The 230,686-nt window shown below is 58.9% G+C and carries 200 protein-coding genes, 7 tRNA genes, 3 rRNA genes and 1 pseudogene (2 of these 211 only partly in view); 130 read left to right on the top strand and 81 right to left on the bottom strand.

Annotation, left to right across the window (positions count from 1 at the left end):
* The 6 genes from mdtD to betI all read right to left on the bottom strand — a co-directional run.
* Positions 1-1,244, bottom strand: the 5' portion of a protein-coding gene (gene mdtD / locus LOY68_RS29590; RefSeq protein WP_163911079.1) for a multidrug transporter subunit MdtD. Its footprint begins 184 nt before the window's first position; 1,244 of the gene's 1,428 nt are visible here — the first part of the coding sequence; it begins with the start codon at positions 1,242-1,244; its stop codon lies beyond the left edge, outside the window.
* A gap of 137 nt (positions 1,245-1,381) precedes the next feature.
* The gene (locus LOY68_RS29585) at positions 1,382-2,719 is read right to left on the bottom strand and encodes a TldD/PmbA family protein (protein WP_163911082.1); all 1,338 of its coding nucleotides are present in this window, start codon (positions 2,717-2,719) and stop codon (positions 1,382-1,384) included.
* Positions 2,719-4,161, bottom strand: a complete 1,443-nt coding sequence (locus tag LOY68_RS29580; protein ID WP_163911084.1) for a TldD/PmbA family protein — start codon at positions 4,159-4,161, stop codon at positions 2,719-2,721. Before LOY68_RS29580 ends, LOY68_RS29585 begins: the two co-directional genes overlap by 1 nt.
* A 285-nt stretch (positions 4,162-4,446) precedes the next feature.
* Positions 4,447-6,150, bottom strand: a complete 1,704-nt coding sequence (gene betA, locus LOY68_RS29575; RefSeq protein ID WP_265041364.1) for a choline dehydrogenase — start codon at positions 6,148-6,150, stop codon at positions 4,447-4,449.
* A gap of 155 nt (positions 6,151-6,305) precedes the next feature.
* Positions 6,306-7,778, bottom strand: a complete 1,473-nt coding sequence (gene betB / locus LOY68_RS29570) for a betaine-aldehyde dehydrogenase (protein WP_054616884.1) — start codon at positions 7,776-7,778, stop codon at positions 6,306-6,308.
* 107 nt (positions 7,779-7,885) lie between these two features.
* Positions 7,886-8,479 carry a transcriptional regulator BetI gene (betI, locus tag LOY68_RS29565; protein WP_010466984.1) on the bottom strand — a complete coding sequence of 198 codons (594 nt, stop codon included), beginning with the start codon at positions 8,477-8,479 and terminating at the stop codon, positions 7,886-7,888.
* 379 nt (positions 8,480-8,858) lie between these two features.
* On the opposite strand from betI, the gene LOY68_RS29560 reads away from it, so the two are divergent.
* Positions 8,859-10,808 carry a BCCT family transporter gene (locus LOY68_RS29560; protein WP_265045842.1) on the top strand — a complete coding sequence of 650 codons (1,950 nt, stop codon included), beginning with the start codon at positions 8,859-8,861 and terminating at the stop codon, positions 10,806-10,808.
* Positions 10,809-11,003: 195 nt separating this feature from the next.
* Here LOY68_RS29560 and choV read toward each other — a convergent pair whose 3' ends face one another.
* The 3 genes from choV to LOY68_RS29545 all read right to left on the bottom strand — a co-directional run bounded on the left by choV (position 11,004) and on the right by LOY68_RS29545 (position 14,038).
* Complete coding sequence (gene choV, locus LOY68_RS29555; RefSeq protein WP_054044233.1) at positions 11,004-12,182, bottom strand: choline ABC transporter ATP-binding protein; 1,179 nt, start codon at positions 12,180-12,182, stop codon at positions 11,004-11,006.
* Positions 12,179-13,024 carry a choline ABC transporter permease subunit gene (gene choW, locus LOY68_RS29550; protein ID WP_054044232.1) on the bottom strand — a complete coding sequence of 282 codons (846 nt, stop codon included), beginning with the start codon at positions 13,022-13,024 and terminating at the stop codon, positions 12,179-12,181. The genes choV and choW overlap by 4 nt, the downstream gene beginning before the upstream one ends.
* Before the next feature lie 66 nt (positions 13,025-13,090).
* Positions 13,091-14,038, bottom strand: a complete 948-nt coding sequence (locus tag LOY68_RS29545; protein ID WP_163911093.1) for a choline ABC transporter substrate-binding protein — start codon at positions 14,036-14,038, stop codon at positions 13,091-13,093.
* Between the two features lie 435 nt (positions 14,039-14,473).
* On the opposite strand from LOY68_RS29545, the gene LOY68_RS29540 reads away from it, so the two are divergent.
* Together LOY68_RS29540 and LOY68_RS29535 are read left to right on the top strand one after the other, a co-directional pair.
* Entirely contained in the window at positions 14,474-15,850 is a 1,377-nt protein-coding gene (locus LOY68_RS29540; RefSeq protein ID WP_054616881.1) for an L-serine ammonia-lyase, read from the top strand.
* A 525-nt stretch (positions 15,851-16,375) separates the two neighbouring features.
* Positions 16,376-17,479, top strand: a complete 1,104-nt coding sequence (locus LOY68_RS29535; RefSeq protein WP_017341204.1) for a GlxA family transcriptional regulator — start codon at positions 16,376-16,378, stop codon at positions 17,477-17,479.
* A 109-nt stretch (positions 17,480-17,588) separates the two neighbouring features.
* Here LOY68_RS29535 and LOY68_RS29530 read toward each other — a convergent pair whose 3' ends face one another.
* From LOY68_RS29530 to choX, 6 genes are all read right to left on the bottom strand, one after another.
* Positions 17,589-17,852 carry a hypothetical protein gene (locus tag LOY68_RS29530; RefSeq protein ID WP_054044229.1) on the bottom strand — a complete coding sequence of 88 codons (264 nt, stop codon included), beginning with the start codon at positions 17,850-17,852 and terminating at the stop codon, positions 17,589-17,591.
* 370 nt (positions 17,853-18,222) lie between these two features.
* Positions 18,223-19,386, bottom strand: a complete 1,164-nt coding sequence (locus LOY68_RS29525; protein WP_265041363.1) for a gamma-butyrobetaine dioxygenase — start codon at positions 19,384-19,386, stop codon at positions 18,223-18,225.
* A 13-nt stretch (positions 19,387-19,399) separates the two neighbouring features.
* On the bottom strand, positions 19,400-19,876 hold the full coding sequence (locus tag LOY68_RS29520; RefSeq protein WP_265041362.1) for a thioesterase family protein: 477 nt from the start codon (positions 19,874-19,876) through the stop codon (positions 19,400-19,402).
* 124 nt (positions 19,877-20,000) lie between these two features.
* Positions 20,001-20,966: an L-carnitine dehydrogenase gene (locus tag LOY68_RS29515; protein ID WP_054616878.1), complete on the bottom strand. Its 966-nt coding sequence runs from the start codon at positions 20,964-20,966 to the stop codon at positions 20,001-20,003.
* A gap of 133 nt (positions 20,967-21,099) precedes the next feature.
* Entirely contained in the window at positions 21,100-21,987 is an 888-nt protein-coding gene (locus LOY68_RS29510) for a 3-keto-5-aminohexanoate cleavage protein (RefSeq protein WP_265041361.1), read from the bottom strand.
* Positions 21,988-22,061: 74 nt separating this feature from the next.
* A complete protein-coding gene (gene choX, locus LOY68_RS29505) occupies positions 22,062-23,006 on the bottom strand; it encodes a choline ABC transporter substrate-binding protein (protein ID WP_265041360.1) in 945 nt (314 codons plus the stop codon).
* 367 nt (positions 23,007-23,373) lie between these two features.
* On the opposite strand from choX, the gene LOY68_RS29500 reads away from it, so the two are divergent.
* A complete protein-coding gene (locus LOY68_RS29500; protein WP_054044222.1) occupies positions 23,374-24,318 on the top strand; it encodes a GlxA family transcriptional regulator in 945 nt (314 codons plus the stop codon).
* 126 nt (positions 24,319-24,444) lie between these two features.
* On the opposite strand, the gene LOY68_RS29495 is transcribed toward LOY68_RS29500, so the two are convergent.
* Complete coding sequence (locus LOY68_RS29495; RefSeq protein ID WP_054044221.1) at positions 24,445-24,861, bottom strand: DUF3010 family protein; 417 nt, start codon at positions 24,859-24,861, stop codon at positions 24,445-24,447.
* Positions 24,862-25,067: 206 nt separating this feature from the next.
* Here LOY68_RS29495 and LOY68_RS29490 point away from each other — a divergent pair, with 206 nt between their 5' ends.
* A complete protein-coding gene (locus tag LOY68_RS29490; protein ID WP_265041359.1) occupies positions 25,068-25,364 on the top strand; it encodes a helix-turn-helix domain-containing protein in 297 nt (98 codons plus the stop codon).
* Positions 25,361-26,599: a type II toxin-antitoxin system HipA family toxin gene (locus LOY68_RS29485; protein WP_265041358.1), complete on the top strand. Its 1,239-nt coding sequence runs from the start codon at positions 25,361-25,363 to the stop codon at positions 26,597-26,599. The genes LOY68_RS29490 and LOY68_RS29485 overlap by 4 nt, the downstream gene beginning before the upstream one ends.
* A 4-nt stretch (positions 26,600-26,603) precedes the next feature.
* On the opposite strand, the gene LOY68_RS29480 is transcribed toward LOY68_RS29485, so the two are convergent.
* Positions 26,604-27,005 carry a lysozyme inhibitor LprI family protein gene (locus tag LOY68_RS29480; RefSeq protein ID WP_163911114.1) on the bottom strand — a complete coding sequence of 134 codons (402 nt, stop codon included), beginning with the start codon at positions 27,003-27,005 and terminating at the stop codon, positions 26,604-26,606.
* Positions 27,006-27,236: 231 nt separating this feature from the next.
* Between LOY68_RS29480 and LOY68_RS29475 the strand changes: the two genes are divergently transcribed.
* From LOY68_RS29475 to LOY68_RS29430, 10 genes are all read left to right on the top strand, one after another.
* Positions 27,237-28,214: a dipeptidase gene (locus LOY68_RS29475; RefSeq protein ID WP_008033250.1), complete on the top strand. Its 978-nt coding sequence runs from the start codon at positions 27,237-27,239 to the stop codon at positions 28,212-28,214.
* Positions 28,215-28,376: 162 nt separating this feature from the next.
* Positions 28,377-28,907 (top strand): DUF5943 domain-containing protein, encoded by a 531-nt coding sequence (locus tag LOY68_RS29470; RefSeq protein ID WP_008083165.1) that lies wholly within the window; start codon positions 28,377-28,379, stop codon positions 28,905-28,907.
* 15 nt (positions 28,908-28,922) lie between these two features.
* The gene (gene dgcA, locus LOY68_RS29465) at positions 28,923-30,983 is read left to right on the top strand and encodes a dimethylglycine demethylation protein DgcA (protein ID WP_265041350.1); all 2,061 of its coding nucleotides are present in this window, start codon (positions 28,923-28,925) and stop codon (positions 30,981-30,983) included.
* 146 nt (positions 30,984-31,129) lie between these two features.
* Positions 31,130-33,079 (top strand): dimethylglycine demethylation protein DgcB, encoded by a 1,950-nt coding sequence (gene dgcB / locus LOY68_RS29460; RefSeq protein ID WP_265041348.1) that lies wholly within the window; start codon positions 31,130-31,132, stop codon positions 33,077-33,079.
* Positions 33,079-34,299: an electron transfer flavoprotein subunit alpha/FixB family protein gene (locus LOY68_RS29455; protein WP_054616873.1), complete on the top strand. Its 1,221-nt coding sequence runs from the start codon at positions 33,079-33,081 to the stop codon at positions 34,297-34,299. Before dgcB ends, LOY68_RS29455 begins: the two co-directional genes overlap by 1 nt.
* Before the next feature lie 15 nt (positions 34,300-34,314).
* Complete coding sequence (locus LOY68_RS29450; RefSeq protein ID WP_265041346.1) at positions 34,315-35,085, top strand: electron transfer flavoprotein subunit beta; 771 nt, start codon at positions 34,315-34,317, stop codon at positions 35,083-35,085.
* Positions 35,086-35,211: 126 nt separating this feature from the next.
* Positions 35,212-35,778 (top strand): GNAT family N-acetyltransferase, encoded by a 567-nt coding sequence (locus LOY68_RS29445; protein ID WP_054044215.1) that lies wholly within the window; start codon positions 35,212-35,214, stop codon positions 35,776-35,778.
* Between the two features lie 1,189 nt (positions 35,779-36,967).
* Positions 36,968-40,420, top strand: coding sequence for an alpha/beta fold hydrolase (locus LOY68_RS29440; protein WP_265041344.1), 3,453 nt, complete (start codon positions 36,968-36,970; stop codon positions 40,418-40,420).
* Positions 40,421-40,560: 140 nt separating this feature from the next.
* Complete coding sequence (locus LOY68_RS29435) at positions 40,561-42,429, top strand: hypothetical protein (protein ID WP_265041343.1); 1,869 nt, start codon at positions 40,561-40,563, stop codon at positions 42,427-42,429.
* 27 nt (positions 42,430-42,456) lie between these two features.
* Entirely contained in the window at positions 42,457-43,707 is a 1,251-nt protein-coding gene (locus LOY68_RS29430) for a metallophosphoesterase family protein (protein WP_265041341.1), read from the top strand.
* 100 nt (positions 43,708-43,807) lie between these two features.
* Here the strand turns inward: LOY68_RS29430 and gbcA are convergent, their stop codons facing one another.
* Entirely contained in the window at positions 43,808-45,103 is a 1,296-nt protein-coding gene (gene gbcA / locus LOY68_RS29425) for a glycine-betaine demethylase subunit GbcA (protein WP_265041339.1), read from the bottom strand.
* Between the two features lie 440 nt (positions 45,104-45,543).
* Between gbcA and gbcB the strand changes: the two genes are divergently transcribed.
* On the top strand, positions 45,544-46,644 hold the full coding sequence (gbcB, locus tag LOY68_RS29420) for a glycine-betaine demethylase subunit GbcB (protein WP_054044210.1): 1,101 nt from the start codon (positions 45,544-45,546) through the stop codon (positions 46,642-46,644).
* A 191-nt stretch (positions 46,645-46,835) separates the two neighbouring features.
* On the opposite strand, the gene LOY68_RS29415 is transcribed toward gbcB, so the two are convergent.
* Together LOY68_RS29415 and LOY68_RS29410 are read right to left on the bottom strand one after the other, a co-directional pair.
* Positions 46,836-47,660, bottom strand: a complete 825-nt coding sequence (locus LOY68_RS29415; protein WP_265041337.1) for an SDR family oxidoreductase — start codon at positions 47,658-47,660, stop codon at positions 46,836-46,838.
* Between the two features lie 189 nt (positions 47,661-47,849).
* Positions 47,850-48,890: a low specificity L-threonine aldolase gene (locus tag LOY68_RS29410; protein ID WP_265041335.1), complete on the bottom strand. Its 1,041-nt coding sequence runs from the start codon at positions 48,888-48,890 to the stop codon at positions 47,850-47,852.
* A 131-nt stretch (positions 48,891-49,021) separates the two neighbouring features.
* Here LOY68_RS29410 and LOY68_RS29405 point away from each other — a divergent pair, with 131 nt between their 5' ends.
* The 8 genes from LOY68_RS29405 to fdhA all read left to right on the top strand — a co-directional run bounded on the left by LOY68_RS29405 (position 49,022) and on the right by fdhA (position 59,095).
* Positions 49,022-49,738: a conjugal transfer protein TraX gene (locus LOY68_RS29405; RefSeq protein ID WP_265041334.1), complete on the top strand. Its 717-nt coding sequence runs from the start codon at positions 49,022-49,024 to the stop codon at positions 49,736-49,738.
* Between the two features lie 286 nt (positions 49,739-50,024).
* On the top strand, positions 50,025-51,278 hold the full coding sequence (gene glyA, locus LOY68_RS29400) for a serine hydroxymethyltransferase (protein WP_054044206.1): 1,254 nt from the start codon (positions 50,025-50,027) through the stop codon (positions 51,276-51,278).
* Positions 51,279-51,301: 23 nt separating this feature from the next.
* A complete protein-coding gene (locus LOY68_RS29395; RefSeq protein WP_007947735.1) occupies positions 51,302-52,552 on the top strand; it encodes a sarcosine oxidase subunit beta in 1,251 nt (416 codons plus the stop codon).
* 15 nt (positions 52,553-52,567) lie between these two features.
* Positions 52,568-52,897 (top strand): sarcosine oxidase subunit delta, encoded by a 330-nt coding sequence (locus LOY68_RS29390; protein ID WP_265041326.1) that lies wholly within the window; start codon positions 52,568-52,570, stop codon positions 52,895-52,897.
* Positions 52,894-55,911 (top strand): sarcosine oxidase subunit alpha, encoded by a 3,018-nt coding sequence (locus LOY68_RS29385; RefSeq protein ID WP_265041325.1) that lies wholly within the window; start codon positions 52,894-52,896, stop codon positions 55,909-55,911. Before LOY68_RS29390 ends, LOY68_RS29385 begins: the two co-directional genes overlap by 4 nt.
* A gap of 151 nt (positions 55,912-56,062) precedes the next feature.
* On the top strand, positions 56,063-56,695 hold the full coding sequence (locus LOY68_RS29380; RefSeq protein WP_265041323.1) for a sarcosine oxidase subunit gamma: 633 nt from the start codon (positions 56,063-56,065) through the stop codon (positions 56,693-56,695).
* 133 nt (positions 56,696-56,828) lie between these two features.
* The gene (purU, locus tag LOY68_RS29375; RefSeq protein ID WP_265041322.1) at positions 56,829-57,686 is read left to right on the top strand and encodes a formyltetrahydrofolate deformylase; all 858 of its coding nucleotides are present in this window, start codon (positions 56,829-56,831) and stop codon (positions 57,684-57,686) included.
* Positions 57,687-57,895: 209 nt separating this feature from the next.
* The gene (fdhA, locus tag LOY68_RS29370) at positions 57,896-59,095 is read left to right on the top strand and encodes a formaldehyde dehydrogenase, glutathione-independent (RefSeq protein ID WP_054044201.1); all 1,200 of its coding nucleotides are present in this window, start codon (positions 57,896-57,898) and stop codon (positions 59,093-59,095) included.
* A gap of 136 nt (positions 59,096-59,231) precedes the next feature.
* On the opposite strand, the gene LOY68_RS29365 is transcribed toward fdhA, so the two are convergent.
* Both LOY68_RS29365 and LOY68_RS29360 read right to left on the bottom strand, forming a co-directional pair.
* On the bottom strand, positions 59,232-59,906 hold the full coding sequence (locus LOY68_RS29365) for an anti-sigma factor domain-containing protein (RefSeq protein ID WP_265041321.1): 675 nt from the start codon (positions 59,904-59,906) through the stop codon (positions 59,232-59,234).
* A complete protein-coding gene (locus tag LOY68_RS29360) occupies positions 59,903-60,472 on the bottom strand; it encodes a sigma-70 family RNA polymerase sigma factor (RefSeq protein WP_265041320.1) in 570 nt (189 codons plus the stop codon). Before LOY68_RS29360 ends, LOY68_RS29365 begins: the two co-directional genes overlap by 4 nt.
* Positions 60,473-60,783: 311 nt before the next feature.
* Between LOY68_RS29360 and LOY68_RS29355 the strand changes: the two genes are divergently transcribed.
* Positions 60,784-61,341 (top strand): DUF2780 domain-containing protein, encoded by a 558-nt coding sequence (locus tag LOY68_RS29355; protein ID WP_163911167.1) that lies wholly within the window; start codon positions 60,784-60,786, stop codon positions 61,339-61,341.
* Position 61,342: 1 nt separating this feature from the next.
* On the opposite strand, the gene LOY68_RS29350 is transcribed toward LOY68_RS29355, so the two are convergent.
* Positions 61,343-62,230, bottom strand: a complete 888-nt coding sequence (locus LOY68_RS29350) for an acyltransferase (protein WP_265041318.1) — start codon at positions 62,228-62,230, stop codon at positions 61,343-61,345.
* Positions 62,231-62,502: 272 nt separating this feature from the next.
* Here LOY68_RS29350 and LOY68_RS29345 point away from each other — a divergent pair, with 272 nt between their 5' ends.
* Genes LOY68_RS29345 through creC form a run of 3 tightly spaced genes read left to right on the top strand, consistent with a single transcriptional unit; the run spans position 62,503 to position 65,167 of the window.
* Complete coding sequence (locus tag LOY68_RS29345; RefSeq protein ID WP_054044197.1) at positions 62,503-63,009, top strand: ATP-dependent zinc protease; 507 nt, start codon at positions 62,503-62,505, stop codon at positions 63,007-63,009.
* Positions 63,010-63,068: 59 nt separating this feature from the next.
* Positions 63,069-63,749, top strand: a complete 681-nt coding sequence (gene creB, locus LOY68_RS29340; RefSeq protein ID WP_265041316.1) for a two-component system response regulator CreB — start codon at positions 63,069-63,071, stop codon at positions 63,747-63,749.
* A complete protein-coding gene (gene creC, locus LOY68_RS29335; protein ID WP_265041315.1) occupies positions 63,749-65,167 on the top strand; it encodes a two-component system sensor histidine kinase CreC in 1,419 nt (472 codons plus the stop codon). The genes creB and creC overlap by 1 nt, the downstream gene beginning before the upstream one ends.
* On the opposite strand, the gene LOY68_RS29330 is transcribed toward creC, so the two are convergent.
* Positions 65,164-66,183, bottom strand: a complete 1,020-nt coding sequence (locus LOY68_RS29330) for an acyltransferase family protein (RefSeq protein ID WP_265041314.1) — start codon at positions 66,181-66,183, stop codon at positions 65,164-65,166. The genes creC and LOY68_RS29330 overlap by 4 nt on opposite strands.
* A 237-nt stretch (positions 66,184-66,420) precedes the next feature.
* Between LOY68_RS29330 and creD the strand changes: the two genes are divergently transcribed.
* Positions 66,421-67,791 (top strand): cell envelope integrity protein CreD, encoded by a 1,371-nt coding sequence (creD, locus tag LOY68_RS29325; RefSeq protein ID WP_163911182.1) that lies wholly within the window; start codon positions 66,421-66,423, stop codon positions 67,789-67,791.
* A gap of 181 nt (positions 67,792-67,972) precedes the next feature.
* Here creD and LOY68_RS29320 read toward each other — a convergent pair whose 3' ends face one another.
* The 8 genes from LOY68_RS29320 to LOY68_RS29285 form a co-directional block, all read right to left on the bottom strand.
* Positions 67,973-68,602 carry a glutathione S-transferase gene (locus LOY68_RS29320; protein WP_265041312.1) on the bottom strand — a complete coding sequence of 210 codons (630 nt, stop codon included), beginning with the start codon at positions 68,600-68,602 and terminating at the stop codon, positions 67,973-67,975.
* Positions 68,603-68,799: 197 nt separating this feature from the next.
* Positions 68,800-68,979, bottom strand: a complete 180-nt coding sequence (locus LOY68_RS29315; RefSeq protein WP_265041311.1) for a hypothetical protein — start codon at positions 68,977-68,979, stop codon at positions 68,800-68,802.
* Positions 68,976-70,106 carry a PepSY-associated TM helix domain-containing protein gene (locus LOY68_RS29310; RefSeq protein WP_265041309.1) on the bottom strand — a complete coding sequence of 377 codons (1,131 nt, stop codon included), beginning with the start codon at positions 70,104-70,106 and terminating at the stop codon, positions 68,976-68,978. The genes LOY68_RS29315 and LOY68_RS29310 overlap by 4 nt, the downstream gene beginning before the upstream one ends.
* 72 nt (positions 70,107-70,178) lie before the next feature.
* Complete coding sequence (locus LOY68_RS29305) at positions 70,179-72,608, bottom strand: TonB-dependent siderophore receptor (protein WP_265041308.1); 2,430 nt, start codon at positions 72,606-72,608, stop codon at positions 70,179-70,181.
* A 220-nt stretch (positions 72,609-72,828) separates the two neighbouring features.
* Positions 72,829-73,800: a FecR domain-containing protein gene (locus tag LOY68_RS29300; protein ID WP_265041307.1), complete on the bottom strand. Its 972-nt coding sequence runs from the start codon at positions 73,798-73,800 to the stop codon at positions 72,829-72,831.
* Positions 73,797-74,315 carry an RNA polymerase sigma factor gene (locus LOY68_RS29295; protein ID WP_054044188.1) on the bottom strand — a complete coding sequence of 173 codons (519 nt, stop codon included), beginning with the start codon at positions 74,313-74,315 and terminating at the stop codon, positions 73,797-73,799. Before LOY68_RS29295 ends, LOY68_RS29300 begins: the two co-directional genes overlap by 4 nt.
* Before the next feature lie 198 nt (positions 74,316-74,513).
* On the bottom strand, positions 74,514-75,221 hold the full coding sequence (locus LOY68_RS29290) for a PolC-type DNA polymerase III (protein ID WP_054044187.1): 708 nt from the start codon (positions 75,219-75,221) through the stop codon (positions 74,514-74,516).
* Entirely contained in the window at positions 75,218-77,152 is a 1,935-nt protein-coding gene (locus LOY68_RS29285; RefSeq protein WP_320110085.1) for a DUF294 nucleotidyltransferase-like domain-containing protein, read from the bottom strand. The genes LOY68_RS29290 and LOY68_RS29285 overlap by 4 nt, the downstream gene beginning before the upstream one ends.
* Before the next feature lie 259 nt (positions 77,153-77,411).
* On the opposite strand from LOY68_RS29285, the gene LOY68_RS29280 reads away from it, so the two are divergent.
* Entirely contained in the window at positions 77,412-77,858 is a 447-nt protein-coding gene (locus tag LOY68_RS29280; protein ID WP_054044186.1) for a response regulator, read from the top strand.
* A 192-nt stretch (positions 77,859-78,050) separates the two neighbouring features.
* Here the strand turns inward: LOY68_RS29280 and LOY68_RS29275 are convergent, their stop codons facing one another.
* Positions 78,051-80,228 (bottom strand): malate synthase G, encoded by a 2,178-nt coding sequence (locus LOY68_RS29275; protein ID WP_265041304.1) that lies wholly within the window; start codon positions 80,226-80,228, stop codon positions 78,051-78,053.
* Between the two features lie 539 nt (positions 80,229-80,767).
* Between LOY68_RS29275 and LOY68_RS29270 the strand changes: the two genes are divergently transcribed.
* Positions 80,768-81,286 carry a glycine cleavage system protein R gene (locus tag LOY68_RS29270; protein WP_054044184.1) on the top strand — a complete coding sequence of 173 codons (519 nt, stop codon included), beginning with the start codon at positions 80,768-80,770 and terminating at the stop codon, positions 81,284-81,286.
* A gap of 220 nt (positions 81,287-81,506) precedes the next feature.
* Here the strand turns inward: LOY68_RS29270 and rarD are convergent.
* From rarD to LOY68_RS29245, 5 genes and pseudogenes are all read right to left on the bottom strand, one after another.
* Positions 81,507-82,388: pseudogene (gene rarD, locus LOY68_RS29265) on the bottom strand (EamA family transporter RarD); the annotation flags it as partial.
* 174 nt (positions 82,389-82,562) lie between these two features.
* Positions 82,563-83,537 (bottom strand): serine/threonine protein kinase, encoded by a 975-nt coding sequence (locus LOY68_RS29260; protein ID WP_054616850.1) that lies wholly within the window; start codon positions 83,535-83,537, stop codon positions 82,563-82,565.
* A 165-nt stretch (positions 83,538-83,702) separates the two neighbouring features.
* Positions 83,703-85,604 (bottom strand): PhoX family protein, encoded by a 1,902-nt coding sequence (locus LOY68_RS29255; RefSeq protein ID WP_265041301.1) that lies wholly within the window; start codon positions 85,602-85,604, stop codon positions 83,703-83,705.
* Between the two features lie 58 nt (positions 85,605-85,662).
* A complete protein-coding gene (locus LOY68_RS29250) occupies positions 85,663-86,427 on the bottom strand; it encodes a TOBE domain-containing protein (protein WP_265041300.1) in 765 nt (254 codons plus the stop codon).
* A gap of 187 nt (positions 86,428-86,614) precedes the next feature.
* Positions 86,615-87,355, bottom strand: coding sequence for a ComF family protein (locus tag LOY68_RS29245; protein WP_265041299.1), 741 nt, complete (start codon positions 87,353-87,355; stop codon positions 86,615-86,617).
* A gap of 91 nt (positions 87,356-87,446) precedes the next feature.
* Here LOY68_RS29245 and bioB point away from each other — a divergent pair, with 91 nt between their 5' ends.
* From bioB to LOY68_RS29190, 11 genes are all read left to right on the top strand, one after another.
* Complete coding sequence (gene bioB / locus LOY68_RS29240) at positions 87,447-88,502, top strand: biotin synthase BioB (protein ID WP_163911215.1); 1,056 nt, start codon at positions 87,447-87,449, stop codon at positions 88,500-88,502.
* Between the two features lie 147 nt (positions 88,503-88,649).
* Complete coding sequence (gene bioF, locus LOY68_RS29235) at positions 88,650-89,828, top strand: 8-amino-7-oxononanoate synthase (protein WP_265041296.1); 1,179 nt, start codon at positions 88,650-88,652, stop codon at positions 89,826-89,828.
* Positions 89,821-90,552, top strand: coding sequence for an alpha/beta fold hydrolase (locus tag LOY68_RS29230; protein ID WP_265041295.1), 732 nt, complete (start codon positions 89,821-89,823; stop codon positions 90,550-90,552). The genes bioF and LOY68_RS29230 overlap by 8 nt, the downstream gene beginning before the upstream one ends.
* Positions 90,545-91,357 (top strand): malonyl-ACP O-methyltransferase BioC, encoded by an 813-nt coding sequence (gene bioC / locus LOY68_RS29225; protein ID WP_265041294.1) that lies wholly within the window; start codon positions 90,545-90,547, stop codon positions 91,355-91,357. Before LOY68_RS29230 ends, bioC begins: the two co-directional genes overlap by 8 nt.
* Positions 91,354-92,034, top strand: a complete 681-nt coding sequence (gene bioD / locus LOY68_RS29220) for a dethiobiotin synthase (RefSeq protein WP_265041293.1) — start codon at positions 91,354-91,356, stop codon at positions 92,032-92,034. The genes bioC and bioD overlap by 4 nt, the downstream gene beginning before the upstream one ends.
* 109 nt (positions 92,035-92,143) lie before the next feature.
* The gene (locus LOY68_RS29215; protein WP_163911227.1) at positions 92,144-92,440 is read left to right on the top strand and encodes a pyrroloquinoline quinone biosynthesis protein PqqE; all 297 of its coding nucleotides are present in this window, start codon (positions 92,144-92,146) and stop codon (positions 92,438-92,440) included.
* Positions 92,441-92,717: 277 nt separating this feature from the next.
* Positions 92,718-94,523 carry a phenylacyl-CoA dehydrogenase gene (locus LOY68_RS29210; RefSeq protein WP_123513098.1) on the top strand — a complete coding sequence of 602 codons (1,806 nt, stop codon included), beginning with the start codon at positions 92,718-92,720 and terminating at the stop codon, positions 94,521-94,523.
* A gap of 228 nt (positions 94,524-94,751) precedes the next feature.
* The gene (locus tag LOY68_RS29205) at positions 94,752-96,860 is read left to right on the top strand and encodes a cytochrome-c peroxidase (RefSeq protein ID WP_265041290.1); all 2,109 of its coding nucleotides are present in this window, start codon (positions 94,752-94,754) and stop codon (positions 96,858-96,860) included.
* 205 nt (positions 96,861-97,065) lie between these two features.
* The gene (locus LOY68_RS29200) at positions 97,066-98,352 is read left to right on the top strand and encodes a GGDEF domain-containing protein (protein WP_163911231.1); all 1,287 of its coding nucleotides are present in this window, start codon (positions 97,066-97,068) and stop codon (positions 98,350-98,352) included.
* Positions 98,353-98,442: 90 nt separating this feature from the next.
* Positions 98,443-100,239, top strand: coding sequence for an acyl-CoA dehydrogenase C-terminal domain-containing protein (locus LOY68_RS29195; RefSeq protein WP_265041288.1), 1,797 nt, complete (start codon positions 98,443-98,445; stop codon positions 100,237-100,239).
* A gap of 253 nt (positions 100,240-100,492) precedes the next feature.
* Positions 100,493-102,271, top strand: a complete 1,779-nt coding sequence (locus LOY68_RS29190; protein ID WP_054616842.1) for an acyl-CoA dehydrogenase C-terminal domain-containing protein — start codon at positions 100,493-100,495, stop codon at positions 102,269-102,271.
* 227 nt (positions 102,272-102,498) lie between these two features.
* Here LOY68_RS29190 and LOY68_RS29185 read toward each other — a convergent pair whose 3' ends face one another.
* Positions 102,499-103,419, bottom strand: coding sequence for a LysR family transcriptional regulator (locus LOY68_RS29185; RefSeq protein WP_163911235.1), 921 nt, complete (start codon positions 103,417-103,419; stop codon positions 102,499-102,501).
* 169 nt (positions 103,420-103,588) lie between these two features.
* Here LOY68_RS29185 and LOY68_RS29180 point away from each other — a divergent pair, with 169 nt between their 5' ends.
* The 4 genes from LOY68_RS29180 (at position 103,589) to LOY68_RS29165 (ending at position 106,036) form a co-directional block, all read left to right on the top strand.
* On the top strand, positions 103,589-104,872 hold the full coding sequence (locus LOY68_RS29180) for an aspartate aminotransferase family protein (RefSeq protein WP_265041285.1): 1,284 nt from the start codon (positions 103,589-103,591) through the stop codon (positions 104,870-104,872).
* 252 nt (positions 104,873-105,124) lie between these two features.
* Positions 105,125-105,481, top strand: a complete 357-nt coding sequence (locus LOY68_RS29175; RefSeq protein WP_163914788.1) for a type II toxin-antitoxin system RelE/ParE family toxin — start codon at positions 105,125-105,127, stop codon at positions 105,479-105,481.
* Complete coding sequence (locus tag LOY68_RS29170; protein ID WP_163911240.1) at positions 105,474-105,794, top strand: helix-turn-helix domain-containing protein; 321 nt, start codon at positions 105,474-105,476, stop codon at positions 105,792-105,794. The genes LOY68_RS29175 and LOY68_RS29170 overlap by 8 nt, the downstream gene beginning before the upstream one ends.
* Positions 105,795-105,877: 83 nt before the next feature.
* On the top strand, positions 105,878-106,036 hold the full coding sequence (locus LOY68_RS29165; protein ID WP_007904205.1) for a YqaE/Pmp3 family membrane protein: 159 nt from the start codon (positions 105,878-105,880) through the stop codon (positions 106,034-106,036).
* Positions 106,037-106,170: 134 nt separating this feature from the next.
* Here LOY68_RS29165 and LOY68_RS29160 read toward each other — a convergent pair whose 3' ends face one another.
* The 10 genes from LOY68_RS29160 to LOY68_RS29115 all read right to left on the bottom strand — a co-directional run bounded on the left by LOY68_RS29160 (position 106,171) and on the right by LOY68_RS29115 (position 117,172).
* Positions 106,171-107,997, bottom strand: coding sequence for a S9 family peptidase (locus tag LOY68_RS29160; protein ID WP_265041276.1), 1,827 nt, complete (start codon positions 107,995-107,997; stop codon positions 106,171-106,173).
* Entirely contained in the window at positions 107,963-109,105 is a 1,143-nt protein-coding gene (pqqE, locus tag LOY68_RS29155; RefSeq protein ID WP_161807687.1) for a pyrroloquinoline quinone biosynthesis protein PqqE, read from the bottom strand. Before pqqE ends, LOY68_RS29160 begins: the two co-directional genes overlap by 35 nt.
* 4 nt (positions 109,106-109,109) lie before the next feature.
* Positions 109,110-109,385, bottom strand: coding sequence for a pyrroloquinoline quinone biosynthesis peptide chaperone PqqD (gene pqqD / locus LOY68_RS29150; protein WP_054044161.1), 276 nt, complete (start codon positions 109,383-109,385; stop codon positions 109,110-109,112).
* Positions 109,382-110,134: a pyrroloquinoline-quinone synthase PqqC gene (gene pqqC / locus LOY68_RS29145; RefSeq protein WP_265041275.1), complete on the bottom strand. Its 753-nt coding sequence runs from the start codon at positions 110,132-110,134 to the stop codon at positions 109,382-109,384. The genes pqqD and pqqC overlap by 4 nt, the downstream gene beginning before the upstream one ends.
* A gap of 129 nt (positions 110,135-110,263) precedes the next feature.
* Positions 110,264-111,175: a pyrroloquinoline quinone biosynthesis protein PqqB gene (pqqB, locus tag LOY68_RS29140; RefSeq protein WP_054044159.1), complete on the bottom strand. Its 912-nt coding sequence runs from the start codon at positions 111,173-111,175 to the stop codon at positions 110,264-110,266.
* Between the two features lie 73 nt (positions 111,176-111,248).
* The gene (gene pqqA, locus LOY68_RS29135) at positions 111,249-111,323 is read right to left on the bottom strand and encodes a pyrroloquinoline quinone precursor peptide PqqA (RefSeq protein ID WP_009045898.1); all 75 of its coding nucleotides are present in this window, start codon (positions 111,321-111,323) and stop codon (positions 111,249-111,251) included.
* A 157-nt stretch (positions 111,324-111,480) separates the two neighbouring features.
* Positions 111,481-113,913, bottom strand: coding sequence for a pyrroloquinoline quinone biosynthesis protein PqqF (gene pqqF / locus LOY68_RS29130; protein WP_265041274.1), 2,433 nt, complete (start codon positions 113,911-113,913; stop codon positions 111,481-111,483).
* Positions 113,914-113,961: 48 nt separating this feature from the next.
* The gene (locus tag LOY68_RS29125) at positions 113,962-114,756 is read right to left on the bottom strand and encodes a carbon-nitrogen hydrolase family protein (protein ID WP_265041273.1); all 795 of its coding nucleotides are present in this window, start codon (positions 114,754-114,756) and stop codon (positions 113,962-113,964) included.
* Between the two features lie 12 nt (positions 114,757-114,768).
* Positions 114,769-116,451 carry a flavin monoamine oxidase family protein gene (locus LOY68_RS29120; RefSeq protein WP_265041272.1) on the bottom strand — a complete coding sequence of 561 codons (1,683 nt, stop codon included), beginning with the start codon at positions 116,449-116,451 and terminating at the stop codon, positions 114,769-114,771.
* Between the two features lie 259 nt (positions 116,452-116,710).
* Complete coding sequence (locus tag LOY68_RS29115) at positions 116,711-117,172, bottom strand: Lrp/AsnC family transcriptional regulator (RefSeq protein WP_265041271.1); 462 nt, start codon at positions 117,170-117,172, stop codon at positions 116,711-116,713.
* A gap of 182 nt (positions 117,173-117,354) precedes the next feature.
* Between LOY68_RS29115 and LOY68_RS29110 the strand changes: the two genes are divergently transcribed.
* Positions 117,355-119,706, top strand: a complete 2,352-nt coding sequence (locus LOY68_RS29110) for a glucose/quinate/shikimate family membrane-bound PQQ-dependent dehydrogenase (RefSeq protein WP_265041270.1) — start codon at positions 117,355-117,357, stop codon at positions 119,704-119,706.
* 55 nt (positions 119,707-119,761) lie between these two features.
* Here LOY68_RS29110 and LOY68_RS29105 read toward each other — a convergent pair.
* The 5 genes from LOY68_RS29105 to rpsU all read right to left on the bottom strand — a co-directional run bounded on the left by LOY68_RS29105 (position 119,762) and on the right by rpsU (position 128,320).
* Positions 119,762-119,838, bottom strand: a tRNA-Ile gene (locus LOY68_RS29105).
* Between the two features lie 15 nt (positions 119,839-119,853).
* Positions 119,854-123,600, bottom strand: coding sequence for a bifunctional diguanylate cyclase/phosphodiesterase (locus LOY68_RS29100; protein WP_265041269.1), 3,747 nt, complete (start codon positions 123,598-123,600; stop codon positions 119,854-119,856).
* Positions 123,601-123,723: 123 nt separating this feature from the next.
* Entirely contained in the window at positions 123,724-125,574 is a 1,851-nt protein-coding gene (rpoD, locus tag LOY68_RS29095) for an RNA polymerase sigma factor RpoD (RefSeq protein WP_123410550.1), read from the bottom strand.
* A 67-nt stretch (positions 125,575-125,641) separates the two neighbouring features.
* Complete coding sequence (gene dnaG, locus LOY68_RS29090; RefSeq protein ID WP_163911261.1) at positions 125,642-127,621, bottom strand: DNA primase; 1,980 nt, start codon at positions 127,619-127,621, stop codon at positions 125,642-125,644.
* Between the two features lie 483 nt (positions 127,622-128,104).
* On the bottom strand, positions 128,105-128,320 hold the full coding sequence (rpsU, locus tag LOY68_RS29085) for a 30S ribosomal protein S21 (protein WP_002551877.1): 216 nt from the start codon (positions 128,318-128,320) through the stop codon (positions 128,105-128,107).
* A 199-nt stretch (positions 128,321-128,519) separates the two neighbouring features.
* Between rpsU and tsaD the strand changes: the two genes are divergently transcribed.
* On the top strand, positions 128,520-129,545 hold the full coding sequence (tsaD, locus tag LOY68_RS29080; protein ID WP_265041268.1) for a tRNA (adenosine(37)-N6)-threonylcarbamoyltransferase complex transferase subunit TsaD: 1,026 nt from the start codon (positions 128,520-128,522) through the stop codon (positions 129,543-129,545).
* Between the two features lie 35 nt (positions 129,546-129,580).
* Here the strand turns inward: tsaD and plsY are convergent, their stop codons facing one another.
* Positions 129,581-130,150, bottom strand: a complete 570-nt coding sequence (gene plsY, locus LOY68_RS29075; protein ID WP_163911268.1) for a glycerol-3-phosphate 1-O-acyltransferase PlsY — start codon at positions 130,148-130,150, stop codon at positions 129,581-129,583.
* Positions 130,151-130,224: 74 nt separating this feature from the next.
* Between plsY and folB the strand changes: the two genes are divergently transcribed.
* Positions 130,225-130,581, top strand: a complete 357-nt coding sequence (folB, locus tag LOY68_RS29070; RefSeq protein WP_008051601.1) for a dihydroneopterin aldolase — start codon at positions 130,225-130,227, stop codon at positions 130,579-130,581.
* The gene (gene folK, locus LOY68_RS29065; protein ID WP_265041267.1) at positions 130,572-131,090 is read left to right on the top strand and encodes a 2-amino-4-hydroxy-6-hydroxymethyldihydropteridine diphosphokinase; all 519 of its coding nucleotides are present in this window, start codon (positions 130,572-130,574) and stop codon (positions 131,088-131,090) included. The genes folB and folK overlap by 10 nt, the downstream gene beginning before the upstream one ends.
* Before the next feature lie 100 nt (positions 131,091-131,190).
* Here the strand turns inward: folK and LOY68_RS29060 are convergent, their stop codons facing one another.
* The 11 genes from LOY68_RS29060 to LOY68_RS29010 form a co-directional block, all read right to left on the bottom strand.
* Complete coding sequence (locus tag LOY68_RS29060; protein ID WP_265041266.1) at positions 131,191-132,420, bottom strand: multifunctional CCA addition/repair protein; 1,230 nt, start codon at positions 132,418-132,420, stop codon at positions 131,191-131,193.
* A 63-nt stretch (positions 132,421-132,483) separates the two neighbouring features.
* A complete protein-coding gene (locus tag LOY68_RS29055) occupies positions 132,484-134,046 on the bottom strand; it encodes a SpoVR family protein (protein ID WP_054044145.1) in 1,563 nt (520 codons plus the stop codon).
* Positions 134,043-135,314, bottom strand: a complete 1,272-nt coding sequence (locus LOY68_RS29050; RefSeq protein WP_054616829.1) for a YeaH/YhbH family protein — start codon at positions 135,312-135,314, stop codon at positions 134,043-134,045. The genes LOY68_RS29055 and LOY68_RS29050 overlap by 4 nt, the downstream gene beginning before the upstream one ends.
* Positions 135,315-135,516: 202 nt before the next feature.
* Positions 135,517-137,439: a PrkA family serine protein kinase gene (locus LOY68_RS29045; RefSeq protein ID WP_054044143.1), complete on the bottom strand. Its 1,923-nt coding sequence runs from the start codon at positions 137,437-137,439 to the stop codon at positions 135,517-135,519.
* 296 nt (positions 137,440-137,735) lie between these two features.
* A complete protein-coding gene (glpE, locus tag LOY68_RS29040) occupies positions 137,736-138,065 on the bottom strand; it encodes a thiosulfate sulfurtransferase GlpE (protein WP_149659573.1) in 330 nt (109 codons plus the stop codon).
* Between the two features lie 33 nt (positions 138,066-138,098).
* Positions 138,099-138,980 (bottom strand): symmetrical bis(5'-nucleosyl)-tetraphosphatase, encoded by an 882-nt coding sequence (locus tag LOY68_RS29035; protein WP_265041265.1) that lies wholly within the window; start codon positions 138,978-138,980, stop codon positions 138,099-138,101.
* Positions 138,980-139,360 (bottom strand): Co2+/Mg2+ efflux protein ApaG, encoded by a 381-nt coding sequence (gene apaG, locus LOY68_RS29030; RefSeq protein WP_054044140.1) that lies wholly within the window; start codon positions 139,358-139,360, stop codon positions 138,980-138,982. Before apaG ends, LOY68_RS29035 begins: the two co-directional genes overlap by 1 nt.
* Positions 139,361-139,483: 123 nt before the next feature.
* Entirely contained in the window at positions 139,484-140,302 is an 819-nt protein-coding gene (rsmA, locus tag LOY68_RS29025) for a 16S rRNA (adenine(1518)-N(6)/adenine(1519)-N(6))-dimethyltransferase RsmA (protein ID WP_054044139.1), read from the bottom strand.
* Complete coding sequence (pdxA, locus tag LOY68_RS29020) at positions 140,299-141,288, bottom strand: 4-hydroxythreonine-4-phosphate dehydrogenase PdxA (RefSeq protein WP_265041264.1); 990 nt, start codon at positions 141,286-141,288, stop codon at positions 140,299-140,301. The genes rsmA and pdxA overlap by 4 nt, the downstream gene beginning before the upstream one ends.
* A complete protein-coding gene (gene surA / locus LOY68_RS29015; protein WP_054616825.1) occupies positions 141,285-142,601 on the bottom strand; it encodes a peptidylprolyl isomerase SurA in 1,317 nt (438 codons plus the stop codon). Before surA ends, pdxA begins: the two co-directional genes overlap by 4 nt.
* Positions 142,582-145,386, bottom strand: coding sequence for an LPS-assembly protein LptD (locus LOY68_RS29010; protein WP_163911284.1), 2,805 nt, complete (start codon positions 145,384-145,386; stop codon positions 142,582-142,584). Before LOY68_RS29010 ends, surA begins: the two co-directional genes overlap by 20 nt.
* Before the next feature lie 130 nt (positions 145,387-145,516).
* Between LOY68_RS29010 and LOY68_RS29005 the strand changes: the two genes are divergently transcribed.
* The 3 genes from LOY68_RS29005 to LOY68_RS28995 are packed head-to-tail and all read left to right on the top strand — an operon-like array spanning position 145,517 to position 147,973.
* Positions 145,517-146,536 (top strand): aminoglycoside phosphotransferase family protein, encoded by a 1,020-nt coding sequence (locus LOY68_RS29005; protein WP_265041263.1) that lies wholly within the window; start codon positions 145,517-145,519, stop codon positions 146,534-146,536.
* Positions 146,533-147,204 (top strand): N-acetylmuramate alpha-1-phosphate uridylyltransferase MurU, encoded by a 672-nt coding sequence (gene murU, locus LOY68_RS29000; RefSeq protein WP_265041262.1) that lies wholly within the window; start codon positions 146,533-146,535, stop codon positions 147,202-147,204. Before LOY68_RS29005 ends, murU begins: the two co-directional genes overlap by 4 nt.
* A gap of 1 nt (position 147,205) precedes the next feature.
* The gene (locus LOY68_RS28995) at positions 147,206-147,973 is read left to right on the top strand and encodes a TerB family tellurite resistance protein (protein WP_054044133.1); all 768 of its coding nucleotides are present in this window, start codon (positions 147,206-147,208) and stop codon (positions 147,971-147,973) included.
* A 144-nt stretch (positions 147,974-148,117) separates the two neighbouring features.
* Here LOY68_RS28995 and LOY68_RS28990 read toward each other — a convergent pair whose 3' ends face one another.
* Positions 148,118-149,110 (bottom strand): alpha/beta hydrolase family protein, encoded by a 993-nt coding sequence (locus tag LOY68_RS28990; RefSeq protein ID WP_265041261.1) that lies wholly within the window; start codon positions 149,108-149,110, stop codon positions 148,118-148,120.
* A gap of 73 nt (positions 149,111-149,183) precedes the next feature.
* On the opposite strand from LOY68_RS28990, the gene LOY68_RS28985 reads away from it, so the two are divergent.
* From LOY68_RS28985 to trpE, 10 genes are all read left to right on the top strand, one after another.
* On the top strand, positions 149,184-151,577 hold the full coding sequence (locus tag LOY68_RS28985; protein ID WP_265041260.1) for a PAS domain S-box protein: 2,394 nt from the start codon (positions 149,184-149,186) through the stop codon (positions 151,575-151,577).
* Between the two features lie 104 nt (positions 151,578-151,681).
* The gene (locus LOY68_RS28980) at positions 151,682-152,311 is read left to right on the top strand and encodes a response regulator transcription factor (RefSeq protein ID WP_003210977.1); all 630 of its coding nucleotides are present in this window, start codon (positions 151,682-151,684) and stop codon (positions 152,309-152,311) included.
* 435 nt (positions 152,312-152,746) lie between these two features.
* Positions 152,747-153,871, top strand: a complete 1,125-nt coding sequence (locus LOY68_RS28975; protein ID WP_054044130.1) for an ABC transporter ATP-binding protein — start codon at positions 152,747-152,749, stop codon at positions 153,869-153,871.
* A gap of 48 nt (positions 153,872-153,919) precedes the next feature.
* Complete coding sequence (locus LOY68_RS28970) at positions 153,920-154,963, top strand: ABC transporter substrate-binding protein (RefSeq protein WP_265041259.1); 1,044 nt, start codon at positions 153,920-153,922, stop codon at positions 154,961-154,963.
* A 191-nt stretch (positions 154,964-155,154) separates the two neighbouring features.
* Positions 155,155-156,402 (top strand): ABC transporter permease, encoded by a 1,248-nt coding sequence (locus LOY68_RS28965; RefSeq protein ID WP_265041258.1) that lies wholly within the window; start codon positions 155,155-155,157, stop codon positions 156,400-156,402.
* Between the two features lie 13 nt (positions 156,403-156,415).
* Positions 156,416-157,240 (top strand): ABC transporter permease, encoded by an 825-nt coding sequence (locus LOY68_RS28960; protein WP_054044127.1) that lies wholly within the window; start codon positions 156,416-156,418, stop codon positions 157,238-157,240.
* Positions 157,241-157,461: 221 nt separating this feature from the next.
* The gene (locus LOY68_RS28955) at positions 157,462-158,610 is read left to right on the top strand and encodes an iron-containing alcohol dehydrogenase (protein WP_054044126.1); all 1,149 of its coding nucleotides are present in this window, start codon (positions 157,462-157,464) and stop codon (positions 158,608-158,610) included.
* 116 nt (positions 158,611-158,726) lie between these two features.
* Positions 158,727-159,401 (top strand): ribulose-phosphate 3-epimerase, encoded by a 675-nt coding sequence (rpe, locus tag LOY68_RS28950; RefSeq protein WP_054044125.1) that lies wholly within the window; start codon positions 158,727-158,729, stop codon positions 159,399-159,401.
* Entirely contained in the window at positions 159,398-160,216 is an 819-nt protein-coding gene (locus tag LOY68_RS28945; protein ID WP_163911307.1) for a phosphoglycolate phosphatase, read from the top strand. Before rpe ends, LOY68_RS28945 begins: the two co-directional genes overlap by 4 nt.
* A 72-nt stretch (positions 160,217-160,288) precedes the next feature.
* On the top strand, positions 160,289-161,770 hold the full coding sequence (gene trpE / locus LOY68_RS28940; protein WP_054044123.1) for an anthranilate synthase component I: 1,482 nt from the start codon (positions 160,289-160,291) through the stop codon (positions 161,768-161,770).
* 176 nt (positions 161,771-161,946) lie between these two features.
* Here the strand turns inward: trpE and estP are convergent, their stop codons facing one another.
* Together estP and LOY68_RS28925 are read right to left on the bottom strand one after the other, a co-directional pair.
* Complete coding sequence (gene estP, locus LOY68_RS28930) at positions 161,947-163,857, bottom strand: esterase EstP (RefSeq protein ID WP_265041257.1); 1,911 nt, start codon at positions 163,855-163,857, stop codon at positions 161,947-161,949.
* Between the two features lie 84 nt (positions 163,858-163,941).
* Entirely contained in the window at positions 163,942-164,217 is a 276-nt protein-coding gene (locus tag LOY68_RS28925) for a hypothetical protein (protein ID WP_265041256.1), read from the bottom strand.
* Between the two features lie 47 nt (positions 164,218-164,264).
* Here LOY68_RS28925 and LOY68_RS28920 point away from each other — a divergent pair, with 47 nt between their 5' ends.
* From LOY68_RS28920 to LOY68_RS28905, 4 genes are all read left to right on the top strand, one after another.
* Entirely contained in the window at positions 164,265-164,858 is a 594-nt protein-coding gene (locus LOY68_RS28920; protein ID WP_007906885.1) for an aminodeoxychorismate/anthranilate synthase component II, read from the top strand.
* Positions 164,859-164,867: 9 nt separating this feature from the next.
* Positions 164,868-165,917, top strand: coding sequence for an anthranilate phosphoribosyltransferase (gene trpD, locus LOY68_RS28915; protein WP_054044121.1), 1,050 nt, complete (start codon positions 164,868-164,870; stop codon positions 165,915-165,917).
* A complete protein-coding gene (trpC, locus tag LOY68_RS28910) occupies positions 165,914-166,750 on the top strand; it encodes an indole-3-glycerol phosphate synthase TrpC (RefSeq protein WP_163911312.1) in 837 nt (278 codons plus the stop codon). The genes trpD and trpC overlap by 4 nt, the downstream gene beginning before the upstream one ends.
* A gap of 139 nt (positions 166,751-166,889) precedes the next feature.
* Positions 166,890-167,591 (top strand): biotin/lipoate A/B protein ligase family protein, encoded by a 702-nt coding sequence (locus tag LOY68_RS28905; RefSeq protein WP_265041255.1) that lies wholly within the window; start codon positions 166,890-166,892, stop codon positions 167,589-167,591.
* Here the strand turns inward: LOY68_RS28905 and crp are convergent.
* Positions 167,588-168,232: a cAMP-activated global transcriptional regulator CRP gene (gene crp, locus LOY68_RS28900; protein WP_054044118.1), complete on the bottom strand. Its 645-nt coding sequence runs from the start codon at positions 168,230-168,232 to the stop codon at positions 167,588-167,590. The genes LOY68_RS28905 and crp overlap by 4 nt on opposite strands.
* 248 nt (positions 168,233-168,480) lie before the next feature.
* Between crp and LOY68_RS28895 the strand changes: the two genes are divergently transcribed.
* Positions 168,481-168,903, top strand: a complete 423-nt coding sequence (locus LOY68_RS28895; protein ID WP_007941657.1) for an OsmC family protein — start codon at positions 168,481-168,483, stop codon at positions 168,901-168,903.
* Between the two features lie 239 nt (positions 168,904-169,142).
* Positions 169,143-169,937: an adenosylmethionine decarboxylase gene (gene speD / locus LOY68_RS28890; protein ID WP_054044117.1), complete on the top strand. Its 795-nt coding sequence runs from the start codon at positions 169,143-169,145 to the stop codon at positions 169,935-169,937.
* A 161-nt stretch (positions 169,938-170,098) separates the two neighbouring features.
* Here the strand turns inward: speD and coq7 are convergent, their stop codons facing one another.
* From coq7 to hemJ, 6 genes are all read right to left on the bottom strand, one after another.
* Complete coding sequence (coq7, locus tag LOY68_RS28885) at positions 170,099-170,746, bottom strand: 2-polyprenyl-3-methyl-6-methoxy-1,4-benzoquinone monooxygenase (protein ID WP_054044116.1); 648 nt, start codon at positions 170,744-170,746, stop codon at positions 170,099-170,101.
* Positions 170,747-170,945: 199 nt separating this feature from the next.
* Positions 170,946-171,284 carry a histidine triad nucleotide-binding protein gene (locus LOY68_RS28880; protein ID WP_163911318.1) on the bottom strand — a complete coding sequence of 113 codons (339 nt, stop codon included), beginning with the start codon at positions 171,282-171,284 and terminating at the stop codon, positions 170,946-170,948.
* Positions 171,285-171,365: 81 nt separating this feature from the next.
* On the bottom strand, positions 171,366-172,154 hold the full coding sequence (locus LOY68_RS28875; RefSeq protein ID WP_054044114.1) for an SDR family NAD(P)-dependent oxidoreductase: 789 nt from the start codon (positions 172,152-172,154) through the stop codon (positions 171,366-171,368).
* A gap of 62 nt (positions 172,155-172,216) precedes the next feature.
* Complete coding sequence (locus LOY68_RS28870) at positions 172,217-173,203, bottom strand: DUF805 domain-containing protein (protein ID WP_054044113.1); 987 nt, start codon at positions 173,201-173,203, stop codon at positions 172,217-172,219.
* Between the two features lie 92 nt (positions 173,204-173,295).
* Positions 173,296-174,264: an NAD(P)H-dependent flavin oxidoreductase gene (locus LOY68_RS28865; RefSeq protein WP_265041254.1), complete on the bottom strand. Its 969-nt coding sequence runs from the start codon at positions 174,262-174,264 to the stop codon at positions 173,296-173,298.
* 34 nt (positions 174,265-174,298) lie between these two features.
* Positions 174,299-174,727, bottom strand: a complete 429-nt coding sequence (gene hemJ / locus LOY68_RS28860) for a protoporphyrinogen oxidase HemJ (protein ID WP_265041253.1) — start codon at positions 174,725-174,727, stop codon at positions 174,299-174,301.
* Between the two features lie 135 nt (positions 174,728-174,862).
* Here hemJ and argC point away from each other — a divergent pair, with 135 nt between their 5' ends.
* Together argC and erpA are read left to right on the top strand one after the other, a co-directional pair.
* Positions 174,863-175,897, top strand: coding sequence for an N-acetyl-gamma-glutamyl-phosphate reductase (gene argC / locus LOY68_RS28855; RefSeq protein WP_054616809.1), 1,035 nt, complete (start codon positions 174,863-174,865; stop codon positions 175,895-175,897).
* A 168-nt stretch (positions 175,898-176,065) separates the two neighbouring features.
* Positions 176,066-176,416 (top strand): iron-sulfur cluster insertion protein ErpA, encoded by a 351-nt coding sequence (gene erpA, locus LOY68_RS28850; protein ID WP_007947969.1) that lies wholly within the window; start codon positions 176,066-176,068, stop codon positions 176,414-176,416.
* Positions 176,417-176,508: 92 nt separating this feature from the next.
* Here the strand turns inward: erpA and LOY68_RS28845 are convergent, their stop codons facing one another.
* Positions 176,509-177,600: an anhydro-N-acetylmuramic acid kinase gene (locus tag LOY68_RS28845; RefSeq protein WP_265041252.1), complete on the bottom strand. Its 1,092-nt coding sequence runs from the start codon at positions 177,598-177,600 to the stop codon at positions 176,509-176,511.
* A 3-nt stretch (positions 177,601-177,603) separates the two neighbouring features.
* On the bottom strand, positions 177,604-179,022 hold the full coding sequence (locus tag LOY68_RS28840; protein WP_265041251.1) for a peptidoglycan DD-metalloendopeptidase family protein: 1,419 nt from the start codon (positions 179,020-179,022) through the stop codon (positions 177,604-177,606).
* A gap of 211 nt (positions 179,023-179,233) precedes the next feature.
* On the opposite strand from LOY68_RS28840, the gene tyrS reads away from it, so the two are divergent.
* The 56 genes from tyrS (at position 179,234) to bfr (ending at position 222,878) form a co-directional block, all read left to right on the top strand.
* Entirely contained in the window at positions 179,234-180,433 is a 1,200-nt protein-coding gene (tyrS, locus tag LOY68_RS28835) for a tyrosine--tRNA ligase (RefSeq protein ID WP_265041250.1), read from the top strand.
* A 494-nt stretch (positions 180,434-180,927) separates the two neighbouring features.
* Positions 180,928-182,466 (top strand): 16S ribosomal RNA (locus LOY68_RS28830).
* 82 nt (positions 182,467-182,548) lie between these two features.
* Positions 182,549-182,625: transfer RNA gene (locus LOY68_RS28825), tRNA-Ile, on the top strand.
* A gap of 33 nt (positions 182,626-182,658) precedes the next feature.
* Positions 182,659-182,734 (top strand) — tRNA-Ala (locus LOY68_RS28820).
* Between the two features lie 247 nt (positions 182,735-182,981).
* A 23S ribosomal RNA gene (locus tag LOY68_RS28815) occupies positions 182,982-185,873 on the top strand.
* 176 nt (positions 185,874-186,049) lie between these two features.
* Positions 186,050-186,165: ribosomal RNA gene (gene rrf, locus LOY68_RS28810) — 5S ribosomal RNA — on the top strand.
* Together the 16S, 23S and 5S rRNA genes with 2 tRNA genes alongside form the textbook arrangement of a ribosomal RNA operon.
* A 136-nt stretch (positions 186,166-186,301) precedes the next feature.
* A complete protein-coding gene (gene birA / locus LOY68_RS28805) occupies positions 186,302-187,261 on the top strand; it encodes a bifunctional biotin--[acetyl-CoA-carboxylase] ligase/biotin operon repressor BirA (RefSeq protein WP_265041249.1) in 960 nt (319 codons plus the stop codon).
* Positions 187,251-188,000, top strand: coding sequence for a pantothenate kinase (locus tag LOY68_RS28800; protein WP_265041248.1), 750 nt, complete (start codon positions 187,251-187,253; stop codon positions 187,998-188,000). Before birA ends, LOY68_RS28800 begins: the two co-directional genes overlap by 11 nt.
* A gap of 7 nt (positions 188,001-188,007) precedes the next feature.
* A complete protein-coding gene (locus LOY68_RS28795; RefSeq protein ID WP_265041247.1) occupies positions 188,008-188,448 on the top strand; it encodes a hypothetical protein in 441 nt (146 codons plus the stop codon).
* A 142-nt stretch (positions 188,449-188,590) separates the two neighbouring features.
* Positions 188,591-188,675: transfer RNA gene (locus LOY68_RS28790), tRNA-Tyr, on the top strand.
* 24 nt (positions 188,676-188,699) lie between these two features.
* Positions 188,700-188,773, top strand: a tRNA-Gly gene (locus tag LOY68_RS28785).
* 26 nt (positions 188,774-188,799) lie between these two features.
* A tRNA-Thr gene (locus tag LOY68_RS28780) sits at positions 188,800-188,875 on the top strand.
* A gap of 84 nt (positions 188,876-188,959) precedes the next feature.
* Positions 188,960-190,153 carry an elongation factor Tu gene (tuf, locus tag LOY68_RS28775; protein ID WP_007896619.1) on the top strand — a complete coding sequence of 398 codons (1,194 nt, stop codon included), beginning with the start codon at positions 188,960-188,962 and terminating at the stop codon, positions 190,151-190,153.
* A 53-nt stretch (positions 190,154-190,206) separates the two neighbouring features.
* Positions 190,207-190,282 (top strand) — tRNA-Trp (locus LOY68_RS28770).
* A gap of 45 nt (positions 190,283-190,327) precedes the next feature.
* The gene (gene secE, locus LOY68_RS28765) at positions 190,328-190,696 is read left to right on the top strand and encodes a preprotein translocase subunit SecE (protein WP_008145488.1); all 369 of its coding nucleotides are present in this window, start codon (positions 190,328-190,330) and stop codon (positions 190,694-190,696) included.
* Positions 190,697-190,705: 9 nt separating this feature from the next.
* Positions 190,706-191,239 (top strand): transcription termination/antitermination protein NusG, encoded by a 534-nt coding sequence (gene nusG, locus LOY68_RS28760; protein WP_054052239.1) that lies wholly within the window; start codon positions 190,706-190,708, stop codon positions 191,237-191,239.
* A 117-nt stretch (positions 191,240-191,356) separates the two neighbouring features.
* Positions 191,357-191,788, top strand: a complete 432-nt coding sequence (rplK, locus tag LOY68_RS28755) for a 50S ribosomal protein L11 (RefSeq protein ID WP_003228756.1) — start codon at positions 191,357-191,359, stop codon at positions 191,786-191,788.
* Entirely contained in the window at positions 191,788-192,483 is a 696-nt protein-coding gene (rplA, locus tag LOY68_RS28750; RefSeq protein WP_007896626.1) for a 50S ribosomal protein L1, read from the top strand. Before rplK ends, rplA begins: the two co-directional genes overlap by 1 nt.
* Before the next feature lie 198 nt (positions 192,484-192,681).
* A complete protein-coding gene (gene rplJ, locus LOY68_RS28745) occupies positions 192,682-193,182 on the top strand; it encodes a 50S ribosomal protein L10 (protein WP_028621539.1) in 501 nt (166 codons plus the stop codon).
* An 80-nt stretch (positions 193,183-193,262) separates the two neighbouring features.
* The gene (gene rplL, locus LOY68_RS28740) at positions 193,263-193,628 is read left to right on the top strand and encodes a 50S ribosomal protein L7/L12 (RefSeq protein WP_008145490.1); all 366 of its coding nucleotides are present in this window, start codon (positions 193,263-193,265) and stop codon (positions 193,626-193,628) included.
* Positions 193,629-193,848: 220 nt separating this feature from the next.
* Positions 193,849-197,922: a DNA-directed RNA polymerase subunit beta gene (gene rpoB, locus LOY68_RS28735; RefSeq protein WP_163911346.1), complete on the top strand. Its 4,074-nt coding sequence runs from the start codon at positions 193,849-193,851 to the stop codon at positions 197,920-197,922.
* A 64-nt stretch (positions 197,923-197,986) separates the two neighbouring features.
* On the top strand, positions 197,987-202,186 hold the full coding sequence (gene rpoC / locus LOY68_RS28730) for a DNA-directed RNA polymerase subunit beta' (protein ID WP_123404365.1): 4,200 nt from the start codon (positions 197,987-197,989) through the stop codon (positions 202,184-202,186).
* A gap of 216 nt (positions 202,187-202,402) precedes the next feature.
* Positions 202,403-202,774, top strand: a complete 372-nt coding sequence (rpsL, locus tag LOY68_RS28725) for a 30S ribosomal protein S12 (protein ID WP_002555494.1) — start codon at positions 202,403-202,405, stop codon at positions 202,772-202,774.
* 118 nt (positions 202,775-202,892) lie between these two features.
* Positions 202,893-203,363, top strand: coding sequence for a 30S ribosomal protein S7 (rpsG, locus tag LOY68_RS28720; RefSeq protein WP_002555493.1), 471 nt, complete (start codon positions 202,893-202,895; stop codon positions 203,361-203,363).
* Between the two features lie 30 nt (positions 203,364-203,393).
* The gene (fusA, locus tag LOY68_RS28715) at positions 203,394-205,499 is read left to right on the top strand and encodes an elongation factor G (protein WP_054052247.1); all 2,106 of its coding nucleotides are present in this window, start codon (positions 203,394-203,396) and stop codon (positions 205,497-205,499) included.
* Positions 205,500-205,530: 31 nt separating this feature from the next.
* Positions 205,531-206,724 carry an elongation factor Tu gene (gene tuf / locus LOY68_RS28710; protein ID WP_008145495.1) on the top strand — a complete coding sequence of 398 codons (1,194 nt, stop codon included), beginning with the start codon at positions 205,531-205,533 and terminating at the stop codon, positions 206,722-206,724.
* 140 nt (positions 206,725-206,864) lie between these two features.
* Positions 206,865-207,176, top strand: coding sequence for a 30S ribosomal protein S10 (gene rpsJ / locus LOY68_RS28705; protein ID WP_003186070.1), 312 nt, complete (start codon positions 206,865-206,867; stop codon positions 207,174-207,176).
* 80 nt (positions 207,177-207,256) lie between these two features.
* Positions 207,257-207,892, top strand: coding sequence for a 50S ribosomal protein L3 (rplC, locus tag LOY68_RS28700; protein ID WP_003186059.1), 636 nt, complete (start codon positions 207,257-207,259; stop codon positions 207,890-207,892).
* 12 nt (positions 207,893-207,904) lie between these two features.
* Positions 207,905-208,507: a 50S ribosomal protein L4 gene (gene rplD, locus LOY68_RS28695; protein ID WP_007896707.1), complete on the top strand. Its 603-nt coding sequence runs from the start codon at positions 207,905-207,907 to the stop codon at positions 208,505-208,507.
* Entirely contained in the window at positions 208,504-208,803 is a 300-nt protein-coding gene (gene rplW / locus LOY68_RS28690; RefSeq protein WP_002555488.1) for a 50S ribosomal protein L23, read from the top strand. The genes rplD and rplW overlap by 4 nt, the downstream gene beginning before the upstream one ends.
* A gap of 14 nt (positions 208,804-208,817) precedes the next feature.
* Complete coding sequence (rplB, locus tag LOY68_RS28685) at positions 208,818-209,642, top strand: 50S ribosomal protein L2 (RefSeq protein ID WP_003176423.1); 825 nt, start codon at positions 208,818-208,820, stop codon at positions 209,640-209,642.
* Positions 209,643-209,658: 16 nt separating this feature from the next.
* Entirely contained in the window at positions 209,659-209,934 is a 276-nt protein-coding gene (gene rpsS, locus LOY68_RS28680; RefSeq protein WP_002555486.1) for a 30S ribosomal protein S19, read from the top strand.
* A gap of 13 nt (positions 209,935-209,947) precedes the next feature.
* Complete coding sequence (gene rplV / locus LOY68_RS28675) at positions 209,948-210,280, top strand: 50S ribosomal protein L22 (protein WP_003103908.1); 333 nt, start codon at positions 209,948-209,950, stop codon at positions 210,278-210,280.
* 13 nt (positions 210,281-210,293) lie between these two features.
* A complete protein-coding gene (gene rpsC, locus LOY68_RS28670; protein ID WP_003176422.1) occupies positions 210,294-210,980 on the top strand; it encodes a 30S ribosomal protein S3 in 687 nt (228 codons plus the stop codon).
* Between the two features lie 12 nt (positions 210,981-210,992).
* On the top strand, positions 210,993-211,406 hold the full coding sequence (rplP, locus tag LOY68_RS28665; RefSeq protein ID WP_008145497.1) for a 50S ribosomal protein L16: 414 nt from the start codon (positions 210,993-210,995) through the stop codon (positions 211,404-211,406).
* Positions 211,406-211,597 (top strand): 50S ribosomal protein L29, encoded by a 192-nt coding sequence (gene rpmC / locus LOY68_RS28660; RefSeq protein ID WP_008030901.1) that lies wholly within the window; start codon positions 211,406-211,408, stop codon positions 211,595-211,597. Before rplP ends, rpmC begins: the two co-directional genes overlap by 1 nt.
* 2 nt (positions 211,598-211,599) lie before the next feature.
* A complete protein-coding gene (rpsQ, locus tag LOY68_RS28655) occupies positions 211,600-211,866 on the top strand; it encodes a 30S ribosomal protein S17 (RefSeq protein ID WP_003176419.1) in 267 nt (88 codons plus the stop codon).
* 23 nt (positions 211,867-211,889) lie between these two features.
* Entirely contained in the window at positions 211,890-212,258 is a 369-nt protein-coding gene (gene rplN, locus LOY68_RS28650; RefSeq protein ID WP_002555479.1) for a 50S ribosomal protein L14, read from the top strand.
* An 11-nt stretch (positions 212,259-212,269) separates the two neighbouring features.
* Positions 212,270-212,584, top strand: a complete 315-nt coding sequence (gene rplX / locus LOY68_RS28645) for a 50S ribosomal protein L24 (RefSeq protein WP_003176416.1) — start codon at positions 212,270-212,272, stop codon at positions 212,582-212,584.
* Between the two features lie 20 nt (positions 212,585-212,604).
* Complete coding sequence (rplE, locus tag LOY68_RS28640) at positions 212,605-213,144, top strand: 50S ribosomal protein L5 (RefSeq protein ID WP_003176415.1); 540 nt, start codon at positions 212,605-212,607, stop codon at positions 213,142-213,144.
* 13 nt (positions 213,145-213,157) lie between these two features.
* Positions 213,158-213,463 carry a 30S ribosomal protein S14 gene (rpsN, locus tag LOY68_RS28635; RefSeq protein WP_003176414.1) on the top strand — a complete coding sequence of 102 codons (306 nt, stop codon included), beginning with the start codon at positions 213,158-213,160 and terminating at the stop codon, positions 213,461-213,463.
* A 209-nt stretch (positions 213,464-213,672) separates the two neighbouring features.
* Positions 213,673-214,065, top strand: a complete 393-nt coding sequence (gene rpsH / locus LOY68_RS28630) for a 30S ribosomal protein S8 (RefSeq protein ID WP_003186040.1) — start codon at positions 213,673-213,675, stop codon at positions 214,063-214,065.
* 12 nt (positions 214,066-214,077) lie between these two features.
* Positions 214,078-214,611 (top strand): 50S ribosomal protein L6, encoded by a 534-nt coding sequence (rplF, locus tag LOY68_RS28625; protein WP_007896774.1) that lies wholly within the window; start codon positions 214,078-214,080, stop codon positions 214,609-214,611.
* Between the two features lie 10 nt (positions 214,612-214,621).
* Positions 214,622-214,972: a 50S ribosomal protein L18 gene (rplR, locus tag LOY68_RS28620; RefSeq protein ID WP_003186037.1), complete on the top strand. Its 351-nt coding sequence runs from the start codon at positions 214,622-214,624 to the stop codon at positions 214,970-214,972.
* A 3-nt stretch (positions 214,973-214,975) separates the two neighbouring features.
* Positions 214,976-215,476 carry a 30S ribosomal protein S5 gene (gene rpsE / locus LOY68_RS28615; RefSeq protein WP_007943782.1) on the top strand — a complete coding sequence of 167 codons (501 nt, stop codon included), beginning with the start codon at positions 214,976-214,978 and terminating at the stop codon, positions 215,474-215,476.
* 2 nt (positions 215,477-215,478) lie between these two features.
* Positions 215,479-215,655, top strand: coding sequence for a 50S ribosomal protein L30 (gene rpmD / locus LOY68_RS28610; RefSeq protein WP_003186033.1), 177 nt, complete (start codon positions 215,479-215,481; stop codon positions 215,653-215,655).
* Positions 215,656-215,658: 3 nt separating this feature from the next.
* Positions 215,659-216,096 carry a 50S ribosomal protein L15 gene (gene rplO / locus LOY68_RS28605; protein WP_007896782.1) on the top strand — a complete coding sequence of 146 codons (438 nt, stop codon included), beginning with the start codon at positions 215,659-215,661 and terminating at the stop codon, positions 216,094-216,096.
* Positions 216,097-217,425: a preprotein translocase subunit SecY gene (gene secY / locus LOY68_RS28600; RefSeq protein WP_003228718.1), complete on the top strand. Its 1,329-nt coding sequence runs from the start codon at positions 216,097-216,099 to the stop codon at positions 217,423-217,425. It abuts the gene before it with no gap.
* Between the two features lie 27 nt (positions 217,426-217,452).
* Positions 217,453-217,569, top strand: coding sequence for a 50S ribosomal protein L36 (gene rpmJ / locus LOY68_RS28595; protein WP_002555468.1), 117 nt, complete (start codon positions 217,453-217,455; stop codon positions 217,567-217,569).
* Positions 217,570-217,699: 130 nt separating this feature from the next.
* On the top strand, positions 217,700-218,056 hold the full coding sequence (rpsM, locus tag LOY68_RS28590) for a 30S ribosomal protein S13 (protein WP_003186020.1): 357 nt from the start codon (positions 217,700-217,702) through the stop codon (positions 218,054-218,056).
* Between the two features lie 30 nt (positions 218,057-218,086).
* Positions 218,087-218,476 carry a 30S ribosomal protein S11 gene (gene rpsK / locus LOY68_RS28585; protein WP_002555466.1) on the top strand — a complete coding sequence of 130 codons (390 nt, stop codon included), beginning with the start codon at positions 218,087-218,089 and terminating at the stop codon, positions 218,474-218,476.
* Between the two features lie 18 nt (positions 218,477-218,494).
* Positions 218,495-219,115, top strand: coding sequence for a 30S ribosomal protein S4 (gene rpsD, locus LOY68_RS28580; protein ID WP_003210056.1), 621 nt, complete (start codon positions 218,495-218,497; stop codon positions 219,113-219,115).
* A gap of 22 nt (positions 219,116-219,137) precedes the next feature.
* Positions 219,138-220,139: a DNA-directed RNA polymerase subunit alpha gene (locus LOY68_RS28575; protein ID WP_003186012.1), complete on the top strand. Its 1,002-nt coding sequence runs from the start codon at positions 219,138-219,140 to the stop codon at positions 220,137-220,139.
* A 42-nt stretch (positions 220,140-220,181) separates the two neighbouring features.
* A complete protein-coding gene (rplQ, locus tag LOY68_RS28570; RefSeq protein WP_007896790.1) occupies positions 220,182-220,568 on the top strand; it encodes a 50S ribosomal protein L17 in 387 nt (128 codons plus the stop codon).
* 241 nt (positions 220,569-220,809) lie between these two features.
* Positions 220,810-222,258 carry a catalase gene (locus tag LOY68_RS28565; RefSeq protein WP_265041210.1) on the top strand — a complete coding sequence of 483 codons (1,449 nt, stop codon included), beginning with the start codon at positions 220,810-220,812 and terminating at the stop codon, positions 222,256-222,258.
* 155 nt (positions 222,259-222,413) lie between these two features.
* Entirely contained in the window at positions 222,414-222,878 is a 465-nt protein-coding gene (gene bfr / locus LOY68_RS28560) for a bacterioferritin (RefSeq protein ID WP_007933692.1), read from the top strand.
* Positions 222,879-222,953: 75 nt separating this feature from the next.
* Here the strand turns inward: bfr and uvrA are convergent, their stop codons facing one another.
* Entirely contained in the window at positions 222,954-225,788 is a 2,835-nt protein-coding gene (gene uvrA, locus LOY68_RS28555; RefSeq protein ID WP_054616802.1) for an excinuclease ABC subunit UvrA, read from the bottom strand.
* Positions 225,789-225,979: 191 nt separating this feature from the next.
* On the opposite strand from uvrA, the gene LOY68_RS28550 reads away from it, so the two are divergent.
* Positions 225,980-227,377, top strand: coding sequence for an MFS transporter (locus LOY68_RS28550; protein WP_054052253.1), 1,398 nt, complete (start codon positions 225,980-225,982; stop codon positions 227,375-227,377).
* Between the two features lie 9 nt (positions 227,378-227,386).
* Positions 227,387-227,914, top strand: a complete 528-nt coding sequence (locus LOY68_RS28545; protein ID WP_010467282.1) for a single-stranded DNA-binding protein — start codon at positions 227,387-227,389, stop codon at positions 227,912-227,914.
* A 75-nt stretch (positions 227,915-227,989) separates the two neighbouring features.
* On the opposite strand, the gene LOY68_RS28540 is transcribed toward LOY68_RS28545, so the two are convergent.
* Both LOY68_RS28540 and LOY68_RS28535 read right to left on the bottom strand, forming a co-directional pair.
* Positions 227,990-230,194 (bottom strand): OsmC domain/YcaO domain-containing protein, encoded by a 2,205-nt coding sequence (locus LOY68_RS28540; protein WP_265041204.1) that lies wholly within the window; start codon positions 230,192-230,194, stop codon positions 227,990-227,992.
* Between the two features lie 147 nt (positions 230,195-230,341).
* Positions 230,342-230,686: the final stretch of a glutathionylspermidine synthase family protein gene (locus LOY68_RS28535; protein ID WP_265041202.1), read on the bottom strand. 813 nt of this gene lie beyond the right edge of the window; only the last 345 of its 1,158 coding nucleotides appear in the window; its start codon lies off the right edge, out of view — the gene reads right to left on this strand; it ends in the stop codon at positions 230,342-230,344.

Raw genomic sequence — 230,686 nt, 5'->3', positions numbered from 1 at the left:
CCGGCGCACGCTACACCGAGGCTCAAGGACAATTGCGCCACCACCGACAGCAAACTGTTGCCGCTGCTGGCGCTGGCGTCGTCGAGGTCGATCAGGGTCACGGTATTCATCGCGGTGAACTGCAAGGAGTTGATCGCGCCGGCAATCGCCAGCATCACCAGCAGCAGCCAGTACGGCGTCTGCTCGCTGACCAGGCCCATGGCCGCCAGCATGATGCCCAGCGCCAGGGTGTTGCCGGTCAGCACGATGCGATAACCCAGGCGTTCGATCAGCGGTCGCGCCACGGACTTGGCGAACATCGCCGCCGCAGCCAGCGGCAACATGCTCATCCCGGCCTGGGACGGCGAATAACCCAGCGCCACTTGCAGCAGCAACGGCACGAGGAACGGCAGGGCGCCGCTGCCCAGGCGGGCGAACAGGTTGCCGAGGATGCCGACGGCGAACGTCCGGGTCTTGAACAGCGACGGCGCGAACAGCGGATTGTCGATGTGCCCGGCCCGCAGCCAATACGCCGCCAGGCACGCCATGCCGCCGAACAGCAGCAACATCACGCGAAGGTGCGGCAAGTGCAATTCGCCGAGGCCTTCCATGGCGATGGTGATCAGCACCATCGCCGCGCCGAACAGTATGAAACCGAGGCCATCGAACCGCGTGCGTTCGCTGCCGCGCAGGTCGGGGATGAATTTCCACACGGCGTAGCAACCGATCACGCCGACCGGCAGGTTGATCAAAAAGATCCAGTGCCAGGACAGGTATTGAACCATCCAACCGCCGGTAGTCGGACCCAGCAACGGGCCGAGCAAGCCGGGAATGGTGATGAAACCCATGATCCGCACCAGCTCCGAACGCGGGTAGGCGCGCAGCACCACCAGCCTGCCGACCGGCAACATCAAGGCACCGCCCAGGCCTTGAATGATCCGGGCGCCGATCAGCATGGTCAGGGTGCTCGACAGTGCACAGAGCAATGAGCCGATGCTGAACAGCAGGATCGCGCCGAAGAAGATCTTCTTGGTGCCGAAGCGGTCGGCGATCCAGCCCGAGGCGGGGATAAGCAAGGCGACGGTGAGCATGTAGGCAATGATCACCCCCTGCATGCGCAGCGGGTTTTCCGCCAGGTCCAGGGCCATGGCCGGTAGGGCGGTGTTGAGGATCGTCCCGTCGAGGGATTGCATGAAGAAGGCAATGGCGACGACCCACGGCAACCAGCGGGCGGTGACAGGGTCGAGAGGTGGGCGGTTGGGCATGGGACCTCTAGTGAGTGTGAGTCAGTTAGTCCTTGGTGGATTCTTCGCGGGCAAGCCTCGCTCCTACAGGTCTGGCGTTGTCCGCTAACCTGCGGCAAACCCCGATCCCGTAGGCGCGAGGCTTGCCCGCGAAGCTTTTACAGGGTCAAGGTCAATCGGCTGACGAGCGCCCCCGGCAACAACGCCGACGCCGTCGCCCGCTGGCTATAGGTACTCGCCGACAGCAGCAACTCGCGCTCCTCGGTCAACGCTTCCAACTGCGAACCGAGCAAACTGTAGGCGCTGTCATCAAACCGCATGGTGCTCACCGGTGCCTGGATCTCGCCGTTCTCGACCCAGAACGTCGCAAACCTTGTCATGCCGGTCAGGCGCGCCGCCGGTTGGTCCGAGTAGTTCAGGTACCAGAGGTTGCTGATGTACAACCCCGTGCCCAGTTGCTTGAGAATCTCGGCTTCCGGCAACACGCCGGCCGCCATGTTCAGCGCGCTTGGCATTTCATCGCCGCCAGCACCATTCGCCGTCAGACCATACTCGGCGGCACTGCGCGAGCTGACCATTTGCGCGCCGGCGTTGCCTTCGACAATCAAGCCCAGATCGCTGCGCGGATACCCTTCGCCGGAAAACGCCGGGCTCAGGGAACCGCTGACTTTCTCATCGACAGACACCAACGGGCTGAACGACTGATCCCCGGCGTAGAGCTTCTGCAACGGGCTGTTCTTGCTGGCAATCGACTGCGCCGAAAAACCGCCCCAGCCCAGCATGTCCATGATTTCTTCCATGGCGGCTGGCGCGAGGTAAGCGCGGTACTGCCCCGGTGCCAAGGTGCGCAACGGTCGGCCGAGAAACGCCAGTTGTTCGCGCGCCAAGGCAAAGCGCTTGGCAAAACCTTCGCTGTTCCAGTCGTGCCCGGCGTAGCTGGCCTTCACCGCTTGGCCGTTGTCATGGAACAAACTGAAATCGAAGTTGAAGCTGTTGGCCTGATGCCAGCCGAACGCACCCGAGGAACTGGCGAAGCCGCGACTGATCGGCCCGGCGGCATAGAACCCCACCAGGTCCAGCCCTTCGGCAGCCTGGGTGATTTCGGCGACGACCTGCTCGGTGTCCGGCAGCGGATGATCCTGCAGGTTCTTGCTCTGCCAGCCATTGTGATTGAGCAGCAGATACGGGTCCGCTGGCAGCAGTGGCAGGGTTTCGCGCAGTTGTTGCAGACCTTCGGCCAGGCGCTGGATATCGGTTTCAGCATCGCCGGAAAGGGTGATGTTCAGATCGGCGTGGCGACCCTCGTCGATCAGTTTGAAACCGACGCTCGCCTGCTGCACCTGCCCGGCCTGACGGACCTTGGCGTGGTTGAAGCGCACGAAGGCCGAGGACTCGGCGGCGTAACTGAGGGTGAATTGTTCTGGCTCGCGAATCGCTTCCCGCAGCCATTGGACCAAAGCTTTGAAAGCGTCGGCCTGATTTTTCGACGTAGTCATCAGGCGTCTCCCCCAAACACATCAACGTTACTGAACACACAGGCCGGCGACGCATGGCCGACGCGGATCACCTGGTTCGGTTCGCCCTTGCCGCAGTTTGGCGTGCCCAGAACCTTGAAGGTATTGGCGTCGCCGACGGCGCTGAGGCTTTTCCAGAAGTGTGCAGAAATCGCCCGGTAGTTCGGGTTTTTCACTACGCCTTTGAGTTCGCCGTTTTCAATCAACTGGCCCCATTCGCAGCCGAACTGGAACTTGTTGCGCGCATCGTCGATGGACCAGGAACGGTTGGTGCTCATCAAGATGCCGTTCTCGATTCCACCGATCAGTTGTTCCAGCGGCTGATCGCCGGGCTCGATGTTCAGGTTGGCCATGCGGTCGATCGGTGGACGGTTCCAGCCGCACGCGCGGCTGTTGGCCACGCCGTCCATGCCGGCACGAAATTGCGACAACGCGCCGCCCAATGGACGCAGCAGCACACCTTCCTTGATCAGGAATTGCTTGCTCGCGGCGGTGCCGTCGTCGTCATGCCCATAGCTGGCGAGCTGTTCGGGAATGTCCGGGTCGAAGGTCACGTTGAGCAGTTTGGAGCCGTATTGCAGGCTGCCGAAGTCTTCAGCCTTGACGAAACTGGTGCCGGCGTAATTGCGCTCATCGCCCAGGATGCGGTCGAGTTCCAGCGGGTGACCGATGGATTCGTGGATCTGCAACATCATCTGGTCCGGCATCAACAGCAGGTCGCGCGGGCCTTGCGGGGTGTTCGGTGCCAGTAGCAATTGCAACGCCTGATCGGCGATTTTCGGGCCGGCACCGACCAGGCCGCAGCGGCTGATCACATCGAAACCGCCCTGTTGGCCGAAGTTCTCGCGACCCAGGGTGCGGGTCTGGCTGTCGTTGCCGTCGTAAGCGGTGACTTCCAGGCTCGGGTAGACGAAACGCTGGGCCTGGCGCAGTTCGGCGCCGGCGCTGCTGAGGTAGATCTGTTCGACGTTGGTGATGCCGATGCTCACCTGCCAGTTCACCAGGCGCTCATCCTTGGGCACGGCGGCGGATTCGGCACCGAGCAGTTGGTAGCAGTCGCTCAGGGACGGGAAGGGCTGGTCGAAGTTCGGCGACAGGTAGTCGGCGCGGTCGCTGGAAACACGCTGCGTGCTCAGGTCGAGCAAGGCATGGGGCTTGAGTCGGCGAGCTTGTTGCTCGGCTTTTTCCAGCGCGGCTTGCAAGCCTTGTTGCGACAGGTCGTTGGTCGCGGCATAGGCTTCGACACCGTTGACCCGAACGGTCAGCATCGCGCCCTCGTCACGGCTCAGGCTCGGCGGTTCGGCGACGTTCTTGCGTACAGACAGGTATTGGCCGGACTCGCGTACATATCGCAGCGAAAAGAATTCAGCGCCCGTGCGCAAGGCAGCAAAGCGCTGCTTGAGCTGGGGGTGGAAATCGAACATTCGAAAACCTCCTTGGAATGGAGAAGCAGCGTATCGGTACGGCGAGGGGGGTGAAACGTTTGCGTGGCGCTAGATTAGGCCTGCGCGGGGGGTAGGATCAAGCTTGGATAGGTGTAGGAAAAGTTTACCCGAGGTGGGGCAGGGGGATTTTTGTTGTCTTGTCAGGCCCCATCGCGAGCAAGCTCGCTCCCACAGGGGACCGGGTTTGATCACAAATCTGCAATTCAACCCGAAACCTGTGGGAGCGAGCTTGCTCGCGATTGGCCGTGACGCGGTGCCGCTGTGTTACTGAGCAGTAGGATTCACATCGCGCATCGGCTTGCCACGCACCGGTGCATCACCGGCCACGAAGTAGGCAGCCTTGCTGCGTGGCAATGGCTGACGACCACGGATCTTGTCGGCGATTTTCTCGGCGATCATGATCGTTGGCGCGTTCAGGTTACCGGTGGTGATGATCGGCATGATCGAGGCATCGACCACTCGCAGGCTCTGCATGCCATGCACGCGACCTTCAGCGTCAACCACGGCCATTTCGTCGGTGCCCATTTTGCAGGAGCAGGACGGGTGGAACGCGGTTTCGGCGTGTTCGCGGATGAACTGATCGAGCTGCTCATCAGTTTGCACGTCGATGCCCGGGCTGATTTCGCGGCCACGGAAGGCATCCAGCGCAGGCTGTTGCATGATTTCACGGGTCAGGCGGATGCCGTCACGGAATTCCTGCCAGTCTTGCTCGGTGGCCATGTAGTTGAACAGGATGCTCGGGTACTCGCGCGGATCCTTCGACTTGGCCTGGATGCGACCACGGCTTGGCGAACGCATGGAACCCATGTGTGCCTGGAAGCCGTGTTCTTTCACGCCGTTGCTGCCGTTGTAGTTAATCGCGACCGGCAGGAAGTGGTACTGGATGTTCGGCCAATCGAATTCTTCGCGGGTGCGGATGAAACCGCCAGCTTCGAACTGGTTGCTGGCGCCGATGCCGGTGCCGTTGAACAGCCACTCGGCGCCGATGGCCGGTTGGTTGTACCAGAGCAGCGACGGGTACAGCGACACCGGTTGGGTGCAGGCGTATTGAAGGTACAACTCAAGGTGATCCTGCAGGTTTTCGCCGACGCCTGGCAGGTCGTGGACCACCGGGATATCGAGTTTCTTCAGCAGTTCGGCCGGGCCGACGCCGGAGCGTTGCAGGATCTGCGGCGAAGCGATGGCGCCGGAGCACAGCAGCACTTCTTTGCGGGCCTTGGCTTCAACGCGCTCTTCGGCGGCGCCGATCAAGTAACGCACGCCGACCGCACGCTTGCCTTCGAACAGGATCTTGTCGGTCAGGGCGTGGGTGACGATGGTCAGGGTCGAGCGCTTCTTGGCGATGTCCAGGTAACCGCGAGCGGTGCTGGCGCGACGGCCGTTCGGCGTCACGGTGCGGTCCATCGGACCGAAACCTTCCTGCTGGTAACCGTTCAGGTCTTCGGTGCGCGGGTAACCGGCTTGCACGCCTGCTTCAACCATCGCGTGGAACAGCGGGTTGTTGCCGGCTTTTGGCGTGGTCACGCTGACCGGACCGTCGCCACCGTGGTAGTCGTTCGGGCCGATGTCGCGGGTTTCAGCCTTGCGGAAATACGGCAGGCAGTCGAGGTAGGTCCAGTTTTCCAGACCTGGCAGTTTCGACCAGTTGTCGTAGTCCATCGCGTTGCCGCGGATGTAGCACATGCCGTTGATCAGCGAAGAACCGCCGAGGCCCTTGCCGCGACCGCATTCCATCCGGCGACCGTCCATGTGTGGCTCTGGATCGGTTTCGTAGGCCCAGTTGTAGCGGCGACCTTGCAGCGGGAACGCCAGGGCGGCCGGCATTTGCGTGCGGAAGTCGAGACGGTAATCCGGGCCGCCCGCTTCAAGCAGCAGGACGGTGACGCCTTCGTCTTCAGTCAGACGGGTCGCCAGGGTGTTACCGGCCGAGCCGGCACCGATGATGATGTAATCGTATTCTTGGGACATTAAATGCACCCTCTTTGAAGTTGGTCAGGTCGCCTGTAGCAGCTGCCGAGGTACGAGGCTGCGTTGGGTCGCGCAGCGGCCCTCTGAGGGCGGTCCTGCGGACGCGCAACGCAGCCTCGTGCCTCGACAGCTGCTTCAGGTTTTGCGGGTGTGCCTTAGAACACCGAGGCGTAATCGCCCAGTTCGACCTGTACCGATTTGATGCGTGTGAAGTTGTTCAGCGAAGTGATGCCGTTCTCACGGCCCACGCCCGACTGCTTGTAGCCGCCGACCGGCATTTTCGCGTCGGACTCGCCCCAGGCGTTGATCCAGCAGATACCGGCTTCCAGTTGATGAATCACGCGGTGAGCGCGGTTCAGGTCCTTGGTGACGATGCCGGCGGCCAGGCCGAACTCGGTGTCGTTGGCGCGACGGATCACTTCTTCTTCGGTGTCGTAGGTCAGGATCGCCATGACCGGGCCGAAGATTTCTTCGCGAACGATGGTCATTTCGTCGGTGCAGTCGGTGAACACGGTCGGTGCCACGAATGCGCCTTTGGCCAGGTCGCCTTCGGTCAGACGGGAGCCGCCGCACAGTACGCGAGCGCCTTCTTCCTTACCTTTGGCGATGTAACCCAGCACGCTTTCCATGTGGGCGAAGCTGACCAGCGGGCCGAAGTTGGTGTTTTCGTCTTCCGGGTTGCCGATGCGGATGCGTGCAACGCGCTCGGCGATCTTGGCTTCGAAAGCGGCTTTCAGGTGCGTCGGTACGAACACGCGAGTGCCGTTGGTGCAGACCTGACCGGAGCTGTAGAAGTTAGCCATCATCGCGGTGTCGGCGGCGCGATCGAGGTCGGCGTCGTCGAAAATGATCAGCGGGGATTTGCCGCCCAGTTCCATGGTGACTTCCTTGAGCGAGGAGCTCGAAGCGCTGGCCATGACCTTCTTGCCGGTGTCGGTGCCGCCGGTGAAGGAGATTTTTTCGATGCGTGGGTGCTCGGTCAGCCAGGTGCCGACTTCACGGCCGCTGCCGGTCAGTACGTTGAACACGCCCGCCGGAACGCCGGCTTCGGTGTAGATCTCGGCCAGTTTCAGGGTGGTCAGCGAGGTGACTTCGCTTGGCTTGAAGATCATCGCATTACCGGCGGCCAGGGCCGGTGCGGATTTCCACAGGGCGATCTGGATCGGGTAGTTCCACGCGCCGATACCGGCCACGACGCCCAGCGGCTCGCGACGGGTGTAGACGAACGAGGTGGTGCGCAGCGGGATTTGCTCGCCTTCGATGGCGGGCACCAGGCCGGCGTAGTATTCCAGTACGTCAGCACCGGTCACGATGTCGACGTATTTGGTTTCGGAGAACGACTTGCCGGTGTCCAGGGTTTCCAGGGCGGCCAGCTCATCGTTGCGCTCGCGCAGGATGTCCACGGCGCGACGCAGGATGCGCGAACGCTCCATGGCGGTCATGGCGGCCCAGATTTTCTGGCCCTTTTCGGCGCTGACCACAGCGCGTTCGACGTCTTCTTTCGTCGCACGCTGTACTTTTGCGAGGACTTCACCGTTAGCCGGGTTGATGGCTTCGAAGGTGGCGTCGCTGCTGGCGTCAGAGTAGCCGCCATCGATGTAGAGTTTTTGCAGTTCGAAACGGGCCATAGTGTCCTCGCAAGTGCATAAGTGGTTGGCGTTGGTCACTGGGCGTGCCGTGTCGCATTGGCGACGCTGATCAGTGACGGTTCAGGGGCTGAGCGGTTATGTGTGCTCTAGCTCACCTGCTTGGCCAATTGGAAATCCATGTATTCGTAAGCGATGCGGTGCGCCTGCTCAGTGTCGAAAGCATCTCCCGACAGGGCGCCGCGCAACCACAAACCGTCGATGAGGGCTGCCAGGCCTCGAGCTGCACTGCGCGCGTCATCGAGCGGCAATACACGGCGGAACTGGCAGCACAGGTTGGAATACAGGCGGTGATCGTTGATCCGCTGCAACCTGTGCAAAGACGGGTGGTGCATGCTGGTGGCCCAGAAGGCCAGCCAGGTTTTCATTGCCGGGCCATTGACCTGGCTGGCGTCGAAGTTGCCTTCGATGATCACTTGGAGGTGCGCCCGCGGGCTGCTGTCCTCCAGCGCCTGACGGCGCGCAGTGACGTTCTCGCTGAGGACACTCATCAGATACTGCGCCGTGGCAGCTATCAGGCCGTTCTTGTCCTGAAAATAGTGACTGATGATGCCATTCGAGACACCGGCCAAACGGGCGATCAGCGCAATGCTGGCGTCCCCCATTCCGACCTGATCGACAGCCTGCAATGTGGCTTCGATCAATTGCTGGCGGCGGATGGGTTGCATACCGACCTTGGGCATCTTGCACATCTCCTTAGGCCTTCCGACGGACGAAAAACGTCTATCGGATTGAGGGCCAGTCTATTTTGTTTTGATTGAACGTTCAATCAACAAAGAATAAGATCTGCGACAATTCGTCGCTGCCTACAGGTTTTTCCTACGTGTAGTCGGCGGAAAAACGACATCTGAAACCGCTCGAAACCCCCGCGCACTGGCGCTCAAAGGCTTCGGGCTTTTTTCGGGCTGTCTTTATATCACCCGCCGGTCGGCTGCCAACTAACCGATTGGTCGGGTAACGCGTTGCCTTGTGTTCTTCTCCCGCACTGCCCGGAGCATCTGTGCCATGAGTTCTGCCTCTCTTATAAAGACCCCACCCGAGAAGGTGACGGTCAACGGTTGGGTGTTCTACACCTCTACCGCGTTGATCCTGTTGTTGACCGCCATTCTGATCATCGCCCCGCAAGAGGCGGGCAGATTGCTCGGCATCGCCCAGGCCTGGCTGTCCCGCAGCTTCGGCTGGTACTACATGGTGGTCATCGCCGCCTATCTGGTATTCGTCGTCGGCCTGGCGTTTTCGTCGTACGGCAAACTCAAACTGGGCAGCAAGGACGACACCCCGGACTTCAGTTACGGCGCCTGGGCGGGGATGCTGTTCTCGTCGGGTATCGGCATCTCGCTGCTGTATTTCGGCGCTTCCGAGCCGCTGGACCACTACTTCAATCCGCCGGAAGGCGTAGCCGCCAGCAACATGGCCGCGCGTCAGGCTGTGCAATTGACGTTCCTGCATTGGGGCCTGCATGGCTGGGCGATCTACGCATTGGTCGGCCTGGCCGTGGCGTACTTTGCTTACCGCCATAACCAGCCGTTGGCGCTGCGTTCGGCGCTGTATCCGTTGGTCGGCGAGCGTTGGGTCAAAGGCGCGGCCGGGCATGCGGTGGACGGCTTCGGCATGTTCGTGACCCTGCTGGGGCTGGTGACGAACCTGGGGATTGGTTCGCTGCAAGTGTCGTCGGGCCTTGAAAACCTGTTCGGCATGGAACACAGCAACACTAACCTGCTGATCGTGATCATCGTGATGAGCACCGTGGCGACCATCGCCGCTGTGTCCGGCGTGGAAAACGGTATCCGCCGTCTGTCCAACCTGAACATCGTGCTGTTCAGCGGCCTGCTGATTTTCGTGCTGCTGTTCGGCCCGACCCTGCACCTGCTCAACGGCTTCGTGCAGAACATCGGTGACTACCTGAACGGCGTGGTGCTGAAGACTTTCGACTTGTACGTTTACGAAGGTGACAGTGAGAAGTCCGGCCGCTGGCTGGGACTGTGGACCTTGTTCTACTGGGCGTGGTGGATTTCCTGGGCCCCATTCGTGGGCATGTTCATCGCGCGTATTTCCCGTGGTCGCACCGTGCGTGAACTGGTGGCCGGCGTGCTGCTGATCCCGCTGGGTTTCACCCTGGCGTGGCTGTCGATCTTCGGTAACTCGGCCCTGGACCTGGTGATGAACCATGGGGCGGTGGAGCTCGGGAAGACGGCGCTGGAACAGCCGTCGATGGCGATCTATCAACTGCTTGAGCATTACCCGGCGTCGAAGATTGTGATCGGCGTGTCGATTTTCGTCGGTTTCGTTTTGTTCCTGACCCCGGCGGATTCCGGCGCGGTGATGATGGCCAACCTTTCCTGCAAGGGCGGCAACGTTGACGAAGATGCGCCGCACTGGCTGCGGATCTTCTGGTCGGCGGTGATTACCCTGGTGACCATCGGCCTGCTGTTCGCCGGTAACTTCGAAGCCATGCAAACCATGGTGGTGTTGGCCGGTCTGCCGTTCTCGGTGGTGCTGGTGTTCTTCATGTTCGGCTTGCACAAGGCGATGCGCCAGGACGTGCAGATCGAACAGGAGCAAGCGGAGCTGGCAGCGCGCGGTCGTCGCGGTTTCAGCGAGCGTCTGACCCAACTGGACCTGCAACCGAACCAGTCGATCGTGCAGCGCTTCATGGACAAGCAAGTCAGCCCGGCGCTGGAAGATGCGGCGGTGCAATTGCGTGCCCAGGGCCTGGATGTGCAAACGTTGCTGGGCAAGTCCAAGCGTTGCATGGGCGTGCGGATCGAGATGGAAGAGGGCAACCCTTTTGTCTACGAAGTGAGCCTGGATGGCTACCTGGCAGCGGCGAGCGAGACGGTGTCGGCTGAGAGTGCTGATGAACCGCGTGCGCGCTACTACCGCGCCGAGGTGTACCTGCACAACGGCAGCCAAGACTATGACTTGATGGGCTTCACTCAGGATCAGATCACCCGTGACGTGCTCGATCAGTTTGAAAGCCATCGGCAGCTCCTTGGCCGTGTCTATAGCTAAATGCTGAGGGCGCGGTGCATCAGATGCACCGCGTTGCATTCTTCGCGGGCAAGCCTCGCTCCTACAGGTTTCGCGTTGTCCTTGTAGGAGCGAGGCTTGCCCGCGAAGGGGCCATCCGCCGCAACACTGAATGACCCGATATCCACGTAAACAAAAACGCCGCGATCCTCTCGCGGCGTTTTTGTGTGTGTTGCCTTAGCCCAGGTTTTTGCCGAGCAGCGCGTGATACAGCTCGCTGTCGCCGAGAATCCCGACCACTTTGTTGTTGTCGTGCAGCACCAGTTTGTTGCCGGTCTGGTAACGAATCTGCAGCGCATCGCGCATGCCGATGTTGGAGTCCACTAGCGTTGGCCGGCGACCCAAACCTTCAACCGCTTGCCCAGGCACCCAGTTCTGCAGGTCGAGGGCCGCGCCGTTCTGGCGTGCACCCTTGATGGTGTTGCCTTCCGCCAGGTCCAGCCACGAATCGCCGCCCGGATCCAGGCACACCGAACCGTTGATGCGTTTGCAGTTGTCGAGGGTGCGCATCAGGCTGCGACCGCACAGCACGTTCAGCGGGTTGGTGTGGGCCACGAAGGTCCGCACGTAATCGTCCGCCGGGTTCAGTACGATCTCTTCCGGCACGCTGTACTGCACGATGCGCCCGTCTTTCATGATCGCGATGCGGCTACCGAGTTTCAGCGCTTCATCAAGGTCATGGCTCACGAAAACGATGGTCTTGTTGAGCTTGCTTTGCAGTTCCAGCAGTTCGTCTTGCAGGCCTTGGCGGATCAGCGGGTCGAGGGCCGAGAACGGTTCATCCATCAGCAGGATGTCGGCGTCCATCGCCAGCGCACGGGCCAGGCCCACACGTTGCTGCATACCGCCGGAGAGTTCGTCAGGCTTCTTGTTGCGCCACTGGGTCAGGCCCACCAGCTCAAGCTTGTCATCCACCAGTTTGCGCCGTTCTTTCTCGGGGCGACCCTGCATTTCAAGACCGAAACTGATGTTCTCGCGCACCGTCAGCCACGGCATCAGGGCGAACTTCTGGAACACCATCGCGATGCGCTTGGTGCGCATCATTTTCAGCTCTGCCGGGGTGCAGGACGCGATATCGATCTGCTTGCCTTCGTGCTCGACGAACAACTTGCCACGGCTGACGGTGTTGAGGCCGTTGATACAGCGCAGCAGGCTGGATTTGCCTGAGCCGGAGAGGCCCATCAATACGCAGATTTCGCCTTTTTCGATGTCCAGGCTGGCTTTTTCAACGCCGACGATCTGCCCGGTTTTTTTCAGGATCTGGTCGCGGGTCATGCCTTGGTCGAGGAGTTTGAGCGCCTCACGTGGATCTTTGGAGAAGATCACGTCGACGTCTTCGAAGCGAATAATGCTCATGCGTCACCCCCTACTTTAGCGTCGGGTTGTTTGCAGATACGGTCGAGCATGATCGCCAGCAGTACGATTGCCAACCCGGCTTCGAAGCCCAGGGCGATATCGGCGGTGTTCAGTGCGTTGACCACGGGTTTGCCCAGGCCATCGGCGCCCACCAGTGCGGCGATCACCACCATCGACAACGACAGCATGATGCACTGGGTGATACCGGCCGCGATGCTTGGCATGGCGTGGGGCAGTTCAATACGCGAGAGCAGTTGGCGGCGCGAGCAGCCGAAGGCTTTGCCGGCGTCCATCAATTCTGCGGGAACATCACGGATGCCCAGGTAGGTCAGGCGGATCGGCGCGGCAATCGCGAACACCACCGTCGAAATCAGGCCCGGGACCACACCCAGCCCGAAGAGGGTCAGGGTAGGAATGAGGTACACGAAGGTCGGCACGGTCTGCATCAGATCGAGCACCGGACGCATCAGTGTGTAGAACATCGGTTTGTGCGCGGCGACGATGCCCAACGGCACGCCGATAATCACGCAGACGAAGGTGGCAAACAGCACCTGGGCAAGGGTTTCCATGGTTTCCTGCCAGTACCCCAGATTGAGGATCAGCAAGAAGGAGGCGATGACGAAAACGGTCAGCCCCCACTTTCGTTGAATAAAGTGTGCCAGTAGCGCGATGAGGCCGATCAATGCCAGCGGGTTGAACCAGGTCAGCGCGAACGTCACGCCGTGGATCATCGTTTCCAGTGTCACGGCGATTGCGTCGAAGGTGTTGGCGCCGTGTTGCGTCAACCATTCAACGAAGCCCGCGATGTACTGGCCTAGGGGGATTTTCTGATCAATCAGCATGGTAGTGAACGTCCGCATGCAAGGAAATAAACAGCCCGGACGGCCGAAGCCGTCCGGCGTAAGCGATTACTGTGCGAGCTTGGCTTTCACGGCCTCCAGGCCTGGTTTACCGTCAATGGTGGTCACGCCAGCGAGCCAGGTATCGAGCACCTGTGGATTCTTTTTCAGCCAGGCCTTGGCTGCTGCGTCAGGCTTCATCTTGTCGTCCAGGATGTTGCCCATCAGCGCGCTTTCCATGTCTACGGTGAATTCCAGGTTTTTCAGCAGAGTGCCGACGTTGCTGCATTCCTGGACGTAGCCCTTGCGGGTGTTGGTGGCTACCGTGGCCGCACCGAAGTCCGGGCCAAAGAAGTCATCGCCACCGGTCAGGTATTGAATCTTGAAGCGCTTGTTCATCGGGTGCGGTGCCCAGCCGAGGAAGACCACGGCGGTATCGCGTTTCTGCGCACGGTCGACCTGGGACAGCATCCCCGCTTCGCTGGACTCGACGACTTTGAAGCCAGCGTCTTTGAGACCGAAGGCGTTCTTCTCGATCATGCTCTGGATCAGGCGGTTGCCGTCGTTGCCTGGCTCGATGCCGTAGATCTTGCCGTCGAGTTCTTTCTTGAATTTGGCGATGTCGGCGAAGTCATGCAGCCCTTTGTCGTACAGCGCTTGCGGCACGGCGAGGGTGTACTTGGCGCCGGTGAGGTTGGTGCGCACGACGTCAACGGTGCCCGCATCGCGGTAGGCCTTGATGTCGTTTTCCATGGTCGGCATCCAGTTACCGAGGAACACGTCCATGTTCTTGCCGTCGGCCAGCGACTTGTAGGTCACGGGCACGGAAATCATGGTGGTCTTGGTTTTGTAGCCGAGAGCGTCGAGGACAACGCTGGTGGTCGCGGTAGTCGCGGTGATGTCGGTCCAGCCGACATCAGAGAAGTTTACGGTGCTGCACTGAGCGGGTTCTGCGGCTTGAGCCAGTAACGGCAGACTCAGCATGGCGGCCAACAACAACGACGGGGAACCTTTCATGGATGGACTCCTTGGTGTTTTTTTTGGCAGTGTTCCGACTGGACCACCGCACTTATAGGTTGCGGTTGGATGGCGTTTTGGAGACAGCTCTACCACGGCGCCTTGCAATCGAGTCGATACGATCATGTACCAGTGAAAATCTGACGCCTACAGGGTGCGTCGTAACCAGTACAGGGATGGTCGCATCCAGTGTCGGTGACGTCGTTTACAGATTTTTTCAGCCCCTTTTGCCCCTCTGATCCGCTAAAAAACGGCGAAAACGCAGCGTCAAAGACCCGCGGCGTTGGTGGACATGAGTGCGTCGGTGTGAGACGTCGAACGACACCACAAAAGCCTGATGATGCAGCCAATCTGGCGGATTGCAGCTTGAGCGTAGCAGCTCCGTCACTGGGCGCTTTTGCGTCTGGAGTAGGCACATCCAGGAGTTCGGCAGTAATGGCTATCAGCGTTTTCGACCTGTTCAAAATCGGCATCGGCCCTTCCAGTTCGCACACGGTCGGCCCTATGCGGGCCGCGGCGCTGTTCGTGCAAGGTTTGCGTGAGCAGGGTCTTTTGGAACAAGTAAGGCGGGTCGAAGTTCAGCTCTACGGGTCGTTATCGGCCACCGGCATCGGTCACGGTAGCGATAACGCCGTGATCATGGGGCTGATGGGCGAGTGGCCGGACGCGATTGATCCGTCGCAAATCGGCCTGCATATCGCCACTCTGCGTGAAACCGACACCTTGTTACTCGACGGTCGTTTATCGGTGCCATTCATCTGGGCTCGCGACATGCGCCTGATCGACGAGAACCTGCCATTCCACCCGAATGCCATGACATTAATTGTAGAAGGCGATCACGGTGAGCTGCACCGCGACACCTACTATTCGATTGGCGGCGGTTTTGTGGTGGATGAGGCGCAAGCGTCCAGCGGCGTGGTGGATCTGGATCGCACCGTGTTGCCTTACGACTTCTCCAGTGCGGTGGAACTGCTTGAGCTGTGCCAGAAGCACAACCTGCGCGTGGCCGAGCTGATGATGGCCAACGAAAAGGTCTGGCGTAGCGAGGACGACATCCGCGCCGGCCTGATGAAACTCTGGCGCGCCATGCAGGATTGCGTCGATCAGGGCCTCAAGCACGAAGGCATCCTGCCCGGCGGACTCAACGTGCGTCGGCGTGCGGCCAAGTTGCATCGCAGCCTGCAAGAGCTGGGCAAGCCCAACGTGATTGGCTCGACCTTGAGCGCCATGGAATGGGTCAACCTGTTCGCCCTGGCGGTCAACGAAGAGAACGCGGCCGGTGGGCGCATGGTCACGGCACCGACCAACGGCGCGGCGGGGATCATCCCGGCGGTGCTGCATTACTTCATGAAATTCAGCGAGGCGGTAACAGACGCCAACGTGGTGGACTATTTCCTCAGCGCCGCAGCGGTGGGGATCCTGTGCAAGAAGAACGCTTCGATCTCCGGTGCCGAAGTCGGCTGTCAGGGTGAAGTCGGTTCGGCCTGCGCCATGGCGGCGGCGGGGTTGGCGGAGATTCTCGGCGCGACGCCGGAGCAGTTGTGCAACGCGGCGGAAATCGGCCTGGAGCATAACCTGGGCCTGACCTGCGACCCGGTGGGTGGCCTGGTGCAAGTGCCGTGCATCGAGCGCAATGCGATTGCCGCGGTGAAAGCGATCAACGCGGCGCAGATGGCGTTGCGTGGCGATGGCCAGCACTTTATCTCGCTGGATCGGGTGATCCGCACCATGCGCGATACCGGCGCTGATATGCATGACAAATATAAAGAGACATCGCGGGGTGGGTTGGCGGTTAGCGCGGTGGAGTGCTGATTCGGTAAGACCGAGTCGCTCTGATTCGCGGGCAAGCCTCGCTCCTACAAGGGCCATACAAAACCTGTAGGAGCGAGGCTTGCCCGCGAAGAGGCCAGACCAGTCAAAACTGCGCGCTAAGTGAACACCGCCACACAATCACGCCACCTTTTAGCGCGTCGTAATCAGACAAGCGCACTTCCCATGATCCGGGATCCAGTCTGGCCATTACCGCCTGTCACCTGTGCTTGTGGTGACACTCTTCTCCAGCAGCTCGCAGCCCCTGTTCCCACAAGTGCTACCGATTTGCTCACACCCTGCAACACAGAGCATTTGCTCGTCCTGATGGCACTTATAACCCCCACTCTGCGCACGGCTTATATAGACACGCCGCGACGTCGTTTTCAGGAGTTATTGAATGACCATTCAACTTTAGGCATGGCAATTGCTCTGTCATTACAAAGCCCGTCTCCCACGCGAGAACGATGGCAATAACAAGAGCCTCCGCCTGAGGCCATCACCCGCTTTGTGTGAGGAGATACCGCGATGACGACGTTCAACTCCGGGGCTCAACCCCAGAACCGTGCGCCTCAATCCATCGGCTTTCTGCTGCTGGACAATTTCACGCTTATTTCTCTGGCCTCCGCAGTAGAACCCCTGCGCATGGCCAACCAATTGTCCGGCCGCGAGCTGTATCGCTGGACCACCCTCACCGTTGACGGTGGCCAGGTCTGGGCCAGTGACGGTCTGCAAATCACCCCCGACGCCTCCATGCACAAAGCGCCGTCCATGGACACCATCATCGTATGCGGCGGTATCGGCATTCAGCGCACCGTTACCCGTGAACACGTGTCATGGCTGCAGAGCCAGGCGCGTCAATCCAAGCGTCTCGGTGCGGTCTGCACCGGTAGCTGGGCCCTGGCCTGCGCCGGCCTGCTGGACGGTTTCGATTGCAGCGTGCACTGGGAATGCCTGGCCGCCATGCAGGAAGCATTTCCACGCGTGGCCATGAGCACCCGGTTGTTCACCCTCGACCGTAACCGTTTCACCAGCTCCGGCGGCACCGCGCCGCTGGACATGATGCTGCACCTGATCAGCCGTGATCATGGGCGCGAACTGTCCGCCGCGATCTCGGAAATGTTCGTCTACGAACGCATCCGCAACGAGCAGGATCACCAGCGCGTGCCGCTCAAGCACATGCTTGGCACCAACCAGCCGAAGTTGCAGGAAATCGTCGCGCTGATGGAAGCCAACCTGGAAGAGCCGATCGACCTCGACGAACTGGCGGTGTACGTCGCCGTGTCGCGTCGTCAGCTGGAGCGGCTGTTCCAGAAATACCTGCACTGCTCGCCGTCGCGCTACTACCTGAAGCTGCGCCTGATCCGTGCCCGGCAATTGCTCAAGCAAACACCGATGTCGATCATCGAAGTGGCGTCGGTGTGCGGTTTCGTGTCCACGCCGCACTTCTCCAAGTGCTACCGCGAATACTTCGGCATTCCGCCGCGTGACGAGCGCGTAGGGTCGAACACCACGCAACAGGTAGCGATGATGCCGTTGCCGCAAGCGTTGGTGCTGTCGCCGTTGTCCGGGCCGTTGTCGGCGTTGAGTCAGGCGCGTAATGAGTCGACGTTTGCTAGCGTAAGGCTCTAGACCGAGGGGCCTTCACTATTCGCGAGCAGGCTCGCTCCCACATTCGACCGTGTTCCCATGGGGGTACTCGGTCCACTGTGGGAGCGAGCCTGCTCGCGAAGGCAATTTATCAGGCGCTACGACTCTGCTGATACTCCGCCAGCGCCGGCAACAACTGCCTATCAATAGCCTGGCGCACCGCCGGCAGAATGGTCGCGCTGCTGGTGTACATCTGCTTGACCATCGTGCGCAGCACTATCGCCCGCTCATCGTTCAAACCCCGCACGGCACACTCGCACGCCTGCTCGGCCGTGGCGCCGGTCGGGATTGGAAAGCCCAATGATTTCAGCTGGCCCAACAGGTCTTCCTGGTCAATCAAATCGGCGTACATCATGACGCAATCCTTCTTCAGGGAACGGTGTCGTGGATCGATTCTCGTAGGGGTACGGGATGGCGGCAAGGACGATTTGTCGCAATGGCCGCAATACCTATGAACAGGTCGTTTTCGGCTAACTTGCCAAGGAGGGGAGTGGGCACACTGGATTCAGCTGGCTACACGATGGTTTGGTCACCCTCGCGCAACGGCTCCTCAACAGTACCTTGTGCCTCGATCCTGTCACGGCTTGATCGGGGCTTTTTTTTGTCTGGGAATCAGGTGGGTATGTGTTGTTTGGGAGGACGCCTTCGCGGGCAAGCCTCGCTCCTACAGAGGTTTGCGATCCCCTGTAGGAGCGAGGCTTGCCCGCGAAGAACGATGACGCGGTTTACCTCTGTAAAACCAAAATCCGCGACAACAACTCATCCCGATCTACATAACATCCCTGGAAATGCCGGGCACCCGTGGCCGGATCAAACGCATTGCGCGCATGCAAGGTGCGGCGGTTATCGAAGCACCACAACTCCCCCGGATTAAGCCGCGTCATCACCCGGAATCGCGCTTCGCGGGTCATGGCAATAAACCGCCGATACGCCCGATAGAGCTTGGGCATGTCCTCGATCGACGCATCAAACGGCCCGCGCAGAAAATTCGCCATGCGGATTTCCGACACTTGCCCCAATGCATCGAGGGCGATGATCGGCGCCAGGCAGCGGTAGTCGCTGTGGCGGTCCTTGTTGCGAAATTCCACGGGGATTTCGCATAAGGCCTGGAACGCCTCCGGACTCTCCACCCGCAACGCCTCGGCGATGGCAAAACCGTCGACGAAAATACTCTCGCCACCCTCGGCGTCATTGACCAGGCAATGCAGGAATTGCAGCCCCGGTTGCAACTCTCGGGTCGGCAAGTCGCTGTGCAGCGGCAGGTTGAAGGCGGTGTAGGCGTTGCTGTCGGCGTCGGCCTTTGATTGCACGTTGAACAGCACACCGAAATTGCTCTCGCGGATAAAAGAAATCCGCTGGGCGATCAGCTTCAGCGAGCCGGGTTCGGTGGGCACGCCGCGAACCTGGGTCAGGCCGATATCCCGCACCGCGAGCAACCATTGCAGCAAGGCGTGGTTGTCGTTCATCAGGGCCTGATACTCGAACACAGGCAACTTCAGATCACTGTTCCAAAGCAGGGATTTCTGTTTGGCCGCACGCCGTTCGGCGCGGGATTCGTCGTCGTAGGCATGCGCTCGCAACCAGCCCGGATCGAAGCGGCTGAGGTGGCCATCCTGCCAGTCAATGTGCAGGCAGCCGTCGGTGTCGAGAAGCGCGGCGCTGGGTGTCAGGTTTTCAGCGACATCGACGATTTCCAGCACTTGTTCGCGGGTGACGCTGTAGACGCACAACGGGCATGGGCAGTTGTCCCGCAGCCATTGGTGATGAAAGGGACTGACGCGACCATCGGCCCACGTCACTTGAACTTGATCCGCCAGGGTTTGCACGGCGGTTAACGCGCTGATCAACGGATAGGTGCGGAAGTCGGCAAAAGCGGCGGCGGTGTTCATGGCGATCTCCTGGTTATTTTTTTGGGGGCAGTGCGATCACTCGGCCAACGTAGTCAGGGGTAGGCAGGTCGGTTTGTTCGGCGACGATGGCTTGCAGTTTGGCCAGGGTGTCTTCGCTGAACGGCGCTGAGCGCGGCCCGGCGAGGTCGACGTGCAGCAGCATTTGCTCGTTGCCGGCCAACTCTTTGTCACCGCCCACCAGGTGCAGGCTGTGGTAGAGGTGCAGGCGTTTGCTGTCGTGGGCGATGATTTGGGTGTGCACTTCGACGTCGGCGTCGAGCTTCACTTCGTGCAGGTAGTTGAGGTGCAGTTCGAGGGTGAACAGCGAGTTGCCGCTGGCTTCGCGGTTGTTGCTGTCCATGCCCAGGCGATCCATCAGGGCGTCGGTGGCGTAGCTGAAAATCAGCAGGTAGAAGGCATCGCGCAGGTGTCCGTTGTAATCGACCCAGTCGGGGATGATTTTGGTTTGGTAGGTGGTGAGAGCGGGCATGATGAGTGATCCAAGATATGTGGTGACTGGACTGCCGCTATCGCGAGCAAGCTCGCTCCCACATTGGAACGCGGTCACCTGTGGGAGCGAGCTTGCTCGCGATGGGGCCAGACCTGCTGAGGCGTTACTCGCTGAACGCCATCCCATGCTTCTCTTTGGTGGTTTTCACCGCTTCCAGCACCGCCAGCAGGCAATCATCACGATAGCGTTCCAGCGCCGAGATGCTATGCGTGCCCAACTGATCACTGGTGCCATCCACCACATCATCGATCAACTTGTCAGTCAGTTCCGGCGCTGGCAAATAGGTCCAAGGCAACTGCAACGCCGGGCCGAATTGCGCCATGAAGTGCCGCATACCCGCATCGCCACCGGCCAGGGTGTAGGTCAGGAAAGTGCCCATGAACGACCAGCGCAAACCCGCGCCAAAGCGAATCGCATCGTCGATTTCACCGGTAGTCGCCACGCCATCGTTGACCAGGTGCAGCGCTTCACGCCACAGCGCTTCGAGCAGACGGTCAGCGATAAATCCCGGCACTTCCTTGCGCACGTGCAGCGGACGCATGCCCAAGGATTCGTAGACTTTGATCGCCGCTTGAATGGCTTCCGGCGCGGTGTTCTTGCCGCCGACCACTTCCACCAATGGCAACAAGTAAACCGGGTTGAACGGGTGCCCGACCACGCAGCGTTCCGGGTGGGTCGAGCCCTCGTAGAATTCGCTCGGCAACAGCCCCGAGGTGCTGGAGCCGATCAGCGCATTGGGCTTAGCCGCGGCGCTGATTTTTGCGTGCAGTTCGAGTTTGAGTTCGAGGCGTTCCGGGGCGCTTTCCTGGATGAAATCCGCATCGCGCACGCATTCTTCAATGGTCGCGACAAAGCGCAGGCGATCTTGTGAAGCGCCGGGTGCCAGGCCTTGTTTCTCCAGCGCGCCCCAGGCATTCGCGACCCGCTTGCGCAGTGCCGCTTCGGCACCGGGCGCCGGGTCCCAGGCCACGACGTCGAGGCCATGGGCGAGGGCGCGGGAGACCCAACCGCTGCCAATGACACCGCTGCCTAGCGCGGCGAAGGTTTTGATTTCGGTGATAAAGCTCATGGCGACTTCCTTAATAATTTTGGTGATCCCCTGTAGGAGCTGCCGCAGGCTGCGATCTTTTGACTTTGGTTTTCAAAAACAAGATCAAAAGATCGCAGCCTGCGGCAGCTCCTACATGGGTTATGCGTAAGGTTTAACCGCGCTTGGTCAGGCCCATTTTTGCCCGGCCTTCCGCCGGGGTCAGGACGCGCGCACCGAGGCGGCTGAGGATTTCGCCGGCGCGTTCGACCAGTTGGCCGTTGGTCGCCAGCACGCCTTTGTCCAGCCACAGGTTGTCTTCCAGACCGACCCGTACGTTGCCGCCGAGCAGCACCGCTTGTGCGGCCATCGGCATTTGCATGCGGCCGATGCCGAACCCGGCCCAGACCGCGTCGGCTGGCAGGTTGTCGACCATGGCTTTCATGGTGGTGGTGTCGGCCGGCGCGCCCCACGGGATGCCCAGGCACAGCTGGAACAGCGGGTTGTCGAGCAAACCTTCCTTGATCATCTGCTTGGCGAACCACAGGTGACCGGTGTCGAAGATTTCCAGCTCGGCTTTCACGCCCAGCTCTTGAATGCGTTTGGCGCCAGCGCGCAGTTGTGCCGGAGTGGACACGTAAATCGTGTCGCCATCGCCGAAGTTCAGGGTGCCGCAATCCAGGGTGCAGATTTCCGGCAACAATTCTTCAACGTGGGCCAGACGGGTCAGCGGGCCGACCAGATCAGTGTTCGGGCCGAACTCCATCGGGTTCTCGCCGGAGCCGATTTCCAGGTCGCCGCCCATGCCGGCGGTAAGATTGACGATGATGTCCACGTCCGCCTCGCGGATGCGCTCCATCACTTCGCGGTACAGCGCGACGTCGCGGCTGAACTTGCCGGTTTCGGGATCGCGAACGTGGCAGTGGACCACGGTGGCGCCAGCCTTGGCGGCTTCCACGGCGGCGGCTGCGATTTGTTTCGGGGTGACCGGCACATGTGGGCTTCTGGCGGTCGTGTCGCCAGCACCGGTGAGTGCGCAGGTGATGATGACGTCGTGGTTCATTTGTCAGATCCTTACAGGCGTGATTTAGCCGTCCGCAGCCCATGCAGGGCTGCGAATCGGTGGTTCAATCGGGTTTATTTACTGGTCAATTGCAGGTTTTCAGCCGCTGGTTTGCCATCGAACGTGGTCACACCTTCGAGCCAGCGTTGCTTGTCTTGCGGGTGATCATTGAGCCATTGCTTGGCGGATTCGAAGGCGTCCTTGTGATCCAGCAGCGGCTGCATCATCCGGCTCTCGTCTTCGGCGGTGTAGGTCAGGTTGCTGAGCAAGCGGCTGACGTTCGGGCATTGCTGTGCGTAGTTCGGCGCGGTGACGGTCCAGACCGTGGCCATGCCTTCGTTCGGGCCCAGGGCATCTTCGCTGCCGGTGAGGTAGGTCATCTTCACGTTGACGTTCATCGGGTGCGGCGCCCAGCCGAAGAACACGATGGCTTCGTTGCGTTTGGTGGCGCGAGTGACGGCCGAAAGCATCCCGGCTTCACTGGACTCGACCAACTGGAATTTGCCGAGGCCAAACTGGTTCTTGGCGATCATGTCCTTGATTTGGGTATTGGCGCCCGAGCCAGGCTCGATGCCGTAGATCTTGCCGCCCAGTTCTTTTTCGAACTTGGCGATGTCGGCGAAGGTTTTCAGGCCCTTGTCGGCGAGGTAAGTCGGCACAGCGAGGGTGGCGCGGGCGTCTTTCAGGCTTGGCGCTTCAAGCACTTTGACCTGCTTGCCATCGACGAACGGGGTGATGGTCTGGGTCATCAGCGGGTTCCAGTAGCCCAGGAACATGTCCAGGCGCTGGTCGCGGATCCCGGCGAAGATGATTTGCTGGGACGCACTGGTTTGTTTGGTGTTGTAGCCGAGGCCATCGAGCAATACCTGAGTCATGGCGCTGGTGGCGATCACATCGGTCCAGTTCACTACACCCATGCGCACGTTCTGGCACGCGGCGGGGTCGGCGGCCATGACATTGGCGCTCAACAAAGCGGTACCGCTGAGTGCAAGAACACAGCTGCTGATCAGTCGTTTCATGGTGGGTTCCTCGGCAGGTCGTTATTGTGGGTCCGGTGTCTGTATCCGGTCTTGCGGATAGCGCTCACATTTTGGCAAGTGGCTGTTGTCCTCAGGCAAGGCGCCGCGACGAGTCATAGCGCTATGACGAGGAGCGGCAACGCAGCATGAGGGCAACAGACGCTGCCAAAATTGAGCAGCTATTCGTAAGACCGGATACCCCAGCGCCGGTGATGACCAAGTTACGCAGCTATGCCCCCGTTAAAGCGCACTGCGGCGACCAGCTCTTGCACTGCAGCGACCTGCCCCCTTGAATGCCATCGACAAGTGGCGTATCAACGTCCACACGCTCCCCGCCCTCACGTTCCCCGCCAGTCGAGTGCGCTCCATGTCCCAGGATTTCTACTTCATGTTGATGCCGGGTTTCTCGGCCATCGGTTTTATCTCGGCCATCGAGCCGCTGCGGGTCGCCAATCGCTTTCGCGGCGAGCTGTATCGCTGGCATGTGCTGAGCGCCGATGGCGGTGCGGTATTGGCCAGTAACGGCATGTCGGTCAACGCCGATGCGGCGCTGGAACCGCTTAAGAAAGGCGCGACGCTATTGGTCGTGGCTGGTTTCGAACCGCTGAAATTCGCCACGCCCGCGCTGGAGCACTGGCTGCGCCGACTGGACAACGAAGGCGTGACCCTCGGCGCCATCGACACCGGCAGCTTCGTCCTCGCCGAAGCCGGTCTGCTCGACGGCCATCGCCTGACGCTGCACTGGGAAGCCATCGACGCGTTCAAGGAATCCTATCCACAGCTCAGCGTCACCCAGGAGCTGTTCGAGATCGACCGCCGCCGCATCACCTCGGCCGGCGGCACCGCCTCCATCGACCTGATGCTCGACCTGATCGGCCAGGCCCACGGCCCGGAACTGGCGATCCAGGTCAGCGAACAATTCGTACTCGGGCGCATCCGCCCGCGCAAAGACCACCAACGCATGGAAGTCGCCACGCGCTATGGCATCAGCAACAAGAAACTGGTGCATGTGATTGGCGAGATGGAACAACACAGCGAACCGCCGCTGAGCACGCTGGAATTGGCGGAGTCGATCAAGGTGACACGGCGGCAGTTGGAGCGGCTGTTTCGCCTGCACCTGAACGACACACCGAGCAATTTCTACCTTCGATTACGCCTGGAGAAGGCGCGGCAGTTGCTGCGCCAGACCGACATGAGCGTGCTGGAAGTGAGCATCGCGTGCGGGTTTGAATCACCGTCGTATTTCACCCGCAGCTATCGGGCGCGGTTTGAGCGGTGTCCGCGAGAAGACCGACGTACCGCAAAGGTCTGAGCCACACAAAAAACCAATGTGGGAGCGGGCTTGCTCGCGAAAGCGGTGTGTCAGTCGAGATATGAATTGACTGACCCACCGCTTTCGCGAGCAAGCCCGCTCCCACAGGGGGAATCTGCTGCGCTCTTACTTCTTCACCAACGCCGAACACGCCGCTTTATAAGCCTCATGCTGATACTTGTTCAGCGTCCCCGGCAGTTCAAAATTGTGCTTTTTGGCCTGGGCATTGATCGTCTGCGGCGACAACAGCGTCACCTCGCAATTCTCCAGCAACTGAAAAACACCCTCGATCTTGAACGTCGTCGGCCCACCGGCAAACTCACCCTTCTTGCTGCGCTTCTTGATCGCAATCCGGTCAATGGAGTTCTCCCGCACAAACGATGCAACCTGAGCGGCGAAGACCTTGACGTTGGCAGCCTCGTCGTCATCGTCCAGGGCGATTTTCTTGGTGGCCAGGGCGACGTGGCTCAAGGCCTGACCGTCAAGAGCGGCCACGGCGATGATCGCTTCGCTGCCTTTGATTTCGATGCCGCAGATGTTCATTGGATATTCCTTAACGAGCTGATGGCGGAGAGCTTACAACTCAATCTGAAGTGTGCAGTGAACGGTGGTTAATGCTTACTATGTTAAAGGTCAATATATTGTCTTTTATATGAATTAACATAAATTAAATGGCTAAATATAGCCTTATAAAAATAAGATACTCGTTGCGCTGCTACACTTGCTCACACTCCAAAGGAGGTCGAAGAATGGCCCTTACCCATATTCTCTACTCCCCCGGAGAGATTGCCTCTCAGATCGCCGAGAATGCCAAGCGTCTGAGGCTCAGCAAAAACCTCTCCCGGCGGACCCTCGCACAAAAGTCCGGCGTACCGGAATCGAACATCAAGCGTTTCGAAACCACTGGTAAGATTTCGCTCGATGGGTTGTTGCTTATCGCGATTTGCCTGGGAGCTGAGGAGCCGCTGACAAATTTGTTTGCCGCAACTCCGGCGCTGACACTCCAAGAACTGAAAAACTACGAAAGGGCTCGTGGCCGACAATGAAATCCGTCAAAGCGCTCAGCGTCATGTTTCAGGAGTCGAGGGTCGGCGAGTTGGTCGCGATTCCTCGTCAGGGCTTGTTTTTCTCCTATGACCCGGGTTGGTTGGCGAAAGGATTCAACTTGGCCCCGTTTCATTTGGAATTCTCGATTAACCCTCAGAAAGCGGCCGACGTAGGATTATTCGACGGCCTGCACGGTGCTTTCAGTGACTCTTTGCCCGATGGCTGGGGTTTGTTGCTGATGGATCGGTTTTTTCGAAGTCAGTTGGGCGTTGAGCGCCACGCAATCAGCCCGCTGGATCGTCTTGCGTATATGGGCAATCGAAGCATGGGCGCGCTTGAATATGTTCCGATGTTCGAAACCATTGAAGCAGACGAAGACCTCGATCTGGCTGCGCTCTATGAGGCATCACAAATCATACTTTCCGGCAGCGCCGACGAGGTCATCACGTCGCTGCGGCTCGCAGGTGGTTCCCCCGGTGGTGCCCGGCCCAAGGCGGTTATCGGGCTTTCGCCAGACCTGCGCCGGGCGGTTTCGTCATTCGGTCGGATGCCTGAGGGTTATGAGCATTGGTTGATCAAATTTCGCAGCGAAGAAGAACATCGGGATAGCGGTGCCATCGAGCAGGCGTACGCATTGGTGGCGCGTAGGGCCGGGATCGAGATTTCCGAGTCGAAACTGTTTCAAGTGGAAACCGCCAGGGGCACAGAGCAATTCTTCGCCACGAAACGCTTTGATCGAGAAGCAGGTTTCAAACGTCATATGCTCACCGCTGCGGCGATTTTGTACGCTGACTTTCGCGCACCAAGCCTCGATTACAGCGACCTGCTGCGAGCGACTTGGGCAATGACACGGGATGCTATCGAGGTCGAAAAAATGGCCCGATTGATGGTTTTCAACGCTCTCGCCCACAACCGCGACGATCATGCGAAGAATTTCTCATTTTTTGGCGGAAGTGATGGCTGGAAAATGGCCCCGGCTTACGATCTGACCTTTTCCAGCACTGGGGGGCGTGGGAACGAGCACACCACGGCATTCGCTGGCAGAGGCAAACCCACACGCAAAGCGCTCACTGAGGTTTGCAAACCGTTTAGCTTTCTTGAGCCGGAACGCTACATCGAACAGACGTTAGACGCTTTTTCCGGGTGGCACCTCTGCTGCGCCGATCTTGAGATCAATAACGAGCAGAGCCACAAACTGCAGACCGTGCTCGAATCCGTGTGGCAAACGCTCTAACGCCTCACTCCTGCGAAATCGACTCCAAAAACTCCGACCGCTCATCACTCATCCGCGCCACGCAGTCATTCTGCGCAATGGTGAACGCCTTGCTACCGCTCGTCGCCGGGAAGGCTTCCACGGCGCAATCCGCATCACGGGTTTTCAGCCATTGCTGCTGGGCGACCTTGAGTTTTTCCGTGATGTCGCTCAATTGCGCCTTGTTTTTGCCGTAGACCGACTGCAGGCGCTCGTTCAGGCCCTGGTAGTTTTCTTTGAGCAGATCTTCGGCGGTGGTTCTGCTGTAGGCCGAGCATTCCAGGGTCTGGACGTCGTTTTCGACGGCATCGCAGGGGTTGTTGTCGGACTCTTCAGCCGCCTGTACGCCGGTCGCTATCAGTGCCAAAGCCAGGAAGATCGATTTCATTGCGTCGCCCTAAATCCAGTAAGCATCCATTGATGCGCCGAATTCTGGCGCATGCGCAGGCCCTTGAACAGGTGCGTGATCGGTCGCGGTGACGACCCTTTGTCGCGGATTGACGCTTTCGGCAAACCCCCTGTCGTTTTTGCACCCGGCTGCCCCGGTCCTCAGGCATATGCTGGCCCCAAAGCGCCGGCACACGATTCGGCGCATGAATCGCTAATAGGGGACAGCCTGATGAGCCCAGCCGAATTGCACGCCGACAGCATCGTTATCGACGGGCTGATTATCGCCAAGTGGAACCGCGAGCTGTTTGAAGACATGCGCAAGGGCGGTCTGACCGCGGCCAACTGCACCGTGTCGGTGTGGGAGGGCTTCCAGGCCACCGTCAACAACATCGCTGCCAGCCAGAAGCTGATCCGCGAGAACAGCGACCTGGTGATTCCAGTGCGCACCACTGCCGATATCCGTAAGGCGAAAGAGCAGGGCAAGACCGGCATCCTCTTCGGCTTTCAGAATGCCCACGCCTTTGAAGACCAGATCGGCTATGTCGAGGTGTTCAAGCAGCTCGGCGTCGGTATCGTGCAGATGTGCTACAACACCCAGAATCTGGTCGGCACCGGTTGCTACGAGCGCGACGGCGGCCTGTCGGGCTTCGGTCGTGAAATCGTCGCCGAGATGAACCGTGTCGGCGTCATGTGCGACCTGTCCCACGTCGGCTCCAAGACTTCCGAAGAAGTTATCCTCGAATCCAAGAAACCGGTCTGCTACTCCCACTGCCTGCCGTCGGGCCTGAAAATTCACCCGCGCAACAAATCCGATGAAGAACTGAAGTTCATCGCCGATCACGGCGGTTTCGTTGGCGTGACCATGTTCGCGCCGTTCCTGGCCAAGGGCATCGATTCGACCATCGACGACTACGCCGAAGCCATCGAATACACCATGAACATCGTCGGCGAAGACGCCATCGGCATCGGCACCGACTTCACCCAGGGCCATGGCCAGGACTTCTTCGAATACCTGACCCATGACAAGGGCTACGCCCGCCGCCTGACCAGCTTCGGCAAGATCATCAACCCGCTGGGCATCCGCACCGTCGGCGAGTTCCCGAACCTGACCGAAACCCTGCTCAAGCGCGGCCACTCCGAGCGCGTGGTCCGCAAGATCATGGGCGAGAACTGGGTCAACGTCCTCAAGGACGTCTGGGGCGAATAAATAACGATCCCTTTTAGCAGCTGCCGAGGCACGAGGCTGCGTTGCGGTCCGCAGGACCGCCCTCGGGGGCCGCTTCGCAGCCCAACGCAGCCTCGCAGGCTCGGCAGCTGCTACGGATGCTACGGCACACCAACATAACGAATTTTCTGGAGTTAAGTTTCCATGGCCAAGATCGCCCCGCAATTGCCAATCGAAGTCGACAGCGAAACCGGTGTCTGGACCTCCGACGCCCTGCCGATGCTGTATGTACCGCGTCACTTCTTCGTCAACAACCACATGGGCATCGAGGAAGTGCTGGGCGCCGAAGCCTACGCCGAGATCCTCTACAAGGCCGGCTACAAATCCGCCTGGCACTGGTGTGAGAAAGAAGCTGAATGCCACGGCCTGGAAGGCGTCGCGGTGTTCGAACACTATATGAAACGCCTGTCGCAACGCGGCTGGGGCCTGTTCAAGATCCAGGACATCGACCTCGACAAAGGCACCGCCAGCGTCAAGCTCGAACACTCGGCGTTCGTCTATGTGTACGGCAAGGTCGGGCGCAAGGTCGACTACATGTTCACCGGTTGGTTTGCCGGCGCCATGGACCAGATTCTTGAGGCTCGCGGCAGCAAGATTCGCACGGTTGCCGAGCAAGTCTACGGTGGCTCCGAAGAAGGCCACGACGACGGCCTGTTCACCGTCAAGCCGTTGTAAGTCGAGGAACCCGCCATGGCTTTCGAAGCAATGTTCCAGCCGATCCAGATCGGCAAACTGACCATCCGCAACCGCGTGCTCAGCACCGCGCACGCCGAGGTGTATGCCACCGACGGCGGCATGACCACCGACCGGTACGTCAAGTATTACGAAGAGAAAGCCAAGGGCGGGATCGGCCTGGCGATTTGCGGCGGTTCCTCCAGCGTGGCCATCGACAGCCCGCAAGGCTGGTGGAAGTCGGTCAACCTGGCCGATGACCGGATCATCCCGCACTTCCAGAACCTGGCCGATGCCATGCACAAGCATGGCGCCAAGATCATGATCCAGATTACCCACATGGGCCGGCGCTCGCGTTGGGACGGCGAGCATTGGCCAACCCTGCTGTCGCCATCGGGTATCCGTGAACCGGTGCACCGTGCGACCTGCAAAACCATCGAGCCGGAAGAAATCTGGCGGGTGATCGGCAACTACGCCAGCGCCGCCGCGCGCGCCAAGGCCGGAGGCCTGGACGGCGTTGAACTGTCCGCCGTGCACCAGCACATGATCGACCAGTTCTGGAGCCCGCGAGTCAACAAGCGTACCGACGAATGGGGCGGCAGCTTCGAGAACCGCATGCGTTTTGGCCTGGAAGTGCTCAAGGCTGTGCGGGCGGAAGTCGGACCGGATTTCTGCGTTGGCATCCGTCTGTGCGGTGACGAGTTCCACCCGGACGGTTTGTCCCACGAAGACATGAAGCAGATCGCCAAGTACTACGACGACACCGGCATGATCGACTTCATCGGCGTGGTTGGTTCGGGTTGCGACACCCACAACACCCTGGCCAACGTTATCCCGAACATGAGTTATCCACCGGAGCCGTTCCTGCATTTGGCGGCCGGTATCAAGGAAGTGGTCAAGGCCCCGGTCCTGCACGCGCAGAACATCAAGGACCCGAACCAGGCGACCCGTATCCTGGAAGGCGGCTACGTGGACATGGTCGGCATGACCCGCGCCCACATCGCCGACCCGCACCTGATCGCCAAGATCAAAATGGGCCAGGTGGACCAGATCAAACAATGCGTCGGCGCCAACTACTGTATCGACCGTCAGTACCAGGGCCTGGACGTGCTGTGCATCCAGAACGCCGCGACTTCCCGTGAATACATGGGCGTGCCACACATCATCGAGAAGTCGACCGGTGTGAAACGCAAAGTCGTGGTGGTCGGTGCCGGTCCTGCGGGGATGGAAGCAGCGCGCGTCTCCGCCGAACGTGGCCACGACGTGACCCTGTTCGAGAAGAAAGAATTTATCGGCGGGCAGATCACCACCGCCTCGAAAGCCCCGCAACGGGACCAGATCGCCGGTATCACTCGCTGGTTCCAGCTTGAGCTGGCGCGGCTGAAAGTCGACCTGCGCCTGGGTGTGGCGGCCGATGCAGCGACCATTCTCGACCTGCGTCCGGATGTGGTGGTGCTCGCCGTCGGCGGTCATCCATTCCTGGAGCAGAACGAGCACTGGGGCGCGGCTGAAGGTCTGGTGGTCAGCAGCTGGGACATCCTTGACGGCAAAGTAGCGCCGGGCAAGAACGTGCTGGTCTACGACACCATTTGCGAATTCACCGGGATGTCCACCGCGGACTTCCTCGCCGACAAGGGCAGCCAGGTCGAGATCGTCACCGACGACATCAAGCCGGGCGTGGCGATTGGCGGTACGTCGTTCCCGACGTACTACCGCAGCATGTACCCGAAAGAAGTGATCATGACCGGCGACATGATGCTGGAGAAGGTCTACCGCGAAGGCGACAAGTTGGTGGCGGTGCTGGAAAACGAATACACCGGCGCCAAAGAGGAGCGGGTGGTGGACCAGGTCGTCGTTGAAAACGGCGTGCGTCCGGACGAAGAAATCTATTACGCGCTGAAGGAAGCGTCGCGCAACAAGGGCCAGATGGACATCGAAGCCTTGTTCGCGATCAAGCCGCAGCCATCGCTGAGCCAGGCGGGTGACGGCTACTTGCTGTTCCGCATCGGCGACTGCGTGGCCCAGCGCAACACCCACGCGGCGATCTACGACGCGCTGCGGTTGTGCAAGGATTTCTAAGCCAGGCTAACCCCCTGTAGGAGCTGCCGCAGGCTGCGATCTTTTGATCTTCAAAAGTCGCGACACCTGAAGATCAAAAGATCGCAGCCTGCGGCAGCTCCTACGCCGACCGCGTTTCTTCAAGATGTACTGGCGGGAGCTCCACCATGTTGAACACCCTTCTTCCAATCCTGTTGTTCGCCGCCCTGGGCCTTGCTGTCCTCGGCGCGTTGCGGCGGGTGGCTATGTGGCGCCGGGGCCGTGCCTCGAAGGTCGACCTGATCGGCGGCCTGTTCGCCATGCCCAAGCGCTACATGGTCGATTTGCACCACGTCGTCGCGCGGGACAAATACATCGCCAACACCCACGTGGCCACGGCCGGTGGTGCGGTGGCGTCGATTGTGCTGGCGATCCTGGTTCACGGTTTCGGCCTGCACAGTCGAATTCTCGGCTTTGCGCTGCTGATTGCCTCGGCGGTGATGTTCGTCGGGGCGATCTTCATGTTCCTGCGTCGTCGCAATCCCCCGGCTCGCCTCTCCAAAGGGCCGTGGATGCGTTTGCCGAAAAGTCTTCTGGCGTTCTCCGCGAGCTTCTTCCTGTTGACCCTGCCGGTCGCCGGCATCCTCCCGGAAAACTTCGGCGGTTGGGTGGTGGCGGCGATTCTGGGCGTCGGTGTGTTGTGGGGCGTTAGCGAATTGTTCTTTGGCATGACCTGGGGCGGGCCGATGAAGCACGCCTTCGCCGGTGCCTTGCACCTGGCCTGGCACCGTCGCGCCGAACGTTTTGGCGGTGGTCGTTCCACCGGTTTGAAACCTCTCGACCTCAACGATCCAACCGCGCCATTGGGTGTGGAAAAACCAAAGGATTTCACCTGGAACCAACTGCTCGGCTTCGACGCCTGCGTGCAGTGCGGTAAATGCGAAGCCGCGTGCCCGGCGTTCGCCGCCGGCCAGCCGCTGAACCCGAAAAAACTGATTCAAGACATGGTGGTCGGCCTCGCTGGCGGCACCGACGCCAAGTTCGCCGGCAGTCCGTACCCAGGAAAGGCGATTGGCGAACACGCAGGCAATCCGCATCAACCGATCGTCAACGGTCTGGTGGATGCAGAAACCCTGTGGTCCTGCACCACTTGCCGCGCCTGCGTCGAGGAATGCCCGATGATGATCGAGCACGTCGATGCCATCGTCGACATGCGCCGTCACCTGACCCTGGAAAAAGGCGCGACCCCGAACAAGGGCGCCGAAGTCCTGGAAAACCTGATCGCCACCGACAACCCGGGCGGCTTTGCGCCGGGCGGGCGGATGAACTGGGCGGCGGATTTGAACCTCAATCTGATGAGCGAGAAGAAGTCCGTCGACGTGCTGTTCTGGGTCGGTGACGGTGCTTTCGACATGCGCAACCAGCGCACCCTGCGCGCCTTCGTCAAAGTGCTGAAAGCGGCCAAAGTCGACTTCGCGGTGCTCGGTCTTGAAGAACGCGACAGCGGTGACGTGGCCCGACGCCTGGGCGATGAAGCAACCTTCCAGCTGTTGGCCAAACGCAACATCCAGACCTTGGCCAAGTACAGCTTCAACCGCATCGTCACCTGCGATCCACACAGTTTCCATGTGTTGAAAAACGAGTACGGCGCCTTTGACGGCAACTATCTCGTGCAGCACCACAGCACCTACATGGCCGAGATCATCGGCGCTGGTGCGCTCAACCTCGGCCAACACAAAGGCAGCAGCGTGACCTATCACGATCCGTGCTACCTCGGTCGCTACAACGGTGAATACGAGGCACCGCGCGAAGTGCTGCGTGCCCTCGGGATTGAAGTGAAGGAAATGCAACGCTCCGGTTTCCGCTCGCGCTGCTGCGGCGGTGGCGGCGGCGCGCCGATCACCGACATTCCGGGCAAGCAGCGGATCCCCGACATGCGCATGGACGACATCCGCGAAACCGGCGCCGAACTGGTGGCCGTGGGTTGCCCACAATGCACCGCGATGCTCGAAGGCGTGGTCGAACCGCGTCCGCTGATCAAGGACATCGCCGAACTGGTGGCCGACGCTTTGCTCGAAGACGCTGCACCGAGCAAGCCAAACACCCCGGCCAAACGTGAACCTGCGGAGGCCCACTGATGAGCGACATTATCCGCCGCGACCCTCGCGCCGAATGGATTGCCCGTAACCGTTTGCACCCGCTGCACGCGGCGATGCAACCGGCGCAGCACAGCTGGATGGGGCCGAACGGCGTCATCCGCAAGAATCTGCACGGCATTGGTTTTATCGGCCCCAACGGCATTAAGCGTATCGACCGCAGTGGCGCGCAACAGGGCGGGGCGACCAAGCGCTCGGCCGCTGTTGAAGTGCAATTGCCGCTGCATCAAGTGGCCGCACCGGCCTTCTACATCAGCGTCGTACCGGACATGGTCGGCGGCCGCTTGAGCAGCCACGACCGCGACTTGCTCGGCCTGGCGCATCAACTGGCCGGCAAGGACGGTGCGGTGTTGGCCGTGGTCTTCGGCGAACACAAGGAAAACGCCTTCGCCACCGCCGGCGTTGATCGCCTGCTGGTACTTGAGGGCGATCAATTCAATGGTTATGCACCGGAGCAACGGGTCCAGGGCCTGCGGGCTGTGGATAACCAGTTCAACCCGCGTCACTGGTTGCTGCCGGACAGTCGCAGCGGTGGCGGTGAACTCGGTCGGCGCTTCGCCGCGGCACTGGGCGAGCGCCCGGCCACACGGGTCTGGCAGGTCAAGGATCAGGAATGCATCGGCCGCGCTGGCGCTGGCCTGCAAGACCTTGCCCGCCCGGTTGCACGGTTGATCCTGGCTGCCGTCGAGTGCGCCGAACCGGTCAGCGAAACCCGTCACGAAGCCTTGCCGGTTGAGTTATCCACAGCCGTGGTGCGCAGTCTGTCGCGCATCGAGGATTTGGGCGCGGTGGCGGTGGACCCGGCGGCGATTCCGATGGCCGAAGCGGAGTTCATCTTCTCCGGCGGCAATGGGGTCAAGGACTGGGGACTTTTCCACAGGACCGCCGAAGCGTTGGGCGCGACCGAAGGCGCCTCCCGGGTGGCGGTGGACGATGGCTTTATGGCGCGGGACCGTCAGGTCGGCGCGTCTGGCACTTGGGTCACTGCACGGGTCTATGTGGCCGTGGGGATTTCCGGGGCGATCCAGCACCTGCAAGGCATCGGTGCCTGCGACAAGGTGGTGGCGATCAACCTCGACCCGGGCTGCGACATGATCAAACGGGCCGACCTGTCGGTGATCGGCGAGAGTGCCGAGATTCTTCAAGCCTTGATCGATGCGATGGCGGCTTATCGCAACGACGCCAAGCGCGATGCGGCTTAAGGGAAGGAAAAGCTCATGAGTACGAACGTCATCAGCCTGGTGTCCATCGGCGCCCACCCGACCTCCGGCCGGCCACGCCGCGCCGAGCAAGACGCGCGCGCCGTGGAACTGGGCCTGCAACTGGCTGGGGATAACCTGCAAGTGCTGCATGCCGGCGACGTTGCGGAACCGGCGCTGCGTGCTTATCTGGGCATGGGCCTGGAACAACTGCATGTGCTGGAACAACCGCAAGGCGCCGATGCATTGCCGGCGTTGACCGCTTATTTGCGCGACGCCGGGGCTCAAGTGGTGCTCACTGGTAGCCAGGCGGAAACCGGTGAAGGCTCGGGGATGCTACCGTTCCTGTTGGCAGAAAGCCTCGGCTGGCCGCTGGTGGTGGGGTTGGCTCAGGTGGAATCCATCGACGGCAATTCGGCCCTGGTGCTGCAGGCCTTGCCTCGTGGTCAGCGGCGTCGCTTGAAGGTTCGGTTGCCATTCCTGGCAACTGTGGATAACGCGGCGCCGAAGCCTCGACAAAGTGCTTACGGGCCGGCTCGGCGTGGGGTGTTGCAGGCGGATGAAGTCGAAGTCGTCGACGATGAATTGCTGGCGGTCGCAACCCTGCAACCGGCCAAGCCTCGGCCTAAGCGCCTGAAAGTGATCAAGGCCAAAAGCGGCGCCGATCGCATGAAAGCCGCGACGGCCAAGGCCAGTGGCGGCGGTGGGCAAGTGCTGAAGGGCGTGACGGCGCAAGCGGGGGCTGAAGCGATTCTCAAGTTGCTGATCGAAGAAGGCGTGGTTCGCTAACCGAAAACCAACACCTATCTAAAAATGTGGGAGCGGGCTTGCTCGCGAAAGCGGTCATTCATTCAACATTTTTGTCGACTGACACACCGCCTTCGCGAGCAAGCCCGCTCCCACAGGGGGAAAACAATGGCAGTGGAATTTCGTTCGGCCCTGCGCTCGGATGCGCGGGAGATTGCTCGCTTGTTTCAGATTTCATCAGAAGGCGCGGCGGATTACATCTGGAGCCAACTGGCCCAGCCTGGCCAGGATCTGCTGGAGGTCGGCGCCAGTCGCTACGCCCGTGACGATGTAGATTTCTCTTATCAGAACTGCCTGATCGCGGAGGCCGAGGGCAACGTGGTCGGCATGCTGCACAGCTACGTGATGCGCCATGATCCCGAAGCCGCTCCCGTGACCGATCCGGTGCTGGCGCCGTACGCCACGATGGAAATCCCCGACACCCTGTATATCTCGAGCCTCGCCCTGCACGAAGGCTGGCGCAATCAGGGGCTGGGCCAACAATTCCTCGCCTACGCCTACGACCGCGCCAACCAGTTGGGGCTCAATGGCCTGAGCCTGATCGACTACGCCGCCAACACCGGCGCCCGGCGGTTCTATGAGCGGCATGGGTTCCGGATTGTGGACACCTGCCAGATCACGCCGCATCCGATGATTCGGGTGACGGGGGAAGCGTATCTGATGTACCGCCCGTGAGGGGTGGTCTGCTGATTTTGTGGGTGGCCTAAGAACCACCCCTCACCCCAGCCCTCTCCCCAGCGGGGAGAGGGGGAAAGGGAGCCGATCGGGGGCTTTTCAAACCCCGAGTTCAACTCAGGACTTTCAGGTCGATGTAGCTCTAAGAACACCTCGGTCAGTCCCCTCTACCCTCTGGGGAGAGGGTTAGGGTGAGGGGTCAATCCCAAGCCATACGCAAACCCAAGGTTATCCACAATCCCTGTTATCACTTCTGTGGATAACATGTTCACCCCTCGCTACACCCCATACAAACCAAGCCTTGCAAGCCTTCGTACAAAAAACAACCAGCCTAACCCACGGTTTTTTCGAGCTTTTTCCCGAGGATAAGTTTAATAGTTGCCCCCAATCTCTGTTGGCGCTTCTGTGGATAAGATGTTCGCTGTCCGCTACAGGCCATACAAACCGGGCTTATCAGGCGGCTGATCAAAAAACAATCAATTCACCGTTTTACACCAACAAACCCCTCGAAAACCCCGACTTATCAAGCCTTCCCACGGTTTTCCACAGTTACACCAAAGTTGCCCCCAAAGTCTGTTGGCGCTTCTGTGGATAAACTGTTCGCCATCCTCTACAGCCCATACAAACCGTGCCTCACAAGCATCTGATCAAAAAACACCCAATCGCCCTCGCAAACCCTGCTTCTGGATAAGTCACGGTTTTTCTTGATTATTTATCATCAACTTTTCGTAAAAACCCATAGTTGTCCCCATTAGCTGTGGGTGGAGGTGTGGATAACTTGTTCGCTAAACGCTGCAAGCCACGCCGTTTATAGCGCCGAACGCGATAGATCAGATTTCATACAGTTCTAAGGCGCTTCCTTGACTTCAAACTGCCGCGTGTCTTCACTAAGCAGTTACCAAGGACAGCCGCAACTTATCCACATCTGGTTCAGGGAGAACGTGTGATGGATAGCCAGACACACCGCTCGCACCCCATTCCCTGCACGACCTGCGTCCCGGCCGTCGCGACTTCGCTGCGCAAGCGAATCCATCGCCGTGCTGCCAATCAGCGTGCGCGTCTATAGCGCCTGACTCTTTTCGATAACGCCGCTGGCTGCCGCCGAATCCGTTCGGTGGCCAGGTACTCGTTCGTCCGTTGAAAGCAGGCAACCGCAGAGTTGCCCCATCTGCCTGAGAGGGAAAGACCCATGACCCGGATAGCTACGCCCATCAGCGACATCAAGGAACATTACGACGTGATCGTCATCGGCTCCGGCTATGGCGGCGGGATTGCGGCTTCGCGCCTGTCCCGGGCCGGCAAGCGCGTTTGCCTGCTGGAGCGTGGTCGGGAGATGCAGCCTGGCGAGTACCCGAACACGATGCTGGCGGCTACCGAGGAATTGCAGGTGCATGACCCGGACGGCCACATCGGTTCGCGCACCGGGTTGTTCGACCTGCACGTCAATGCCCAGCAGAACGTGGTGGTCGGGTGCGGCCTCGGCGGTACGTCGCTGATCAACGCCAACGTCGCCCTGGAACCGGAACCCGGTGTGTTCGACGACCCGCGCTGGCCGCTGGCGGTGCGTGAACATCGCGACACCTTGCTCAAGGACGGTTACGCCCGGGCCCGGGAAATGCTCAAGCCCAATCCATACCCGAACACGTCACCGGTATTGCCGAAACTCGAAGCCAACAAGAAGTCCGCGGAGTACCTCAAGCAAGGCGCGCATTTCTACCGGCCGCCGATCAACGTGACGTTCGACAAACTGCCGAACAACCTCAACCACGTCGGCGTCGAGCAACTGCCGTGCAACCACTGCGGTGACTGCGTTTCCGGCTGTAACAACAAGGCCAAGAACACCACGCTGATGAACTACCTGCCGGACGCCTGGAACCACGGCGCGGAGATTTTCTGCCAGGCCGAAGTGCGGCATCTGGAGCGCGACGGCGATGGCTGGATCGTGCACTTCCAGTATCTGGACAGCGGCCGCGAGAAGTTCTCGGCGCCGACGCTGTTCGTCAAAGCCGACATTGTGGTGGTGTCCGCCGGCACGCTGGGCTCCACGGAAATCCTCCTGCGCTCCCGGGACAAAGGCTTGTCCACGTCCAACCAGCTCGGCGAGAACATGAGCGGCAACGGTGACATCCTCGGCTTCGGCCACAACTGCGAACAGCCGATCAACGGCATCGGTTTCGGCGCGCATCCGGCCAAGGAATTGCAGCCGGTCGGCCCGTGCATCACCTCGATCATCGACATGCGCACCGAAGGCGACTGGCGCAGCCGCATGGTCATCGAAGAAGGCTCGATCCCTGGCGCCCTTGGCCGGCCGATGGTGCCGAGCATGGCCGGGTTTGCCGAACTGATTGGTCAACCGACTGACGACAGCTTCACCGGCCAGTTGAAGTACAAGGAACGCGAAGCCGAAAGCTTCCTGCGTGGCCCGTATTACGGCGCGCTGCACAACATGCAAACGTACCTGATCATGAGCCACGACGACGGCAAGGGCCGCATGGTGCTCGACAGCAAGGATCAGCTGCGCATCGATTGGCCGGGCGTCGGCGAGCAGGAAAACGTCAAGCTCGGCAATGAGCGTCTGCACCTGAGCACCAAGGCGTTGGGCGGGATCTGGGTCGAGAATCCTATCTGGACCAAATTGCTCAAGCACAGCATCGTTTCTGTCCATCCGTTGGGCGGTTGCGTGATGGGCGAGGACGCGGGGCAGGGCGTGGTCAACCACAAGGGCCAGGTGTTCAGCGGTGCGAGTGGCACTGATGTGTACGCCGGTTTGTACGTAACCGACGGCGCGGTGATCCCGACGTCCCTGGCGGTCAATCCGCTGCTGACCATCTCGGCGGTGAGCGAGCGCAACATGGGGTTGCTGGCGGCTGATCGCGGCTGGACGATTGATTACACACTGCCGTCGGCACCGCGCAAACAAGTGGCACCGCCTACTCTTGGCGTGCAATTCACGGAAACCATGAAGGGCTACTTCTCCAAGGATTTCACCCAGCCCCAAGGCACCGATCTGCCGTTGTACGAGACGGCGGCCAAACGCGGCGAATCGGAAAACTCGCCGATCGAATTCACCCTGACCATCACCGCCAACGACCTCAATCGCATGATCAAGGAGCCGGCCCACGCTGCGACCCTGGTCGGCACGCTGAACGCGCCGGGCCTGTCGCCACAGCCGCTGACCGCCAGCAACGGTGTGTTCAACCTGTTCGAGCAGTACGAACAACAGGTCGGCGTGCGCCACATGAAATACGACATGAAACTGACCGCCGAGGACGGCCACGACTATTTCTTCAGCGCCTTTAAAACCGTACCTGAAGACAACGGCGTGCTGAATATCTGGCACGACACCAGCACCCTCTACGTCACGCTGTATAACGGGCCAGACAACACCGGCGCGGTGATCGGCTCAGGCGTGATGCACATCCACCCGACTGACTTCGCCAAGCAAATGACCACCATGAAAGTGCTCAATGCGCGCAACGAGCGCGAGCGCATCGAAGGGTTGGCGCGCTTCGGCAAGTTCTTCGCCGGCATTTTGTGGGAGAGCTACGGCGGGGTGTTCGCGGGCGATATCTACTTCAACCCGGATGCGCCGCCACGGCTGAAAAGGCCGCTGGATGCGCCACCGCCGAGCGTGCATTTCTTCCAGACCGAGGACAATGTCGAACTGCGCCTGACCCGATATCAGGGCGGCATTAAAGGCCCGGTGATGCTGGTGCATGGCTTGGGTGTGGGCTCGAACATTTTCTCCACCGACACCATCCAGGCCAACCTGCTGGAATTCCTGTGCAAGCATGAGTACGACGTGTGGCTACTGGATTTGCGGGTGAGCATCCTGCTGCCGGCGAGCAAGAAGGAATGGAACGGCGACCAGATCGCCCAGTACGACTTCAAGGCGGCCATCGCACAGATCCAGCAAGCGACCCAGGCGAAAGACGTGCAGTGCGTGGTGCATTGCTACGGGGCGACGACATTCTTCATGTCGCTGCTGGCCGGCTTGCAAGGTGTGCGCTCGGTGGTCTGTTCGCAGATTGCGGCAGATACCGTCGTGGCCACTGCGACAGGCCTGAAGGCTGGGTTGCATTTGCCGGGGATGCTCGATGCCATCGGTGTGAAGTCCCTCACGGCCTACGCCGACAACAAGGAAAACTGGTTCAACAAACTCTACGACAAAGCCCTCAACGGCTATGCGCGGATCGAGGCGCAGGGCTACTGCACCAACCCGGTGTGCCACCGCATCACCTTCATGTACGCGTCGCTGTATCGCCACGACACCCTCAACGAAACCCTGCACGACAACCTGCATGAACTGTTCGGCGAATCGAACATGCAGACCTTCGAGCATCTGGCGCTGATCGTGCGCAAAGGGCATCTGGTGAACTTCAAGGGTGAGGACGTCTACATGTCGCATTTCGATCGGCTGAGCATGCCGATCTGCTTTATCAGCGGCGCGGACAACCAGTGCTACCTGCCGGAAAGCACGCTCAAGACCTATGAGCGCGTGTGCAAGGTGCATGGGCCGGAAAACTACAGCCGGCAAGTGGTGCCGGGCTATGGCCACATCGACTGCATGTTCGGCAAGGACGCAGTGGTCGATGTGTACCCGATCATCCTGCAACACCTGGAGAAAACCGCTATCGGCTAGGCGGTAGACCGAGGCGACCCCTTCGCGGGCAAGCCTCGCTCCTACAGGTTTTGCGTCGCTTTTGTAGGAGCGAGGCTTGCCCGCGAAGGCGATCTACAAGGCGCTATACCTCGCGGGTCATGCACAAGGAAATGGATGATATGGACAGTTACATCCGCTGGTTTCAACGCTTCATCTGGCTAGGCATCGTGATGAATATGTTCTTCGCGCTGCCGGCCCTGTTCGCCCCGGCGTTGCTGACGTCGATGCTCGGCCTGCCGCCGCAACTCTCCGATCCGTGGCTGGAAAACGCCGGCATGTTGCTGGTCGGCATCAGCGTGTTCTACATGCCGTCGGGCTTCAACGCGCCACGCTTCGTGGTGAATTCGTGGTTGTGCGTGCTGTCGCGATTGATCGCGGTGGCGTTCTGGATTTACTTGATCAACACCAGCAACCAGGCCACGGTGTTCGTGCCGATGTTCCTCGGTGATTTGAGCATGTTCCTGATCCTCGGAATCCTGCTGTACCTCGGCACCACGCCGGCCACGCGGCCCTTGGCGTTGCTCTGCGACGGCTGGCGGGAATGGCGCGCAGGTTGGGCGCTGCGCTGGCAAAGCCACGGCTTCAAGGTTGGTACGTTGATCGTGATGCTGCTGGTCGGATTCATCGGTTACGAAACCTGGTACCAGATGCTGCGGGTGGTGCCGGCGAAGAAGTACGCATCCGACGAAGACCACTACAAATACGCCGCCATCGGCCTCGGCATCGAAGCGCGGATCCCGTATTACCTGTTCGCCGTACTGCCGCAGATGTGCCCGGAAAAACTGCCGAAACCCGGCGGCTACGAAGTGTTCGGCTTCCTCTTTGAAAATGGCAAGGACCTGCCCATCGGCATGGCCAAGCGGCAGATCGGCTACCCGACCGTCGAACCGAATTGCGCCCTGTGCCACACCGGTTCCTACCGCGCGAATGCCGGCGAAGTCGCCACGCCGGTGGCCACCGCGCCGGCCAATACCCTGCAACTGCAAGCCTTCCAGTGGTTCGCCTACGATTGCGCCAGCGACCCGAAATTCACCACCGACGCGGTGATGACGGCGATCAACGGCAAGTTCCAGCTCGGGTTTTTCGAGCGACTGTACAACCGCTACTTGATCATCCCGATGGCCAAGAGTGCGTTGCTCGCGCAGAAACAGGCCTACGCCTGGCAGAAGCTGCGGCCACCCCAAGGACCGGGACGCACCGACACCTTCAACCCGACCAAAATGGTGGTGTTCGGCTTCCCGGATGACTCGACCATCGGCACCGTGGACTTGCCGCAAGTCTGGAACCAGAAACCCCGGGAGTCGCTGTACTTGCACTGGGACGGCAACAACAACGACATCCACGAACGCAACTACGCAGCGGCGATGGCCGTGGGCGCGACGCCGGAATCGGTACTGCCGGAAAGCTTCAATCGCGTCACCAATTGGTTGCTTGGCACCAAACCACCGACGTGGCCGTGGGGTCTGGATCAGGCCAAAGTCGCCCAGGGCAAACCGATCTGGGACAAAAACTGCGCCGGTTGCCATGAATTCGGCCGCACCGACACCGGCCAGGTCACCACCAACATCGAAGAGCTGGGCACCGATCCCCATCGGCTGGACTCGTTCACCACCGGTCTGGTGACCGCGTTCCACGGCTTCAAGAAACCGCCGTTCGACTTCAACGCCTATCGCAAGACCCAGAGCTACAGCAACACGCCCACCGACGGCATCTGGATGCGTGCGCCGTACCTGCACAACGGTTCGGTGCCGACGCTGTGGGATTTGCTGCAACCGCCGGAACAACGGCCACAGGTGTTCTTCACCGGCTCCGACGTCTACGACCAGGAGAAAGTCGGCTTCGTCACCAGCGGTGCCCAGGCCAAGGCTTCGGCGGATTTCAAATACGACACGCGATTGGAAGGCAACCACAACAGCGGTCATCTGTATGGCACGCAACTGTCGGACATCGATAAACGGGCGCTCATCGAATTCATGAAAACCCTGTGATCCCACTACGGATGGAGGAATGCCAACATGTCACTGGTCAGTCACTGGGAACATGAGTACGACAAAGTCAAAGTGCGCCTGCATGGGCTGTACACGCGACTGGAGATGTCATGGAAAAAACTCATCAGCGAGCTGGAACCCGAGGAGTTCCAGGCCATTGTCGCGCTGCTGCAGCGTGGTCACGACCAGGCGCAATACGTGCTCAAGCACGGCGACCTGCCGGACGATGAACCGAGCGTGCCGTGGGAGTTGTCCCACGGCTTGTCGATCCTGCACATCGGCAACGCCACGCCGTTGCCGCAATCCACCGACGACTTGCAAACCCGGGTGCTCAAGGACGGCAGTCTGCTCGGTTGTCGCAAATGGGAACTGCTGGATTTGCTGTGGAGCGAGGCGCTGCTCAAGTGGATCGAAAACCTGCGGCATCACGCGACGTTTGCGACCACTCCGGCGCTGATGAAAATGGACAGCGACGTGATCCTGGCGATTGCCGGCGACTGGGGCACCGGACCCTTCGACAGTCATGCCCCGGCGGTGGCGGTGGCGAATCAGATGCAACTGGCCCAGGCGGATTTCACCGTTCATTTGGGGGACGTGTACTACGCCGGTACTCATTCCCAGGAAGACGTCGACATGGTCGGCTGGCCGATGGGCAAGCACGGCTCGTTCACGCTCAATTCCAACCACGAGATGTACAGCGGCGCCCACGGTTACTTCAAGGAACTCGCCAAGCGTTTCCCGACGCAGCAGGGCACCAGTTATTTCGCGTTGTACAACGATGATTGGGTGGTGATCGGGCTCGACAGCGCCTACGCCTCGGACGCGATCAATCTGTACATGGACGGCACGCTGAACAAAGAGCAAATCGCCTGGATGAAAGAGCTGCCCCAGCGCAAGAAGATCATGGTGCTCAGTCATCACCAAGGCTTTGATATCTCCGGGCACAACACCACGGCGCTGTTCAAAACGGTGTGTGATGCCTTGGGACGTGAGCCGGATTATTGGTATTGGGGGCATTTGCACAACGGCATCTGTTACGCCGCTCAGGGGCGGTTGCATGCGCGGTGCGCCGGGCACGGGGCGATTCCGTATGGCAATGCCAGCGAGCTGGATGGGCATTCGCGGGTGTTGTGGTCGGAAACGCAGAATGCGCGGGATGAGGCGTATCCGCTGCGGGTGTTGAATGGTTACGTGAAGGTGAGGTTGGTGGGGGAGAACATCGAGGAGACGTTTATCGGGGAGGATGGGTCGGTGCGGTGGTCTTCATTAGCCCAATGATCTTGGGTGACTGAAAGATCGCTTTCGCGGGCAAGCCTCGCTCCTACAGGAGATCGTATTTCCCCTGTAGGAGCGAGGCTTGCCCGCGAAGCTTTTGCTGTTAGCCCTGAACCGGAACCCCTTTGAGGTAAGGCGCAGGCTCAGCCCCCAAATTGCTCAGCAACCGCTCGCTGTACCAATCCACAAAGTTCACCACGCCAAACTCATAGGTCTTGGAGTAAGGCCCAGGCTGGTAAGCCGTGGAGTTGATCCCGCGCTGGTTCTCTTCAGCCAGGCGACGGTCCTGGTCGTTGGTCGCATCCCACACCTGACGCATGCGGTCGACGTCGTAGTCCACGCCTTCAACCGCGTCCTTGTGCACGATCCACTTGGTGGTGACCATGGTTTCCTGGGCGCTGATCGGCCACACGGTGAACACGATGATGTGATCGCCCATGCAGTGGTTCCACGAGTGCGGCAAGTGCAGGATGCGCATCGATCCGAGGTCCGGGTTCTTGATCCGGCCCATGAGTTTGGCGCAGCCCTGTTTGCCGTCGAGGGTCATCGACACGGTGCCCTTGAGCAGCGGCATGCGCACGATGCGGTTACGCAGGCCGAAACTGGCGTGGGCGTAAGGAATCTTCTCGGCTTCCCAGGCAGCGGCGGACGCGGCAACGTGGTCCTTGAACGCCTGGTCGGCGCGCGGGTCGGTGACGTCGTCCCATTCCAGCAGGGTTTTCAACAGTTCCGGGTGCGACGCGTTGCAGTGGTAGCACTCGCGGTTGTTTTCCAGCACCAGTTTCCAGTTGGCCTTTTCCATCAAGGTGGTGGTAATCGCCACCTTGGTGTTCTCCATGTCGTACGGTTCCATGTAATGGCTCAGCGTCGACAGGAAGTCATCAATGGCCGGCGGGTTTTCCGACAGGCTGATGAAGATGTAGCCGCCAGCGGTCTTCACATTCACTGGCTTGAGGCCGTATTGCTTCATGTCGAAGTCGGCGCCCATTTCGGTGCCGGCGAACAGCAGGCGACCGTCCAGCTCGTAGGTCCACTGGTGGTAATGGCAGACCAGTTTGGCGACTTTGCCTTTTTCGCTGGTGCACAGACGGGAGCCACGGTGACGGCAAACGTTGTGGAACGCATGAATCACGCCTTCGGCACCGCGAATCACGATGATCGGGTTCTTGCCGACTTGCAGGGTCAGGTAGTTGCCCTTGGTCGGGATTTCGCAAGCCATGCCGGCGATCAACCACTCTTTCTGGAAGATCTCCTGCATATCGATATCAAACAGCCGCTCGTCAGAGTAAAACGGCTGCGGCAGCGAGAAAGTCCGCTCGCGTTCTTGCAGCATCTGCGCGGTGGCCTTGCGTGCGGGTTCCAGCGGATCGCCCAGGCTGATTTTTGCGGTGACGTCCATCGATTTGATCCTCAAGGCCATTCTGTGTGGCCGGCGAAAGTGGCTACGTGGCCGGTGTAGCGGGTTTGGGCGGGCAGGTCCGGCGCATGAAATTCTGATCCTGCGTTGCCGCTCCTCCCCATAGCGAGCTATGAGTCGTCGCGGCGCCTTGTCTCAGAACTTCATGCATCCGAACCTGCTCCACCCAACCCCGTTACACCGGCCACCGGTTTGCTACGCAAGGTGTAAAGAATCTGTCGTTGTATGGAGCGAGTGTGGGGCCGGCGCATACCAGAACCTTATCCATGGGCGACATGGCCCAATCTGTTCCCGACGCGCAACCCCCGGTAGTTGGGGGCTGGTCGCGATAAGTATGTGAATGTCGCAGATAGGTAAATGGGTGGCTCGCGCTATACGCAGAATCGCCAACATAAGGCCGACCATCGGCGGTGGAGAACAGCATGTCCAACAGCTTCCTGAATCCGGTAACTACCCAGACCTGGGCCAATGGTCGACACATCGTCCGTTGCGTCAAAGTCATCCAGGAAACCTGGGACGTGCGCACCTTCTGCTTTATGGCCGATCAGCCGATCCTGTTCTTCTTCAAGCCCGGGCAATTCGTGACCCTGGAGCTGGAAATCGAAGGCGTGCCGATCATGCGCTCCTACACCATTTCCAGCTCGCCATCGGTGCCGTACAGCTTTTCGGTGACGATCAAACGCGTACCGGGCGGCAAGGTTTCCAACTGGCTGCACGACACCCTGCACGAAGGCCAGGAGTTGGCGGTGCACGGGCCGGTCGGGCTGTTCAACGCCATGGACTTCACTGCGCCGAAGGTCTTGTACCTCAGCGGCGGCGTCGGGATCACGCCGGTCATGTCCATGGCGCGCTGGTTCTACGACACCAACGGCAACGTCGACATGGTGTTTATCCACAGCGCCCGCTCGCCGAAAGACATCATTTACCACCGCGAGCTGGAACACATGGCGTCGCGGATCGACAACTTCAGCCTGCACCTGATCTGCGAAAAGCATGGCCTGGGCGAACCGTGGGCCGGTTATCGCGGTTACCTGAACCACAAGATGCTTGAACTGATGTCCCCGGACTTCATGGAGCGCGAAGTGTTCTGCTGCGGCCCGACGCCGTACATGAACGCGGTCAAGCGCATGCTCGAAGCGGCCGGCTTCGACATGTCCCGCTATCACGAGGAATCCTTCGGCGCCACGCCACCCGAAGCCCGCGCCGATGCGGTGGAACAAGCGGAAATCGCGGCGGATGCGCCGGAAGTCGATCTGGCGGACCTGCATCAAGTCGAATTTATCTCGTCCGGCAAAAGCATTCGCGTGGCCCCGGGTGAAACCGTGCACGCGGCGGCGGCCAAGCTTGGTTTGCTGATTCCTAAGGCGTGCGGGATGGGGATTTGCGGGACGTGCAAGGTGTTGAAGCTGGGCGGCGAAGTCGAGATGGACCACAACGGCGGGATTACCGAGGAAGACGAAGCCGAGGGTTACATCCTGTCGTGCTGCAGCGTGCCGAAGGGCGATGTGCGGATCGAGTTCTGATAGCCGCCCAATAACCCCGTAGGAGCTGTGTAGGAGCTGTCGAGTGAAACGAGGCTGCGATCTTTTGATCTTGATCTTTAAAAAATCAAAGTCAAAAGATCGCAGCCTCGTTTCACTCGACAGCTCCTACACGGCTCCTACACGGCTCCTACACAGCTCCTACACAGCTCCTACAGGGCGGTTGTGAATATTCAGTCGATAAACAGGTCTGTCATCAGCGTGTCGGTCGAGTCCGGCTCAAACCGATACCCCTCAAACTCCGTCACCCCATGCTCCCGCAAAATCTCCTCATCAATCAGCAACCGCCCGGTAATGCTGCGACCGCTACTGCCCAGAATGATATGCGCGGCATCCGCCATGATTGCCGGCGTTCGTGCGTGTTTGAAGGATTCCCGCGAGCCAAGCTGAAACTCGATGGCAGCCGTGGCGATCATCGTCTGAGGCCACAGCGAATTAACGCTGATACCGTAATTGGCGAATTCCTCGCTCATCCCCAGTGTCAGCATGCTCATGCCGTACTTGGTCACGGTGTAGGGGCTGTATTGCGCGAACCATTTCGTCGCCAGGTTCAACGGCGGCGACAGGTTGAGAATGTGGCCATTGGATTTTTTCAGATAAGGCAGGGCCGCCTGACTGCACAGCAACACCGCACGGGTGTTGATCTGGTGCATCAGGTCGAAACGCTTGAGCTCGACATGCTGAACACCGGTCAACTTGATCGCCCCGGCGTTGTTGATCAGCGCATCAATCCCGCCGAAATGCTCATTGGCCCGGGCCAGCGCCTCCCGCACCGCGACTTCATCGCGCACATCCACCTGCAACGCCAGCGCCTTGCCGCCCGCGTCTTCGACTTCCTTGGCCACACTGAAAATCGTGCCCGGCAGCTTGGGATGCGCTTCGGCGCTCTTGGCCGCAATCACAATATTGGCCCCGTCTCGCGCGGCCCGCAGCGCGATCTTGCGCCCAATGCCACGGCTGGCGCCAGTGATGAACAGGGTTTTGCCTTGTAAAGACATGCGTGCGCTCCTGATTATTGTTATGTGAGCGGGAGGCTCGACAAACAATGTAGACCCGTAGGAGCTGTCGAGTGAAACGAGGCTGCGATCTTTTGATCTTGATCTTTAAAATCAAAAGATCGCAGCCTCGTTTCACTCGACAGCTCCTACGGGGCCTACGGGTCCTACAGGGGCAGGTTGAGGGAGGGCTTAGGCGCTCATGACTTCGCGGATGTCTGCCGCCAGTTCGCGCACGCGCTCTTCTTCGGTGTCCCACGAGCACATGAAGCGCGCGCCGCCGTTGCCGATGAAGGTGTAGAAGCGCCAGCCCTTGGCGGTGAGGGCGGCGATGGCCGGTTCGGAGAGTTGCAGGAATACGCCGTTGGCTTGCACCGGGAACATCAGTTCCACGCCCTGGATGTCGCTGACCAGTTCTGCCAGCAGTTGCGCGCAGTGGTTGGCGTGTTTGGCGTATTTGAGCCAGGCGTGGTTTTCCAGGATGCCGACCCACGGGGCCGAGAGGAAGCGCATCTTCGAGGCCAGTTGCCCGGCCTGTTTGCAGCGGTAGTCGAAGTCTTCAGCCAGTTTGTGGTTGAAGAACAGGATCGCCTCGCCCACGGCCATGCCGTTTTTGGTGCCGCCGAAGCACAACACATCGACGCCGGCCTTCCAGGTCAGGTCAGCCGGAGTGCAGCCGAGGAACGCGCAGGCGTTGGAGAAGCGCGCGCCGTCCATGTGCAGGTTCAGGCCCAGCTCTTTGCAGGTGATGCTGATGGCGCGGATTTCTTCCGGGGTGTAGACGCTGCCGACTTCCGTGGCTTGGGTCAGGGTCACGACGCGAGGTTTCGGGTAGTGGATGTCCTGGCGCTTGAGCGCGACTTCGCGGATCGAATCCGGCGTCAGCTTGCCGTTTTCAGTGCGCGCGACCAGCAGTTTGGAGCCGTTGGAAAAGAATTCCGGCGCGCCGCATTCGTCGGTTTCGACGTGAGCGGTTTCCGAGCAGATCACGCTGTGGTAACTCTGGCACAGCGACGACAGGGCCAGCGAGTTGGCCGCGGTGCCGTTGAACGCGAAGAACACTTCGCAGTCGGTTTCAAACAGTTTGCGGAAATCGTCGGACGCGCGAGCGGTCCATTCATCGTCGCCGTAAGCGCGCTGGTGGCCGTGGTTGGCCTGTTCCATGGCTGCCCAGGCTTCAGGGCAGATACCGGAATAGTTGTCGCTGGCAAATTGTTGGCTCTTATCGGTCATGGCCTGATTCCGTGTTCAAAACCCCTATGGTGAGGAGTCTTGTGGTCAATGATGGTGCGCACTTTACCGAAGATCGTCCGGGGAGCACACGCGGTGATGCTGTCAGAAAATTACACAGTTGACGGGCAATTATGCACATGACGCAAAGGGACGGCGCGCTGGATTTGCTCAAGTGGCTGGCGCTGCTGAGCATGGTGCTCGATCACCTGCGATATGTCGGTTACTCCGTCGATTTTCTGTATGTGCCGGGGCGGTTGGCGTTTCCGTGGTTTTGCCTGGCGATGGCGGCGAATCTGTCTCGGGCGCGCGCCGCACCGGCCGGTAATCAATGGCGTTATCTGGGTTGGTTGATAGCGTTTAGCGCTATCAGCGAAATTCCATACCGGTTGTTTATTCCTGATCCCGACACGTTAAACGTGATGCCCACGTTGGTGCTCGGCCTATTGGTGGCGCGGGGTTGGCTACAACCGACGCTGCCATCGCGACTGCTGGCGGTGGGCGCCGTGCTGCTCGCGGTGTTGTTCCCGGAGCGACTGATGTTCGGTTTCTTTGGGGTTTTGTTGCCGCTGGCGATGCTGCTGGTGATCCGCTGGCCCTGGTATTTCAGCCTGCTGCCGGGACTGGTGTGTCTGGCGGCGAATCAGTGGAGTGTGTTGTATGCCGCTGCGCGGATGGGCAATGGCGCGGCGATTTTCGGGATGGCCGCTTGTCTGGTTGCGCCATTGGCGGGTGTGCTCCTGTTGCGACATGCCGGTCGCCTGAAACCGCCGCCAATGCGGCGCTGGGCGTATGCGCTTTATCCCATGCACTTCTTACTGCTGCTCGCAGTACGTCAGATCATCGCCTAACCCCCTGTGGGAGCGAGCCTGCTCGCGAAGAGGGAGGGTCAGGCGACATCCTCCTTTGCTGATGCACCGCCTTCGCGAGCAGGCTCGCTCCCACAGGGATCTTCAGTGGATCCTGTAGCTGTTCAGCCAGCCATTTCAACCCATGTCGTAAACGCACCTTTGCGTGGCGTCCATAGGCATTTGACCTGTCTGCGCCGGTCATACCATCGTGTCCAAAGGGCACTGCCGAAAGGTACGTGCCTCACCGAGACGAAAGGCGCACAAAGCCGCCGCTGGGAGAGACGCGATGTTCAGCAAGCAAGACCAGATCAAGGGCTACGACGATGCACTGCTGGCGGCGATGAATGCCGAGGAGCAACGCCAGGAAGATCACATCGAGCTGATCGCGTCAGAGAACTACACCAGCAAACGCGTCATGGAAGCGCAAGGCAGTGGCCTGACCAACAAGTACGCCGAAGGCTATCCGGGCAAGCGCTACTACGGTGGCTGCGAGCACGTCGACAAGGTCGAAGCCCTGGCCATCGAACGCGCCAAGCAACTGTTCGGCGCCGATTACGCCAACGTGCAGCCGCACTCCGGTTCTTCCGCGAACAGCGCCGTTTACCTGGCCCTGATCCAAGCGGGCGACACCATTCTGGGCATGAGCCTGGCCCACGGTGGCCACCTGACCCACGGCGCGAAAGTGTCGTCCTCGGGCAAGCTTTACAACGCCGTGCAGTACGGCATCGACACCAAGACCGGTTTGATCGATTACGACGAAGTTGAGCGTCTGGCCGTCGAGTGCAAGCCGAAAATGATCGTCGCCGGCTTCTCGGCTTACTCCAAGACCCTCGACTTCCCGCGTTTCCGCCAGATTGCCGACAAGGTCGGTGCGCTGCTGTTCGTCGACATGGCCCACGTTGCCGGTCTGGTCGCCGCTGGCCTGTACCCGAACCCGCTGCCGTACGCCGACGTGGTCACCACCACCACCCACAAGACCCTGCGCGGTCCACGTGGCGGCCTGATCCTGTGCAAGGCCAACGAAGAGATCGAGAAAAAGCTCAACTCCGCCGTATTCCCCGGCGCACAGGGCGGCCCGCTGATGCACGTGATCGCTGGTAAAGCGGTGTGCTTCAAGGAAGCGTTGGAGCCTGGTTTCAAGGCTTACCAACAACAAGTAATCGACAATGCCCAGGCCATGGCCGGCGTGTTTATCAAACGCGGCTACGATGTAGTGTCCGGCGGTACTGACAACCACCTGTTCCTGGTCAGCCTGATCCGTCAGGGCCTCACCGGCAAAGACGCGGACGCCGCCCTCGGTCGCGCCCACATCACGGTGAACAAGAACGCTGTACCGAACGATCCACAGTCGCCGTTCGTGACCTCGGGCCTGCGCATCGGCACCCCGGCGGTGACCACGCGCGGCTTCAAGGTTACCCAGTGCGTGACGCTGGCCGGCTGGATCTGCGACATCCTCGACAACCTCGGCGATGCCGATGTCGAGGCGAATGTCGCGCAGCAAGTGGCAGCCCTGTGCGCGGACTTCCCGGTTTATCGCTGAGCGCGGTTTTGGAGTAAATGACTATGCAACGCTATTCGGGCTTCGGCCTCTTCAAACACTCCCTCAGCCATCACGAAAACTGGCAGAAAATGTGGCGCACGCCGACCCCTAAAAAGGTCTATGACGTGGTCATCGTCGGCGGTGGCGGGCATGGTCTGGCGACCGCCTACTACCTGGCCAAGGAACACGGCATCACCAACGTGGCCGTGGTCGAGAAAGGCTGGCTGGGCGGCGGTAACACCGCACGCAACACCACCATCGTTCGCTCCAACTACCTGTGGGACGAGTCGGCGCACCTGTACGAACACGCGATGAAACTGTGGGAAGGCCTGTCCCAGGACTTGAACTACAACGTGATGTTCTCCCAGCGCGGCGTCTACAACCTGTGCCACACGCTTCAAGACATCCGTGATTCCGAGCGTCGGGTCAGCGCCAACCGCCTCAACGGCGTGGACGGCGAATTGCTCGATGCCAAGCAAGTGGCCGACGAGATTCCGTACCTCGACTGCTCCAAGAACACTCGCTACCCGGTGATGGGCGCCACCGTCCAGCGCCGTGGCGGCGTGGCCCGTCACGATGCCGTGGCCTGGGGCTTTGCCCGTGCCGCTGACGCACTCGGCGTGGACCTGATCCAGCAGACCGAAGTCATCGGTTTCCGCAAGGAAAACGGCGTGTGCATCGGTGTTGAAACCAACAAAGGCTTCATCGGCGCCAAACGCGTCGGTGTAGTGACTGCCGGTAACTCCGGGCACATGGCCAAACTCGCTGGTTTCCGTCTGCCGATCGAATCCCACCCGCTGCAAGCGCTGGTGTCCGAGCCGATCAAGCCGATTATCGACAGCGTGATCATGTCCAACGCCGTGCACGGTTACATCAGCCAGTCCGACAAGGGCGACCTGGTGATCGGCGCCGGTATCGACGGCTACAACGGCTACGGCCAGCGCGGTTCTTACCCGGTGATCGAGCACACCATCCAGGCCATCGTCGAAATGTTCCCGGTACTGTCGCGCGTACGCATGAACCGGCAGTGGGGCGGCATCGTCGACACCACGCCGGACGCCTGCCCGATCATCTCGAAAACCCCGGTGCCGAACATGTTCTTCAACTGCGGTTGGGGCACCGGTGGCTTCAAGGCAACACCCGGCTCGGGCAACGTATTTGCCGCGAGCCTGGCCAAGGGTGAAATGCACCCATTGGCCGCACCTTTCTCCATCGACCGTTTCCATAACGGCGCGTTGATCGATGAACACGGCGCTGCGGCCGTCGCCCACTAACAGGAGAAATTTCCTATGTTGCATATCTTCTGTCCTCACTGCGGCGAGCTGCGCTCCGAAGAGGAATTCCACGCATCCGGCCAGGCGCACATCCCGCGTCCACTGGATCCGACTGCCTGCACCGACGAGGAGTGGGGCGACTACATGTTCTTCCGCGATAACCCTCGCGGTCTGCACCACGAATTGTGGATCCACGCCGCCGGTTGCCGTCAGTACTTCAACGCGACCCGCGACACCGTGACCTACGAGATTCTCGAAACCTACAAGATCGGCACCAAGCCACAATTCACCGACAAGACCGATAGCTCGAAAGCGGCTACGACGGCTCTGGGAGAGAAGGTATGAGCCAGATCAATCGCCTGTCCAACGGCGGACGGATCGACCGCAACAAAGTGCTGAGCTTCACCTTCAACGGCCAGGTCTACAAAGGCTTTGAAGGCGACTCGCTGGCCGCTGCCTTGCTGGCCAACGGTGTCGACATTATCGGTCGCAGCTTCAAGTATTCCCGTCCGCGCGGCATCTTCGCCGCCGGTGCCGAAGAGCCGAACGCAGTGCTGCAGATTGGCGCTACCGAAGCTACGCAAATCCCGAACGTGCGCGCCACGCAACAAGCGTTGTACCAAGGTTTGGTCGCCACCAGCACCAACGGCTGGCCGAGCGTGAACAACGACATGATGGGCATTCTCGGCAAGGTCGGCGGCAAGCTGATGCCGCCGGGCTTCTACTACAAAACCTTCATGTACCCGCAATCGTTCTGGATGACTTACGAGAAGTACATTCGTAAGGCCGCCGGTCTTGGCCGCTCGCCGACCGAGAACGATCCGGACACCTACGACTACATGAACCAGCATTGCGACGTGCTGATCGTCGGCGCCGGCCCTGCTGGCCTGGCCGCTGCATTGGCCGCTGCGCGCAGCGGTGCTCGCGTCATTCTGGCCGATGAGCAGGAAGAGTTCGGCGGCAGCCTGCTCGATTCCCGCGAAAGCCTCGACGGCAAACCGGCTACCGAATGGGTCGCCAGCGTCATCGCCGAACTGAAAGACACCCCGGACGTGCTGCTGTTGCCGCGCGCCACGGTCAACGGCTACCACGACCATAACTTCCTGACCATTCACGAACGCCTGACCGATCACCTCGGCGACCGCGCGCCGATTGGCCAAGTGCGTCAGCGCATCCACCGGGTTCGCGCCAAGCGTGTGGTGCTGGCGACCGGCGCTTGCGAGCGTCCACTGGTCTACGGCAATAACGATGTGCCGGGCAACATGCTGGCTGGCGCGGTCTCGACTTACGTGCGCCGTTACGGCGTGGCGCCAGGCAAGAAACTGGTGCTGTCGACCAACAACGATCACGCTTATCGCGTGGCGCTGGATTGGCTCGACGCCAGCCTGCAAGTCGTCGCGATTGCCGACGCCCGCAGCAACCCGCGTGGTGCGCTGGTGGAAGAGGCTCGCGCCAAAGGCATCCGCATCCTGACCGGCAGTGCCGTGATCGAGGCTCGCGGCACCAAGCGCGTGACCGCGGCGCGCATCGCTGCGATTGATGTCAAAGCCCACGCCGTGACCAGTCCTGGCGAATGGCTGGATTGCGACCTCGTCGCGACGTCTGGCGGTTACAGCCCGGTGGTCCACTTGGCTTCGCACTTGGGCGGCAAGCCGACCTGGCGTGAAGACATCCTCGGTTTCGTACCGGGCGAAGCACCGCAGAAACGCGTGTGTGTCGGTGGCATCAACGGCGTCTATGGCCTCGGCGATTCGTTGGCCGATGGTTTTGAAGGCGGCGCTCGCGCAGCCAGCGAAGCCGGTTTCAGTGTGGTCGAAGGCACCTTGCCGAAAGCCCTGAGCCGTCTCGAAGAGCCGACCCTGGCGCTGTTCCAGGTGCCGCACGAAAAGAACACCGCACGGGCGCCGAAGCAATTCGTCGACCTGCAAAACGACGTCACCGCCGCCGCCATCGAACTGGCGACCCGCGAAGGCTTCGAGTCGGTCGAACATGTCAAACGCTACACCGCGCTGGGCTTCGGCACCGATCAGGGCAAGCTCGGCAACGTCAACGGCCTGGCAATTGCCGCCCGTTCGCTGAACGTGACCATCCCGCAGATGGGCACCACGATGTTCCGCCCGAACTACACGCCGGTGACCTTCGGCGCCGTGGCCGGTCGTCACTGTGGGCACATCTTCGAACCGGTTCGTTTCACCGCGCTGCATCACTGGCACGTGAAAAACGGTGCGGAATTCGAAGACGTCGGTCAGTGGAAACGTCCTTGGTACTTCCCGAAAAACGGTGAAGACCTGCACACCGCGGTAAAACGCGAATGCAAAGCCGTGCGCGACAGCGTCGGCCTGCTGGACGCTTCGACCCTCGGCAAGATCGACATTCAAGGCCCGGATGCGCGGGAGTTCCTGAACCGCATCTACACCAACGCCTGGACCAAGCTCGATGTGGGCAAGGCGCGTTATGGCCTGATGTGCAAAGAAGACGGCATGGTCTTCGACGACGGCGTAACCGCTTGTCTCGCCGACAACCATTTCGTGATGACCACCACCACTGGCGGCGCTGCACGCGTACTGCAATGGCTGGAAATCTACCAACAGACCGAATGGCCAGACCTGAAGGTGTACTTCACTTCCGTGACGGATCACTGGGCAACCATGACCCTGTCTGGGCCGAACAGCCGCAAGCTGCTCAGCGAAGTCACCGACATCGACCTGACCAACGAAGCCTTCCCGTTCATGACCTGGAAAGAAGGCCTGGTCGGCGGTGTGCCGGCGCGCGTGTTCCGGATTTCGTTTACCGGTGAGCTGTCGTACGAAGTCAACGTGCAGGCCGACTATGCGATGGGCGTGCTCGAGAAAATCGTCGCGGCTGGCAAACAGTACAACCTGACTCCGTACGGCACCGAAACCATGCACGTACTGCGGGCCGAGAAGGGTTTCATCATCGTCGGCCAGGACACCGACGGTTCGATGACCCCGGACGACTTGAACATGGGCTGGTGTGTCGGTCGCACCAAACCGTTCTCGTGGATCGGCCAGCGCGGGATGAATCGCGAAGATTGCGTACGAGATCAACGCAAACAATTGGTGGGCCTGAAGCCGATCGATCCGACCAAATGGCTGCCGGAAGGGGCGCAACTGGTGTTCAACACCAAGCAAACCATCCCGATGACCATGGTTGGCCACGTGACTTCCAGCTACGCGCAAAACTCCCTCGGCTATTCGTTTGCCATGGGCGTGGTCAAGGGCGGCTTGAAGCGCATGGGCGAGCGAGTGTTCGCACCGCTGGCCGACGGCAGCGTGATCGAGGCGGAGATTGTTTCTTCGGTGTTCTTCGATCCGAAGGGTGATCGCCAGAACATTTAATTCGCTTCGGGTCCTGTGGGCGGGCGGCTATTCGCGAGCAGGCTCGCTCCCACAGGGGAATACGGTCGAATGTGGGAGCGAGCCTGCTCGCGAAGGCGTCGGACCAGCCACCACAGGGCCGGACTCAACAGAATTCAGGAACAGGTGCTTTATGACCGCAGCCAATGTGTACCAACAACGCCCAACCACTGGGGCCAAGGCCGAGTCGTCGCTGCATCATGCCGACCTCGCCAGCCTGGTGGGCAAGGGCCGCAAAAACGCCGGCGTGATCGTGCGTGAGAAAAAACTCCTCGGCCACCTGACCATTCGTGGCGATGGCCACGATGCTGCGTTCAGCGCTGGCGTGCACAAAGCCCTCGGCATCGAATTGCCGGGCGCGTTGACCGTCATCGTCAAAGGCGAAACCAGCCTGCAATGGATGGGGCCGGATGAGTGGCTGCTGATCGTGCCGAGCGGTGAAGAGTTCGCCGCCGAGCAAAAACTCCGTGAAGCGCTGGGCGATCTGCATATCCAGATCGTCAACGTCAGTGGCGGCCAGCAGATCCTCGAACTGAGCGGCCCGAACGTGCGCCAGGTGCTGATGAAATCCACCAGCTACGACGTGCATCCGAACAGCTTCCCGGCGGGCAAGGCTGTCGGCACGGTGTTCGCCAAGTCGCAACTGGTGATCCGCCATACCGCTGAAGACACCTGGGAACTGCTGATCCGTCGCAGCTTCTCGGACTACTGGTGGTTGTGGTTGCAGGATGCGGCGGCTGAGTACGGGCTTAGCGTCCAGGCTTGAGATTGCCTTCGCGGGCAAGCCTCGCTCCTACGGTTCGTGCGCGAATAATTCGTACGACGCGGACCTGTAGGAGCGAGGCTTGCCCGCGAACAACCGCGAAGCGGTTGCCCATAACAACAGGAGTCACCGCACTATGAGCCGCGCCCCAGACACATGGATTCTGACCGCCGATTGCCCAAGCGTCCTCGGCACCGTGGATGCGGTGACCCGCTTTTTGTTCGAGCAGGGCTGCTACGTCACCGAGCACCATTCCTTCGATGACCGGCTCTCGGGTCGTTTCTTCATTCGCGTGGAGTTCCGTCAGCCTGACGGCTTCGACGAACAGGCCTTCCGCGCCGGGCTCGAAGAACGCGGCGCACATTTCGGGATGATCTTCGAACTCTCCGCACCGAATTACCGGCCAAAAGTGGTGATCATGGTCTCCAAGGCCGATCATTGCCTCAACGATTTGCTCTACCGCCAGCGCATCGGCCAGTTGTCGATGGACGTCGCCGCCGTGGTTTCCAACCACCCGGACCTCAAGCCGTTGGCGGACTGGCACCAGATTCCGTACTACCACTTCCCCCTGGACCCGAACGACAAACCGTCGCAAGAGCGTCAGGTGTTGCAGGTGATCGAAGAGTCCGGCGCCGAACTGGTGATCCTTGCCCGTTACATGCAAGTCCTGTCGCCAGAGCTGTGCCGCAAACTCGACGGCAAGGCGATCAACATCCATCACTCCCTGCTGCCCGGTTTCAAGGGCGCCAAGCCGTATCACCAGGCCTACAACAAGGGCGTGAAACTGGTCGGCGCCACGGCGCATTACATCAACAACGACCTGGACGAAGGCCCGATCATCGCCCAAGGCGTGGAGGTGGTGGACCACAGTCATTACCCGGAAGATTTGATCGCCAAGGGGCGGGATATCGAAGGGCTGACATTGGCGCGGGCGGTGGGGTATCACATTGAGCGACGGGTGTTTTTGAACGCCAATCGCACGGTCGTTCTTTAGATCGCCTTCGCGGGCAAGCCTCGCTCCTACAGGGGTGAGGCGAGCCGCAATAAAGGGAACAACCTCAATCCTGTAGGAGCGAGGCTTGCCCGCGAAGAGGCAACAACAAACAACACAAGACAAAGACACAAGCACAACCCAGAGCAATCAACGCGCCGCCGCTGTCTGGCGACGCGACCGCTACATAAAAACAACAGCGAGGTGAAAGCATGTCTGGCAATCGTGGTGTGGTGTATCTCGGCGCTGGCAAGGTCGAAGTACAGAAAATCGACTATCCGAAAATGCAGGACCCGCGTGGCAGGAAGATCAATCACGCTGTGATCCTGCGCGTGGTGTCTACCAACATCTGTGGTTCCGATCAGCACATGGTGCGCGGTCGTACCACCGCTCAAACCGGCCTGGTCCTGGGCCATGAAATCACCGGTGAAGTGATCGAGAAGGGCAGCGACGTCGAGAACCTGCAAATCGGCGACCTGGTCTCTGTTCCGTTCAACGTGGCTTGCGGGCGCTGCCGTTCCTGCAAGGAAATGCACACCGGCGTCTGCCTGAGCGTCAACCCGGCCCGTCCCGGCGGTGCTTACGGTTACGTCGACATGGGCGACTGGACCGGTGGCCAGGCTGAATACGCGCTGGTGCCGTACGCGGATTTCAACCTGCTGAAACTGCCGGACCGTGATCGCGCGATGGAAAAAATCCGCGACCTGACCTGCCTCTCCGACATCCTGCCGACCGGCTACCACGGGGCAGTGACTGCCGGTGTTGGCCCGGGCAGCACCGTGTACATCGCGGGCGCCGGTCCGGTCGGTCTGGCCGCTGCTGCATCCGCTCGCCTGCTGGGCGCGGCGGTGGTGATCATCGGTGACGTCAACCCAATTCGCCTGGCGCACGCCAAGGCTCAGGGTTTTGAAATTGCTGACCTGTCCCTCGACACGCCGCTGCACGAGCAAATCGCTGCACTGCTGGGCGAGCCGGAAGTGGATTGCGCCGTCGACGCCGTAGGCTTCGAAGCGCGCGGTCACGGGCATGACGGCGTGAAACACGAAGCACCGGCCACCGTGCTCAACTCCCTGATGGGTGTGGTTCGCGTGGCGGGCAAAATCGGGATTCCGGGCCTGTACGTGACCGAAGATCCAGGTGCTGTAGACGCTGCCGCGAAAATGGGCAGCCTGAGCATTCGCTTCGGTCTGGGCTGGGCCAAATCCCACAGCTTCCACACCGGCCAGACGCCGGTGATGAAGTACAACCGCCAGCTGATGCAGGCGATCATGTGGGACCGCATCCACATTGCCGATATCGTCGGCGTGGAAGTTATCAGCCTGGATGACGCACCACGTGGCTACGGCGAGTTCGATGCCGGTGTGCCGAAGAAGTTTGTGATCGATCCGCACAAGTTGTTCAGCGCGGCGTAAGGCTTCACGCAATGCAAAACGGCGACCTTCGGGTCGCCGTTTTTACATCAAAAGATCGCAGCCTTCGGCAGCTCCTACGCCGAACGCATTTCCCTGTAGGAGCTGCCGAAGGCTGCGATCTTTTGATCTTGTGTTTTCACAGCGCCACCAACGCCCCTTGATACAACACAGGCCCCGTCGGTTGTCCGGTTGGCGAGCCGCCCTTCGGCTCCAGACTCACCGCCAACGCAATCGGCTTGCCGATCAACGCCTGCTGCGCCTCGCTCAATTCAACCTTGCCCTTGCCGCCACGCGGAATCACGCCGAGGGAAATCGGCTTGCCATCCGCCGGTATCGCCCACAACTCCAGGCTTTGCTCCGGTGTGACGGCGGCCAATGTCAGCGGTTCAACGTTCAGGTAATTCTCATGCGCTTCAACTTTCAGCGCCGGCTGTGCATCGGCGTTCAGCAGGGTGGCGCTGTAGCGTGCATCGTCGCGGTTGTAGAGCATGCTCAGGAACACGACCACCACCAGCGAACAAACGGCGGCGGTCACGCGCTTCCAGTTCCAGAATGAACGCTTCTCGGGTACATGCAGATGCTGCGGTTCGATCCGCGCAGTGATCGCTTCCCACACTCGCTCCGGCACCGGCTGTTCGGGCAACGCTTCGGTCAGGCTGACGAGGCTGTCCTGCCAATGCGCCAGTTCTGCGCGTAACGCCGCGTCTTCCAGCAGCAACTGATCAAAGCGTCGGCGAGCAGAGGCAGGCATCAAACCGATGGCGTAATCGGCAGCAAGGGCGCGGCGCAGGGTCGGGGTCTGGTAGTTCATGATTCAAGGCACCTGCGCAGGCGCTCCATGCCACGGCGAATCCAGGATTTGACCGAGCCCAGCGGCGCGGCCAGGTGTTCGGCGAGTTCAGAGCAGGACAGCCCTTGAAAGTAGGCGACGGTGATCGATTGACGCTGCATGCCGTCGAGGCTTTCCAGGCAGCGGTTCAAGGCGCTGGCTTCGCGGGTCCGGTTCAGTAATTCGTGTGCCGAGGGGCTTTCGTCCACCAGCGCCAGTTCTTCCTGATCGGTCAACGGCCGGTCGCGGTGTTTGCGCAACTGGTCGATGGCCTGGTTGCGGGTGATGTTGATCATCCAGGTCAGCGGCGCCGACAGGTGTGATTCATAGCGCGAGGCGTTGTTCCAGATACGCACGAAGCTCTCCTGCAGCACCTCTTCGGCCAGGTCATGACGGCCCATGAAACGCAGGGCGACACCGTACAAGCGCGGGCCGACGCTGCGATAAAGCGTCTCGAACGCTCGGCGGTCCCCCAGTGAACACTGGGCCAGAAGCTGCCGGAGCTGATCGGTGTCGGCGATAGCAATAACGGTTCTCCAGGCAATCAAAGGAGTGGCAGTGAGCTGCGAAGAGGTTAGTTCACTGCGAGCGGTTGTTCCTGTCCGTGTTTGATATACGTGCGTGGGGCTAGACTGGATGCAGCACGAACGATCTTTAATGGGCGACCATGATCCCTGTGGGAGCGGGCTTGCTCGCGAAGGCGTCGTGTCAGTCAACGCATGTGTTGAATGTCAGTCCGCATTCGCGAGCAAGCCCGCTCCCACAGGGGAGGGCGGGAACAATCCCCGGGGATGTCAGTCGAACGCACAGCTTTTCGCCGCCCATCGGTGGGTGGTTTATGCCTAAAGAGGTTGTCTCGATGAAGATTTCACGCGGTTTTGTACTGGCTTCGCTTATGACTTTGGCGGCCAGCCCGGTCTTCGCCGGGTTCAGCCTGGACGATGTGACCAAAGCGGCTTCGAGCATGCAGGGTGGTAACGCCGCCACTGCCGCCGCCCCGACGCAGGAAACCGCTGGTCTGCTCGGCGCGCTGACGTCGCAGTTGAATGTAAAACCCGAGCAGGCCGTTGGTGGCACTGCGGCGATGCTGGGATTGGCCAAGAATCAACTGAGCTCCACCGACTACTCGCAACTGGCCAAAAGCGTGCCGGGCCTGGACAAGCTCTCGGGTGGCGGTCAACTGGGCGCCCTGAGCGGGTTGCTCGGCTCGTCCGGTAAATCCGCAGGCCTGGAAAATGCCTTGGGCAACGTAAAGAACACCAATGACCTGAACACTGCGTTCAGCGCGTTGGGCATGGACAGCGGGATGATCGGCCAATTCGCCCCGGTGATCCTCCAATACCTCGGCGGCCAAGGCGTTGGTGGTCCACTGCTGGAAAGCCTGGGCGGGATCTGGGGCGCCGGTTCCGGTAGCTGATTCAGCGGCGCTCGGCGCGCAACGCGTCGATGCGCCGGTCCTTCTCGATCCAGAGCTGGTTGACCCAGCTCTGGACCGTTTCACGAAACACCGGATCGTTTTCGTAATCCCCCTGCCACAACGCCGGGTCCAGTTCGCGGGTCTGGATGTCGATGATGACCTTCGGTACGTTGCCGCTGATCAGATCCCAGAATCCCGGAATCTTTTGCTGCGGATACACCACCGTCACATCGAGAATGGCGTCCAGCTGTTCGCCCATCGCCGCCAGCACAAACGCCACGCCGCCAGCCTTGGGCTTGAGCAGGTGGGTGAACGGTGATTGCTGCTGAGTGCTTTTAGCCGCTGTGAAACGCGTGCCTTCCAGATAGTTCACCACCGTCACGGGCTGGCGCTTATACAGTTCGCACGCCGCTTTGGTGATCTCCAGATCATGCCCGGCCAATTCAGGGTTTTTCGCCAGGAACGCCTTGGTGTAGCGCTTCATGAACGGGTAATCCAGCGCCCACCAGGCGAGGCCGAGGAACGGCACCCAGATCAGTTCTTTCTTGAGGAAGAATTTGAAGAACGGCGTGCGCCGGTTCAGGGTCTGGATCAGCGCCGGGATATCGACCCAGGACTGGTGGTTGCTGATCACCAGATACGAGGTGTCGCCGCGCAGGTCGGCGCCGCCGCGAATGTCCCATTGGGTGGGGATGCACAGACGAAAGATCAGCTTGTCGATTTCGGCCCAGGTCTCGGCAATCCACATCACCGACCACGAGGCATAGTCGCGAAAGCGCCCGGGCAGGATCAGTTTGAGCAAGGCGAACACCATCAGGGGCCCGAACAGGACCAGGGTGTTGAGCAACAACAGCAGGGTAACGAAACAGCCGGTGAGCAGGCGGCGCATAAGTAACTCTTGAAAGCGTTTGGGCGCGCCATGATAAGCAGCTTCGGGCGACAGGCCAAATCGGCGGTGACGAATGTTTCACCTTTGTGGCGGTATGCTGCAGGCCGGCTGAAAAGATCGCAGCCTTCGGCAGCTCCTACAAAAGCACGCCGAACACCTGTAGGAGCTGCCGAAGGCTGCGATCTTTTGATCTTCTGGTTTCGCAAGCGCCGAACGAATTCAAAGGTAACGGTCTAAAATCCCGCTGCTCACTCCTTATGGAAGCCCATTACGTGAAATCCCTCCTTGCACTGCTGACCCTCGTGGCCCTGCCGGTCATGGCCGCCGAGCCGACCCTGTACGGGCGCTACGAATACATCGCGCTGCCGGAAATCGGCGGTGAAGTCCTCAAGGCGAAAATGGACACCGGCGCCCTGACCGCGTCGCTGTCGGCCAAGGACATTGAAATGTTCACTCGTGACGGCGACGACTGGGTGCGTTTCCGCCTCGGCACCAAGGACGCGAGCAACAAGGTCTACGAGCACAAGATCTCGCGGATCAGCAAGATCAAGACCCGCTCTGAAGAAGACGAGGACGACAAGGACGAGGCCGCCCCCACCAAGCGTCCAGTCGTCGATCTGGAACTGTGCCTGGGCAACGTCAAGCGCACGGTCGAGGTCAACCTCACCGACCGCAGCAGCTTCAATTACCCGCTGCTGATCGGCGCCAAGGCCTTGCGCGAATTCGGTGCGGCGGTGAACCCGGCGCGGCGCTTTACTGCGGACAAACCCGACTGCTGATTGACGGGATGAGAGGCTTGGGCCACCGTTGCGCAACTTAACTGCCGTGCTCGGACACCATGCCTCATATCCTGATAGTCGAAGACGAAGCGGCCATTGCCGACACGTTGATATTTGCCTTGCAGGGCGAAGGCTTCACCACCACTTGGGTAAGCCTCGGCGCGGCCGCGCTTGAGCATCAGCGCCAGACCCCGGCCGACCTGATCATTCTCGACATTGGCCTGCCGGACATCAGCGGCTTCGAGACCTGCAAGCAATTGCGCCGTTTCAGCGAGGTGCCGGTGATTTTCCTCAGCGCCCGGGACGGCGAAATTGACCGGGTGGTGGGCCTGGAGATCGGCGCCGACGACTACGTGGTCAAGCCGTTCAGCCCACGGGAAGTGGCGGCGCGGGTCCGGGCGATCCTCAAGCGCATGGCGCCCCGCGCGGCGCCCGAGGCGGCATCGACGCTGTTTCGCGTCGACAGCGAACGGGTGCAGATCACCTATCGTGGCCAAACCCTGAACCTGACTCGCCACGAATTCCGCCTGCTGCAATGCCTGCTCGAACAGCCCGAACGGGTTTTCAGCCGCGAGCAACTGCTCGATGCCCTGGGCGTGTCCGCCGATGCCGGTTATGAACGCAGCATCGACAGCCACATCAAGAGCGTGCGCGCCAAACTGCGGTTGGTGCAGGCTGACGCCGAACCGATCCAGACCCATCGCGGCCTCGGCTACAGCTACAGCCCGGGGCATAGCTGATGGCGTTGGGCATCCGCATCTTCCTGGTCTACGTGCTGTTCATCGGCCTGACCGGTTACTTCGTGCTCAACACCGTGATGCAGGAAATTCGCCCTGGTGTGCGCCAGTCCACCGAAGAAACCCTGGTGGACACTGCCAACCTGATGGCGGAAATCCTGCGCGACGACTTCAAGGCCGGCACCCTCAACCAGAATCACTGGCCGCAACTGCTCAAGGCCTACGGCGAGCGGCAACCGAAGGCGAGCATCTGGGGCTTGCCGAAGAATCAGGTCAGCCACCGCATCTACGTCACCGACGCCAAAGGCATCGTGGTGCTGGACTCCAGCGGCGTGGCGGTGGGCCAGGATTATTCGCGCTGGAACGACGTCTACCTGACCCTGCGCGGCGAATACGGCGCGCGTTCGAGCCGCAGCGATCCCAACGATGCGAGCTCCTCGGTGATGCACGTCGGCGCGCCGATTCGCGACAACGGCCAGATCATCGGCGTGGTCACCGTGGCCAAACCCAACAGCTCATTACAGCCCTACGTCGATCGCACGGAACGCCGATTATTCGCTTACGGCGCCGGGTTGATCGGCCTCGGCCTGTTGTTCGGCGCGTTGCTGTCGTGGTGGCTGAGCGCGGCGCTACGACGATTGACCGCTTATGCCCAAGCGGTCAGCGAAGGCCGACGGGTCGAAGTGCCGCATTATCGCGGCGGCGAGCTGGAACAACTGGCGACGGCGGTGGAGCAGATGCGCACGCAACTGGAAGGCAAGGCCTACGTCGAGCGCTACGTGCACACCCTGACCCACGAATTGAAAAGCCCCTTGGCGGCGATTCGCGGCGCGGCGGAATTGTTGCAAGGCGAGATGCCGCTGGCCCAGCAGCAGCGTTTCGTCAGCAACATCGACAGCGAAAGTGCCCGGATGCAGCAGTTGATCGAACGGTTGCTGAATTTGGCGCAGGTCGAACAGCGCCAAGGTCTGGAAGAGCGGGTTGAAGTGCCGTTGGCTGCGTTGGTGAACGAATTACTGGACGCTCAGGCAGCGCGAATCGAAGGCAAGCAGTTGCGGGTTGAACAGACGATTGCGGCGGATCTGGTCTTGGTTGGCGAGCCGTTTTTGTTGCGTCAGGCGTTGGGCAACTTGCTGGAAAACGCTTTGGACTTCACGCCAGTCCAGGGTGTTTTGCGATTTAGCGCGGAGCGGGTTGAGGAGGGGATTGAGTTCAGGTTGTTTAACCAGGCGGAGGCGATTCCCGACTATGCGCTGCCGCGGTTGAGCGAGCGGTTCTACTCGCTGCCGCGGCCGGACAGTGGGCGTAAAAGTACGGGGTTGGGGCTTAACTTCGTGGAAGAGGTGGTTAAGTTGCATGGCGGCCAACTGTGGGTCGCCAATGTGCAAGGTGGCGTTGAGGCGAGGGTCAGGTTGTCCTAAGGTACTTGGGAGGCCTGCGGTGCGGGCGCCGATTTGCGAGGCGTGTTTCGATGCGCCAAGGCAAGCGCTGGCTGCTCGATGATCAACCATGAAAGTGTTGCCAGGCCAACGACGATGAACGCCGAAACAGCCATCGAGGGAAAAAAGCCCAGTTGCGTTTTATTGATGATCAATTGCTGGACGGGAAAGGCGTACAGGTAGATGCCATAGGAGATATCGAAGCGTCCCCTGATGGTTTTATCGACGTACAACAAACCCAGGCTGATGGTCGCCAGGCTGATCCCCAGCGTTGCCAGAACCCAGGCCGCCGAAGAGCCCAGAGAAACAAACACCATAAGACTGGCAACTGCCAGGACTATGAACTTTGTCCGCGCCCTATCGAAGTGCTGTTTATAGAAAGCGATCAACGATCCGGAGAAAAACGCGATGCCGGCGGCGCAATACACCAGGAGCTTCTGCGCCAGCGCATGCACGGGATAGTTGCCCAGAACATAGGTCGCGATGCAAAACAGCAGTAGCAGTGCCCAAGGCATCAAGGCGCTGCGATAAAGGGTCAAGACCAACGCCAGCAGAATATAAAAGGCAAATTCAATCTTCAGCGTCCAGAGGCTTCCATTAAAGGATTCGCTAAATATGAAGTCGTGGGTCACTTCATCAATAGTTGCCCGTCCGAACGCTGAAATTCGCAGAAAGTCGATGAAGGCGCCCGCCCCCGAAACATAGTCGCTGGCAAAGAAAGCCCCGGCCACATAAGTCATAACGAATGAGCAAATGATGAGTGCGGGAAAGATCCGTGCAACGCGCTTCAGCAAGTAATTTTGAAGGCTGGCGGTATTCAGATAACTGAGCGTAATCAACAACCCGGAAATCGCAAAAAAACAAAGAACCGCTATACCACCCAGCGAGTTGTAACCTTGGATGGCGGGCTCGCTAAAACCTGCCAGCACATAGTGGTGGCTGACCAGAACCATAAGCGCGGCAAGGTGCCTGATCAGATCAAACGAATTGTTACGCAATGCAGCACTCCTTGCCTGACCTGGTTGGAGCAATCCAACGGCCATAATCCTTAATTGTATGTGTCCGAAAATGTCTCCCCTGGGGGATCAAATAGTCGGAGTCAGCTTTGAAGCCGCGCAGTGTGCCAAGGCGCAAACGACTTTTACAGGCATTTCCACGCAATCTCCACACAGCCTCCACGAAACACCCACAGAGCTCTCTCAGACTCTCCCTCATTCGAACAGGGAGAGACCCACATGAACCGCAATCTGACCATCAAACTCGGGGCGATTGCCCTGCTGATTCTGTTATTGCTGATCCCGTTGCTGATGATCAACGGCGTGATCCAGGACCGTCAGCGATTGCGCGATGGCGTGCTTGAAGACATTGCCCGCAGCTCCAGCTACAGCCAGCAATTGAGCGGGCCGCTGATGGTGGTGCCGTACCGCAAGGTTGTGCGCAGCTGGAAGCTCAACGAAAAAACCAACGAGCGTTACCAGGAAATCGGCGAAGAACGGGGCCGTTTGTACTTCCTGCCGGAACGCTTTGAACTGGATGGCAACGTCCAGACCGAACTGCGTTCCCGGGGCATTTATGAAGCGCGGCTGTTCCACGCCGACAACCGCATCAGCGGGCATTTCTCGATTCCAGAACAACTGGGTATCAAGGAAGACTTCGCCGACTACCAATTCGACCAGCCATTCCTGGCCGTCGGCATCAGCGATATTCGCGGCATCGAGAACGCGCTGAAACTGGAGCTCGATGGCCAGCGCCTGGACTTCGTTCCGGGTAGCCAGGTCGGGTTTTTGGGCGAGGGCGTGCATGTGATGTTGCCGACGCTGGATGCGAAAAAAGCCACGGAATTGGCCTTCGGTTTCGACCTGCGTTTGCAGGGCACCGGTCAGTTACAAGTGCTGCCAGTGGGCAAGACCAGCAAGGTATCGTTCGCCGCCAATTGGCCGCACCCGAGCTTCATCGGCAACTACCTGCCGACCCAACGTGAAGTCAGCGATCAGGGTTTTACCGCCAATTGGCAGACCTCGTTTTTCTCCACCAACCTGCAAGAAGCGTTGAGCAGTTGCGCGGTCGGCGCCGGCTGTGAAGCGTTCAACGCACGCAGCTTCGGCGTGAGCTTCATCGACCCGGTGGACCAGTACCTGAAAAGCGATCGGGCGATCAAATACGCGCTGCTGTTTATCGTGCTGACGTTCGCCGGTTTCTTCCTCTTCGAAGTGCTGAAAAGCCTGGCAGTGCACCCGGTGCAGTACGCGCTGGTCGGCGTGGCCCTGGCGTTCTTCTACCTGTTGCTGCTGTCGTTGTCCGAGCACATTGGCTTTGCCCTGGCGTATCTGTTGTCGGCGAGCGGTTGTGTGTTGCTGATCGGTTTCTATGTCTGCCACGTGCTGCGCAGCGTGCGCCACGGCTTGAGTTTTTCGGCGGGGTTGGCGGCGTTGTACGGTTTGCTTTATGGCTTGCTGAGTGCCGAGGATTACGCGCTGTTGATGGGCTCGCTGTTGCTGTTCGGGCTGCTGGGTGTGTTCATGGTGCTGACCCGCAAACTGGACTGGTACGGGATCGGGGCGAAGTCGGCCAAGCCGTTGGAGTTTGATATGGGAGCGGTGGAATGAGCCGGTCGTTGGGGTTGCGTGAGGATCAGCGGGAAGGGGAGGTGTTGGCGACGCTGATTTTTGGGTTGTTTCCCGAAAGATCAAAAGATCGCAGCCTGCGGCAGCTCCTACAGGAGTCCGCGCTCGGCGTAGGAGCTGCCGAAGGCTGCGATCTTCTAAGGCCGGCGTGGCCGACCAGAGATCAAACCTTAGGCATCGTCGCCAACATCGAAGCCCGCTGACTCACCTCGAAAAACCACTCGGCCAGTTTCGGATTCGCTGCGCGCCAGTCCAGATCAGGATGGCGCAAGTCGAGGTAACCCAGGGCGCACGCTACGCTGATCGCAGCCACATCGAAATGGCTGGTCAGTTCGGCAATCGCGTCCGTTTCGAGCAAAGCCAGGGCACGGCGAATTTTGTCGCGTTGGCCGTCGAGCCACTGGTCCCAGTGTTTCTCCGGGGCGCGCAGGGCTTGTTCGTAGCGAATCATCACCGCGGCGTCCATGACCCCGTCGGCCAGGGAGGCCAGGGTCAGGCGGCGCCAACGGGCCGGACCGTCGCGCGGGATCAGCGGATTGCCGACATGCTGGTGATCGAGGTAATCGAGGATCACCCGGCTGTCATGGATCACGTTGCCATCGGCCAGGCGCAGGGCCGGGATCTTGCCCAGCGGGTTGTCTTCGCACAGCGCCAGGTCCGGGCTGACCGGCGTCAACTGGCTGAGTTGCAGAGCCACGCGGTCGGTCTGGCCGGTCTCGTGCAGCAGCACCATGACTTTGCGGACGAAGGGCGAAGCGGCGTTGTAGAACAGGGTCATGCTCGGGGCGGACATGGCAGCGTCTCGGTCGGTGGCAGTGCGAGGCAGCATAGCGCGTTGGTTCGATAGCTCAAGACCAGAAATGCCTGGATCAAAACCGGTGGGAGCGAGCCTGCTCGCGAAGAGGCCATATCAGTCGACATTGATGTTGTCTGATAGGCCGCTTTCGCGAGCAGGCTCGCTCCCACAGGGGGATGTGGTGTTCTGGTGGATTAGCGGCGTTGCAGTAGTCCGCGCAGGGCGAGGGCGGCGGGGATGCCCAGGCCCAGCCAGCTCAAGGCATCCCAAATTCCATCCCCCAGCAATGCAGAGAACAACCCCGCAGCGCTCAGCAGAGCAATCACCGTCGGCGTCGCAAACACTTTCCAGAAATTCGACTGCCTCGGTTTCATGCCGTTTGCTCCACTTTGGCGGGCACAGGTTTTGCCGCTCTGCGCCGCACCACCCACAAATAAACCCCGCTGCCGAGCACGATGATGGTCAGTACATCCAACGTCGCCCAGAGGATTTTCATCGGCATGCCGCCGTAATCACCAAAGTGCAGCGGTTGCGACATGCCCATCGCATCCATGTACCACGGACGCTCGGCCACGGCGGTGACCTTCAGCGTGCTGGCGTCGATCAACACCGGAGTCAGCAAGTGCGACGTCAGGTGCGTGCTGCCTTTCATGAACACTGCGTAATGATGTTCGCTGGAGAAGCGCGTGCCGGGGAAGGCGATGAAGTCTGGCTGCATGCCCGGCGCGACGTCCTTGGCGATGTCGAGCAAACGGGTGGCGGGGGCCAGTCGTGTCAGCGGCGGCGCATCGCGGTAGGGCGCGACCATCGCGCTCAGGCTGTCGTTGCGCCACGCGGCGATCAGCAGATCGGCGCAAGCGCTGATCACGCCGGTCACACCGACCACCAGTGCCCAGGTCAGGGTTACCACGCCAATCAGGTTGTGCAGGTCGAGCCAGCGCAAACGGGTGGATTTGTCCTGGCGCACGGTGGCGAATTTCAAACGGCGCATGAACGGCAGGTACAGCACCGTCCCGGAAACGATTGCCGCCACAAACATGATCCCCATGAACGCCAGCAGCAACTTGCCCGGCAGCCCGGCGAACATGTCCACGTGCAAGCGCAACATGACCATCATCAAACCGCCGTTGGCCGATGGCATCTCCAGCGCTTCGCCGGTGCGGGCGTCGAGCATGAAGGTGTGGGACGAGTTGGGTTCGGTGCCAGCGGTTTTCGCCATGATCGCGATCATGCCGTTGGGGTCTTCATCGTCGTAGCCGAAGTACTGCATGACTTCGCCGGGACGATGTTTTTCCGCGGCTGCCACCAACTGCTGCAAATTCAGCTGCGGCGTATCGGCCGGCATGACCTTCAACTCGGCGGCATCGCCCAGCAAATGGTCGATCTCGTGGTGGAAGATCAACGGCAGGCCGGTGAGTGCCAGCATCAGCAGGAACACCGTGCAGATCAGGCTGGTCCAGGTGTGGATGCAGGACCAGCGGCGAATTGTTTTACTTTTCATTTCGTGGCCTTCAGAAATACCAAAGCCGTCCACGAAGGACGGCTTGGTCATAGCGCGTGTCAGGTCAGGCGATTACCACTTGTAAGTGGCGCTGGCGACGACGCTGCGTTGGTCGCCGTAGTAGCAGTAGAAACTGTCGCAAGTCGAGATGTAGTCCTTGTCGAACAGGTTGGTGGCATTCAGTGCCAACGATGCGCCTTTCAGGCTGTTATCCAGACGACCCAAGTCGTAATGCACCGCTGCGTCGAACACCGTGTAGGCGTCAGCCTTGCCCAGCCAGGTGTTGCCCTGATCGCCATAAGTGTTGCCGGTGTAGCGCACGCCGCCGCCTATGCCGAAGCCGTCGAGCACGCCGGTGTGCCAGGTGTAATCGGTCCACAGCGAGGCTTGCTGGTTAGGCATCAGTTGCAGGCGGTTGCCTTTGAAATCGCCTTTTTGCACTTCGGACTTGGCCAGGGTGTAGGCGGCGATGACCTTGAGGTTGTCGGTTACGTCGGAAACCGCTTCCAGTTCCAGGCCCTTGACCTTCACTTCGCCGGATTGGCTGGTGATCGAGATGTTGTCCGAGTTGGTCGTGGTGACGGAGACGTTTTTCTGGGTCAGGTCATACACCGCAGCGGTCAGCAGAGTATTGCTGCCCGGTGGCTGGTACTTGATGCCCAGTTCCCACTGCTTGCCTTCCGTCGGTTTGAACGACTCGGTCGGCGAGGATGTAGCTTTGCTGGTCGGCTGGAACGACTCGGCGTAGGACAGGTAGGGCACGAAGCCCGAGTCGAACACATAGCTGATCGCCGCGTTGCCGCTGAATTTCTTGTCCCGCTCGGTGTTGGTCGCATCGTCCTTGTTGAAGAACTTGGTGCCGGTGTGGACCCAGTCTTCACGCCCCCCGAGGGTCAGGCGCCATTGGTCGAGTGCCATCTGGTCCTGGACGTATACGCCGGTCTGGTAGGTCTTCTGGTCGTAGTCGTAGAACGCCGTCGAACGTGCTGGGCGCTCGATGGGTTGGCCATAGATCGGGTTATTGACGTTGGTGGTCAGACCGTCGCCGAAGATCGAGGTGTAGTTGTTGTTGCTGCGCTGGTGATCGAGACCGATCAGCAGGGTGTGGCGAATGTCGCCGGTGGCGAAGTCACCCTGCAAGTTGTTGTCCACGGCGAACTGGCTGATGTCTTCGTCGACACTGGTGCTCGAGCGACCCACGTTGCCCTGGGCGTCAACCTGGGTGAACGGGTACGCACCTGGCGTCAGCGCCTGGAACGACAGGTCCGACTTGGTGTAGCGCAGGTTCTGCTTGAACTGCCAGACATCGTTGAAACGATGTTCAAAGGCGTAGCCCAGTGCGTAGTAGGTGCGGTCGTAGTATTCCCAGTCCGGGTCGCCCAGGTTTTTGTGATGGGAGATATCGCCGAGCGGCGAACGGATCTTCGTGCCTTGCACCGGCAGGAACTGGCTGGTGATGCCGGTATCGTCGCGGGTGAATTGCGTCAGCAGGGTGAGCTTGGTGTCTGGGTCGATGTTCCAGGTCAGGCTGGGTGCGATGTTGTAGCGCTTGTTGTCGACGTGATCGACCTGTGTGCCGCTGTCGCGCAGGACACCGCTCAGACCGTAGAGAAACCGGCCTTCGTCATCAATCTTGCCGGTGCTGGCAAAGCTGATCTGGCGATGGTTGTCGCTGCCGTATTGCAGCTGGATTTCATTGCTCGACTCGGCGCTGGGGCGGCGGCTGACCATGTCCAGCAGGCCGCCCGGCGGGGTCTGGCCGTACACCGAGGAGGCCGGGCCGCGCAGCAGGGCCAGGCGATCAAGGTTCCAGGTTTCCTGTTTCGGGTTGGAGTAGACGCCCCGGGGCAGGGGCAGGCCATCGAGGAACTGGGTCGGCTCGAAACCGCGCACTCGCAGCCAGTCGTCCCGCGTGTCACTGCCGTAACTGCTGGCGGTGATGCCGGGCATGTAGCGCACGGCGTCATCGAGGTTTTGCACACCGCGATCTTCCATTTGCTGACGGGTAGCGACAGAGATCGAACGCGGTGCTTCGACCAGTGCGGTGTCGGTCTTGGTGCCGGCAGCAGTGCGCGTGGCGACGTAGCCTTCAACTGGACTCCACGCGGTTTCAGCGTTTTCCACACCAATGACCGCGGTTTCCGGCAGGGCCATCACACCGTCGGGCACGGCCACCAGGCTGTAGGTGCCGGTGCTGCTTTGTTCCAGTTGCAAACCGGTGCCGCGCAAGGCTTCACGCAAGGCGCCGGTGGCGTCGAACTGGCCGTTGACCGGGGCGGAGGTCTTGCCCGCCGCCAGGGACGGATTCAGCGACAGCGCCAGACCGGCCTGGCTGGCGATCTGGTTCAGGGTGCTGGCCAACGGCGCGGCCGGCAGGTTGTAGGCGCGAACGCTGGACGCCTGTTCAGCGGCGATCAGTTGGCTGCTGGCCAGGGGGGCACAGAGGGCAATGGCGACCGCCAGCAAACTGGGGCGCAACAAGGTGTCGAGCGAACGGGACATACAGAGGCTCCTGAATGGAAATATTTCTCAATTGCCTAGGTGCCGAACGAGAATGCAAAAGTGATAGGGCTGGATGAAAATAATTTTGATTCGTGATTTGCGGTGTGGCTGCCGGCCTCTTCGCGGGCAAGCCTCGCTCCTACAGTTGATCTGAGGCGAACACAAAACCCCTGTGGGAGCGGGCTTGCTCGCGAAGGCGTCTTACCAGGCTCCGCAGGGCTTAAGGCTTGGCGTCAGCCTTCGCCACCGTCACCCACCACGGCGTGTGCTGTTCGATCTGCACCGGCAAGGTCGGCAGCAGCGCGCTCAACGCCTTGTCAGTGTCGTGCAGCGGGAAGCTGCCAGTGATCCGCAAATCGGCAATCTCCGGCGCCACGCCCAGATACCCACGGCGGTAACGGCCGAGTTCATGCACCAAGTCTTCCAGGCGCGCGTTGTCCACGACCAGCATGCCGCGGGTCCAGGCATCGGCGCCGAGGTTGAGCGCGAGGATTGGCCCCAGGCCGTTGCTGCGCATCAGCACTTGCTGGCCTTCGCGCAGGATCTGTTCTTCCGGGCTCGACTCCGGATGAGCCGCCACCGCCGATTTCAACACGCTCAGCCGCGTGCCTTCGTCTTCGCGCTTGACCAGGAACCGCGTCCCGAGTGCGCGCATGCTGCCTTCGCGGGTTTCGACGATAAACGGCCGGGCATCGCCATGACCGGTTTCGACGAGGATTTCGCCTTCCTGAAGAATGATCCGCCGCTGCTTCTCATCGAAGCGCACATCCACGGCACTGTGGGTGTTGAGATTGATCACGGTGCCGTCGGCCAGGCGCAGGGTGCGTTGTTCACCGGTGGCGGTGCGCTGATCGGCGAGCCAGTAGTCGATGGGCAGGTAACGATCACCGGCGAACAACGCCAAACCGATCACCGCGACAACACTGGCCAAGCCACTGCCAAGCTTGCGCACTCGCCGGCGGATGCTTTCGCGTGATTGCAGCAACGCCGTGCGGGCCGGGCCGCTGGCAACGCTGAAGCGCTGGTCGAGCATGCCCAGTTGGCGCCAGGCGCGGGCGTGTTCTTCGTGGGCGGCGTGCCATTTGGCGAATTCTTCGCGCTCGATCGGGCTGCCGGAATCCAGCGACAATTGCCAGGCAATCGCGGCGTCCAGCACCTGTGCCGACACCGGTTTGGAACTGGCCGGACTCATACCGGTTCACCGTACAGGGCGATGTAACACTGACGAATGCCCTGGGCCAGGTACTGACGCACTCGCGGCACCGAGACCCCCAGTTTTTCGGCGATTTCGCCGTGGCTCAGGCCATCGAGACGGTTATACAGAAACGCCGCCCGGGCCTTGGACGAGAGTTTGCCGAGCAGGCGGTCGATGGCCTTGAGGTCTTCGAGGATCATTTGCTGTTCTTCCACCGACGGTTGCTCGCCTTCGGGAATCAGCATCAGTTCGGTGAGGTAGGCCTGTTCCAGCGCGGCGCGACGGAAATAGTCGAACAGCAGACCCTTGGCGATCGCCACCAGGAATGCCCGGGGTTCGCGCGGTTCCTTGAGTTCGTCACGACCGAGGAGGCGAACAAAGGTGTCCTGGCTTAGGTCCTCGGCCCGTTGCGGACAGGCCACATTGCGGCGCAGCCAAGCCAATAGCCAACCGCGATGGTCGCGATATAACGCACCGACGAGCTCGCTGTGGGGGCCTTGGACTGACGACACGTAGCATCACCGATTGGGAAGTGTTAACTAACGAGAATTGTTCGCGATTGTGGCAGAGGCGGGGGAGGTAAGCAATTAACGCTGGTCGGGAGACCGCGTTATCGTTCTTCGCGGGCAAGCCTCGCTCCTACAGGTCAAAGCATCAATTCTGTAGGAGCGAGGCTTGCCCGCGAAGGCGCCAGAACAGGCGCCGGAGATTCAGAACGAAGGCGCCCGCTGCCGCCGTTTCCACTGGCTGATCCGCTGCTGCAGATTCAGCGGGCTATGAATCTGCTGCTGCCGCGCACGACTGAACAGAATCAATGCCAGTTCCGCCGTGGCCAACGCATCGGCGCTGGCGTTATGGCGCTCGAAGACTTCAAGCTTGAACCACTCAATCCACTCATCCAGCCCGGCCTCGCGAATGTTCGCCTGCGGGCAGAGCAGCGGCGCGATGTCCGCCACATCCAGAAACGGATGCTGCAACTTGTAGCCCAGATGATCTTTCAGCGCGCGCCCGAGCATGTGCTGATCGAACGGCGCATGAAACGCCAGCACCGGACTGTCGCCGAGGAACTCCATGAACTCCAGCAACGCCTCGGCCGGGTCGCTGCCGGCGGCGATCGCGCTGGGCCCCAGGCCATGGATCAGCATGCTCGGCGCCAGTTTCATATCGACGCATTGCAGGGTGCGTTCGAATTGCTGGCTGAAATCGATCGCGCCGTCCTCGATCACCACGGCGCCGATGGACAGCACCCGATCCTTGTTCAGGTTCAGCCCGGTGGTTTCCAGGTCCAGCACCACCCAGCGCTGCTCGCGCAGGCTGCATTCGCTCAGTCCGGCGCCGACCGGCAATTGCTGCAGTCGCTGTTGCAGAGCCTCGGGTAGCAGCGGGGTCGCCGGGCGCAACCATGAAAACAGGCTCATAGCTGATACCGCAGGGCCAGGCTGCTTTGCAGGCGTTGGGCCTGGCGCAGGGATTCACGCAGGATGCGCCGGTCCAGATGATTGAGGATGTCGGGATCGACGCGGTTGGAGTAGGGCAAGTTCTCCCGGGTCTGTAGCTGATGTTGCTGCATGCGGGTTTGCTGAATGAAGTGATAGGCCTCTTCGTACGCAGCACCGTCCAGCGGATCGATGATTTCTTTATCCACCAGTTGCCGAAAGCGTTCCTGAGTGTTGTTGGCTTCGATGCCATTCGCCAGCGCGAGCAATCGGGCGCCATCCACGAACGGCGTCAGGCCCTGGACTTTCAGGTCCAGCGTGGCTTTCTCGCCATTCTTGCGCGCCAATACGAACTCTCGGAATCGTCCTACGGGCGGACGGTTGCGCAACGCGTTCTCGGCCATCATCCGCTGGAACAAACGGTTGTCGGCCACCTGATCGAGAATCCCTCGACGCAGTTGTTCGCAGCCCTGTTCGTCGCCCCAAACCACCCGCAAGTCGAAATAAATGCTCGAACCCAGCAGGTTCTCCGGCGTCGCCTCGCGGATAAACGCCGCGAACCGCCGCGCCCATTCGGCCCGGGACAAACACAGCTCGGGATTGCCGGCCATGATGTTGCCCTTGCACAGGGTGAAGCCGCAGAGCGCCAGGCTGTGGTTGATCTGTTGGGCGATGGGCAACAGCTTGCCGCGAAGCTCGGCGGCATGCGCCGCGTCCCGCGCTTCGAACAGAATCCCGTTGTCCTGATCGGTGTGCAGCGTTTGCTCGCGGCGGCCTTCGCTGCCGAAACACAGCCAACTGAACGGCGCGCCCGGGTCGCCTTTCTCGGCGAGGGTCAGTTCGATCACCCGGCACACGGTGTGGTCGTTGAGCAGGGTGATGATGTGAGTGATCTGGGTCGAAGACGCGCCGTGGGCGAGCATGCGCTCCACCAATTGGCCGATTTCGCCGCGCAGTGCCACCAGGTTTTCGACTTTCTGCGCGCTGCGGATGGTCCGCGCCAGGTGCACCAGATCGACCCGTTGCAGTGAAAACAGATCGCGCTCGGACACCACGCCGCACAGTCGCTGGTCCTTGACCAGGCAGACGTGGGCGATGTGCCGTTCAGTCATGGCAATCGCAGCGTCGAAAGCGCTGTGATCCGGGGTCAGGAAAAACGGTGCCCGGGTCATGTGGCGCTCGATGGCTTCGTTGAAATCATTGATGCCTTGCGCCACCACATGGCGCAGGTCGCGCAGGGTGAAAATGCCCAGCGGTGCTTTCTGTTCGTCGACGATCACGATGCTGCCGACCTGCTGCTCGTGCATCAGGGTCACGGCTTCGCGCAGTGGGGTGATCGGACTGCAGGTCACCGGGTGCCGCATGGCCAGTTCGCCCAGCCGGGTGTTCAGGGAATATTGCGTGCCGAGGGTTTCCACGGCTTTTTGCTGGACCTGCTGGTTGACCTGATCCAGAAGACTGCTGACCCCGCGCAGGGCGAAGTCGCGAAAGGTATTGGAGAGGGCGAACAGCTTGATGAAGGCCAGTTTGTTCAGTTGCAGGCAGAAGGTGTCTTCGGCGGCCAGGTGTTCAGTTCGGGTCGCGCGTTCACCCAGCAGCGCGGCAAGGGGGAAACACTCGCCGGTGGTGATTTCGAAGGTGGTTTCGGTGCCGCCCTTGGCCGTGTGCGGGCGTTCGCCGACGACTCTGCCTTGTTTGACGATGTAGAAATGCTCAACCGGACCGTCGGCGGGTTTGATGATGCTGTCGCCGGGCGCATAGAAACGCAGCTGGCATTGCTCCACCAGGTAGGCCAGGTGTGCATGTTCCATTTGATTGAAGGGCGGGAAACGCTGGAGGAATTGCAAGGTGCCCTGGATGTTTTGCAATACCGCGGTTTTCCCTGCCTGGGTGAAGGCGTCCGCTTTACTCATCACTATTACCGCAGTCTTTTTTGAATTGTTGTTGTCGGATTGTTCAGCCATGGTCGGCCCCTGTGCGCAGGGTGCCCATTGGACGTAAGTCTAGGTAGCCGGTGGATATGGCTATATTTCGGATATGCCCTACGCCCATTGTGGGAAAACGTCTCATTTTTCCTCTAGGCAAAATATCCGACGAAGTGCACATTGAAGCTCTGCTTAGCGATGTCTGACCACTGTGCTAGGGGATTGAATAGAAAACGTAGAGAAAGCCATGTCCGACCACGATATTTTGAGTGACGCCGAGCGCGAGGCGCTCAGTGCGATCATGCTGGAGCCTGATCTTCCGCCGCAGCGGGTGCTGATTGTCGATGACGACAAAGATGCCCGGGAGCTGCTATCGGAGATTCTTGGTCTGGACGGTATTCGCTGCATGACCGCTGCCAGCGGCGAAACCGCACTCAAGATGCTGGACGAGAAACCTTCGATTGGACTGGTAATTACCGATCTGCGCATGGGGCATGTGGATGGCCTGGAATTGATTCGCCAGGTGCGCGAGTCGGTCCGGGCGGCGATGCCGATCATCATTGTGTCTGGCGATGCCGACGTCGGAGACGCGATTGCCGCGATGCACTTGAGCGTGGTGGATTTCCTGCTCAAGCCGATCGATACCGGCAAGTTGCTGGCGTTGGTCAAGCATGAGTTGGGGATGGAGCCTTAGTTCAACCCTGTGAACGCCGCACATCCCCTGTGGGAGCGAGCCTGCTCGCGAAGGCAGCGTGTCAGCCAATATTTATTTCAACTGACACTCCCTCTTCGCGAGCAGGCTCGCTCCCACAGGGGAAAGCACTCACAAATAAAAAGGCCCTGATCCGAAGATCAGGGCCTTTTTTTGTGCGGCATCAGCGCTCAGTTACAGGCCATTGGCAGCCTTGAACTCGCGACGACGACGGTGCAGGACCGGCTCGGTGTAGCCGTTCGGCTGCTTGGTACCTTCGATCACCAATTCGACCGCCGCCTGGAAGGCGATGTTGCTGTCGAAGTTCGGCGCCAGCGGACGGTACAGCGCGTCATTGGCGTTCTGGCGGTCAACCACCGGCGCCATGCGCTTGAGGCTTTCCAGGACCTGATCTTCAGTGACGATGCCATGACGCAGCCAGTTGGCGATGTGCTGGCTGGAGATCCGCAGCGTCGCACGGTCTTCCATCAGGCCGACATCATTGATGTCCGGCACTTTCGAACAGCCCACGCCCTGGTCGATCCAGCGCACTACATAACCAAGAATGCCCTGGGCGTTGTTGTCCAGTTCGTTCTTGATCTGCTCTGCGGTCCAGCTCGGGTTGACGGCCAGCGGAATGGTGAGGATGTCGTCCACCGAGGCGCGCGCACGTTTGGCCAGTTCGGCCTGACGGGCGAACACATCAACCTTGTGGTAATGCAGCGCGTGCAGCGCAGCGGCGGTCGGCGATGGCACCCAAGCGGTGTTGGCGCCAGCCAATGGGTGAGCGATTTTCTGTTCGAGCATCGCCGCCATCAGGTCGGGCATCGCCCACATGCCTTTACCGATCTGGGCGCGACCTTGCAGGCCGGTGCTCAAACCGATATCGACGTTCCAGTTTTCGTAGGCGCCGATCCACTTCTCAGCCTTCATGTCGGCCTTGCGCACCATCGGGCCGGCTTCCATGGAGGTGTGGATTTCGTCGCCGGTGCGGTCGAGGAAACCAGTGTTGATGAACACCACGCGCTCGCTGGCAGCCTTGATGCAGGCCTTGAGGTTGACCGTGGTACGGCGTTCCTCGTCCATGATCCCGACTTTCAGGGTGTTGCGCGGCAGGTCGAGCACGTCTTCGATGCGCCCGAACAGCTCGTTGGTGAACGCCGCTTCTTCCGGGCCGTGCATCTTCGGCTTCACGATGTAGACCGAGCCGGTGCGGCTGTTCTTGCGCGAGCTGGTGCCGTTGAGGCTATGGATCGCCGCGAGGCAGGTCACCAGACCGTCGAGAATGCCTTCCGGCACTTCGTTGCCATCTTTGTCGAGAATCGCGTCGATGGTCATCAAGTGGCCAACGTTGCGCACGAACAGCAGCGAACGACCGTGCAGGCTCAGTTCCTTGCCATCCACGCCGGTGTAGGTACGGTCGGCGTTCATGGTGCGGGTAAAGGTCTGACCGCCCTTGGAGACTTCTTCCGACAGATCGCCCTTCATCAGGCCGAGCCAGTTGCGGTAGATCACCACTTTGTCATCAGCATCGACGGCGGCGACGGAGTCTTCGCAGTCCATGATGGTGGTCAGTGCGGCTTCCATCAGGATGTCTTTGATGCCGGCGGCGTCGGTCTGGCCGACCGGGGTGCTGGCATCGACCTGGATTTCGAAATGCAGGCCGTTGTTTTTCAGCAGGATCGCGGTCGGTGCGGCGGCGTCGCCGTGGAAACCGATCAACTGAGCATCGTTGCGCAGGCCGGTGTTGCTGCCGCCTTTAAGGGCGACCACCAGTTTGCCGTCAACGATCTTGTAGCTGGTGGAATCGACGTGGGAGCCAGCGGCCAAAGGCGCCGCTTCGTCGAGGAAGGCGCGGGCGAAGGCGATGACCTTGTCGCCGCGAACCTTGTTGTAGCCTTTGCCTTTTTCCGCGCCGTCAGCCTCGCTGATGGCGTCGGTGCCGTAGAGCGCGTCGTACAGCGAACCCCAGCGGGCGTTCGAAGCATTGAGCGCAAAACGCGCGTTCATCACCGGCACCACGAGTTGCGGGCCGGCCATGCGGGCGATTTCGTCATCGACGTTTTGCGTCGTTGCCTGGAAATCGGCCGCTTCTGGCAGCAGATAACCGATGTCTTGCAAGAAGGCTTTATAAGCCACGGCGTCGTGCGCCTGACCGGCACGCGCGTGGTGCCAGCCATCGATACGAGCCTGGAAATCATCGCGTTTGGCGAGTAGGGCTTTGTTCTTCGGCGCCAGGTCATGAATGACCTTATCGGCACCGGCCCAGAACTTATCGGCGGTGAGGCCGGTACCGGGAATGGCTTCGTTGTTCACGAAGTCGAACAGGACTTTGGCGACCTGCAGGCCACCGACTTGAACGTGTTCAGTCATTGCTTGCCTCACTCTGCTCAGCTATTTCGCTTTTCAGCTCTTCAATTTTGACAATGAAGCCTCTGGCCATTTAAACCACAAACCCGTCCGCCAGTACATGCCCTTGCGGGCGGCTGGGTTCGGTCCAATCAACGGCTTGGAGGCCTTGCTGACGGGGCTTTCAGGGTTGCGAGTGTGCCGGTGGCAGACATCGATCCAACGTTATGTAGTGCGCGCTGCGGCATACTACATGATGAATTGCGCTTGTGAAAATTAGACTAATTACGTCGTTCTGCGACCCCATGACGCATTGCAGTCATGTCGGGGAACAGGATGTTCTCAAAAAACTATTGGATTGTTCCAGTTAAATATAAAAACTTGTACACGATTTGTGTTTTGGTAGGGTATTGGTGGTGTGCCGTTCGCGGGCAAGCCTCGCTCCTACAGGGGTTACGCAATCCCTCGTAGGAGCGAGGCTTGCCCGCGAAGGCGTCTGACCTGCCAGCGCAGAATCAGCCCTTGCCTATACTTCTCTTTCTATAACAAAAGAGGGCTGCGCCATGGACCACCTCGTACTCACCGTATTCGCACCGGACAAGCCAGGGCAGGTCGAGCGCATTGCCCAATGCATTGCCGAGCACGGCGGCAACTGGCTGGAAAGCCGCATGTCGCGCATGGCCGGGCAGTTCGCCGGGATCCTTCGGGTGGGCGTGCCGGCCGAAGCCTACGATGAATTGGTCGATGCCCTACAAGCGTTGTCCACCCATGGCATTCGCGTGTTGATTGCTGAAAGCGGCATCGAACAATCCTGCACCTGGAAGCCGATCGCCATGGAACTGGTGGGCAATGATCGGCCAGGGATCGTGCGCGACATCACGCGCTTGTTGAGTGAGCAAGGGGTGAACCTCGAGCGTCTGGTCACCGAAGTGCGCCCGGCACCGATGAGCAGCGAGCCGTTGTTCCACGCCGAGGCAATTCTCGCGGTGCCGCTGACCTTGTCCCTGGATGTGCTGCAAACACGCCTGGAAACACTGGCCGATGACTTGATGGTGGAATTGGTGCTGCGCAGCGATCCTTAAAACGGGTTATCCAAGTTAAACGTGCACCTGCCTGTGGATAACCTGTAGAGACACCTCGCCAGGCCACGCCGGCCGGGGTTCTTCAGGATCTGATCAAAAAACCAGCAGTTTCAACAAGTTGCGCACAAACGCCGGGGATCACGCTGTGGATAACCTTGGGAAGGATTGATGCAGGCCACGAACAACGTGGCCTGTAGAGGTTTGTACGTTTTCTGATCAGCTGCCGACGCATGCTGATCACCGCATCGACGCTGTAAATCGCCAGGCCCGCCCAGATAAAGATGAACGCCACCAGGGTGCTGGACGACAAGTGTTCGTCAAACAGCAGGACGGCTTGCAGAAGCACCAATGTCGGCGCCAGGTACTGGAGAAATCCGAGGGTGGTGTAGGGCAAATGCCGTGCGGCGGCGTTGAAACATACCAACGGCACCAATGTCACCGGACCGGCCGCCACCAGCCACCAGGCTTCAGACGTGGTCCAGAACGCCGGTTGTGCACTGGCCGCCGACGGATTGAACAGCAACCACGCCACGGCAATCGGCACCAGCATCCAGGTTTCCACCACCAGCCCCGGCAATGCCTTGACTGGCGCTTGTTTGCGAATCAGCCCGTAGAAGCCGAAGGTCAGCGCCAGCACCAGCGACACCCACGGCAGACTGCCGACTTGCCACACTTGCTGCGCCACGCCAACCGCTGCCAGACCCACCGCGATCCATTGCATGCGCCGCAGTCGTTCGCCGAGGATCAGCATCCCCAGCAGCACGTTCACCAGCGGGTTGATGTAGTAACCGAGGCTGGCTTCGAGCATCCGCCCGTTGTTCACCGACCAGACGTAAGTCAGCCAGTTGGCCGCGATCAGCGTGCCGCTCAGGGCCAGGATCGCCAGGCGCTTGGGGTTGTCCCGCAGTTCGCGCCACCAGCCCGGATGCTTCCAGACCATCAGCAGCAAAGCGCCGAACAGTGCAGACCAGAGCACCCGGTGGATAATGATTTCTACAGCCGGCACCGAGGCGATGGCTTTGAAGTAGATGGGGAAAAGTCCCCAGATGATGTAGGCAGTGAGGCCCAGGATGTACCCGCGACGCGGGTTGGCGGCTTGCATGCAGAATCCTTGCTTAGGCAGCTAACAAAGAGGGGATTGTAAGGAGAATTGTCGGAATGGTCGCGGACCTTGTGGGAGCGGGCTTGCTCGCGAATGCGGTGGGTCAGGCAACATATTTGCCGAATGACCCACCGCATTCGCGAGCAAGCCTCGCTCCTACAGGGGGTTGCGGTGTTAGAAGAGTTTCAGGGGTTCTTCGTTGAGCGCGGACAACTGCTCGCGCAACGCCAACACCTGATCGCCCCAATACCGCTCGCTGCCGAACCACGGAAAACTGTGGGGGAACGCCGGGTCATCCCAGCGCCGTGCGAGCCAGGCGCTGTAGTGCATCAGGCGCAAGGCGCGCAACGGTTCGATCAGCGCCAATTCACGCGGGTCGAAGTCATGAAACTCGTTGTAACCGTCCATCAATTCCGACAACTGACCGAGACATTCCTGACGATCTCCGGCGAGCATCATCCAGATGTCCTGCACTGCCGGGCCCATGCGGCAGTCGTCCAGGTCGACGATGTGGAACATCTCGTCGCGGCACATCATGTTGCCGGGGTGGCAATCGCCGTGCATGCGGATGTTCTGGTGCGGCGTGGCCTTGTAGACCTCTTCCACACGCTTGAGCAGGTCGCGGGCCACGGACTCGTAGGCCGGCAGCAGGCTCTTCGGTACGAAATTGCCTTCGAGCAAGGTGTTCAGCGAATCGTGGCCGAAGTTTTTCACGCCCAGCGCTTCACGGTGCTCAAACGGCTTGGTCGCGCCGACGGCGTGCAGGCGTCCGAGCAATTGGCCCAGGCGATACAGCTGATCAAGATTGCCTGGCTCTGGCGCGCGGCCGCCACGGCGAGGAAACAGGGTGAAGCGGAACCCGGCGTGTTCATGCAGGCTGGCGCCGTTGTGAATCATCGGCGCGACCACCGGCACATCGCATTCGGCGAGTTCGAAAGTGAACTGGTGCTCTTCGAGAATCGCTTCGTTGGTCCAGCGCTGCGGGCGGTAGAACTTGGCGATCAGCGGCTCGGAGTCTTCGATGCCGACTTGGTAGACGCGGTTTTCGTAGCTGTTGAGCGCCAGAATGCGCGCGTCGCTGAGAAAGCCGATGCTTTCGACGGCATCGAGCACGAGGTCTGGGGTGAGGGTTGCAAACGGGTGGGCCATGCTGACTCCTGCGCGCAGCAGGCTGCCGCGTCCGGCCAAGCATGGTAGCGCAGACGGGGGAAGATAGGTGGTGACTGTGTGCGGACGCCTTCGCGGGCAAGCCTCGCTCCTACAGGATTATGCAGATTCCTTGTAGGAGCGAGGCTTGCCCGCGAAGAGGGCCTGTCAGGCGCCGACGATCCCGCCGTCCTCGCGGGTAATCGCCATCACCGAAGACCGTGGCTTGCCGTTAGGCAAATGCTCAGGAAAGGTCGAACCACCGTTCTCGCCCGGATGCTGAATCCCGACGAACAGGGTTTTCTGATCCGGTGAGAAGCTGATCCCCGTCACTTCACAACCAATCGGTCCGACCATGAACCGGCGAATTTCCCCGGTCACCGGGTCGGCGCAGAGCATCTGGTTATTGCCCATGCCCGCGAAATCCCCGGAATTGCTCGAATCGCCATCAGTCAGAATCCACAAGCGTCCAGCCTTGTCAAACCCCAGGCCGTCCGGGCTGTTGAACATGTTCTGCGGGGTGATATTCGTCGAGCCGCCCTTCGGTGTGCCGGCATGCACGCCCGGATTGCCGGCGACCACGAACAAGTCCCAGGCGAAGCTTTTCGAGCCGTGATCATCACGGTCGGTGCGCCAGCGCAGGATCTGTCCGTAAACGTTTTTCTCCCGCGGGTTCGGCCCGCCCACCGGTTGACCGTCTTCGCCGCGCTTGGCGTTGTTGGTCAGGGTGCAATAAACCTGGCCGTCCTTGGGGCTGACGACGATCCATTCCGGGCGGTCCATGCGTGTAGCGTTGACCACACTGGCGGCGAGGCGCGTGTGAATCAGCACTTCGGCCTGGTCGGCAAAACCGCTGCTGGCGTCGATGCCATTCTTGCCGTGGGTCAGTTCGATCCACTGGCCCTGGCCTTTCGGGTGATCGGCATTGCCGTCGCCCGCGTCGAAACGCGCCACGTACAAGGTGCCGTGGTCCAACAGGTCGCGATTGGCTTTCGGATTCTTGTGGTTGATCTTGTCGCGGCTGACGAATTTGTAGATGAATTCGCCGCGCTCATCGTCGCCCATGTAGACCACTGCGTGGCCGTCTTTGGTTTCGGCCAGGGCGGCGTTTTCATGTTTGCAACGGCCCAGTGCCGTACGTTTGACCGGCGTCGACTTCGGGTCGAACGGGTCGATTTCCACCACCCAGCCGTGACGATTGAGTTCGTTGGGGTTTTTCGCCAGATCGAAACGCGGGTCGTGTTGGTGCCAGTTGATTTCCTTGCTGGCGGCCACCGCGCCGTAGCGTTTTTGTGCAGCATCGAATTTTTGCTCGGCGTTGCTGCTGCCGAAACAATCGGTGAAGTTCTCTTCGCAGGTCAGGTAAGTGCCCCACGGCGTTTTGCCGTTGGCGCAGTTCTGGAAGGTGCCGAGGACTTGCTTGCCGTGCGGGTCGGCGCTGGTTTTCAACAATTCGTGACCGGCCGCCGGGCCGCTAAAACGCAGCGGCGAGTTGCCGTGGATGCGCCGGTTGTAGCGCGAGCCCTGGACGAATTTCCACTGGCCGTTCTTGCGCTGCACTTCGATCACCGTCACGCCTTCACAGGCCAAAGCTTTGCGCACTTCTTCCGCCGATTGCGGCATGCCGCCGTGGGCGTAGAGGTAGCGGTAGTTGGTGTATTCATTGTTGATCGCCATCAGCGCCCGGTCTTTTTCACCGGGAAACTCGAACAGGCTCATGCCGTCATTGTTGTCGCCGAACTGCAGTTCCTGATGTTCGGCGCTGCCGTTGCCGCTCGGATCGAAAGCAGGGCCGTTCTTCTGCAACGGCTGGCCCCAGCTGATCAACACCGAGGACTTGTAGCCCGGCGGCAGGGTGATGGCGTCGGTCGTGGCGGCGGCGATGCTGTCGAAACCCAGCAGTTTGCTCGAGCCAGCGCTGACACTCGCGGCCAGCACGCTGCGGCTCAGCAGGTTGCCACCGAGGAACATCGCCGCACCGCAGAGGGCGCCGGCGCTGATAAAACCGCGACGGCTGAGGCCGACCATTTTTTCCAGGTCGGTGGATTGGTGTTCTTCTAATAGGCTCACATCAGGCTCCCTGCGGGTTTTTGCAGTCACCTTAATGAGCGTTAGTGAAGGTTTTGTTTCAGAGCGGTGTACCGAGCAGGACGTTGGACGGCGCGAATTGCACCAACACCGGTTGGTCGACGCCAAGGCCGGAGGTTCTTAAATGCAGCGGCTCGGCCAGGGCGCACAGCGTCTGGCCATTGGGCAGGCCGATGCGTACTTCGCTGGGGCCGTCTTCGGCGTCGAGGATTTCCTCGATCGTGCCGTTCAAGCAATTGTTGCCAGGTGTTGCAGCTTGATCGACGGCCAACAATTCCAGCCATCCGGCCTTGATCAGGGCGACGACTTCGGTGCCGATTTGTAGCTCCAGGCGCAAGGTGCTGTCGTGAGTGATCTGCGCGTCGATGCTCAAGCCTTCGGCCAGTTCGAGACGAATGTTGTCGTTACGGCCCTGGGATTCGATCGCCGCGACTTTGCCGTGCAATTGATTGCGCGCACTGGTGCGCAGCATCAGGCGGCCAAGCAGGTCGAGGTCGCTGGCGTCTTCGGCGGCTTCCAGCACCTGGGCCTGCAACACTTGCAGCTTTTGATAGAGGCGCAACACCCGCTGACCCTCTTCGGACAACTTGGCGCCACCGCCGCCCTTGCCGCCGACGCTGCGCTCCACCAGCGGCTTTTGCGCGAGGTTGTTCAGTTCATCGATAGCGTCCCATGCCGCCTTGTAACTCAGGCCCGCGCTTTTCGCGGCGCGGGTGATCGAGCCTTGTTCGGCGATGTGTTGCAGCAGGGCAATGCGCTGCGGACGGCGGACGATGTGCTGGGACAATAAAGTAGGCAGGGACATGGCGAGTGCTTTGGGCGGTGGCGGTTGGAGGACGTTGGCGGCTTGGGGCTCGGGAGTCAAGTCAGGCGCCAAACAGTCTGGTTGAACTCAGTCCCTGTGGGAGCGGGCTTGCTCGCGAAAGCGATCTGTCTGTCACATCGATGCTGGATGTGCCGCCGTCTTCGCGAGCAAGCCCGCTCCCACAGGGTCAAGTGGTGTCGCCGGGTTTTGGTGTGCGGGCCAGGCAGTAGACGTCTACTCGGGCGGCACCGGCGTCTATCAACAACCGCGCCAGGGTTTGCGCGGTCGCACCCGTAGTCAGCACATCGTCGATCAGGGCCAGATGACGGCCCGTGACAGACGCACCGGGTGCGAGGGCGAAGGCATTCCGCAAGTTTCGCCTGCGGGCTTCGGCCTTCAGTTCCTGTTGCGCGCTGGTGTCCTGAATCCTCAACAACAGTGTTTCGTCGCAAGCAATGTCCAAGTATTCACTGAGCCAGCGCGCGAGCATCGCCGCTTGATTAAAACCCCGCTGACGCAGGCGTTTGGTCGCCAGCGGCACCGGGATCAGCAGATCGGGTCGCTCCAGGTCTTCATCGAAGCGATGTTGCAGGAACTGCGCAAGAAGTTCGCCGAGCAGGCGGCCAAACGGCCACTTCGCGTTGTGTTTGAAACGGGTGATCAACGTGTCCACCGGAAAGCTGTAGGTCCAGGGCGCCGCGACGCGCTCAAAGGCCGGTGGTTGTTTAAGGCATTGGCCGCATGTCAGGCCAGACGCGGGCAGCGGCAGGGCGCAGGTCTGGCAGTGATCGCCGAGCCAGGGCAGCTCGGTTTCGCAGGCTGTACAGATGGGTGTTATGTCATCGGCGGGCTCTGAACAGAGCAAACAGGATTGTTTATTTTTTAACCAGATGTAAACCAGTCCTTCGCATCGTGGTTGACAGCGCATCGCTCTTCCTTAAATATGCCGAACATCCGTGTCGCGCCTGTGGGTATTCCATTCCCCAGCCGCTTGCCAAGCATAAATCAAGGAAACGCCCATGAGCGCCAGCACCTCTGCAACCCTGCGTCATGACTGGTCTTTGGCCGAAGTCAAAGCACTCTTCGTTCAGCCATTCAACGACCTGTTGTTCCAGGCGCAGACCGTGCACCGCGCGCATTTCGACGCCAACCGGGTCCAGGTTTCCACGCTGCTGTCGATCAAAACCGGCGCTTGCCCGGAAGATTGCAAATATTGTCCGCAGTCCGGTCACTACAACACCGGCCTGGAAAAAGAAAAACTGATGGAAGTGCAGAAGGTCCTCGAAGAGGCCGCTCGCGCCAAGGCCATCGGTTCGACCCGTTTCTGCATGGGCGCGGCGTGGAAACATCCGTCGGCCAAAGACATGCCGTACGTGCTGGAGATGGTCAAGGGCGTGAAAGCCATGGGTCTGGAAACCTGCATGACCCTCGGTCGCCTCGACCAGGACCAGACCGTTGCGCTGGCCGACGCAGGCCTCGATTACTACAACCACAACCTTGATACGTCGCCGGAGTTCTACGGCAGCATCATCACCACCCGCACCTACAGCGAGCGCCTGCAAACACTGGCCTACGTGCGTGAGTCTGGGATGAAGATATGCTCCGGCGGCATCCTCGGCATGGGCGAGTCCCTCGACGACCGCGCCAACCTGCTGATCCAGCTGGCCAACCTGCCGGAGCATCCGGAGTCGGTGCCGATCAACATGCTGGTGAAAGTCGCCGGTACGCCGCTGGAAAACGCCGATGACATCGACCCGTTCGACTTCATCCGCATGCTCGCCGTCGCGCGCATCCTGATGCCGCAATCCCACGTGCGCCTGTCCGCCGGCCGCGAAGCGATGAACGAGCAAATGCAGGCACTGGCATTCTTCGCCGGCGCCAACTCGATTTTCTACGGCGACAAGTTGCTGACCACCGCCAACCCGCAGGCCGACAAGGACATGCAACTGTTCTCGCGCCTGGGCATCCTGCCGGAAGCGCGCGAAGAGCATGCCGACGAAGTGCACCAAGCGGCTATCGAGCAGGCGTTGGTTGAGCAGAAGAGCAGCGAGCAGTTCTATAACGCTGCTGTTTGACCCGACACAAATCCAATGTGGGAGCGGGCTTGCTCGCGAATGCGGAGTTTCAGTCACCATCCATGTTGGATGTGACGGCCCCTTCGCGAGCAAGCCCGCTCCCACACTGGGATTGGGTGCATTCCCATATTGATCTTCGAGGCCTGCATGTCTTTCGATCTCGCCGCACGCCTTGCTGCCCGTCGTGCCGACAATCTCTATCGCCAACGCCCGCTGCTCGAAAGCCCTCAAGGCCCGGAAGTGGTGGTTGATGGCCAGCCGTTGCTCGCGTTCTGCAACAACGACTACCTGGGCCTGGCCAATCACCCGCAAGTGATCGAAGCCTGGCGCGCTGGCGCAGCGCGTTGGGGCGTCGGCGGCGGGGCTTCGCACTTGGTCATCGGCCACAGCACGCCGCACCATGAGCTGGAAGAAGCGCTGGCCGATCTCACCGGTCGTCCGCGCGCGCTGCTGTTTACCACCGGTTACATGGCGAACCTCGGCGCAGTCACCGCGTTGGTCGGGCAGGGCGATACGGTGCTGGAAGACCGGCTCAATCACGCGTCGCTGCTGGATGCCGGGTTGTTGTCCGGTGCGCGCTTCAATCGTTATCTGCACAACGACGCGGCCAGTCTGGCCAAGCGTCTGGAGAAAGCCACCGGCAATACGCTGGTGGTCACCGATGGCGTTTTCAGTATGGACGGCGATATCGCCGACCTGCCGGCGCTGGCGCGAGAAGCCAAGGCCAAAGGCGCGTGGCTGATGGTTGACGATGCCCACGGTTTTGGTCCGCTGGGCGCCAACGGTGGCGGGATTGTCGAGCATTTTGGCTTGAGTCAGGAGGACGTGCCGGTGTTGGTCGGCACCCTCGGCAAGGCGTTCGGTACGGCCGGGGCGTTTGTGGCGGGTAGCGAAGAGCTGATTGAGAGCCTGATCCAGTTTGCGCGTCCCTACATCTACACCACCAGCCAGCCACCGGCGCTGGCCTGCGCGACGCTGAAAAGTCTCGAATTACTGCGCAGCGAGCATTGGCGACGCGAGCACCTTAATGTGCTGATCCGTCAATTCCGTCGCGGTGCCGAGCAGATCGGCCTGGAACTCATGGACAGCTTCACACCGATCCAGCCGATCATGATTGGAGATGCCGGTCGCGCGGTGCGGCTGTCACAGATGCTGCGCGAGCGCGGCTTGATGGTCACTGCGATCCGTCCGCCGACGGTGCCGGCCGGCAGCGCTCGCTTGCGGGTGACCCTGACCGCTGCCCACAGCGAAGCGCAGGTGCAGCTATTGTTAAATGGACTCGCCGATTGTTTTGCACAACTGGGACCGGAGCCAAGCCATGCGTAATCGACTGATTCTGCTGCCCGGTTGGGGCCTCGGGATTTCGCCGCTGGAGCCGTTGGCCGCAGCCTTGCAGGGCCTGGATGAACACCTGCGGGTCGAGATCGAGCCGTTGTCGGAACTGGCGTCGGGCGAGCTGCAAGAGTGGCTCGATGAACTGGATTCGACAGTGCCTCAGGATACCTGGCTCGGTGGCTGGTCATTGGGCGGCATGCTCGCGTCCGAGTTGGCGGCGCGGCGCGGTGATCGCTGCTGCGGCTTGCTGACCCTGGCGAGCAATCCTTCGTTTGTCGCCCATGAGCAATGGCCGAGCGCGATGCCCGGTGAGACCTTCGACGCGTTTCTGGCCGGTTGCAACGCCGATCCGCGCATGACCTTGAAACGCTTTTCGCTGCTCTGCGCCCAAGGTGCAGAAGACCCACGTGGTCTGTCGCGACTGTTGCTCGGCGGCGCGCCGCATGCGTCGGCGCAAGTCTTGATGAGCGGCCTGGAAGTCCTCGCACAACTGGATACCCGGCAAGCGCTGCAGGCGTTTCGGGGGCCGCAACTGCATCTGTTCGCCGGCCTCGACGGGCTGGTCCCGGCCGAAGCGGCGGGGGACTTGCTGGCGTTGTTGCCGGATGTCGAAATCGGCCTGATCGAACAGGCCAGCCACGCGTTTCTACTGGAAGACCCCCACGGTGTGGCGGGGGCGATCCAGGCCTTTTTGCATGAGTCCGGTGATGACTGATTTATCCCTTCCCAAGCTACCGGGTGGTTTGCCCGATAAACGTCAGGTAGCCGCCTCTTTTTCCCGCGCGGCGTCCAGCTACGACAGCGTCGCTGAATTGCAACGGGATGTTGGCAGCGAGTTGTTGCGTCGGTTGCCCGATGAGTTTGTGCCGGGTCGCTGGCTGGACCTGGGTTGCGGCACCGGTTATTTCAGCCGTGCGCTGGGTGAGCGTTTTCTGGCGAGTCACGGTATTGCGCTGGATATCGCCGAAGGCATGCTCAATCACGCGCGGCCATTGGGTGGCGCCACACACTTTATCGCTGGCGATGCCGAGCGGTTGCCGTTGCAGGATTCGACCTGCGACCTGATCTTTTCCAGCCTCGCGGTGCAGTGGTGTTCAGACTTCGCCTCGGTGCTCAGTGAAGCGTATCGGGCATTAAAACCGGGCGGAATTTTCGCGTTTGCTAGTCTGTGTGTCGGCACGCTGTACGAATTGCGTGACAGCTGGCGTCAGGTGGATGGCATGGTGCACGTCAACCGCTTCCGCGAGTTCGAGACTTATCAACAGCTGTGCGCGGCGAGTGGCTTGCAGGTCATCAGCCTGCAAACCTGTCCACATGTGTTGCATTACCCGGATGTGCGCAGCCTGACCCATGAACTCAAGGCGTTGGGGGCGCATAACCTGAACCCTGGTCGGCCGGGCGGTTTGACTGGCAGGGCGCGAATCCTCGGCCTGGTCGAGGCGTATGAGCAGTTTCGTCAGGCAAAAGGACTGCCGGCGACTTATCAAGTGGTTTATGCCGTGTTGGAGAAACCCTTATGAGCGCAGCCTATTTCATCACCGGTACTGACACTGATGTCGGCAAGACCACCGTTGCTGCAGGTTTGTTGCATGCCGCGCGGTCGGCAGGGTTGAGCACTGCGGCGGGTAAACCCGTGGCTTCCGGCTGCGAGGTGACCCCAAAAGGCTTGCGCAACGCCGACGCCTTGGCGTTGTTGGCGGAATGTTCGGTGCCGCTGACGTATGCACAGGTCAATCCAGTGGCGTTCGAGCCGGCGATCGCTCCGCATCTGGCAGCGCGGGAGGCGGGCATCGCGTTGACGGTGCAATCCTTGTTGACGCCGATGCGCGAGATCCTGGAGATGAACGCGGATTTCACGTTGATCGAAGGGGCCGGCGGCTGGCGCGTGCCGTTGGCGGATCAGGATAATTTGTCGGACCTGGCGATCGCGCTGGATCTGCCGGTGATTCTGGTGGTCGGCGTACGACTGGGTTGCATCAATCATGCGCTGTTGACGGCTGAAGCGATTGCTAACGATGGTCTGCAGTTAGCTGGATGGGTGGCCAACATCATTGAGCCGAAGACCTCGCGCCTGGAGGAGAACCTTGCCACGCTGGCCGAGCGGATACCCGCGCCATGCCTGGGCCGGGTGCCGAAACTCAAGTCGGTGACGGCGGCGGCGGTGGCCGAGCATCTTCAGCTGGATCTGCTCGATTAATGTTTTTGCCTATGACGCGGCACTGTGCCATTAGTGTTTTTGTCGGGTGTTTTGCTGGCGTGTCTGCTTCAATGGCCGCTGTTGATCCTTTATCAGGACGAGTTCTCCCATGGAAATCTCAGGAAGCACCGCTTTTTATGCCGGTCTGAGCACTATTCAGACAGGGCAGAACCGTGTCGATCAGGCCGCCGGCCAGATTGCCAACTCCACCATTGAGCGTTCGCAGACCAGCCAGTCTTCCGAATCTCAGGTCGATCGCCTGCGTTCGGTGGACCGCAGCCAGGAATCTGACCTGGCCAGCAACATGGTCGAGATGTCCCAAGGCAAGTTTCAGGTCGAGCTGGGCGCGAAAGTCGCCAAGGCTTCCGATGAAATGCTCGGGACGTTGATTGATACCTACGCTTGATCGCTAGCTGAACCCGCTACTCCGACGCCGCGAATCTTCGCGGCGTTTTTCTGCGTAAGTCCTTCTCCCTCAACTAATCTTTCCTGCATGGCCTGTTGCCTTTTCGACGGCGGCGCGCGGCTGCGTGGCCGTTGTGCAAGCGCGATGATGACGAACGGCAAAAGATCGGCGCTTGACAAGATTTGGGCGTAAACGTATGTTTCAAACAACTGTTTGACCGCCACAACAAATCAACGCGGTCGTTCATTCCCGGTTACATCAGCAGAGGTTTATCGCTATGCCTGACTACAAGGCCCCCTTGCGTGATATTCGCTTCGTTCGTGACGAACTGCTCGGCTACGAAGCGCACTATCAGAGCCTTCCGGCTTGTGCAGACGCAACTCCGGACATGGTTGACGCCATTCTCGAAGAAGGCGCCAAGTTTTGTGAGCAGGTACTGGCTCCGCTGAACCGCGTGGGTGACACCGAAGGCTGCACCTGGAGCGAGTCCGGCGTTAAAACCCCGACTGGTTTCAAAGAAGCCTACAAACAATTCGTTGAAGGCGGCTGGCCAAGCCTGGCTCACGACGTAGAGCACGGCGGCCAAGGCCTGCCGGAGTCTCTGGGTTTGGCCGTCAGCGAAATGGTCGGCGAAGCCAACTGGTCGTGGGGCATGTACCCAGGCCTGTCCCATGGCGCGATGAACACCATTTCCGAGCACGGTACGCCTGAGCAGCAAGAGGCTTACCTGACCAAACTGGTTTCCGGCGAATGGACCGGCACCATGTGCCTGACCGAACCGCACTGCGGCACCGACCTGGGCATGTTGCGCACCAAGGCCGAACCTCAGGCCGACGGTTCCTACAAAGTCTCCGGCACCAAGATCTTCATCTCGGCTGGCGAACACGACATGGCCGACAACATCGTCCACATCGTGCTGGCTCGCCTGCCGGACGCACCGGCTGGCACCAAAGGCATTTCGCTGTTTATCGTTCCCAAGTTCATGCCGAACGCTGACGGTTCGATCGGCGCTCGCAACGCTGTGACCTGCGGTTCCCTGGAACACAAGATGGGCATCCACGGTAACGCCACTTGCGTGATGAACTTCGACGGGGCCACCGGTTTCCTGATCGGCCCGGCGAACAAAGGCCTGAACTGCATGTTCACCTTTATGAACACCGCTCGCCTGGGCACCGCGCTGCAAGGTCTGGCTCACGCCGAAATCGGCTTCCAGGGCGGCCTGAAATACGCTCGCGATCGCCTGCAAATGCGCTCGCTGACTGGCCCGAAAGCGCCAGAAAAAGCCGCTGATCCGATCATCGTGCACCCAGACGTCCGTCGCATGCTGTTGACCATGAAGGCGTTCGCCGAAGGCAACCGCGCGATGGTTTACTTCACTGCTAAACAAGTCGACATCGTCAAATACGGCGTGGATGAAGAAGAGAAGAAGAAAGCCGACGCACTGCTGGCCTTCATGACTCCAATCGCCAAAGCCTTCATGACTGAAGTCGGCTTCGAATCCGCTAACCACGGCGTGCAAATCTACGGCGGCCACGGCTTCATCGCCGAGTGGGGCATGGAGCAGAACGTTCGCGACAGCCGCATTTCGATGCTGTACGAAGGCACCACCGGTATCCAGGCACTCGACTTGCTGGGCCGTAAAGTGTTGATGACCCAAGGCGAAGCTCTGAAAGGCTTCACCAAGATCGTCCACAAGTTCTGCCAGACCAACGAAGGCAACGAAGCGGTCAAAGAGTTCGTCGAGCCATTGGCTGCGCTGAACAAAGAGTGGGGCGAACTGACCATGAAGGTCGGCATGGCCGCCATGAAAGATCGCGAAGAAGTCGGCGCGGCCTCCGTGGACTACCTGATGTACTCCGGTTACGCCTGCCTGGCCTACTTCTGGGCTGACATGGCGCGCCTGGCTGCCGAGAAACTGGCTGCCGGCACCACCGAAACGGCGTTCTACACCGCCAAGCTGCAGACTGCACGCTTCTACTTCCAGCGCATCCTGCCGCGTACCCGCACTCACGTAGTGACCATGCTGTCGGGCGCCAACAACCTGATGGACATGAAAGAAGAAGACTTCGCACTGGGCTACTAAGCCTTAGCGCTGTCCTTCAAAGGCCGCTGTTCCTTCGGGAGCAGCGGCTTTTTTTTGCCTTGAATTCGAGCCCCCATTGTTGGGACCCAATCCCCGGTTTTAACGCCCCGGAATAATCGTATTGGCCGGGTAAAGCCAGACAGGCCGGGCCTTCAGCGTACTGGCAGATTAATTGCAAAATCCCTGGAAACAATAAATCGAATCAGCGTTGTCGTCAGGGTGAAACACATGAACATCGTTCGAATGGTTGGTTTGGCCTGCCTGTTCGTGCTGCCCGTCCAGGGCGTTTGGGCCGCGACAGCGCCAGAGATTGATGTTCCCGCCCCTGAGATCCCCACCCTGCAATCACTGCGCGGCATGACGCCACCCGATCCATCGGGAACCGAAGGCGGGCGCAAGGTCGACTTGATGACTGATTATGTCCTCAACCGCTCAGCAGCGATCCTGCTAGGCAAAGCGTTGTTCTGGGACATGGAGATCGGCAGCGATGGCTCGACCGCTTGTGCGTCCTGCCACTATCACGCCGGGGTCGATCACCGGATTACCAACCAGATCAACCCTGGCCAGGCGCACACCAATGCCAACGTGGCGTCGATCTTCAACAAACCGTTTGTAGCGTCTGACATCCCCGGCGACGTGGCTTCCTACGCCACTAAATCCGGAGGCAAGGGCGGCCCGAACTACACGCTGAAGAAAACCGACTTCCCGACCCACGTGCTGGCCGATCCGCTGGATCGCAATTCGCCGATCGTCTATTCCACCGACGACGTGATCGGCTCCCAAGGTGTATTCGACGCCAACTTCGTCAAGCCGCATCAGCCGCGTTTCGACAAGTGCACGCAGCAACCGGACGGCATTTTTCAGGTCGGCGGCATCAACGTCCGCCGCAGTACCGGACGCAATGCGCCGACGGTGATCAACGCCGCGTTCAACGTGCGAAATTTCTGGGATGGTCGTGCGAACAATGTGTTCAACGGCTTCTCGCCGTTCGGTAATCGCGATCCTGATGCAGGAATTTTCGTCACCAGTGATCGCAGTGGCGTGGCGACCAAAGTGCGGCTGGCACTCAAGGATGCTTCGGCGGCTTCGCAAGCCGTGGGGCCTCCGGGCAGTCCGGTGGAAATGTCCTGCGGCGGGCGCACCTTCGCAGACATCGGTCGACGTATGCTCGACACGCTGATGCTCAAGCAACAACGGATTTCCTCGAACGATTCGGTGCTGGCCCCGGTTTCCGGTGCGCGTCGGCCGACTTACCGTGAGCTGATCAAGGCTGCTTTCCAGCCACGGCTGTGGAATGCCACACAACAAGTGTTGCTGGGCGATGCGCCGTACACCCAGATGGAGGCCAACTTCCCGCTGTTCTTCGGGCTGGCGATCCAGATGTATGAATCGACTTTGATCTCGGACCAAGCCCCGTTGGATGCCTACTTGCAAGGTAATCAACAGGCAATGAATGCCCAGCAGGTGCAGGGCATGAACCTGTTCCTCGGCAAGGGCAAATGCATCGCTTGTCACGGCGGCGCGGAGCTGACCAACGCTGGCAGCCGTTTGCTGTTCCATCCCCGTGAGCGCATCGAACGCATGTTGATGGCCGACAACCTCACCACGCTCTACGACAACGGCTTCTACAACACCGGTGTGCGTCCGACCTCGGAAGACCTGGCGCTCGGCGGTTCGGACGCGTGGGGCAATCCGTTGTCCTTCACCCGTGAGTACAACACCCTGTTGCAGGGCGGCAACGTGCCTGACCCGCTCGATGTCGATGTCTGCACCTTCGAAACACCGTTGAGTGCGGCGCTGCCCTGCGACGCAACGCTCAAGCCCAATGTCGGTTTCCGTGATGCGGTCGATGGCGCCTTCAAGACGCCGACGCTGCGTAACATCGCGCTGACCGGGCCGTATTTCCACAACGGCAGCCGGGCGACGCTTAAACAGGTGATGGAGTTCTACAACCGCGGCGGCGACCGGCGCGGTGAGGATGCGAGCAACACCAGCGGCTTCGAACATCCGTCGGCGAATCAGCACAACGCCTCGAACCTCGATCCGGACATGACTTCGCTGAACCTGACCCCCGATGAGGTGGATGCACTGGTGAAATTCATGGAAGTCGGGCTGACCGATCCACGCGTTGCCTGGGAGCAGGCGCCGTTCGATCATCCGTCGCTGGTCATTCCGCAGGGCCATGTGGGGGACGAAAACGCGGTGACGGCGCGGGCCGTCAGTCCGAAGATTTCGACCCGGCAGGCGCTCGATGCACCGATTTCGCTCAAACCGATTGGCGCAGAAGGTCGCAGTGTCAGTGAGGGGCCGTTGCAGGCGTTCTATAACGATCTTTGAACCAGGCAAATTCTTGTGGCGAGAGAACAATCTCCCTCGCCACAGTTTTGCGCTGTCATTAAAAAACCTCGGTAACTTCCTCAGAAACTCAGCATTTCTGCCGTTAAAGAGACGTTCACGTGACCTGCGTCACATTTCGTGTGCTTAATCGTGCGCTTTGCAGGCACAATGCCATCAACTGCTATGCCGGGTCGGAGCTTTACCCTTGCCGCGTTCTTCCGCTGTACGTTTCAGCCACTTTTTGCCCTCATTACTGCTATTGCTCGCTGGGCTTTCGGCTGCGTACATCAAGGATCTCAACGTCTTTTTCACTTCGCTGTTCAACGTGCTGCCAACCCTGGTGCTGTTGCTCGGCGGCGCGTATTGCGCGGTATACCGACGCCAGCGCGAACTGTTTCTGATGGTCACCGTATACATCGCCTACTTCCTGCTCGACACCCAAACCGACTATTACCGCGACAACGGCAAGGTTCGCGAAGACGCGGCAGTGGTATTCCACCTCTGCTGTCTGCTGCTGCCGTTGTTGTTCGGCCTGTTCGCGGCGTGGCAGGAGCGTACCCATCTGTTCCAGGACATGGTCGCGCGCTTCGCCGTGTTGCTGGCGTTCGGCAGCGTTGCACTGGGCGTTGAGCAAAGTTACCCACAGGCGCTGCTGATGTGGCTGTCGGAGATCCGCTGGCCTGCGTTGCACGGCGCGTGGATGAGCCTGATCCAGTTGTCCTACCCGGTGTTTATCGCCTCGTTTGTACTGCTGGCCTGGCAATACTGGCGCAACCCGCGACCCTTGCACGCCGCGCAGCTGGTGGGTTTGCTGGGGTTGTTCTGGATGTTGCCGAAAACCTTCATCCTGCCGTTTACCCTGAACATCATGTGCAGCCAGGTGATGTTGATGATTGCCGCGGCCGTTGCCCATGAAGCCTATCAAATGGCCTTCCGCGACGAACTCACCGGTCTGCCGGGCCGCCGCGCATTGAACGAACGCATGCAGCGGCTCGGGCGCAATTACGTGCTGGCCATGAGCGACGTCGATCACTTCAAGAAATTCAACGACACCCACGGTCACGATGTCGGCGATCAGGTGCTGCGACTGGTCGCCAGCAAACTGTCGAAAATCAGCGGAGGCGGTAGGGCGTATCGCTATGGTGGCGAGGAATTCGCCCTGGTATTCGCGGGCAAGACGCTTGAAGAGTGCATGCCGCACCTCGAAGTCATCCGCGAATCGATTGCCTCCTACAACATTCAACTGCGCAACCCGGACCGCCCACAGGACGATCAACAAGGTCGCCAACGTCGAGCCGGTTCCGCTGCGTCCAGCGTGTCGGTCACGGTCAGCATCGGCGTCGCCGAACGCCTGGAACAGCGCACGCCGGAACAAGTGCTCAAATCCGCCGACGAGGCGCTCTACAGCGCCAAGGGCGCCGGGCGAAACTGTGTGGTCGCGTTCGGTCAAAGCCGTCGTGGCGCGGTGCGCATGGACGGCGCTGCGGGTTGAGTGATGATGGCGCATTCAGCGTCTGGACTGTGATTGTGAGGCGTGGGACACGGCAGTAGGTTTGAGCAATCTGCTGCCGGAGAAACGACCATGCCTGAGTACAAAGCTCCCCTGCGCGACATGCGCTTCCTGATCGACCACGTCTTCGACTTTCACGGTAACTACGCCGCGCTGGGCGCTACCGATGCTAGCCCGGACATGGTCAGTGCGATCCTCGAAGAAGGCGCGAAATTCTGTGAGAACGTTCTCTCACCGCTGAATCGCAGCGGCGACGAAGAGGGCTGCCATTTCGACAATGGCGTGGTGACAACGCCTACAGGCTTCAAGCAAGCCTTCGCACAATACGTGGAGGGCGGCTGGCACGGTTTGGCGGCTGATCCGGTGTATGGCGGCCAGGGTCTGCCTCTTTCGCTGGGGCTGGTCATCAGCGAGATGATCGCCTCCAGCAACACCTCCTGGGGCATGTACCCCGGCTTGACCCACGGCGCGATGTCGGCGATTCACGCCCACGGCACCGAAGCGCAAAAACAGACCTACCTGAGCAAACTCACCGCCGGCCAATGGACCGGCACCATGTGCCTGACCGAAGCCCATTGCGGCACCGACCTGGGCATCATCAAGACCCGCGCCGTGCCCCAGGCCGACGGCAGCTACGCGATCTCCGGCAGCAAGATTTTCATCTCCGCCGGTGAACACGACATGAGCGACAACATCATTCATCTGGTGCTGGCCAAACTGCCGGATGCGCCGGCCGGGACCAAGGGCATTTCGCTGTTTATCGTGCCTAAATTCCTGCCCGATGCCGAAGGTGAAGCGGGCGAGCGCAATGGCGTTTCCTGCGGCTCCATCGAACACAAAATGGGCATCAAGGCCTCGGCCACGTGCGTGCTCAATTTTGATGACGCCAAGGGCTTCCTGATCGGTGAAGCCAACAAAGGCCTGAACTGCATGTTCACCATGATGAACCACGCACGCCTGGGCACCGGCATGCAGGGTTTGTGTCTGGGCGAGGCGAGCTTCCAGGGCGCGATCAAATACGCCAACGATCGTTTGCAGATGCGTTCGCTGACCGGACCTAAAGCGCCGGAAAAAGTCGCTGACCCGATCATCGTGCATCCGGATGTACGGCGGATGTTGCTGACCATGAAAGCTTTCAACGAAGGTAACCGCGCGCTGACCTATTTCACCGCGCAGTTGCTGGATGTTGCTCATCTGAGTGCTGACGCAACGGCACGTCAGGAGGCCGAGGACTTGCTGGCGTTCCTGACGCCGATCTGCAAAGCCTTCATGACCGACACCGGGCTGGAAGTGACCAACCATGGCATGCAGGTGTTTGGCGGCCACGGCTTCATCCGCGAGTGGGGCATGGAGCAGCTGGTACGTGACTGCCGGATTGCGCCGATCTACGAGGGCACCAACGGCATTCAGGCGCTGGATCTACTGGGGCGCAAAGTGCTTGGCAGCCAGGGCAAACTGTTGCGTGGCTTTACTAAAATCGTTCACAAGTTCTGCGCTGCAAACGCCGAGCATCCGCAACTCGGCAGCTTCGTCGCTCAGCTCAATGGTTTGAATCAGCAGTGGGGCGAGGTGACCACCAGGATCGGCATGGCTGCGATGAAAAATCCGGACGAAGTCGGTGCGGCGTCGGTGGATTACCTGATGTACAGCGGCTACATCATCCTCGGCTACCTGTGGCTGCGTATGGCGCTGGTGGCTCAGGCGCAACTCGACGACGGCAGCGGCGATGCCGATTATTGCCAGGGCAAATTGGCGACCTGCGAGTTTTATTTCAAGCGATTGCTGCCACGCACCGCCGCTCATCGGGCGGCGATCGAGGCGGGGAGTGATTGCTTGATGAAGTTGCCGGCGGGGTTGTTTGCGCTTTAATCATTGTTAAGAGCTTCGCGGGCGAGCCTCGCTCCTACAAGTCTGGTGTTGTTCGCGTAGTGCGTACGCCGATGACCTGTAGGAGCGAGGCTTGCCCTTGAATGCGTTTCGGCAGACACAAGATCGTAATGACTAAACATTACAAATCAGTCATGAGCTGACCCTATGTGTCGTAAAAGTTGTTGGGTTACACTCGAACCCAACGAAAACACCATTCCCACGAATCACCCGTTTAGATCCTGCGAGGTTTGCCATGGCTGACTACAAAGCGCCCCTGCGCGATATGCGCTTCGTCCTCAATGAAGTTTTCGAGGTCGCCAAACTCTGGGCCGAGTTGCCGGCGCTGGCGGATACCGTCGATGCCGAAACCGTCGAAGCCATTCTTGAAGAGGCCGGCAAGGTCACCAGCAAAAGCATTGCGCCCCTGAGCCGTGCGGCTGACGAAGAAGGTTGCCATTGGGCGGACGGTGCCGTCACCACGCCGGCAGGTTTCCCACAGGCTTATCAGACTTATGCTGAAGGTGGTTGGGTCGGCGTCGGTGGCGATCCGGCCTACGGCGGCATGGGTATGCCCAAGGCGGTTTCGGCCCAGGTCGAAGAAATGGTCAACTCCGCCAGCCTGTCGTTTGGCCTGTACCCAATGCTGACCGCCGGTGCCTGCCTGTCGATCAATGCCCACGCGAGCGACGAGCTGAAAGCCGCGTACCTGCCGAACATGTACGCCGGCGTCTGGGCCGGCTCCATGTGCCTGACCGAGCCCCACGCCGGTACCGACCTGGGGATCATCCGCACCAAGGCCGAACCTCAGGCCGACGGTTCCTACAAAGTCAGCGGCACCAAGATCTTCATCACCGGCGGTGAACACGACCTGACCGAGAACATCATTCACCTGGTATTGGCAAAACTGCCGGACGCGCCGGCGGGGCCGAAAGGCATTTCGCTGTTCCTGGTGCCGAAGTTCATGGTCAATGCCGATGGCAGCCTGGGCGCGCGCAACCCGGCGAACTGCGGTTCGATCGAACACAAAATGGGCATCCAGGCGTCCGCAACCTGCGTGATGAACTTCGACGAAGCGGTAGGTTACCTGGTCGGCGAGCCGAACAAAGGCCTGGCGGCGATGTTCACCATGATGAACTACGAGCGTCTGGGTGTCGGTATCCAGGGTCTGGCCACTGGCGAGCGCTCGTACCAGAACGCCGTCGAATATGCGCGTGATCGTTTGCAAAGTCGTTCGCCCACTGGCGCGCAAAACAAAGACAAAGTCGCTGACCCGATCATCGTCCACCCGGACGTGCGTCGCATGTTGCTGACCATGAAAGCTTCGAACGAAGGCGGCCGTGCCTTCTCGACGTACGTGGCGATGCAACTGGACACCGCCAAGTTCAGCGAAGACGCGACCACCCGCAAGCGTGCGGAAGATTTGGTTGCGCTGTTGACGCCAGTGGCCAAGGCATTCCTGACCGACCTGGGTCTGGAAACCACCGTCCACGGTCAGCAAGTGTTCGGCGGCCACGGTTACATTCGTGAGTGGGGCCAGGAACAACTGGTGCGTGACGTGCGCATCACCCAGATCTACGAAGGCACCAACGGCATTCAGGCGCTGGACCTTGTAGGACGCAAGATCGTCGGCAGCGGCGGGGCGTTCTACAACCTGTTCGCCGACGAGATTCGTCACTTCACGGCAACGGCCAGTGCTGACCTGGCGGAATTCACCAAGCCATTGAACGACGCGGTGACCACCCTCGATGAGCTGACTTCGTGGTTGCTGGACCGGGCGAAAAACAACCCGAATGAAATCGGCGCGGCATCGGTCGAGTATCTGCAAGTATTTGGATACGTTTCCTACGCCTACATGTGGGCATTGATGGCCAAGGCAGCCTTTGGCAAAGAAGCGCAGGACGATTTCTACGCGAGCAAACTCGGTACGGCGCGGTTCTATTTCGCCCGTCTGCTGCCGCGTATTCACTCGTTGAGCGCGTCGGTGAAGGCCGGTAGTGAGTCTCTGTTCCTGCTAGACGCATCACAGTTCTGACCCTTCAGCGTTATGTAAGCATTCTCTTACATGACGTACTGCTGTTTTCCCATATGCGCGGATTGGATCCAGAGCTAATCTACTTCACATGGACGTCGCGCAGGAAGCGCAAAGCAACAACACGGACACGTAGGATTCTGCCAGGACGGCGGAGTGAAATGGATGTCAGGGAAACAGTCTGCAAAGCCCCGCTTCGGCGGGGTTTTCTTTTGCCCGCAGAAAAGTGCTCAAGTTATTGCTACCGGGCCTTTCAAACGGTCATCGGGTCCATTCAGCACTTCTTCCAGCAATGTCTGCAACAAGGCCAGCGAGGCCTGTTGCCGTTGCACATCTCGACACACCAACCCGACTTTCAGCGGCACGCGCGGCTCGGTCAGCGGTTTCCACAGCAGTTCGTGGTTACCATGCGCCTGTTGCGAGCGCCCCGGCAGGACCGTAGCCAATCGGGTGTGAGGCAGACTGTCGAGAATCCCCGCCATGTTATTCAGTTCGGCCTGCACCTGCGGGCGTCGGCCCAGGCTGGCCAATTGAGCTTGCCAGATCTGTCGCAGTTGAAACTCTTCGCCCAACAGGAGCATCGGCAATTCAGCGGCCTGACTCATGGAGACTTTCTTGAATTCGCGCAGCGGATGATCCGCCGGGATGACAAGAGTCAGTTCATCTTCGTACAGCATCACGCCATGCAGCCCCGGCTGACGGGGTGGCAGGTAGCTGATGCCGATGTCCAGAGAACCGTTGAGCAAGCGTCGCTCAATCTCCATACCCGTCAACTCATAGATCTGCACCACCAGATGCGGCTGCGCCTTGCGCACCCGTTCGAGCATCTGCGGCACCAGGCTGGTGTGAACCGTCTGCAACACGCCAATGGCCAAGGTGCGCAGTGCCTGCCCCTTGAAGTTGCCCAACGCTTCTCGCGCCCGTTGCAATCCGTCGAGCAGGGGAAGTGCGTGGTTGTACAACGTGTGCGCCGCCAGGGTCGGCAGCAGGCGTTTGCTGCTGCGTTCGAACAGGCTCACCTCGAGGTTCTGTTCGAGGTGGCGGATCTGCTGCGACAACGCCGGTTGGGAGATCGAAAGTCGCTCGGCGGCCCGGCCCACATGGCCTTCTTCGTAGACCGCGACGAAATAACGCAGTTGCTTGAAATCCATAAGTAATACTTATCGAAAATGCTGTGAAATCGAAATGGCTCAGCGCCGTGCCTGAGCCTAGTCTAACCGCATTCACAAGGCTTACAGGGCCGGAAAGCGCGATGAATACCGATTACCGTGTTGGTGTTTACATAGGAAAGACAAAAAATCTCAAACGAGGTTTTCTGTGATGAATCTGTTCAGTTTGCGGCGTAATCCACCCAGTCTTGACGACTTGGTGGTGGACGTTTCATTGCCTGCGCGCAATGACAATCTTTCCTGCGAGTGCCTGATGCCCAGTGTCGAGCGGCCCCAGCAGATTTTTGTCCGAGGCCAGGGTTCGTGGTTGTGGGACAGCGATGACCGCGCTTATCTGGATTTTTCACAGGGTGGCGGGGCCAATAGCCTGGGGCACAGTCCGTCGGTGCTGGTCGACGCGATCTCGGATCAGGCCCGGGCACTGATCAACCCTGGTTTCGGCTTGCATAACCGTGGCTTGCTCAACCTCGCTGAACGTCTTTGCGCCAGTACCGGCAGCGACCAGGCGTACCTGCTCAATAGTGGCAGTGAAGCCTGCGACACGGCGATCAAACTGGCTCGCAAATGGGGCCAACTGCATCGCGGCGGGGCTTCGCGGATCATCGTGGCCAACAAGGGTTGTCATGGACGTAGTCTCGGGACGATCTCGGCGTCGGACAGTTCGACGCTGATCAACCGATTCGAACCGCAGCTGCCGGGCTTCAGCCATGTCCCGTTCAATGACCTTCCCGCGTTGCACGCGGCTGTGGATGCCCAAACCGTCGCCATCATGCTCGAGCCGATCCAGAGCGAAGCCGGGGTGATCCCGGCCGACGAGCACTACCTCAAGGGTGTCGAGCGCTTGTGTCGCGAGCTGGGCATCCTGCTGATCCTCGACGAAGTCCAAACCGGGATCGGTCGCTGCGGCAGCTTGCTCGCGGAGCAATCCTACGGCGTGCGCGCCGATATCGTCGTCCTCGGCAAAGGCCTGGGCGGTGGCGTGCCGCTGGCTGCGTTGCTGGCCCGGGGCAAAGCCTGCTGTTTCGACACCGGCGAAATGACTGGCACCCATCACGGCAATGCACTGATGACCGCTGCTGGCCTGGCCGTTCTCGATAGCGTGCAGGACAAAGGCTTTCTCGAGCATGTACAGCAAACCGGTCAGTACCTTGGCGAAGGCCTCGGGTGCCTGGCCCATCGCTACGATCACGGCGAACTGCGCGGACAAGGGCTGCTCTGGGGGCTGACGTTGTCGGAAGATTCAGCAGAAGCGGTAGTCAAAGCCGCATTCCACGAAGGCTTGCTGCTCAACGCCCCGCAACCCGACTGCCTGCGCTTCACCCCAACCCTCACCGTCAGCAAAGCCAACATCGACGAAATGCTCCTGCGCCTCGCCCGAGCGTTTTCCCGTGTACGCACCGCGCAACTGCAATGCCGCAAAGGGATTGCCGTCTGATCAGATCCGTCCTACACGAATCCCCGAACCGTCTCGCGGTAATAACGCATCGCCCCATGCCTGACTCTTTTGGCGTGGGGCGTTTTTTGTCTCTGCGTTTTGCCAGAGGGCATTTGGTGCTTGAGAGATGGCTGGATTGATGGCTTTTTAGACGGCGTCGGCAGGGAGTGCCGGTGCCAGCGATACAAATTTGTTGGAGAGCTGGTTTTGAAATCTGTACCACTGGGTGGTATGTTTTTGGAAGGGATGCCGATGTTGCTGAGGTTATTCAAAGCGAAGGGTTTTGCAATACAGGCTGGCAAGGCCTGGATCAGTGATGACGAGCTAAGGGACGCCTTTGTGGAGATGCTCAATGGCCAGGCTGTGAATCTCGGTGGTGGGGTGTGGAAGAAACGTTTGAATGCCAATCGACATCGGTCGCTTGTCCTGGCAAAAGGCGGTCGGTATTGGGTTTATCAGGTGCTGTTTGCCAAACAGGATCGAAGCAATATCAGTTCGGCGGAGCTTAGTGAGTTGCGCATCCTGGCGAAGACCTACGCGGAACTTACCGACGTGCAAGTTCAGGGTTTGCTGGATACGAAAGAATTTGTGGAGATACCTCATGAGTAAAAAATACAAAAGTGAAATTTTCGAATCAATACACGAATCAGCCAGTGCCTTATTCGCCATCGGTGCAATCAGCAAGGCCACAATGCGCGAATTCGATGAGTCCTGCCTGGCAAAAGTGCCCGACGCAATCCCGGCGGAACAGATCAAGGCGCTTCGCGAAAGCAATAACGTCAGCCAGCCGGTATTTGCGCGTTATCTGAACACCAGCGCCTCGACGGTCAAGCAATGGGAAGCGGGGGATAAGCACCCGAGCGGTATGGCTCTGAAGTTGTTGAGCATCGTTCAGAAATACGGTCTTGAGATACTGGCCTGAAGAACTGCACTGAACCCTGACGAACGGCACAGGTCGATTGGTTGTGTGGCTCGTGCGAGCCATCATCAATCAGGAGCTGACCCATGGACTTTATTCGAATCATCATTGCCATTCTATTGCCGCCCCTGGGTGTGTTTCTGCAAGTCGGTTTCGCCGGGGCGTTCTGGCTGAATATTCTGCTGACGTTGTGCGGTTATATTCCGGGGATCGTGCATGCGGTGTATATCATTGCCAAGCGCTGAGATTCGCGGCGACAGGTAATCGCTTTCGCGGGCAAGCCTCGCTCCTACAAGGGAATTGCGTCCACCGCAGATCCAATGTGGGAGCGAGCCTGCTCGCGAAGGGCGCACCGCTATTCATGCACCGAACTCTGTCTTCAATCCGCCAATTCCATCACCCGCCGATAAAACAACCACTCCTGCTCCAGCGCATGCGCCTGGTTACTCGCCTTGCGAAACCCATGACGCTCGTCCGCATAATAATGGGCCTCAACCAGAATGCCGTTGTCCTCCAGCGCCGTAACCATGTCGCGGGTTTGCTGCGGCACCACTACTGCGTCCAGCTCGCCTTGAAAGAAGATCACCGGCACCGAGATGTTGCTCGCGTGCAATAGCGGAGTGCGTGCCGCATAGCGTTCGGCATCCGACTCCGGATCGCCGATCAACCAGTCCAGATAGTCGCCTTCGAATTTGTGCGTGGCCCTGGCCAGTGCAACCGGATCACTGACGCCATACAGGCTGGCCCCGGCGCGGAAGACCTTGTGAAAGGCCAGTGCGCAAAGCGTCGTGTAACCGCCAGCACTGCCGCCACGAATGAAGGCTTTGTCGCCATCGATCAGGCCACGTTCGGCGAGGTACGTGACCACCGCGCAGGCGTCCTCCACATCCACGTCGCCCCAGCTCAAGTGCAGCGCCTGGCGATAATCCCGGCCGTAGCCGCTGCTGCCGCGATAGTTGAGGTCGGCCACGGCGAAGCCCCGTTGCGCCCAATACTGGATGCGCGGGTCGAGCATCGGGTAACAGGCCGAGGTCGGGCCCCCGTGGATGAACACCACCAGCGGCGGTTTCGCCACACCGGTCATCGCTGGGTAAAAGAAGCCGTGGGCCTCGCCCGAACCACTGGGGTAGCGCAGGGTTTGCGGGCGGCTGATTTGTTCGGCGGGCAGCGGTGCGATACCACCGGCCAGAACCTTGACCTGCCGCGAATTGCGGTCGATGGCAATCACCGCCGAGGAACTGATAGGCGAGCCTGCGATGCAGTAAATAGACTGGTCATCCAGCGCGAGACTTCGGAAACGGCTGTAGTCCCCAGTGAAGTCCTCAGGTGTGTCGCCGCAAAGACCCAGTCGGCCAAAACCACCTTCGGTCCAGCTCGCCAGATAACGATCGTCGCCAAGTGGCAACCAGGTACTACCACCGAGTTGCCATGGCGCAGGACCGTGATCGGCCGCAGCGCTGGCCAGTGGGCTCAGTCCCTCGGCGGATTCCACCCACGGTTGCCAAAAGCCGCCGCGATCCGTCAGGCAATACAGGCGACCACGTTCATCGAAACGAGGTTGTTGCAGCGATTCTTGAACCCCTTCGCCCGCCACGCAGCGAGGCTTGCCGAAACTGCCCGAGACTTGGCGTTCGGCAACCATCAAACGGGTCGCGGTCCACGGCTGATCCGGCCGGCTCCACTCGATCCAGGCCAGGCGTTGGGCATCCGGACTGAGCGTTGGTGCCGCGTAAAAATCCGCACCTTCCGCCAGCAAATGCTTAGTGCCGTCCACCAAGTCAATGGCCACCAATCGATGCTGGTCATGGTTTTCTTCAACCGCCAGCACCTGGCCATTCGCAAACTGCAGATCACCGTAACGGCAGTCACTCGACGTCAACACTTCAGGCGTCTCGCCTTTCAGCGATTGTCGATACAGCTGCTGGTCCGCCTCGTTGACGAAAACGATCCCGTCATCCGTCAGACAAAACGCTCCGCCACCATATTCGTACACGCGGCTGCGCGCACTGAATCCCGGTGGTGTCAGGCACGTGGCCTGACCATCGCGCCAGTGCCAGATCCGGCAAGCGGCGTCCTCGGGACGGTATTCGTTCCAGAACAGGCCATGACGACCGACCAGCAGCTCGGCAAAGTCGATGCCGGCCGCGACGGCCTTGATGGCGCTGAAGGGTTCAGCTTTTGGCGATGAGGCGTGAGTTTCGTTCATTGCGAAAGGCCAATTGTTCGATGGTTTGGGTCGCGTGCTCGGCTTCTTCGCGGGCCTTGAGGATCACGCCGTGATGTTCCGATTTGCTGCACACCGGGTCGGCATTGCTGGCGTCGCCGGTGAGCATGAACGCCTGGCAGCGACAGCCACCGAAGTCCTTCTCTTTTTCATCGCAAGAGCGGCACGGCTCGGGCATCCAGTCGTAACCGCGAAAGCGGTTGAAGCCGAACGAGTCGTACCAGATGTGCTGCATGCTGTGGTCGCGCACATTGGGAAACTGTACCGGCATCTGTCGGGCGCCGTGACAGGGCAGGGCCGTTCCGTCCGGCGTGACTGTCAGAAAAATACTGCCCCAGCCATTCATGCAGGCTTTCGGGCGTTCTTCGTAGTAGTCCGGTGTCACGAAAATCAACTTGCACGGATGCCCTTCGGCTTCCAGTTTGGCGCGGTATTCATTGGTCACACGTTCGGCGTTGACCAGTTGTTCCTTGGTCGGCAACAGGCCGACGCGGTTCAGCTGCGCCCAACCGTAAAACTGGCAAGTCGCGAGCTCGACGAAGTCCGCTTCAAGGGCGATGCACAGCTCAATGATGCGGTCGATCTTGTCGATGTTGTGCCGATGGGTCACGAAGTTCAGCACCATCGGATAACCGTGGGCCTTCACTGCGCGGGCCATTTCCAGCTTCTGGGCGAAGGCTTTTTTCGAGCCGGCCAGCAGGTTATTCACCTGTTCGTCGCTGGCCTGGAAACTGATCTGGATATGGTCCAGGCCGGCCTTCTTGAAATCGCTGATTTTCTGTTCGGTGAGGCCGATGCCGGAGGTGATCAGGTTGGTGTAGAAACCCAACTTGCGCGCCTCTGCAATCAGCTCGGCGAGGTCCTGGCGCACCAGCGGTTCACCGCCGGAGAAGCCCAACTGCGCCGCGCCCATCTCCCGCGCTTCGCGAAACACCTTGATCCACTGCTCGGTGCTGAGTTCTTTGCCCTGCTCGGCGAAATCCAGCGGATTGGAGCAGTAAGGGCATTGCAGCGGGCAGCGATAGGTCAGCTCGGCCAGCAGCCACAGCGGCAGGCCGATTTCCGGTTTTGGCGGTAACTTGTCCGACACGGAATCAGGCAAGTTCGATCCAGTGCTGAGCACGGGCGACCTCCATGAATTGCTCGATGTCTTCAGCGAGCTCGGGCACGCCGGGGAACTGCGCGTCGAGTGCGGCGATGATTGCCGTGACATCCCGCTCGCCATCGATCAAACCGCCGATCAGCGCGGCGCTTTCATTGAGTTTGATCATGCCTTCCGGGTACAGCAGCACGTGGCCTTTTTGCGCCGGTTCGTACTGGAAGCGGTAGCCGGTACGCCAGGTTGGGGTCTTGCTGCGATCAAAACTCATAAGGTGATTCCTTTATGCCAGACCCGCTGGTCGGTCACGCTGTGATACGGCGGGCGATTCAGCTCGTAGGCCATGCTCATGGCATCGAGCATGCTCCAAAGGATGTCCAGTTTGAACTGGAGAATTTCCAGCATGCGCTCCTGGCCTTCCCGCGTCGTGTAGTGCTGCAAGGTGATCGCCAGACCGTGCTCGACATCGCGACGGGCCTGACCCAGACGCGTGCGGAAATACTCGTAGCCGGCCGGGTCGATCCACGGGTAATGCTGCGGCCAGCTGTCGAGGCGCGATTGGTGGATCTGCGGCGCGAACAGTTCGGTCAGCGAGCTGCTGGCGGCTTCCTGCCAACTGGCCCGACGGGCGAAATTGACGTAGGCGTCCACGGCGAAACGCACGCCGGGCAGCACCAGTTCCTGGGAGCGCAGTTGATCCGGGTCGAGGCCGACGGCTTGGCCCAGGCGCAACCAGGCTTCGATGCCGCCGTCTTCGCCAGGGGCGCCGTCATGGTCCAGCAAACGCTGAATCCACTCGCGACGGATCTCGCGGTCCGGGCAGTTGGCGAGGATCGCGGCGTCTTTCAGGGGGATGTTCACCTGATAGTAGAAGCGATTGGCGACCCAGCCCTGGATCTGCTCGCGGGTCGCCCGACCTTCGTACATCGCCACGTGGTACGGGTGGTAGATGTGGTAATAGGCGCCCTTGGCGCGCAGGGCGGCTTCGAACTCGGTGGGGGACATTGCGGTGTCAGTCATTTCGGTTCTCCGGGTACGACCGGTTAATTCGTTGGTGTCTGATCTGAAGCCTTCGCGGGCAAGCCTCGCTCCTACAAGGGATAGCGCTGTCCTTGTAGGAGCGAGGCTTGCCCGCGAAGAGGCCATTAGCTACAACACAATACCCATGCCGTCATACGCCACCTCAACATTGCGCCGAACCAGCTCCGCCCGCTCCGGCGAATTCTCATCGAGAATCGGGTTGGTGTTGTTGATGTGGATAAGTACTTTGCGCTGCTCGGGCAATTGTTCCAGCACTTCCAGCATGCCGCCGGGGCCGTTCTGCGCCAGATGGCCCATCTCGCGACCGGTACGGGTGCCGACGCCACGGCGCTGCATTTCATCGTCATCCCACATCGTGCCGTCCACTAGCAGGCAATCACTGCTGGCCATGATCTCCAGCAACGGTGCGTCGACTTTGCCCAGGCCCGGTGCGTAAAACAGTTTACCGCCGGTGCTCAGGTCTTCGACGATCAGGCCGATGTTGTCGCCGGGGTGCGGGTCGAAGCGGTGCGGCGAATAGGGCGGCGCAGCACTGCGCAGCGGCAGCGGGGTGAAACGCAGGTTCGGGCAGGCCGGGATGCTGAAACTCTGGTCGAGTTCGATGCGGTTCCAGTTCAGCCCGCCGTTCCAGTGGGTCAGCATGGTGAACAGCGGAAAACCGGTGCTCAGGTCTTCGTGGACCATGTCGGTACACCAGACTTGATGCGGGCAACCTTCACGCAGGCTGAGCAGACCGGTGGTGTGGTCGATCTGGCTGTCCATCAGGATGATCGCGCTGATGCCGGTGTCACGCAGGGCGCGGCCCGGTTGCATCGGGGTGAAGCTCTGGAGTTGGGCGCGGATGTCCGGTGAAGCGTTGCACAGCACCCAGTTCACGCCATCATCGGAAATCGCGATGGACGACTGGGTACGCGCCTTGGCATTCAGGCTGCCGTCGCGAAAGCCTGCGCAGTTCACGCAGTTGCAATTCCACTGCGGGAAACCACCGCCGGCGGCGGAACCTAGAATCTGGACAAACATGGCCGCTCCATCATTTTGAACGCTAAAAATAAAAACGCCCCGGCAGACCGAGGCGCTGTACGACAAGACAAACTTAGCGGCTTGCGAAGTACATGGTGACTTCAAAGCCGATACGCAGGTCGGTGTAAGCAGGTTTGGACCAGGACATAAGAGTGCTCCTTTCAGGTGGATGGGACAGTTGAGACCTATACATATAGTCCACCTCCAGCCGGAGATGTTCAGATAGTTAGGTGGCTATGTTACTCAAAATTACAGAGCCGTTGCCCGTGAAACTTTGAGAAAGCTAATTGCAGCCTCGGTAATGATCATTTTGCCCCTTGCCAAGGCGCACCCGGACAAGCGTCGCTGGCCAGGCAGCGCCAGCCACCTTCGGCGTTGTTCAGCCGTTGCGCGGCGGCGAGCAGTGCTTGGCGGTCGATCTTTAAAATTGCTTCAGGAAGTTGCGTCAGGTAATCCGACGAGTGGCCAGCGAGCTTGGCCTGCCAGAGCAGTTCGGCGGCCTGGAGGTTGGGCAGGGCCTGGCTGTCGAATTGATCAGCAAGGGCTTGGCGCTGTGCGAGGTACGTCGCGTCGTCGATGTGTTGAATCAGATCGTCCAGTTCGTTCAGGAAGTGCTGGATGTGTTCCAGCAGATCCGCGGCGGCAACGCTCGGGGATTGCACGCCAAACAGCAAACCTGTCTGGCCGTTGAACTGGCGTAGTCCGCTGAACACCGCATAACCCAGTTGTCGCTCGACCCGCAGGCGCTGGTAGAACGATGTCTGGATTAAATGAGCGAGCAGACGCCACTCAGCCTCGTCGGAGATTTCCTGGGTGGCGGTCGGACAGAACAGCAGCAGCGCGTGTTCGCTGGAGCCGGTGTCGACGGTGTTCCACACATGCTGTGAGTTGATTGAGGGCGGCGGTGTCAGTTGATTGTCCGCAACACCGGGGATACGACTCAGCGCTACACCCATGGCCGCTTGAGTCTGGGCGGACAGGCCGATGGCCAGGCCATCCCAACGGGCATTCGACCAGAGTTGTGGCAGGTCGGCTGAAACAGCGGAGTTTTCAAGGCAACGCTCAGGCAGCACTTTGAGTAACTGCCGAATCGGCATCAATGCCGGGCTTGTCGATTCTGTTTGTGGGAAATCAGCATCAAGTTTTGTCAGAGCTGTCAGCGCGTGTTCGAGAACGGTCGGCATTGGCTCTTGCAGACCGGTCATCTTCAGCAGCCATTCATTGCCCGCTGCGCTGAAGGAAAAATCCACGCCGGCCTGACGAGCATCTTCGCGCAATGGCTGGAGGTGGTTTTCCAGGCTCGATTGCAGCCGGCTATCCGGCGCCGAATCCAGGCGCCAGCGCAGGTAAATCGCGCCTTCATCGGTATTGCCCGGCAGCGTGGTGCTGAATTGCATCGACGAGCGTTCACGACGACCGCGAGAGCGATCCTGAGCAAACGTGCGCAGGCCACGGTGGGCGCTGGTCTGGCCACGAATCAATCCGGCATTGGCAGCGGGCGCCTCGGAACGCAAAAACGGGTTGGGCGCCGGCAGTTGCCATTCGCCGCTGAAGTTATCCACAGCGCCGATTTGTTTCAGGATGTCCTTAAGGGCGGCGACACCTTGTTCGGATAACCCGGTTTCAAGTTGTTCAGTGTCTCGTTGGGCTAATTGCAACGCGCCGCTGACTTGCTGTTGGCGTTGCAATAGGGCTGCGTACTCATCGCGTAACCCGCTCCAGTTTTGTTGGGCGGCAAAGAACCCCAGCCAATCCATCAATTGTTCACGAATGGCGGCGGGTGTTGCGTTGGCGAGCAGTTTGAATTCGATGTGCAACAAGGCTTGGCCGGCGAACTGATACAGCGGCGAGGCTTTCAGGCTGCGTGCCAATCCACTGTCTTGCAGCTTGGCCAGCAGACCACCGGGTTTCGCCCCATTCAACCAATGGCACAAGAATGCCAACGCTTCAGGAGACGACTCTGGGAGCGCTTCGAACGTGAACAGCAGATCCAGTCGCGATTCGCTGACCTGTTGATAACTATTGTCGGAAGAATCCGTTAACGCTGTGGGCATTGCCTGAGGGGCTTTTTCAGCTATGGCAATAGTGGCGGAGAACGCCTCTGCCATCGTCCTGAGTTCATCAATGGTTTGCGGGCCCGCCAGGCTCAAGGTCATCTGCCCGGTCTGATAAAACCGCTGATAGAAGTCTTTCAACGCCTGCTGAAACTCAGGTTGCGGCACCGGCAGACTGTCGCGATTGCCTGCATGAAACGCCCGCAACGGGTGCGCCGCGGACAGCCCATTGAATAGCGCCAGTTGCTGTTGCGCTGTCGCATCCTGGGACCAGGCCACAAATTCGGCCTGCAAAACCTCTCGTTCCCGCAATTGATCGTCCAGATTCATACGCGGGTGAGCGAGCATGTCTGATAGACGCTCCAACCCACCGGCCAATGTCTGCGGCGGCAACTCAAAAAAGAAATCCGTGGTGCGCTCGCTGGTGCGTGCATTCACTTGCCCGCCGTGCCCCTGGACGTAGGCCATCAGCCCTTGGCCGGAAGGAAAACGCTCGGTGTCGAGAAACAACAGATGCTCAAGGAAATGCGCGAGGCCGGGCCACGCCAGAGGCACATCATGACTGCCGGCAGCCACCCGCAACGCCGCAGCACTGCGCTTCAAATCGGGGGCATGACGCAGCGTCACCCGCAGGCCGTTGACCAGGGTTTCAGTGTGGGGGCGGGGATGATTCAGCGCAGGCATGAGCACTTCCAGTACAGAGAAGCGCTAATGCTAGCGGATAACAGGGACTCAGCGCTTGTTCAGCGCACCGTAAAGCTCAGGCCTGCGGTCAATCAGGTAGCGATTGGCTGCGCGCGAATTGACCATCAACTGCCGATCCAGCTCGCCGACAATCAACGCTTCATCCAGACCCGCCTGCGCGACGCGGCTGCCATCCGGTGCGGCGATGCTGCTTTGGCCGCAATACTGGATCTCGCCTTCATGGCCGCAGTAGTTGGCGTAGGCCACATAGCACTGGTTTTCGAAGGCGCGAGCGCGGACGGTGACATCGGCGACGAAATCGAAGGGAATCATGTTCGCCGTTGGCACCAGGATCAGTTCGGCGCCGGCCATGGCCAGGCGCCGGGCGTTCTCCGGGAACTCCATGTCGTAGCAGATCAGGAAACCGAGCTTCCAGCCATTGAGCTCAACCAGCGGGAAATCATCCCCGCCTGCGCTGAACATCGAATGATCGAGGTCACCGAACAGGTGCGTCTTGCGGTAGTTGCACAGCCGTTCGCCATTCGCATCGATCAACTGCACCGAGTTGTAGATCTGGCCGTCTTCGGTGCGCTCGGGGTAGCCATACAGAATGGCGATCCCGGCAGTCTTGGCAATGCGCGCAATCTGTTGCGCCGATTCACCGTTATGCACCTCGGCGAGGACGCTGACTGCATCGACGCCGATGTTGTAGCCGGTCAGGAACATCTCCGGCACCACCAGCAAATCGGCGCCTTTGGCTTCCAGCGCCAGTTGATGCAGGCGTTGCAGATTGCCGGCGACGTCCAGGGGCAGCGGTGGACATTGGTAAAGGGCTACGCGCATTTCGGATTCCTCTTACTCGGGCAGGGCGATCGGACCGATCTCGTTGAACACATCTCCTGGACCCGGGTTCTCGGCGTGAGTTTCACCGCCGAAGTGTTTCATGATGCCCCACACCGCGTTGAGCGAGGTCTGCACCGCGCCTTCAACCCACGCTGGCGTCCACGAAACGTCGTCGCCGGCGATGAAAATCCCGCGCTGCTCGGCTGGCATCTCGTCCTGCATGAAATGCGCGTACATGCGCTGGTTGTAGCGATAGTGGCCGGGCAGGGCGCCTTTGAAGGCACCGAGGAAGTGCGGGTCGGCTTCCCAGGACACGGTGATCGGGTCGCCGATGATCCGCGCGGCGATATCGACTTTCGGGTAGATCTTCTTCAACGAATCCAGCGCCAGTTTCACGCGTTTTTCCACCGGGTGCGGCAGCATTTTCAACGCGTCGCTCATCCACGAATACGACAGGCAAATCACCCCCGGCTTGTCGTCGCCGTTGTCGAACAGGTAAGTGCCGCGAGTCAGGCGATCGGTGAGGGTCATGCTCATAAGGTCACGGCCGGTTTCCGGGTCCTTGTCCTTCCAGAACGGGCGGTCGACCATCACGAAGGTTTTCGACGATTGCATGTAGCGGGTGCGGTCGAGGGCCATCCACATCTTTTGCGAGAACAGGGTTTCGTCGCATTCGATCTGGGTGGTCAGCAGCCAACTCTGGCAGGTGGTCAGTACGGCTGCGTATTCGCGGGTGTCGCCGTTGTTGTCGGTGACCGCAAAACGGCCGTCCGCGGCGTGGGCGATTTTTTTGACCCCAGAGCGCGGCGCGCCTCGGTGCAAAGACTTGAGACTGGTGCCTTCGGGCCAGTGCACGCAGCGTTCTGGCACATGGCGCCAGATGCCTTGCGGGACTTGTTCGACCCCGCCGACGACCAGGTGCTGGTGATCGTCGCAGTTGGTCATCACTACCCGGAAAATTTCCAGCATCGAGTTCGGGAAGTCAGAGTCCCAGCCGCCGGTGCCGAAGCCGACCTGACCGAACACTTCGCGGTGATGGAACGAGAGTTTGGCGAAGGCTTCGGAGGTCGCGACGAAGTCGTAGAAGGTGCGGTCGTCCCACAGCGGAACCAGGGTGTTCCACAATTCTTTGAGGCGCGGCACGTCACGGTCACGGATCGCTTGCTGGATATCGGCGAACTGCGAACCGGCTTCCAGTGCATCCGCCCAGGCGTCAGCCACTTCCTGGAACAGTGCAGGAAGATCCGCCAGTTTCTGTGCGTAATGGGTTTTGCCTTCGATGTCGATCACCGTGCTGCCCGACGCGGGCGTCAGCGGGTTCGGAAAAGGCTTGGTCTGCAGGCCGAGCTTGTCGACGTAGTGATAGAACGCGGTAGACGACACCGGGAAGCGCATCCCGCCCAATTCGGCGACGATGCCATCGGTCCCGTTGAACGCCTGCGAGCGCAGACGACCGCCCATCTTCGAGGCTTCGTAGACGACGGGTTTCAGGCCCAGCTTCATCAGCTCGTAGGCCGCCACCAACCCAGCGATGCCTGCGCCGACGATCGCCACTTCGGCACCGTGGTTATGCTCAGGGATGCTGCCCAGGCCGGCCGGGTGTTCGATCCAGTCGTCAAAGGCGAAAGGAAAGTCCGGGCCGAAAATGGTGACTGGTCTCTTACCGTCTGCAGGATGGCGATTGTTCTTGTTCATGGCTGACCTTGCTGGCGACCCGACGCGGGATGCGCGTCTGAGTATAGGAAAAGATGGCAGCCATTCTAGAGAGCGTAGAACACGTTAATAAGACGCAATGTGTCGTCGTTTTGCCAGTTGTCTGATCAATATGACGATCTATCGCTACACATCGCCCATTGTGGGAGCGGGCTTGCTCGCGAATGCGGTGGGTCAGCCAACTGCAATGGTGACTGATGCGCCGCATTCGCGAGCAAGCCCGCTCCCACATGGACAGTGTCTAAACCGGCTGTCCCCGATCAATCTTGCTGCTCAGGATGATTGAAGTGGTGGTCTTCTCCACCCCATCCACGCTGCCGATCTGATCCAGCAACTGATCCAGCTGCTCCGGCGACTCGGTCCGCAACCACGCCACATAATCAAATTCGCCACTCACCGCACACAGCTGCTGAACCTGAGCCATCGCGCTAAGCCGGCGCAACACTTCCTTGCCGGAACGCGGTTGCACAGTGATCCCGACATACGCCTGCAAACCGCCATCCACCACGCGTTGCCCCAGGCGAACGCCATAACCGGTAATTACCTTGGCTTTTTCCAGCCGCGACAATCGCGAAGTTACTGTGGTGCGCGCGATACCCAGCTGCCGGGCGAGCATGGCTACGCTTTCGCGGGCGTTGATTTGCAAAGCCGCGATCAATTGGCGGTCGATTTCGTCGAGCACGGGTGGACGGGTGTCAGGCAAGGGGCTTCTCCAGCGGCATGCATCAATGGGCAGCATGTTACAGACACATCCCACACAGCGCTCGTGGCGCTTATTTGAGCCTGGTTTTGTACCGTTCAGAACATTTTGCCTGCGACAAATTGCCATAAGTAACTAGGTAGTACATCATTTCGCCCTTGTCACAAATGGGGAAAACTTCCGACATGAATAATTCTGGGGCTGCCGCCGGCAGCAAATGGTTGCTGTTGGGGCTGGGTGTCCTGATCGCGTTGATCGGGCTTGGCCTGGCGGGTGGCGGTGCTTACCTGGTGACGTTGGGCGGGAGTTGGTACTTCCTGCTGATGGGCCTGGCCATGCTGGTTTCCGGGCTGATGATTGCCCGGCGCAAGCCGCAAGGTGCGTGGCTGTATGGTCTGGCGCTGATCCTGACGGCGATCTGGGCGGTGTGGGACAGCGGTTTCGATTATTGGCCGCTGGTTTCGCGGGTGCTGACGTTCGCCGTGATCGGCCTGGTTATCGCGCTGATTTATCCGAAGCTGGTGCGCGCTTCCGGCGCCACGGCGGGGCGTGGCGCTTACGGTTTGGCCGGTATTCTGGGTGTCGGCGTAGTCGCTACGCTGGCCTACATGTTTGTGCCGACTCATGTGGTCAAGGCCAGCAGTGAACCTGCGGTAACGCCGGTCGCGCCGGGCACCGAGCAGAAGGACTGGGCTCACTGGGGCAATACCACCGCCGGCAATCGCTTCGCCGCGCTGGACCAGATCAACAAAGGCAACATCGACAAGTTGCAGGTGGCCTGGACCTTCCACACCGGCGATATCCCGCAAAGCACCGGCGCAGGCGCTGAAGACCAGAACACTCCGTTGCAAATCGGTGACACGGTCTACACCTGCACCGCCTACGGCAAAGTCTTCGCCCTGGACGCCGACACCGGCACCCAGCGCTGGAAGTTCGATCCCCAAGGCACCGCGCCGAACTGGCAACGCTGCCGTGGCCTGGGCTACTCCGAAACGCCTGTGTCTTCGGATAACCAGCCAGCCGCCTGTGCGAAACGTCTGTTTCTGCCGACCGGCGATGCGCGCCTGATCGCCATCAACGCCGAAACTGGCAAGCCCTGCGAAGACTTCGGTGACAAAGGCACCGTCGACCTGAAAACCGACATGGGCGAAGTCAAACCGGGTTACTACCAGCAAACCTCGACCCCGCTGGTCGCCGGCAATGTGGTGATCGTCGGCGGTCGCGTGGCCGATAACTATTCCACCGGCGAACCGCCAGGCGTGGTGCGTGCCTACGACGTGCGCAGCGGCGAGCTGGTGTGGGCGTGGGATCCGGGCAACCCGAACACCACCAAACGCCCGCCGGCTGGCGAAACTTACACCCGTGGTACGCCGAACGTCTGGTCGGCCATGTCCTACGACGCCAAGCTCGGTCTGGTCTACCTGCCAACCGGCAACGCCACCCCGGACTTCTTCGGCGGCCAACGCACGGCCTTCGATGACAAGTGGAACTCGTCCATCGTCGCCATTGACGTGAAGACCGGCCAGGTACGCTGGCACTTCCAGACCACCCACCACGACCTCTGGGACTTCGACTTGCCGGCGCAACCGCTGCTTTACGATGTGCCGGACGACAAGGGCGGCACCCAGCCAGCCTTGGCGCAGGTCACCAAACAGGGCGAGATCTTCCTGCTCAACCGCGAAACCGGCGTGCCGATAGCGCGGGTCGAAGAACGCCCGGTGCCGCAAGGCAACGTGCCCGGCGAACGCTACTCGCCGACCCAGCCGTTCTCGGTGGACATGCCGTCAATCGGCAACCAGACCCTGACCGAATCCGACATGTGGGGCGCCACGCCGTTCGACCAGTTGATGTGCCGCATCCAGTTCAAAGGCATGCGCCACGAAGGCGTCTACACGCCGCCGGGCCTTGATCGCGCGCTGCAATTCCCGGGCTCCCTGGGCGGCATGAACTGGGGCAGCGTCTCGGTCGATCCGAACACCAACTACATGTTCGTCAACGACATGCGCCTGGGCCTGGCCAACTACATGATCCCGCGCAACAAGATCGCCGCCGGGGCCAGCGGTATCGAAATGGGCGTCGTGCCACAGGAAGGCACACCGTTCGGCGCCATGCGCGAACGCTTCCTTTCAGCCGCCGGGATTCCGTGCCAAAAACCACCGTTCGGCACCATGTCCGCCATCGACCTCAAGACCCACAAGTTGATGTGGCAGGTTCCGGTCGGCACCGTGCAAGACACCGGGCCGCTGGGGATTCGCATGCATTTGCAGATCCCGATCGGCATGCCGACCCTGGGTGCTTCGCTGGCGACCCAGTCGGGGTTGCTGTTCTTCGCCGGAACGCAGGATTTCTACCTGCGTGCTTTCGATACGGGCAACGGTAATGAGATCTGGAAGTCGCGCTTGCCGGTGGGCAGTCAGTCGGGACCGATGACGTATGTCTCGCCGAAAACCGGTAAGCAGTACATTTTGCTCACGGTAGGCGGCGCACGACAGTCGTCGGATCGGGGGGACTATGTGATTGCGTATGCGTTGCCCTGAGTAAGGGGGGAATTGCAGATAACGAAAAGCCGCGCGATTGCGCGGCTTTTTTGTTTGGTGGGCCCACACGGACTTGAACCGTGGACCAAAGGATTATGAGTCCTCTGCTCTAACCAACTGAGCTATAGGCCCTCAGTAGGCCGCGGATTATAGCGACGGTTTCTCGGCTGTGCTATCCGAAAAATCCGATACGGCTATACGAAGAAACGTCGCGGCGAATTCCTCGGGCGGTAATGGGAGGCTGACGATGTAGCCCTGGATCTGTTCGCAGCCTTCGGTGGCGAGGAATTCTTGCTGGGCCTGGGTTTCGACGCCCTCGGCGATGATGGTGAATTGCATGCTGCGGCCGAGGGCGATGATGGCTCGCACAATGGCCGCGTCGTGGGGGTCGTCCGGCAGGCCGCGGACGAAAGACTGGTCGATTTTGAGGATGTCCAGCGGCAGGCGTTTGAGGTAGCTCAGGGATGAATAGCCGGTGCCGAAGTCATCGATCGCCAATTGCACGCCCAAGCGTTTTAGCTGGTGCAGCACGGCCAGCGCTTCTTCAGCCTGGCTCATGATGAAGTTTTCGGTAATTTCCAGTTGCAGAAAACCGGGCTTGAGACGGTTGTCCCTGAGCAGTTGTTCGATGCGACCGAGCAGGTTCGGTTGGCGCAGTTGCGCGCCGGCGAGGTTGACTGACAGCGGGCCGAGGCTTGTGTAGAGCTGATTCCATTCGAACATCTGCCGGCACGCGGTCTCGAGCACCCAGTCGCCGATCTGCAGGATCATGCCGTTTTCTTCGGCCAGGGGAATGAAGTGTTCCGGCGGGACATCGCCGAAAGTCGGGTGACGCCAGCGAATGAGCGCTTCGGCGCCGACCAGGCGATGATCGTCGAGGCTGATCTTCGGTTGGTAGAAAAGGTGCAGCTCGTTGCGCTCGATGGCGCGGCGCAGTTCGTGTTCCAGCGCCACGCGTTCGCTGGCCTGGGCGGTGAGGTCGCGGGTGTAGCTTTCGACCCGGTTGCGGCCCTTGGCCTTGGAGCGATACATCGCCGCGTCGGCGTTTTTGACCAGGGTTGCAACGTCGCAACCGTCCTTGGGGTACAGGCTGGAGCCGATGCTGGCGCTGATGAAAAACTCATGCTCGCCGGCCTGGAACGGTGCTGCAAAGCAATTGAGCAGTTTGGTGGCGATGTGGTCGGCATCGGTGGCTTGCTGCAGGCCGGGTAGCAGGATGATGAATTCATCGCCGCCCAGGCGCGCCACGGTGTCGATGTCCCGCAGTTGCTCTTTCAGGCGCACGGCGATGCCCTTGAGCAACAGATCGCCGACCGGGTGACCAAGGCTGTCATTGATGTGCTTGAAGCGGTCCAGGTCGAGGAACAGCACCGCGCCCTGGCCACCGTTTTCCTGCTGGTTGTTGAGTGCAGTCAGCAGACGGCTTTCGAACAGCGTGCGGTTCGGCAGGCCGGTGAGCGGATCGTGGTGGGCCTGGTAATCGAGCTTGGCCTGGGCGTGCTTGAGGCTGGAGATATCGGCGAACACGGCGACAAAGTGGGTGATGAACTTGTCGCGATTGCGCACGGCGCTGATGGTCAACCAGCTCGGATAGAGCTCACCGTTTTTGCGCCGGTTGGAGATCTCGCCTTGCCAGTGTCCTTCATCGGTCAATTGATGCCACATGGCCGCATAGAACGCGCTGTCATGTAGGCCCGAGGCGAGCAGGCGAGGGGTGTGGCCCAGAGCTTCGCTCTCGCTGTAACCGGTGATTTCGGTAAATGCGCGGTTGACCGCGCTGATGTGCTGTTGGGTGTCGGTGATCAATACGCCTTCTGCGGTGCTCTCGAACACGGTGGCGGCCTGCTGCAATTTTTCCTGCATCAAGTGCCGCTCGGTGATGTCCCGGGCGATGGTCAGCATGCAATCTTCTTCGCCAATCGGCAGCGGACGGCTCGACACCTCGCAGAGGCGGATTTGCCCGTCGTTGCGGCGAATGTGGCAGGTGAAGTCCCTTACGAAGCCGTCCCGGTGCAGCAAGTCGAGCATCTGTTTGCGTTCGTTCAGATTGACCCAGATGCCCAGGTCCAGCGCCGAGCGATCCACTGACATCGCGCTGTTGAAGCCCGTAATGCGGCTGAAGCCCTCGTTGACCTCCAGTAGCAGGCCATCGCTCTGCCGGGACAACAGCAAGCCGTCAGGCGATGCGTGGAAGGCCTTGGCGAACTTCTCCTCGGAAGTTTGCAGCTGTTGTTGGGTTTCCTTGAGCTGACTGATGTCGCGCACCACCACCACCAGCGCGGGCGTGGTGTCGAGATCGAAGGGCTCGGCGGAAATCAGGCCGGTAAACACCTGGCCGTTGTTGCGGCGAAAGGGCATTTCCAGATTGCGGATGCTGCCGGCCTGCAACCGCTGCAACAAACCTGGGCCGACCCCTGGAATTCCCCAGATATTCAGATCGGTGGCGGTCTGGCCGATGACGTCCACGGCTTTGAGCCCGATCTGTTCTTCAAACGCTTCGTTGACCTCCAGCAGGCAGCCATCGGAAAGCCGCGCAATCACCAGGATGTCCGGGCATTGCTGGAACACCGAGGCGAACTTCTGTTCCGACAGGCGCAGCGCCTCTTCGGTACGTTTGGCATCGCTGATGTCGATCATCAGCCCGCGCAGCACCGGCTCATGGCCGTGCTCGATCAGGCTGACGATATCGCGCACCCACAGGCAGCGGCCGTCGGCGGTGATGACCCGGTAATCGACGCTGTGATCGCGACCGGCCAGCACTTCGTGATCGCAAAAGGTCTGGGCGCGGGTCAGGTCGGCGGGGTGGATGATGTTGCGCCAGAAACCCGGGATCAGCCAATGGGACAGGGGATAGCCGAGCAGGTCCTCGGCGTGGGGCGACACGTAGCTGTAGGTGAAATCGCTGATCCGCGCTTCCCAGGCAATGGCCGAGAGACTCTCCACCAGCCCGCGATAGTGGTATTCGCTGCTGCGCAGTTCCTGTTCAAGATCGATCCTCCGGGCAATTTCCGAACTTAGTCGGCGGTTGATCCGGATGACCATTGCCAGAACGATCATCAGCAACAGCAGGCCCGGCAAGCCGTAAACCAGCAAGTCGGACCAGAAAGTCCGATGATCGAGGACGTTACCCACCCAATGCTCTTGGATGGTGCTGATCTCACTCGAACTCATGTCCGCCAGGACTTTGTCGATGATGCCGACGAGCATTTTGTTTTTCGGCGGCACCGCCATCGCCAATTGATAGCGATAGGGCGTCTCACCGCTGACATACAGCCCATCGAGCTTGAGTTGACGCAGACTCCAGACACTCGAAGCGAGATCACCGACCACGGCATCCACTTCATCGGTGGCCAATGCCTGCAATGCCGAGCTGACGTTTGGCATCGCCACCAGATTCAGGTCCGGGTGGTGGGTGCGCAGCAATTCATGAGGGGCGTAGTTTTCCACCACGGCGATTTTCAGGCCGTACAGGTCCTCGATTTTGCGCGGCTGGGCACCGCCGACATGGGCGAGGATGACTATCGGAAAATCCAGGTAGGGTCGGGTGAATGACAGGTAGGTCTGGCGTTCCGGCGTCGACATGATGCCCGGCAGCAAGTCCAGCTTGCCCTGTTTGACCTGTTCAAGGACCACCGTCCAGCTCACCGGCTCGATGGGCGTGAGCTTGATGTCCAGGCGTTGGCGGATCACGTTTATATAATCCGCAGCCAAGCCCTGATAACGGTTCTGCTCGTCGCGGAACTCGAAAGGTGGCCAAGACGCATCGACGCCCAGACGCAAGTCCGGGTGAGCCGCCAGCCAGCTACGTTCTTCGTCGGTGAGAGTCAGCGCGCCAGCCGTTGCGGTCCAGGTCATCAGCGACAGCAAAAAAAGCACGGTCGACAATCTGGGCATAACGGTCTCGTTATGGCTCGGGGGGAATGTTTCGAGTGTAGACGGGCAATTCGGCGGGGGGGTATTGCGGGGGATTTTATCTGCAAAAAGCAAAACCCCCGGCCTGGGCCGGGGGTTCTGTGATCACTCGTCGAGGAAGGAGCGCAAATGCTCGCTTCTCGTCGGGTGGCGCAGCTTGCGCAGCGCCTTGGCTTCGATCTGACGAATCCGTTCACGGGTCACGTCGAACTGCTTACCAACCTCTTCGAGGGTGTGGTCGGTATTCATGTCGATACCGAAGCGCATGCGCAGAACCTTGGCTTCACGGGCAGTGAGGCCGGAGAGAACTTCGCGAGTCGCTTCTTTAAGGCTCTCAACGGTAGCAACATCGATTGGCGACTGCATGGTCGAGTCTTCGATGAAGTCACCCAAATGGGAGTCTTCGTCATCACCGATCGGGGTTTCCATGGAGATCGGCTCTTTAGCGATCTTCAATACCTTGCGGATCTTGTCCTCAGGCATTTCCATGCGTTCGCCCAGCTCTTCCGGGGTCGGTTCGCGACCCATTTCCTGCAACATCTGCCGGGAAATACGGTTGAGCTTGTTGATCGTCTCGATCATGTGCACCGGAATACGGATGGTGCGGGCCTGGTCGGCGATCGAGCGAGTGATCGCCTGACGGATCCACCAGGTGGCATAAGTCGAGAATTTGTAGCCGCGGCGGTATTCGAACTTGTCCACCGCTTTCATCAAACCAATGTTGCCTTCCTGGATCAGATCGAGGAATTGCAGGCCACGGTTGGTGTACTTCTTGGCGATGGAGATCACCAGACGCAAGTTCGCTTCAACCATCTCTTTCTTCGCGCGGCGGGCCTTGGCCTCACCGATCGACATGCGACGGTTGATGTCCTTGATCTCGGCAATCGTCAAACCGGTTTCGGTTTGCAGCGCGATCAGCTTTTGCTGGCAACGAATGATGTCCGGTTGCAGGCGACCAATGGCTTCGGCGTATTTGCCTTTGCCTTTGGCCAGGCCGTCGGACCAGCTTTCGTCGACTTCATTGCCCGGGAACTGGCGCAGGAAGTCGGCACGCGGCATGCGCGCATCACGAACACAGAGCTGCATGATCGCGCGCTCTTGCTGACGCAGACGATCCAGGGCACTGCGAACACGCTCGACCAGGCCTTCGAATTGCTTCGGCACCAGTTTGATCGGCATGAACAGCTCAGCCAGCAGCACCAGTTCGGCAATTGCCGCCTTGTTGCCACGACCGTGCTTCTTCAGCGCCTTGCGGGTGATTTCCATCTGATCGGAGACAGCGCCAAAACGCTGTGCCGCGATGACCGGATCCGGACCGCTTTCGGCTTCTTCTTCGTCGTCGGTGCTGGCTTCAGCTTCGTCGTCGTCGGTGTCGTCATCCGCTTTCACGGCTTTCGGATCGACAGGCGGCGGCACTTCGGCTGCAGGCGGCGCAATACCGTCGTCCGGGTCGATATAACCGCTCAGGACGTCGGACAGGCGGCCACCTTCGGTGGTGACGCGAGTGTATTCGGACAGAATGTGGTCAACCGTGCCAGGGAAGTGCGCAATTGCGCCCATCACTTCACGGATGCCCTCTTCAATACGCTTGGCGATTTCAATTTCGCCTTCACGAGTGAGGAGCTCTACCGTACCCATTTCGCGCATGTACATGCGCACTGGGTCGGTGGTGCGACCAATGTCGGTCTCGACCGCTGCCAACGCTGCTGCTGCCTCTTCGGCCGCGGCTTCGTCGGTATCGGCGTCGGCCAGCATAAGGGAATCCTTATCTGGCGCAACCTCGAATACGTTGATCCCCATGTCGTTGATCATGCGGATGATGTCTTCCACCTGTTCCGGATCTGAAATATCCTCCGGCAGGTGGTCGTTGACCTCCGCGTAAGTCAGGTAACCCTGCTCACGACCAAGTGTGATCAACTCTTTGATACGAGACTGCTGTTGCGCTTTTCCGGACATAACACCCTATCCACTGAAGGTCTTGGCGGGCAAAAAACAAGCCGAGGATTATACCTGAGCTATGACCTCACGCGCCAGTTGAGGTCGGGGTTGATACAGCCATATTGCGTTTTAATAGGTCGCGCATCTGATTTGCGATCTGATTTGCTTCCTCCGCGGTCAGTCCTGGCTGCCTTGCTTTTCTGATTAGTTCTTCCAGGCTATCCGTGTGTTGAGAGGCGGATAACCTAGTAATGGTGTCTAAAAACTGTTGTTCAAGGTTGTCACCGTCAATCAGCCATTCCTTTTCCGCTAATGCCTTGAGCAAACGCCCCTGTTCGGTCCCGTGCCAACGGGCCATTAGCTGAATTGAGTTTAGCTTAGGATTTTTTTGCACCGCTCCGATCAGGGCCACCAGCAACTGAGCGTAAGTGTTGCTCTCATTGGCGAAGTGGTCGGCGGTTTCTACCTTGCCGGCCAGGTCCGGGTGATGGATGAGCGTGCGCAATGCGATCAGCGTTGGTGCTTCGACGGCAATCGGCGTGCGCGGGGCACTCGGTTGATCACGATCGCCGCCACGCTTGCCATTCTTGTCCCAGGGTTTCTTGTCCCATTTCTTGCCGCCGGCGCCGGGTTTCTTTGGCGTCCATTCCTGCTGCGGCGCGTACATGTCTTGCGCTTGAGGCTGATGGTAGTCGCTGTAGTCCGGCACGGCGTCGTAATCCATGCCCGGATCGTAGGCCGGCGGCGCGTCCTGAGGAGCGCTGTGCACCAGTTGACTGACAGCTTCGCCAGTCAGGCCGGTGATTTCGGTCAGTCGTTGACGCATTAGGATGCGCAGGTTGGCACCCGGCACTTTATCGATCAGCGGTGCTGCGAGGGTGGCCATATGGGCCTTGCCTTCAAGCGAGCGCGGGTCTGATTCGGCGGTCAGTTGCTCAAAGAAATAATCCGCCAGCGGTTGCGCGTGCTGATTGATCCGCGCACGGAAGGCATCTGTGCCTTCGGAACGGACCAGCGTATCCGGGTCTTCGCCCTCGGGCAGGAACAGGAAACGCGCGCGCCGCCCGTCTTGCAGGCACGGCAGCGCCGCTTCCAGTGCTCGCCATGCAGCGTTGCGGCCAGCCTGGTCGCCGTCGAAACAGAACAAAACGTTGGGCACGACGCGAAACAGTCGCTTCAAGTGCTCCTCGCTGGTCGCGGTGCCCAAGGTTGCGACGGCATTGCGCAGGCCTTGCTGGGCGAGGGCGATGACGTCCATGTAGCCTTCAACGACGATGATTTCGTCGAGGTTTCGGTTGTTCTTGCGTGCTTCATAGAGGCCGTAAAGCTCCTGGCCTTTATGGAATACCGGGGTTTCCGGTGAGTTCAGATATTTCGGTTTGTCGTCGCCCAGTACGCGGCCACCGAAGGCAATGATGCGCCCGCGGCTATCGCGAATCGGGAACATCACGCGATCGCGGAAGCGGTCATAGCGTTTGCCGGTTTCGGCGTTCTCGATCAGCAGGCCGGCATCGACCATGGCTTTCTGTTGCAGGGTGTCGCTGCTCAAGTGCTTGAACAGATTGTCCCAGCCGGGCGGGGCGAAGCCGAGGCCGAAGTCCCGGGCGATTTCGCCGGTCAGGCCGCGACCTTTCAAATAATCCACGGCGGCTTTGCGCGATGGGTGGCTTTTCAGCGCCTGCCGGTAAAAGTCGGCGGCGGCGGTGAGTAGCGGGTACAGCGGCGAATCGGTCGGCTGCCGCGGTTTGTGCGGGCGGCCGCTTTCTTCGCGGGGGATTTCCATGCCGGCGGCTTTGGCCAGTTCTTCGACGGCCTGGACGAAATCCAGGTTGTCGTGGTCCATCATGAAGCCGAGGGCGTTACCGCCAGCGCCGCAGCCGAAGCAGTAGTAGAACTGTTTGTCGGGGCTGACGCTGAAAGATGGGGTTTTCTCTTTGTGGAACGGGCAGCAGGCGGTGTAGTTCTTGCCGGCTTTTTTCATTTGCAGGCGCGAGCTGACCACATCGACGATGTCGGTGCGGTTCAGAAGGTCGTCAATGAAGCTCTGGGGAATTAGCCCGGCCATGGCGTTCTCGTCATCTGCGCTGAAACGGATCCAAAACGAACGGCGAACGAACGCGGGTCGTTGCTTGAGGCACACGTATATGTGGCTCGACCGGTGTCGTCTGCGTAATCGCTGTCGGGAAGTGTATCTGCCGAAAATCCACTGACGTTAGTACCATTCAGTATTCGACTATTTGAAAGTGTTGCGCTGAAAATCCGCTACGGCCAATCGATGGCCTCGGATAGCTCAATAAGCGGGCACGCAAGCAGGTGCCTTGGGCTGATCGTCGTAAGAGGAATCAGTGGGTGTGCTCGTCAGTAGCCTTGGAAGGCTCGTCAGAAAAGACGTGCACCGCTGGCAAAAGAGCCAGGTCTGACGCTGTGAAGCAGGTTTGTCCGAGTCGCATCTGCGGCGTAGACGGTGAAGCATCAAGCGTTTTACGCAAATGCCATAAGCCCGGCTGAGGGCCGGGCTTGGCAGAAGCTTGCTACGAACGTCTGTGTATTAGTACAGACGAACGGCGCGGCGCTGTTCGCGCTGTACTTTCTTGGCGTGACGCTTAACAGCGGCTGCTGCTTTGCGCTTACGCTCAGAAGTTGGCTTCTCGTAAAATTCGCGGCTACGAACTTCAGCCAGTACACCGGCTTTTTCGCAGGAGCGCTTGAAACGACGCAGAGCTACGTCGAAGGGTTCGTTCTCTTTTACTTTGACGGCTGGCATCCAGAGCTACCTTCATTCATTACCGGGGTCAACATCCTCGCGGCAAAAGAGCACTTGAAGACGTCGGTTTTTAAGGGTTGCGGATGTTAACTCCTCATCGACCGGAATGCAAAGCCTCTGATCGAAAACCGCTAGTCGGGGCATCCCATGGCGACTATTATGCGCGCCTTCGAATCTAGCCTAAACAAGGCGCAAACCCATGCTAGTACTGGGATTAGAAACCTCCTGCGACGAAACCGGTGTCGCATTATATGACAGTGAACGCGGCTTGCTGGCCGACGCGCTGTTCAGTCAGATCGACCTGCATCGCGCCTATGGCGGTGTGGTGCCGGAGCTGGCCTCGCGTGATCACGTCAAACGCATGCTGCCCTTGATTCGTCAGGTGTTGGCGGAAGCTGGCTGCGTGCCGACCGAGATCGACGCCATCGCTTATACCGCCGGTCCCGGCCTGGTCGGAGCGCTGCTGGTGGGGGCTTCCTGCGCCCAGGCGCTGGCCTTTGCGTGGGGCATTCCGGCCCTCGGCGTGCACCACATGGAAGGTCATTTGCTGGCGCCGATGCTGGAGTCGCAACCGCCGGAATTCCCGTTCGTCGCTTTGTTGGTCTCGGGCGGTCATACGCAGCTGGTTCAGGTCGACGGGATCGGCCAATACACGTTGTTGGGCGAGACCCTCGACGATGCCGCCGGTGAAGCGTTCGACAAGACCGCGAAGATGATGGGCCTCAATTATCCGGGTGGTCCGGAAATCGCGCGTCTGGCGGAGCAGGGGGTTGCAGGGCGTTTCACGTTCCCGCGCCCGATGTGCGACCGTCCGGGCCTGGCTTTCAGCTTCAGCGGCTTGAAAACCTTTGCCCTGAACACCTGGCAGCAATGCGTCAGCGCCGGGGACGACAGCGAGCAAGCCCGTTGCGACATCTCGCTGGCGTTCCAGCAAGCCGTGGTGGAGACTTTGACCATCAAGTGCAAGCGCGCCCTGAAAGCGGCCGGCATGAAGCGTCTGGTGATTGCTGGGGGCGTTAGCGCCAACAAGGCTTTGCGCACTTCACTGGAAAAAATGCTCGGTGACATGAAGGGTGACGTGTTTTATGCGCGTCCCGAGTTCTGCACCGATAACGGCGCGATGATTGCGTTTGCCGGTTGTCAGCGTTTGCAGGCGGGTCAGCACGAAAGCCTGGCGATCAGCGTGCAGGCGCGCTGGCCGATGGAGCAGTTATCGGCGCTTTGATGGCGAGAGCGATGAGCGGCGCTCATGTGCGGTATTTAAAAATGCCGTTCGCGCCCTGCAAACAGGTCGCGTAGATTGCCGCGATGCCGCCAGACGATCAACGCCGTGAGCGCGCTCATGGGCAGCAATGCCGCGGGCTCTTGCCAGGCGAGCAATGGCAGGGTCAGCGGTGTAGCGATCAGCGCCGCCAGTGAGCTGGTGCGGGTCAGGTAGAACGTCAGCAGCCAGGCACATACGGCCAGCAAGGCGGCTGGCGGGTACAGGCCCAGCAACATGCCGGCCGCGGTGGCGACACCCTTGCCGCCGCGAAAGCGGAAGTAAATTGGGAACAGGTGGCCGATGACGGCATAAACGCCGATCCAGGCCTGTTCTTGTAGCGAAAGGCCGGCAACAGCGGCGATCAGTACTGGCAACAAGCCTTTGCACAGGTCACCGAGCAAGGTCAGGACGGCGAGTTTCTTGCCGACCAGGCGCAACATGTTGGTGGCGCCGGCATTGCCCGAGCCACTCATTCGCGGATCCGGGTTACCGGTGAGGCGGCTGAGCAAAATGGCGAAGGACAGAGAGCCGAGCAGGTAGGCGAGGGTCGCCAATAACCAAAACATGCTAACTATTCCGGGCGAGGACGCCCTGATTCTAACGGCGCATTGCGCCCTTGTCGTGCAGCGGAGAAAAGTGCTTGGACAGAGTGTTTATCGAGGGCCTGGAAGTCGACACCGTGATTGGTGCCTATGACTGGGAACGAGGCATCCGCCAGTGTCTGCGACTGGACCTGAGCTTCGCCTGGGACAATCGCCCGGCAGCGGCTGGCGATGACCTGACCCTGGCGCTCGACTACGCGAGCGTTTCGTCGCGTATCCAGGCGTTCGCCGAGCAGGCGCAGTTTCAACTGGTCGAGACCTTTGCCGAGCGTTTGGTTGAAGTGTTGATGAGCGAATTCAAGATCACCTGGATGCGCCTCAAACTGACCAAGCCGGGCGCTGTGCCGGCGGCCACCGGTGGCGTGGGCGTGGAGATCGAGCGCGGATGTCGCTGACTCAGGTTTACCTCGGGCTCGGTAGCAATATCGAGCGCGAAGCCCATTTGCAGGCTGGCCTGGAAGCCTTGGCAGGTTTTCTGGTGGATATCCGCTGCTCGGCGGTGTTTGAAAGCCAGCCGGTGGGCATCAAGAGTGGTCCGTTCTTCAATTTCGTGGTGTCGGCGTTCACTGACCTGCCACTGGTGGAACTCGATCGTCGACTGAAATTCATCGAGGCGGACAACGGCCGCTACGCGCCGGATCGCAAGGGTTTGCCCTTGGATATCGACGTTTTGTTGTTCGGTGATCTGGTGGGTAACTTCGACGGATTGATCCTGCCCCGGGCAGAAATCCTTAAAAATGCCTTCGTGCTGTGGCCGTTGTCGCTGATTGCGCCGGACCGGGTGCATCCGGGCGTAGGCAAAAGCTTTGCGGCCCTGTGGGCTGAAGCGCAGATTGATCAGGTGTTGGCGCCGGTGGCGTTTGAGTGGCGCGGTGAGCAACTCACCCCTTCGAATTTGTTGTGAGGCGGATGACGCCTTCGCGGGCAAGCCTCGCTCCCACAGGATTCGAGTCGTTTGCAAACGACACGCCCCCTGTAGGAGCGAGGCTTGCCCGCGAAGCTTTTCAGCTAGACGCCGATTCTTTATAGGCCTTCAACGCCTTAAGCCGCTCACGCTTGATCGCCTCACCCAGCTCAGGCCCTTTAAATCCCTTCTCCAGCAACGGCTGCACAGCGACACCCCGCGCCGCATTCGCCGCCCCGCGCAAATAATCCGCCTGTGGATAACTTCGCTGCTCCAGGCCCTTGCGCCCACGAGCATCCATCTCGCACGCCGCAATAAACTCCTCAAACCGCTGCGGTCGACGATAGACGTCAAAACTTTGCAACAGCTCTAGCAACGTCGATGGCTTCAGCTCCAGGGCTCGGTGCCCGTGAGTGTGATATTGCCCGACCAGCAATGCCAGTTCCTGACAATCCTTCGGTGCCTTGAACCGTTCGTTGACCGCTTTGATCAGCTTCAGCCCCTTGTGCTCATGGGCAATGTGTCGCGGCCATTCCTCCTCGGGTGTCAGGCCTTTGCCCAAATCATGTAGCAAGCACGACCAGCGCACCGTTAGCGGTTGTTTGTGCAGCGCCGCTTGTTCAAGCACGCTCAGGGTGTGCACGCCGGTATCGATTTCCGGGTGATGGGCTTCCGGTTGCGGGACGCCGAACAGCGCGTCGACCTCTGGCATCAGCACTTTGAGTGCGCCGCACGCACGCAGGACTTCTATGAAGACCTGTGGCTGATCTTCCATCAGGGCGCGGGAAATTTCCTTCCAGCTGCGTTCAGCGGTTAGCGCCTCCAGTTCGCCGGAATTGCTGAGCTGACGCATCAGCTCCAGAGTCTCCGGTGCGACGGTAAAACCCAGCGTTGCATAGCGCGCGGCGAAGCGCGCAACACGCAGTACCCGGAGCGGATCTTCGGCGAACGCGGGGGAAACGTGACGAAGCAAGCGCGCTTCGAGATCGCGCTGGCCGTGGTAAGGGTCGGTCAGGTTCTGTTGATCATCCTCGGCCATGGCGTTGATCGTCAGGTCGCGGCGGATCAAGTCTTCTTCGAGGGTAACTTCGGGGCTGGCGTGGAAGGTGAAGCCGCCGTAACCGCGTCCGCTTTTGCGTTCGGTCCGGGCGAGGGCGTATTCCTCACCGCTTTTTGGGTGAAGAAACACCGGGAAGTCCGAGCCCACCGGGCGAAAACCCTTGGCGAGCATTTCTTCGGTGGTGGCGCCTACCACGACCCAGTCGATATCGGTGACAGGCTTGCCCAGCAGGCGATCGCGTACGGCGCCGCCAACTTTATAAATCTGCATAAAAAACCTCCGTTAGCTCGACAGAATAACCGTTGCGTCGAACTTCCGGAGGCAGAAACCATATCAAAGGTGAATGACAGCCAGATCGAGCCGACCGTAATCCCCCTCGGCGTGTTCACTTCTGGGCGGTACGTGATGGACTTTCATCACCTGGTCGCCTTGCAGGGTTTCCAAGTGGATGTCGAAGCCCCATAGCCGATGCAGGTGCTTGAGCACTTCCTCGGTGGATTCGCCCAGCGGTTTGCGGTCGTGTTGCTGGTGACGCAAGGTCAATGAACGGTCGCCACGTCGATCAATGCTGTAGATCTGCACGTTGGGTTCGCGATTGCCCAGGTTGTACTGGGCCGCCAGGGTTTCACGGATGGTCCGGTAGCCGGGCTCGTCGTGAATGGCGGGGACCAGCAAGTCATCCTTCTGATCGTCATCGAGAATGCTGAACAGCTTCAGGTCGCGGATCACCTGAGGCGACAGATATTGCAGGATGAAGCTCTCATCCTTGAAGCTACTCATGGCGAACTTGATGGTCGACAACCAGTCGGTGCCGGCGATTTCCGGGAACCAGCGGTAATCCTCTTCGGTTGGGTGCTCGCACATGCGCCGGATGTCCCGGTACATCGCAAAACCCAGGGCATAAGGGTTGATGCCGCTGTAGTAAGGGCTGTCGAAGCCCGGTTGCATCACCACACTGGTGTGGGACGTGAGGAACTCCATCATGAAGCCGTCGGTGACCAGGCCTTCGTCGTACAGGTCGTTCATCAGCGTGTAGTGCCAGAACGTCGCCCAGCCTTCGTTCATCACCTGGGTCTGGCGTTGCGGGTAGAAATACTGCGCAATCTTGCGCACGATCCGCACAATTTCCCGCTGCCACGGCTCCAGCAGCGGCGCGTGTTTTTCGATGAAGTACAGGATGTTTTCCTGCGGTTCGGCGGGGAAGCGTGCATTGTCCTTGTCGCTGTACTTGTCCGCACCTTTTGGAATGGTGCGCCACAGGTCGTTGATCTGTTTCTGCAGATGCTCTTCCCGATCCTTCTGCCGACGACGTTCTTCTTCGGCGGAAATCGGATAGGGACGTTTGTAACGGTCAACGCCGTAGTTCATCAGCGCGTGGCAGGAGTCGAGCAAGTCTTCCACCGCGTCGATGCCGTGGCGCTCTTCGCACTGCATGATGTACTGCTTGGCGAACACCAGGTAGTCGATGATCGAACTGGCGTCGGTCCAGGTGCGGAACAGGTAATTGCCCTTGAAGAAGCTGTTGTGGCCATAGCAGGCATGCGCCACTACCAGCGCCTGCATGCAGATGGTGTTCTCTTCCATCAGGTAGGCGATGCACGGGTCAGAGTTGATGACGATCTCGTAAGCCAGGCCCATCTGTCCGCGGGTGTAGGATTTTTCGGTGCTGAGGAAGTGTTTGCCGTAGGACCAATGGTGATAACCCAGGGGCATACCGACGGAGGCGTAGGCGTCCATCATCTGCTCGGCGGTGATCACTTCGATCTGGTTGGGGTACGTATCCAGGGCATAACGGGCCGCCAGGCGACTGATTTCCTTGTCATAGGCCTGGATCAGCTCGAATGTCCATTCGGAGCCGGTGGATATGGGTTGGCGCTTCTGCTCTTTGGCGGTCATGTCACTAACCTGCGCTGGAAGAGTTCACGGAAGACCGGATAGATATCCCCGGCCGAGACCAGTTGCTGCTGGGCAAAAGTGTCAGAGAAGGCTTCGGCGATGCGTTCGTATTCGAACCACAATGCCTGGTGTTCGCGTGGGGTGATCTCAACGTAAGTGTAGTACTGCACAAACGGCATGATCTGGTTGATCAGGATGTCGCGGCAGATCGGCGAGTCGTCGTTCCAGTTGTCGCCGTCGGAAGCCTGGGCCGCGTAAATGTTCCACTCGTTGCTCGGATAACGCTCGGCCATGATCTCCTGCATCAGTTTCAAGGCGCTGGAAACGATGGTGCCGCCGGTTTCCCGTGAGTAGAAAAACTCTTCCTCGTCCACTTCGCGGGCGCTGGTGTGGTGGCGGATGAACACGACGTCGATCTTGTCGTAGTTACGCTTGAGAAACAGGTACAGCAAGATGAAGAAGCGCTTGGCGATGTCCTTGGTCGCCTGGGTCATCGAGCCGGACACGTCCATCAGGCAGAACATCACCGCTTTGGAGCTGGGGTTGGGCTGCTTGATGAGCAAGTTGTACTTGAGGTCGAACGTATCGAGGAACGGCACCCGGTGAATCCGCGCGCTGAGTTTTTCGATTTCCGCTTCGATTTCCTGGATATCGCCGAAATTGTCCGGTTCTTCCCGTTTAAGTCGGGCCAGTTCCTCTTTGGCATCGCGCAACCTCGCGCGGCTGCTGCCGGACAGGGCGATGCGCCGGGCATGGGCTGAACGCAAAGTGCGGATGATATTGATCCGCGACGGGTTGCCCTCGTTGCTGATGCCGGCACGAACGGTCTTGAAGGTGTCGGTGCCGGTCAGGTTGCGTTTGACCAGGTTCGGCAATTCGAGGTCCTCGAACATGAATTCGAGGAATTCCTCCTGGGTAATCTGGAAGACGAACTCATCCATCCCTTCGCCAGAGTTGCCGGCCTTGCCGGGACCTCTGCCACCGCCACCTCCGGGTGGCCGGGCAATGTGCTCGCCGCTGGTGAACTCCTTGTTGCCGGGGTGTACGACGGTCTGCTTGCCGCCTCGGCCGTGGTGAAGCACCGGCTCGTCGATGTCGCGGCCGGGGATGCTGATTTGTTCGCCATGTTCCATATCGGTAATGGAACGCCGGCTGACCGCCTCTTCGACGGCCTTTTTGATGTGATCACGGTAACGCCGCAGGAACCGCTGGCGGTTCACCGTGCTCTTGTTCTTGCCATTGAGACGTCGGTCGATCACATAGCTCATGACTGCTCCTTAGAAGCTGTCCTGAAAGGGGCGAGCGGTTTTGCAGCATCGACCGAGCGAAGGGATGATCACGCTCCCCCAAGCGCTTATGGATGCTGCATGAACCTCGTTACCGACTTTCGAACACCTTCCAGAGGTCTGTGTAACAGAAAAACCGTGCACAGGCCCCTGGCTGACGACAACCGGTCTGACCGGCAGCGGGTTACTGTGATTTTCTGACCCGCAGATACCACTCGGACAGCAGTCGTACCTGTTTGTCGGTGTAGCCGCGCTCGACCATCCTTGTGACGAAGTCGTTGTGCTTCTGTTGGTCCTCTTTGCTGGCCTTGGCATTGAAGCTGATGACCGGCAGCAGGTCCTCGGTGTTGGAGAACATTTTCTTCTCGATGACCACCCGCAGTTTTTCGTAGCTGAGCCAGGTCGGGTTCTTGCCGTTGTTGTTGGCCCGGGCGCGCAGTACGAAGTTGACGATTTCGTTGCGGAAATCCTTCGGATTGCTGATGCCGGCCGGTTTTTCGATTTTTTCCAGTTCTTCGTTCAGGGCTACGCGGTTGAGGATTTCGCCGGTTTCCGGGTCGCGGTATTCCTGGTCCTGGATCCAGAAGTCGGCGTACAGCACGTAGCGATCGAAGATGTTCTGGCCGTACTCGCTGTAAGACTCGAGGTAGGCGGTCTGGATTTCCTTGCCGATGAACTCGATATAACGCGGCGCCAGGTATTCCTTGAGGAAACGCAGGTAGCGTTCGCGGGTCTCGGCCTGGAATTGTTCCTGTTCGATCTGTTGTTCCAGCACGTAGAGCAGGTGCACCGGGTTGGCGGCGATTTCGTGCGGGTCGAAGTTGAAGACCTTCGACAGGATCTTGAACGCGAACCGGGTCGACAGACCGTTCATGCCTTCATCCACGCCGGCGTTATCGCGGTATTCCTGGATCGACTTGGCTTTAGGGTCGGTGTCCTTGAGGTTCTCGCCGTCATACACGCGCATCTTGGAGTAGATGTTCGAGTTTTCCGGCTCTTTGAGACGCGAGAGCACGGTGAACTGGGCGAGCATTTTCAGGGTGTCGGGTGCGCAATGAGCCTTGGCCAACGAGCTGTTGAACAGCAGTTTGTCGTAGATCTTCACTTCGTCACTGACCCGCAGGCAGTACGGCACTTTGACGATGTAGATCCGGTCGATGAACGCTTCGTTGTTCTTGTTGTTGCGGAAGGTGTGCCACTCCGATTCGTTGGAGTGAGCCAGCAGGATCCCGGTGAACGGAATCGCGCCCAGGCCTTCGGTACTGTTGTAGTTGCCTTCCTGGGTGGCCGTCAGCAATGGGTGCAGCACCTTGATCGGCGCCTTGAACATTTCGACGAATTCCATCAGGCCCTGGTTGGCCCGGCACAGAGCGCCCGAGTAGCTGTAGGCGTCGGCGTCGTTTTGCGGGAACTCTTCCAGTTTGCGGATATCGACTTTGCCCACCAGTGCCGAGATGTCCTGGTTGTTTTCATCTCCAGGTTCGGTCTTGGCCACGGCGATCTGGTTGAGGATCGACGGATAGAGTTTCACCACCCGGAACTGGCTGATGTCGCCGCCAAATTCGGCCAGGCGTTTGGTCGCCCATGGCGACATGATGGTGTTGACGTAGCGCCGTGGAATGCCGAAGTCTTCCTCGAGGATCGCGCCATCTTCAGTGGCGTTGAACAAACCCAGGGGCGATTCGAATACCGGGGAGCCCTTGATCGCGTAGAAGGGCACTTTCTCGATCAGCTGTTTGAGCTTCTCGGCCAGGGATGACTTACCGCCGCCGACGGGGCCGAGCAGGTAGAGAATTTGTTTCTTCTCTTCCAGGCCTTGGGCTGCGTGGCGGAAATACGACACGATCTGGTCGATGCATTCTTCCATCCCGTGGAAGTCTTCAAAGGCCGGATAGCGGCGGATCACCTTGTTGGAAAAGATTCGCGACAGTCTCGAGTTGGCCGAGGTGTCGAGCAGCTCCGGTTCTCCGATGGCCAGCAGCAAACGCTCGGCGGCGGAAACGTAGGCGCTGCGGTCCTTTTTACACAGCTCCAGATACTCTTGTAATGAGAGTTCTTCCTGGCGTGTGGACTCGAAGCGTTGTTGGAAGTGGCTAAAGATACTCATGACGTCACCTCGCTCGATACGTGGAGCCGACGCCGGATCATTCAGTCGATGCTGGCAGCAACCGAATAGTCAGTCGCTGTTTACCCCCCAGAACTCTTTCGGAGCTGACTCCCCCGAAAGCTACTCCCGATGACCCGCGCGCCGGTGTACCGGCTCTCCCCTGTTTTGGATGGCCTGCGCTTAAGGATAGTTGCTTATTCGGGAGGTAAAGGCGAGATACGTAATTAGTTGTGGCAGACCGTTCGTCTGCCACCGCGCGAGCCCACGGGGGCCGGGGCTTGCACGTTACAAAAAAATTATTCGGAAGTGCCTTGCGCAGTTTCCGAGGGATAAGTCGTGCGCCACAGCTCAAAACCGCCATCCATGCTGTAGACGTCGGAGAAGCCCTGGCTGATCAGGTACGCCGCGGCGCTCTGGCTGGAGTTGCCGTGATAGCAGACCACGACCGTCGGTGCATCCAGGTCTGCGGCGCGGATGAAATCCGAGATGGAAACGTTGTCCAGATGCTTGGAGCCTGCGATGTGCAGCGCGGCGTAAGTTTGCGGATCGCGGACATCGACGACCACTGCGCCTTGTTCGCGCAAGGCTTGGGCCTGTTCTGGGGGGATACGTTTGAATTCGCTCATGGCGGGCTCCTGTGGCTCGGCTGAAAGCGCAGTCTAGCGCTGGGCGCTGGCTGACGTTTGTTCGGGAGTAAGTGGGGCGACTGACGGCTGGGCGTGGCCCTGTTCGTCGCATTTGCAACTGAGGCGCTCAAGGGTGTCGACGTTCATCAGCGTCATGGCGCCGCCCCAGACGCAACCGGTGTCGAGGGCGAAGATGCCGGGCTCGTCGCATTTGCCTTCAAGGGCTGCCCAATGGCCGAAAATGATCTTCAGGCCTTTGGTCTTGCGCTCCTTGTACTTGAACCACGGGGCGTAACCCGGTGGCGCGGTGTCGACGCCTTCCTTGCCCTTGAGGTCGAGCTTGCCTTCGCTGGTGCAGAAGCGCATGCGGGTGAAATAGTTGGTAATCACCCGCAGGCGTTCCACGCCGGTGAGATCACTGTTCCACTTGGTCGGCTCGTTGCCGTACATGCCATCCAGATACGGCGCGAACAGGTTGTCGTCGCGCAGGGCGGCTTCGACTTCACCGGCGCACTTCAAGGCTTTGCGCAGCGACCATTGTGGCGGTATGCCGGCATGGACCAGGGCGATATCGCGCTGTTCGTCGTAGTGCATGAGTTTTTGCTGACGCAGCCACTCCAGCAGTTCCGCACGATCTGGCGCTTCGAGGATTTCGCGCAGGGTGTCGCTTTTCTTCAGGCGTTCGATGTTGTGCCCGGCGGCCAGCAAGTGCAGATCGTGGTTGCCGAGCACGCACACCAGCGATTCGCGGATGTTGTAGAGGAAGCGCAGGGTTTCCAGCGACTGCGGCCCGCGGTTGACCAGATCGCCCACGACCCAGAGTGTGTCCCGGGCAGGGTCGAAGGCTACTTGTTTGAGCAGGCATTGCAGCGGTTCGAGGCAGCCTTGCAGGTCGCCGACGGCATACGTCGCCATCAGTGCAGGGCTCCGGGCACCGCCAGGCGAAACGGCGCGATCACGGCATCGAAATGCTTGCCGTCGTCGGCGATCATTTCGTAGGTGCCTTGCATGGTGCCGACCCGAGTGGTCATCACCGTGCCGCTGCTGTAGGTGTGGTTTTCACCGGCCTGGATCAGCGGCTGCAAACCCACGACGCCAGCACCGCGAACCTCTTCCACGTGACCGTCACCGTCGGTGATCACCCAGTGCCGCGACAACAGCTTGGCCGGTAGCTCGCCATTGTTGTGCACGGTGATGGTGTAGGCGAAGGCAAAGCGGTTGTGCTCGGGTTGCGATTGTTCTGCCAGATAGCGAGTGACGACGCTGACGTCGACCTGATAACGAGGATCGGACATGCAAGAGGCCTTAAAAACGATGCGAGACGCGGGGCGTAGCTGATGGGATTCAGTCTAGGCCAAGTATCGGGTAGTAAACCAGACATCGCGTCTGGCGTCCTACCCGATCACGCTCATCGGTTATCAGTCGGCGGCGGGAGCCTGCAGGACTTGTTCGCTGAGCTTGTCGGCCAGGCGCACGAAAGCGGCCAGGTCGAGCTGCTCGGGACGCAGGCTGCCATCGACACCGGCGGCTTCGATCTCGTCGTTGCTCAGCAGCAACTTGAGGGTGTTGCGCAGGGTCTTGCGGCGCTGGTTGAAGGCTTCGCGCACGACGCGCTCCAGCAGCTTGTGGTCCTTGGCCGGGTGCGGCAGTACGTCGTGGGGCACCAGGCGGACGATGGCCGAGTCGACTTTCGGCGGCGGATTGAACGCCCCCGGACCGACGTTGAACAGATGCTCGACCCGGCAATGGTACTGAACCATGATCGACAGGCGACCCCAGTCACCGCCGCCAGGGCCCGCCGCCAGACGCTCGACCACTTCCTTTTGCAGCATGAAGTGCATGTCACGAATGATGCCGGCGTTGTTCAGCAGGTGAAAAATCAGCGGCGTGGAGATGTTGTACGGCAGGTTACCGACCACACGCAGGCTGTTCGGCGCGGCGTTCAGGCTGTTGAAGTCAAACTTCAGCGCGTCACCCTGGTGCAGGTTGAAATTGCTCTTGTCGGCGAATTGCTGGTTGAGGATCGGGATCAGGTCCTTGTCCAGTTCAACCACGTCCAGTTGCGCGCCGCTGTTGAGCAGGCCTTGAGTCAGAGCGCCCTGGCCCGGGCCGATTTCCAGCAGGCGGTCTTCGGGCTTGGCGCGGATGGCGCGCAGGATGCGGTCGATAACGCCGGCATCGTGCAGGAAGTTCTGGCCAAAGCGTTTGCGCGCCTTGTGTTGGTAATGCTCGGTCATAAACGGGTCTCGGCCATCTGGTAGGCGGTTTCCAGGGCGACTTGCAGGCTGCCGGTGTCGATTTTGCCGCTACCGGCCAGGTCCAGGGCTGTGCCGTGGTCCACCGATGTGCGGATGATCGGCAAGCCGAGGGTCACGTTGACTGCCGCGCCGAAGCCTTTGTACTTCAGCACCGGCAGGCCCTGGTCGTGGTACATCGCCAGCACTGCGTCGCAGTGCTCCAGATATTTGGGGGTAAACAGAGTGTCGGCGGGCAGGGGACCACGCAGGTCCATGCCTTCGCCGCGCAGACGCTCTAAGGTGGGTTCGATGATGTCAATTTCTTCATGGCCCAGGTGTCCGCCTTCACCGGCGTGGGGGTTGAGCCCACAGACCAGGATACGTGGCTGGGCAATGCCGAATTTTTCTTGCAGGTCGGTGTGCAGAATCCGTGTCACCCGTTCCAGACGCTCCGGCGTGATTGCATCGGCAATCTCGCGAAGGGGCAGGTGAGTGGTGACCAAGGCTACGCGCAATCCGCGCGTGGCGAGCATCATCACCACTTGTGCGGTATGGGTCAGGTCAGCGAGGAATTCCGTGTGCCCGGAAAAGGCGATCCCGGACTTATTGATTACGCCTTTGTGAACCGGCGCGGTGATCATCCCGGCGAAATCCCCGCCCATGCAGCCTTGGCCGGCACGGGTCAGGGTTTCCAGGACGAACGCCGCATTGGCCTTGTCCAGTTGCCCGGCGGTGACCTTGGCGTTGAGCGGAGTATCCCAGACGTAAAGACTGTTGGCTGGCGCAGGAATGTCCGGCCAGTTGTCAGGGGTGACCGACAACAGGTCGACGACCACGCCCAGCTGCGCGGCCCGCTCGGTGAGCAGGTCGCGGCTGGTAATGGCAATCAGGGGGTGTGGCTGGGCTTGCGAGGCGAGCAGCAGGCACAGGTCAGGACCTATGCCGGCCGGTTCGCCGGGTGTCAGCGCGAAACGCTTGGGTTTCACTGCGCTGCCTGGTCTGCACCAGGGAGTTTGATCTCTACGTACGCTTCGTCACGGATCTGACGCAGCCAGGTTTGCAGCTCTTCATCGTATTTGCGGTTACGCAGTACGGTCATAGCTTGCTGCTCACGGGCCTGGGTGGTGCTGTCAGTGGCGCGGCGGCCAAGGACTTCCAGAACGTGCCAGCCATATTGGGTCTTGAACGGCTTGGACAACTGACCTTGTGGGGTTCTGGCCATCACTTCGCGGAACTCAGGCACCAACGCGTTCGGATCGATCCAGTTCAGATCGCCGCCGTTGAGGGCGGAACCCGGATCTTCCGAGAAGCTTTTCGCCAGCTCGCCAAAATCTTCGCCTGCTTCAATACGGGTGTAGAGCGATTGAGCCAGAGCCTTGGTTTTTTCTTCGTCGCGAATCGGGCTTGGTTTGACCAGGATGTGACGTACATGCACTTCGTCACGCATCTGGGTCTCGCCGCCACGCTTCTCGAGGATCTTCAGAATAATGAAGCCGCCCGGGGTGCGCATTGGCTGGGTGATATCGCCGACAGCCATGGTGCTCAGCATGCGATCGAACGGAGGTGGCAATTGAGCCGCTTTGCGAAAGCCCATGTCGCCGCCTTCCAGCGCGGTTTCACTGGCGGACTTGGCGATTGCCAACTGAGCGAAGTCAGCGCCTTGCTTGAGTTGCTGATAAACCGCATCCGCTTGTTTGGCTGCAGCCTGAATCGCGTCGGAGTTGGCGCTTTCCGGCGTAGGAATCAGGATGTTGGCCAGACGGAATTCTTCGGACAGCTGCATTTTGCCCAGGTCGGAAGCCAGGAAGTTCTTCACTTCCTGCTCGGACACCTGGATGCGCTCGGCCACACGACGCTGGCGCACACGGCTGATGATCATCTCGCGACGAATCTGGTCACGGGCGTCGTCGTAAGACAGACCGTCGTGGGCCAAGGCGGCACGGAATTGGTCGATCGACATGTTATTGCGCTGGGCAATGGTGCCGACGGCCTGGTTCAGTTCTTCATCGGTAATGCGGATGCCGGAACGTTCGCCGATCTGCAATTGCAGGTTTTCGACGATCAGGCGCTCCAGTACCTGCTGATCCAGCACGCTGGTCGGCGGTACGGCAGCGCCACGTTTGGCGATGGTTTGCTGAACTTCGTGGACCCGTTGGTCCAGTTGGCTCTGCATGACCACGTCGTTGTCGACGATCGCCACTACCTTATCGATGGACTGTACCGCGGCGTTAGCCGCAGTACCCAGGAACAGCGCGCCCAGCACTAGCGGGCGCAGACAATCAGAAAGCTTGGTCTTCACGTTCACGATAACCTTGAATGCCTTTGTCGAGGAAGCTCTCTACTTTGGCGCCGGTGAGGCCGCCGAGTCCCTTCAGAACAATTTGGAGGAAGACGCCATGGTCGCCTTTTTCGTTTTCTGGCGCGTTTTGACTGAATTCGTCATAGCTGACCCAGTAACGGTTGATCAGGCGCAGTTTCCAGCAGCAGTTGTCGTACTCGAAACCACCGAAGGCTTCCAGGGTACGGTTGCGGTTGTAGTCATACTGCCAGCGGCTGATGGCGTTCCAGTGCGGCACGATCGGCCACATCACCGAGAAGTCGTGCTGTTCGATCTTGTAGTAATCCTTCACGTAGTTCGGATCGCCCGGAGCGCCGTAGTCACCGCCGCCCACCGACCACTTACCGGTGGTCTGGTCGTAACGGACCTGGTCATTGCGATAGCGATAACCGGCGTTGATGATCTTGTTCGGGTTGTCTTCAGGCTGGTAGTGGAACATCGCGCTGCCCGAACGTGGGCTGCGGCTGTCCGGATCCCAGTTGTAGTCGGCCGTGGTGCGCCAATCGCGGTTCCAGCGATACTCGTATTCCAGAGCGTATGGCGAGACCTTGGATCTGGCGTCATCACGATCCTTGACGTCGATGCCTGGCAACTGGACTTCACGATTCTTGAAGTACACAGCCTGGCCGACGCTAATGCGTTGACGTTCGAAACCGTTGTCTTCGATCCAGCGGTTGGTGATGCCGAGGGACAACTTGTTCTCGTCGCCGACACGGTCAGCACCGGAGAAACGGTTGTCACGGAACAGCGACGCGTAGTTGAAGGTGTACTCGCTGGTGTCAAACACTGGAATGTCGGACTGGTCTTTCTCAGGGACATAGAGATAGTACAGGCGCGGTTCGAGTGTCTGGCGGTAGTTCTTGCCGAACCATTGCGTGTTGCGGTCGAAGTACAGGCCGCTGTCAATGCTGGCGATTGGTACGCCACGGTTCTGGTTGCGGCTATAGGTACCGTTCAGGCGGTCACCTTCAGCGCCTTGTATCGCGATGTCGCCCTTGCCCTGGTTATCGAGATCCAGGTCGTATTGGGTGTACTGATACTTGAGCGACGGCTTCAGGAAGCCATAGGTCGCGTTCATCGGATAGCTGACAACCGGGGCGACGTTGAGACGAGTACCGTTGGCGCGGGCCAACCCGAAAACGTTGGTGTCGAGTCGCGGCTGCGGATCGGTTCCGTCTTCATTGGTATAGCTACCGGTTTTCAAGTCCCGGTCAAACCGAACGATTTCCGTGTTGTATGCGAAATCAAGACCGCCCGGGTGATAAGGCAGGGCACCGTCGAAGGTGATCTGCGGCAAGCGGTCATACGGCGTGATGTTCGAAACGGTCGCCAACTGATACGCCTGCGCATTGATGCGAGCGGTGTAGCTGTCGCCGCGATACGTGACGGAACCCTGCTGGTTTACGTAATCCGCGCTTTTCACGCCAATCTGGTCAGTCTCAAGATCCTGGAAGTAGTAAGGATCGCTGATCTTGGTGTAGTCGACCTGCGTGAACACGCGAGAGTCGAGGCCACCCTTGTGCTGCCAGTTGTACATGTAGCGGGTTTTTTCGGAATCGGTCTGCTTGTCGCGATCGTTACTTTCGTCGTTGAGGTACGCGGCGCCGAACTGACCTTCGCTGGACTTGGTCAGGTAACGGAACTCGCCTTCCACCAACATGCCGTGCTTGCTCATGTAGCGCGGATACAACGTGGCGTCGTAGTTCGGTGCCAGGTTGAAGTAGTACGGCGTGACCAGCATGAAGCCGGTATCGCTGCCGGTGCCGATGGTCGGCGGCAGGAAACCGGATTGGCGACGGTCGTCGATCGGGAAGTAGATGTACGGCGTGTACAGGACCGGAATGTCCTTGACCCGCAGCGTCACGTTGGTCGCGGTACCGAAACCGGTGGCCGGGTTCAAGGTGATGTTGTTGCCCTTGAGCTGCCAGGCGTTGCTGTCCGGTTCGCACGTGGTGTACGTACCATCCTTGAGGCGGATGATCGCGTTTTCAGCACGTTTGGCGTACAGCGCGTTACCGCGGATACGGGACTTGTGCATCACGTATTCGGCGTTATCGACCTTGGCTTCACCAGTGTCGAGCTGCACGTCGGCGTGGTCGCCCACGATCAGTGCACCGTTATCACGAACGCGGACGTTGCCGTTCAGTTCGCCACGGCTCTCGGCCTGGTACAGGCTCGCTTCGTCGGCTTCGACCTGCATGCTGCCTTGGCGCATGACGACGTCACCGGCCAGCGTGCCGACCTGATCTTCGGTGTTATAGCGCGAAGCCTTCGCGCCGATAAAGGTCGGTGCGTCACTTTTATTCGTCTTGTCATTCATGCCAGGACGAATTGGTTCGATATAGGAACCAGAGCAGTAAGGACCGGTTTCGGCCAACTGCGCAGCAGTGAGGTTCTCACGCGGAACCCAGTCGAGGTGACTGTAGTCTGCGCTACGGGACTTCAGGCCGCGGCCCTTGGACTCGGTGACGAGCACAGGCTTGGCGCCAGTGTCTTCACTGGAGCCGTTCTGGGCCGGAGCTTCGCCGTTCGCGGTGACTGTTGCGCTGCCGTCATGGACGGGTCGCGGCGGCAATGCAGCTGCCGGCGACTTGGGCGCACAGTCCCAGGCACCCGAAGCAGAGACTGAGCAGTCATACTGTTCCGCGGCGACCACGTAGGAAGTGGCTAGGGGTTGCAGGGCCAGCAGACTGCCGGTAACCAACAACGGAAATTTTTTACGAAACGCGGGGGATTTCAATGCCATCTTATTAGTCCGGGCTTCCTGCGTGCCATCTGCCCGCGGTGTGGGCCGCACGCCTCTCGATGGTCTGAAAAAGATGCTGGATAATAAAGCATGACCCGCTTGACGGCTAGCGCCGTCGGAGACCCTTGTAATGCCTGACCAAGATGTACGCTTGCAACACCTGAAAGTTTGGCTCGACGAGCAGTTGGCGACCCTCTTTGCCGAGCAAGGCTGGGGCGCCGTTCCCCCGGCCACGTTGACTGCGGCCAGTAGCGACGCGAGTTTCCGACGCTATTTCCGCTGGGAAGGCGAGGGCAGAAGTTTTGTCGTGATGGACGCTCCGCCGCCCCAGGAAAACTGCAAACCCTTCGTGGATATCGCTTTTCTGCTGGCGAAATCAGGAATAAATGTTCCGAAAATTTATGCCGAAGACCTCGAACGCGGTTTTCTTTTGCTGAATGACCTGGGCAACAAGACGTATCTGGATGTAATCGACAGCGAAAATGCCGACGATTTGTTCAAGGATGCCCTACAGGCACTGTTGGCATTTCAACAATTGCCAATGGTGGCGCCGCTGCCAAGTTATGACGTGGCACTGCTGCATCGCGAACTGGAACTGTTCCCCGAGTGGTACGTGAAGCATGAACTGGGCATCGAGTTTGACGCCGCGCAGCAAATGCTCTGGCAACAGGTCACTGAACTGTTGATCGACAGCGCCCTGGCTCAGCCCAAAGTACTGGTGCACCGCGACTACATGCCGCGCAACCTGATGCTCAGCGAGCCGAATCCCGGCGTGCTGGATTTCCAGGACGCGGTTTATGGCCCGGTGACCTACGACGTGACGTGCCTGTTCAAGGATGCGTTCCTCAGCTGGCCCGAAGAACGTGTGTTCGCCTGGCTGCAGGATTACTGGCAGCAGGCCGGCGCACTGGGCATCCCGGTTCAGCCTGATTTCGACGAGTTTCACCGTGCCAGCGACCTGATGGGCGTGCAACGTCACTTGAAAGTGATTGGGATCTTCGCGCGGATCTGTCATCGCGACGGCAAACCGCGCTACCTCGCCGACGTGCCGCGTTTCTTTGCTTATATAGACGCGGTGATTGCCCGTCGTCCCGAGTTGGCGGAGCTGGATGTGTTGTTGGCCAGTCTGCGTGCTGGAGCCAATGCATGAAGGCAATGATTCTGGCTGCGGGCAAAGGCGAACGCATGCGTCCGCTGACCCTGACCACGCCAAAACCGCTGGTGCGTGCCGGCGGCGTGCCGTTGATCGAGTATCACCTGTGCGCCCTGGCGGCGTCCGGGTTTACCGAGATCGTGATCAACCACGCCTGGCTCGGTCAGCAGATCGAAGACTACCTGGGTGATGGCTCGCGCTACGGCGTCAGCATTCAGTATTCGCCGGAAGGTGAGCCGCTGGAAACCGGCGGTGGAATTTTCCGTGCCTTGCCGTTGCTGGGAGACGAGGCGTTTGTGGTGGTCAACGGTGATATCTGGACCGATTACGACTTCAACGCCTTGCACCAACCGATTGCCGGCCTGGTTCACCTGGTACTGGTGGACAACCCGGCCCATCACCCGGCCGGGGATTTCATCCTGGTCGATGGCCAGGTGCGCGATGGCGAACCCGCTGCCAAGACCCTGACCTACAGCGGCATCGCCGTGCTGCACCCGAAGCTGTTCGAGGGATGCACGGCGGGCGCATTCAAACTGGCGCCACTGTTTCGCAAGGCCATGGCCGCCGGGCAGGTGTCGGGTGAACGCCTGGACGGGCATTGGGTGGATGTGGGCACTTACGAGCGCTTGGCCGAAGCCGAAACTCTGATAGAAGCGAGCCGCTGACATGTTGTGGCCAGGGACTCTGATCGGAGCCGGAGCAGGTTTTGCCATAGCCAGCATTCCGGGGGCCATGCTCGGCGCATTGTTAGGGCAGGCGCTGGACCGGCGCCTGCAATTGCAGAGCTGGGCGCATTTGCGCGAAAAACTCGGTGGGCGACCGGTATTGCGCAACGATGAACTGTTGTTCGTGTTGCTCGGTCGGTTGGCCAAGTGCGATGGGCGCGTGGTGGACGGACACATTCAGCAGGCCCGTCAGGAGATGCGCTCGCTGGAAATGACCGAGTCGGCACAACGCCGTGCGATTGCCGCGTTCAATCGTGGCAAAACCGGGCACGACCGTTTGCGCGGTTATTTACGGCGCCTGAGTGCGCAGCCCCATGCAGCCGAAGGCGTGCTGCGCGCCTGTTGGCGAATGGTCTGGGCCGACGGTCGTGCAGGGGCCAGTGAGCGTGATCTGCTGGCGCAATGGGGCAAATGGCTGGGCTGGACGCCGCAACAGGTACTGGCGCTAGCGCATGACTATGAACCGCAGAAACGCCCGCAAGTCAGCAGCGCCGTGACTTATCAGGACGCCATGCGGTTATTGGGAGTGTCGGCCACCAGCGAGCCGGCGCAGATCAAGCGAGCGTATCGGCGTCTGCTCAGTCGCCATCACCCGGACAAGATCGCCGGTTCCGGGGCGACGGCGATGCAGGTGCGGGAAGCGACGGACAAGACCCGTGAGTTGCACAACGCGTATACGTTGATCAAGGAACGGCGGGATTTTCGTTAGCAGCCAGTATTTGTGTTGTCAGTGACGGCCCCTTCGCGAGCAAGCCCGCTCCCACATTGGTTCTCTGGTGTTCACACAATTTGTGGCACACAGAAGATCCCCTGTGGGAGCGGGCTTGCTCGCGAATGAGGGCGACTCGGTCTATCACTCCGACACAGGCTGCGGATTCAACCACCCACGCACCCGGCGAAACAACTGCTCTTGCTCAGCCTGGACATTGCCCGGCAATGCCTTGAGCGACACCTGGCTGAACGCCGAAGTCTTCAAGCGTTTGCTGGCCTGCATGCGTTCAAGCGCCGCGCTGCGATCCAGCGGCTTGTCCTTATAGAAGAGGTCGGCAGTCGGCAACTTCAAGGTTGGCGTCAATTCAGCCAACGGTGGTTGGACCGTCAACGGCGTCTGCGCCGCGACCATCACGAATTTTTCCACTTGCGACGGCTGCCTCTCGCTCAGGTAGCGCGCGGCCCAGTAAGCCCCGGTGCCATGTCCCAGCACGACAATACGCCGCGCACTTTGCTGTTCGGCATAGGCGATGGCGGCATCAATGCGCGCGAAGATGCGCTCGGCGTCAGCCTTGGACTGTTCTTCGGTGGTTTCCACGACTGCTTTGTCGGCGATGTCCGATTCACCGCTGGCCGCCTGCTCGATAGGCTTCGCGGTGGTCGAGTCTTTGCTGCCGGTATCAGGGGCTTTGATCGTCGGCGGGACTTCGACGACGCGCGGCGCAATGGCATCGCTTTGCAGGTCCGGCAAGGTGATACTCAGGCTGCTCCACTCGGCGTCCGGCAATTTGTTGCGCAAAGGGCTGATTGCTTGCGGCCAGTCAACGGTCTCGCCGGCGCCGGGGATGATAATCACCGCGCCCCTGGGGTCTGCGGTGTTGGCCGGTTTCCACAGGGCGAGAAACGTATCGGCACCGGCCTGAAGCTGTTGCTGTTCCTGGGCAGGAATTTTTCGCTCAAGTGCTGTCGCTTCTTCCTGACTACGCTCAAGCAGCGGCTGACGTTCCACCGGTTTTGTTTCTGCGGCTTTTTCGGTAGAAGCAGGTGCAGGGTCGGCGGCCTCGACGGAAAAGGCGCAAGGCAGGAACAGCGACAGGCACAATGCTGGCAGTGCCAGGCGGGAGACAGGGGGCATCGGATATTCCAGGCCAGAAGTTATTCCGGCAGCCTAATGGGTTGGTCAGTATTTGTCAGTGTGTGAGACTTCAATGATGCGTTTTCGCTGCCTGTGGGTTATCGGCTGTTTGTGGTTTCCCTTGATGGGCTGGGCGGCTCCCGCGCCCCCGGTGCATGTTGCACAGTTGTCGGCGGCCCAGCAGCAATGGCTGGCCGAGCATGGCGAATTGCGCGTCGGCGTTGTATTGCAATCGCCCTATGCGCAATACGATCGTCGCTTGCAACGCTTGTCCGGGGTCAACGTCGAACTGATGAAGTGGCTGGCCAAGGCGCTCAAGGTCGAACTCAGCTGGCGCAACTTCCCGGATGTGGAACAACTGGAAGCGGCGGTGCGCGAAGGTGAAGTCGATATCGCTCCCGGGCTGACCCAGACTCCTGGCGGGCTGCGGCTCTGGCAGTTCTCCGATCCGTACATGCGCGTGCCGCAACTGGTGGTCAGTGACCAGAAGGGCGCCGGTGTGGTGGAGCTGGAAAAACTCGACAGCCAGACTCGCGTCGCCGTGCGCATGCCCAGTGTTATCGCCGATTACCTGCGCAGCAACTTCCCCCATTTGAACCTGCAAGGCGTGCCGATCGAGCGTCAGGCGTTGCAGTTGCTGTTGAGTCAGCAGGCCGGTTACGCGGTGGTCGACGAGGCGCAACTCGGGCGTCTATCCGCCGAGCCGGAGTTCGCCGGGCTGGTGGTCGTGGGCGACATTGGCTTGCCGCAATTGCTGCGGGTGGCCACGCGACGGGACTGGCCGGAGCTGGCCGGCATCGTCGAAAGTGCGCTGCGGGCGATCCCGGCCAAGGACCTGGAGCAACTGCACAACCAATGGCTGCAACCCAAATACCCGCGACTGTCCGAGTCGCCGGGATTCTGGCAAAACCTTTGCCTGCTGTTGGCGGTGTTGTTGCTGAGCAGCATGGCCATCGTGTTCTGGCAGCGGCGCCAGCAACACAGCCTGGAGCAACGGCTGCTGGCGGCGCGGGAAGACATCGCCCTGCGCGAAGCGAGCGAAGAAGCCCTGCGCCTGACCCAGTTTTCCATCGATCAGAGCACCGTTGGCATCCTTTGGGTCAACTGGGACAGCCACGTGCGCTACGCCAACCGCGCCGCCGAAAGCATGCTCGGCTATCCGTCCGGCGGGATTATCGACCGCCCGTTGATCGACTTCGAACCTGGCCTGCACATGGACCGCTGGCTGAACCTGTGGAAACGCGCGCGGGCCAGCGAGGAGGGGCCGCAAAGTTTCGAAACCAATTGTGTGCGGGCCGACGGCAGCATCCTGCCAGCAGATGTGTCGTTGAGCTTCCTGCGGTTTCGCGACGGCGAATACCTGGTGGTTTACCTCAACGACGTCACCGAACGCCGGCGTGCCTTGGCCGCGTTGCAGGAAAGCGAGGCACGACTGCAAGGGATCGCCGCCAACGTGCCCGGATTGGTCTTTCGCCTGGAGCGGGCGCCGGTGACCGGGCAGATCGACTTTGCCTACATCAGCGAAGGCAGCGAGAGCCTGGTCGGTTACTCACCGGCGACTTTGGCCCATCGGGATAAAGGACTACGAAGTCTGGTGCATCCGGACGACAAGGTCAGTTATCACCTGACGCAGGATCATGCGCTGGACACCGACAGCGACTGGTCATGGCAAGGACGCATCCTCACGCGTTCCGGCGAGCAGCGCTGGGCCGAGATCAAGGCCATTACCCGGCAGCTGGAGGATGGCGCGTACGTCTGGGACGGGATTGTCTGGGACATCAGCGAGAGCAAGCGCATCGAGCTGGAACTGGCCAGCTCCCGGGAGCAATTGCGCGAGTTGTCGGCGCACCTGGAGAGTGTGCGGGAAGAGGAAAAGGCCCGCATCGCCCGGGAGGTTCATGACGAACTGGGGCAGATGTTGACCGTGTTGAAACTGGAAACCTCCATGTGCGAATTGGCCTACGCCCAGCTCGACCCAGGTTTGAACGAGCGCTTGAACAGTATGAAGCGACTGATCGCCCAGCTGTTTCAACTGGTGCGGGATGTGGCCACGGCGCTGCGGCCACCGATTCTTGATGCCGGGATCGCTTCTGCCATCGAATGGCAGGCCCGGCGCTTCGAGGCGCGTACACAGATTCCGTGTTTGGTTCAGGTGCCGGAGAATCTGCCGGTGCTCAGCGATGCCAAGGCGATTGGCTTGTTCCGCATCCTTCAGGAAGCGCTGACCAATGTCATGCGCCATGCCCAGGCGCATACTGTCGAACTGACCCTGGCGCTGGAAGGCGACGAGTTGTGTCTGACGGTCAGCGATGATGGCGTAGGATTTGTTCCCGCCACCGGCCGGCCAACCTCTTTTGGGGTGGTAGGCATGCGCGAGCGGGTGTTGATCATGGGCGGGCAGTTGTCGCTTGAGAGTGAGCCGGGGGAGGGCACGACCCTGAGCGTGCGAGTGCCTGTGGATCGCTAAAAGATCGCAGCCTGCGGCAGCTCCTACTGGGATATGCGTTCGGCGTAGGAGCTGCCGGAGGCTGCGATCTTTTTGGCATCAACGCATTTTATGAGGAGAGGCAAGTGATCCGTGTACTGGTAGCCGAAGACCACACCATCGTCCGCGAAGGCATCAAGCAATTGATCGGCCTGGCCAAGGACTTGCTGGTGGTCGGGGAGGCGAGCAATGGCGAGCAGTTGCTCGAGACCTTGCGTCATGTGCCCTGCGAAGTGGTGCTGTTGGACATCTCCATGCCTGGGGTCAACGGCCTGGAGGCGATCCCACGGATTCGCGCGTTGAACAATCCGCCAGCGATCCTGGTGCTGTCGATGCACGACGAAGCGCAAATGGCCGCGCGCGCATTGAAGGTTGGCGCGGCAGGTTATGCGACCAAGGACAGCGATCCGGCGCTGTTGCTGACGGCGATCCGCAAAGTCGCGGCGGGCGGGCGCTATATAGACCCGGACCTGGCCGACCGCATGGTCTTCGAAGTCGGCCTGACCGATTCGCGACCGCTGCACTCCTTATTGTCGGAACGCGAGTTCTCGGTGTTCGAACGCCTGGCCCAGGGCGCCAACGTCAACGACATCGCCCAGCAACTGGCCCTGAGCAGCAAAACCATCAGCACCCACAAGGCACGGCTGATGCAGAAGCTCAACATCACCTCCCTGGCGGAACTGGTGAAATACGCGATGGAACACAAACTCCTCTAATAAAGAACGCTTGCTACTGACTCACTGCAATCCCCCCTGTGGGAGCGGGCTTGCTCGCGAAGGGGCCAAGTCAGTCGACATCAATATTGCCTGACACACGCAATCCTGTAGGAGCAAGGCTTGCCCGCGAAGGCGGCGTGTCAGCCAACATCGATGTTGAATGGGCTGATGCTTTCGCGGGCAAGCCTCGCTCCTACAGGGATCGTGTTGGCATATCCATTTGCGACACCCCGAAAACCTGCTTTTGCCTGTCCTAGCGGCATGCAACTCACCGCTAGCCGCTGCGCTTACCAAATCACGCCATCCTTGTAGGGCAATCCCTACCCCCAACCTTCCATCCGGCTGAGGCGATTCTCTCCTGCGCCCCGATTTGCGTGGTCCCCAGCGTCCACTAGGCTTAGACCACAAGCAGTCATCAACAACAAAGGTGTGGGTATGAGCCAGGTCGATTCAAGTGCAGGGGCCAATGACATTCTGGTCAGCTTTCGTGGAGTGCAGAAAAGCTACGACGGCGAGAACCTGATCGTCAAAGACCTCAACCTGGACATTCGCAAAGGCGAATTCCTCACCTTGCTCGGGCCGTCCGGCTCCGGCAAGACCACCAGCCTGATGATGCTCGCCGGTTTCGAAACCCCGACCGCCGGGGAAATCCTGCTGGCCGGGCGTTCGATCAACAACGTGCCGCCGCACAAGCGTGACATCGGCATGGTGTTCCAGAACTACGCATTGTTCCCGCACATGACCGTCGCCGAGAACCTCGCGTTCCCGTTGACCGTGCGCGGCTTGAACAAGAGCGATGTCAGCGACAAGGTCAAAAAAGTCCTGAGCATGGTTCAGCTCGACGCCTTCGCCCAGCGCTACCCGGCGCAACTGTCCGGCGGTCAGCAACAGCGTGTGGCGTTGGCCCGTGCGTTGGTGTTCGAACCGCAACTGGTGCTGATGGACGAACCCCTCGGCGCACTCGACAAACAACTGCGTGAACACATGCAGATGGAAATCAAACACCTGCACCAGCGCCTCGGCGTGACCGTGGTCTACGTGACTCACGACCAGGGCGAAGCCCTGACCATGTCCGACCGCGTGGCAGTGTTCCACCAGGGCGAGATTCAGCAGATCGCCCCGCCGCGCACCCTCTACGAAGAACCGAAGAACACCTTCGTCGCCAACTTCATCGGCGAGAACAACCGTCTCAACGGCCGCTTGCACAGCCAGACCGGCGACCGCTGCATTGTCGAACTCGGTCGCGGCGAAAAGGTTGAAGCCCTGGCGGTCAACGTCGGCAAGACCGGCGAACCGGTCACGCTGTCGATTCGCCCGGAACGCGTGAGCCTCAATGGTTCGAGCGAATCCTGCGTCAATCGCTTCTCAGGAAGGGTGGCGGAATTCATCTATCTGGGCGACCACGTCCGGGTTCGCCTGGAAGTCTGCGGCAAGACCGACTTCTTCGTGAAACAACCGATTGCCGAGCTCGATCCCGAGCTGGCGGTGGGCGACGTGGTACCGCTTGGCTGGCAGGTCGAACACGTTCGCGCGCTCGACCCACTTTTAGAGGCGCATTGATCGCCCCGGCTACACCAACACCAACCCTGCACGTGGAGAGAACAATAAATGTTGAGATCCCTGAAATTCACCGCTTTGGTCGTGGGCATGATCGGTGCGGCACACGCGATGGCGGCGGGCCCGGACCTGACCGTGGTGTCCTTTGGCGGGGCGAACAAGGCAGCGCAAGTCAAAGCCTTCTATGCACCGTGGGAAGCGGCGGGCAACGGCAAGATCGTCGCGGGCGAATACAACGGTGAGATGGCCAAGGTCAAAGCCATGGTCGACACCAAGAGCGTGTCCTGGGACCTGGTAGAAGTTGAATCGCCAGAGCTGTCCCGCGGTTGCGACGAAGACATGTTCGAGCAGCTCGATCCGAAGTTGTTCGGCAAGACTGAAGACTACGTCAAAGGCGCGATCCAGCCGTGCGGCGTGGGCTTCTTCGTGTGGTCGACCGTGTTGGCCTACAACGCCGACAAACTGGCTTCCGCACCGACTGGCTGGGTCGATTTCTGGGACACCAAGAAATTCCCGGGCAAGCGTGGCCTGCGTAAAGGCGCCAAGTACACCCTGGAATTCGCTCTGATGGCCGACGGCGTTGCGCCGAAAGACGTCTATAAAGTGCTGGCCGGCAAGGATGGCCAGGACCGCGCGTTCAAGAAACTCGATGAACTCAAGCCAAGCATCCAGTGGTGGGAAGCGGGCGCACAGCCGCCGCAATACCTCGCTTCCGGTGACGTGGTCATGAGCTCGGCCTACAACGGCCGGATCGCTGCCGTACAGAAAGAAAGCAACCTGAAAGTGGTGTGGAACGGCGGGATCTACGACTTCGACGCGTGGGCGATTCCAAAAGGCCTGGATAAAACCCGTGCCGAAGCGGCGAAGAAATTCATCGCTTACTCGGTCATGCCGCAGCAGCAGAAGACTTACTCGGAAAACATCGCCTACGGCCCGGCCAACACCCAAGCCGTACCGTTGCTGGCCAAGGATGTGTTGAAAGACATGCCGACCACCCCGGAAAACATCGCCAACCAGGTGCAGATCGACGTCAGCTTCTGGGCTGACAACGGCGAGCAACTGGAACAGCGTTTCAATTCCTGGGCTGCCAAATAAGCCCACCTGTGGGCTTATCCACCCTTGTAGGAGCGAGGCTTGCCCGCGAAAGCGTCGGTACATTCAACATTGGTGTTGACTGACACACCGTCTTCGCGGGCAAGCCTCGCTCCTACAGGGGGATGTATAGCTAACAAGAACAGAGGCGGCCTGGCCGCCTCTGTAACGATCAAAGATTTCCGGAGTACGCCATGGCCACTGCCATTCCCCTGAACGCGGGCACTGACCCCACCTTGAAGCAGCGGCTCAAGCACGCCGAGCGGATCAACCGCTGGAAAGCACAAGCCTTGATCGCGCCACTGGTGCTGTTTCTGTTGCTGGTGTTCCTGGTGCCGATCGTGGCGCTGCTCTACAAAAGTGTCGGTAACCCGGAAGTGGTCGGCGGCATGCCGCGCACCGTGACGGCTATCGCCAGTTGGGATGGCCGTGGCCTTCCAGCCGAACCGGTTTATAAAGCCGCCAGCGAAGACCTCGCCGAAGCGCGTAAAAACCAGACCTTGGGCGACCTGTCCAAGCGCTTGAACATGGAACTGGCCGGCTACCGCAGCCTGCTGACCAAAACCGCCCGCGCCTTGCCGTTCGCCACCGAACCGACCTCTTATAAAGAAGCGCTGGAAAGTCTCGACGAGCGCTGGGGCGATCCAGCCTATTGGCAAGCCGTGCGGCGCAACACCAGCAGCATCACGCCTTACTACTTGCTGGCGGCGGTCGATCACCGGATCGACGACCTCGGCGAAGTGGCCCCGGCCACCCCGGATCAAGCGATCTACCTCGACATCTTCGCCCGCACCTTCTGGATGGGCCTGGTCATCACCGTGATCTGCCTGTTCCTCGCGTATCCATTGGCCTACTTGCTGGCGAACCTGCCATCGCGTCAAAGCAACCTGCTGATGATTCTGGTGCTGCTACCGTTCTGGACCTCGATCCTGGTGCGGGTCGCCGCGTGGATCGTGTTGCTGCAATCCGGCGGGTTGATCAACAGCGGCCTGATGGCCATGGGCATTATCGATAAGCCGCTGGAGCTGGTGTTCAACCGCACCGGGGTCTACATCTCGATGGTGCACATCCTGCTGCCGTTCATGATCCTGCCAATTTACAGCGTGATGAAAGGCATCTCGCCGACCTACATGCGCGCCGCGATTTCCCTCGGCTGCCACCCGTTCGCCAGCTTCTGGCGGGTGTATTTCCCGCAGACCTACGCCGGTGTCGGCGCCGGTTGCCTGTTGGTGTTCATCCTTGCCATCGGCTACTACATCACCCCGGCGTTGCTGGGCAGCCCGAACGATCAGATGGTCAGCTACTTCGTCGCCTTCTACACCAACACCAGCATCAACTGGGGCATGGCGACCGCGCTCGGTGGGCTGCTGCTGTTGGCGACCGTGGTGCTTTATCTGATTTACAGCTGGCTGGTGGGCGCCAGCCGCCTGCGCCTGAGCTAAGGGGAGAATTGAAATGCTGAGTCCTTATATGTCGCCCGTTGAGCGGGTGTGGTTCTACAGCTTGCGGATTCTCTGCGGCCTGGTTTTGTTGTTCCTGATCCTGCCGGTGCTGGTGATCATTCCGCTGTCGTTCAACTCGGGCAGTTTCCTGGTGTACCCGCTGCAAGGTTTTTCGCTGCACTGGTATCAGGACTTCTTTGCCTCGGCGGAATGGATGCGCTCGCTGAAGAACAGCATCATCGTCGCCCCGGCGGCCACGGTGCTGGCGATGATCTTCGGCACGCTGGCGGCGATTGGCCTGACCCGTGGTGATTTCCCGGGCAAGGCGCTGGTGATGGCGTTGGTGATTTCGCCGATGGTGGTGCCGGTGGTGATCATCGGTGTGGCGAGTTACCTGTTCTTCGCGCCGCTGGGCCTGGGCAACAGCTTCTTCTCGCTGATCGTGGTGCACGCGGTGTTGGGCGTGCCGTTTGTGATCATCACCGTGTCGGCGACCTTGCAGGGTTTCAACCACAACCTGGTGCGCGCCGCTGCCAGCCTCGGGGCTTCGCCGCTGACCGCGTTCCGTCGGGTGACCTTGCCGTTGATCGCGCCGGGCGTGATCTCCGGGGCGCTGTTTGCCTTCGCCACTTCGTTCGATGAAGTGGTGGTGACGCTGTTCCTCGCCGGCCCTGAACAAGCGACCTTGCCACGGCAGATGTTCAGCGGTATCCGCGAAAACCTCAGCCCGACCATCGCGGCGGCTGCGACGTTGCTGATTGCCTTCTCGGTGATTCTGTTGCTAACGCTGGAATGGCTGCGTGGCCGTAGCGAGAAACTGCGTACCGCGCAGGTTTAACGCGATCCCCTGTAGGAGCTGCCGAAGGCTGCGATCTTTTGACTTTGACTTTTTAAGATCAAAAGATCGCAGCCTCGTTTCACTCGACAGCTCCTACCAGCTCCCACATTGGTTTTGTGTGGTAGTCGAGATCTCTGGTCATTCGCGCCGTGAATAAACGACAAACCCCAATCCCCAGCTACTATTGTGCCCAGCTCCCATCACGATAAGAGGCTGCGCACATGAGTCTTTCCTCTTTCAAAATTGCCCACAAACTGATCACCGGCGCCGCTGCCATCGAGCAACTGGCCGCCGAGCTGACTCGTCTGGATGTCGATAACCCGCTGATCGTCACCGATGCCGCGCTGGTCAAGTCCGGCACGGTCGAGCTGGCGCTGGCCCATCTGGGTGGTCGCACCTACGAAATATTCGACCGCGTCCTGCCTGACCCGGAAATCGCCATCGTCGAAGACTGCATGCGCGTCTACCGCGAAGGCGGGCATGACGGCTTGATCGGCCTCGGCGGCGGCAGTGCCATCGATATCGCCAAGAGCGTGGCGGCTTACGCCGGTTATCACGGCGCGCTGGAGGATCTGTTCGGCGTCGATCAGGTACCGCGCAAAGGCCCGCCGCTGATCGCCATCCCGACCACCGCCGGCACTGGCTCCGAAGTCACCAACGTGGCGATCCTCTCCGACAAGCTCGCACAGTTGAAGAAGGGCATCGTCAGCGACTATCTATTACCGGACGTTGCACTGGTCAGCCCGCAAATGACCCTGACCTGCCCGCGCAGTGTCACTGCCGCCAGTGGCGTCGATGCGCTGGTGCATGCGATCGAGTCCTACCTGTCGCTGAATGCCTCGGCGATTACCGATGCCTTGGCGATCGGTGCGATCAAACTGATCACCCAGGCACTACCCAAGGCCTACGCCAACCCGGCCAACCTGCAAGCCCGCGAAGACATGGCCACCGCCAGCCTGATGGCCGGGATGGCGTTCGGCAATGCCGGGGTCGGCGCGGTGCATGCGCTGGCGTATCCGCTGGGCGGGCGCTACAACATTGCCCACGGCGTCAGCAATGCCTTGCTGCTGCCGTATGTCATGACCTGGAACAAGTTGGCCTGCGTCGAGCGCATGCAGGATATTGCCGAAGCCATGGGCGTGAAAACCGCGCACTTGAGCGCCATCGATGCGGCGGACAAAGCCGTGGAGGCGATGACCGCGTTGTGCCTGGCGGTGGAAATCCCGTTGGGCCTGCGCAGCTTCGGCGTACCTGAAGACGCGATCCCGGCCATGGCCGTAGAAGCGGCGGGGATCGAGCGCCTGATGCGCAACAATCCGCGCAAATTGAGTGCCGTCGATATCGAGAAGATCTACCGGGCGGCGTACTAGAGCCCCTCGGCACTTAATGATTGAAGGCAGGCCCAATCATCGCGGTCACAGTGCGCGCGTCAAAGCATGAGGTATACAATGCGCGCCATCGTGATTCTGCTCAGAAAAGGTGCGTCATGCAGCCCTTCGTAATTGCTCCGTCGATTCTCTCCGCCGACTTCGCCCGCCTGGGCGAAGAAGTGGACAACGTCCTGGCCGCTGGCGCCGACTTCGTGCACTTCGATGTCATGGACAACCATTACGTGCCCAACCTGACCATCGGCCCGATGGTCTGCGCGGCACTGCGCAAATACGGCGTGACCGCGCCGATCGACGCACACTTGATGGTCAGCCCGGTGGATCGCATCGTCGGAGACTTCATCGAAGCCGGCGCGACCTACATCACCTTCCACCCGGAAGCCACGCAACACGTTGATCGCTCCCTGCAACTGATCCGCGAAGGCGGCTGCAAATCCGGCCTGGTGTTCAACCCGGCGACTCCGTTGAGCGTGCTCGAATACGTGATGGACAAGGTCGACATGATCTTGCTGATGAGCGTCAACCCGGGCTTCGGCGGGCAGAAGTTCATCCCCGGCACCCTCGACAAACTGCGTCAGGCCCGTGCGCTGATCGATGCCTCCGGTCGCGACATTCGCCTGGAAATCGATGGCGGCGTGAACGTGAACAACATCCGCGAAATCGCCGCTGCTGGCGCCGACACCTTCGTGGCCGGCTCGGCGATCTTCAATGCGCCGAACTACCAGGAAGTGATCGAGAAGATGCGTTCCGAACTGGCGCTGGCTCGCCCATGAGTGGCTTTGAGCAGCTGTTCCCGGGGCGACTGCCGCGACTGGTGATGTTCGATCTGGATGGCACGTTGATCGATTCGGTCCCCGACCTCGCGGTTGCCGTGGATAACATGCTGCTCAAGATGGGCCGCGAACCCGCCGGCCTCGCGTCGGTGCGCGAATGGGTCGGTAACGGCGCGCCAGTGCTGGTTCGCCGTGCATTGGCGGGCGGTATCGACCATTCGACGGTCGATGACGGTGAGGCCGAAGGTGCGCTGGAGATTTTCATGGAGGCTTATAGCGAAAGCCATGAGCTGACCGTGGTTTACCCCGGCGTGCGCGACACCCTGAAATGGCTGCACAAGCAGGGCGTCGAGATGGCGCTGATCACCAACAAGCCGGAACGCTTTGTCGCGCCGCTGCTGGATCAGATGAAGATCGGTCGCTACTTCAAGTGGATCATCGGCGGCGACACCCTGCCGCAAAAGAAACCCGATCCGGCGGCGCTGTTTTTCGTGATGAAAATGGCCAACATTCCGGCTTCGCAATCGCTGTTTGTCGGCGATTCGCGCAGTGATGTGCTGGCGGCGAAAGCGGCGGGGGTCAAGTGTGTGGCCCTGAGTTATGGCTACAACCATGGTCGACCGATTGCCGAAGAATCGCCGGCGCTGGTGATCGACGATCTGCGCAAGCTAATTCCCGGTTGCCTGGACCCGGCCGCTGAGATAACGTTGCCCGACGCTGTTCAATCCCCTGCTGGAAATCCCATCGTGGTGGTCACTCGCAAACTCTGGATGAAAGTCATCAAGGCCCTGGCCCGCTGGCGTTGGCGCGCCTGACTTGTTCCTGGCCGGTATCCCGGCGCGTTTGCATACCTGACTGTTAGACCCTCAAGCCACGAGGCTACCCCCATGATCCGCGAAGAATTCCTGCGTTTGGCCGCTGCCGGCTACAACCGTATCCCGATGGCCTGTGAAACCCTGGCCGACTTCGACACGCCGCTGTCGATCTACCTGAAACTGGCCGACCAGCCCAACTCCTACCTGCTGGAGTCGGTGCAGGGTGGCGAGAAATGGGGCCGTTACTCGATCATCGGCCTGCCGTGCCGCACCGTGCTGCGGGTTCACGATCACCGCATCAGCGTGACCCACGACGGCGTCGAGATCGAAAGCCACGAAGCCGAAGATCCATTGGCCTTCGTCGAAGAATTCAAAGCCCGCTACAACGTGCCGACTATTCCCGGCCTGCCGCGCTTCAACGGCGGTCTGGTGGGTTATTTCGGTTATGACTGCGTGCGCTATGTAGAGAAACGTCTGGGCAAATGCCCGAATCCGGATCCGCTGGGCGTGCCGGACATTCTGCTGATGGTTTCCGACGCGGTGGTGGTGTTCGACAACCTCGCCGGCAAAATGCACGCGATTGTCCTCGCCGACCCGGCGCAGGCCGACGCCTTCGAGCAAGGCCAGGCTCGCCTGGAAGCATTGCTGGAACAACTGCGCCAGCCAATCACGCCGCGTCGCGGCCTGGATTTCAGCAAGCAACAATCCGCTGATCCGGTGTTCCGTTCGAGCTTCACTCAGGACGATTACGAAAAAGCCGTCGACACCATCAAGGAATACATCCTCGCCGGTGACTGCATGCAAGTCGTGCCGTCCCAGCGCATGTCGATCGACTTCAAGGCTGCGCCAATTGATCTGTACCGGGCGCTGCGCTGCTTCAACCCGACGCCTTACATGTACTTCTTCAACTTCGGCGACTTCCACGTCGTCGGCAGTTCGCCGGAAGTGCTGGTTCGGGTCGAAGACAACCTGATCACCGTGCGCCCGATTGCCGGCACCCGCCCACGCGGGGCCAACGAAGAGGCGGATCTGGCGCTGGAAAAAGACCTGCTGTCGGACGACAAGGAAATCGCCGAGCACTTGATGCTGATCGACCTCGGTCGCAACGACACCGGTCGCGTTTCGGAAATCGGGTCGGTGAAACTCACCGAGAAGATGGTCATCGAGCGTTATTCCAACGTGATGCACATCGTGTCCAACGTCACCGGGCAACTGAAGGCCGGGCTGACGGCGATGGATGCGCTGCGGGCGATTCTGCCGGCGGGCACTTTGTCTGGCGCACCGAAGATTCGCGCGATGGAAATCATCGACGAACTGGAACCGGTCAAGCGTGGCGTGTATGGCGGTGCGGTCGGTTACTTCGCCTGGAACGGCAACATGGACACCGCGATTGCGATCCGCACGGCGGTGATCAAGGACGGCGAACTGCACGTGCAGGCCGGTGGCGGCATCGTCGCCGACTCGGTGCCAGCGCTGGAATGGGAAGAAACCCTGAACAAACGCCGCGCAATGTTCCGCGCCGTGGCATTGGCCGAGCAAACCCCGGACGCTTGAGTCGCAGCACTGCACTGTACCTGTGGGAGCGAGCCTGCTCGCGAAGGCGTCGTGTCAGGCGACATGTGTGTTGACTGACACTCCCTCTTCGCGAGCAAGCCCGCTCCCACAGGGATTTCACCAGCATAAAAAAACGCGGCGCCTGTGAGGGCGCCGCGTTTTTTATGGCCTGCGATTTAGAAGTCCAGGCTGACCCCCACGTTCACACCTTGCTGGGTAAAGTCATCATCCTTGCGAATGTCATAACTGGCCCGCAATGCCAAATCTTTGGTGAGGTTATGACTCACGCCCAGGTTCAGGCGGTTCAGGTTGGTCTGCGGGGTGTAGCCGGCCAGGGTGTAGGTGTTGCCTGGCAGGCTGTTGAGGTTCATGGTCACGTCCTGGGTGTCGTCGTTGTACTCGCGCTCGTGGGCCAGTTCGCCAAACACCTGGGTCTGCGACGTGATCTGGTACTTGCCCTGGATCCCGAGGCCAAGACGCCGGGAGATGCGCGACTGGTCATCGAAGGTCAATGCGGTGGAGTCCGCGCCGTCTTCCGAGTACCCGTCGACTTCAACCTTGGCGAAATCAGCGCTGACGAACGGCGACAGGTGCCATGGGCTGCTCGCTTCTGGCGCGATGTCGTAACCCAAACGGCCGCTGATGGCGACCAGGTAACCATCGGTGTCGCCTTTCTCCCCGCGTTCGTTGGCCCCCAACTGGAATTTACGTTTGAGGCTGTCGTAGTCCAGATGCCCGGCAGTCACTGCCGCGTCACCCCACCAGCGGTTTTGCTGGTACTGGGCGAACGCCGTGCCCATATACGTGTTGAGTTTGTAATCGGAGTCGTTGTCGCCAGCTTCGAGTTTCTGGTTATAGAAACCTGCCGCAAGACCCACGCGCCACGCATCGTTCAACCGATAGCTGCCACCGATGTTCAGGTTGGCACCATTGCCGTCAGCACTGGCGCCGCTGCGCTGGCTGTCGAAATCCTGGTGCTGGCCGCCAGCGGCGACGATCGCCCGCCATTGACCCACGCCTTGCCAGTTTTCCCAATCCGCCAGCCACTGGTTACGCAACTCATCCTGATGCGAGCGCAACGTGCCTTGGGCCATTTGAGGCAGAAGGGTTGCTTCCCATGGCGCGGACAGCAGCGAGTAGGCGTAATCGGCAATCAGGCGTTGCCCGGCTTCGGTCGGGTGCACCGAGTCGTTGTAGATCAGCTTGCTCGGATCCGGCGTCGCACTGTTGATCCCGTAGCGGGCGTTCTCGGTGCAGCCGTTGCCGCTGAAGCAGGTGGCGCTCAGGTTCTGGTCGGCAGCCAGGCCGAATTGCGCCGGGTTGGCGAATGTCTCCTTGAGCAGCACCGGAATGTTCAGCGGGATGATGTTGGCATTGATGTCCTGCAGTTGGCTTACCAGTTCGGTGTTGAACTGCGCACTGAGCTGGGACGTGAAGGCTTGCAGCGGGGTGCCGTTGAAAGCCGGGGTGAAGCCGATGTCCGGCAGCAGCCAGACCATCACGTAGCGAGCACCGGCCTGTTGCAGGGTTTGCACGCTGTCGGCCAGGCGATCGGCGGCGGCGCTGGCCTGGGGCAGGCTGGTCACGCGACCCTGAAGGAAATCGTTACCACCGCCCGAGAGGTAATACAGCGCATTCGGGTCGGCGCGGAAGTTGTTCGACGGCAGATAGCCCGCACGGGTGCGCTCGCCAGTGGCGGAGGTACCGGTGATCGAGTCGAGAATCTGGTCGGTGCGGTAACCGCCGACCGCCCAGTTGTTGCCATCGGGCAGGCCTTCGTTGGCGCGTACCGCCGAAGACGAGGACGCTGTCTGGTCCGCCGAGTACCCCAGTTTTCCCCCAAGGATTTGCGTGGCGTTGAGCGAGCGCTCTTCACCGCTGCCGTCCAGATACACCGGGCCGGTGCGGTTGGTGAAACGTTGGGTGGCCCCTGCAGGCCCGCCGGTGTCGGCAAACGTCCCGGCATCGTTGAGGCTGTCGCCGAAGACGACGAAGTTCGTGTAAGGATTGGGCGCCGCATTCGCCTGGGCGCAGGCCATGGCGAGCAGGCAACTGGCGAGCGGTACAAACAACGTCTGTTTGATCATGTGCAAGTCCGTTTATTTATTGTTGTAGTGAACGAAACGACAGTACCAAAAACTTCCGGCCTTTTGCCATCTGTCGCGAACCCTTCATTTGTTTCGCCAGCCTTCGCGTGCGCCATATTGCACGCTCTGCCCAGCTAAGTTACTGTGCCAAGACGTATGAATGAGACCTTTCCCGTGTTGATCATCAGCAAACTCCTGGATCAAGTCATCAAGGCACACGCCCGCTGGCGTTGGCGCGCCTGAATTCTTTTGCCGGCCCCGCCGGACCTGTACCGCTTCGCCTTCTTTACCTGTTTGAAATGCCGCTTTGCTGGGTCCACTCCAGCGCCTGCCAAAGCGCAGCACACTGCGGGTATTCATTCGAAGGCAGTCTTAAAAGTCAGTGAATTCAAGAGGTTTCCATCGCCATGTTGCTGATGATCGATAACTACGACTCTTTTACCTACAACGTTGTGCAGTACCTTGGTGAGCTCGGCTCCCAGGTTAAAGTCGTGCGCAACGATGAACTCACCATTGCCGAAATCGAAGCGCTCAACCCTGAGCGCATCGTTGTGTCCCCCGGTCCTTGCACGCCGACCGAAGCCGGCATCTCCATCGAAGCGATCAAGCACTTTGCCGGCAAGCTGCCGATCCTAGGCGTCTGCCTCGGCCACCAGTCCATCGGCCAGGCCTTCGGCGGTGATGTGGTGCGCGCCCGTCAAGTCATGCACGGTAAGACTAGCCCGGTATTCCACGAGGACAAGGGTGTTTTCGAAGGTCTGAACCGGCCGTTGACGGTCACTCGCTACCACTCGCTGATCGTCAAGCGCGAAACCCTGCCTGACTGCCTGGAGCTGACTGCCTGGACCCAGCTCGAAGACGGCTCGGTCGATGAAATCATGGGCCTGCGCCACAAGACGCTGAACATCGAGGGTGTGCAATTTCACCCTGAATCGATCCTCACCGAGCAGGGCCATGAGCTGTTCGCCAACTTCCTCAAACAAACCGGCGGCACGCGCTAAGGACTTTTCATGAACATCAAGACAGCCCTGGGCCGTATCGTCGATCACCTCGACCTCAGCACCGATGAAATGCGCGATGTGATGCGCGAAATCATGACCGGGCAATGCTCGGACGCGCAGATCGGCGCGTTCATGATGGCCATGCGCATGAAGAGCGAAAGCATCGACGAAATCGTCGGCGCGGTGTCGGTCATGCGCGAGCTGGCGGACAAGGTCGAACTCAAGACCCTCGACGGCGTCGTCGATGTGGTCGGCACCGGCGGTGACGGTGCGAACATTTTCAACGTTTCCACCGCCTCTTCCTTCGTGGTCGCGGCGGCGGGTTGCACCGTGGCCAAGCACGGTAACCGTGCAGTCTCGGGCAAGAGCGGCAGTGCCGACTTGCTGGAGGCGGCCGGGATCTACCTGAACCTGACGCCGGTCCAGGTCGCGCGCTGCATCGATAACGTCGGCATCGGTTTCATGTTCGCCCAGACTCACCACAGCGCCATGAAATACGCTGCCGGCCCGCGCAAGGACCTTGGCCTGCGCACCCTGTTCAACATGCTCGGCCCGCTTACGAATCCGGCCGGCGTGAAACATCAGGTGGTGGGCGTATTCACCCCGGCGTTGTGCCGGCCATTGGCCGAAGTCTTGCAGCGTCTGGGCAGCAAGCATGTGCTGGTGGTGCACTCGAAGGACGGTCTGGACGAATTCAGCCTGGCCGCGCCGACGTTTGTCGCGGAACTGAAGAATGACCAGATCACCGAGTATTGGGTCGAGCCGGAAGACCTGGGCATGAAGAGCCAGAGCCTGCACGGTCTGGCGGTCGACAGCCCGGCCGCTTCCCTCGAACTGATTCGTGATGCCCTGGGCAAGCGCAAAACCGAGAACGGCCAGAAAGCCGCCGAGATGATTGTGCTCAATGCCGGTGCCGCACTGTATGCCGCTGACCACGCAACAAGTTTGAAAGAGGGCGTTGCCCTGGCGCACGACGCGCTGCACACCGGCCTCGCTCGGGAGAAACTCGAGGAGCTGGGTGCGTTTACCGCGGTATTTCGAGTGGAGAATGAGGGATGAGTGTACCGACGGTTCTGGAAAACATTCTGGCCCGCAAGGTCCAGGAAGTTGCCGAGCGTAGCGCCCGTGTCAGTCTGGCCGAGCTGGAAAGCCTGGCCAAGGCCGCCGATGCTCCCCGTGGTTTTGCCAAGGCACTGATCGCCCAGGCCAAGCTCAAGCAGCCGGCGGTGATTGCCGAAATCAAGAAAGCCTCGCCAAGCAAAGGCGTGATCCGCGAGAACTTCGTTCCTGCCGACATCGCCAAAAGCTACGAGAAGGGCGGCGCCACGTGCCTCTCGGTGCTCACCGATATCGACTACTTCCAGGGTGCCGATGCGTACCTGCAACAGGCTCGTGCGGCGTGCAAACTGCCGGTGATCCGCAAGGATTTCATGATCGATCCGTACCAGATCGTTGAAGCCCGTGCCTTGGGCGCGGACTGCGTGCTGTTGATCGTTTCCGCTTTGGACGACGTGAAAATGGCTGAACTGGCGGCCGTCGCAAAAAGCGTCGGCCTCGATGTGCTGGTGGAAGTCCACGACGGCAACGAACTGGAGCGGGCCTTGAAAACCCTCGACACGCCATTGGTCGGCGTGAATAACCGCAACCTGCACACCTTCGACGTCAATCTGGAAACTACTCTCGACCTGTTGCCGCGCATTCCGCGTGATCGTCTGGTGATTACCGAGAGCGGTATTTTCAACCGCGCCGATGTCGAACTGATGGAAATCAGCGACGTGTACGCCTTCCTGGTTGGCGAAGCGTTCATGCGCGCCGAAAGCCCTGGCACTGAACTGCAGCGTTTGTTCTTCCCTGAGCGTGGTTCGGCGGTGAGTGGTTCGACACTCGACTGAGTGCTGACCGACCAACCGAGGTGCGCCCTTCGCAAGCAAGCCCGCTCCCACATTTGGAATGCGTTCCCCTGTGGGAGCGGGCTTGCTCGCGAAGGGGCACTCAAAAGTCCCAAAGATTTTATGTCTTGCGGAGTAGCTCATGTTCCAGCCGACCATTCTGACCACCGAAGCCGGCCTGCTCGCCGAACAGGATCTGCTGGCCTCCGTCTGCACCGGCAGCTCAGAATTCAGCCTGCTGTTCTGGCAACCCAATGACCGCGCACTGGTCATGCCGCGCCGCTTGAATCGTCTGCCACAATTCGAATCTGCCTGCGAAGTCTCCGCCGCCGCTGGCTGGCCAGTCCTGCTGCGCGAAACCGGCGGCGAACCCGTCCCGCAATCGTCTGCAACCATCAACATCGCCTTGGTCTACGCACCACCGCGCAGCGAAGGTGATCAAAACCGCATCGAAACTGCCTACCGAAGACTCTGCGATCCGATTTGTCAGCTACTTGATGAGTTGGGCGGCACTTCGTCATTGGGCGAAGTCGAAGGCGCATTCTGCGATGGACGTTTCAACGTCAATCTCGACGGTCGCAAGATGGTCGGCACCGCCCAGCGCTGGCGCCAAAGCAAGGGCGGGACACGTCCGGTCGGGCTGGTGCACGGGGCGTTGCTGCTGGATAACGAACGGGAGTCGATGGTCGCGGCGGTCAACCGCTTCAATGAGGCGTGCGGCCTGGAACAGCGGGTTCGCGCCGAAAGCCACACCGCCCTGCATGAAAAATTTGCCGCGCCGGATGCACTGGAGCGTCTCGACGCACTGTATCGCCAGTTGCTGGCGGGAATGTACGAGGCTTAACGCGTGCCGAAGACCACCATGGTCTTGCCTTTGACATCCACCAGGTTGCGTTCCTCAAGGTCCTTGAGCACGCGACCGACCATCTCCCGGGAACACCCGACAATCCGCCCGATTTCCTGACGGGTCACCTTGATCTGCATGCCGTCCGGGTGGGTCATGGCGTCTGGCTGTTTGCACAATTCCAACAGGCAACGGGCGACGCGACCGGTGACATCAAAGAACGCCAGGTCACCGACCTTGCGCGTGGTGTTACGCAGGCGCTGTGCGATTTGTCCGCTGAGCACGTAAAGAATGTCTGGATCTTGCTGGGACAGTTCGCGGAACTTCGCGTAGCTGATTTCCGCAACCTCGCATTCGACCTTCGCGCGTACCCAGGCACTGCGTTCCTGTTCCAGGCCGGCCTGTTCAAACAAGCCAAGCTCACCGAAGAAGTCCCCTGCGTTCAGGTAGGAGATGATCATCTCGCGGCCGTCATCGTCCTCGATCAGGATGGTGACCGAGCCCTTGATGATGAAGAACAACGTGTCCGAGCGATCGCCGGCACAGATGATATTGCTCTTGGCCGCATAACGACGGCGCTGACAATGCATCAATAGCTTGTCGAGGTTCTTGATTTTGGGTGTGGGGGTAATAGCAACCATGGTTGTATCCCGAAAAGACTGCACGGTGTTTTTGATTGTTTTAGGAGCGGGTGAAGCCTGCGATTTTTTCATTCGCTTGATGGCTGGCTATGCGCCAGCGAATTGGCGCCAGCTTAACAGACACATTCCTACAAGATTCGAGAATTTACCTACAGCACAGGGACACTCCTCCCAGGAAGGTGAAACGCTGTCATAGCGGGGCCCTGTGCTAAGCTGGCGACCCTTTTTTAGACAGTGGAGTCTTGGCGATGAAGGCACGCATCCAATGGGCTGGCGAAGCCATGTTCCTCGGTGAATCCGGCAGCGGTCATGTCGTGGTCATGGACGGTCCGCCGGACGCCGGTGGTCGTAACCTGGGTGTACGCCCGATGGAAATGCTCCTGCTGGGTGTCGGCGGCTGCAGCAATTTCGATGTGGTCAGCATCCTCAAGAAGTCCCGTCAGGCCGTCGAAAGCTGTGAAGCCTTCCTCGAAGCCGAGCGCGCGACCGAAGATCCAAAGGTTTTCACCAAGATCCACATGCATTTCGTGGTCAAGGGCCGCGGGCTGAAAGAAGCCCAGGTCAAACGCGCCATTGAACTGTCTGCCGAGAAGTATTGCTCGGCCTCGATCATGCTCGGCGCCGCTGGCGTCGCTATTACGCATGACTACGAGATCATCGAACTCGGTTGAATCGACATTCAACTATCATAAAAGCAGTGCAGACTCTGGCGATCCATAGCTGACGTCTGCATAATGCGCCACTTTTTTCAGGGTCGTGGCCCGTCACCCGACAGGCCCCGCACCCGAACAGACAACCAAAATCGCCATCGCGAAGAGGTGTTAACCGTCCTACGCAGCTGCGTTGTTCGCATCTGACGGGCATGCTTGATCACGCGGCCCGGGCCGCAATACATAGAGAGTTTTTAACGGTGAAAAGCAAACTCAAGCTCCACGGGTTCAATAACCTGACAAAGACCTTGAGCTTCAACATCTATGACATCTGCTACGCGGAAACCCCGCAAGACCAGCAGGCTTACGTCGAGTACATCAATGAAGAGTACAACGCGAAGCGCCTGACGCAGATCCTCACAGAAGTTGTCGATATCATTGGTGCCAACATCCTGAACATCGCCAGTCAGGACTATGATCCACAAGGCGCCAGCGTCACGATTCTGATCTCTGAAGAGCCGGTAACCCCGACCGACAGCCAGATCGAAGAGTCGCCGGGCCCGTTGCCCGAGATTATCCTGGCCCACCTCGACAAGAGCCACATCACGGTGCACACCTATCCGGAAATCCATCCGGTGGACGGTATCGCGACGTTCCGTGTGGACATTGACGTGTCGACGTGTGGTGTCATTTCACCGCTTAAAGCGCTCAACTTCCTGATTCACCAGTTCGATTCGGACATCGTGACCGTGGATTATCGCGTGCGCGGTTTCACCCGTGACGTTGAAGGCAAAAAGCACTTCATCGACCACGAGATCAACTCGATCCAGAACTACCTCTCCGAAGACACCCGCGACAGTTACCAGATGACTGACGTGAACGTGTACCAGGAAAACCTGTTCCACACCAAAATGCTGCTGAAGAACTTCGAACTGGACGACTACCTGTTCGGCGACGCCACCAACAGCCTGTCCACTGAGCAACGCGCCCAGGTGACCGACCGTGTGAAACACGAAATGCTGGAAATCTTCTACGCGCGCAACATGCCGACCTAAGATTTTCGGGTACAAAAAAGGCGACTACCTCACGGCAGTCGCCTTTTTTATGGGTCTCGCAGAGCCCCCGTAGGAGCAAGGCTTGCCCGCGAAAGCGGTCGCTCATTCAACAATGATGTCGACTGACACTCCGCTTTCGCGAGCAAGCCCGCTCCCACAGGTCAGATCCGATAAGTACTCTTGGTCATCACCTTGGCCAGCAAACTCATCCCGAACTTCACCGGTGCCGGAAAGCGGAACCCACCAGCCTCCAGCGCACTTTCCGCATGATGTTCTTCATCAATGCGCATCTGTTCAAGAATCGCCCGGGACTTTTCGTCCTCGGCCGGCAGTTGCTCAAGGTGTTCGTTCAGGTGTTTGCAGACCTGATGCTCGGTGGCGGCAACAAATCCCAGGCTGACCTTATCGCTGATCAACCCGGCTACGGCGCCAATCCCGAACGACATGCCATAAAACAGCGGATTCAGGATGCTGGTGTGGCTGCCCAACTGATGGATGCGTTGTTCGCACCACACCAGATGATCGATTTCTTCTTCAGCGGCATGTTCCATGGCCGCGCGCACTTGCGGCAGCTTGGCGGTCAGGGCCTGACCCTGATACAGCGCCTGGGCGCAGACTTCGCCGGTATGGTTGATGCGCATCAGGCCGGCAACGTGCCGGGTGTCTTCGTCGCTCATTTGCGTTTCCGGCTGCACGATAGCCGGCGACGGACGGTACGGCTGGCCACTGAAAGGCAGCAGGGTACGCATCGCGGCATCGGCTTGCAGCAGAAGACGGTCAATCGGCGAGTAGTGACGTTGGGTAGTCATGCTGACCTCCGGAGGAATCTCGGCGGCCAGTTTAACCGAATCGGCCGGGGAAGGTTTGCGCTGGGTCATTTCAGGCGAGGCCGCCACCGAACCTGTAGGAGCGAGGCTTGCCCGCGAATGGGGTCAACGCGGTCATTCAGATAGACCGCGTTATCGTTCTTCGCGGGCAAGCCTTGCTCCTGCATGGCTGGGCGGTGAATCAGCCCGGCGGCCAGGTCATCTGGCGCTGACCCAGCACGTGCATATGAATGTGGTAGACAGTCTGCCCACCTTCTTCATTGCAGTTCATGACAACGCGAAAACCTTTTTCGCAACCCAGTTCCAGCGCCAGACGTTGGGCGGTGAACAGAATATGCCCGGCCAGCGTCTTGTCGTCCTCGGTCAGGTCGTTGAGGGTGCGCACCGGTTTCTTCGGGATTACCAGAAAATGCACCGGTGCCTGTGGGGCGATGTCGTGGAAGGCCAGTACCTGGTCGTCCTCGTAAATGATCTTGGCCGGGATTTCCCGGTTGATGATCTTGGTGAACAGAGTATCCACAGCTGTTTTCTCCGTTGTTTGGGCTGGCCTGAGTGTACCCATGGGGTAAACCCGAGCCCAGCCATTTACCTTTAAGGTCTGTTAGCGCGGGCAGTAGGCCTTGTTGACCATACCGGCGATTGTCCGGGTCAGCCACCGCGAGCCAAGTCGCGGCAGGAAGGCGAACCATCGATTCAACCTTCCGGGAATAATGATCGCGCGGTTTTTCGCCAGGGCCCGCACGGTGTACAACGCGACTTCTTCCGGGCTCATCAGCAGCCTGCTGTCGGTGACCTTTGCCGTGTCCAGTTGCGCCGTATGGAAAAACCCCGTGCGCGTCGGGCCGGGGCAGAGCACCGATACCTTTACCGCACATTTCTTCAGCTCGACGCGCAGGCCTTCGGAAAAATGCAGCACATAAGCCTTGCTCGCGTAGTAAGTGCTCATCCACGGGCCGGGGTGAAATGCCGCCACCGAGGCCACGTTCAAAATCTGACCGCCGCCCTGCAAGGCCATGCTGTTACCGATGGCGTGGCACAGGCGGGTGAGGGCCAGGATGTTTACCTCGATCAGGTCTTGCTCGGTCATCCAGTCCTGGGCCAGGAACGGGCCGCACGTACCGATGCCGGCGCAGTTGACCAGCAAGTCGATCTGCCGGTCGCCTTCCTCCAGTTCCAGCAGAAACCCGGACAGCCTTAGCGGCTCGCCCAGGTCGCAGGCGCGGAATAACACCTCAACGCCAAAACGTTGAGTCAGTTCAATCGCAATACTTTCCAGCTGATCACGTTGTCGGGCCACCAGAATCAAGCTGTGGCCGCGCCGGGCCAGCGCTTCGGCCATCGCCAGGCCGATGCCGCTGGAAGCGCCAGTGATCAGAGCGTAACGGGTCATGCAGTTCTCCATCGCAACAGCTCCGCGCCAGCGACGCAGGTGTCACGGGCGGGGAGCGCTGTTCATTCTTTCGCAGAGTCTACAGGGGGCTGGGCTTCTTCGGCTGCATCCGCTGCATCGTCGGCTGCATTTGGTGCTTGTTCAGCCTCGTCCGCCGGTTCGACTTCCACTTCGTCGGTGGTCACCGAGCCGCTGTCATAGCTGGTTTCGGCCGCGCTTTCATACTCTTGCTGGATAGCGGTGATGCCGCCGGCCAGTGCGCCGATGAAGATGAGTGCAATAAATACCACCCAGAGCCAGGCCAGCACTTTGACCGCCGTACTGTTCGGCGGGGGCGGTGCGCCGTACTGATTGGCGGTGGGGTTACCCGGAACCACCATGATCACGAACGGAAAGAAGCTACCCACGAACGGCACAAGGTTCAGGAGCCATAGCCATCCGGACCAACCGCAGTCATGCAGACGCTGGACGCTGAACTGAATACTGACAAACCCCAGTGCCACAAAAAGAATAAAGGCCACCAGACCGCCGAGAATCAGGCCGGCGGTCGAGTCCGCGCCGATGAGCGCGAGGCCGAATAGTGCCAGCACCGAACCCACGGCCAACGTCACCAGGGTCAGGGCCATGGTCCAGGCCAGGAATCGCAAGCGCCCGATACGACCTTCGAAGCTGAACGGCTTGAGAGTGGCGAACGCTGGCAAGGCTTCACCGACGGTTGCCCGTGGCGGGGCATACGGCGACTCAGGGTCTGCCGATACTGTCTGGTAACTGGTGGGGACATGTTCGTGAACGTCGGACAGGTTCAGCTCGATCGACGGCTCGGCTTCGATTCGGGCATCGATGCCGGTTTTCGTCAGCGCCTGGAGATAGGATTGTGCGTCGAGCTGTGACAGGTCGCGTTTGAGCGCAACAGTGCGGCCACTGAATAGCCGTTCAATGGCGGCGACGTCGCTTTTAAACAGTTCAGCGAGGTTGAGTTTGGCGGTGGTGACGTCGACGCCTGGCAGCAGAGCGCCGTCGAAGACGATCTTGAAACGGTTTTCGCTCATGTCCGAGGCATCCTTGTCGCGCAGGTTTGGAAAGGGGTTGTTGCGGTCGAGCAGTGTAAGGCCAGCCGGAAGTGGCTGGCCAAGCTTTACAGTCAGCGCGGCCAGCGTTTAGGTAACTGTGCCGCCAGTTCCAGCGCCTTGCGGTACTCCGCATCCAGCCGGGCGACCAGCTGATCGACACTGGGCAAGTCATCGATTTCGCCAACGCCTTGCCCGGCAGACCACACGGTTTTCCAGGCCTTGGCTTCATCGCTTATAGGCTTGAGTTTGGAGCCGAAGTTCACTTCGCCTTTACCCTGGAGTGCCGCCATGTCGAAACCGGCCGCTTCCAGGCTCTGGCGCATGAAACTCGCCGGTACGCCCGACACCGCTGGAGTATGCACGATGTCTGCTGCTCTGGAAGTCAGGAGCATCTCCTTGTAGGCGTCAGGCGCATGACTTTCAGTCGTGCCGATAAATCGCGTACCGAAGTAGGCCAAATCCGCGCCGAGCAATTGCGCGGCGAGAATCTCGTGGCCGTGGTTCAGGCAGCCGGCCAGCAACAGGGTCTTGTCGAAGAACTGGCGGATCTCGGCGATCAACGAGAACGGGCTCCAGGTTCCGGCATGTCCACCGGCACCGGCGGCCACGGCGATCAAACCGTCCACGCCCGCTTCGGCGGCTTTCTCGGCATGACGACGCGTCGTCACGTCGTGAAACACCAGACCGCCATAGCTGTGCACCGCATCGACCACTTCTTTTACCGCGCCGAGGCTGGTGATCACGATCGGCACTTTGTGCTCGATACAGATCGCAAGGTCGGCCTGCAGTCGTGGATTGGTGTTGTGAACGATCAGGTTCACCGCGTAAGGCGCCGGGTTCTCCAGCGTCGCGAGGCCTGCTTCGATCTCTTCCAGCCACGCCTTGAAGCCGCTGCTTTCGCGTTGGTTCAAGGCAGGAAAGCTGCCGACTACGCCATTTCGGCAGCAGGCCAGCACCAATTGAGGATTGGAAATCAGGAACATCGGCGCGGCTACTACCGGCAGACGCAAGCGTTGTTCGAGCAGAGCGGGCAGCGACATTGGAAGTACCCCGGTTAGTTGCGGCTTATTGAGTTTAGAACGGTCGAACCACGACCAGAATTACGATTGCCAGCAATATCAGAACCGGCACTTCATTGAACCAGCGATAAAAGACATGGCTGCGGGTGTTTTCGCCACGGGCAAAACGTTTTACCTGGGCGCCGCACATGTGGTGGTAGCCGATGAGGATCACGACGAGGGTCAACTTGGCGTGAATCCACGCGCCCTGGCTGAAGATGCTGGGGTTGAGGTAGATCAGTGCGATACCGAAGAACAGGGTGGCGATCATCGCCGGGCCCATGATGCCCCGGTACAACTTGCGCTCCATGATGCTGAAGCGTTCCTTGCTGACGGTGTCTTCGCTTTGCGCGTGATAAACGAACAGGCGCGGCAGATAAAACAGGCCGGCAAACCAGCAGACCATGCTGACGATATGAAGCGCTTTGAGCCACAGATAAAGCATTTTTAGTTATTCCCAGGTTCACGGTAGCGGGAATAGTAGAGGCTAGAAGCTCCGCACGTCACCTTGACGGTTGTCGCAGGCGCGCGCGGCCCCTATTATCGACGGCTTTCCAGTGGGTTCGTTGAGGGCAGGTTTATGGTCAAGGTCGGTATCGTCGGCGGCACGGGTTACACCGGTGTCGAACTGCTGCGTCTGTTGGCACAGCATCCGCAAGCTGAAGTGGTAGTGATCACTTCCCGATCCGAGGCCGGTCTGGCCGTGGCTGACATGTACCCGAACCTGCGAGGCCACTACGACGGCCTGGCGTTCAGCGTTCCGGACATCAAGACCCTGGGCGCCTGCGACGTGGTGTTCTTCGCCACGCCTCACGGTGTTGCTCACGCCCTGGCCGGTGAACTGCTGGCCGCCGGGACCAAGGTCATCGACCTGTCGGCAGACTTCCGTCTGCAAGATGCCGATGAGTGGGCCAAGTGGTACGGCCAGCCGCACGGTGCGCCGGAGTTACTGGAAGAGGCAGTCTACGGTTTGCCGGAAGTCAATCGCGAGCAAATCAAGCAAGCGCGCCTGATCGCCGTGCCGGGTTGCTATCCAACCGCCACGCAATTGGGTTTCCTGCCATTGCTCGAAGCGGGCCTGGCGGACACTTCCCGTCTGATCGCTGACTGCAAATCCGGTGTCAGCGGTGCCGGTCGTGGTGCTGCGGTAGGTTCGCTGTACTCCGAGACGTCGGAAAGCATGAAGGCTTACGCCGTCAAAGGGCACCGTCACCTGCCGGAAATTCGCCAGGGCCTGCGTCGCGCCTCGGGCAAGGACGTCGGCCTGACCTTCGTTCCGCACCTGACCCCGATGATTCGCGGCATCCACTCGACGTTGTACGCGACTGTCGTCGATCGCTCGGTGGATCTGCAGGCGCTGTTTGAAAAGCGTTATGCCAACGAACCGTTCGTCGATGTGATGCCGGCTGGCAGCCATCCAGAAACCCGCAGCGTGCGCGGTGCCAACGTTTGCCGTATCGCCGTGCATCGTCCACAGGATGGTGACCTGGTGGTGGTGTTGTCGGTGATCGATAACCTGGTCAAAGGTGCGTCGGGCCAAGCGGTGCAGAACATGAACATCCTGTTCGGTCTGGATGAGCGCTTGGGCCTGTCCCACGCGGGCATGCTGCCGTAAGGCTTTATCCCGTTCGGCAAAAAGGCCCTTCTAAAGGGCCTTTTTGCATTCTGGTCTGACAATTGGATCGATTGATATACCGTAACAATAGTTGACCAATTTTCTAGGAGAAGCGGATAATGCCCGACATCACGCATTATGGCGGCGTAACGCCGGGAGATAGTTAGCATGAGCGTCGAATCCTTCACCCCCACGGCTTTGCAATTCACCCACGGTGCCGCGCACAAGGTGAAGAGCCTGGTCGATGAAGAGGGGAATGATCGCTTGAAGCTGCGCGTATTCGTTACGGGCGGTGGTTGTTCAGGTTTCCAGTACGGCTTCACCTTCGATGAAGAAGTGGCCGATGACGACACCATCGTCGAGCGCGAAGGTGTGAGTCTGGTGGTCGATCCGATGAGCTTCCAATACCTGGCAGGTGCCGAGGTGGATTATCAGGAAGGTCTGGAAGGCTCGCGTTTCGTGATCAAGAATCCGAATGCCAGCACGACTTGTGGCTGCGGTTCCTCGTTCTCGATCTGATCCGCGTCACCGAATTACAAAGCGCCGCAGGGCTTCACAGTCCTGCGGCGTTTTGCTGTCCGGGATTCATCGGGATAGGTCAGTCGGGGTTGTCAGGCGGGGTAGATGGCGCCAAGTACGCGCAAGCCGCGGGCGCCGGTGACGCTCGGACGATTGGCGGCGATGCCTTCCAGGCAGCAATGGGCCAGCCAGGCGAAAGCCATCGCTTCGACCCAATCCGGGTCTACGCCGTAAGTTGCGGTGCTGCTGACCTTGGCGTTGGGTAACAAACTGGCCAAACGGGCCATTAGCGTAGCGTTATGCGCGCCGCCCCCGCAGACCAGCAGTTCTCGGGTATCTGCCTGGGCACTTTGCAGTGACTCGACGATGGTCAGGGCGGTCAGTTCGAGCAGGGTCGCTTGTACATCTTCAGTAGCGAAGGTGGGCAAGTGCGACAGATGCTGCATCAGCCAAGGCAGGTTGAACACTTCGCGGCCGGTGCTCTTCGGGCCTTTGGTCACGAAGAAGGGATCGCTGAGTAACTCGCTCAACAAGGCAGGTTCGACGTTGCCGCTGGCTGCCCATTGGCCGTCGCGATCAAAATTGTCGCCTCGCTGCTGGTGAATCCAGGCATCCAGCAACACATTCCCCGGGCCACAGTCGAAACCGGCGACCGGTTTGCCAGGCTCGATCAGGCTGAGGTTGCTGAAACCACCGACGTTCAGTACCGCGCGATTGCCTGGTCGTTCTTCAAACAAGGCTTCGTGGAAGGCTGGAACCAGTGGTGCGCCCTGTCCGCCGGCGGCGACGTCACGGCTGCGAAAGTCGCTGACCACGGTGATGCCCGTCAGCTCGGTCAGCAGGGCAGGGTTGCCGATTTGCACCGTGAAACCGCGCGCCGGTTCGTGGCGAATGGTCTGGCCGTGGCTGCCAATCGCGCGAATGTCTTCGGGTTTCAGATGTTGTTGATCGAGGAGGGTGTGAATGCCCTGTGCGGCCAGTTTCACCCAGTTTTGCTGGGCGATGGCGGAGCGGGCAATCTCATCCGGGCCGCTGGCGCACAAGCCAAGCAGCTCGGCGCGCAGGGATTCCGGCATGGGGATGTAGTGCGTGGCGATCAGCCTGATCGCCGAGGCTTGCTCGATCAGCGCGATGTCCAGGCCGTCGAGGCTGGTCCCGGACATCACACCTATATAGAGCGCCATGGCTTAGCGTTTGCTCGAAGCCAGCATGGTGGCCTTCTCTTGATCCATCCGCGCCATCAGCGGCTGACTTTGCGCAAGGAAGCGTGAGCGCTCGGCCTTGGCGATCGGATCAGCCATTGGCAGCTTCTGGCCCAGTGGGTCAACGTGGACGCCATTAACCTGGAACTCATAGTGCAAATGCGGGCCGGTGGACAGGCCAGTAGTGCCGATATAACCAATCACCTGGCCTTGCTTGACGCTGCCGCCGGTCTGCACGCCTTTGGCGAAGCCCTGCATGTGGCCATACAGCGTACGGTAGGTATTGCCGTGCTGGATGATGATGGTGTTGCCGTAACCGCCACGACGCCCGGCCAGCAATACTTTGCCGTCACCGGTGGCCTTGATCGGCGTGCCGCGAGGGGCTGCGTAATCGACGCCTTTGTGGGCGCGGATCTTGTTAAGGATCGGGTGCTTGCGGCCCATGGAGAACTTCGAGCTGATGCGGGCGAAGTCTACCGGGGTGCGGATGAACGCCTTGCGCATGCTGTTGCCGTCAGCCGTGTAATAGCTGCTGTTGCCTTGTTTGTTGGTGTAACGCACGGCGGTGTAGGTCTTGCCGCGGTTGGTGAAGCGTGCGGAAAGGATCGGACCGGTGCCGACAGCCTTGCCGTTGACGACTTTCTGTTCGTAGATCACGTCGAATTCGTCACCCTGGCGAATATCCTGGGCGAAGTCGACGTCGTAGCCAAACACGCTGGCCATATCCATGGTCAGGCTGTGAGACAGGCCGGCGCGAGCGGCGGACTGCGACAGCGAGCTGTTGATCACGCCATGAACGTAGGCGGAGCGCACGGTCGGTTTGGCGGTAACGCGGTTGAACACATAACCCTTGTCATTCTTGGTCAGGGTGATGGTTTCGAGGTCGCTGACCTTGCTGTGCAGGTTGGTCAGTTGGCCTTCAGGGGTCAGTTCGAATTCAAGTTTTTGGCCATGTTTGAGCTGGCTGAATTGCTTGGCCTGCTTGTCGCTGGCCAGGACTTCATGCACGGAGGCGGCGGGAAGGCCGACCTTTTCAAACAGAGTCGAAAGGGTGTCGCCTTTGCCGACGATCACTTCTTTATGATTCGGTGCTTTCTTTGCTTCGACCACTGGCTCAGGCGCGGCCTGGGCTGTTTGCTTGGTGTCTTCGGCGCTGTCTTCGATCTGCGCGAAAGGAGAAGCTGCTGGCTCATTTGTGGCTTGGACGGCTTCGGCAGCGTCTTGATCTTGTGTCAGTTGTTCAGCAGGACTTTCCAGTTCAAGGCTCAGGGTCGTCTTTTTGGCTTCAACATCACTGGAAGGGAATACCAGGAGCGCCAGGCTGAGAAGGGCGGCGATTCCACTTGCGGCAAGCAGGTGGGTCTTCGGGTAAAGCGGGGGCGCTTTAGACGGTTCTGTGGTCATAGGTAATTTTTGACTTTGAAAAGATGAATTGGAAAAGATGAATGACATGATGAAGATGAAATAACTGTATAAAATATAACCAAATCATCTCTGAAGCAAGCCTGCGGATGCTCTGTCCGTGGATTGGCGTGCGTGCGCCGGGCAAAACTTGTATTTGGTGCGCGATCTTGTATGGTTGGTTCCCTTTGAATCTGAGCCTTGCGGGTCTGTTATGAAGTCGGTTGAAGAGCAGCTAGCGCTGATTAAACGTGGTGCGGAAGAACTGTTGGTCGAGTCCGAGCTGATCGAAAAGCTCAAGCGTGGCCAACCGCTGCGTATTAAGGCGGGCTTTGATCCGACTGCGCCGGATTTGCACTTGGGTCACACGGTGCTTATTAATAAGCTGCGCCAGTTCCAAGAGCTGGGCCACCAGGTGATCTTCCTTATAGGTGACTTCACCGGGATGATCGGTGATCCGAGTGGCAAGAGTGCTACTCGTCCTCCGCTGACCCGCGAGCAGGTTCTCGAGAATGCCGAGACCTACAAGACTCAAGTCTTCAAGATTCTGGATCCTGCCAAAACCGAGGTGGCGTTCAACTCCACCTGGATGGATCAGATGGGGCCGGCTGACTTCATTCGCCTGACCTCGCAATACACCGTGGCTCGCATGCTCGAGCGCGACGATTTCGATAAGCGCTACACGACCAATCAACCCATCGCCATTCATGAGTTCCTCTATCCGCTGGTCCAGGGTTATGACTCGGTTGCCTTGCGCGCGGATGTCGAGTTGGGTGGGACCGATCAGAAGTTCAACCTGCTGATGGGGCGTGAGTTGCAGCGTGGTTATGGCCAGGAGCCGCAGTGCATTCTGACCATGCCGTTGCTTGAAGGCCTGGATGGCGTGAAGAAGATGTCCAAATCGTTGGGCAACTACGTCGGTATCCAGGAAGCGCCGGGTGTGATGTACAGCAAGCTGGTTTCCATTCCCGATGCGCTGATGTGGCGTTATTTCGAGCTGCTCAGCTTCCGCTCCATGGATGAGATCGATGCATTCCGGGCTGATGTCGAGGCGGGTGCCAATCCGCGGGATATCAAGATCAAGCTGGCCGAAGAGGTCGTTGCGCGTTTTCATGGTGAAGAGGCTGCGGCCAATGCCCATCGTGCGGCGGGTAATCGCATGAAGGAAGGCGAGCTGCCGGATGATCTGCCAGAGATCGAGTTGACGGCTGCCGAAGATATGCCGATCGCCGCTGTCCTTAATAAGGCTGGCCTGGTGAAGAACTCGGCTGTGGCGCGTGATCTTCTGAATTCCGGTGGTGTGCGTATAGATGGTGAGGTTGTCGACCGCACCTTTATATACGTACTGGGTGCGACCCATGTTTGCCAGGCCGGAAAGAAGGCATTTGCGCGTATTACGCTCAAATCCGAATAAACCTGAAATCAGGGGTTGACGGCAGATTCTGGAAGTCTATAATTCGCCCCACTTCCGGCGCAGTCGAAACGGAAAACTCCTTGGTAAACAAAGAGTTACGCAGGTTTCGGCAGTGAGTTGCTTCAGTTCATCGAGGCACGAAAGGAGTTGAAAAAGAGGTGTTGACAGCAGCGAGTAACGCTGTAGAATTCGCCTCCCGCTAACGAGAGATCGAAAGCGCAAGTGGTTGAAGTTACAAAGGAAACTTTGAAAACTTCTTAAAATAACCGCTTGACAGTAACTGGCGCTGCTGTAGAATGCGCGCCTCGGTTGAGACGAAAGAATCAACCCACCGCTCTTTAACAACTGAATCAAGCAATTCGTGTGGGTGCTTGTGGAGTCAGACTGATAGTCAACAAGATTATCAGCATCACAAGTTACTCCGCGAGAAATCAAAGATGTAACCAACGATTGCTGAGCCAAGTTTAGGGTTTCTTAAAAACCCAAAGATGTTTGAACTGAAGAGTTTGATCATGGCTCAGATTGAACGCTGGCGGCAGGCCTAACACATGCAAGTCGAGCGGCAGCACGGGTACTTGTACCTGGTGGCGAGCGGCGGACGGGTGAGTAATGCCTAGGAATCTGCCTGGTAGTGGGGGATAACGCTCGGAAACGGACGCTAATACCGCATACGTCCTACGGGAGAAAGCAGGGGACCTTCGGGCCTTGCGCTATCAGATGAGCCTAGGTCGGATTAGCTAGTTGGTGAGGTAATGGCTCACCAAGGCGACGATCCGTAACTGGTCTGAGAGGATGATCAGTCACACTGGAACTGAGACACGGTCCAGACTCCTACGGGAGGCAGCAGTGGGGAATATTGGACAATGGGCGAAAGCCTGATCCAGCCATGCCGCGTGTGTGAAGAAGGTCTTCGGATTGTAAAGCACTTTAAGTTGGGAGGAAGGGCATTTACCTAATACGTAAGTGTTTTGACGTTACCGACAGAATAAGCACCGGCTAACTCTGTGCCAGCAGCCGCGGTAATACAGAGGGTGCAAGCGTTAATCGGAATTACTGGGCGTAAAGCGCGCGTAGGTGGTTTGTTAAGTTGGATGTGAAATCCCCGGGCTCAACCTGGGAACTGCATTCAAAACTGACAAGCTAGAGTATGGTAGAGGGTGGTGGAATTTCCTGTGTAGCGGTGAAATGCGTAGATATAGGAAGGAACACCAGTGGCGAAGGCGACCACCTGGACTGATACTGACACTGAGGTGCGAAAGCGTGGGGAGCAAACAGGATTAGATACCCTGGTAGTCCACGCCGTAAACGATGTCAACTAGCCGTTGGGAGCCTTGAGCTCTTAGTGGCGCAGCTAACGCATTAAGTTGACCGCCTGGGGAGTACGGCCGCAAGGTTAAAACTCAAATGAATTGACGGGGGCCCGCACAAGCGGTGGAGCATGTGGTTTAATTCGAAGCAACGCGAAGAACCTTACCAGGCCTTGACATCCAATGAACTTTCCAGAGATGGATTGGTGCCTTCGGGAACATTGAGACAGGTGCTGCATGGCTGTCGTCAGCTCGTGTCGTGAGATGTTGGGTTAAGTCCCGTAACGAGCGCAACCCTTGTCCTTAGTTACCAGCACGTCATGGTGGGCACTCTAAGGAGACTGCCGGTGACAAACCGGAGGAAGGTGGGGATGACGTCAAGTCATCATGGCCCTTACGGCCTGGGCTACACACGTGCTACAATGGTCGGTACAGAGGGTTGCCAAGCCGCGAGGTGGAGCTAATCCCAGAAAACCGATCGTAGTCCGGATCGCAGTCTGCAACTCGACTGCGTGAAGTCGGAATCGCTAGTAATCGCGAATCAGAATGTCGCGGTGAATACGTTCCCGGGCCTTGTACACACCGCCCGTCACACCATGGGAGTGGGTTGCACCAGAAGTAGCTAGTCTAACCTTCGGGAGGACGGTTACCACGGTGTGATTCATGACTGGGGTGAAGTCGTAACAAGGTAGCCGTAGGGGAACCTGCGGCTGGATCACCTCCTTAATCGACGACATCAGCTGCTCCATGAGCTCCCACACGAATTGCTTGATTCATTGAAGAAGACGATAAGAAGCAGCCCGAAATTGGGTCTGTAGCTCAGTTGGTTAGAGCGCACCCCTGATAAGGGTGAGGTCGGCAGTTCGAATCTGCCCAGACCCACCAATTTTGCTTGTGTGGGAACGCCTGTAGAAATACGGGGCCATAGCTCAGCTGGGAGAGCGCCTGCCTTGCACGCAGGAGGTCAACGGTTCGATCCCGTTTGGCTCCACCACTACTGCTTCTGTTTGTTGAAAGCTTAGAAATGAGCATTCCGCCAAAACGGTGATGAATGTTGATTTCTAGTCTTTGATTAGATCGTTCTTTAAAAATTTGGGTATGTGATAGAAAGATAGACTGAACGTTACTTTCACTGGTAACGGATCAGGCTAAGGTAAAATTTGTGAGTTCTCTTAGTTGAGAAATTCGAATTTTCGGCGAATGTCGTCTTCACAGTATAACCAGATTGCTTGGGGTTATATGGTCAAGTGAAGAAGCGCATACGGTGGATGCCTTGGCAGTCAGAGGCGATGAAAGACGTGGTAGCCTGCGAAAAGCTTCGGGGAGTCGGCAAACAGACTTTGATCCGGAGATGTCTGAATGGGGGAACCCACCTAACATAAGTTAGGTATCTTAAGCTGAATACATAGGCTTAAGAAGCGAACCAGGGGAACTGAAACATCTAAGTACCCTGAGGAAAAGAAATCAACCGAGATTCCCTTAGTAGTGGCGAGCGAACGGGGACTAGCCCTTAAGTGGCTTTGAGATTAGCGGAACGTTCTGGAAAGTACGGCCATAGTGGGTGATAGCCCTGTACGCGAAAATCTCTTAGTCATGAAATCGAGTAGGACGGAGCACGAGAAACTTTGTCTGAATATGGGGGGACCATCCTCCAAGGCTAAATACTACTGACTGACCGATAGTGAACTAGTACCGTGAGGGAAAGGCGAAAAGAACCCCGGAGAGGGGAGTGAAATAGATCCTGAAACCGTATGCGTACAAGCAGTGGGAGCCCACTTTGTTGGGTGACTGCGTACCTTTTGTATAATGGGTCAGCGACTTATTTTCAGTGGCGAGCTTAACCGAATAGGGGAGGCGTAGCGAAAGCGAGTCTTAATAGGGCGTCTAGTCGCTGGGAATAGACCCGAAACCGGGCGATCTATCCATGGGCAGGTTGAAGGTTGGGTAACACTAACTGGAGGACCGAACCGACTACCGTTGAAAAGTTAGCGGATGACCTGTGGATCGGAGTGAAAGGCTAATCAAGCTCGGAGATAGCTGGTTCTCCTCGAAAGCTATTTAGGTAGCGCCTCATGTATCACTGTAGGGGGTAGAGCACTGTTTCGGCTAGGGGGTCATCCCGACTTACCAAACCGATGCAAACTCCGAATACCTACAAGTGCCGAGCATGGGAGACACACGGCGGGTGCTAACGTCCGTCGTGAAAAGGGAAACAACCCAGACCGTCAGCTAAGGTCCCAAAGTTATGGTTAAGTGGGAAACGATGTGGGAAGGCTTAGACAGCTAGGAGGTTGGCTTAGAAGCAGCCACCCTTTAAAGAAAGCGTAATAGCTCACTAGTCGAGTCGGCCTGCGCGGAAGATGTAACGGGGCTCAAACCATACACCGAAGCTACGGGTATCACTTAGGTGATGCGGTAGAGGAGCGTTCTGTAAGCCTGTGAAGGTGAGTTGAGAAGCTTGCTGGAGGTATCAGAAGTGCGAATGCTGACATGAGTAACGACAATGGGTGTGAAAAACACCCACGCCGAAAGACCAAGGTTTCCTGCGCAACGTTAATCGACGCAGGGTTAGTCGGTCCCTAAGGCGAGGCTGAAAAGCGTAGTCGATGGAAAACAGGTTAATATTCCTGTACTTCTGGTTATTGCGATGGAGGGACGGAGAAGGCTAGGCCAGCTTGGCGTTGGTTGTCCAAGTTTAAGGTGGTAGGCTGGAATCTTAGGTAAATCCGGGATTCTAAGGCCGAGAGCTGATGACGAGTGTTCTTTTAGAACACGAAGTGGTTGATGCCATGCTTCCAAGAAAAGCTTCTAAGCTTCAGGTAACCAGGAACCGTACCCCAAACCGACACAGGTGGTTGGGTAGAGAATACCAAGGCGCTTGAGAGAACTCGGGTGAAGGAACTAGGCAAAATGGCACCGTAACTTCGGGAGAAGGTGCGCCGGTGAGGGTGAAGCATTTACTGCGTAAGCCCATGCCGGTCGAAGATACCAGGCCGCTGCGACTGTTTATTAAAAACACAGCACTCTGCAAACACGAAAGTGGACGTATAGGGTGTGACGCCTGCCCGGTGCCGGAAGGTTAATTGATGGGGTTAGCTAACGCGAAGCTCTTGATCGAAGCCCCGGTAAACGGCGGCCGTAACTATAACGGTCCTAAGGTAGCGAAATTCCTTGTCGGGTAAGTTCCGACCTGCACGAATGGCGTAACGATGGCGGCGCTGTCTCCACCCGAGACTCAGTGAAATTGAAATCGCTGTGAAGATGCAGTGTATCCGCGGCTAGACGGAAAGACCCCGTGAACCTTTACTATAGCTTTGCACTGGACTTTGAATTTGCTTGTGTAGGATAGGTGGGAGGCTTTGAAGCGTGGACGCCAGTTCGCGTGGAGCCAACCTTGAAATACCACCCTGGCAACTTTGAGGTTCTAACTCAGGTCCGTTATCCGGATCGAGGACAGTGTATGGTGGGTAGTTTGACTGGGGCGGTCTCCTCCTAAAGAGTAACGGAGGAGTACGAAGGTGCGCTCAGACCGGTCGGAAATCGGTCGTAGAGTATAAAGGCAAAAGCGCGCTTGACTGCGAGACAGACACGTCGAGCAGGTACGAAAGTAGGTCTTAGTGATCCGGTGGTTCTGTATGGAAGGGCCATCGCTCAACGGATAAAAGGTACTCCGGGGATAACAGGCTGATACCGCCCAAGAGTTCATATCGACGGCGGTGTTTGGCACCTCGATGTCGGCTCATCACATCCTGGGGCTGAAGCCGGTCCCAAGGGTATGGCTGTTCGCCATTTAAAGTGGTACGCGAGCTGGGTTTAGAACGTCGTGAGACAGTTCGGTCCCTATCTGCCGTGGACGTTTGAGATTTGAGAGGGGCTGCTCCTAGTACGAGAGGACCGGAGTGGACGAACCTCTGGTGTTCCGGTTGTCACGCCAGTGGCATTGCCGGGTAGCTATGTTCGGAATAGATAACCGCTGAAAGCATCTAAGCGGGAAACTAGCCTCAAGATGAGATCTCACTGGGACCTTGAGTCCCCTGAAGGGCCGTCGAAGACTACGACGTTGATAGGTTGGGTGTGTAAGCGCTGTGAGGCGTTGAGCTAACCAATACTAATTGCCCGTGAGGCTTGACCATATAACACCCAAGCAATTTGCTTGCTTCGAGCTGAAAAGCGAAAGAGCACCAGATTGCGGTGTGTGAAGACGAAACGAACCGAAAGTTCGAAACTGCTCACAAAACACCGAGATCTATCACATACCCATTCGCTGGAGCGTAAACCCGTAAGGGCAAACGAGCCGGCTCCCGAATTTCTTGACGACCATAGAGCATTGGAACCACCTGATCCCATCCCGAACTCAGCAGTGAAACGATGCATCGCCGATGGTAGTGTGGGGTTTCCCCATGTGAGAGTAGGTCATCGTCAAGATTAAATTCCGAAACCCCTATCTGCGTATGCAGGTAGGGGTTTTGTTTTGCCCGAAGAAAAATCCGGCCAATAGGGTTTCTATGCAACGGCTCGGGGCATGGCTATCATTCGGGCCTCATTGTGAGGCGATACTTGCATGCTGACGTTGTTAAAGCTTCTCAAGGATGGCAAATTCCATTCAGGCCAGGCCTTGGGCATGGCCCTGGGTATCAGCCGTAGTGCCGTATGGAAACAGCTCCAGCATCTGGAGGCTGAGTTGGGTTTATCAATCCATAAGGTGCGCGGACGCGGCTATCAATTGGCTGCACCATTGACGTTGCTCGATCCTGTTGAAATAGACCGCAAGTCGCCCGCTTGCGGTTGGCCTGTCCAGGTCTTTGATTCTATCGACTCCACTAACGCTGAAGCCCTGCGCGCAATCGAGCGGGGGCAAGCTGCGCCCTTTTTGGTGCTTGCAGAGCGGCAAACGGCTGGCCGCGGACGGCGAGGTCGTAAGTGGGTGAGCCCGTTCGCGGAAAACATCTACTACAGCCTGGTGCTGCGCATCGAGGGTGGGATGCGACAGCTGGAGGGCTTGAGCTTGGTTGTTGGGCTCGCCGTAATGCACTCCTTGCGAAAGCAAGGTGTTCCTGGTGTCGGGCTGAAGTGGCCTAATGATCTTCTTGTGGGGCAAAAAAAAATCGCCGGCATACTGCTTGAGCTGGTAGGTGATCCCGCTGATGTGTGTCATGTAGTGCTAGGTGTAGGCATCAATGTAAACATGCAGTCGGCTGACGAAGTCGATCAGCAGTGGACGTCCATGCGGCTAGAGTCTGGCCAAGTGTTTGATCGCAATCAGTTGGTGGCGGACCTGGGGCTTGTGCTGCAGGCATATCTGAATCGACATCAGAGCGATGGGTTTGCCGCTATCCATGCTGAGTGGGAGCAAAACCATCTATGGCAAGGGCGAGCTGTGTCGTTGATTGCCGGTGTTAACCAGATAGATGGGGTTGTAATGGGTATCGACAGGCAGGGTGCCTTGCGCTTGAAGGTGGGCGAAGTGGAAAAAATCTTTAGTGGTGGTGAGCTCAGCCTGAGGTTGCGTGATGATTCTTGAGCTCGACTGCGGAAACAGTTTTATCAAGTGGCGTGTGCTGGGTGCGGACGTCCGGCTGGTGATCGCAGAAGGTGTGGTCGATTCGGACCTTGCGTTGCTGGAGAGTTTGAATCGGCTCAATGATTTGGTTCTGAATCACTGTCGCCTGGTAAGTGTTAGAACCGGCGAAGAAACCAGCGCTTTGATTTCTCTTCTGAGTCAGGCGTTTGGGGTGTCTGTGATATGCGCGGCACCTGCCCGTGAAACATCCGGCGTGCGTAACGGCTACGAGGATTATGAAAAACTGGGTCTCGATCGCTGGCTTGCGATGCTCGGAGGGTTTCATCTCGCTTCGGGCGCATGCCTTGTATTGGATTTTGGTACCGCGGTCACTGCTGACTTTATAGCCGGTGATGGAGAGCATCTGGGAGGATTCATTTGTCCAGGTATGCCTTTGATGCGCAACCAGCTGCGCACCCACACCCGTCGAATCCGTTACGGGGATCTTGCAGCTGAGCGTGCTCTGGAAAGTCTTGTTCCTGGCCGTACAACCGTGGAAGCGGTTGAGAGGGGGTGTTCCTTGATGCTTCGGGGGTTTGTCCTGACCCAGCTCCAGTTGGCGCGTAGCTACTGGGGGGAGCATTTCACAGTATTCCTTACTGGAGGGGATGCGGACCTGGTTTCTGAAGTCGTGCCTGAAGCCAGGGTGGTTCCTGATCTCGTTTTTGTCGGTTTGGCTATGGCGTGTCCTTTGCCCTGAGGTTCTTATGCGTTGGTTGTTTCTGCTGCTGCTCGTCCTCAATGTGTTTTATTACATCTGGCATCAACAAGAGGCGCCACTTCGCGCGAAAGATGTAACGCCTCTAAGTCTGTATCGGGGTTCCCAGCAGGACATTCGCTTGTTGAGCGAGGCGCCTGACGCTGCTCGTGATAAGGGAAAGCCACCCCAGGCGGACAATGATTGTCTCTATGTAGGAGGTTTTGCTCGGCAGGACGCCCAGCAGGCAATTGAACGTCGATTAAATGGCATGGATGTCAAGGTTCAGTCTTTGCCAAAGGATTCTCCTGAGGTAGGGGGATACTGGGTTCGTGTAGCGCCCGAAAGCCGGCGATTACTGGACGACTCGAAGCTGCAAAACCTTTCCAAAGAATTCAATGAGTTAAAACATAAAATAATGCCGTGCGAGGGGGTTGCACCTGTCGAATAGTTTGCATAGAATGGCGCCCGCTTCGCAGTGAACACCTTTAACGGTAAACGTCGCGAAGCGGTGTCAACGCAGCTAACCTCAGGTTTTTTATGAGAAAATGCTTGACAGAAGGCTGGCATGATATAGAATGCCGGCTCGCTTAGGAGGGGTTCCCGAGCGGCCAAAGGGATCAGACTGTAAATCTGACGTCTACGACTTCGAAGGTTCGAATCCTTCCCCCTCCACCATTTTTAGCGAGAGCTGCAAGCTCCGCGGGTATAGTTTAGTGGTAGAACCTCAGCCTTCCAAGCTGATGATGCGGGTTCGATTCCCGCTACCCGCTCCAAGTTTGCAGATCCTGCAAAGTGTTGCGCTCTTGTAGCTCAGTTGGTAGAGCACACCCTTGGTAAGGGTGAGGTCAGCGGTTCAAGTCCGCTCAAGAGCTCCATATAACAAGGCAGATATGAAAATATCTGCCTTTGTTTTAATGGCTGATGTTACTTGCTCAATTCTTCTGCTAGGGGTTATTTCGATGGCTAAGGAAAAGTTCGAACGTAATAAGCCGCACGTCAACGTGGGCACCATTGGTCACGTAGACCATGGCAAAACTACTTTGACAGCTGCCTTGACCCGTGTCTGCTCCGAAGTTTTCGGTTCGGCAAAGGTCGACTTCGACAAGATCGATAGCGCCCCAGAAGAAAAAGCTCGTGGCATCACCATCAACACCGCTCACGTTGAATACGATTCGGCCGTGCGTCACTACGCACACGTTGACTGCCCAGGTCACGCCGACTACGTAAAAAACATGATTACCGGTGCTGCTCAGATGGATGGCGCGATTCTGGTTTGCTCGGCCGCTGATGGTCCGATGCCGCAAACCCGTGAGCACATCTTGCTCTCTCGCCAGGTTGGCGTTCCGTACATCGTTGTCTTCCTGAACAAGGCTGACATGGTTGATGATGCTGAGCTGCTGGAATTGGTTGAGATGGAAGTGCGTGATCTGCTGAGCACTTATGATTTCCCAGGTGATGACACTCCAATCATCATCGGTTCTGCGCTGATGGCGTTGAACGGTCAAGATGACAACGAGATGGGCACAACTGCCGTCAAGAAGTTGGTTGAGACTCTGGATAGCTACATTCCGCAGCCTGAGCGCGCTATTGATAAGCCGTTCCTGATGCCGATCGAGGACGTGTTCTCGATCTCCGGTCGCGGTACTGTTGTGACTGGCCGTGTTGAGCGTGGCATTGTTCGCATTCAGGAAGAAGTTGAGATTGTCGGTCTTCGTGACACTGTCAAAACTACTTGTACGGGTGTTGAGATGTTCCGCAAACTGCTCGACGAAGGTCGTGCTGGCGAGAACTGTGGGGTGCTGCTGCGCGGTACCAAGCGTGATGATGTTGAGCGTGGCCAGGTTTTGGTCAAGCCAGGCACTGTCAAGCCGCACACCAAGTTCACTGCAGAGGTTTACGTTCTGAGCAAGGAAGAAGGCGGGCGCCACACTCCGTTCTTCAAAGGCTACCGTCCACAGTTCTACTTCCGTACTACGGATGTGACCGGTAACTGCGAACTGCCAGAAGGCGTTGAAATGGTGATGCCAGGTGATAACGTTCAGATGACCGTTACCCTGATCAAAACCATCGCGATGGAAGATGGTCTTCGTTTCGCTATCCGTGAAGGCGGTCGTACCGTCGGCGCTGGTGTCGTAGCTAAAGTCATCGAGTAAGTTGTTGTAATGTCTTTTTCGGGCCGGCATAATGGTCGGCCTGATTTTGTTTTAGGTCAGTAGCTCAATTGGCAGAGCGACGGTCTCCAAAACCGTAGGTTGGGGGTTCGATTCCCTCCTGACCTGCCAGATTCACTTGGTGTGTCTGGCTTTCTTTTCACAGGATCTTCATAGATGACTCCTAAAGCTGAAGCTCAAGGCTCTCGCTTCGATCTGCTCAAGTGGCTAGTAGTAGTCGCTTTGGTGGTTGTTGGCGTTGTTGGCAATCAGTATTACTCTGCTTCGCCGATCCTGTACCGCGTACTAGCTTTGCTTGCCATTGCTGCTGTAGCTGCCTTTGTAGGCCTGCAGACAGTCAAGGGCAAGTCTTTCTTTGTACTGGTTAAGGAAGCTCGCACCGAGATTCGTAAAGTCGTATGGCCAACTCGCCAAGAAACCACGCAGACCACGTTGATTGTAGTGGCTGTTGTTCTGGTTATGGCGTTGCTGTTGTGGGGGCTTGATTCCCTGCTCGGCTGGCTTGTTTCCTTGATTGTCGGCTAAGGGTGTCCCGTGGCTAAGCGTTGGTACGTTGTGCATGCTTACTCCGGTTACGAGAAGCATGTCATGCGCTCGTTGTTAGAGCGCGTAAAGCTGGCTGGCATGGAAGATGGCTTCGGCGAAATTCTGGTTCCCACTGAAGAAGTGGTTGAAATGCGTAATGGCCAGAAACGCAAAAGCGAGCGCAAGTTCTTCCCAGGTTACGTGCTGGTTCAGATGGACATGAATGAGGGTACTTGGCACTTGGTCAAGGATACTCCTCGGGTGATGGGTTTCATCGGCGGTACTGCTGATAAACCTGCGCCAATCACAGATAAAGAGGCAGAAGCGATTCTGCGTCGCGTTGCTGATGGTAGCGACAAGCCGAAGCCGAAGACTCTCTTCGAGCCAGGCGAATCGGTGCGCGTCAACGACGGGCCGTTTGCTGATTTTACTGGCACGGTCGAAGAAGTTAACTACGAAAAGAGCCGGATCCAAGTGGCGGTGCTCATTTTCGGTCGCTCTACTCCGGTAGAGCTAGAGTTCAGCCAGGTCGAAAAGGTCTAGCCGAACAAGCATCCCAACCCCGCAGCCCTAGGCTGTGGGGTTTTGTCGTCACTGGGATAAACGCGCAAGTAACCGGGGAGCCTTTCGAGGCGTTCGAACCCGTAATTGGAGTGCCTCATGGCCAAGAAGATTACCGCTTACATCAAGCTGCAAGTGAAGGCCGCTCAGGCTAACCCAAGCCCACCTGTTGGTCCTGCTCTGGGTCAGCACGGCGTGAACATCATGGAATTCTGCAAGGCTTTCAACGCCCGTACTCAGGGTCTTGAAGCTGGTCTGCCGACTCCAGTGATCATCACTGTCTATAGCGACCGTAGCTTCACTTTCGAAACCAAATCCACACCTGCTTCGGTTCTGCTGAAGAAAGCTGCTGGTCTGACTAGCGGTTCGGCTCGTCCGAACACTGTCAAGGTTGGCACCGTTACCCGTGCTCAGCTGGAAGAAATCGCGAAAACCAAAAACGCGGATCTGACTGCAGCTGATATGGACGCGGCCGTGCGTACTATCGCCGGTTCTGCTCGTAGCATGGGCCTTAACGTGGAGGGTGTGTAATGGCTAAGTTGACCAAACGTCAAAAGGCTATCGCCGGCAAAATCGAAGCAGGCAAGTCCTACAACTTTGTAGACGCTGCCGCTCTGCTGGCCGAGCTGTCGACTGTCAAGTTCAGCGAGTCGTTTGACGTTGCTGTAAACCTGGGCGTTGACCCGCGTAAATCCGACCAGGTCGTTCGTAGCGCTACTGTGCTGCCACACGGCACTGGCAAGACTGTTCGCGTAGCTGTGTTCACCCAGGGTCCAGCTGCTGAGGCCGCTCTGGCTGCCGGCGCTGACCGTGTAGGTATGGACGACCTGGCTGCCGAAATGAAAGGCGGCGACCTGAACTATGACGTAGTTATCGCATCCCCGGATGCAATGCGCGTTGTTGGTCAGTTGGGTCAGATCCTCGGTCCACGTGGCCTGATGCCTAACCCTAAAGTCGGCACCGTAACTCCAGACGTAGCTACCGCGGTTAAAAACGCCAAGGCTGGTCAGGTTCGTTATCGCACCGACAAAAACGGCATCATCCACACTTCCGTTGGCAAGGTCGGTTTCGACGCTGTCAAGCTGAAGGAAAACGTTGAAGCCCTGATCGCTGATCTGAAGCGTATCAAGCCAGCTTCCTCGAAAGGCATTTACGTCAAGCGCGTTACCCTGAGCACCACCATGGGTCCAGGTCTGGTCATCGACCAAGGCTCGCTCGACGCGTAAGACACAGGTTGGCGCAAGCGATTGCGCCAATTGAAAGATTGGGGTCCCTGCCTGGCGGGGGCTATCCAAGACCGTAGGCGACGCAAGTCTTAAACCTCAAGCCTACGCAGATGGTGCTCCCGGTTCCTTACCGAATCAGACACCAAAACGACATCCGGCTCCGGTTGGATGAAACGGTAACAAGCAGGAGTTAAACCCGTGGCAATTAAACTCGAAGACAAGAAGGCCATCGTCGCTGAAGTCAACGAGGCTGCCAATGTTGCCCTGTCTGCTGTTGTGGCTGATGCCCGCGGCGTGACAGTAAGCGCTATGACCGGACTCCGTAAAGAGGCTCGTGAAGCTGGCGTTTACGTACGTGTTGTACGTAACACCCTGCTCAAGCGCGCCGTTGCTGGCACTCAATATGACGTGCTCAACGACGTGTTCACTGGCCCGACCTTGATTGCATTCTCCAAAGAACATCCGGGCGCTGCTGCTCGTATCTTCAAAGAGTTCGCAAAAGGTCAGGATAAGTTCGAGATCAAGGCAGCTGCGTTCGAGGGCAAGTTCCTCGCAGCTAATCAGATCGACGTACTGGCAAGTCTGCCGACCCGTGACGAAGCAATTTCTCAGCTGATGAGCGTGATTCAAGGCGCAACCAGCAAATTGGCTCGTACTCTGGCGGCCCTTCGCGACCAGAAAGAAGCTGCCGCAGCCTAAGGCTGAGCGACTCCTTTCAGCGTTTATTGTTTATTTCGATGGCCGCGTAGGCTGTCACCCCAATACAGGAATTTATAGTCATGTCTCTGACTAACGACCAAATCATCGAAGCAATCGGCGAAAAATCCGTTCTGGAAATCGTTGAGCTGATCAAGGCCATGGAAGAGAAGTTCGGCGTTTCCGCTGCCGCTGCTTCCGCTGGTCCAGCTGCTGTCGCTGCTGTTGTTGAAGAACAAACTGAATTCAACGTCATGCTGCTGGAAGCTGGCGAGAAGAAAGTTAACGTGATCAAGGCAGTACGTGAACTGACCGGTCTGGGCTTGAAAGAAGCCAAGGCTGTAGTTGACGGCGCTCCTGGCGTGGTACTGGAAGCTGTTTCGAAAGACGCAGCTGACAAAGCCAAAGCCACTCTGGAAGAAGCAGGCGCTAAAGTCGAGCTGAAGTAAGCATCGACTTTGCGTCTCCAGCCCGAGCGTTAAGCGAAAGGCTGATGGCTGGTGGCTCTTGCCACCGGCCTTTTTCCGTTATTGGCAGCCGACTGGGTCGGTGCTGATAACGAGCTGTAACCACCCGATGCGGTGGCGCAAACCATGGGGTTTGCACGATTTTCTGGCTGCTCCCGTCGGGAGGGGCCAAACAAGCAGGTGACCAAGCTGGGGAACGCTGATGGCTTACTCATATACTGAGAAAAAACGTATCCGCAAGGACTTTAGCAAGTTGCCGGACGTCATGGATGTGCCGTACCTCCTGGCCATCCAGCTGGATTCGTATCGTGAATTCTTGCAAGCGGGAGCGACTAAAGATCAGTTCCGCGACGTGGGCCTGCATGCGGCCTTCAAATCCGTTTTCCCGATCATCAGCTACTCCGGCAATGCTGCGCTGGAGTACGTCGGTTATCGCTTGGGCGAACCGGCATTTGATGTCAAAGAATGCGTATTGCGCGGTGTAACTTACGCCGTACCTTTGCGGGTAAAAGTGCGCCTGATCATTTTCGACAAAGAATCGTCGAACAAAGCGATCAAGGACATCAAAGAGCAAGAAGTCTACATGGGTGAAATCCCCCTGATGACTGAGAACGGTACCTTCGTAATCAACGGTACCGAGCGTGTAATCGTTTCCCAGCTGCACCGTTCCCCGGGCGTGTTCTTCGACCACGACCGTGGCAAGACGCACAGCTCCGGTAAACTGCTGTACTCCGCGCGCATCATTCCTTACCGCGGTTCGTGGTTGGACTTCGAGTTCGATCCGAAAGACTGTGTGTTCGTGCGTATCGACCGTCGTCGCAAGCTGCCTGCATCGGTATTGCTGCGCGCGCTCGGCTATACCACTGAAGAAGTGCTGGACGCGTTCTACACCACCAACGTTTTCCATCTGAGCGGCGAAACCCTCAGCCTGGAACTGATTGCTTCGCGTCTGCGTGGTGAAATCGCTGTACTTGATATTCAGGACGAGAAGGGCAAGGTCATCGTTGAGGCTGGTCGCCGTATTACTGCGCGCCACATCAACCAGATCGAAAAAGCCGGTCTCAAGACCCTGGAAGTGCCTTTGGACTACGTCCTGGGTCGCACTACCGCCAAGGCCATCGTGCATCCGGCAACCGGCGAAATCCTGGCAGAGTGCAACACCGAGCTGAACACCGAGATCCTGGCAAAAGTTGCCAAGGCCCAGGTTGTTCGCATCGAAACTCTGTACACCAACGATATCGACTGCGGTCCGTTCGTCTCCGACACTCTGAAGATCGACTCCACCAGCAACCAATTGGAAGCGCTGGTCGAAATCTATCGCATGATGCGTCCAGGCGAGCCGCCAACCAAAGACGCTGCCGAGACTCTGTTCAACAACCTGTTCTTCAGCCCTGAGCGCTATGACCTGTCTGCGGTCGGCCGGATGAAGTTCAACCGTCGTATCGGTCGTACCGAGATCGAAGGTTCGGGCGTGTTGTGCAAAGAAGACATCGTTGCTGTTCTGAAGACTCTGGTCGACATCCGTAACGGTAAGGGCATCGTCGATGACATCGACCACCTGGGTAACCGTCGTGTTCGCTGCGTAGGCGAAATGGCCGAGAACCAGTTCCGCGTTGGCCTGGTACGTGTTGAGCGTGCGGTCAAAGAGCGTCTGTCGATGGCTGAAAGCGAAGGCCTGATGCCGCAAGACCTGATCAACGCCAAGCCAGTGGCTGCGGCGGTGAAAGAGTTCTTCGGTTCCAGTCAGCTTTCCCAGTTCATGGACCAGAACAACCCGCTGTCCGAGATCACCCACAAGCGTCGTGTGTCTGCACTCGGCCCTGGCGGTTTGACTCGTGAGCGTGCTGGCTTTGAAGTTCGTGACGTACACCCGACTCACTACGGTCGTGTATGCCCGATTGAAACGCCGGAAGGTCCGAACATCGGCCTGATCAACTCCCTGGCCGCCTATGCGCGCACCAACCAGTACGGCTTCCTCGAGAGCCCGTACCGTGTGGTGAAAGACGCTCTGGTCACTGACGAGATCGTGTTCCTGTCCGCCATCGAAGAAGCTGATCACGTGATCGCTCAGGCTTCGGCCACGATGAACGACAAGAAAATGCTGATCGACGAGCTGGTAGCTGTTCGTCACTTGAACGAGTTCACCGTCAAGGCGCCGGAAGACGTCACCTTGATGGACGTATCGCCGAAGCAGGTAGTTTCGGTTGCAGCGTCGCTGATCCCGTTCCTCGAGCACGATGACGCCAACCGTGCGTTGATGGGTTCGAACATGCAGCGTCAAGCTGTACCAACCCTGCGCGCTGACAAGCCGCTGGTCGGTACCGGCATGGAGCGTAACGTAGCCCGTGACTCCGGCGTTTGCGTCGTGGCTCGTCGTGGCGGCGTGATCGACTCCGTTGATGCAAGCCGTATCGTGGTTCGTGTTGCTGATGACGAAGTTGAAACCGGTGAAGCCGGTGTCGACATCTACAACCTGACCAAATACACCCGCTCCAACCAGAACACCTGCATCAACCAGCGTCCGCTGGTGCGTAAAGGTGATCGGGTTCAGCGCAGCGATATCATGGCCGATGGTCCGTCCACCGACATGGGTGAGCTGGCACTGGGTCAGAACATGCGCATCGCGTTCATGGCCTGGAACGGTTACAACTTCGAAGACTCCATCTGCCTGTCGGAACGAGTTGTTCAAGAAGATCGCTTCACCACGATCCACATTCAGGAACTGACCTGTGTGGCGCGTGACACCAAGCTTGGGCCAGAGGAAATCACTGCAGACATCCCGAACGTGGGTGAAGCTGCACTGAACAAGCTGGACGAAGCCGGTATCGTTTACGTAGGTGCTGAAGTTGGCGCAGGCGACATTCTGGTAGGTAAGGTCACTCCGAAAGGCGAGACCCAACTGACTCCGGAAGAGAAGCTGTTGCGTGCCATCTTCGGTGAAAAAGCCAGCGACGTTAAAGACACCTCCCTGCGCGTGCCTACCGGCACCAAGGGTACCGTCATCGACGTACAGGTCTTCACCCGTGACGGCGTTGAGCGTGATGCTCGTGCACTGTCCATCGAGAAGACTCAACTCGACGAGATCCGCAAGGATCTGAACGAAGAGTTCCGTATCGTTGAAGGCGCAACTTTCGAACGTCTGCGTTCCGCTCTGGTCGGCCACAAAGCCGAAGGCGGCGCCGGCCTGAAGAAAGGTCAGGACATCACCGACGAAGTTCTCGACGGTCTTGAGCATGGTCAGTGGTTCAAACTGCGCATGACCGAAGATGCTCTGAACGAGCAGCTCGAGAAGGCTCAGGCCTACATCGTTGATCGTCGCCGTCTGCTGGACGACAAGTTCGAAGATAAGAAGCGCAAACTGCAGCAAGGCGATGACCTGGCTCCAGGCGTGCTGAAAATCGTCAAGGTTTACCTGGCAATCCGTCGCCGCATCCAGCCGGGCGACAAGATGGCCGGTCGTCACGGTAACAAAGGTGTGGTCTCCGTGATCATGCCGGTTGAAGACATGCCGCACGATGCCAATGGCACCCCGGTCGACGTCGTCCTCAACCCGTTGGGCGTACCTTCGCGTATGAACGTTGGTCAGATCCTTGAAACCCACCTTGGCCTCGCGGCTAAAGGTCTGGGCGAGAAGATCAACCGGATGATCGAAGAGCAGCGCAAAGTCGCTGAGCTTCGTAAATTCCTCGACGAGATCTACAACCAGATCGGCGGTCGTAACGAAGATCTGGATAGCTTCTCCGACCAGGAAATCCTGGATCTGGCGAAGAACCTGCGTGGCGGCGTTCCAATGGCCACTCCAGTGTTCGACGGTGCCAAGGAAAGCGAAATCAAGGCCATGCTGAAACTGGCAGACCTGCCAGAAAGCGGCCAGATGCAGCTGACCGACGGCCGTACCGGCAACAAGTTCGAGCGCCCGGTTACTGTTGGCTACATGTACATGCTGAAGCTGAACCACTTGGTAGACGACAAGATGCACGCTCGTTCTACCGGTTCGTACAGCCTGGTTACCCAGCAGCCGCTGGGTGGTAAGGCACAGTTCGGTGGTCAGCGTTTCGGGGAGATGGAGGTCTGGGCACTGGAAGCATACGGTGCTGCTTACACTCTGCAAGAAATGCTCACAGTGAAGTCGGACGATGTGAACGGCCGTACCAAGATGTACAAAAACATCGTGGATGGCGATCACCGTATGGAGCCGGGCATGCCCGAGTCTTTCAACGTGTTGATCAAGGAAATTCGTTCCCTCGGCATCGATATCGATCTGGAAACCGAATAACACGTGACGCGAATCGAGAGCGGGGCAGGATTGCCCGCTCTCTGCTCCGCCAGGAGGAAAGGCCTTGAAAGACCTACTGAATTTGCTGAAAAACCAGGGTCAAGTCGAAGAGTTCGACGCCATCCGTATTGGATTGGCATCGCCTGAGATGATCCGTTCGTGGTCGTTCGGTGAAGTTAAAAAGCCGGAAACCATCAACTACCGTACGTTCAAACCTGAGCGTGACGGCCTGTTCTGCGCCAAGATCTTTGGCCCGGTAAAGGATTACGAGTGCCTGTGCGGTAAGTACAAGCGCTTGAAGCACCGCGGTGTGATCTGCGAGAAGTGCGGCGTTGAAGTCGCGCTGGCTAAAGTTCGTCGTGAGCGCATGGCGCACATCGAACTCGCTTCGCCGGTTGCCCACATCTGGTTCCTGAAATCGCTGCCGTCGCGTATCGGCTTGCTGATGGACATGACCCTGCGTGATATCGAACGCGTTCTCTACTTCGAGAGCTACGTCGTTATCGACCCGGGCATGACCACCCTTGAAAAAGGTCAGCTGCTGAACGATGAGCAGTACTTCGAAGCGCTGGAAGAGTTCGGCGACGATTTCGATGCCCGTATGGGTGCCGAAGCAGTCCGTGAACTGCTGCACGCTATCGACCTGGAACACGAGATTGGCCGTCTGCGTGAAGAAATTCCGCAAACCAACTCCGAAACCAAAATCAAGAAGCTGTCCAAGCGTCTGAAGTTGATGGAAGCCTTCCAGGGTTCCGGCAACCTTCCAGAATGGATGGTGCTGACCGTTCTGCCGGTTCTGCCGCCAGATCTGCGTCCACTGGTCCCGCTGGATGGCGGTCGCTTCGCGACTTCCGACCTCAACGATCTGTATCGTCGAGTGATCAACCGTAACAACCGCTTGAAGCGCCTGCTTGATCTGTCCGCTCCGGACATCATCGTGCGCAACGAAAAGCGTATGTTGCAGGAAGCCGTCGATGCACTGCTCGACAACGGTCGTCGTGGCCGCGCTATCACCGGTTCGAACAAGCGTCCTCTGAAATCCCTGGCTGACATGATCAAGGGTAAGCAAGGTCGTTTCCGTCAGAACTTGCTCGGTAAGCGTGTTGACTACTCCGGTCGTTCGGTAATTACCGTAGGTCCAACCCTGCGTCTGCACCAGTGCGGTCTGCCGAAGAAAATGGCTCTCGAGCTGTTCAAGCCGTTCATTTTCGGCAAGCTGGAAATGCGTGGTCTCGCTACCACCATCAAAGCTGCCAAGAAGATGGTTGAGCGCGAGCTGCCAGAGGTTTGGGACGTTCTCGCTGAAGTGATCCGTGAACACCCGGTTCTCCTCAACCGTGCACCGACCCTTCACCGTCTGGGTATCCAGGCGTTTGAACCAGTACTGATCGAAGGCAAGGCTATCCAGCTGCACCCTCTGGTCTGTGCTGCGTACAACGCCGACTTCGACGGCGACCAAATGGCCGTGCACGTACCGCTGACACTGGAAGCCCAGTTGGAAGCGCGTGCGTTGATGATGTCGACCAACAACATTCTGTCGCCAGCCAACGGTGAGCCAATCATCGTTCCGTCGCAGGACGTTGTATTGGGTCTGTACTACATGACTCGTGAAGCGATCAACGCCAAGGGCGAAGGTCGTGTGTTCGCGGATCTGCAAGAAGTTGACCGTGTGTTCCGTGCCGGCGAAGCCGCACTGCACGCTAAAGTCAAAGTGCGGATCAACGAAACCGTCAACGATCGTGATGGTGGCAGCGTCAAGAACACCCGTATCGTCGACACCACCGTTGGCCGTGCGCTGTTGTTCCAGGTTGTTCCACCTGGCCTGTCGTACGACGTCGTCAACCAGCCGATGAAGAAAAAAGCGATCTCCAAGCTGATCAACCAGTGCTACCGCGTGGTTGGTTTGAAAGAGACCGTGATCTTCGCTGACCAGTTGATGTACACCGGTTTTGCCTATTCGACCATTTCCGGCGTTTCCATCGGTGTTAACGACTTCGTTATCCCGGATGAAAAAGCCCGCATCATCGGTGCTGCTACCGACGAAGTGAAAGAGATCGAAAGTCAGTACGCCTCCGGCCTGGTAACCCAGGGCGAGAAGTACAACAAAGTGATCGACCTTTGGTCCAAGGCGAACGACGAAGTTTCCAAGGCGATGATGGCCAACCTCTCGAAAGAGAAAGTCATCGACCGTCATGGCGTCGAAGTCGACCAAGAGTCCTTCAACTCGATGTACATGATGGCCGACTCGGGCGCACGGGGTTCTGCTGCGCAGATCCGTCAGCTCGCCGGTATGCGTGGCCTGATGGCCAAGCCGGACGGTTCCATCATCGAAACGCCGATTACTGCGAACTTCCGTGAAGGTTTGAGCGTACTTCAGTACTTCATCTCGACTCACGGTGCTCGTAAAGGTTTGGCGGATACCGCGTTGAAAACTGCGAACTCCGGTTACCTGACTCGTCGTCTGGTAGACGTGGCGCAGGATCTGGTTGTGACCGAGATCGATTGCGGCACCGAGCATGGCCTGGTAATGACTCCGCACATTGAAGGCGGTGACGTTGTTGAGCCGCTGGGTGAGCGCGTATTGGGTCGTGTCATTGCCCGTGACGTGTTCAAGCCAGGTACCGAAGAAATCATCGTTCCTGCCGGTACATTGGTAGACGAGAAGTGGGTTGAGTTCATTGAGCTGAACAGCATCGATGAAGTGATCGTGCGTTCGCCGATCAGCTGCGAAACCCGCTACGGCATTTGCGCCAAGTGCTACGGCCGTGACTTGGCTCGTGGTCACCAGGTGAACATCGGTGAAGCGGTCGGCGTTATCGCTGCCCAGTCCATCGGTGAGCCGGGTACCCAGCTGACCATGCGTACGTTCCACATCGGTGGTGCGGCAAGCCGGACCTCCGCAGCTGACAGCGTTCAGGTGAAGAATGGCGGTACCGTCCGTCTGCATAACCTGAAGCACGTTGAGCGAGTGGATGGTTGCCTGGTTGCTGTGTCCCGTTCCGGTGAGCTGGCAATCGCTGATGACTTCGGTCGTGAGCGCGAGCGTTACAAGCTGCCGTACGGTGCTGTGATTTCGGTTAAAGAAGGTGACAAGGTCGACGCTGGCGCAATCGTGGCCAAGTGGGATCCGCACACTCACCCAATCGTTACCGAAATGAAAGGTACCGTGACCTACGTGGGCATGGAAGAAGGCATCACGATCAAGCGTCAGACTGACGAATTGACCGGTATGACCAACATTGAAGTACTCGACGCCAAAGACCGTCCAGCTGCCGGTAAGGACATCCGTCCTGCCGTTAAGATGGTCGGTGTCGATGGCAAGGATCTGCTGCTGCCAGGTACCGACGTACCGGCTCAGTACTTCCTGCCGGCTAACGCCCTGGTCGGTGTAGCGGATGGTGTGCAGGTTGCGATCGGTGATGTTATCGCCCGTATCCCGCAAGAAACTTCGAAAACCCGTGACATCACCGGTGGTCTGCCGCGTGTTGCCGACCTGTTCGAAGCCCGTCGTCCGAAAGAAGCCTCGATCTTGGCTGAAGTCAGCGGCACCATCGCGTTCGGTAAAGAGACCAAAGGCAAGCGCCGTCTGGTCATTACCCCGAACGACGGTAGCGATCCGTACGAAGAGCTGATTCCGAAGTGGCGTCACCTGAACGTCTTCGAAGGCGAACAGGTAAACCGCGGCGAAGTTATCTCCGACGGTCCAAGCGATCCACACGACATCTTGCGTCTGCTGGGTGTGAGTGCGCTGGCCAAGTACATCGTGAACGAGATCCAGGACGTTTATCGTCTGCAAGGCGTGAAGATCAACGATAAGCACATCGAGACCATCCTGCGTCAGATGCTGCGTAAAGTTGAAATCGCTGAATCCGGCGATTCCAGTTTCATCAAGGGCGACCAGATGGAATTGACTCACGTTCTGGTAGAGAACGAGCGTCTGGCTGGCGACGAGAAATTCGTTTCCAAGTTCACTCGCGTGCTGTTGGGTATCACCAAGGCGTCGTTGTCCACCGAATCGTTCATCTCGGCGGCTTCCTTCCAGGAAACCACTCGTGTACTGACCGAAGCGGCGGTAACCGGCAAGCGCGATTACCTGCGCGGCCTGAAAGAAAACGTGGTTGTGGGTCGTCTGATCCCGGCCGGTACCGGTCTGGCTTATCACAGCGAACGTAAGCGCCGCCGTGATGCTGACAAACCGTTGCGCGTAAGCGCCAGTGAAGTGGAAGCTGCACTGACCGAAGCATTGAACTCGAGCGGTAACTGAGTTCAGCAGTAAATAAGCGTGGGGCCCCGGCCTTTCCGTTCATCGAATCGAGACAATTTGTCGAGGTTGGATGAGCGGGGAGGTTGGGGCCTTGCCTTGACTGGGGACAAGATCCTCTTTAGACTCTTGTACCCCTAAATTTGGCGGGAATTCGTTCCTGCCATTTTGCTTTTCTTGCAAGACAATAGCGTCGCAAGACAACAGTGGAGCTAGTAGATGGCAACTATCAACCAGCTGGTACGTCAGCCGCGTAAGCGTATCGTCGAGAAATCCGACGTACCTGCGCTGCAGAACTGCCCGCAACGTCGTGGCGTATGCACCCGTGTGTATACCACCACGCCGAAAAAACCTAACTCGGCACTGCGTAAAGTATGCCGTGTGCGCCTGACCAACGGTTTCGAGGTTTCCTCGTACATCGGCGGTGAAGGCCACAACTTGCAAGAGCACAGCGTGGTACTGATCCGCGGCGGTCGTGTAAAAGACTTGCCAGGTGTTCGTTACCACACCGTACGCGGTTCTTTGGATACTTCCGGCGTTAAAGGTCGTAACCAGGGTCGTTCGAAGTACGGTACCAAGAAGCCTAAGTAGTAGCGGCTTTTTGTAAAAACTGATTTTCTATTTTTCTGAGTCGATAAGAGTAAGGTCGGAGGCGTCCCGAAAGGGCACCGATTCCGAGCGAACCTGAAGACCGTTTGAGGGCTTATCCATGCCAAGAAGACGCGTAGCAGCCAAGCGCGAAGTGCTTGACGATCCAAAATACGGAAGCCAAATCCTGGCCAAGTTCATGAACCACGTTATGGAAAGCGGCAAGAAAGCCGTTGCCGAACGTATCGTTTATGGCGCGCTGGAAAAGGTTAAAGAACGCAAGAACAGCGATCCCCTGGAAATCTTCGAGAAAGCTCTCGACGCCATCGCTCCGCTGGTCGAAGTGAAGTCGCGCCGTGTAGGCGGTGCTACTTACCAGGTTCCGGTCGAAGTTCGCCCGTCCCGTCGTAACGCCCTGGCAATGCGCTGGTTGGTAGACTTCGCCCGCAAGCGCGGCGAGAAGTCTATGGCTCTGCGTTTGGCTGGCGAACTGTTGGACGCCGCTGAAGGTAAAGGTGCTGCAGTTAAGAAGCGTGAAGACGTGCACCGTATGGCTGAAGCCAACAAGGCTTTCTCGCACTACCGCTTCTAATTTTAGCGTCACTAATTTTGCGAGGGCTTTATGGCTCGTACTACACCGATTAATCGCTACCGTAACATTGGTATCGTTGCTCACGTGGATGCTGGTAAAACCACCACCACCGAGCGCGTCCTTTTTTACACTGGCAAAAGTCACAAAATGGGCGAGGTGCATGACGGCGCCGCGACCACAGACTGGATGGTGCAGGAGCAGGAGCGTGGTATTACCATTACTTCTGCTGCCATTACCGCCTTCTGGCAGGGTTCCGAGAAGCAGCACAAGGACCAATACCGCTTCAACGTCATCGACACCCCGGGCCACGTTGACTTCACTATTGAAGTTGAACGTTCCCTGCGTGTTCTCGACGGCGCGGTTGTTGTGTTCTGCGGCACCTCGGGTGTTGAGCCTCAGTCGGAAACCGTATGGCGTCAAGCCAACAAATACGGCGTTCCACGTCTTGTTTACGTAAACAAGATGGACCGTGCTGGTGCCAACTTCCTGCGCGTGATCGGTCAGATCAAGCAGCGTCTGGGTCACACTCCGGTGCCAATCCAGTTGGCTATCGGTTCCGAAGACAACTTCCAGGGTCAGATCGATCTGATGGCTATGGAAGCTGTTTATTGGAATGATTCTGACAAAGGTATGGTTCCAGTTCGTAAGCCTATCCCTGCTGAACTGCAGGAACTGGCTGACGAGTGGCGCGGTAACATGGTTGAGGCTGCGGCCGAAGCCAGCGAAGAGCTGATGAACAAGTACCTCGAAGGTGAAGAACTCACCAACGAGGAAATCAAGGCCGCTCTGCGTCAGCGTACTATCGCTGGTGAGATCGTTCTGGCTGTTTGCGGTTCTTCCTTCAAGAACAAGGGTGTTCCCCTGGTTCTCGACGCCGTTATCGATTACCTGCCTGCGCCTGTTGATATTCCTGCCATCAAGGGTACTGACCCGGATGACGAGACTATCGATCTGGAGCGTCATGCAGACGATAACGAACCGTTCTCCGCTCTGGCATTCAAAATTGCCACTGACCCATTCGTGGGTACCTTGACCTTCGTTCGAGTTTACTCGGGCGTGTTGGCCTCCGGCGACGGCGTGATCAACTCGGTTAAAGGCAAGAAAGAGCGCGTGGGTCGTATGGTGCAAATGCACGCAAACGCCCGTGAAGAAATCAAGGAAGTACGCGCTGGTGACATCGCGGCCTTGATCGGCATGAAGGACGTCACCACTGGTGAGACTTTGTGCAACGCTGACAAGCCAATCATCCTGGTTCGCATGGACTTCCCGGAGCCGGTTATTTCGGTTGCCGTAGAGCCTAAGACCAAGGACGACCAGGAAAAAATGGGTATCGCTCTGGGCAAACTTGCTCAGGAAGACCCGTCTTTCCGCGTCAAAACTGATGAAGAGACTGGTCAAACGATCATCTCCGGCATGGGCGAGTTGCACCTGGACATCCTGGTTGACCGGATGCGCCGTGAGTTCAACGTCGAAGCCAACATCGGTAAGCCTCAAGTTTCGTACCGTGAGCGCATCACGAAGAGCTGCGAAATCGAAGGCAAGTTCGTTCGTCAATCCGGTGGTCGTGGCCAGTTCGGTCATTGCTGGATTCGTTTTGCTCCTGCTGACGAAGGTCAGGAAGGTCTGCAATTCCTGAACGAAGTAGTGGGTGGTGTGGTTCCTAAGGAATACATCCCGGCTATCCAGAAGGGTATCGAAGAGCAGATGAAGAACGGCGTAGTTGCCGGCTATCCGCTGATCGGCCTGAAGGCTACCGTGTTTGATGGTTCCTACCACGACGTCGACTCCAACGAGATGGCGTTTAAGGTGGCTGCTTCCATGGCGACCAAGCAACTGGCCCAGAAGGGCGGTGGTGAGTTGCTCGAGCCGATCATGGCGGTAGAGGTTGTTACGCCTGAAGACTATATGGGTGACGTGATGGGCGACCTTAACCGTCGTCGCGGCATGATCCTGGGTATGGAAGACACGGTTTCCGGCAAAGTGATTCGCGCCGAGGTTCCGTTGGGTGAGATGTTCGGTTATGCGACCGACGTCCGTTCCATGTCCCAAGGTCGCGCAAGCTACTCTATGGAATTCAAAAAATACAATACGGCTCCGTCGCACATCGTCGAAACCGTTACCAAAAAACAAGGCTGATTCAGCCCCTTTAGGCTAGGAGTTAATTGTCGTGGCTAAAGAAAAATTTGACCGTACCCTCCCGCACGTCAACGTTGGCACCATCGGTCACGTCGACCACGGTAAAACCACGCTGACCGCTGCTCTGACTCGCGTCTGCTCCGAAGTTTTCGGTTCGGCTGTTGTTGCTTTCGATAAAATCGACAGCGCTCCAGAAGAAAAGGCTCGTGGTATCACCATCAACACCGCACACGTTGAATACAACTCGCTGATCCGTCACTACGCTCACGTTGACTGCCCAGGTCACGCTGACTATGTGAAGAACATGATCACCGGTGCTGCTCAAATGGACGGCGCTATTCTGGTTTGCTCGGCCGCTGATGGTCCGATGCCACAAACCCGTGAGCACATCCTGTTGTCCCGTCAGGTTGGCGTTCCGTACATCGTTGTCTTCCTGAACAAGGCTGACATGGTTGACGACGCTGAGCTGCTGGAACTGGTTGAGATGGAAGTGCGCGATCTGCTGAGTACTTACGACTTCCCAGGTGACGACACTCCGATCATCATCGGTTCGGCTCTGATGGCTCTGAACGGCCAAGACGACAACGAAATGGGCACCACTGCCGTTCGTAAACTGGTTGAGACTCTGGACAGCTACATCCCAGATCCAGTCCGTGTTATCGACAAGCCGTTCCTGATGCCAATCGAAGACGTATTCTCGATCTCCGGTCGCGGTACTGTTGTAACTGGTCGTATCGAGCGCGGTATCGTCAAGGTTCAGGATCCACTGGAAATCGTTGGTCTGCGTGACACTACCGTCACCACCTGCACCGGTGTTGAAATGTTCCGTAAGCTGCTCGACGAAGGTCGTGCTGGCGAGAACTGCGGCGTGCTGCTGCGCGGCACCAAGCGTGACGACGTTGAGCGTGGCCAGGTTCTGGTCAAGCCAGGTTCGGTTAAGCCGCACACTACCTTCGAAGCTGAAGTGTACGTGTTGAGCAAAGAAGAAGGCGGTCGTCACACTCCGTTCTTCAAAGGCTACCGTCCACAGTTCTACTTCCGGACCACTGACGTGACCGGTAACTGCGAACTGCCGGAAGGCGTTGAAATGGTAATGCCAGGCGACAACATCAAAATGGTTGTCACCCTGATCAAAACCATCGCAATGGAAGATGGTCTGCGTTTCGCTATTCGTGAAGGCGGTCGTACCGTCGGCGCTGGCGTCGTAGCCAAAATCATCGCTTAATAAGTGATGACTTGAAAAAGCCCCCGCCTAGCGGGGGCTTTTTATTGGGTTGACACTGTAGTAGCCCGTCTATAGAATTGCGCCTCCTTTTAACGGGCGTATTGCGCTCGGTGGGAATAGCAGCCGGAGTCTGAAATCCAATGCAAAATCAGCAAATCCGTATCAGGTTGAAGGCTTTTGACCATCGCCTGATCGACCAATCCACCCAGGAAATCGTGGAAACCGCGAAACGTACTGGTGCTCAAGTGCGTGGTCCAATTCCACTGCCTACCCGTAAAGAGCGGTTCACCGTTCTGGTCTCCCCGCACGTCAACAAAGACGCGCGTGACCAGTACGAGATCCGTACTCATAAGCGCGTACTGGACATCGTCCAGCCAACGGATAAAACCGTTGATGCTCTTATGAAGCTTGATCTTGCGGCCGGTGTGGAAGTACAGATCAGCCTCGGCTAAGACTCGGTCTTAGTCGTGTAACGCTCTGAAATGGGCGGCCATAGCGGGTGAAAGCCCCGTACACTCATGAGGTTTACAACATGACTATTGGTGTAGTCGGTCGTAAATGCGGTATGACCCGTATTTTCACCGAAGAAGGTGTCTCCATTCCGGTCACGGTCATTGAGATCGAACCGAATCGCGTCACCCAGTTCAAAACTGAAGAGACCGATGGCTATCGTGCAGTGCAAGTCACTGTAGGTGAGCGTCGTGCTTCGCGTGTTACAGCTGCTCAAGCTGGCCACTTCGCTAAAGCGAACGTTGCCGCTGGTCGTACCGTAATGGAATTCCGTCTTGAAGAAGGCGAGTACCAGGCCGGCGATCTGATCAACGCTGAAATCTTCGCCGCTGGTCAACTGGTTGATGTAACCGGTCAGTCCAAGGGTAAAGGCTTCCAGGGTACGATCAAGCGTTGGAATTTCCGCGGGCAAGATAATACCCACGGTAACTCCGTGTCCCACCGCGTTCCAGGCTCTATCGGCCAGTGCCAGACTCCTGGTCGTGTATTCAAGGGCAAAAAAATGTCCGGTCATATGGGCGCTGAGCGCGTGACCGTGCAGTCCCTGGAAGTAGTGCGCGTGGACGCTGAACGCAATCTGTTGTTGGTCAAGGGTGCTGTTCCTGGCGCTACTGGCGGCAACTTGGTTGTACGTCCAGCAGCCAAGGCTCGCGGTTAAGGGGAAGCTGACATGCAATTAAATGTAAATGACGCTCAAGCGATCGAAGTTTCCGAACTGACATTTGGCGGCGAATTCAACGAGACGCTGGTTCACCAAGCAGTCGTGGCCTACATGGCCGGCGGCCGTCAAGGTAGCAAGCAGCAAAAGACCCGTTCCGACGTTCGTGGTGGCGGTAAGCGCCCTTGGCGTCAGAAAGGTACTGGCCGTGCTCGTGCCGGTACTATCCGTAGCCCAATCTGGCGTGGCGGCGGTACCACTTTCGCAGCTCGTCCTCAGGATCACACCCAGAAGCTGAACAAGAAGATGTATCGCGCAGCAATGCGTTCCATCCTTGCTGAGCTGGTGCGTACTGATCGTCTGGTTGTGGTTCAGGACTTCGCTGTTGATGCACCGAAGACCAAAGATCTGCTGAACAAACTGACCGGCATGGGCCTGACTGACGTCTTGATCGTGTCTGAAGTTGTTGATCAGAACCTGTACCTGGCTGCTCGTAACCTGCCACACGTTGATGTACGTGACGTTCAAGGTTCCGATCCAGTTAGTCTGATCGCATACGACAAGGTGTTGATCACCGTGTCGGCCGTGAAGAAATTCGAGGAGCTGCTGGGATGAACCAGGAACGCGTATTTAAAGTTCTGCTTGGCCCGCACGTTTCCGAAAAGGCTACGGTTCTGGCTGACAAGAAAGGCCAGTTCGTTTTCAAGGTTGCAACTGACGCAACCAAGCTGGAAATCAAGAAGGCCGTCGAAAGCCTGTTCAGCGTGAAAGTAGAGCGTGTTACTACCCTGAATGTTCTGGGTAAGAGCAAGCGCACTGCTCGCGGTCTGGGCAAGCGTAATGACTGGAAGAAGGCAGTTATCTCCCTTCAGCCAGGCCAAGATCTCGATTTCAGCAGCAGTGCTGAGTAAGGAAGGGGTGCATCATGGCAATCGTTAAATGCAAACCGACTTCCCCTGGCCGCCGTTTTGTGGTCAAGGTGGTCAACCAGGAGCTGCATAAAGGCGCTCCTCACGCACCGCTGCTCGAGAAAAAATCGAAGACTGGTGGTCGTAACAACAATGGTCGTATTACCACTCGTCACATCGGTGGTGGCCATAAGCAGCATTATCGTCTGGTCGATTTCCGTCGCAACGACAAAGATGGCATCTCTGCCACTGTCGAGCGTATTGAATACGATCCAAACCGTACTGCTCACATCGCTCTGCTGCTGTACGCAGATGGCGAGCGTCGCTACATCATCGCCCCTAAAGGCGTGAGTGCTGGTGACCAGCTGATCGCAGGTGCCTTGGCGCCGATCAAGCCGGGCAACGCTCTGCAACTGCGTAACATTCCAGTTGGTAGCACCGTACACGGCATCGAATTGAAGCCAGGTAAAGGCGCGCAAATCGCTCGTTCCGCTGGTGCTTCGGCTCAGCTGATCGCTCGTGAAGGTGTCTACGTGACCCTGCGTCTGCGTTCTGGTGAGATGCGTAAAGTGCTGGCTGAATGCCGCGCGACCCTGGGTGAAGTCTCGAACTCCGAGCACAGCCTGCGTTCGCTGGGTAAAGCTGGTGCCAAACGCTGGCGTGGCGTTCGCCCAACCGTTCGTGGTGTTGCCATGAACCCGGTTGACCACCCACATGGTGGTGGTGAAGGTCGTACCTCTGGTGGTCGTCATCCGGTATCGCCATGGGGCTTCCCGACTAAGGGCGCGAAGACTCGTGGTAATAAGCGTACCGACAAAATGATCGTCCGTCGTCGCAAGTAAATAGAGGGATACGACAGTGCCACGTTCTCTGAAAAAAGGTCCTTTTATTGATCTTCACCTACTGAAGAAGATCGAAGTGGCGGCGGAAAAGAACGATCGCAAACCAGTTAAAACCTGGTCGCGTCGTTCGATGATCCTGCCACAAATGGTCGGTTTGACCATTGCAGTGCATAACGGTCGTCAACATGTTCCAGTTCTCGTGAACGAAGACATGGTCGGCCACAAACTAGGCGAGTTTGCCGGTACCCGCACATATCGTGGGCACGTGGCAGACAAGAAAGCCAAGCGTTAAGGGGTAAGGAACGATGGAAGTAGCCGCTAAGTTGTCGGGCGCTCGAATCTCCGCCCAGAAAGCCCGCTTGGTCGCCGACCAGATCCGCGGGAAGAAGGTGGGCGAAGCGCTCAACCTGTTGGCTTTCAGCAGTAAGAAAGCCGCCGAGATCATGAAGAAAGTGCTGGAGTCGGCCGTAGCCAACGCCGAGCATAACGAAGGCGCAGACGTTGATGACCTTAAAGTCAGCACCGTTTTCGTCAACGAAGGGCGTTCGCTGAAGCGAATCATGCCACGTGCCAAAGGCCGTGCTGATCGCATCGTCAAGCGGTCTTGCCATATCACTGTCAAGGTTGCTGACAAGTAACGGAGTCGAAGAGATGGGTCAGAAAGTACATCCCATTGGCATTCGCCTGGGAATCGTCAAGGAGCACACCTCCGTCTGGTACGCAGACGGTCGGACTTATGCGGACTATTTGTTCGCTGATCTGAAGGTGCGCGAGTATCTCCAAGACAAACTAAAAAGCGCGTCCGTAAGCCGTATCGATATCCATCGTCCGGCTCAAACTGCACGTATCACCATCCACACCGCTCGTCCAGGTATCGTTATCGGGAAGAAAGGTGAAGATGTTGAGAAACTGCGTCAGGACCTGACCAAGCAAATGGGTGTGCCTGTGCACATCAATATCGAAGAGATCCGTAAGCCGGAGCTTGACGGTATGCTGGTTGCGCAGAGCGTAGCTCAGCAGCTGGAGCGTCGCGTAATGTTCCGTCGCGCTATGAAGCGCGCTGTTCAGAACGCCATGCGCATTGGTGCCAAAGGCATCAAAATCCAAGTGAGCGGTCGTCTCGGCGGTGCTGAAATCGCACGTACTGAATGGTATCGCGAAGGTCGTGTGCCACTGCACACCCTGCGTGCCGACATCGACTATGCCAACTACGAAGCTCACACCACTTACGGTGTGATCGGTGTAAAGGTTTGGATCTTCAAAGGCGAAGTAATTGGTGGTCGCCAAGAAGAACTGAAACCACAAGCACCAGCGCCTCGTAAAAAAGCTGCTAAGTAAGGGGTACGCCAAATGTTGCAACCAAAGCGTACGAAGTTCCGCAAGCAGATGACAGGCCACAACCGTGGTCTGGCTCAGCGCGGTAGCAAAGTCAGCTTCGGCGAGTTCGCGCTGAAGTCTGTAGCTCGTGGTCGTCTCACCGCTCGTCAGATCGAGTCAGCGCGTCGTGCTCTGACCCGTCACGTTAAACGTGGCGGCAAGATCTGGATCCGTGTATTCCCGGACAAGCCTATTTCCAAAAAGCCACTCGAAGTTCGGATGGGTAAAGGTAAGGGTAGTGTGGAGTACTGGGTTGCCCAGATTCAGCCAGGTAAAGTCCTGTATGAAATCGAGGGTGTAACTGAAGAGCTGGCGCGTGAGGCTTTTGCCCTGGCTGCTGCAAAGCTGCCGCTCGCCACCGCCTTTGTTAAACGGACGGTGATGTGATGAAAGCGAATGAACTTCGTGAAAAAGACGCGCCGCAGCTTAACGAGCAACTGCTCGGCCTGCTGCGCGACCAGTTCAATCTGCGCATGCAGAAAGCAACTGGCCAGTTGGGGCAGTCTCACCTGCTCCGGCAAGTTAAGCGTGACATCGCTCGCGTGAAGACTGTGCTCAAACAGCAGGCAGGTAAGTAATCATGGCTGAAGCCGAAAAAACCGTCCGTACGCTGACTGGCCGTGTTGTCAGCGACAAAATGGACAAGACCATCACCGTTCTGATCGAGCGTCGCGTAAAGCACCCGATCTACGGTAAATACGTTAAGCGTTCGACTAAGCTGCACGCGCACGACGAAACCAATCAGTGCCACATCGGCGACAAAGTCACTATTCGTGAAACTCGTCCTTTGGCCAAGACTAAGTCTTGGGCGCTGGTTGATGTTCTCGAACGCGCTGTGGAAGTCTAAGGACTAGGGGTCGGAGAAATTATATGATTCAGACTCAATCCATGCTCGATGTGGCCGATAACTCTGGCGCTCGCCGTGTTATGTGCATCAAGGTGCTGGGTGGCTCCCATCGTCGTTACGCTGGTATCGGTGACATCATCAAAGTTACCGTGAAGGAAGCAATTCCTCGCGGTAAAGTGAAAAAAGGCCAAGTGATGACTGCTGTTGTAGTCCGCACTCGTCACGGCGTACGTCGTGCTGATGGCTCCATTATCCGCTTTGATGGCAACGCTGCTGTTCTTCTGAACAACAAGCAAGAGCCGATCGGCACCCGTATCTTTGGGCCAGTGACCCGTGAACTTCGTACTGAGAAGTTCATGAAGATCGTCTCGCTCGCCCCAGAAGTGCTGTAAGGAGATCCGACATGCAAAAGATTCGTCGTGACGACGAGATCATCGTGATCGCCGGCAAAGACAAAGGTAAGCGCGGTAAGGTGCTTAAGGTTCTCGCTAATAACCGTCTGGTTATCGGCGGTCTGAACCTGGTTAAGCGTCATACCAAGCCTAACCCGATGTCGGGCGTACAAGGCGGTATCGTCGAAAAAGAAGCTCCACTGGACGCTTCTAACGTCGCCATTTTCAACGGCGAAACCAACAAGGCTGACCGCGTTGGTTTCAAAGTAGAAGACGGCAAGAAAATTCGTGTCTTCAAGTCGACCCAAAAAGCGGTTGATGCTTGAACACTGCTAGGTAGAAGACCATGGCACGACTAAAAGAGATTTACTGGAAGGAAATCGCACCGAAGCTTAAGGAAGAACTTAAGCTTTCGAACGTGATGGAAGTTCCACGCGTTACAAAGATCACCCTGAACATGGGTCTGGGCGAAGCGGTCGGTGACAAAAAAGTCATCGAGCACGCTGTTGCCGACCTGGAAAAGATCACCGGTCAGAAAGTCGTTGTGACTTACGCTCGGAAATCCATCGCTGGCTTTAAAGTCCGTGAAGGTTGGCCGATCGGCGTCAAAGTGACTCTGCGCCGTGAGCGTATGTATGAATTCCTGGATCGTTTGCTGTCGATCTCCCTGCCTCGGGTTCGCGACTTCCGCGGCCTGAATGCCAAGTCCTTCGATGGTCGTGGTAACTACAGCATGGGCGTTAAAGAGCAGATCATCTTCCCGGAAATCGACTACGACAAGATCGATGCTCTCCGCGGTCTGGACATTACCCTGACCACCACTGCCAAGAACGATGATGAAGGTCGCGCGCTGCTGCGTGCTTTCAAATTCCCGTTCCGCAACTGATTGGAGTAGGAAAATGGCCAAGATGAGCATGAAAAACCGCGAGCTGAAGCGTCAGCTCACGGTTGCCAAGTACGCCAAAAAGCGTGCAGCACTGAAAGCAATCATCGTTGATCTGAACGCAAGTCCAGAAGCGCGTTGGGAAGCTACAGTAGCTCTGCAGAAGCAGCCACGTGACGCAAGCGCTTCGCGCATGCGTAACCGCTGCCGCCTGACCGGTCGTCCACACGGCGTTTACCGCAAGTTCGGCCTCGGCCGTAACAAACTGCGTGAAGCTGCAATGCGTGGTGACGTACCTGGTCTGGTTAAAGCCAGCTGGTAAGCACTATCAAAGTCTCGGCGTCCAGGTTCGCAAGATCCTGACCGCCGGTGACCTTGAACTTGAATCAAGCCCCTATTGGGGCTTGATTCATTTGTGGGGTGTGTCTAGAATACCCGGCTCGCCTGAGCCCGTGCTTTTTTCGCATGGATGAGCTCGGCGAAAAGTAGTAGCCGCAAGGCTAATTTTTTTGTATTAGGAGCGTCTAGCCCATGAGTATGCAGGACCCGTTAGCGGACATGCTAACTCGAATCCGTAATGCCCAGATGGCTGAAAAGTCCGTCGTAAGCATGCCATCTTCTACTTTGAAGGTAGCTGTTGCCAAAGTCCTGAAGGACGAAGGTTACATTGCGGGTTATCAGATCAGCAGCGAAATCAAACCACTGCTGTCCATCGAGCTGAAGTACTTCGAAGGCCGTCCGGTCATCGAGGAAGTGAAGCGCGTTAGCCGTCCAGGCCTGCGTCAGTACAAGTCCGTCGATGATCTGCCAAAAGTTCGTGGCGGTCTCGGTGTGTCTATCGTCTCCACCAACAAAGGTGTGATGACGGATCGTGCTGCGCGCGCTGCCGGTGTCGGCGGCGAAGTTCTTTGCACTGTGTTCTAAGGGGGGATAAGCATGTCACGCGTCGCTAAGAACCCCGTTAAGCTGCCAGCCGGTGTCGAAGTAAAATTCGCAGGCCAACAGCTTTCGGTGAAGGGTGCCAAGGGCACTCTCGAACTGAACATCCATTCGTCCGTTGAGATCGTTGAAGAAGCTGGTGAGCTGCGTTTCGCTGCTCGCAATGGCGATCAACAAACTCGCGCAATGGCTGGTACCACTCGTGCGTTGGTAAACAACATGGTCCAAGGCGTAAGCCAAGGCTTCGAGCGCAAGCTCCAGCTGGTCGGTGTTGGTTACAAAGCGCAAGCAAAAGGCACAGTGCTGAACCTGGCTCTTGGCTTCTCGCACCCAGTGGATTATGAACTGCCGGAAGGCATCACCGCTGAGACTCCTAGCCAAACCGACATCCTGATCCGGGGTATCGATAAGCAGCTAGTAGGTCAAGTGGCCGCCGAGATCCGCGACTTCCGTCCACCAGAGCCGTACAAAGGCAAAGGTGTGCGCTACGCGGACGAAGTCGTCCGTCGTAAAGAAGCCAAGAAGAAGTAGGGCATAGCAAATGACCGACAAAAAAGTTACTCGACTGCGTCGCGCTCGCAAAGCACGCCTGAAAATGCACGAACTCGAAGTCGTGCGTCTCTGCGTGTTCCGCTCGTCGCAGCACATCTACGCCCAGGTCATTTCGGCCGACGGCAACAAAGTCCTGGCATCTGCCTCGACTTTGGATAAAGAACTGCGTGATGGCGCCACTGGCAACATCGACGCGGCCACTAAGGTTGGCCAGCTGGTCGCTACGCGTGCTAAAGCCGCTGGCGTCTCGCAGGTGGCTTTCGACCGCTCTGGCTTCAAGTACCACGGCCGCGTCAAGGCGCTGGCTGATGCTGCTCGTGAAGCTGGGCTGGAGTTCTAAGTTATGTCAAATAACGACCAAAAGCGCGACGAAGGCTACATTGAGAAGCTGGTTCAAGTTAACCGCGTAGCCAAAACCGTTAAAGGCGGCCGTATCTTCACTTTCACCGCGTTGACCGTGGTTGGTGATGGTAAAGGGCGCGTTGGCTTCGGCCGTGGCAAGTCACGTGAAGTGCCTGCCGCGATCCAGAAGGCAATGGAAGCTGCTCGCCGCAACATGATCCAAGTTGATCTGAACGGCACTACCCTGCAGTACGCAATGAAGTCCGGTCACGGCGCTTCGAAGGTGTACATGCAGCCTGCCTCTGAAGGTACCGGTATCATCGCTGGCGGCGCTATGCGTGCTGTCCTCGAAGTTGCTGGCGTTCAGAACGTTCTGGCCAAGTGCTACGGCTCGACTAACCCGGTAAACGTGGTTCACGCCACTTTCAAAGGTTTGAAAGCTATGCAATCTCCTGAATCCATTGCCGCCAAGCGTGGCAAAAGCGTCAAGGAGATCTTCTGATCATGGCTACCGTTAAAGTTACGCTGATCAAAAGCATGACCGGCCGCATCCCTAACCACAAACTGTGCGTTAAGGGTCTGGGTCTGCGTCGCATCGGTCACACTGTAGAAGTACTTGATACTCCCGAGAATCGCGGGATGATCAACAAGGCTTACTACATGCTGCGTGTCGAGGGTTAATCGATGAAACTCAATGATCTGAGTCCAGCGCCGGGTTCCCGTCGCGAAAAGCATCGTCCGGGCCGTGGTATCGGTAGTGGTTTGGGCAAGACCGGTGGCCGTGGCCACAAAGGTCAGTCCTCCCGCTCCGGTGGCACCATTGCTCCAGGCTTTGAAGGCGGTCAACAGCCGCTGCATCGTCGCCTGCCGAAATTCGGTTTCGTTTCCCTGAAAGCCATGGACCGCGCAGAAGTGCGTTTGTCCGAGCTGGCCAAAGTGGAAGGCGACATCGTCACCGTGCAGTCCCTGAAAGATGCCAACGTGATTAACGTCAACGTACAGCGTGTGAAAATCATGCTGTCCGGCGAAGTTACTCGCGCTGTTACCATCGGAAAGGGAATCGGCGCCACCAAAGGTGCGCGTGCGGCTATCGAAGCAGCTGGCGGCAAGTTCGAGGAATAAATGGCTAAGCAAGGTGCTCTCTCTGCGCTCGGCAAAGGCGGTATGTCTGAACTCTGGGCTCGTCTGCGTTTTCTGTTCCTGGCGATTATCGTCTACCGAATAGGCGCACACATCCCGGTTCCAGGTATTAACCCGGACCGACTCGCGGACCTGTTTCGACAGAATGAGGGGACCATTCTTAGCTTGTTCAACATGTTTTCCGGCGGCGCGCTGGAACGGATGAGCATCTTTGCACTGGGGATCATGCCGTACATTTCGGCATCGATCATCATGCAACTGATGACCGCCGTTAGCCCGCAGCTGGAACAGTTGAAGAAGGAAGGTGAAGCTGGCCGTCGCAAGATCAGCCAGTACACCCGCTACGGCACTGTCGTCCTCGCTCTCGTTCAGGCTATTGGCATGTCCATTGGTCTGGCAGGGCAGGGCGTTGCGTTCACTGGTGACTTTGGCTTCCATTTCGTCGCGGTATCCACTTTTGTGGCTGGTGCGATGTTCATGATGTGGCTGGGTGAGCAGATTACTGAGCGTGGTGTTGGCAACGGTATCTCGATGTTGATTTTTTCGGGTATCGTCGCCGGTCTTCCGAGAGCGATCGGGCAGTCTTTCGAGTCTGCACGTCAGGGTGATATCAACATCTTCGCCCTGGTAGCCATCGGTTTGCTGGCAGTAGCGATTATCGGTTTCGTGGTGTTCATTGAGCGTGGTCAGCGTCGTATTGCTGTTCACTACGCCAAGCGTCAGCAGGGCCGCAAGGTTTTTGCTGCGCAGACTAGCCACTTGCCGCTGAAGGTGAACATGGCCGGCGTTATTCCGGCCATTTTCGCGAGCAGCATTTTGCTGTTCCCGGCTTCGTTGGGTGCCTGGTTTGGTCAGTCTGAAGGTATGGGCTGGTTGCAGGACATCTCGCAGTCGATCGCTCCTGGTCAGCCGTTGAATATTCTGCTGTTTAGTGCAGGGATTATTTTCTTCTGCTTCTTCTATACGGCGTTGATGTTCAATCCGAAAGACGTAGCGGAAAACCTGAAGAAGTCCGGTGCCTTTATTCCGGGCATCCGTCCAGGCGAGCAGTCTGCGCGCTACATTGATGGCGTTCTGACTCGTTTGACCATGTTCGGTGCTCTTTACATGACGGCCGTGTGTCTGCTTCCCCAGTTCCTGGTGGTTGCGGCAAACGTACCGTTCTACCTTGGCGGGACCTCGTTGCTGATCGTCGTCGTGGTTGTGATGGACTTCATGTCCCAAGTACAATCGCACCTCGTTTCGCACCAGTACGAATCCCTGATGAAGAAAGCCAACCTGAAGGGTTACGGCAGCGGCATGTTGCGCTGAGTACCCATAAGGTTCGAGGAGTTGGTGATGAAAGTTCGTGCATCGGTGAAAAAGCTGTGCCGTAACTGCAAGATTATTCGCCGCGAAGGTGTTGTTCGAGTAATTTGCAGCGCGGAACCGCGTCACAAACAGCGCCAAGGCTGAGTGTGATTGTGCTTCAAGCCCGGCAGCTAGTGCGCTGCCGGGTTGATTATTTGTTATTACAGCGATATTATCTCGCGCCCTATTTCTTGGCTTCCGGGGCGTAGGTAGCTGTCAATTGGAGTCCCACTGAATGGCCCGTATTGCAGGCGTTAACATTCCAGATAACAAGCATACTGTTATCTCGCTGACCTACATCTATGGTGTTGGTCGCACTACTGCACAGAAGATTTGTGCAGTGACTGGGGTAAACCCAGCCGCAAAGATCAAAGATCTGAGCGACGAGCAGATTGAACAGCTGCGTGGCGAAGTGGCGAAGTTCACCACTGAAGGTGACCTGCGTCGCGAAATCAACATGAAAATCAAGCGTTTGATGGACCTCGGTTGCTATCGCGGTCTGCGTCATCGTCGTGGTCTTCCAGTGCGCGGTCAGCGTACCAAGACTAACGCGCGTACCCGTAAAGGTCCGCGTAAGCCGATCCGCAAGTAATCGCCCCAGCGAATCGACAGGAAATTAATCATGGCTAAACCTGCTGCTCGTCCTCGTAAAAAAGTTAAAAAGACAGTGGTTGATGGCATCGCCCACATCCACGCGTCGTTTAACAACACAATCGTGACCATCACCGACCGTCAAGGCAACGCTCTTTCCTGGGCTACCTCCGGTGGTTCGGGTTTCCGCGGTTCCCGCAAGTCCACGCCGTTTGCTGCTCAAGTAGCTGCTGAACGTGCTGGTCAAGCTGCGCTGGAATACGGTCTGAAAAACCTCGACGTTAACGTCAAAGGTCCAGGCCCAGGTCGTGAATCCGCAGTCCGCGCTTTGAACGGCTGTGGCTACAAGATCGCCAGCATCACCGACGTGACGCCAATCCCGCACAACGGGTGCCGTCCGCCGAAGAAGCGCCGCGTGTAATCCAGGAGATTGTAAAGAATGGCTCGTTACATTGGTCCAAAATGCAAACTCGCTCGTCGTGAAGGCACCGATCTCTTTCTGAAGAGCGGCGTGCGCGCGATCGAATCGAAGTGCAACATTGAAGCAGCACCTGGTATCCACGGCCAACGCCGCGGTCGCCAGTCCGATTACGGCACCCAACTGCGTGAAAAGCAGAAGGTCCGTCGTATCTACGGCGTTCTCGAGCGTCAATTCAGCGGCTACTACAAAGAAGCTGCTGGCAAGAAAGGTGCAACTGGCGAAAACCTGTTGCAACTGCTCGAATGCCGTCTGGACAACGTTGTATACCGTATGGGTTTTGGCTCTACTCGTGCCGAATCCCGTCAGCTGGTATCGCACAAATCCGTAAGCGTTAACGGTCAGACCGTAAACGTGCCGTCGTACCAGGTTCGTGCTGGTGACGTGGTCGCGATTCGCGAGAAAGCAAAGAACCAACTTCGCATTGTCCAAGCTCTCGATCTGTGTGCCCAACGTGGCCGCGTAGAATGGGTAGAAGTAGACACTGAGAAGAAGTCGGGCGTTTTCAAGAACGTTCCTGCTCGCAGTGATCTGTCCGCCGACATCAACGAAAGCCTGATTGTCGAGCTCTACTCCAAGTAAGGGCTAGAAAATAGGTGCATCCATGCAGATTTCGGTAAATGAGTTCCTGACACCCCGCCATATTGATGTGCAGGTTGTCAGTCCAACCCGCGCCAAGATCACTCTCGAGCCTCTCGAGCGTGGTTTTGGCCACACCCTGGGCAACGCGCTGCGACGCATCCTGTTGTCCTCAATGCCCGGCTGTGCAGTAGTCGAGGCCGAGATTGACGGTGTGCTCCACGAGTACAGCGCCATCGAAGGTGTACAGGAAGACGTAATTGAAATCCTGTTGAACCTTAAAGGTCTGGCTATCAAGCTGCACGGCCGTGACGAAGTTACGCTGACCTTGTCGAAGAAGGGTTCGGGGGTGGTTACCGCTGCCGATATTCAGCTGGATCATGATGTCGAGATCGTTAACCCCGATCACGTAATCGCTAACCTGGCGTCTAACGGCGCCCTGAACATGAAGCTCACCGTAGCTCGTGGTCGTGGTTATGAACCGGCAGACTCGCGTCAGAGCGATGAAGACGAAAGCCGCAGCATTGGTCGCTTGCAGCTTGACTCTTCGTTCAGCCCGGTTCGCCGTATCGCATACGTGGTGGAAAACGCCCGTGTCGAGCAGCGTACTAACCTGGACAAGCTGGTTATTGATCTGGAAACCAACGGTACCCTGGATCCTGAAGAGGCTATCCGTCGCGCTGCAACCATCCTGCAACAGCAGTTGGCTGCGTTCGTCGACCTCAAAGGTGACAGTGAGCCAGTGGTTGTCGAGCAGGAAGACGAGATCGATCCGATCCTGCTTCGCCCGGTTGACGATCTGGAACTGACTGTACGTTCGGCTAACTGCCTTAAGGCGGAAAACATCTACTACATCGGTGACCTGATTCAGCGTACCGAAGTAGAGCTGTTGAAGACTCCGAACCTTGGCAAGAAATCCTTGACTGAAATCAAGGACGTTCTGGCCTCCCGCGGTCTGTCCCTCGGCATGCGCCTCGACAACTGGCCGCCTGCAAGTCTTAAGAAGGACGACAAGGCGACTGCCTGATCGTCGTAATCACCGAACGTTGTGTTTGGTAAGGAATGAACCATGCGTCATCGTAAAAGTGGTCGTCACCTGAGCCGCACTAGCTCGCACCGCAAGGCCATGTTTCAAAACATGGCAGTGTCGCTGTTCGAGCACGAGCTGATCAAAACTACACTGCCGAAAGCTAAAGAACTGCGTCGCGTTGCTGAGCCGCTGATCACTTTGGCCAAGACAGACAGCCTGGCTAACCGCCGTCTGGCTTTCGACCGTACTCGTTCGAAAGCTATCGTTGGTAAGCTCTTCAACGACCTGGGCAAGCGTTACGCTACCCGTGAGGGTGGCTACCTGCGCATCCTCAAGTGCGGTTTCCGCACTGGCGACAACGCGCCTATGGCGTACGTCGAGTTGGTTGATCGTCCAGTTGGCGGTGAAGCAGTATCCGCTGAGTAAGACGTCAGTCTGAAACGAAGAACCGGGCCTAGTGCCCGGTTTTTTGTGCCTGTAAGAAACGCGCTGTTTATACAAGCTTCACCGCGGTCTCTACCGTCATGATACGAACGGGTTTCGTTGGTAGTATTTTTCTATTGATCACTACAAATTAATGAATTTGTAGCCTTCCTGATGAATGGTCAATACTCCGTCCCAAGCCGATTAGCCGGCAGTTCCAAAACTGACAGAGGAAGAAGATCGCATGAGCCAAAACAAAACGCTTACGACCGCCAGTGGCGCTCCTGTCGCCGACAACCAGAATTCCCGCTCCGCCGGCCCTCGTGGTCCGCTGCTGCTCGACGATTTTCATCTGATCGAGAAGCTTGCCCACTTCAACCGTGAAAACATTCCTGAGCGTCGCGTACACGCCAAAGGTTCGGGCGCTTACGGCACGTTCACCGTCACTCGCGACATCACTCAATACACCAGCGCCAAGCTGTTCGAATCCGTTGGTAAGCAAACACCTACCTTCCTGCGGTTTTCCACCGTAGGTGGTGAGCGCGGTTCGGCGGATACCGAGCGCGATCCACGCGGTTTCGCGCTCAAGTTCTACACCGAAGAAGGCAACTGGGACATCGTTGGCAACAACACGCCAGTGTTCTTTATTCGCGATCCACTGAAATTCCCTGACTTTATCCACACCCAAAAGCGTCTGCCGCAAAGCAACCTGAAAAGCGCTCAGATGATGTGGGACTTCTGGTCGCACTCTCCTGAGGCGCTGCACCAGGTCACTATCCTGTTCTCGGACCGCGGCATTCCTGACGGCTACCGTCACATGCACGGCTTCGGCAGCCACACTTACAGCCTGATCAACGCCGTGGGCGAGCGTCACTGGGTGAAATGGCACTACAAGACCAAACAAGGGATCAAGAACCTCGCGCCGGCAGACGCTGCACGCCTGGCCGGTACCGACCCGGATTACGCCCAGCGGGATCTGTTCGGTGCGATCGAGCGCGGTGACTTCCCGAAATGGCGAGTGTGCATTCAGGTCATGACCGAAGCCCAGGCCGCGGCGCACTACGAGAACCCGTTCGACGTGACCAAGACCTGGTCGCAGAAAGAATTCCCGCTGATCGAAGTCGGTGAACTGGAGCTCAACCGCAATCCGCAGAACTACTTCGCTGAAGTGGAGCAGGCGGCATTCGGTCCGAGCAACATGGTCCCGGGTGTTGGTCTGTCGCCGGATCGCATGCTGCAAGGTCGTGTGTTCGCTTACGCTGATGCACACCGCTACCGTGTCGGCACCAATCATCAGCAACTGCCGGTGAATGCTCCGCGCAATCAGGTCAATACCTACCAGCGCGACGGTTCGATGGCATTTGGCAGCAACGGTGGTGCAGCGCCAAACTACGAGCCAAACAGCTACGTGGAATCGCCAAAGCAAGCGCCTCGTTACGCCGAACCTGCATTGGCCCTGAGTGGTGCGGCGGATCGCTACGATCACCGCGAAGATACCGATTACTACAGCCACGCCGGTGCGCTGTTCCGCCTGATGAGTGATGAGCAGAAGGCCCTGCTGATCAACAACATTGCCGGCGCAATGGCCGGGGTTTCCAGCGACGTGGTCGATCGTCAATTGCAACATTTCTTCCGCGCCGACCCGGCGTACGGAGAAGCAATCGCAAAGGCGTTGGGCGTACAGCTTAACTAAGTCTAAACGAGAAGCAGAACCGCCCTCATTTGGGCGGTTTTTGCGTTATTTAAACCACTTTTCTCAGAATATCTTCGCTTTTATCGCGCATTCGGCGTGACCAAACAGTCTCCTTGGTTCAAACTACAGACTTTCAAGCAGGGAGATGTAGGGCGATGCAAGGCCACCCAGACGTAATCGATTACCTCAACACGTTGCTGACCGGCGAACTGGCGGCGCGTGATCAATATTTCATCCATTCGCGGATGTACGAGGACTGGGGTTTCACCGAGCTCTACGAACGTATCAACCACGAGATGGAAGAAGAAGCTCAGCACGCTGACGCCTTGATGCGTCGCATCCTGATGCTCGAAGGCACGCCGCGCATGCGTCCGGACGATCTGGATGTGGGCACCACAGTGCCTGACATGCTCGCTGCTGACCTGCGACTGGAATACAAGGTCCGTGCCGCACTCTGCAAGGGTATCGAGCTCTGCGAGTTGCACAAGGACTACGTCAGCCGTGAGATTCTGCGCATTCAGCTGAACGATACCGAAGAAGATCACACCTACTGGCTGGAGAAGCAGTTGGGTCTGATCAAATTGATCGGTCTGGAGAATTACCTGCAATCGCAGTTTTGATTCCCGGAAAAAACCCCGGATACAAAAAAGCCCCTGTCACCGACAAAGTGACAGGGGCTTTTTCATGGGCCTGGATCAGGCCTTGTCGCGAGCCAGCAGCGGCTTGAGGTAGAAGCCGGTGTGAGATTGCTTCATCTCCGACACTTCTTCCGGCGTACCGACGGCAATGATCTGCCCACCTTTGGAACCGCCTTCCGGCCCAAGATCCACCAACCAGTCGGCAGTCTTGATCACGTCCAGGTTGTGCTCGATCACCACCACAGTGTTGCCGTGGTCGCGCAGGCGATGCAGCACGTCGAGCAATTGCTGGATATCCGCGAAGTGCAGGCCGGTCGTCGGCTCATCGAGGATGTACAGGGTCTTGCCGGTATCACGCTTGGACAGCTCGCGGGACAGTTTCACCCGCTGGGCTTCACCGCCGGACAGCGTCGTCGCGGATTGACCAAGCTTGATGTACGACAGACCGACATCCATCAGTGTCTGAAGCTTGCGCGCCAGGGCTGGAACCGCGTCGAAGAACACCCGCGCTTCCTCAATGGTCATCTCGAGGGTTTCGTGGATGCTCTTGCCCTTGTACTTGATCTCCAGGGTTTCGCGGTTGTAGCGCTTGCTCTTGCACACGTCGCACGGCACGTAGATGTCCGGCAGGAAGTGCATTTCCACCTTGATCAGGCCATCGCCCTGGCAAGCCTCGCAGCGCCCGCCCTTCACGTTGAAGGAGAAACGCCCCGGGCCGTAACCACGGGAGCGGGACTCAGGCACGCCGGCGAACAGTTCGCGAATCGGCGTAAACAGCCCGGTGTAAGTCGCCGGGTTGGAACGCGGCGTCCGACCAATCGGGCTCTGATCGATGTCCACAACCTTGTCCAGATGCTCCAGGCCCTTGATGCTGTCGTGAGCGGCAGCTTCGAGGGTCGTTGCACCGTTGAGTGCCGTGGCGCTCAGCGGGAACAGGGTGTTGTTGATCAGCGTCGATTTGCCCGAACCGGACACGCCAGTCACGCACGTCAGCAGTCCCAGCGGAATTTCCAGGTCGACATTGCGCAGGTTGTTGCCGCGAGCGCCCTTGAGCGACAGGGTCATCTTCTTGTTACGCGGTGTACGTTTGGCCGGCACGGCAATCTTCACGCGGCCCGACAGGTACTTGCCGGTCAGCGAGTCCGGGTGCGCCATGACTTCGGCTGGCGTACCTTCGGCGACAATATGCCCACCGTGCACGCCGGCACCAGGGCCGATGTCGACCACGTAGTCCGCCAGACGAATCGCATCTTCGTCGTGCTCGACCACAATCACCGTGTTGCCGATGTCGCGCAGGTGCTTGAGGGTGCCGAGCAAGCGGTCGTTGTCCCGTTGGTGCAGGCCAATCGATGGTTCATCGAGGATGTACAGAACCCCCACCAGGCCCGCACCGATCTGGCTGGCCAGACGAATCCGCTGGGCCTCACCGCCGGACAAGGTGTCCGCGCTGCGATCCAGCGAAAGATAATCAAGACCGACGTTAACCAGGAACTGCAGGCGCTCGCGGATTTCCTTGAGAATCTTGTCGGCAATTTCGCCGCGACGGCCCGTCAGCTTCAACACGCCGAAATATTCGCAAGCATCGCCAATCGGCAGATTGGTCACGGCTGGCAAAGTCTTCTCACCCACCCAGACGTGCCGCGCTTCCCGACGCAGACGCGTGCCACGGCAATCCGGGCAAGGCTGGGTGCTGAGGAATTTCGCCAGTTCTTCGCGCACCGAGGCAGACTCGGTTTCGCGGTAGCGGCGTTCCAGGTTCGGCACGATGCCTTCGAACGGGTGCGAACGTTTGACGATGTCGCCACGGTCGTTCAGGTACTTGAAGTCGACGTTCTGCGAACCGCTGCCGTGCAGGATGAATTTCTGCTGATCGGCCGGCAGATCGTTGAACGGCACTTCCAGGCTGAACTTGTAGTGGGACGCCAGCGACCCGAGCATCTGGAAGTAATAAACGTTGCGCCTGTCCCAGCCGCGTATCGCGCCTTCGGCCAGGGTCAGTTCGCCGTTCACCAATCGCTTGATGTCGAAGAACTGTTTAACCCCCAGGCCATCGCACGTCGGGCAGGCGCCGGCCGGGTTGTTGAAAGAGAACAGCTTGGGTTCCAGCTCGCTGATCGCATGGCCGCAGATCGGGCAGGCGAAGCGCGCGGAGAAGATGATCTCCTCGCCGGGCTCGTCGTCCATCGGCGCCACCAGGGCGATACCGTCCGCCAGCTTCAGCGCGGTCTCGAAGGATTCGGCGAGGCGCTGTTGCAGATCGGCGCGGACCTTGAAGCGGTCGACGACAACATCAATCGAATGCTTCTTCTGTTTATCCAGCTTCGGCAACTCGTCCAGCTCGCACAGCCGGCCGTTGACGCGCGCACGCACAAAACCCTGGGCGCGCAGTTCTTCGAAGACCGACAGATGCTCGCCTTTACGCTCGCGAATCACCGGCGCCAGCAACATCAACTTGCTGCCTTCCGGTTGCGCGAGGACCAGGTCGACCATCTGGCTGACGGTCTGGGCTTCCAGCGGAATGTCGTGATCCGGGCAGCGCGGAATACCGACGCGGGCATAGAGCAGGCGCAGGTAGTCGTAGATTTCGGTGATGGTGCCGACGGTCGAACGCGGGTTATGCGACGTCGACTTCTGTTCGATGGAGATCGCTGGCGACAGGCCTTCGATGGTGTCGACGTCAGGCTTTTCCATCATCGACAGGAACTGCCGGGCGTAGGCCGACAGCGATTCGACATAGCGGCGCTGGCCTTCGGCGTACAGCGTGTCGAATGCCAGGGAAGACTTGCCGGATCCGGACAGGCCGGTGATGACGATCAGTTTGTCCCGTGGCAGGGTCAGGTCGATGTTCTTCAGGTTGTGGGTTCGGGCCCCACGAATCAGGATCTTGTCCAAAGTGGCCTCGCTCGGCGGGCGTCGAAAACGTAGGAGTATACGGCCAAATACTGGATGGATGCACACTATCAAATGCGGGGTGCGCAGGCTTACATGAAGACTGCGTCATCTATGCGCGTCATAGCGTCGCGATATACCCCGTCAATCGATGGGACTGGTAGAATCGCCGCCGGTTCACATGAGGTTTTTCCATGCACGATCCCCACAGCGAACGCATGAGTGGCAGTGAGACCCGCGCAGCAAGTGGTCTGGCCCTGGTGTTCGCCTTCCGTATGCTTGGCATGTTCATGGTGTTGCCGGTACTGGCGACCTATGGGATGGATCTGGCGGGAGCGACCCCGGCCCTTATCGGGTTGGCGATTGGCGCTTACGGCCTGACCCAGGCGCTATTCCAGATTCCGTTCGGGATCATTTCCGACCGTATCGGCCGACGTCCGGTGATTTACCTGGGGCTGATCGTCTTTGCGCTGGGCAGTGTGCTGGCGGCCAACGCCGATTCGATCTGGGGCGTTATCGCCGGACGCGTCCTGCAAGGCGCCGGCGCGATTTCCGCAGCGGTCATGGCCTTGCTGTCAGACCTGACCCGCGAGCAGCACCGAACCAAAGCCATGGCCATGATCGGCATGACGATCGGGCTGTCGTTCGCCGTCGCCATGGTGGTCGGACCGTTGCTGACCCGCGCCTTCGGACTGTCCGGACTGTTCCTCGCTACCGGTGGCATGGCGCTGTTCGGCATCGTGATCGTGATGTTCATGGTGCCGAAATCCACCGGCCCGTTGCAGCATCGCGAATCCGGCGTCGCGCGCCAGGCTCTGCTGCCGACACTCAAACATCCGGACCTGCTGCGCCTGGACCTGGGCATTTTTGTGTTACATGCGATGTTGATGTCGAGCTTCGTTGCATTGCCCCTGGCCCTGGTCGAAAAAGCCGGGCTGCCCAAAGAACAGCACTGGTGGGTCTACCTGACCGCGCTGCTGATCTCCTTCTTCGCCATGATCCCGTTCATCATCTACGGCGAGAAGAAACGCAAAATGAAACGAGTTTTATTGGGCGCCGTCGCGACGCTGATGCTCACTGAGCTATTCTTCTGGCAGTTCGGTGACAGCTTGCGGGCTCTGGTGATCGGGACGGTGGTGTTCTTCACCGCGTTCAATTTGCTGGAAGCTTCCTTGCCATCGCTGATCAGCAAGGTTTCACCGGCGGGCGGCAAAGGCACTGCGATGGGGGTTTATTCCACCAGCCAGTTCCTTGGTTCGGCGCTCGGTGGCATCCTCGGAGGCTGGCTTTTCCAGCATGGCGGTTTGTCGGTTGTGTTCCTTGGATGCGCCGGCCTGGCTGCACTTTGGCTAGCCTTTGCTGTTACCATGCGCGAACCTCCCTACGTGACGAGCCTGCGCTTGCCGTTGTCGGCCGAGGCGATCCGCGAAGCGGGTCTGGTCGAGCGCCTGAAGGCCGTCGTAGGGGTAACAGATGCAGTGATCGTTGCAGACGAAGCGGCGATTTACATCAAATTGGACACAGAACTATTGGATCGCACCACCCTCGAGCGCCTGGTGAACAACCCGCCCGAGGCAGCGTGCGTAGCCTAGGAGAACGTTATGGCCCGTGGGGTTAACAAAGTCATATTGGTCGGTACTTGCGGCCAGGATCCCGAAGTTCGCTACTTGCCTAACGGTAACGCCGTGACCAACCTGAGTCTGGCGACCAGCGAACAGTGGACCGACAAGCAAACCGGTCAGAAGGTCGAGAAGACCGAATGGCACCGTGTTTCGATGTTCGGCAAGGTTGCCGAAATCGCCGGCGAATACCTGCGTAAAGGTTCGCAGGTCTACATCGAAGGCAAGCTGCAAACCCGCGAGTGGGAAAAAGACGGTATCAAGCGTTACACCACTGAAATCGTGGTCGACATGCAAGGCACCATGCAGCTGCTGGGCGGCCGTCCACAACAGGGCGACCAACAAGGCGGGGGCAATAACTACCAGCAGTCCGCTCCAGCCCCACGCCAACAGGCTCCGCGTCCGCAGCAGTCGGCTCCACAACAGTCGCGTCAGGCTCCGCCTCCACAGCAGGCAGCGCCGCAACCGGCTCCGGATTTCGACAGCTTTGACGACGATATCCCGTTCTGATCAATAGCTGATTCAGGCGCCGTAAACAAAAAAAGCGAAGCCATTCATCTGGCTTCGCTTTTTTGTTGGCGTTGTTTAACGGGTTAAAGCGGTCACATTAGCGCGTGCCGAGTGCAGTTTCTTGTAGCTCTCGATCAACCGCAGGTGCCGGTCGAGCCCCTCCAGTTTCATGCTGGTCGGCGCCAGGCCATGGAAGCGTACGCTGCTGTCCACCGAGCCGATCGCTGCGTCCGTGCGCTCGTTGCCAAACATCCGGCGGAAATTGGCTTCGTAGTCTTCCAGTTCCAGGTCTTCGTCCAGTTTCATCTCCAGCACCACGTTGACGGCCTGGTAGAACAAGCCGCGCTCAACCGTGTTGTCGTTGTACTGCAGGAACATTTCCACCGCTTCTTTCGCCTCTTCGTATTGCTGCAAGGCGAGATAAATCAGCAGCTTCAACTCCAGGATCGTCAGCTGACCCCACGCCGTGTTGTCGTCGAATTCGATGCCGATCAACGAAGTGATGTCGGTGTAGTCATCCAGCTCACTTTCCACCAGGCGCTCAACCAACGCTCGCAGTTCTTCTTCGTCCAGGCGATGCAGGTTGAGGATGTCGGCGCGGAAGAACAGCGCTTTGTTGGTGTTATCCCAGATCAGGTCGTCGGCGGGATAGATTTCCGAGTAGTCCGGCACCAGGATGCGGCAGGCCTTCGCGCCGATATGCTCGTAGACCGCCATGTACACTTCTTTGCCCATGTCTTTGAGAATGCCGAACAGGGTCGCAGCTTCCTCGGCATTCGAGTTTTCACCCTGGCCGGAGAAGTCCCACTCCACGAATTCGTAATCCGACTTGGAGCTGAAGAAGCGCCACGACACCACGCCGCTGGAGTCGATAAAGTGCTCGACGAAGTTATTCGGTTCGGTCACCGCATGGCCTTCGAACGTCGGCTGCGGCAAGTCGTTGAGGCCTTCGAAGCTGCGGCCCTGGAGCAATTCGGTGAGGCTGCGTTCCAGCGCGACTTCCAGGCTTGGGTGCGCGCCGAACGAGGCGAACACGCCGCCGGTGCGCGGGTTCATCAACGTGACGCACATCACCGGGAATTCACCACCCAGGGACGCATCCTTCACCAGCACGGGGAACCCTTGTTCTTCCAGTGCCTGAATCCCGGCCAGAATCCCGGGATACTTCGCCAGCACTTCAGCTGGTACATCCGGCAGGGCAAATTCGCCTTCGATGATTTCGCGTTTTACCGCACGTTCGAAGATCTCCGACAGGCACTGCACCTGGGCTTCGGCCAACGTGTTACCGGCGCTCATGCCGTTGCTCAGGAACAGGTTCTCGATCAGGTTGGACGGGAAATACACCACTTCGCCGTCCGACTGGCGCACGAACGGCAGCGAGCAGATGCCGCGTTCTTCGTTGCCCGAGTTGGTGTCGATCAGGTGGGAGCCACGCAGCTCGCCTTCGCGGTTGTAAATCTTCAGGCAGTATTCGTCGAGGATTTCGCTCGGCAGTGCGTCTTTACGACCAGGCTTGAACCAGCGTTCGTCCGGGTAATGCACGAATGCTGCGTTGGCGATGTCTTCGCCCCAGAACTGGTCGTTGTAGAAGAAGTTGCAGTTGAGGCGCTCGATAAACTCGCCCAGTGCCGACGCCAGCGCGCCTTCTTTGGTCGCGCCCTTGCCGTTGGTGAAACACATCGGCGAGTGCGCGTCGCGGATGTGCAGCGACCATACGTTGGGCACGATATTGCGCCACGAAGCGATTTCAATCTTCATGCCCAGGTCCGCCAGAATGGCCGACATGTTGGCGATGGTCTGCTCCAGCGGCAGATCCTTGCCAGCAATGAAAGTGCTCGCCTCTGAACTGGACGCCGGCATCAACAACGCCTGGGCGTCGGCGTCGAGGTTTTCCACTTCTTCGATGACAAACTCAGGCCCGGCTTGCACCACTTTTTTCACAGTGCAGCGGTCGATGGAGCGCAGGATGCCCTGGCGGTCCTTGTCGGAAATATCCGCAGGCAGTTCGACCTGAATCTTGAAAATCTGGTTGTAGCGGTTTTCCGGATCAACAATGTTGTTCTGCGACAGGCGGATGTTCTCGGTGGGAATACTGCGAGTGTCGCAGTACAGCTTCACGAAATACGCCGCACACAACGCCGATGAAGCCAGGAAGTAATCGAACGGGCCCGGTGCCGAGCCATCGCCCTTGTAGCGGATAGGTTGATCGGCCACCACCGTGAAGTCATCGAACTTTGCTTCAAGCCGAAGGTTGTCGAGAAAGTTGACCTTGATTTCCATGGGGGATTACCAGAATAACGGGATAGGCGAATTGGCCGCCATTATCCGGCTTTTCAGTCGTAAGTCTCGTTCTGTGCCTGGTTTGTCCCTGTTTCACCCTGAAGCCCGATGCACGGCACCGGGCTTTTTTTGTGGGCGATGGATCGATCAATCGAGGATCAGGTGCGGCAGAAACCGGCTCGAATCCTTGGTGATCAGACTGTTGTCTTCGCGCACGCCGATGCCGGCGGCCTGGTCGCCGATCACCCAGGAACCCACCAGCGTGAAGCTGTCGCCAAACCGGGGCAGGGGGGCGAACTCCTGAAGGATAAACGGCGCATCCGTGTAGGGGCCGTCCTCTTTCACGATCAGACCGTCGACAGTTTGCAACTCGATGTTGGCGCCTTCCCGGGAGAAGTAGGGCTTGCGCACCCAGCCTTTCGGCACGGCTTGGTTCGGATCGGTGTCTACGTGCGCCGCGAGCAGGTTCGGGTGACCTTTGTTGAATTCCCA

It is taken from the genome of Pseudomonas sp. B21-053 (genome assembly GCF_026016365.1).
Lineage (GTDB): Bacteria > Pseudomonadota > Gammaproteobacteria > Pseudomonadales > Pseudomonadaceae > Aquipseudomonas > Aquipseudomonas nunensis.
Note: the sequence above shows the minus strand (reverse complement) of the source record. Positions and strands in the feature narration are given on the sequence as shown.

Coding starts and splice junctions, on each gene's coding strand:
- LOY68_RS29585 (WP_163911082.1), bottom strand. CDS start 2,719: ATGACTACGTCGAAAAATCAGGCCGACGCTTTCAAAGCTTTGGTCCAA.
- LOY68_RS29580 (WP_163911084.1), bottom strand. CDS start 4,161: ATGTTCGATTTCCACCCCCAGCTCAAGCAGCGCTTTGCTGCCTTGCGC.
- betA (WP_265041364.1), bottom strand. CDS start 6,150: ATGTCCCAAGAATACGATTACATCATCATCGGTGCCGGCTCGGCCGGT.
- betB (WP_054616884.1), bottom strand. CDS start 7,778: ATGGCCCGTTTCGAACTGCAAAAACTCTACATCGATGGCGGCTACTCT.
- betI (WP_010466984.1), bottom strand. CDS start 8,479: ATGCCCAAGGTCGGTATGCAACCCATCCGCCGCCAGCAATTGATCGAA.
- choV (WP_054044233.1), bottom strand. CDS start 12,182: ATGAGCATTATTCGCTTCGAAGACGTCGACGTGATCTTCTCCAAAGAT.
- choW (WP_054044232.1), bottom strand. CDS start 13,024: ATGCTGATTGATCAGAAAATCCCCCTAGGCCAGTACATCGCGGGCTTC.
- LOY68_RS29545 (WP_163911093.1), bottom strand. CDS start 14,038: ATGAAAGGTTCCCCGTCGTTGTTGTTGGCCGCCATGCTGAGTCTGCCG.
- LOY68_RS29540 (WP_054616881.1), top strand. CDS start 14,474: ATGGCTATCAGCGTTTTCGACCTGTTCAAAATCGGCATCGGCCCTTCC.
- LOY68_RS29535 (WP_017341204.1), top strand. CDS start 16,376: ATGACGACGTTCAACTCCGGGGCTCAACCCCAGAACCGTGCGCCTCAA.
- LOY68_RS29530 (WP_054044229.1), bottom strand. CDS start 17,852: ATGATGTACGCCGATTTGATTGACCAGGAAGACCTGTTGGGCCAGCTG.
- LOY68_RS29525 (WP_265041363.1), bottom strand. CDS start 19,386: ATGAACACCGCCGCCGCTTTTGCCGACTTCCGCACCTATCCGTTGATC.
- LOY68_RS29520 (WP_265041362.1), bottom strand. CDS start 19,876: ATGCCCGCTCTCACCACCTACCAAACCAAAATCATCCCCGACTGGGTC.
- LOY68_RS29515 (WP_054616878.1), bottom strand. CDS start 20,966: ATGAGCTTTATCACCGAAATCAAAACCTTCGCCGCGCTAGGCAGCGGT.
- LOY68_RS29510 (WP_265041361.1), bottom strand. CDS start 21,987: ATGAACCACGACGTCATCATCACCTGCGCACTCACCGGTGCTGGCGAC.
- choX (WP_265041360.1), bottom strand. CDS start 23,006: ATGAAACGACTGATCAGCAGCTGTGTTCTTGCACTCAGCGGTACCGCT.
- LOY68_RS29500 (WP_054044222.1), top strand. CDS start 23,374: ATGTCCCAGGATTTCTACTTCATGTTGATGCCGGGTTTCTCGGCCATC.
- LOY68_RS29495 (WP_054044221.1), bottom strand. CDS start 24,861: ATGAACATCTGCGGCATCGAAATCAAAGGCAGCGAAGCGATCATCGCC.
- LOY68_RS29490 (WP_265041359.1), top strand. CDS start 25,068: ATGGCCCTTACCCATATTCTCTACTCCCCCGGAGAGATTGCCTCTCAG.
- LOY68_RS29485 (WP_265041358.1), top strand. CDS start 25,361: ATGAAATCCGTCAAAGCGCTCAGCGTCATGTTTCAGGAGTCGAGGGTC.
- LOY68_RS29480 (WP_163911114.1), bottom strand. CDS start 27,005: ATGAAATCGATCTTCCTGGCTTTGGCACTGATAGCGACCGGCGTACAG.
- LOY68_RS29475 (WP_008033250.1), top strand. CDS start 27,237: ATGAGCCCAGCCGAATTGCACGCCGACAGCATCGTTATCGACGGGCTG.
- LOY68_RS29470 (WP_008083165.1), top strand. CDS start 28,377: ATGGCCAAGATCGCCCCGCAATTGCCAATCGAAGTCGACAGCGAAACC.
- dgcA (WP_265041350.1), top strand. CDS start 28,923: ATGGCTTTCGAAGCAATGTTCCAGCCGATCCAGATCGGCAAACTGACC.
- dgcB (WP_265041348.1), top strand. CDS start 31,130: ATGTTGAACACCCTTCTTCCAATCCTGTTGTTCGCCGCCCTGGGCCTT.
- LOY68_RS29455 (WP_054616873.1), top strand. CDS start 33,079: ATGAGCGACATTATCCGCCGCGACCCTCGCGCCGAATGGATTGCCCGT.
- LOY68_RS29450 (WP_265041346.1), top strand. CDS start 34,315: ATGAGTACGAACGTCATCAGCCTGGTGTCCATCGGCGCCCACCCGACC.
- LOY68_RS29445 (WP_054044215.1), top strand. CDS start 35,212: ATGGCAGTGGAATTTCGTTCGGCCCTGCGCTCGGATGCGCGGGAGATT.
- LOY68_RS29440 (WP_265041344.1), top strand. CDS start 36,968: ATGACCCGGATAGCTACGCCCATCAGCGACATCAAGGAACATTACGAC.
- LOY68_RS29435 (WP_265041343.1), top strand. CDS start 40,561: ATGGACAGTTACATCCGCTGGTTTCAACGCTTCATCTGGCTAGGCATC.
- LOY68_RS29430 (WP_265041341.1), top strand. CDS start 42,457: ATGTCACTGGTCAGTCACTGGGAACATGAGTACGACAAAGTCAAAGTG.
- gbcA (WP_265041339.1), bottom strand. CDS start 45,103: ATGGACGTCACCGCAAAAATCAGCCTGGGCGATCCGCTGGAACCCGCA.
- gbcB (WP_054044210.1), top strand. CDS start 45,544: ATGTCCAACAGCTTCCTGAATCCGGTAACTACCCAGACCTGGGCCAAT.
- LOY68_RS29415 (WP_265041337.1), bottom strand. CDS start 47,660: ATGTCTTTACAAGGCAAAACCCTGTTCATCACTGGCGCCAGCCGTGGC.
- LOY68_RS29410 (WP_265041335.1), bottom strand. CDS start 48,890: ATGACCGATAAGAGCCAACAATTTGCCAGCGACAACTATTCCGGTATC.
- LOY68_RS29405 (WP_265041334.1), top strand. CDS start 49,022: ATGCACATGACGCAAAGGGACGGCGCGCTGGATTTGCTCAAGTGGCTG.
- glyA (WP_054044206.1), top strand. CDS start 50,025: ATGTTCAGCAAGCAAGACCAGATCAAGGGCTACGACGATGCACTGCTG.
- LOY68_RS29395 (WP_007947735.1), top strand. CDS start 51,302: ATGCAACGCTATTCGGGCTTCGGCCTCTTCAAACACTCCCTCAGCCAT.
- LOY68_RS29390 (WP_265041326.1), top strand. CDS start 52,568: ATGTTGCATATCTTCTGTCCTCACTGCGGCGAGCTGCGCTCCGAAGAG.
- LOY68_RS29385 (WP_265041325.1), top strand. CDS start 52,894: ATGAGCCAGATCAATCGCCTGTCCAACGGCGGACGGATCGACCGCAAC.
- LOY68_RS29380 (WP_265041323.1), top strand. CDS start 56,063: ATGACCGCAGCCAATGTGTACCAACAACGCCCAACCACTGGGGCCAAG.
- purU (WP_265041322.1), top strand. CDS start 56,829: ATGAGCCGCGCCCCAGACACATGGATTCTGACCGCCGATTGCCCAAGC.
- fdhA (WP_054044201.1), top strand. CDS start 57,896: ATGTCTGGCAATCGTGGTGTGGTGTATCTCGGCGCTGGCAAGGTCGAA.
- LOY68_RS29365 (WP_265041321.1), bottom strand. CDS start 59,906: ATGAACTACCAGACCCCGACCCTGCGCCGCGCCCTTGCTGCCGATTAC.
- LOY68_RS29355 (WP_163911167.1), top strand. CDS start 60,784: ATGAAGATTTCACGCGGTTTTGTACTGGCTTCGCTTATGACTTTGGCG.
- LOY68_RS29350 (WP_265041318.1), bottom strand. CDS start 62,230: ATGCGCCGCCTGCTCACCGGCTGTTTCGTTACCCTGCTGTTGTTGCTC.
- creB (WP_265041316.1), top strand. CDS start 63,069: ATGCCTCATATCCTGATAGTCGAAGACGAAGCGGCCATTGCCGACACG.
- creC (WP_265041315.1), top strand. CDS start 63,749: ATGGCGTTGGGCATCCGCATCTTCCTGGTCTACGTGCTGTTCATCGGC.
- creD (WP_163911182.1), top strand. CDS start 66,421: ATGAACCGCAATCTGACCATCAAACTCGGGGCGATTGCCCTGCTGATT.
- LOY68_RS29320 (WP_265041312.1), bottom strand. CDS start 68,602: ATGTCCGCCCCGAGCATGACCCTGTTCTACAACGCCGCTTCGCCCTTC.
- LOY68_RS29315 (WP_265041311.1), bottom strand. CDS start 68,979: ATGAAACCGAGGCAGTCGAATTTCTGGAAAGTGTTTGCGACGCCGACG.
- LOY68_RS29310 (WP_265041309.1), bottom strand. CDS start 70,106: ATGAAAAGTAAAACAATTCGCCGCTGGTCCTGCATCCACACCTGGACC.
- LOY68_RS29305 (WP_265041308.1), bottom strand. CDS start 72,608: ATGTCCCGTTCGCTCGACACCTTGTTGCGCCCCAGTTTGCTGGCGGTC.
- LOY68_RS29300 (WP_265041307.1), bottom strand. CDS start 73,800: ATGAGTCCGGCCAGTTCCAAACCGGTGTCGGCACAGGTGCTGGACGCC.
- LOY68_RS29290 (WP_054044187.1), bottom strand. CDS start 75,221: ATGAGCCTGTTTTCATGGTTGCGCCCGGCGACCCCGCTGCTACCCGAG.
- LOY68_RS29285 (WP_320110085.1), bottom strand. CDS start 77,152: ATGAGTAAAGCGGACGCCTTCACCCAGGCAGGGAAAACCGCGGTATTG.
- LOY68_RS29280 (WP_054044186.1), top strand. CDS start 77,412: ATGTCCGACCACGATATTTTGAGTGACGCCGAGCGCGAGGCGCTCAGT.
- LOY68_RS29275 (WP_265041304.1), bottom strand. CDS start 80,228: ATGACTGAACACGTTCAAGTCGGTGGCCTGCAGGTCGCCAAAGTCCTG.
- LOY68_RS29270 (WP_054044184.1), top strand. CDS start 80,768: ATGGACCACCTCGTACTCACCGTATTCGCACCGGACAAGCCAGGGCAG.
- LOY68_RS29260 (WP_054616850.1), bottom strand. CDS start 83,537: ATGGCCCACCCGTTTGCAACCCTCACCCCAGACCTCGTGCTCGATGCC.
- LOY68_RS29250 (WP_265041300.1), bottom strand. CDS start 86,427: ATGTCCCTGCCTACTTTATTGTCCCAGCACATCGTCCGCCGTCCGCAG.
- LOY68_RS29245 (WP_265041299.1), bottom strand. CDS start 87,355: ATGCGCTGTCAACCACGATGCGAAGGACTGGTTTACATCTGGTTAAAA.
- bioB (WP_163911215.1), top strand. CDS start 87,447: ATGAGCGCCAGCACCTCTGCAACCCTGCGTCATGACTGGTCTTTGGCC.
- bioF (WP_265041296.1), top strand. CDS start 88,650: ATGTCTTTCGATCTCGCCGCACGCCTTGCTGCCCGTCGTGCCGACAAT.
- LOY68_RS29230 (WP_265041295.1), top strand. CDS start 89,821: ATGCGTAATCGACTGATTCTGCTGCCCGGTTGGGGCCTCGGGATTTCG.
- bioC (WP_265041294.1), top strand. CDS start 90,545: ATGACTGATTTATCCCTTCCCAAGCTACCGGGTGGTTTGCCCGATAAA.
- bioD (WP_265041293.1), top strand. CDS start 91,354: ATGAGCGCAGCCTATTTCATCACCGGTACTGACACTGATGTCGGCAAG.
- LOY68_RS29215 (WP_163911227.1), top strand. CDS start 92,144: ATGGAAATCTCAGGAAGCACCGCTTTTTATGCCGGTCTGAGCACTATT.
- LOY68_RS29210 (WP_123513098.1), top strand. CDS start 92,718: ATGCCTGACTACAAGGCCCCCTTGCGTGATATTCGCTTCGTTCGTGAC.
- LOY68_RS29205 (WP_265041290.1), top strand. CDS start 94,752: ATGAACATCGTTCGAATGGTTGGTTTGGCCTGCCTGTTCGTGCTGCCC.
- LOY68_RS29195 (WP_265041288.1), top strand. CDS start 98,443: ATGCCTGAGTACAAAGCTCCCCTGCGCGACATGCGCTTCCTGATCGAC.
- LOY68_RS29190 (WP_054616842.1), top strand. CDS start 100,493: ATGGCTGACTACAAAGCGCCCCTGCGCGATATGCGCTTCGTCCTCAAT.
- LOY68_RS29185 (WP_163911235.1), bottom strand. CDS start 103,419: ATGGATTTCAAGCAACTGCGTTATTTCGTCGCGGTCTACGAAGAAGGC.
- LOY68_RS29180 (WP_265041285.1), top strand. CDS start 103,589: ATGAATCTGTTCAGTTTGCGGCGTAATCCACCCAGTCTTGACGACTTG.
- LOY68_RS29175 (WP_163914788.1), top strand. CDS start 105,125: ATGTTGCTGAGGTTATTCAAAGCGAAGGGTTTTGCAATACAGGCTGGC.
- LOY68_RS29170 (WP_163911240.1), top strand. CDS start 105,474: ATGAGTAAAAAATACAAAAGTGAAATTTTCGAATCAATACACGAATCA.
- LOY68_RS29165 (WP_007904205.1), top strand. CDS start 105,878: ATGGACTTTATTCGAATCATCATTGCCATTCTATTGCCGCCCCTGGGT.
- LOY68_RS29160 (WP_265041276.1), bottom strand. CDS start 107,997: ATGAACGAAACTCACGCCTCATCGCCAAAAGCTGAACCCTTCAGCGCC.
- pqqD (WP_054044161.1), bottom strand. CDS start 109,385: ATGAGTTTTGATCGCAGCAAGACCCCAACCTGGCGTACCGGCTACCGC.
- pqqC (WP_265041275.1), bottom strand. CDS start 110,134: ATGACTGACACCGCAATGTCCCCCACCGAGTTCGAAGCCGCCCTGCGC.
- pqqB (WP_054044159.1), bottom strand. CDS start 111,175: ATGTTTGTCCAGATTCTAGGTTCCGCCGCCGGCGGTGGTTTCCCGCAG.
- pqqF (WP_265041274.1), bottom strand. CDS start 113,913: ATGCCTGCGCTGAATCATCCCCGCCCCCACACTGAAACCCTGGTCAAC.
- LOY68_RS29125 (WP_265041273.1), bottom strand. CDS start 114,756: ATGCGCGTAGCCCTTTACCAATGTCCACCGCTGCCCCTGGACGTCGCC.
- LOY68_RS29120 (WP_265041272.1), bottom strand. CDS start 116,451: ATGAACAAGAACAATCGCCATCCTGCAGACGGTAAGAGACCAGTCACC.
- LOY68_RS29110 (WP_265041270.1), top strand. CDS start 117,355: ATGAATAATTCTGGGGCTGCCGCCGGCAGCAAATGGTTGCTGTTGGGG.
- LOY68_RS29100 (WP_265041269.1), bottom strand. CDS start 123,600: ATGCCCAGATTGTCGACCGTGCTTTTTTTGCTGTCGCTGATGACCTGG.
- rpoD (WP_123410550.1), bottom strand. CDS start 125,574: ATGTCCGGAAAAGCGCAACAGCAGTCTCGTATCAAAGAGTTGATCACA.
- dnaG (WP_163911261.1), bottom strand. CDS start 127,621: ATGGCCGGGCTAATTCCCCAGAGCTTCATTGACGACCTTCTGAACCGC.
- rpsU (WP_002551877.1), bottom strand. CDS start 128,320: ATGCCAGCCGTCAAAGTAAAAGAGAACGAACCCTTCGACGTAGCTCTG.
- tsaD (WP_265041268.1), top strand. CDS start 128,520: ATGCTAGTACTGGGATTAGAAACCTCCTGCGACGAAACCGGTGTCGCA.
- plsY (WP_163911268.1), bottom strand. CDS start 130,150: ATGTTTTGGTTATTGGCGACCCTCGCCTACCTGCTCGGCTCTCTGTCC.
- folK (WP_265041267.1), top strand. CDS start 130,572: ATGTCGCTGACTCAGGTTTACCTCGGGCTCGGTAGCAATATCGAGCGC.
- LOY68_RS29060 (WP_265041266.1), bottom strand. CDS start 132,420: ATGCAGATTTATAAAGTTGGCGGCGCCGTACGCGATCGCCTGCTGGGC.
- LOY68_RS29055 (WP_054044145.1), bottom strand. CDS start 134,046: ATGACCGCCAAAGAGCAGAAGCGCCAACCCATATCCACCGGCTCCGAA.
- LOY68_RS29050 (WP_054616829.1), bottom strand. CDS start 135,314: ATGAGCTATGTGATCGACCGACGTCTCAATGGCAAGAACAAGAGCACG.
- LOY68_RS29045 (WP_054044143.1), bottom strand. CDS start 137,439: ATGAGTATCTTTAGCCACTTCCAACAACGCTTCGAGTCCACACGCCAG.
- glpE (WP_149659573.1), bottom strand. CDS start 138,065: ATGAGCGAATTCAAACGTATCCCCCCAGAACAGGCCCAAGCCTTGCGC.
- LOY68_RS29035 (WP_265041265.1), bottom strand. CDS start 138,980: ATGGCGACGTATGCCGTCGGCGACCTGCAAGGCTGCCTCGAACCGCTG.
- apaG (WP_054044140.1), bottom strand. CDS start 139,360: ATGTCCGATCCTCGTTATCAGGTCGACGTCAGCGTCGTCACTCGCTAT.
- rsmA (WP_054044139.1), bottom strand. CDS start 140,302: ATGACCGAGCATTACCAACACAAGGCGCGCAAACGCTTTGGCCAGAAC.
- LOY68_RS29010 (WP_163911284.1), bottom strand. CDS start 145,386: ATGGCATTGAAATCCCCCGCGTTTCGTAAAAAATTTCCGTTGTTGGTT.
- LOY68_RS29005 (WP_265041263.1), top strand. CDS start 145,517: ATGCCTGACCAAGATGTACGCTTGCAACACCTGAAAGTTTGGCTCGAC.
- murU (WP_265041262.1), top strand. CDS start 146,533: ATGAAGGCAATGATTCTGGCTGCGGGCAAAGGCGAACGCATGCGTCCG.
- LOY68_RS28995 (WP_054044133.1), top strand. CDS start 147,206: ATGTTGTGGCCAGGGACTCTGATCGGAGCCGGAGCAGGTTTTGCCATA.
- LOY68_RS28990 (WP_265041261.1), bottom strand. CDS start 149,110: ATGCCCCCTGTCTCCCGCCTGGCACTGCCAGCATTGTGCCTGTCGCTG.
- LOY68_RS28985 (WP_265041260.1), top strand. CDS start 149,184: ATGATGCGTTTTCGCTGCCTGTGGGTTATCGGCTGTTTGTGGTTTCCC.
- LOY68_RS28975 (WP_054044130.1), top strand. CDS start 152,747: ATGAGCCAGGTCGATTCAAGTGCAGGGGCCAATGACATTCTGGTCAGC.
- LOY68_RS28970 (WP_265041259.1), top strand. CDS start 153,920: ATGTTGAGATCCCTGAAATTCACCGCTTTGGTCGTGGGCATGATCGGT.
- LOY68_RS28965 (WP_265041258.1), top strand. CDS start 155,155: ATGGCCACTGCCATTCCCCTGAACGCGGGCACTGACCCCACCTTGAAG.
- LOY68_RS28960 (WP_054044127.1), top strand. CDS start 156,416: ATGCTGAGTCCTTATATGTCGCCCGTTGAGCGGGTGTGGTTCTACAGC.
- LOY68_RS28955 (WP_054044126.1), top strand. CDS start 157,462: ATGAGTCTTTCCTCTTTCAAAATTGCCCACAAACTGATCACCGGCGCC.
- rpe (WP_054044125.1), top strand. CDS start 158,727: ATGCAGCCCTTCGTAATTGCTCCGTCGATTCTCTCCGCCGACTTCGCC.
- LOY68_RS28945 (WP_163911307.1), top strand. CDS start 159,398: ATGAGTGGCTTTGAGCAGCTGTTCCCGGGGCGACTGCCGCGACTGGTG.
- trpE (WP_054044123.1), top strand. CDS start 160,289: ATGATCCGCGAAGAATTCCTGCGTTTGGCCGCTGCCGGCTACAACCGT.
- estP (WP_265041257.1), bottom strand. CDS start 163,857: ATGATCAAACAGACGTTGTTTGTACCGCTCGCCAGTTGCCTGCTCGCC.
- LOY68_RS28925 (WP_265041256.1), bottom strand. CDS start 164,217: ATGAATACCCGCAGTGTGCTGCGCTTTGGCAGGCGCTGGAGTGGACCC.
- LOY68_RS28920 (WP_007906885.1), top strand. CDS start 164,265: ATGTTGCTGATGATCGATAACTACGACTCTTTTACCTACAACGTTGTG.
- trpD (WP_054044121.1), top strand. CDS start 164,868: ATGAACATCAAGACAGCCCTGGGCCGTATCGTCGATCACCTCGACCTC.
- trpC (WP_163911312.1), top strand. CDS start 165,914: ATGAGTGTACCGACGGTTCTGGAAAACATTCTGGCCCGCAAGGTCCAG.
- LOY68_RS28905 (WP_265041255.1), top strand. CDS start 166,890: ATGTTCCAGCCGACCATTCTGACCACCGAAGCCGGCCTGCTCGCCGAA.
- crp (WP_054044118.1), bottom strand. CDS start 168,232: ATGGTTGCTATTACCCCCACACCCAAAATCAAGAACCTCGACAAGCTA.
- LOY68_RS28895 (WP_007941657.1), top strand. CDS start 168,481: ATGAAGGCACGCATCCAATGGGCTGGCGAAGCCATGTTCCTCGGTGAA.
- coq7 (WP_054044116.1), bottom strand. CDS start 170,746: ATGACTACCCAACGTCACTACTCGCCGATTGACCGTCTTCTGCTGCAA.
- LOY68_RS28875 (WP_054044114.1), bottom strand. CDS start 172,154: ATGACCCGTTACGCTCTGATCACTGGCGCTTCCAGCGGCATCGGCCTG.
- LOY68_RS28870 (WP_054044113.1), bottom strand. CDS start 173,203: ATGAGCGAAAACCGTTTCAAGATCGTCTTCGACGGCGCTCTGCTGCCA.
- LOY68_RS28865 (WP_265041254.1), bottom strand. CDS start 174,264: ATGTCGCTGCCCGCTCTGCTCGAACAACGCTTGCGTCTGCCGGTAGTA.
- hemJ (WP_265041253.1), bottom strand. CDS start 174,727: ATGCTTTATCTGTGGCTCAAAGCGCTTCATATCGTCAGCATGGTCTGC.
- argC (WP_054616809.1), top strand. CDS start 174,863: ATGGTCAAGGTCGGTATCGTCGGCGGCACGGGTTACACCGGTGTCGAA.
- erpA (WP_007947969.1), top strand. CDS start 176,066: ATGAGCGTCGAATCCTTCACCCCCACGGCTTTGCAATTCACCCACGGT.
- LOY68_RS28845 (WP_265041252.1), bottom strand. CDS start 177,600: ATGGCGCTCTATATAGGTGTGATGTCCGGGACCAGCCTCGACGGCCTG.
- LOY68_RS28840 (WP_265041251.1), bottom strand. CDS start 179,022: ATGACCACAGAACCGTCTAAAGCGCCCCCGCTTTACCCGAAGACCCAC.
- tyrS (WP_265041250.1), top strand. CDS start 179,234: ATGAAGTCGGTTGAAGAGCAGCTAGCGCTGATTAAACGTGGTGCGGAA.
- birA (WP_265041249.1), top strand. CDS start 186,302: ATGCTGACGTTGTTAAAGCTTCTCAAGGATGGCAAATTCCATTCAGGC.
- LOY68_RS28800 (WP_265041248.1), top strand. CDS start 187,251: ATGATTCTTGAGCTCGACTGCGGAAACAGTTTTATCAAGTGGCGTGTG.
- LOY68_RS28795 (WP_265041247.1), top strand. CDS start 188,008: ATGCGTTGGTTGTTTCTGCTGCTGCTCGTCCTCAATGTGTTTTATTAC.
- tuf (WP_007896619.1), top strand. CDS start 188,960: ATGGCTAAGGAAAAGTTCGAACGTAATAAGCCGCACGTCAACGTGGGC.
- secE (WP_008145488.1), top strand. CDS start 190,328: ATGACTCCTAAAGCTGAAGCTCAAGGCTCTCGCTTCGATCTGCTCAAG.
- rplK (WP_003228756.1), top strand. CDS start 191,357: ATGGCCAAGAAGATTACCGCTTACATCAAGCTGCAAGTGAAGGCCGCT.
- rplA (WP_007896626.1), top strand. CDS start 191,788: ATGGCTAAGTTGACCAAACGTCAAAAGGCTATCGCCGGCAAAATCGAA.
- rplL (WP_008145490.1), top strand. CDS start 193,263: ATGTCTCTGACTAACGACCAAATCATCGAAGCAATCGGCGAAAAATCC.
- rpoB (WP_163911346.1), top strand. CDS start 193,849: ATGGCTTACTCATATACTGAGAAAAAACGTATCCGCAAGGACTTTAGC.
- rpsL (WP_002555494.1), top strand. CDS start 202,403: ATGGCAACTATCAACCAGCTGGTACGTCAGCCGCGTAAGCGTATCGTC.
- rpsG (WP_002555493.1), top strand. CDS start 202,893: ATGCCAAGAAGACGCGTAGCAGCCAAGCGCGAAGTGCTTGACGATCCA.
- fusA (WP_054052247.1), top strand. CDS start 203,394: ATGGCTCGTACTACACCGATTAATCGCTACCGTAACATTGGTATCGTT.
- rpsJ (WP_003186070.1), top strand. CDS start 206,865: ATGCAAAATCAGCAAATCCGTATCAGGTTGAAGGCTTTTGACCATCGC.
- rplC (WP_003186059.1), top strand. CDS start 207,257: ATGACTATTGGTGTAGTCGGTCGTAAATGCGGTATGACCCGTATTTTC.
- rplD (WP_007896707.1), top strand. CDS start 207,905: ATGCAATTAAATGTAAATGACGCTCAAGCGATCGAAGTTTCCGAACTG.
- rplW (WP_002555488.1), top strand. CDS start 208,504: ATGAACCAGGAACGCGTATTTAAAGTTCTGCTTGGCCCGCACGTTTCC.
- rplB (WP_003176423.1), top strand. CDS start 208,818: ATGGCAATCGTTAAATGCAAACCGACTTCCCCTGGCCGCCGTTTTGTG.
- rplV (WP_003103908.1), top strand. CDS start 209,948: ATGGAAGTAGCCGCTAAGTTGTCGGGCGCTCGAATCTCCGCCCAGAAA.
- rpsC (WP_003176422.1), top strand. CDS start 210,294: ATGGGTCAGAAAGTACATCCCATTGGCATTCGCCTGGGAATCGTCAAG.
- rplP (WP_008145497.1), top strand. CDS start 210,993: ATGTTGCAACCAAAGCGTACGAAGTTCCGCAAGCAGATGACAGGCCAC.
- rpmC (WP_008030901.1), top strand. CDS start 211,406: ATGAAAGCGAATGAACTTCGTGAAAAAGACGCGCCGCAGCTTAACGAG.
- rpsQ (WP_003176419.1), top strand. CDS start 211,600: ATGGCTGAAGCCGAAAAAACCGTCCGTACGCTGACTGGCCGTGTTGTC.
- rplN (WP_002555479.1), top strand. CDS start 211,890: ATGATTCAGACTCAATCCATGCTCGATGTGGCCGATAACTCTGGCGCT.
- rplX (WP_003176416.1), top strand. CDS start 212,270: ATGCAAAAGATTCGTCGTGACGACGAGATCATCGTGATCGCCGGCAAA.
- rplE (WP_003176415.1), top strand. CDS start 212,605: ATGGCACGACTAAAAGAGATTTACTGGAAGGAAATCGCACCGAAGCTT.
- rpsN (WP_003176414.1), top strand. CDS start 213,158: ATGGCCAAGATGAGCATGAAAAACCGCGAGCTGAAGCGTCAGCTCACG.
- rpsH (WP_003186040.1), top strand. CDS start 213,673: ATGAGTATGCAGGACCCGTTAGCGGACATGCTAACTCGAATCCGTAAT.
- rplF (WP_007896774.1), top strand. CDS start 214,078: ATGTCACGCGTCGCTAAGAACCCCGTTAAGCTGCCAGCCGGTGTCGAA.
- rplR (WP_003186037.1), top strand. CDS start 214,622: ATGACCGACAAAAAAGTTACTCGACTGCGTCGCGCTCGCAAAGCACGC.
- rpsE (WP_007943782.1), top strand. CDS start 214,976: ATGTCAAATAACGACCAAAAGCGCGACGAAGGCTACATTGAGAAGCTG.
- rpmD (WP_003186033.1), top strand. CDS start 215,479: ATGGCTACCGTTAAAGTTACGCTGATCAAAAGCATGACCGGCCGCATC.
- rplO (WP_007896782.1), top strand. CDS start 215,659: ATGAAACTCAATGATCTGAGTCCAGCGCCGGGTTCCCGTCGCGAAAAG.
- secY (WP_003228718.1), top strand. CDS start 216,097: ATGGCTAAGCAAGGTGCTCTCTCTGCGCTCGGCAAAGGCGGTATGTCT.
- rpmJ (WP_002555468.1), top strand. CDS start 217,453: ATGAAAGTTCGTGCATCGGTGAAAAAGCTGTGCCGTAACTGCAAGATT.
- rpsM (WP_003186020.1), top strand. CDS start 217,700: ATGGCCCGTATTGCAGGCGTTAACATTCCAGATAACAAGCATACTGTT.
- rpsK (WP_002555466.1), top strand. CDS start 218,087: ATGGCTAAACCTGCTGCTCGTCCTCGTAAAAAAGTTAAAAAGACAGTG.
- rpsD (WP_003210056.1), top strand. CDS start 218,495: ATGGCTCGTTACATTGGTCCAAAATGCAAACTCGCTCGTCGTGAAGGC.
- LOY68_RS28575 (WP_003186012.1), top strand. CDS start 219,138: ATGCAGATTTCGGTAAATGAGTTCCTGACACCCCGCCATATTGATGTG.
- rplQ (WP_007896790.1), top strand. CDS start 220,182: ATGCGTCATCGTAAAAGTGGTCGTCACCTGAGCCGCACTAGCTCGCAC.
- LOY68_RS28565 (WP_265041210.1), top strand. CDS start 220,810: ATGAGCCAAAACAAAACGCTTACGACCGCCAGTGGCGCTCCTGTCGCC.
- bfr (WP_007933692.1), top strand. CDS start 222,414: ATGCAAGGCCACCCAGACGTAATCGATTACCTCAACACGTTGCTGACC.
- LOY68_RS28550 (WP_054052253.1), top strand. CDS start 225,980: ATGCACGATCCCCACAGCGAACGCATGAGTGGCAGTGAGACCCGCGCA.
- LOY68_RS28545 (WP_010467282.1), top strand. CDS start 227,387: ATGGCCCGTGGGGTTAACAAAGTCATATTGGTCGGTACTTGCGGCCAG.
- LOY68_RS28540 (WP_265041204.1), bottom strand. CDS start 230,194: ATGGAAATCAAGGTCAACTTTCTCGACAACCTTCGGCTTGAAGCAAAG.